Origin of the sequence: Streptomyces capillispiralis (genome assembly GCF_007829875.1) — a bacterium.
Taxonomy (GTDB): domain Bacteria; phylum Actinomycetota; class Actinomycetes; order Streptomycetales; family Streptomycetaceae; genus Streptomyces; species Streptomyces capillispiralis.
Genome location: NZ_VIWV01000001.1, coordinates 4,420,205 through 4,649,025 on the forward strand (window position 1 = coordinate 4,420,205; position 228,821 = coordinate 4,649,025).

The following is a 228,821-nucleotide window of genomic DNA, read 5'->3' on the forward strand; positions in this document are numbered from 1 at the left end:
ATCTCCACGACCGCCGTGGGGCGTTCGGTCATCCGCAGGATCGCCGCGTGCTCGGACTGCATGCCGGTCGCCGGAGCGCACTCGGCGACGACCAGGGTCACCAGGTCGAAGGGGTTGTCGGGACCGGACCGGCTGCGTCCCTGGGTGAGGGTGTAGAGCCGGTCCGGGGCGTCGTCCCTGCCGGGCCGGCTCACGAGGTGCGCGGCGGGGCGGTCAGATGCTCGCCGAGCTGTTCCACCAGCTCGCTCATGTTGTGGCCGATGAGGCCGACGTCCGCGTCCTCGGTGGTGACGACGGCCAGGTGCGCGCCCTCGCCGGCCTCCACGATGAAGAGGATGCCGCCGTAGAACTCGGTCATCGACGACCGCACGCCTCCGCTGCCGTCGCCGAACTCGACCGAGGCGCCGTGCGACAGCGACTGGATGCCGGCGGCGATCGCCGCCAGCTGGTCGGCCCGGTCGGCGGACAGTTCCGATGTGCGGCACAGTTTCAGGCCGTCGCGGGAGAGCACGAGCGCGTGTCGCGCGCCCGGCGTGCGCTCCAGCAGGCCTTCTATCAGCCAGGTGAGCTTCTCGTCGACGGTCGTCGTGCCGGTCATGAGGTGGTGTTGCCTTCCGGGGGCGTGGGGACGGACGGGGCTGCGGGGGGTGTGGTCTCGGGGCCGGTGTGCGCGTCGGGCACGTCGTCCGGGCCGGGCGTGGTCTCCGGGCCGGGCGTGGGGCGGAGGGCCTGGCGGAAGCTGCTGAAGCGGGCCGTGCGCGCCCGGGTCTCCTCGGCGGTGGGGGCCGTCCGGGGGGTGACGGTGCGGGCGGCGGAGCGTGTCCGCTCGGCGTCGGCGAGGGTCCGGCCGCGCCGGCGGCGGGGCAGCACCAGCGCGGGCGCTTCGGCGCTCGCGTCTTCCGGGGACTCGTGCGCCGGCGCCGGGGCGTGCTCGGGGTCGGGGTCGGCCGGGGGAGCGGAAGGGGTGCCGGGCCGGGGACGGGTGGTGTCGGGTGCGGTCGCTCCGGGTGCCGTCGGAGCGGTGTCCCGTGCGGTGAGGTGGCCCGCCTCCGGCGCCGTCCCGTCGGCGGCGGGCGCCGGGTCGGCCTTCGTACGGCTGCTGCGGCGGCGGGGGAGGCCCGCGGCCGTCGGCTCGGCCGGCGGGGCGGGGGGTGCGGTGGGGCCGGTGGCCTTGGCGCGGGCGGGTGCCGCCGCCACGGACGGGGCGGCAGGAGGGGCTGCGGACGGGGCCGCGGGCGGGGTGGCGGGTTCGGTCCGTGAGGCGGTCGTGGCGGGTGCCGTGTCGGCCGGGGCGCTGCCGGTGGACTCGTGCGCCGTCGCCGTCGCCGTCGCCGATGTCGATGTCGCGGACACGAGGATCTCCTGCGGGAGGAGCATCACCACGCTCGTGCCGCCGCGGGCCGAGGGACGGTAGGAGACCTTGAGGCCGTACCGCCGTGCCAGTCGGCCGACCACGGCAAGACCGAGCCGGGTGCCGGTGAGGCCGCCGAGGTCGGTGGACTCGCCGGAGACCGCGCGTTCGGCGCGGCGCAGCTGGACCTCGCTCATCACGAGTCCGCTGTCCTCGACGGACACGATGACGCCGGCCGGGACCTCCTCCACGTAGACGTGGACCTCGGCGGTCGGCGGCGAGAAGTTCGCGGCGTTGTCGAGGAGTTCGGCGAGCGCGTGCATCACGCCCTCGGCCGCGTGCCCGGTGACGGCGGTGTCGCTGGCGGAGTGGACGCGGACGCGCTGGTAGCCGCCGATCCGCCCCATGGCGCCGCGCAGGATCGATTCCATGGCGATGGGCCGGGCCCAGCGGCGGCCGGAGCGGGCGCCGGTCAGGACGGCGACGGAGTCGGCGAGCCGGCCGGCCTGCGCGGTGCGGTGGTCGAGGTGGAGCAGGTCGGCGAGGACCTCCTCGTCGTGGTGCTTCTCCTCCATGGCGCGCAGGTCCGCGAGCATGCCGGTGGCCAGGGCCTGCATCCGGCCGGCGGCGTTGGCGGTCGCGGACAGCGCGGCGGTGCGGGCGCTCTCGGCCTCGCGCAGCCGGGCGTCGAGGAGGGCGGTCCGGGCGGCGTGCTCCTCCGTCAGACGGTCGGTCGCCGCGGTGTGTTCCCCGGTGAGCCGGGCGATCTCGGCGGCGTGTTCCTCGGTCAGCCGGTTGCGGTCCTGGAGCAGCCGGGCGGTGTCCTGTGTGACGGCGTCCAGCCGGGCCCGCGTGGCACGCGACGACGCGACGGCCCGGTCGGCGACCGTGACGGCCGCGCACAGCAGCAGGGCGGAGACCGTCCCGGTCACCGCGAGCGCACCGCGCGCGGTCTCCGGTCCGAGGAACACGGCGGCGGCGACCGCGGGTGCGGCGAGCAGCGCGGTGAGCAGGGGCACGGTCAGCGGGCCGCGGGGGGCGGCGGTGCGGTCACCGGGGAGCGGGGGAGAAGTCATCGATCAGGGTCCTCGGTCGGGTCCGCGGGTGTGCACCGCCGTCGGCACGGCCGGCCCGCTTGTGTCCATGGGGTGCCGCATCCGATCCGGTCGCTTTGCGAGCGAGGGCCGACAACTACGCGCAAGTCGCGGTCACTATATGTGAGTCACTGATCGACTCGGGAGGGGCTGGGCTTTCGTTTTTTCCCGGCGCCGATATTGAGCGATGTTCACCTTTTTCGGTGCGTCGATATCGAAGCCCTTCACCTTCGCCTCTCATTCCTTTTTCCGTGCGGTGAAGGGAAGGGCCGGTGGCGGCGCGGGCATCCTGAGGTCATGACGGATCTCCGGGAACTGCGGGCCGGGCTGCGGGCGGCCGTGCGCGGCGACGTCGACTTCGGCACGACCGCGCGGGCGCTGACCACCATGGACGCCTCCAACTACCGCCGGGTGCCGCTCGGCGTGGTCGCGCCACGGGACGCCGACGACGTGGCGGCGGTCCTGTCGGTGTGCCGGGACCACGGCGTTCCCGTGGTCCCGCGCGGCGGCGGCACGTCCATCGCCGGGCAGGCGACCGGCACCGGCGTCGTGCTCGACTTCACCCGCCACATGAACCGTCTGCTGTCCCTGGACCCCGATACGCGCACGGCCGTCGTCCAGCCCGGCCTGGTCCTCGACCGCCTCCAGGAGGCCGCCGCCCCGCACGGCCTGCGCTTCGGCCCCGACCCCTCCACTCACAGCCGCTGCACCCTCGGCGGCATGATCGGCAACAACTCCTGCGGTTCCCACTCGGTGGCCTGGGGGACGACGGCCGACAGCGTGCGGGAACTGTCGGTGCTCACCGCGCGCGGGGAACGGCTGCGGCCGGGCCGGGGCTGGGCGGGCGCCCCGGGCGGTCTGCGCGAGCTGGTGGACGGCGAACTCGCCCGTCTGCGCACCGGTTTCCCGGACCTGCCCCGCCGTATCTCCGGATACGCCGTGGACGCCCTGCTGCCCGAGAAGGGCGCCGACGTCGCCCGCTTCCTCTGCGGCTCGGAGGGCACCCTCGGCGTGCTCACGGAAGCGGTCGTCGGTCTCGTACCGGCGCCGCGCGCGGGCGCTCGCCGTCCTGGCGTACGCGGAGGAGGGCGGGGCTGCCGAGGCGGCGGCGGGACTGCTGCCGTACGGCCCGCTGACCGTGGAGGGTATGGCGGCGGACCTGGTGCCGTCCGCCGCGGACCTGCCGCGCGGCGGGGCCTGGCTGTTCGTGGAGACCGGCGGCGGGACGGAGGCGGAGGCACGCGCGCGTGCGGAGACGATCGTCCGCGCGGCGGACGTCGTGGACGCGCTGGTGGTCACCGACCCGGCCCGGCAGCGCGCGCTGTGGCGGATCCGGGAGGACGCGAGCGGGACGGCGACCAGGATGCCGGACGGCACGGAGGCGTGGCCCGGTTGGGAGGACTGCGCGGTGCCGCCCGCCCGGCTCGGCGCGTACCTGCGGGACTTCCGGGGCCTGCTGGCCGCCCACGGGCTGCGCGGCACCCCTTACGGGCACTTCGGGGACGGCTGCATCCACGTCCGCATCGACTTCGACCTGCTGACCGGGCCGGGCATCGCCCGCTTCCGGCGCTTCTCGGAGGAACTGGCCGACGTGGTCGTGGCGCACGGCGGTTCCCTCTCCGGGGAGCACGGCGACGGACAGGCCCGCGCCGAACTGCTGCCCCGCATGTACGGCGCGGACACGGTCGCCCTCTTCGAACGCGTGAAGGCCGTCTGGGACCCGGACGACCTGCTCAACCCGGGCATGCTGGTCCGCCCTGCGCCCCTGGACACGAACCTCCGCTTCTCCGTCCTCCCGCGCGAACCGGTCGACGTGGCCTTCGGCTACCCCGCCGACGGCGGCGACTTCTCGGCTGCGGTGCGTCGCTGCGTGGGCGTCGCCAAGTGCCGTACGGCGTCCGTGTCGGGGCCGGCCGTGATGTGCCCGTCGTACAGGGCGACGGGGGAGGAGGAGCACTCCACGCGCGGGCGCGCCCGCCTGCTGCACGAGATGCTCGCCGGTGAACTGGTCACCGACGGCTGGCGGTCCACGGAGGTGCGGGACGCGCTGGACCTGTGCCTGTCCTGCAAGGGCTGCCGCTCGGACTGCCCGGTCGGCGTCGACATGGCCACGTACAAGGCGGAGTTCCTGCACCACCACTACGCGGGCCGTCGCCGCCCGGCCGCCCACTACGCCATGGGGTGGCTGCCGGTGTGGCTGGGCTGGGTGGGGCGGACCAGGTCGGCAGGGGTGGTCAACGGGCTCGCCTCCGTCGGCCGGCTGGCCCGGGTGGCGAAACGGCTGGGCGGGATCGCGGGGGAGCGGGAGATCCCCCGGGTGGCGGGGGAGACGTTCACTCGCTGGTGGCGGGGACGGCGGGTGTCCACGGGCGACGGGCGGCTGGTGGTCCTCTGGCCGGACACGTTCACGGAACACCTGTCGCCGTCGGTGGGCCGGGCGGCCGTACGCGTGCTGGAGGCGGTGGGGCTGCGGGTGGCGCTGCCCCCGACCCTGCGGCCGGGCCGCCGCCCGGTGGGCGACGCCCGTTCACGCTCGGCCCTGTCGCTGCTGGCGGCCCGCAGGGGCCGGGTCTGCTGCGGCCTGACATACATCTCGACGGGCCAGCTGGACCGCGCCCGCACCGTGCTCCGCCGCACGCTGGACCTGCTGGAACCGGTGCTGGCCACCGATGCCCCGCTGGTCGTCCTGGAGCCGAGCTGCGCGGCGGCCCTGCGCACGGACGCCCCGGAGCTGCTGCACGACGACCCGCGCGCGGCCCGGCTCGCCGCCCGGGTCCTGACCTTCGCGGAGACCCTGGAGCGGTACGCCCCGGACTGGACCCCGCCGGCCCTCGACCGCCCCGTCACCGGCCAGACCCACTGCCACCAGCACGCGGTCCTCGGCGACGCGCCCGACCGCCGCCTGCGCGCGGCGGCGGGCCTCACCGGGGAACTCTCGGGCGGCTGCTGCGGCCTGGCCGGCAACTTCGGCTTCGAGAAGGGCCACTACGAGGTCTCGGCAGCCTGCGCCGAGGACCGGCTCCTGCCGTCGGTACGGCAGGCACCGCAGGACGCGGTCGTCCTCGCCGACGGCTTCTCCTGCCGGACGCAGCTGGAACAGCTGGCGGGCGTACGGGGACGGCACCTGGCGGAGGTGCTGGCGACCGCTCTGGAAGAAGAAGAGTGAGCAGTCGCCGCCCTTGTGTCTTCTCGGCGCTCAATTGAGCCGCCCCAGTCTCCGTCCCCGGCTCTCCGCCACCCGCAGCGCGTCGGCGAGGGCGTCGGTGAGGCACTCGGCGAGGTGGCGGAGCTCGCCGCGCGGTGCGCCCGGGAGGAGTTCCCGGGCATGGGCGAGCAGGTCACGGCCCATCCCGAGCTGCACGGCCTCGGTGGTGTCGGCGACCCGGGACACGGGGCCGCCGTTGTCGTCGGTGATCAGGTAACAGGGCTTGCTGCCGGTCCCCGTCCAGGGCAGCAGACGCGGTTCGTCCGGTTCCCTCACGCCGCCCGCCTTCCCTGGAACCAGCAGGCGCCGACGTACGGCCGCACGGCCACCGTCTCGGCTCCGTCGAGGAGGGGGTGGAGGCCGTAAGGGCTGCGGGGGGAGGGGAGGCGGGGCGGCGCAGGCGCCGCGGGAGGGAGTGAGGGCAACGGGCGGGGGACGCCGGTACGGCGGTGTGCCCCGCGGGGGCGGAGCAGCACGCTCACCCAGGTGACGAGGCGGCCGATAGGGTCGGTCATGTCATCAGCTCCGGTTGGGATTCGGCTGGTGGCCACGCCCCGGGACGGCTGCATCCGTCGCCGGGGTTTGAGTTCATCATGGCACGGTCTACCGCAGTCTACTGCGGTCGCGCGGTCTACCGCAGAGTTTTACCGTCCACCGCATGACTCCCGAACTCGACCGCACCCGGCCCGTCTGGCGACAGGTGGCTGCCGCAGTCACCGAGCGCATCGCGGACGGTACGTATCCCGTGGGCGCGCGTGTTCCCTCGGTCGTCGAGCTGTCGGCCGAGTTCGGGATCGCCGCGTCGACCGCCCAGAAGGTGCTGGCCCACCTGAAGGCGGAGGGGTTGGTCCGTGCGGAGGTGGGCCTGGGTTCCTTCGTCACGGAACGGCCCGAGGCGTAACCGCCCGCAGCGGTACCGGCGCCCTCAGGGTGCCGTCTCACCCCGCGCCAGTACCCGGCTCACCGTCTGGACGCCCTCGGGGAGGTCGTCCGGGTGGCACCAGCGGGCCTCCAGGATCTCGGAGGGGTCCAGGCGCAGTTCGCCGCCCAGCAGGCGGGCCTCGTAGGCCACCTCCACCCGGGTGCGCAGGCCGCTGTTCAGCATGACCAGGCCGCCCGTCTCCACGTCGAGGCCGGTCTCCTCCTTGACCTCGCGCACGACGGTGGCCCGGAAGTCCTCGCCCTTGCGGGCGAAGCCGCTCGGCAGTCCCCACTGGCGGCCGGGCGGCCACATCCGGTGCCGGAGCAGCAGTACCCGCCCCTCCTCGTCACGTACGACCCCGGTCACGCCGACGACGAACTTGGCGTTCAGGAACCACATGACGCGGCTCTGGAAGGGGCGCAGGAACCGCCAGAGGCGGGCAAGGAGACGTCGCACGGAACCTCGGTCGATGGGGTGGAGCGGGCGCGGGACGCGCCATGGGGACGGTACCGGCAGCGGCGTACGCGTACGCATACGCGTCCCGTGCCCCGCGCCGCTTCGTCAGGGCAGCGGATCCGGCGTCACCTGCCAGATGGTGACGAGTTCCGAGCGCGGCGTGACCATGAAGACGAAGAAGCCGCCGGCGACGAACGCGTGCTTCGCCCCCTCGTCCGCGCCCTGATACCCGGGGCCGTGGAGATGCAGTACCTCCGCCGCCCTGACCAGTTCGCCGGCCGTCTTCTCCACCTCGGCGAGGAACGCCGCCGGAGCGCCCGCCGCCACTGTTTCCTGATCGGGTACGTACTCCCAGCGCCAGGTCACTCCGCGTGTACCGCCCTGGAAGCCTCCCGGTACAGCAAGCTCGCCGTCCCGAGGTGTCTGCGCGCCTCGTCCGCCGTGGTGGCGATCCGGGCGAGGTACTCGGCCCGGTGGTACTCCTTCGCCGTGGCAGGGTGGCGCTCGATCTCGATCAGAGCGGCCCAGTGGCTGAGGTAGGCGTGGACCGGCTTGAGGGAACCGTGTTCCACCGCCTCGGCGAGCGCCTCGTCCTTCGCCTGGTCGTACGCCGCCAGAAGGTCGGGCGCGACCACGGCGCACGCTGCACGCAGGGCGCCCGGTGTGCGCTCGGGGCGAGGGATCAGCGGACGGTCGCCGGCGGTCTCGCTGTGCTGCACGCTCATGCTGCTGTTCCCTTCGTGCCCTCGGCGGGAGGGTCGCCCGTGCCGGGGCCCGATTGATTCGAGAGACGAGAGCGACTCTAGCCCCGACGGGCCGTGCCGCACCCCGCGATCCTCAGGAGGCACCCCCCGTCAGGAGGCGGCCCCGTCAGGAGGCGGCCCCTGCCTTCTTGGCGCGTCCCCGGCCCACCTGGGTTCGTACCGCCCCCATGCTCGCCGCGATGACCAGGGCGATGGCGGCGGCCTCGGTGGCGGCGAGGGCCTGGTCGAGGATCAGGAAGCCCGCGGTGGCCGCGAGGGCCGGTTCCAGGCTCATCAGGATGGCGAAGGTGGAGGAGGGCAGGCGGCGCAGCGCGAGGAGTTCGAGGGTGTACGGGAGCACGGAGGACAGCAGTGCGACCGCGGCGCCCAGGGCGAGGGTCGTCGGGTCGACGAGCTTCGCGCCGGACTCGATGACGCCGAGCGGCAGGAAGAGCACCGCCGCCACGGCCATGGCGAGGGCGAGTCCGTCGGCCTGCGGGAAGCGGCGGCCCGTACGCGCGCTGAAGACGATGTACGCCGCCCACATGGCGCCGGCGCCCAGGGCGAAGACGACTCCCAGTGGATCGAGGCTGCTGAAGCCTCCGCCGCCGAGGAGGAACACGCCGGCGAGGGCCAGCGCGGCCCAGACGAGGTTGACCGCCCGCCGGGAGGCCAGGACGGACAGGATGAGCGGGCCGAGCACCTCCAGCGTGACCGCCGGGCCGAGCGGGATGCGGGCGACGGACTGGTAGAAGAGCCCGTTCATCGCGGCCATGGCGACGCCGAAGACGACCACCGTGCCCCAGTCGGCGCGCGAGTGCCCGCGCAGCCGGGGCCGGCACAGCACCATCAGCACGAGCGCGGCCACCAGCAGCCGCAGTGTGACGACCCCGAGCGCGCCGGCCCGTGGCATGAGGGTCACGGCGAGGGCTCCGCCGAACTGCACGGAGATCCCGCCGGCGAGCACCAGACCCACCGGTCCGAGGGCTCCCCGCCGGTGCGGCGCACCGGCCGGTGCGGGCGCGTGGCTGCCGAGCTGCCCCGTCGCGGGCGCGGTGGACGGGGTGGCGGCGCTGGGGGTGGTCACGGGGCCTTCCTGGGGACTCGTACGGGTGCAACTCCTGCCGACATAGTGCACCACAATGCACTGCCCGGTCCAGAGTAATGACCTCCAGCCCCTTCGGGGAGGACAGGACCGTAAAGGAGTTACATGCCTGACGATGAATCCTCGCCCTGTCCGGGTCAACTCGATTCCGTCATGCGGACCCCGCTCTCACGCACCGGGAAAGGGGCGCCACCGGCTACTGGCTATGTCAACCGGCGTAAATCCAGCAAGCATGCTTGATTGTTTTTCTTCCTGCTGCCATGCTCCACGCAACCGCGCCGCACACACCGCCGTGTCCGTGTCCCGAGGGGAGCGCCTCGTGTCCGATCCGACGCCCGTGATCGACGACCTGCGTGAGGAGAGCGAGGAGCTGGACCGGCTGGTGGCCGGGCTGGACCCACGGGGGTGGGCGCGCGCGACGCCCGCCGCCGGCTGGACCGTCGCCCACCAGATCGCCCACCTCACCTGGACCGACCGCTCCGCGCTGCTCGCCGTCACCGACGCGGCCGGGTTCCAGGCCCTGGTGGAGAAGGCCCTCGCCGCCCCGCACACCTTCGTCGACGAGGGCGCCGAGGAGTACGCCCGGTCCGCGCCCGACGACCTGCTCGCACGGTGGCGTGAGGGGCGCGCGGCGCTGGAGAAGGCACTCCGGGAGGCGCCGGACGGGGCACGGTTCCCCTGGTACGGGCCACCCATGTCCGCCGCCTCCATGGCGACCGCCCGTCTCATGGAGACGTGGGCCCATGGACTGGACGTTGCGGACGCGATCGGTGTGATGCGGCCACCCAGCGCGCGGCTCAGGCATGTGGTCCGGCTGGGGGTGCGCACCCGCGACTTCGCCTACGGGGTGCACGGGCTCACCCCGCCCGCCGACCCCTTCCGGGTCGAACTCGTCGCACCGGGCGGCGAGCTGTGGGCCCACGGCCCCGAGGACGCCCCGCAGCGCGTCACCGGGCCCGCCCTCGACTTCTGCCTGCTGGTCACCCGACGCGCCCACCGCGCGGACCTCGCCCTCACCGCCGAGGGCCCCGACGCCGACCGCTGGCTGGACATCGCCCAGGCCTTCGCCGGCCCGCCCGGAGACGGGCGGGAGCCGAGGGGGGACATCGCGCGGTGACCGCGACACCCCTGCGCATCGGCAACGCCTCCGGCTTCTACGGCGACCGCTTCGACGCCCTGCGCGAGATGCTCACCGACGGCCCGCTGGACGTCCTCACCGGCGACTACCTGGCCGAGCTGACCATGCTGATCCTCGCGCGCGACCGGCTGAAGGACCCGCACGCCGGATACGCCCGCACCTTCCCGCGGCAACTGGAGGAGTGCCTGGGCCTCGCCCACGAGCGGGGGGTCCGGCTCGTCACCAACGCGGGCGGACTCCACCCCGCCGGGCTCGCGGACGCCGTACGGCAGCTCGCCGCGCGGCTGGGCATCCCGGTGCGGGTCGCCCATGTCGAGGGCGACGACCTCACCGCGCGGTACCCCGGCAGTCTCGCCGCCCACGCCTACCTCGGCGGGGCCGGGATCGCGGAGTGCCTCCGCGCGGGGGCCGACGTGGTCGTCACCGGGCGGGTCACCGACGCGGCCCTGGTCACCGGGCCCGCCGCCGCCCACTTCGGCTGGACGGCCACGGACCACGACCGGCTCGCGGGGGCCGTCGTCGCCGGGCACGTGCTGGAGTGCGGGACACAGGCCACCGGCGGGAACTACGCCTTCTTCGGCGAGCGCCCGCCCGGCGACCTCCGGCGGCCGGGATTCCCGCTCGCCGAGATCCACCCCGACGGCAGCAGCGTCATCACCAAGCACCCCGGCACCGGCGGCTTCGTCGACGTCGGCACGGTCACCGCGCAACTGCTGTACGAGACCGGCGGCGCCCGGTACGCCGGACCCGACGTCACCGCCCGGCTGGACACCGTACGGCTCACCCAGGACGGACCCGACCGGGTCCGTGTCGAAGGCGTCCGGGGCGAGGCGCCGCCGCCCGCGCTGAAGGTCGGGCTCAACCGGCTCGGCGGCTTCCGCAACGAGGTCGTGTTCGTGCTCACCGGGCTCGGCATCGAGGCCAAGGCGGCGCTCGTTCGGGAGCAGATGACCGACGCGCTCGCCACGTCGCCGCCCGCCGAGGTGCGCTGGGAGCTGGTGCGCACCGACCGGCCCGACGCGGGCACCGAGGAGACCGCGAGCGCGCTGCTGCGGCTCGTCGTACGCGACCCGGGACAGGAGGCGGTCGGGCGGGCGCTGAGCGGGGCCGCCGTCGAGCTGGCACTGGCGAGCTATCCCGGGTTCCATGTGATGGCGCCACCGGGGAAGGGCGCCCCCTATGGGGTGTTCCAGGATGTGTACGTCCCCCATGGTGACGTCGACCATGTGGCCGTCCTCCATGACGGCCGCCGTGTGCCCGTGCCGACGGCCGAGGACACCGCCGTACTCGACACGGTGCCGGAACCGCCGCTGCCGGAGCCGCTTCCGGCCGGGCCGGTGCGCCGCGCCCCCCTCGGTCTCGTCGCCGGTGCCCGCAGCGGGGACAAGGGCGGCAACGCCAACGTGGGTGTGTGGGCGCGGACCGACGACGCCTGGCGCTGGCTCGCGCACGAGCTGACCACCGACCGGTTCAGGGAGCTGATCCCCGAGGCCCGCACCCTGCCCGTCACCCGGCACACCCTCCCGAACCTGCGCGCGCTGAACTTCGTCGTCGAGGGGATCCTCGGCGAGGGCGTGGCCGCGCAGGCCCGTTTCGATCCGCAGGCCAAGGCCCTCGGCGAATGGCTGCGCTCCCGGCACCTCGACATCCCGCAGGCCCTGCTGTGAAGGGCCGCGACGACGCACGGGAGGCCCTGCTGTGACGATCCTCGACGCCCTCGACGCCCTCGACGCCCTCGACACCCTCGCGCCCTCGACGCCTCGGAGGCCCGCTGTGACAGTCCCAGACACCCCGGAGGCCCCGCTGTGACGGTCCTCGGCTCCGCCCTCGACACGACCGGCCCCGACTACCGCGAGCACCGCGAGGCGATGCTCGACAAGCTCGCCGCACTCGACGCCGAGCACGCCAAGGCCCTCGCGGGCGGCGGCGAGAAGTACGTCGAACGGCACCGCCGGCGCGGCAAGCTGCTCGCCCGCGAGCGCATCGAACTGCTCCTCGACCCGGACACGCCGTTCCTGGAACTGTCCCCGCTGGCGGCCTGGGGGAGCGAGTACGCGGTCGGCGCCTCGCTCGTCACCGGGATCGGTGTCGTCGAGGGCGTGGAGTGCCTGATCACCGCCAACGACCCGACCGTGCGCGGCGGTGCCAGCAACCCGTGGAGCCTGCGCAAGGCCCTGCGCGCCCACGAGATCGCGCGTGCCAACCGGCTGCCCGTGATCAGCCTGGTGGAGTCCGGCGGGGCCGACCTGCCCTCGCAGAAGGAGATCTTCATCCCGGGCGGCGCGATCTTCCGGGACCTGACCCGGCTGTCGGCGGCCGGCATCCCGACGATCGCCGTCGTCTTCGGCAACTCCACCGCCGGGGGCGCGTACATCCCCGGCATGTCCGACCACGTGATCATGGTCAAGGAGCGGGCGAAGGTGTTCCTCGGCGGCCCGCCGCTGGTGAAGATGGCCACCGGCGAGGAGAGCGACGACGAGTCGCTGGGCGGCGCCGCGATGCACGCGCGCGTGTCGGGCCTCGCCGACCACTTCGCCGTCGACGAGCCGGACGCGCTCCGCCAGGCCCGCCGCGTCGTCGCCCGCCTCAACCACCGCAAGGCGTACGGCGATCCGGGACCGGCGGCACCCCCCAAGTACGACGAGGACGAGCTGCTGGGCATCGTCCCGGGCGACCTGAAGATCCCCTTCGACCCGCGCGAGGTCATCGCGCGGATCGTCGACGCCTCCGACTACGACGAGTTCAAACCGCTGTACGGAACCAGCCTGACCACCGGCTGGGCCACCCTCCACGGTTGTCCCGTCGGCATCCTCGCCAACGCCCAAGGGGTCCTGTTCAGCGAGGAGTCCCAGAAGGCGGCCCAGTTCATCCAGCTCGCCAACCAGCGCGACATCCCGCTGCTGTTCCTGCACAACACCACCGGCTACATGGTCGGCACGGAGTACGAGCAGGGCGGCATCATCAAGCACGGCGCGATGATGATCAACGCGGTCAGCAACTCGAAGGTGCCCCACCTGTCCGTGCTCATGGGCGCGTCCTACGGCGCCGGGCACTACGGCATGTGCGGACGCGCCTACGACCCGCGGTTCCTGTTCGCCTGGCCCGGCGCCAAGTCCGCCGTCATGGGCCCGCAGCAGCTCGCCGGCGTGCTGTCCATCGTCGCCCGGCAGTCGGCGGCGGCGAAGGGACAGCCGTACGACGACGAGGCGGACGCGGCGCTGCGCGCCATGGTGGAGCAGCAGATCGAGTCCGAGTCGCTGCCGATGTTCCTGTCCGGGCGGCTGTACGACGACGGCGTCATCGACCCGCGCGACACCCGCACCGTCCTCGGCCTGTGCCTGTCGGCCATCCGCACCGCGCCCTACGAGGGCGCGCGCGGTGGCTTCGGCGTCTTCCGGATGTGAGGCTGATGATCGATTCCGTACTGATCGCGAACCGGGGCGAGATCGCCTGCCGTGTCGCCCGCACCTGCCGCGAGCTGGGCATCCGGACGGTCGCCGTGCACGCGGACGCCGACGAGGGGGCCCTGCACGTGCGCGTGGCCGACACGGCGGTACGGCTGCCGGGGTCGGCGCCCGCCGACACCTATCTGCGCGGCGACCTGATCGTGAAGGCGGCCCTCGCGGCCGGCGCGGACGCCGTGCACCCCGGCTACGGATTCCTCTCCGAGAACGCCGGCTTCGCGCGCGCCGTCCGTGACGCGGGCCTGGTGTGGATCGGGCCGCCGCCGGAGGCGATCGAGGCGATGGCGTCCAAGACGCGCGCCAAGGAGCTGATGGGCATCGCGCCCCTGGGCGAGGTCACCGAGGCCGACCTGCCGGTGCTGGTGAAGGCGGCGGCGGGCGGCGGCGGGCGCGGGATGCGCGTCGTACGGCGGCTCGCGGACCTGGACGGCGAACGGGCCGCCGCCCGCGCGGAGGCCGCCAGCGCCTTCGGCGACGGCGAGGTGTTCGTCGAGCCCTATGTGGAGGGCGGACGCCATGTGGAGGTGCAGATCCTCGCCGACACGCACGGCACGGTGTGGGCGCTCGGCACCCGCGACTGCTCCCTCCAACGCCGCCACCAGAAGGTGATCGAGGAGGCCCCGGCGCCCGGCCTGTCCGGGCGGCTCACCGGCGAACTGCACGACCTCGCCGTACGGGCCGCCCGCGCGGTCGGCTACGTCGGCGCCGGAACCGTGGAGTTCCTCGTCGCCGGGGAGCGGGCGCACTTCCTGGAGATGAACACCCGCCTCCAGGTGGAACACCCCGTCACGGAGGCCGTGTTCGGCGTCGATCTCGTCGCCGAGCAGATCCGCGTCGCCGAGGGGCACGCGCTGGACGACGATCCCCCGCGCGCGCGGGGGCACGCCGTCGAGGCGCGCCTGTACGCCGAGGACCCCGCCCGCGGCTGGGCCCCGCAGACCGGCCGCCTGCACCGCCTCGCCGTCCCCGGCGGCGTCCGCCTGGACACCGGCTACACCGACGGCGACGACATCGGCGTCCACTACGACCCCCTGCTCGCCAAGGCCGTCGCCCACGCGCCCACCCGCGCGGAGGCGGTCCGCAAGCTGGCCTCCGCCCTGGAACGCGCGGCGATCCACGGCCCGGCCACCAACCGGGACCTCCTCGTCCGCTCGCTGCGGCACAAGGAGTTCGCGGAGGGCCGCATGGACACCGGCTTCTACGACCGCCACCTCGACGCCCTCACCGAGCCGGCCCCGGACCCGTACGCCCCGCTGGCCGCCGCCCTCGCCGGCGCCCACGGCCGCTCCCGCTTCGGCGGCTGGCGCAACCTGCCGTCGCTGCCGCAGACCAAGCGCTACGAACTGGCGGGGGAGGAGCACGAGGTGCGCTACCGGCACACACGGGACGGCCTCGCGGCCGACGGCGTGCGGGTCGTCCACGCCGACGCCGGGCTGGTGGTCCTCGACGTGGACGGCGTACGGCGCCGCTTCGAGGTCAGCCGGTACGGCGACCGCGTGTACGTGGGCGCCACCGCCCTCACCGCCCTGCCCCGCTTCCCCGACCCCGCCGCCCAGCACGCCCCGGGCTCCCTGCTGGCCCCGATGCCCGGCACGGTCGTCCGCATCGCGGAGGGGCTGGCCGAGGGCGCCCGCGTGGAGGCCGGACAGCCCCTCCTGTGGCTGGAGGCGATGAAGATGCAGCACAGGATCACCGCCCCGGCGACGGGCACCCTCAGCGCCCTGCACGCCGTGACGGGACAGCAGGTGGAGCCGGGCACGGTGCTGGCGGTGGTGCGGCCCGCCTGAGGACGCCGGAACCGCGCGAGCAGCCCACACGACCAGCAGTCGAAGGAGTCGCATGAGCACCCTCATCGAGTCGGAGGACCACCGGGCCCTGCGCGCAGCGGTCGCCGCGTTCGCGAACGGCCACCCCCGCACCCCCGGCACCGACAACACCCAGTTCTGGCGGGAGGCCGCCAAGCTGGGCTACATCGGCGTCAACCTGCCGGAGGCCTACGGCGGCGGGGGCGCCGGCATCACCGAACTCTGCCTCGTCCTGGAGGAGATGGGCGCCGCCGGCAACCCCCTCCTGATGATGATCGTCTCCCCGGCGATCTGCGGCACCGTCCTCTCCCGCTTCGGCACCGAGGCGCAGAAGCGGGAGTGGCTGCCCGCCATGGCCGACGGCAGCCGCCTGATGGCCTTCGGCATCACCGAACCCGACGCCGGCTCCAACTCCCACCGCATCACCACCACGGCCCGCAGGGACGGCACCGACTGGCTCCTCACCGGCCGCAAGGTGTTCGTCTCCGGCGTCGACATCGCCGACGCCACCCTCGTCGTCGGCCGTACGGAGGACGCCCGCACCGGACGCCTCAAGCCCTGCCTGTTCATCGTCCCGCGCGACACCCCCGGCTTCCGGCGCCGGCAGATCGACATGGAACTCAACGCCGTGGAGAAACAGTTCGAGCTGACCCTCGACGACGTACGGCTGCCCGCCGACGCGCTCGTCGGCGGGGGCACCTCCCACGCCTCGGGCAGCGGGGGAGAGGACACGGGTCTGCTCCAGTTGTTCGCCGGACTCAACCCCGAGCGCATCATGACCGCCGCGTTCGCGATCGGCATGGGCCGCTTCGCCCTGTCCCGCGCCGTCGCGTACGCGCGGGAACGCACCGTATGGAGCACGCCCATCGGCGCCCACCAGGCGATCGCCCACCCGCTCGCCCAGGCGCACATCGACCTCGAACTCGCCCGCCTGATGATGCAGAAGGCCGCCCACCTGTACGACGCCGGGGACGACACGGGCGCGGGCGAGGCCGCCAACATGGCCAAGTACGCCGCCGCCGAGGCCTGTGTGAAGGCGGTCGACCAGGCCGTGCACACCCTCGGCGGGAACGGCCTCACGCGCGAGTTCGGGCTCGCCTCGCTGATCACGGCCGCGCGCGTGTCCCGTATCGCGCCGGTGAGCCGGGAGATGATCCTCAACTACGTCTCCCACCAGACCCTGGGCCTGCCCAAGTCGTACTAGGCCGCCGCGCCCGTCCTGGAGGAACCATGTTCCGCAGCGAGTACGCAGACGTAGAGCCCGTCGAACTCCCCATCCACGACGCCGTACTGGGCCGGGCCGCCGAGTTCGGCGGCACCCCGGCGCTGATCGACGGCACCGACGGCACCACCCTCACGTACGAGCAGGTCGACCGGTTCCACCGGCGCGTCGCCGCCGGCCTGGCCGAGGCCGGTGTGCGCAAGGGGGACGTGCTCGCCCTGCACAGCCCCAACACGATCGCCTTCCCGACCGCCTTCTACGCGGCCACCCGCGCGGGCGCCTCCGTCACCACCGTGCACCCGCTGGCCACCGCCGAGGAGTTCGCCAAGCAGCTGAAGGACTGCGCGGCCCGCTGGATCGTCACCGTGTCGCCGCTGCTGGACACCGCGCGCAGGGCCGCCGGACTGGCCGGCGGGGTCCGGGAGATCCTCGTCTGCGACAGCGCGCCCGGACACCGCTCCCTGATCGACATGCTGGCCTCCACCGCCCCCGAACCGGCGGTCGGCATCGACCCGGTGGAGGACGTCGCCGTCCTGCCGTACTCCTCGGGCACCACGGGCACCCCCAAGGGCGTGATGCTCACCCACCGGCAGATCGCCACCAACCTCGCCCAGCTCCAGCCGCTGATCACCACCGGTCCGGGCGACCGGATCCTCGCCGTACTGCCCTTCTTTCACATCTACGGGCTGACCGCCCTGATGAACGCGCCCCTGCGGCAGGGCGCCACCGTCGTCGTCCTGCCCCGCTTCGACCTGGAGACGTTCCTCGCGGCCGTCCAGAACCACCGCATCACCGGCCTGTACGTGGCCCCGCCGATCGTGCTGGCCCTCGCCAAGCACCCGCTGGTCGCCCAGTACGACCTCAGCTCCCTGAAGCACGTCGTCAGCGCCGCCGCGCCCCTGGACGCGGCCCTCGCCGCCGCCTGCTCCCGGCGGCTCGGACTGCCGCCCGTCGGACAGGCCTACGGCATGACGGAACTCTCGCCCGGCACCCACGTCGTCCCCCTGGACGCCATGCGGGAGGCGCCGCCGGGCACCGTCGGCAAGCTCATCGCCGGCACCGAGATGCGCATCGTCTCCCTCGACGACCCCGGCAGGGACCTCGGCCCCGGCGAGTCCGGCGAGATCCTCATCCGCGGCCCCCAGGTGATGAAGGGCTACCTCGGGCGTCCCGACGCCACCACCGCGATGATCGACCCGGACGGCTGGCTGCACACCGGGGACGTGGGGCACGTCGACGAGCACGGCTGGCTGTTCGTCGTCGACCGCGTCAAGGAACTCATCAAGTACAAGGGCTTCCAGGTCGCCCCCGCCGAACTGGAGGCGCTGCTCCTCACCCACCCCGGCATCGCCGACGCCGCCGTCGTCGGCGTCTACGACGAGGACGGCAACGAGGTCCCGCACGCCCACGTCGTCCGGCAGCCGTCCGCCCCGCAGCCGACCGAGGGCGAGGTCATGATGTACGTCGCCGAACGCGTCGCCCCCTACAAGCGGGTCCGGCGCGTCACCTTCGTCGACGCCGTCCCGCGCGCCGCCTCCGGCAAGATCCTGCGCCGTGAACTCCGCGCGGCGCACAAGGAGCCCTCGTGACCCTGATCGGCCGCACCCGCGAACGGGGCGTGGAGACGCTCACCCTCGACGCCCCGGAACGCCGCAACGCCCTGTCCGCGGCGCTCGTCGGCGAACTGGCCGGCGCGCTGGCCGACGCGGGCGCGGACACCGGCGTCCGCGCGGTGGTCCTCACCCACACCGGCACCACCTTCAGCGCGGGCGCCGACCTGCGCGACCCGCCCGCGCCACAGGCCCTCGTCGGCCTGTTGCGGCAGATCGTCGAGTTGCCCCGGCCGGTCGTCGCGCGGGTCACCGGGCACGTCCGCGCGGGCGGCATCGGGCTGGTCGCCGCCTGCGACATCGCCGTCGCCTCCCGCGCGGCGACGTTCGCCTTCACCGAGGTCCGCATCGGGGTCGCCCCGGCCGTCGTCTCCCTGCCGCTGGTGCACCGCACCGACCCGCGCGCCCTGGCCCGCTACTTCCTCACCGGGGAGCGCCTGGACGCCGCCGAGGCCGCCCGCACCGGCCTGCTCACCGCGGCCGGCGACGACGTGGACGACGTCCTCGCGCCCGTCCTGGACGGCCTGCGCAGAGCCGCGCCCGAAGCCCTGGCCGAGACGAAGCGGCTGCTCACGGCTAGGGTGCTGGAGACCTTCGACCGGGACGCGGCCGGCCTGACCGCGCTCTCGGCCCGCCTCTTCGCCTCCGCCCCCGCGCGCGAGGGAATGACGGCCTTCCTCGAACGACGGGATCCGGAATGGGTGGTGTGAGCACGGCCGACCGTGCCGAACGAGTCCCCAAGCAGGACCGCAGCCGGGCCACCCGGCAGCGGCTCCTGGAGGCCGCCGTGGCCTGCCTCGCCGAACACGGCTGGGCGGGCTCCACGGTCTCCGTCGTCGCCGAACGCGCGGGCGTCTCCCGGGGAGCCGCCCAGCACCACTTCCCGACCCGCGAGGACCTGTTCACGGCCGCCGTCGAGTACGTCGCCGAGGAACGCTCCACCGCCCTGCGCGCCCTGTTCCCCGAGGGCGCCCGGGCCGACGACCGCCGCGCGGTGATCGCCGCACTGGTCGACCTCTACACCGGCCCGCTCTTCCGCGCCGCCCTGCACCTGTGGGTGGCCGCCTCCAACGAGGAGCAACTGCGGCCGCGCGTGACCGAACTGGAGTCACGCGTCGGCCGCGAGACCCACCGCATCGCCGTCGACCTGCTCGGCGCCGACGAGTCCCGCCCCGGCGTCCGCGAGACCGTCCAGGGCCTCCTCGACATGGCCCGCGGCCTCGGTCTCGCCAACCTCCTCACGGACGACGGGGCCCGCCGGGAGCGGGTGGTGGCGCAGTGGGCGGCGCTGCTGGACGAGGCGCTGGGCTGACCCATGGGCGACCGGTTCCAGGTGATCGTCGACCTCGACGCGGACGAGGCGGACGCCGCCCGGCTCGCCCGGCGGGTGGTGGAACGGCTCGTGGCGGAGGGCGTCGTCCTCGCCGAACGCGCGAAATGCGTCCCCGGACAGCCCCTGGGGCATCCGCCGGGCCCGCACTGGGAGCGTGCGGTGACCGACGACTGGGACCTCGAGCCCTGGGACGGACTCGCCGTCCACACCCGCCGCACCGGCTTCACCAGCGGCGCGGACATGCCCGGCGCGGCCCTCTGTCCGCGCTGCGGAGCCTCCACCCCCTTGGGGGACGAGACCTGGCAGCGCTTCGGCACCGCCATGCGGACGTGGTACGACACCGGCACCGCGACCGTCGACTGCCCCGCCTGCGCGACCTCCGTCGCCGTTCCGGACTGGGCCTGGGACGAGGCCCCGCTCGCCTTCGGCTGCCTGGGCTTCGAGTTCTGGAACTGGCCCGACCTCACCGACGCCTTCCGCGCCGGGCTGGCCGAGCTGCTCGACGGTCACCGCACCACGTACGTCTGGGGCAAGCTGTGAGAACCCGCGCGATCACGCCCGCTCGCGGGCCTCGCGCACCGCGCGGAGGACGTCGGCGACGTCGTCCGCCGTGACATCTCCGCGCGCGGCGAGGGCGCGGGCCTCGACCGCCGCCTCGGCCGGCGACAGCGCCGCCTCCTCGTCCCGTCCGCGGGAGTCCCGCCCGTTCACGGGCTCAGCCTCTCCACCCGCCAGCCCCCGCCCGCCCCGGCGACGTACCGCAGGCGGTCGTGCAGCCGGTTCTCCCTGCCCTGCCAGAACTCCACCGCGCGCGGGACCACCCGGAAGCCGCCCCAGTGGGGCGGTACCGGCACCTGCTCGTGCTCCGGGTAGCGGGCCGCCAGGTCGGCGTAGGACGCGTCGAGCTCCGCGCGGCCGGCGATCACCGATGACTGGCCGCTGGCCCACGCGCCCAGCTGGGAGCCGTGCGGCCGGGTGCGGAAGTAGGCGGCCGTCTCGTCGCGGCCGGTGCGGCGCGCGGTCCCGGTGACGATGACCTGCCGGGCCATCGGATGCCAGGGGAACAGCAGCGAGACGTGCGGGTTCTCGGCCAGGTCCCGGCCCTTGCGGGAGTCGTAGTTGGTGTAGAAGACGAAACCGTCGTCGTCGAAGTGCTTCAGCAGCACCGTGCGGGAGCTGGGCCGGCCCGCCGCGTCCGCCGTCGAGACGATCATGGCGTTCGGCTCGAACAGGCCGCCGTCCGTCGCGGCCTGCCGGAACCAGCGCGCGAACTGCTCGACGGGGGTGGCGGCCAGATCGGTCTCGGAGAGCCCCTCGCTCCGGTACTGCTTGCGCATCGAGGCGAGATCCATGGGGGCGGCGTCGCGGTCGGTCACGCCGTCATCCTGCCGCATGCGCCCGGCGCCCGGGGAAACGGTGCCCTTCCTCATGCGATGGCACTGAGTGCCGCGAACCCTCCCCAAAGCCGGCACCCGGGGATATCGTGCTGGCACTGATCCGGTTGGGTGACCGCCAGCCGGGCATCACAGGGATGACGTCCAGACCGCGAGTCCCGCACACCGACCGCGGATCCACCGGACGCGCCCGCATCGCACCGACCTGAGCGGCACATGGTCGTCCCACCCACAACACCATCGCTCACCCACCTCACGAGGAGCCGCCTGATGTCCGACTTCGTACCCGGGCTCGAAGGAGTCGTCGCGTTCGAGACGGAGATCGCCGAACCCGACAAGGAGGGCGGCGCCCTGCGGTACCGGGGCGTCGACATCGAGGACCTGGTCGGTCACGTGTCCTTCGGCAACGTCTGGGGGCTGCTCGTCGACGGGGCGTTCAACCCCGGACTGCCGCCCGCCGAGCCGTTCCCGATCCCCGTGCACTCCGGCGACATCCGCGTCGACGTGCAGTCCGCGCTGGCCATGCTGGCCCCCGTGTGGGGCCTGAAACCGCTGCTCGACATCGACGCCGGGCAGGCCCGCGACGACCTCGCCCGCGCCGCCGTCATGGCCCTGTCGTACGTCGCCCAGTCCGCGCGCGGCCAGGGCCGGCCCATGGTGCCGCAGCGCGAGATCGACAAGGCGGAGTCCGTCGTCGAGCGGTTCATGATCCGCTGGCGCGGCGAGCCCGACCCGCGGCACGTCGCCGCCGTCGACGCGTACTGGACGTCGGCCGCCGAGCACGGCATGAACGCCTCCACGTTCACCGCGCGGGTCATCGCCTCGACCGGCGCGGACGTCGCGGCGGCCCTCTCGGGCGCCGTCGGCGCCATGTCCGGCCCGCTGCACGGCGGCGCGCCCTCGCGCGTGCTGGGCATGATCGAGGAGATCGAGCGCACCGGGGACGCCGAGGCGTACGTCAAACAGGCCCTCGACCGGGGCGAACGGCTGATGGGCTTCGGCCACCGCGTCTACCGCGCGGAGGACCCCCGCGCCCGCGTGCTGCGCCGCACGGCCCGTGAGCTGGGCGCCCCGCGCTTCGAGGTCGCCGAGGCGCTGGAGAAGGCCGCGCTGGCGGAACTGCACGCCCGCCGCCCCGACCGGGTCCTCGCCACCAACGTCGAGTTCTGGGCCGCCATCGTGCTGGACTTCGCCGAGGTCCCGGCCCACATGTTCACCTCGATGTTCACCTGCGCCCGTACGGCGGGCTGGTCGGCGCACATCCTGGAGCAGAAGCGCACCGGCCGCCTGGTCCGGCCCTCGGCGCGCTACATCGGCCCCGGCAGCCGCGACCCGCGCGAGATCGGGGGGTACGCGGACATCGCCCACTGAGCACGGGCCCCCGGAAACGCAGGCGACCCGCGAGTCTGGTTCCTCCCTGGGGAGGAGCCGGCCGGACGTTACCGGCGACTCGCGGGTCGGGTGACTGCGTTGGGTTAGGCCGGCTGCGTGTCTCTCGCACACGCTGGCCCGGCGCCGAACCGAGTACGACGGCGGGCCACTAGCCCGCAGCCACCTCTTCCGTCCGGTGTGCATACATCTGCCGAACCACCTCCTTTCCGAAGTACCGCCACCCTAGGAAGCGTTTCTCCTCGGATCAACCGCTTTTTTCCTCACGGCATCGGCCGGAGACGGTCCGCCCAGGTCAGATGCCCAGAAGTTGCTTCACCGGCTCGATGGCGAAGTAGGCCAGGAACAGCGCGGCGGTGCCCCAGAGCAGCCAGTGCACCTCACGCGCCTTGCCCAGGCACGCCTTGATGACCACGTAGGCGATGAAACCCGCGCCGATGCCGTTGCTGATGGAGTAGGTGAACGGCATGACGACGATGGTCAGGAACGCCGGGACGGCGAGCTCGTAGCGGTTCCAGTCGATGTGCCTGACCTGCGTCATCATCAGGAAGCCCACCGCGATGAGGGCGGGGGAGGCGGCCTGCATCGGCACGATGGTCAGCACCGGGGTGAAGAAGAGGGCGAGCGCGAACAGGCCGCCGGTGACGAGGTTGGCGAAGCCGGTCCTGGCGCCCTCGCCGACACCGGCCGCGGACTCGATGTAGGTGGTGGCCGACGAGGCCGAACTCGCGCCGCCCGCGACGGCCGCCGCGCTGTCGATGAGCAGGACCCGGCCCAGACCGGGGACCTGCCCGCGCTCGTCGAGCAGTCCGGCCTCGGCGGTGACGCCGACGACCGTGCCCATGGTGTCGAAGAAGTCGGACAGGATCAGCGTGAAGATCAGCAGGACGACGGTGAGCACGCTGATCTGCCCGAACGAGCCCAGCAGGTCGAACTGGCCCAGGAGCCCGAAGTCGGGCGCGGCGACGGGCTTGTCCGGCAGCTCGGGCGCGGTCAGGCCCCAGGACTTGACGTCGGCCAGCTCGTTGATGACGACGGCGAGGACGGTCATCGCCACGATGCTGATGAGGATGGCGCCGCGCACCTTGCGGGCCATGAGGACGACCGTCAGCAGCACGCCGAGGCAGAACACGAGCATGGGCCAGCCGGTGAGGCTGCCGGTGCCGAGCTGGACGGGCACGGTGGTGTTGGCCGCGTCGGGGATGCGCGTGACGAACCCGGAGTCCACGAAGCCGATGAACGCGATGAACATGCCGATGCCGACGCTGATGGCCTGCTTGAGCGGTTGCGGGATGGCGTGCATGACGGCCTCGCGCAGACCGGTCAGCACCAGCACGCAGATCAGCAGACCCTCGAGCACGACGAGCCCCATCGCGTCGTCCCAGCTCATCAGGGGAGCGATCTGGAAGGCGACGACGGCGTTCAGACCCAGGCCCGCTGCCAGGGCGAGCGGCAGATTGCCTGCCACACCCATGATGAGCGTCATCACGGCCGCCACCAGCGTCGTGGCGGTCGCCAGCTGGGCCGGATCGAGCTTGTCACCGAACTTGTCCTCGGTGCTGCCGAGGATGATCGGGTTCAGCACGAGGATGTACGCCATCGTGAAGAACGTCGCGAATCCACCGCGTATCTCACGGCCGTACGTCGATCCGCGTTCACTGATGCGGAAGAACCGGTCGAGGGCGCCGTCGCCCCTGGGGGGTGCGGGGTCGGCCTGGCCGGTCGTCATGGTCTTCATCGGGGAATCTCCTGGGCGTGCGCGGGGGACGAATGCACGACGGTGCCGCCGGGGAACGCGGCAGTCGGTATGCGGTCACACCTGCGGCAGCCTGCGAGCGGATCCTACGGAGCGGGGCCACGACGTCAACACCTCTGCAGGAAACGGAAGTTGCGAGCGCAATGATCTCCGTTGCTTCCTACAGAATCGGCGGCGACCTTCCCGCCATAACGGGATGCAGGCGACAGTGGCCGTGGTGTTCACCCTGCGTCGCTCCCTACTCTCGCACCGTGCATCCTCCACTCCCCTTCAGCGCACGCGCCGCCCGCATCCTGCGCGAGAAGGTCGGGATGGCCCCCGGCCACGTCGCCTACGGCATGCGCGCCTCCTACGGAATGACCCACGTCACCCCCGACCACATCACCGCCTGGGAACGCGGCCTCGCCGTCCCCGACGCCCACGAACTCACCGCCCTGGCCGGTGCCCTGTGGTGCGCGCCCCGCGACCTCATGGGGGCCCCGCGCACCCTGCGGGAGCACCGCATCGCGCGCGGGGTCGCCCCCGAGGACGTCGCCCGCGCGACCGGTCTCACCCTGCGCGCCTACCTCGCCATGGAGGAGACCGGCCGCTGGACCGGCGGCCGGCGCGAGTCGGCCCTCCTCGGAGCCGTCCTCGGGCTCCCGCCACGGGCCCTGCTCTCCATCACCGGCGGCGAGGAGGAGCTGGCCCGGCTGCTCACCGAGGCCGTCTCCACCCGCTGGCAGGCCCACATCCGCGACATCGCCGACCTGCTCTCCCTGGAGCGCCGCGAGCTGAAGAGCACGCTGCGCGCCCTGCACGACGAGTACCAGACGCTCATGGCGGCCACCCTCAGCCGGGCCGGCGGCGCCGCGTCCGGCGAGAACGGGCGGCGCTACCTCGACGAGATCGTCCACCACTTCTGGACCCGGTTCGAGAACCGCTGAACCGGCCGGAGACCGCGGGCCGCCGCCCACCGGGACGGCGGCCGGTTCGCCGACGCGAGGGGCCCGTCGAGGGCGCGCGGTGTGTTCCGCCGCTGCGGGACCGGCCCCCGGGGGGACGCCCGGGGCGGCGCCTTTTGCCTCGTGGGCGGGCAGATCGGACGACGTCGCGCAACGATTCGCTCAATCTTGTGGGAACTCGATGTGCGCTGAGTCACGTTCAAGTTGAATGATTGCAAGTGAGCGAACCGTCGTGCCGTACGTGCGGACGCAGCCTGCAGGGGGTCCAGGTGAGTGCTTCCCGGCGTAAGGGGACCACCGACGAGCTGGGGCCGGACGAGCCCGAGCCCGCGCGGGAGGGTTCGGACGGCTCCGATCTGCTCGCCGCGCTGCTGGACGGCATGGACGCCGCCCTGTGCGCGCTCGACGCGGACGGGGTCGTGACGCACTGGAACCGCGAGGCGGAGCGGATCCTCGGGTGGACCGCGGCCGAGGCGGTGGGCCGGCGCGGGTTCGCCGGGTGGGCCGTGCGCAGCGCGGACGCCGAGGAGGTCGAGGCGCGGCTGATGTCGGCCATGGACGCGCCGGGCCGGCAGGTGAACGAGTTCGCGCTGCTGACGAAGGACGGCGGCCGGGTGCTGGTGCGCACCCAGTCCGCCGCCGTGCGCGGGCCGGACGGGAAGCCGGCGGGGGTGTACTGCGCGTTCAGCGAGGTGCACGCGCAGATCGACCTGGAGCGGTCGATCGCGCTGAGTGAGGCACTGCTGGAGGACGCGAGCTGGGGCGTCGTCCTGGTCGACGCCGATCTGCGGCCCGCGGTGGTGAACGCGCACGCCGCGCGGGCGCTCGGCGCGGGCCGGACGTCCGTACTGGGGCGTCCGCTGGGGGATCTGCTGGCGCAGGGCGTGGAGGAACTGGAGAGCGCGCTCACCCATGTCCTCGCGGAGGGCGCGCCGCCCGCGCCCGCCGAGCTGTGGGTGAGTGTGCGCACGCCGGAGGGCGAACGGCGCAGGTGCTGGCGCAGCGGCTTCGTGCGGCTGGCCTCCCCGCTCGCGGAGGAGCCGGTTCCGCTCGGGGTCGGCTGGATGTTCCAGGACGTGACCGACGCCCGGCAGGGCGAGCAGGAGGCGTCGCTGCTGCGCTTCCGCGCGCAGCAGCTGCACCGCGCGGCGCGCGCGGCCGCGGAGTGCGAGGACCCGGCGGAGGCGGCGACGGTCCACCTGGACTTCGCGCTCGCCGGGTTCGCCGACCACGCGCTGATCGACCGCGTGGCCGACCCCGCCGCGAGCGCGGAGGCGGAGGGGGCCGCGCGGGCGCGGCTGGTGCGGATCGCCGCCACCCCCTCCGGCGGCGCCCCGGGGCCCAGCCGGCTCGCCGGGCAGGCGGGGCTGCCGGTGCGGTACGGCGAGGGGCACCCGGCGCTGCAGAGCGTGGAGCGCTCCGGGACGGTGCGGGCGAGCGCGGGGTCCGTGGGCGCCGAGCGGGCCCGAGCCTGGGCGGTGTCCCGGCAGTGGCCGGCGGACACGGTGCACGCCCTGTGCACGGTGCTGCGCAGCCGGGGCCGCACGCTCGGTGCCGTGACGTTTCTGCGCGGCGCGGGCCGCACGGCGTTCGAACGCGCGGACACCATGTACGCGGAGGACGTCGCCGCCCACATCGCCACGGCCCTGGACCTGTCCGCCCTCCTCGGCCCCGGGGACTGACCGCGCGTCTCAGTGCTGGTAGAAGATCCGGTCGGCGTACTGCTCCAGGACGCGGGCGTTCCACTCGGTGCCGCCGTCCACGTTGCCCGAGCGCAGGAGCGGGGGCTCGATGCCCCGGTCGGCGAGGGCGGCGGCGGCGGTGGCCACGACGGCCTGGAGGAGCGCGGAGGTGACGACCGTGGACGCGGGCGCGAAGGGCGCGGGCACGGTGTCGAGCGTCAGCTCCGCGTCCCCGACCGCGATCCCCGAGTCCAGGACGACATCGCAGTGGTCCTTCAGGAACGTCCCGGAGGAGTGCCGCGAGGTGGTCTGCGCCGCGTACGCCACCGAGGTCACGCCGATGACCTTCACGCCCAGCTCGCGGGCCTTCATGGCCATCTCCACGGGCAGCGCGTTGCGCCCGGACAGGGAGACGATCACCAGCGTGTCGCCCGCGCGGAGGGGCGAGGAGTCCAGGACGACGCTCGCGAGCCCGTCGACGCGCTCCAGCGCGGACCCCAGGGTGGCCGGCATGACGTCGACGCCGACCATGCCCGGGACGGTGAGCAGGTTCATCAGGGCGAGCCCGCCCGCGCGGTAGACGACGTCCTGCGCGGCGAGCGAGGAGTGCCCGGCGCCGAAGGCGAACAGACGGCCGCCGCCCTCGACCGTGTCGGCGAGCAGCGTGCCCGCCGCCGCGACGGACCCCGCCTCCTCGTCGCGGATCCGCCGCAGCAGGCCGATCGCGGCGTCGAGGAACTGACCGGCGGGCGTGCGGTCGCTCATGCGGCGTCCCTTCGGGCTGGAAGTGTTGCGGATCACCGTGCGGTCTGGACCAGTGCCGTGTCAACACGGCGCCCTGCGGGGCGGTTTCCCCGCGGCGCGTTTCCTCGTTTCCACGGCGCGGCCCGGTTGTCGGCCACATGCGTCAGAATTGAGTCCTGGGCCAGCGCACGCGCCGGTGAGCCGTCCAGCCTCCGGCAGAGCCATCCGCAGATCTCATCGAGGGGCATGTATGTCCGGACTGATCGACACCACGGAGATGTATCTCCGCACCATCCTCGAGCTGGAGGAGGAAGGTGTGGTCCCCATGCGCGCCCGGATCGCCGAGCGGCTCGACCAGAGCGGGCCCACGGTCAGCCAGACGGTGGCGCGGATGGAGCGCGACGGCCTGGTGTCCGTCGCCTCCGACCGGCACCTGGAGCTCACGGAGGAGGGCCGCCGGCTGGCCACCCGCGTGATGCGCAAGCACCGCCTCGCCGAGTGTCTGCTGGTCGACGTGATCGGCCTGGAGTGGGAGCAGGTCCACGCCGAGGCGTGCCGCTGGGAGCACGTGATGAGCGAGGCCGTGGAGCGCCGTGTGCTGGAGCTGCTGCGGCACCCGACCGAGTCGCCGTACGGCAACCCGATCCCGGGCCTGGAGGAGCTGGGCGAGAAGGACGGCGCCGACCCGTTCCTGGACGAGGGCATGGTCTCGCTGGCCGATCTCGACCCGGGCGCCGAGGGCAAGACGGTCGTGGTGCGCCGGATCGGCGAGCCGATCCAGACGGACGCGCAGCTGATGTACACGCTGCGCCGGGCCGGTGTGCAGCCCGGCTCGGTGGTGAGCGTGACGGAGTCGGCGGGCGGGGTGCTGGTGGGCAGCAGCGGCGAGGCCGCCGAGCTGGAGTCGGACGTGGCCTCCCACGTCTTCGTCGCCAAGCCCTGACCGCCGGTGCGAACGCGCCGATTCCAAGATCCAGTCCGTCGAATGGCAGCGCTCGCCGGGTTCGCGTGCGACGCTGTCGCGTGAGGCATATGACCTGAGGGGTTCTTGGCCGGACCCGACAGCGATGTCACCCGGCCGGGGAGGGGCGGGACGATGTGCCGTGACCACGTGAGGAGCCCCGGCGCCGCACGGCGCCGGGGCCTGTCCTCCCCTGTGCTGACCCGGAGCCCCGAGCTCTCAGGGTCATTCCCCTCGGACCGGTTTCCCCGAGCGGTCCGCCTCCCGTTGAAGATCTCCCCCGAGACGCGGCCGTCAATCCCCGCGGCAGGTCACTCGAACGAGGGGTGTTGCCGGGCGAGAAGCCGTTTTCGAATGCGCATTCGATAATCTGCAGGCAGAAACAACAGCAGGTCCAGTACAACGGGCAGCGAGCTTGGGGGGTGCCAGGCACATGGCGCGACGCATCGACGTGACCGGGGCGGACGGCGTACGGCTCGCCGCCTGGGAGTTCGGCGACCCGCCCAAGGACGGGGCCGACCCGGAGGCGCGGAACACCCCGGGCGTGCTGTTACTCCACGGCCTGATGGGCCGCGCCTCGCACTGGGCGTCCACCGCCCGCCGGCTCTCCGCGCGCTACCGCGCGGTCGCCCTGGACCAGCGCGGCCACGGCCGCAGCGACAAGCCCCCGCAGGCCTCCTTCACCCGTGACGCCTACGTCGACGACGCCGAGGCCGCCCTGGAACAGCTCGGCCTCGGCCCCACCGTCCTCATCGGCCACGCCATGGGCGCGCTGACCGCCTGGCAGCTGGCCGCCAAGCGGCCCGACCTGGTCCGCGGACTGGTCGTCTGCGACATGCGGGCCTCCGCCCTGGGAGCGGCGTCGCAGCGTGTGTGGGCCGAGTGGTTCAAGGCCTGGCCGGTCCCGTTCGCCACGCTCGCCGACGTCCGCAAGTGGTTCGGGGAGGACGACCCCTGGGTGGAGCGGCCCAACCCGGCGCGCGGCGAGTTCTACGCCGAGGTGATGGCCGAGTCCCCCGACGGCTGGCGTCCGGTGTTCGACACCGACCAGATGCTCCGCTCCCGCGAGACATGGGTGTACGACGCGCACTGGGAGGAGCTGGCCCAGGTGCGCTGCCCCGCCCTGGTGGTCCGCGGCCTCGACGGCGAGCTGGGCCGCGCGGAGGCCCAGGAGATGGTGCGTGTCCTGCCCCGCGGCCAGTACGCGGAAGTGGCCGACGCCGGCCACCTCGTCCACTACGACCAGCCGGAAACCTGGCTCTCCGCCATCGAACCCTTCCTGGAATCCCTCGACGAGGACTGACCCGCCCCCCAGCGAGCACCGGCCGGCCCTGGAGCGTACGACTGCCCCCTCCGCGCCGCCGGCCGGCGCGTCCACACCCCCGCTTCTCGACCGACCGATTCCGCGCCGGACCGAGGACGGACACCCCCGCGCCACCACGGCCCGCAGGCGCCCCCTACGGACCCCAGGGCCCCAGGGCCCCAGCCCTCTCAACCCTTGCTGACCGCCGTGAGAATCTCCGGCAGCCGCCGCACCGTCAGCGGCGCCGCCAGCCGCAGCCCCACCAGCGCCAGCCCCGCGCCGTACACCGTGCCCCCCGGCAGCAGCAGCCACAGCAGCCCGTGCCCCGCCTCGCTCACGTTCAGCCAGACCGTGAGCGCGATGACCGGCGCGCACAGCACCGCCGCCGCGACCATGCCACCGAAGATCGAGATCCAGGCCAGCCCGGTCTGCCCCGGGGCCACGTTCTTGTACCCCTCCTGCGGGATGGAGTACGGAAAGCGGGCCGACGTCCACGCACCCGTCGCGAGCATCGCGCCGAGCAGCGCGAAGGACAGCCCCAGCGCCTCCGGCAGCCGCGCCCAGTCCCCCAGCATCGCCGTCGTCAGCACGGTGACCAGCGCGGCGTACGGCAGGGTGACCAGCAGCAGTGCCAGCGCGCGGGCGCGCAGCTCGACGTACGCGTCCCGGGTCGAGGAGATCGTCATCGCGACCATCCAGAACGCGGAGGTGTCCTGCCCGAACTGGTTGTACATCTGGATGCCGAGCATCCCGGCGGCGAAGCAGGCGAAGTAGACCGAGCCGGTGCCCTGCCAGGCGTTGAACACCGGCACGATCAGCCCGACCGCCAGCGAGGTCACCCACGCGGCCTTCGTCTTGGGGTCGCGCCAGACGTAGCGCAGGGTGCGCTCCATGACCGTGCCGGTACGGCCCGGGGGCAGCAGCCGGGCGAGCCCGCCCGCCCCGCGCTCACGGACCCGGGAGTCCTGGGCCTGGAGGGTGGAGCCGTCCGGCGAGGTCATCAACCGGGTCAGCGACCGCGACCACAGCACCAGCAGCCCCGCCAACGCCGCGCCGCTCAGCGCGAGTTGCGCGGCGGCGACGCCGTACGACCCCTCGCCCGCCGAGTGCACCGCGCCGAGCGCCGACGCAGGCGGCAGCCACCGCACCACCCGCGCCGCCGGGTCCAGCTGCTCCAGACCGGACGAACCGAGCCGCTGCGCGCCGAAGTTGACCACCTGCGCGCCGACCGCGATCACCAGTCCGCTGAGCACCGCGAGGTCCCGCCCCTTGCGGCTGGTGAGCAGCCGTACGTTGGCGGTGGCGACCGCCCGCGCGAGCGCCACGCACACCAGCAGCGCCAGCGGGACGGCGAGCACGCCCACCGCGAACGCCGCCCCTCCGTGCGCGACGGCGATCACCGAACCGGTGAGCAGACACAGCGTGAACAGCGGCCCGATGCCGACCAGCGAGCCCACGAGCAGGGCCCGCACCAGCGGCCTCGGCCGCAGCGGCAGCATCACCAGCCGCGTCGGGTCGAGCGTCTCGTCGCCGCCGGGGAAGAACAGCGGCATCACCGCCCAGCCCAGCCCCAGTACCGCCACGAGGAGCACCACCAGCGACTCGACGTGGTCGAAGCCGCGCAGCGCGACCAGCCCGATCAGCTGGAGCGCGGCGAACAGCAGCACCACGACCGCCGAGGCGATGTACGCCGCCCGGCGGCCGCCCGACTGCCGCAGCCCGTTGCGCAGCAGGGACAGCTTCAGCCGGACGACGACCGGGGTGATCGCGGGGGCGCTCACCGGGAGCCCCCGCCGAGCCAGTCCAGGTCCGAGCCGGTGTCGCGGCCGTCCGCGCCGACGAGTTCCAGGAACGCCCGTTGCAGCGAGGGCGCGTCGCCGCGCACCTCGGCGAGCGGGCCGTGGGCGCGGATCCGGCCCGCGGCCATCACCGCCACCCAGTCGCACAGCGACTCGACGAGCTCCATGACGTGGGAGGAGAACACGACCGTGGCGCCGGACGCCGTGTACCGCTCCAGGACGCCCCGGATGGTCTGAGCGGAGACGGGGTCGACCCCCTCGAACGGCTCGTCGAGGAAGAGGACTTCGGGGTTGTGCAGCAGGGCGGCGGCCAGGCCGATCTTCTTGCGCATGCCGGTCGAGTAGTCGACGACGAGCTTGTGCTGGGCGCCGGCCAGGTCGAGGACGTCGAGCAGCTGGGTGGCCCGCTTGTCGACCTCGGCGCCGGGCAGCCCGCGCAACCGGCCCGTGTAGGCGAGCAGTTCACGGCCCGACAGCCGCTCGAACAGCCGCAGCCCCTCCGGCAGCACCCCGATCCGGGCCTTGACCTCGACCGGGTCCCGCCACACGTCGTGCCCGGCGATCTCGACCGTGCCCTGATCGGGCCGCAGCAGCCCGGTCACCATGGACAACGTGGTGGTCTTCCCGGCCCCGTTGGGCCCGACCAGTCCGATGAACCGTCCCGCGGGCAGCTCCAGGTCCACCCCGCCCACGGCGACCTGCTGCCCGAACCGCTTCCAGAGCCCCCGCACCCGTACGGCCACAGTCCCCACGATGTCTCCCTCCGGTCAGCACGAAGCCTACGGCGGGAGGGCGGGCCTCCAGGGGCCGTGTGACCGAGCCGCACGGGCCCCGCGTCCGGCCCCGCGACGGGGACGGCGCGAGAACCGCACCGGGGACCCCGCAGGACCACGCAGGATCACGCGGGACCACACAGCACCATGCACGACCGAGGCAGGACCCCGCCGGACCCCGCAGCAACCACCCACGGACCGTACGGGGCCGGCCCTCGCAGAAACCGACGGCCCCCTACCGCTCCCTCCCGCACGCGTACGCCAACGGCGAGATCAACTCCTCCGAGTCCGGCAGCCACCGGTTCGCCGCCGTCGGCCGGCAGGCCCACTGCACGGCCCCGCGCGACCCGAACCGCGTGGGCGGCGCGGCGACGTACTCGCCCTCGCCGCGCACGGTCAGGTCGAGCGACGACAGCGTCCACCCGAGCCTGCGCACCAGATCCGGCACCTTCGCCGCGGCCCCGGGCAGCACGAAGAACTCCATGCGCCGGTCCGGCGTCAGCGTCACCGGCCCCAGCGTCAGCTCCATCCGCTCCATCCGGGCGAGCGCCAGGAACCCGGCCGTCTCCGGGACGGAGATCGCGTCGAACGTCAGGCCGGTGGGCAGCAGGATGGAGGCGGTCGGCCGCTTCTGCCACATCCGGCGGGCGACGGTGGCGCTGCCGGTCGCCTCGGACTCCCAGTCCGGGCGGGCCGGGTGCGCGCCGGGAGCCGGACACGCGGCGTCACCGCAGGAGCAGCGGTGCACTCCGTCGACGGCCTCCAGCCAGGTGCCCGGGAACACGTCCCAGTGCCGCTCCTCGGCGTAGCGCACTGCGGCGTCCAGCAGCGATTCCCCGCGCTGCTTCGGGATCTGTACGGCGTCGGTGCCCACGATCGTCTCTTCCACGATGAACACAACTACGGCCGTCACCAGGGGTTACGCACGCGCGCATGCGCGGGGGAGGAGCACCGGTTCCGTGTTCGGGGCGCATGGGTGCATCCACGGGGGCGCGCGGGAGGATCCGCATCCGCTGGTGGGTAACCACGAGGGGGGCCGGCATCAGCCGTTACCCCGGCAATCCTCACATGCTTCGCATTGTCGGCACTTGGGCGGGGCATTGATCTTCACGGCCGGTTCTTCTCGCCGGGACGTGAGAAGTACGGCCGCGGAAGAACGTCAACCCGGTGCGTGGGCAGGCACCGCAGCCTCAGGGGGTACGCCATGGCCGCAAGGCCTCTCGTCGCGCGGCAGCCGAACGAACGGCTGCAGGCGCTCATCCAGGAAGCCGGATGCTCCAACGCCGGACTGGCCCGCAGGGTCAACATGTGCGGCGCGGAGCACGGCCTCGACCTGCGCTACGACAAGACGTCGGTGGCCCGTTGGCTGCGCGGGCAGCAGCCGCGGGGCCGGGCGCCGGCGATCATCGCGGAGGCGCTGGGCCGCAAGCTGGGCCGTACGGTCACGATCGACGAGATCGGGATGGCCAACGGCAAGAACCTCGCCTCGGGGGTCGGCCTCCAGTTCTCGCCGACGGTGCTGGGGGCCATCGAGCAGGTCTGCGAGCTGTGGCGCAGCGACGTGGGCCGGCGGGACTTCCTGTCCGGATCCTCCGTCGCCGCCTCCGCGCTGGTGGAGCCGAGCCGTGACTGGCTGATCTCCGCCCCCGACGGGCAGGTGGCCCGCTCCGCCGGGCCGCGCGTGGGACAGTCCGACGTGGCGGCCGTGCGGTCGATGACGCAGGCGCTGGTGGACCTGGACCACCAGTACGGCAGCGGGCACGTCCGCCCGGTCGTGGTGCACTACCTCAACAGCGTGGTCTCGGGGCTGCTGGCGGGGTCGTACCGGGAGGCGGTGGGGCGCGACCTGTTCGCGGCGGTCGCGCGGCTGACCGAACTCGCCGGGTACATGGCCGTCGACACCGGGCAGCCGGGCCTCGCCCAGCGCTACTACATCCAGGCGCTGCGGCTGGCGCAGGCGGCCGGGGACCGCGGCTACGGCGGGTACGTGCTCGCCGCCTCCATGAGCCACCTGGCCGCGCAGCTCGGAAACCCGCGGGAGATCGCGCAGTTGGCGCGGGCGGCGCAGGAGGGCGCGCGGGGCCGGGTGACGCCCCGCGCGCAGGCGATGTTCCACGCGGCGGAGGCGCGCGGGCACGCGCTGATGGGGGACGCGTTCGCCGCGCAGACGGCGGCCGGGCGCGCGGTGAACGCGATGGAGGGGGCCGATCCGGCGGCCGGTGACGACCCGGCGTGGATCGCCCACTTCGACGAGGCGTACCTGGCCGACGAGTTGGCGCACTGCCACCGCGACCTCGGCCAGGCGGAGGCCGCCGCGCGCTGCGCCCGGGACGCCCTGGACAGGCATCCGCCGGCGCGGGCGCGGCGGCGGGCCATCGGCTACGTGCTGCTGGCCACCGCACAAGTGCAGCAACGTGAAATCGAGCAGGCCTGCAGTACGGGCCTCAAAGCGGTGGAACTGCTCGACGGACTGCGCTCCAACCGGGGCGCCGAGTACCTGGAGGACCTCCAGCAGCGCCTGGAGCCGTACCGGGAGGAGTCGGTGGTCAGGGAGTTCGGGGCGCGGATGGAGCTCCAGACGGCCGCCTGACGGCCGGGGGATGACGTGACGGTGTGGAGGAGGTGAAGCAAGCGGCGTGCGGTGACCCGGTTTTGTTACCGCGCTCACAGGGCAGGAGGTCGGGTTCTGTGCTGCGTGGCACCGGGCTCCGGGGACCCGGTAGCGTGAGCCGACGATTCACAAGGTCCCCCATATGTAGGAGTCCCGGTGACGCAGAGTGGACAGGGCGAGGAGCCCTCGCCGCGCATCGCGCGCGAAGGCATCGTGCTGCCCTCCGACGGTGGAGAGCCCCTGCTGCCGGGCATGACGGCCGGACCGGTCGCGCCCGGCGGCGGCGCGGACGGCCGGGGCTCCGGCGGGGAGTTCCCCGCCTCGGCCCCGCCCGGCGGCCAGACCTGGGGCACCCCGTGGGGCCCCGGCGACCAGCAGACGCCGGCCCCGCCGCCCGGCCAGGACTGGCAGCCCGCACCCGACGGGCACTGGGGCACCCCGGAGCAGTCCCCCTGGGGCGCGCAGGCCCCGTCCCCGGGCCCCGGCGCGCTGCCGCCCGAGGGCGCGCCGCCTCACGGCGGCCCGTACGACGGGCACGCCGGCGCACCGCAGCCCCAGCCGGGCGCGGGATACGGCGCCGGTGACGCGTACGGCCAGGGCGCCGGCGGCGCGGGGAACGGCGCCGCGGCGCCCCTGCCGCAGCTGGACTCCGGGTACGGCGTGGGAGCCGCGCACGCCTCCCACGGTGGCGACGCGTACGGTCCCGCCGCGGGCGGGGCCCACGGCGGGCACCAGGGCCCGCACGGAGCCCCGCTGCCCCCGGCGAACGGCGGCGCCTACGGCGCGCCCGCCCCGGGCGGTTACGGCTCCCCGGCCGGCGGCGCCCCGCTGCCGCCCGCCGCGCCCGACGGGTCGGAGGGCGCCACCCAATACCTGCCGCCGGTGGCCGCCGGCGGTCCCGACGAGGGGGCGACGCAGTACATACCCCCGGTGGGCCCGGGCGCGCTGCCGCCCGAGATGCCCGCCGCCCACGACTCCGAGACGACCCGGTTCCTGGGCCGCGCCCCGCAGGGCGCTCCCGGTGCGGGCGCCGGCCCCCTGCCGCCCGCCGGCGGCCCCGACGCGGAGGCCACCCAGTACATCGCCCCCGTCACCGACCAGCCCTACGGCGGCCCGCCGGCCGGTGAGGGCAACCGGCAGCCGCCCGCCGAGTTCGACAACCTCTTCCGCAGCGACGCCGGCCCGGCCGGATCCACCCAGCAGCTCCCGCGCGTGGGCCACGGACAGCCCGGCCGCGGCGCCCCCGTCCCGCCCGGCCCGCCGGCCCCGGCGGGCGGCGGCCGGGGCGGCCGCGGCGGGGGCCGCACCGGTTCGCGGGTGCCGCTGATCGCGGCGGTCGGCGTCGGCATCGCGATCCTCGGCGTCGGCGCGGGCGCCCTGCTCGGCAGCGGGGGCGGCGACGACGACGGCGGCGACAACCAGACCGTGTCCGCCACCGCCCCGGCCGGTGAGGAGAGCTCCGCCTCGCCGTCCGTCGACCCGGTCCGTCAGCAGGCCGTCGAGCTGGACAAGCTGCTGGCGGACAGCGGCGACAGCCGGACGGTCGTGATCAACGCGGTGGGCGACGTGAAGGCCTGCCGCGACCTCGGCCAGGCGGCCAAGGACCTGCGGGACGCGGCCGAGCAGCGCAACCAGCTGGTGAAGGACCTGTCCGCCCTGTCGGTGGACCAGCTGCCCGACCACCAGGCGCTGACCACCGCGCTCACCAAGGCGTGGCAGGCGTCGGCCTCGGCCGACAACCACTACGCGGCCTGGGCCGACCAGGCCGCGGGCGCCAAGGGCAAGGTCTGCAAGAAGGGCCAGGCCCGTACGACCGCCCAGACCCAGGCCGGCAACCGGGCCAGCGGCACCGCGACCACCGAGAAGGCCAAGGCCGCCAAGCTGTGGAACGCGATCGCCCGCCAGTACGGCCTGACCGAACGGCAGCCGACCCAGCTGTGACGCGGGAGCCCGCGCGTCCGCCCGGCCGCCGGGCCGGGCGGATCAGGCCAGGTCCGCTTCCCGCAGCGTCTTCGTCACATCGGTGAAGCCCTTGCGGGCCGCCACCAGCCGGCCGTCCTCGACCACCTGGAGGGTCACGTTCGCGTTGACCAGCCGGGGGAAGCCGACGGCGGCGAGCTCGTCCTGGAACTTCCACCGCAGGGTGGGGGTGAGCCCGCCCGTGGTGACCTTCAGCCCGCCGTCCAGCGCCCCGCTCACGGTGTCGGCGCTCACCTCGCCGTCGCCGAGCGACTCGACGACCTGCCGGAACACGGTGTAGGCGATCCAGGTGGTCTGCACCCCGGCGTCGGCGGCGTCGATCCGGTTGTCGCCGAACGCCTCCTGCTTGATCACCTTCTTCATCGGGTCCCAGCGCGCGTCGCTCGCCGCCGGGTACCAGCCGGTGACGTACGACCCCTCGTACGGTCCCGACGCCCCGCCAGACGCGTCGATCGTCGACTGGTCGACGCTGCCCAGCACGGTCGCGGTGCGCACGTCGGGGTAGTCGGCGCGGGCCCGCCGGAAGGAGTCCATGAAGGTGTTGGTGCGGTCGCCCAGGGCGGGCACCACACAGCCCTGCTCGGAGGGGTCGGCGGTGGCGCGCTCCAGCGCCCGCTGGGCCTGCCCCTCGTACGAGGTGGCGTCCTCGGCCGCCCGCTGGTCCCCGGAGAGCGCGTGCCCGCCGGCCTTCAGGCCCGAGTCGAGCAGCGGGGGCAGCTGGTCGCCGGCGATGGTGTCGGGCCGGATCAGGGTGACCGGTCCGCAGCTGTCGGCGAGGGTGCGGCCGAGTCCGGCCAGCAGCGTCGGCTGCCCGCCGTTGACCGGGTAGGACAGGGGGCTGGTGAACTCGTTGGTGGTGATGCCGTAGCCGCCGATGTACGGGATGCCGGCGCCCTCCAGGGTCGGCATGAAGGAGTCGGCGTGCTGGCTGTAGGAGCCGACGACCGCGACGGCCCGCTCCTGCACCGCGCGCCGGGCGCAGCGCGCGGCGGTCACCGTGTCGTTGTTGTCGTTGCAGGTCAGCACGTTGATCCGGCGGCCGTTGATGCCGCCCTGGGCGTTGATCCAACGGGCGTAGGCCTGGGCGAAGGCCGGCATTCCGGGCTTGTTGGTGGCCTTGGTGCCCTGGGGCGCCCACGTCATCACGGTGATGGTGTCGTCGTCGGAGCCTCCCGTGGCACCCGGGACGATTCCGCAGCCGGCGGCGAGGGACGCGCACGCCACCAGGGCGCCCGTGGCCAGGACGCCGGCTCTGACGGGGCGGGGGAGGAGGCGGGGGAGGAGCGTGCTACGGGTCTGTCGCCTGCCGGTCATGCTTCCGCACGATTCCGCCACACGGCCAATCCTGGAGTGACCCTTGGTCAACGGCCGGTGACGTGGAGGTGAATTGCGGGGTCCGGTGCGACGGGAGGGGCGGGAAAACGTACGATCGATGACCGTGCAAGGTTCGGAGAACTCTTCCCGTCGCGGCCGTCGCTCCTCCACCATGGGCGGCATGCCACTCAACGACATGCCGTGGTGGCGCTGGCGCAGCAATGTGCGCTCCGCGCTGCACATGCTCTCCGACCCCGTGTTCCAGCGGGACGTCTGGCTGGCCGGGGTGCCCGGCTACGGCGACGTCACCGACGCCGTCTACCGGCTGGTCGAGGACACCTGGCTGGACAACTGGTCCGCCGAGAAGTACGTCGGCACGATCTTCCGCGACTCCCAGGAGGCGGCGCTGGTCGACACGGCGGTGCTGCGGGTGCTGCGGATCATGCACCAGGTCGGCCCGGACGCCCCGGTGACCGCGTACCTGGAGCACGAGGCGTGGCCGGAGGCGGTGCGGGCGGCGAGGGACGCGCACGTGCGGATGGCGGCGAGCGACGGCGAGGACCCCGACGTCCCGCCGAGCACCCTCGAGGTGCTGCGGATCCTGACACGGTCCGCCTAGCGGAACGGCGGGCCGGCCGTGACCCCGCGTGTGCGACCCTTTTCGCATGAGCGAGCAGTCCACCCGCGCCGCGGCCCCGGCCGACCAGTACGTCCTCACCCTGTTCTGCCCCGACAAGCAGGGCATCGTGCACGCCGTGTCGAGCTATCTGTTCATGACCGGCTGCAACATCGAGGACAGCCAGCAGTTCGGTGACCACGACACGGGACTGTTCTTCATGCGCGTCCACTTCTCGGCGGACGCCCCGGTGACCGTGGAGAAGCTGCGGGCGAGCTTCGCGGCGATCGGCGACTCCTTCCAGATGGAGTGGCAGATCAACCGGGCCGACGAGAAGATGCGCATCCTGCTCATGGTCAGCAGGTTCGGGCACTGCCTGAACGACCTGCTGTTCCGCGCGCGGACCGGCGCCCTGCCCGTGGAGATCGCCGGAGTGGTGTCCAATCACACCGACTTCGCCGAGCTGGTGGCTTCGTACAACATCCCGTTCCACCACATTCCGGTGACGCGGGACACCAAGGCGGAGGCCGAGGCGAAGCTGCTGGAGATCGTGCGCGAGGAGGACGTCGAGCTCGTCGTCCTCGCCCGCTACATGCAGGTCCTCTCCGACGACCTGTGCAAGCAGCTCTCCGGGCGCATCATCAACATCCACCACTCCTTCCTGCCGAGCTTCAAGGGCGCGAAGCCGTACCACCAGGCGCACGCGCGGGGCGTGAAGCTCATCGGCGCGACCGCGCACTATGTGACGGCCGACCTCGACGAGGGGCCGATCATCGAGCAGGAGGTCGAGCGGGTGGGACACGACGTCACGCCCGACCAGCTCGTCGCCATCGGGCGGGACGTGGAGTGCCAGGCGCTCGCGCGCGCGGTGAAGTGGCACGCGGAGCGCAGGATCCTGCTGAACGGGCGACGGACGGTCGTCTTCGCCTGACCCCGGACGCCGTTTCGTCGGCGGCCGGCCCCCGAGGGCCGGGCGCTCGCGCTCAGATCCGGCTCATGCTCGCCGCCGCGTACAGCACGTCCTTGATCGCCGCGCGGTCGCCGACCTGCCCGGCGGCCGCGTCCAGCGGCGGCACATGGCCCGCCGCCAGCCGGCAGAACTCCGCGCCGTCCAGCGCCACATGGGCCACCTCGTGCTCCGCCGAGCCCTTCGCGGCGGGCGAGTCCAGCGGGATCAGCCACTCCCCTCCGCCGGATCCCTCGATCTCCAGCCGCAGGCTGCGCCCGGGTTCACCGGCGGCGACCAGGCGCCGTTCGACGGGGGAGGCCAGCCCGTGGAGGCGGCGGTGCTCCAGGACGGCCGGGAGCATCCGCGCCGCCAGGTCGACGATGTGGTGCAGATGGCGCCCGGTGGGCGGGTCGTAGGGGTAGTCCACCGCCTCGGCGATGTTCTCCGCGTGCACCCAGCACTCGAAGGCGCGGTCCAGCATCGCGTCGTGCAGCGGCAGTTCGTAGTCGCCGTACGACACCGGCATCCGGCCGGTGCCGCCGCCGGTGAACGACACCGTCCGCACCAGGGCGTGGCTCTGCTCGCGCCAGGGCGTGCGCACGGAGCGGGTGGGCGGCACACGGGCGGTCCGCCAGTACGCCTCGGTGCGGTCCCACGGCGTGGGCCGGGCGGGGGCGGCGTCGCCGAGCGGGTCGTCCAGGCCGAGGGTGACCGCGACCAGCCCGTCCACCGTCATCAGGTGCGCGATGACCCCGGCGACGGTGGTCCGGCGGGTGGTCGCCTCGTCGGCCTCGTACCAGCGCAGCCGCACCGGGGCGTGCCACTCGGAGTCCCCGAAGTCCTGGAGCAGAGCGTCCAGCCGCGCGGTCTCGGCGTCGTAGGCGGCGGCCCACTCCGGCACGGGGATGCGCGGCGGGCGCCGCTCCAGGCAGGACTCCAGGACGCGGGTGCGCAGGGCGGGATCGAGGTCGAGGGTCTCGGGCCGCTGGAGGAGGCCGACCGCCTCACGCAGCCGCAGCGCCTCGTCCGCGCAGGGTCCGCAGGCGCCGAGGTGTTCCTCGACGGCCTCCGCCTCGGCCGGCCCGCAGGCGGCGAGTGCCCAGGCACCCAGCAGCGACTTCAGCACGTGGTGCTCCAGCACGAGGGGTGGTCCGTCCGGTGCGTCCGGGGGGTGCGCCGCCGCGCCGGTGTCGTCGTACGGCCCGGTGTCGCAGGGGTGCGGTCCGGTGCCGTGGGGGTGCGGACCCGGGGTGGACGCGTACGCCTCGTGGCGGTGCTCGCTCATGCGGCACCCCCGATGCGGGGCGGGGCGCCCGGGGCCTCGGTGTCGTGCGCGGTGGCCAGCAGTTGCAGGCCCAGGCGGAGCCGGCGGCGGGCCTCGTCGTCGGTGACGCCCAGGTCGAGGGCCGTCTGGCGGTAGTCGCGGCGCTGGAAGTAGGCCAGCTCCAGGGCGGCCCGCAGCGGTGCCGGCATGGACTGGACGATGTAGTCGGCGCGGGCGGCCACCGAGGCGTGGCGCACCGTGCGCTCGACGTCCTCCGCGCTGCCGGGGCCGCCCCGGGCGAGCGCCGCCGTGCCGGTGGTGCGCAGCCGCTGCACGGCCAGCCGGCTGGTCAGCGCGGCGAGCCAGGTGCGCAGCGGTCCCTGCCGGGGGTCGTAGGCGTCCGGGTGCTCCCAGACGTGGGCGAAGACGTCGCGGGTGACGGCGTCGGCCGCGTGTTCGTCGCCGACGACACGGTGGGCGAGGCCGTGCACGAGGGAGGCGAAGCGGTCGTAGAGCTCACCGAGGGCCGCCGCCTCCCCACGGGCGAGCCGCTGCTGCATCTTGCGGTCCCACCGGGGCGGTACGTCCCTGTGTGCCATGCGGCCCCTCACCCCCTGTTCCTCCCCACGTCCCGGGCCGGTCGTGCCCGGGTCCAGCGTGTGGCCGGCAGCTTCACGAATGTAGTCGGCACGTACAAGGACGCACGCCCCTTTGCGGCAATGTGCGCCCCCGACGGAGCCGCAGGTGGTAAGGGGTCGCCCCGGTACGTCGGACGTCGTTCGGATCGCGTCTACCCTCCCGCGCGCCGATCGGAACCGATCGAATCGGATCGAAGGTGACTAAAACAAGCCCTTTCCCTTCGATTCCTGTTTCTGGGGCCGTGTTTCAGGGAACGGCCGGTGGGCAGCCGCGCTGCAAGGAAGCGTAGGGACTGCTTCCGTTTCGGCGAGTGAGGGGCGTGGTGGTGACCTTCAAAGTGACCGACCAGGAGCACGGTGAATGGACCGTGCTCCGCGTGTCGGGCGAGCTGGACCTGGTGACGTCCCCGGTGCTGCGCCAGCGGGTGCACGACGTGGTGGCCGAGGGCGGGCACCGCCTCGTCCTCGATCTCTCCGAGGTGTGGTTCTGCGACTCCAGCGGGGTCGGCGTGCTCATAGCCTCCCGCCGGCTGCTGCGCTCCTGTCAGGGCAGCCTGCGGCTGATCCTGCCCGCGCGGGGCGCCGCCGACGGCAGCCACGTCAACAAGGTGCTCGGCGCCCTCGGCGTCCGCCGCCTCTTCGAGATCCACCCGGACGTCCCGTCCGCGGTCGACGAGGACTCCCGCCCGCTGTCCGCGTGAGGGGCGCGTCCGCTCACACGTGTCACACGGTTGTCCCGTTCTTCCCCCGGTCTTGGTGCAGGCGTCGTTTTCGCGCTCCCGGGCACCCCTTCACCCCGTACGCTCCCAGCGAGACGACCCACTGACCTAAGGCGGCCTGAAAGAGACATGGTCACCAGCGAGTACGAACGCAGGATCGCGGCCCGGTTCGCCACCTTCGACCAGGACGGCAACGGGTACATCGACCGCGAGGACTTCAGCGGAGCGGCCAAGGCGCTCCTCGCCGAGTTCGGCACCGCGGCCCGCTCCGACCGGGGCCAGGCCCTGTACATCGGGGCCGAGGCGTTCTGGCAGGGCATGGCGGGCATCGCGGACCGGGACGGCGACCAGCGCATCACGCGCGAGGAGTTCGTGAACGGCGCGCTCAAGCGGCTGCGGGACAACCCGGAGCGGTTCGCCGAGATCGCCCGCCCCTTCCTGCACGCGGCGCTCGCCGTGGCCGGCCCCGGGGACGACGCCGCGGTGACCGTCGAGGCCACCGCGCGTGTCATCGCGGTGCTCGGTGTGCCGGAGGAGGCCGCCCGCGCGGCGGCTGCCGCGCTGGACGCGGACGGCGACGGGCGGATCGACGAGGAAGAGATCGTGCGCGCCTTCGCCCGTTACTTCACCGTCCCCGAGTAGGTCCCCCCGGGGAGCCGCCGCGCGATGTCACGGATCGTGGCATTGCTGTGATCACGGAGCGTTGATACCGGCTTGTGTCCTGTGCGCGACTCGTCACGGCATGGAGTCGGACGTCCGCTCCGGTACCTTGTGTGGGATGCGAGTCGTTGGGAGCACGCACCGCGGCGGAGTCGCCCCCGAGGCGACTCCGTCTCCGCCGGTGCCTGCCGCCGCTCGCCGTGTGGCCAGGCGAAACGCCGCCGACTGTTCGACTTCCCGCGGCGGGCGTCGCACAGTATGCCGCACATGTACTCCTTCGCGCTGGAATATGCCCGAAGCGCTTGTTGGCGTGACTGTACGTCAACCATGCTTCCCCACAAGGGATTCACGGTCCGTGACTCCCGTCCCGGCCGTTGTTCTGGCCATGCAGAGAATGGCTACGATCGTGGCCCTCGTGAGGCGCGAGCCTAAGTGTCCGCCGGTTCGGATGGTGTGAGCGGTGCAGGTGCTTCAAGTGCAGCTGGATGTCCGGCCCGACCCCGCTGAGGTGGGACGGGCCCGGCGGTGGGCCCGTTCGCGGCTGGCCGTGTCCGGCATACAGGCCGACGAACCCCTCGCCGAGACCCTGATCCTGCTCGTCTCGGAGCTCGTCACCAACGCCGTGGTGCACACCGGCCGTCCCGCCGTGCTGCGACTGTCCCTGCCGGGCACGGAGGCGCCCGAGGAGGTCACCGTCCGCCTGGAGGTGGCCGACCGCAGCGGCAGGGCGCCGGTGCCGCGCTGCGTGGACGGAGAGGCCACCGGCGGGCGCGGACTCGCCCTCGTGGACGGACTGGCCGACCGCTGGGGCTGGAGCGCGGAGGGCGCCGGCAAGCGCATCTGGTGCGAACTGGACCGCTGTGCGCGGACGTCCGAGGCCGCGCGGGCCTGCGGCGGCTCGACGGCGTACGACGGGCTGGCGTACGAAGCGGTGTGAGTACGCGCGGGGCGCGGCGTTCCGGGGCGCGGTGTTCCGGTGTGCGGCGTTCGGTCGCGGAGCCCGTGGTGTGGGCCGTTCGCCGGGTGCCGGTCGGGCGTGGCCGGTCGCGCAGTTCCCCGCGCCCCTTGGGGGTGGGGCGGACGGGGTGAGGGCATGGGGGCACGGTGGGCCGGGCGTGCGGGGGTGTGCGGGAGTCGGTGCGCCGGGTGTGCTTCCGTGCGCGGTGCCTGTGAACAGGACGTATGGCGCATTCCTCCCTTTCTCACTCGAATCGGTGTTGACGCGCCGTGACCGTTTGATCACGCTGGTCGTCAACGGTTCGCCGCGAGGGGACGGCGAGGGCTCGACGACGGGAGTCCTCGGCGAGTGTGGGTCGTGATTCGGCGTCGGTTCCCTCAGGGCCGAGGGGAACCCGGGCGGGAGCGCCGAAGCCGGAAAGGCGGTGCGGCGCTGCCGTGCTCGGGGCGACAGCGCCGCACCGCGATCGACGGCGGGGGCTGCGGCATCCCGCTTGTCCACAGGCTGTGGACAAGCGGGAGCGGGTTCAGCGGAGTGGGGGGCCGCTCACGCCCCGGCCGTCGCGGGCGCGCCGGACCGCGGTCGCCCGCCCGCCCGGAAGGTCCGCCGGTACGCCGTCGGCGTCACCCCCAGCGCCGCCTGGAGGTGCTGCCGCATCGACTGGGCCGTACCGAAACCGGCGTCCCGGGCCACCTGGTCCACCGACAGATCGGTGGACTCCAGCAGGTGCCGGGCCCGCTCCACCCGCTGCTGCGTCAGCCACTGCCCCGGACTGACACCGGCCTCCTCGCGGAAGCGGCGCGTGAAGGTGCGTACCGACATCGCCTCCCGCGCGGCCAGGTCGCGCAGCTGGATCGGCTCGTGCAGCCGGTCCAGCGCCCACGCGCGGGCGCCGCTCGTGGACGCCTGCTGCGGATCGGGCACCGGCCGCCGGATGTACTGCGCCTGCCCGCCGTCGCGGTGCGGCGGCACCACCGTGCGCCGGGCCACGTCGTTGGCGACGGCCGCTCCGTGGTCGCGCCGCACCATGTGCAGGCACAGGTCGATGCCGGCCGCGACGCCCGCCGAGGTCAGGATGTCGCCGTCGTCCACGAACAGCACCTCCGGGTCGACCGCGATCCGGGGGAAGAGCCGCTGGAAGCGCTCGGAGTCGGCCCAGTGCGTGGTCGCGGGGCGGCCGTCGAGGTAACCGGCGGCGGCCAGCACGTACACGCCGGTGCAGATGGAGGCGAGCCGGGTGCCGGGGCGGACCAGGGCGAGGGCGGCGGCCAGGTCGTCGGTCAGCTCGCCCCGCTCGTACACCGGCCCGAGCTCGTAGGAGGCGGGGACGATCACCGTGTCGGCGGTGGCGAGGGCCTCCGGGCCGTGCGCGACGTGGACGGAGAAGTCGGCGTCGGTCTCGACCGGGCCGGGCGGCCGGACCGAGCAGGTGACCACCTCGTACAGGTACCGGCCCCGGTCGTCCCTCGGGCGGCCGAAGATGCGGTGCGGGATGCCCAGTTCGAACGGGAGCAGCCCGTCCAGGGCGAGGACGACGACACGGTGCGGCCGGACGTCGGCGGAGGAGGGCGTGGGCTCGACCGGATCCATGGCCCGATCCTAACGAATGCTGTCCTTCCGGCCACTCGATGCGGCGTTCCCCACCCCCGAAGCTCTAGGGCGTGACCCAGACAAGCGAGACAGCCGCCGCCGTGCAGCCGCCCGCGGGCGGCCGCAAGCCGACCCGCACCCGCGTCCACCGCGCGTGGTTCGTCGCCGCCGTCACCTTCGTGACGATCATCGGCGCCGCCGCCTTCCGCTCCGTACCGGGCCTGTTCATCGACCCGCTGCATGAGGAGTTCGGCTGGTCGCGCGGCACCATCGGCGCGGCCGTCTCGGTGAACCTCGCGCTGTACGGCCTCACCGCGCCGTTCGCCGCGGCGCTCATGGACCGCTACGGCATCCGCAAGGTCGTCGCCGTCGCGCTCACCGTGATCGCGCTCGGCTCGGGCCTGACGGTGTGGATGACCGCGGCCTGGCAGCTGATGCTGTGCTGGGGCCTGCTGGTGGGCCTCGGCTCCGGCTCCATGGCGCTGGCCTTCGCCGCGACCGTCACCAACCGCTGGTTCACCGAGCGGCGCGGCCTGGTCAGCGGCATCCTCACCGCCGCGTCCGCCTCCGGACAGCTGATCTTCCTGCCCGTGCTGTCCTGGATCGTCGACACCCACGACTGGCGCCCGGCGGCCGTCACGGTGGCGCTCGCCGCGCTCGCCGTGGTCCCGTTCGTCTGGCTGCTGCTGCACGACCACCCGGCCGACGTGGGCCAGAAGCCGTACGGCGCGCGGGAGTTCGTGCCCAAGCCGGCCCCCGTGCCCGGGGCCGCCCGGCGTGCGCTCAAGGTGCTGTCCTCGGCGGTGCGCACCGGCCCGTTCTGGCTGCTGGCCGGCACCTTCGCCATCTGCGGCGCCTCCACCAACGGCCTGATCCAGACCCACTTCGTGCCCGCGTCCCACGACCACGGCATGCCCATCACGACCGCAGCCTCCCTGCTCGCCGTCATCGGCGTCTTCGACGTCGTCGGCACGATCGCCTCCGGCTGGTTCACCGACCGCTTCGACTCCCGCCGCCTGCTCGCCGTCTACTACGCCCTGCGCGGGATCTCCCTGCTCTTCCTGCCGATCCTGCTGGCGCCGAGCGTCCACCCGCCGATGATCTTCTTCATCGTCTTCTACGGCCTCGACTGGGTCGCCACCGTCCCGCCCACCCTCGCCCTGTGCCGCGAGCACTACGGCGACGACAGCCCCATCGTCTTCGGCTGGGTCCTCGCCTCCCACCAGGTGGGTGCCGCCGTGGTCGCCTTCCTCGGCGGCGTCGCACGCGACACCTTCGGCTCCTACGACGTGGTCTGGTACGCCTCGGGAGCGCTGTGCGCGGCGGCGGCGCTGATGGCCCTGGTGATCCGCCACCGCCCGTCCGCACCGGCTCCCGCGGCCCCCTGACGGCCCGACCGCCCGCCTGACGGCCCGACCGCCCGCCTGACGGCCCGCCCGCCCGTTCGCCGGCCGCACGGCACGTCCCCGGCGGACGCCCGTGATCGTCCCGCGCGTACGCTGCGCGCACGGGGCGCGGGGAAGGCGGGCGGCGGACCGGTCCGCACACGGCCGCCGCGCTGTGCGCGGGGCAGCTGCCCGCGGCCGGACTGCTGTGGTGGGTCGTCGCCGACAGCGGCGCCGACGACCACGGCGCCGGGCACGACGGAGCGTTCGGGCTGCTCTGCGCGGTCCTCTTCGCCCCGCTGGGGAGCGGGACGGCGTCCTCCTGCGCCTTGACGGCGGCTGCGGCCGGGAGACGGTGTGGACGATCGGCGGGACCGCCGGGGCTCCCGAGCTGTTCTTGCTGTTCGGCGACCCGGACGCCGGCGACCTGCGGATCCTGACCCGGGACCGGCGGGCCGTCGGGGCTCCGTGACGGCGCCGCGCCCGGCCGCCGTCACCGTCCGTGCCGGCCCCCTCCGGGGCCCCGTGTCATCCCGGCAGCCGGGAGACTCCCGCCCCCGCGCGGGACACCGCCCGGGCGATCCGCTCCGCGTCGAGGGCGAGTTCGCGGAGGTTGCCGCTGATGGGGCTGGTGAAGCCGGTGAAGTAGAGGCCGGGGGCGTGGTCCGGGGTGCGGGCGCCGCGCACGACCGGTGAGCCGCGGTCGTCCAGGACACCGAGGCCGCCGACCAGGCCCTCCAGGCCACGGACGTAACCGGTGGCCGCGACGACCGCGTCGGGCGCGATGCGGTCGCCGTCGGCCAGGACGACCTCGCCCCCCTCGAAGCCCTCCACGGCGGCCACGACCTCCACCGCGCCCCGGCGCACGGCGTCGACGAGGCCGACGTCCTGCACCGGGATGGCGCCCTCCAGCACCCGGCTGTAGAGCCCGGAGCGGGGGAGCGGGAGGCCGTGGGCCGACAGGTCGGGCAGCGCGACCCTCGCCTGCACCCGGCACAGCCGGTCGACCAGGCCGACCGGAAGGCGGCGCACCAGGACGGCGGAGTACTGCGAGGGCCAGCCGGCGGTCGTGCGGCGCACGATGTGCGGCGGGGTGCGCACCGCCAGCCGCACCCGGGAGGCGCCCCCCTCCACCAGGTCCACGGCGATCTCGGCCCCGGTGTTGCCGACGCCCACGACGAGCACGTCCCGCCCCGCGAAGGGCCGGGCGTTGCGGTAGGCGGCGGCGTGCAGCAGCTCGCCGGTGTACGCGTCCCGGCCGGGCCAGTCGGGAAGGCGCGGCGTGTGGTTGTAGCCGGTGGCGACGACGACCGCGGCGCCGGTCAGTTCGCGGCCCCCGGTGGCGCGCAGCAGCCAGCCGGCGCCGTCGGGGGCGCGCTCGACCCGGGAGACCTCGACCCCGGTGACGATCTCCAGGCGGTGGTGCTCGGCGTACTTCTCCAGGTACCGGACCATGTCGTCCCGGGACGGCCACCGGCCGAACCGGCGCGGCATGGGCAGCCCCGGCAGGGCGGACAGCCGCCGGGTGGTGTGCAGGCGCAGCCGGTCGTAATGGCGCCGCCACGAGTCCCCCACACGGTCCGACCGTTCCAGGACCACGGCCCGGACCCCCCGCGCGCGCAGGGCGTGGGCGACGGCGAGTCCCCCTGGGCCGCCGCCGACGACGTAGACGGGGTGGTCCGCCGGGTGGGGCGCGGCGGACTGCGCGGAAGTGGGGGAGTCGGTCATGAGCGCGAGCGTAATCCCGCACCTGGTTGATGGGTCTCGGTCAAGACCGGAATTGGTTGCGGATTGATCACGTGTGGAGGGATCCCGCGTTTGAATGTCCTCATGTCCTCCTCACGCGAGCGCAGCCGGCCGCCCTCCCCACGCGAGGGCGGCCGGTCCCGCCCCCTGCCCGAACTCCGCGGTCACGGTCTGCACCTGCGTCCCTGGGACCCGGAGTCCCCGGCCGACGTGGAGGCGTGGCTGCGCGGCCTCGGCGACCCGGAGTTCCGCCGCTGGAACACTCCGTTCCGGTCGATCACGGACGCCGACAGCGCCCGGGAGTCCCTGCGCCGCGGCGCCGCGTGCGACACGGACGGCACGGGGGCGTCCTTCCGCGTCACCGACGCCGGCAGCGGTACGACGCTGGGGCACATCGGCGTCAACGAGATCCACCCGGTGCTGCGGCGCGGCTCGATCGGCTACTGGGTGCTCCCGGAGGCGCGCGGCCGGGGGGTCGCCACCAGGGCCCTGCTGCTCGCCGCCCACTGGGCCCTGACCGGGCGCGGCCTGCACCGGCTGGAGCTGAACCACGCGCTGGGGCACGGGGCGTCCTGCCGGGTCGCCACGCGGTGCGGGTTCCGCCCCGAGGGGACCCTGCGCGGGGCGATCTTCGAGGCCGGCCGCCTCGACGCCTTCCGCGACGCCCATCTGCACGCCCGCCTCGCGACCGATCCGGAGCCCGGCCCCGACGCGCTCACGGCCACAGCAGCTCCCTGACCCACCCCCGCTCCTCGCGGCGGTAGCGCAGCCGGACGTGCCGCCGCCGGGCGTCGCCCTGGAAGAACTCCACCTCGTCCGGGAGCAGCCGGTACAAGGTCCACGACGGCACCGGGGCGTCCGGCTCCACCCGCGCCCGCTCCCATGCCTCCTCGGAGGCGCGGGCCAGTTCTTCCACCGAGCCGAGGACGGCGCTCTGTCCGCCGGTCAGCGCGGCGGCCAGCGCCCCGGTGGAGCGGGCCCGCAGATCCGCCCGCCCCTCCTCGGCCGGCGCGGCGCCGACGGGCCCGCGCACCCGCACCTGGCGGCCCAGCACCGGCCAGTAGAAGGACAGCGCGGCGTACGGGCGGCCGGCGAGCTGGTCCCCCTTGCGGCTGTGCGCGTGGGTCGCGAAGGACCAGCCGTCGGCGTCCGCGCCGTGCAGCATCACGATCCGCACGTCCGGCAGGCCCCCGGCGTCCGCGGTGGCCAGCGCCATGGTGTGCGGCTCGGGCTGCCCGGCCGCCACCGCCTCGGCGAACCACCGTGCGAACAGCGGCAGCGGTTCGGCGGGCGCCGCGTCCGGGTCGAACGGCGGCAGGTCGGTGACCGCCGGGTCCCACACCCGCAGGGACCTCAGCAGCTCGTGCAGATCGACGTCCATGCCCCCGATTGTCGTGCGTCCGCCGCGCCCGGGCCGCCCCGGCCCGCCGCCGCGCGGCCCGCCGGCCGGGGCGGCTACAGCGTCGCCAGCCGCTGCACCAGCAGGAACGCGCCGATCCCGAGCATCGCGGCCCCCGAGGTCCGTACGACCGCGCGGGCCGCCGCCGGGCGGGCGCCGAGGACGGCGCGGGCGGCGAGGCCGACCGAGAGGTAGACGACGGCGCAGCACGCCATGTGCAGCAGCCCCAGGGCGACGGTCTGCGCCGGCACCGGCAGCCGCGCGCCGTCGCCCGTGACCAGGAACTGCGGCAGGACGGAGAGGTAGAGCAGCAGGCCCTTGGGGTTCAGGCCGCTGATCGCGGCCCCGCGCCGGAAGGCCCGGACGCCGCTCTCCGCGCCGGCGGTCCCGTCCGCGCCCGGGGTGCCGGGCCGGCGCAGCACGCTCCAGCCCAGCCACACCAGGTACCCGGCCCCCACCACGGTCAGCACGGTGAGCAGCACCGGCGAGCCGGCGACCAGGACCGCGAGCCCCGCCGCGGCCAGCGCCGTGTGCAGGGCGTAGCCGGTCACCAGGCCGCCGGCGGCGGCCACCGACCGTCCGCGCAGCCCGGCCGAGATCGCGTACGCCCAGTCGGCACCCGGTACGCACACCAGCATCAGGTCGAGGGCGAGGAAGGAGAGGAGGGTCGCGGAGTCCATGCCGGTGAGATTAGGCGGGAATGCCCCGAAAGTGTTCCCATAATTTCCCCGGTCAGGGGGATTTCGGGGGAGGATTTTCCCCATGGACGACATGGACCGGAAGATTCTTGCCGAGCTCCAGCAGGACGGGCGGCTGACCGTGACCGAGCTGGCCGCGCGGGTGCGGCTCAGCGTCTCGCCCTGCCACCGGCGGCTGCGGGAACTGGAGCGGTCGGGGGCGATCAGCGGCTACCGGGCGGTGGTGGAGCCGGCCGCCGTGGGGCTGGGCTTCGAGGCGCTGGTGTTCGTCTCCATGCGCCAGGAGGACCGGGAGACGGTCCTGGAGTTCGAGCGGGCGGTCGGCGAGGTGCGGGAGGTGCTGGAGGCGCAGCGGCTGTTCGGGGAACCGGACTACCTGCTGCGGGTGGTCGCCGCCGACCTGGCCGCCTACCAGCGGCTCTACGACGAACGCCTGGCCACGCTGCCGGGTGTGCAGCGGCTGACGTCCACGCTGGTGATGAAGCACGTGGTGAAGGACCGCCCGCTGCCCGCGTAGCGGAGCCGCGCGCCCCGCGCAACGCGACGGGCGGCGGTCCACCGGGGTGGACCGCCGCCCGCATGACAGGACTTGGGTGGCCGCGAGAGGAGTGGGTGCCGCCGGGCGGCTACTTGGAGGGTTTTCTGCCGGTGACTCCCAGGTGCACCAACAGCGCCAGGCTGGGCTTGAGTTCCGCCTGCTTCACGCCCCAGGAGGAGACGGCCTTCTGGTGCGAGGCCACCGCCGCGAGCATCGCCACCAGCGAACCGGCGATCGCCGCCGGGTTCACGTCCTTGTCGACCCGCCCCTTGGACTGCAACTCGGTGACGGCGTCCGCCAGCGAGCTGTTCACCGAGCTGAGGATCTTCGTACGGAGTCTGGAGAAACGTTTATCGCCCTCGGCGGCGCCGAGATCCACCACGCGCAGGATGGCGTCGTTCTTCCGCCAGAACTCCAGGAAGCCGTCCACGACTTCCTGCGCCGTCTGCCAGCCCGCCTTGCCGGCCCAGGAGCGGCCCTCCATGAGCCCGGCCAACCCGGCGCCCTCGGCGGCCATTTGCTCCGCGATCTCCAGGACGGCGCCCTCGACGTCCGGGAAGTACTGGTAGAAGGTCGCCGGGGAAGTCCCCGCGCGGCGGGCGACGTCGATGACTTTGACATCCCGGTAGGGGGACGAGCCGAGCATCTCGCTGAGGCAGTCGAGCAGCTTCTGCCGGGTCGCCTGCCCACGCCGGCCGGCCACGCGGCCGTCGACGGTACGCACTTGTCCTGTCATGCCGTCAGCTTACCGACGGGTGATCTGAGCGCTATTCGGCCGAGTGCAAATGGGGTGTGCGGGTTCCCGGAGGCTGGTGTGCCTGGTCTGCGGGGTGCGCGCGACGCGGCTACTTTGGCGGCATGGCCGAAAACAGGGCATCGCAGTACAGCGCCCCGGAGTACCCGGAGGGCACCCCCTGCTGGGTGGACGCGCAGCTTCCGGACGTCGGGGCGGGCCGGCGGTTCTACGGTGAGCTCTTCGGCTGGACCTTCGAGGACCAGCCCCAGGGGACCGTCCGCGCGCTGCGGGACGGGGAACCCGTCGCCTCCCTCGCGCGCAAGACGGACGGCCGGCTGCCCACCGTGTGGACGGTGTCCTTCGCCACCCCGGACGCCGAGGCGCTGTGCCGCCGGATCCGCGCGGGCGGCGGGCAGGTCGTCTCGCCCCCGGCGCCCTTCGGCGACCTGGGCGTCACCGCGCTGGTCACCGACCCCGAGGGGGCCGTGTTCTCCCTCTGGCAGGCCGGGCGGACCCCCGGCTTCGGCCGCCGGCACGAGCCGGGCACCTTCGCCTGGGTGCAGCTCTACACGCGGGACACCGAGACGGCCAACACCTTCTACGGCGGCCTCTTCCACGACGCCCTGTTCGGTCCGGACGCCGACCCGGACTTCGGCCGCGCACCGGTCGGGGAGGTCTTCGCCGCCGAGATGCCGCCGCACTTCCTGGTCCACTTCGCCGCCGAGGACCTCGGGGCCGGCCTGCGGGAGGTGACCCGGCTCGGCGGCCGGGTCCAGGTCCCGCCCTTCGAGACGTCCTACGGCACCGCGGCCGTGGTCACCGACAATCAGGGGGCGTCCTTCGCGCTGCTGCGCCGCTGAACGGGCACGCCGGGCCGGCCACGGACCCACCCGGGCGCCCGTGGTGTCGTATGTAAACCTGGACACCCTATTTGTCGGCCGGTTCGCAACCGGGCGTCCGGACAGGAAGAATCGGGGTGCGTGCCGCCATGGCGGTGCGGTGGTGAGACGCTGCACTTCGGTCGCGTGCACAGGTGGTGGCGCGACTCGTACGGGGAGGTGGCAGGCAAGTGGTGGATCAGCTGACGCAGCACGATCCGCGGCGTATCGGGCCGTTCGAGGTGCTGGGACGGCTGGGAGCCGGCGGCATGGGGCTGGTCTATCTCGCGCGCTCGGCGTCCGGCCGGCGCGTGGCGATCAAGACCGTCAGGACCGAACTGGCCGAGGACCAGCTGTTCCGCGTCCGCTTCACACGCGAGGTGGAGGCGGCGCGCGCGGTCTCCGGCTTCTACACGGCGGCCGTGGTGGACGCCGACCCGCGCGCCGCCGTGCCGTGGCTGGCCACCGCGTACGTGCCCGCGCCCTCCCTCGAGGAGATAGTGAACGAGTGCGGGCCGCTCCCGGCCCAGGCGGTGCGCTGGCTCGCGGCGGGGGTCGCGGAGGCGCTCCAGTCGATCCACGGTGCCGGGCTGGTCCACCGCGACCTGAAGCCCTCCAACGTCCTCGTCGTCGAGGACGGGCCCCGGGTGATCGACTTCGGCATCGCCTCGGGTGTGTCGAACACGCGGCTGACGATGACCAACGTCGCCGTCGGCACCCCCGCCTACATGTCGCCGGAGCAGGCCAAGGACTCCCGCAGCGTCACCGGCGCGAGCGACGTCTTCTCCCTGGGCTCGATGCTGGTCTTCGCCGCCACGGGGCACCCGCCCTTCCACGGCGCCAACCCCGTCGAGACCGTCTTCATGCTGCTGCGCGAGGGCCCGGACCTCGACGGCCTCCCGGACGAGCTGCGCCCGCTGATCGAGGCGTGCATGCAGATGGAGGCCACGGCCCGGCCCAACCCGGCCGACCTCCAGGCACAGCTCGCCCCGCACCTGTTCGGCTCGGGCTCCGACGACAGCGGCACGGCCTCGGCCTGGCTGCCCGAGCGGGCGGTGAGCCTGATCGAGGCGCGCCGCGGCGGCCGTCCGGCGGCCAGGCCCGCGGGAGCCGGCCGCAGCGCCGGCGGCGCCCGCCCCCACGTGCCGCCGCCGCCCCGGCACGACCCCGTCGTCCCGCCCCCGCCGCCGTCGCCGCCCGCGCCCGTGGGCAGCCCCGACACCGGCCCGGTGCGGCTGGCGGGCGCGATGGTGCCCATCGGTCCCGGCCCGCGCGTCGCCGACACGCGCGCGGCCGCCGTCAAGGCACCCCCGGCGACCGCCGCCCTGGCCGCCACCTGGTCCAAGCCCCGCCCCGGCGTCAACGGCGCCGACCCGGCCGTACCGGCTCCGGCCGCGCCGCCGGAGCAGCCCGGCGGCTGGCGCCCGTGGCGCTTCCGCATGTCCAACGACGTCTGGGGCACCCCCTCCGTCGACGGCGACCTCGTCTACGTCACCTCCTTCGAGGTGCACGCCCTCGACGTCGCCACCGGCCGGCGCCGCTTCAAGACCCGGGACGTCGCCTGGTCGATGGCGGTCGCCGACGGCCGTATCCACGCCTCCGACGGGCCCACCCTGTTCGCCCTGGACGCGCGTGAGGGCGGCGACCTGTGGCGGCTTTCCACGGACGCCTGGGTGTACTCCCTCAAGGCCGAGCGCGGCACCGTCGTCACCGGCACGCGCGGCGGCGGCGTCCAGGGGTGGGAGGCGTCCACCGGGCAGAAGCTGTGGGAGGTCACCGGCTGCCAGACCGACTTCGAGTCCCCGGAGGCCGGCCCGGCCCTCCACGACGGCACCGTCTACGTGTGGCAGGACGCCCGGCTGCGCGCCCTGGACGCCCGCACCGGCGACGAGCGCTGGTCGTACCCGATCGGCGACGCCGCCTCCTGCGGCGGTGTCCCGGTCCGCGTCACCCACGCCCCCGACGGCCACGCCTACGTCTGCGCCGGCACCCGCGTCCTCGCCCTGGACATCGCCGGCGGCCATGTGCGCTGGCACTTCGAGGCCCCGGCGGTCTTCCTCGCCCCGCCGGCCTTCGTCCCCGGCCCGGCCGTCACCGGCGGCGGTGTCTACCTCGCCGACTACCTCGGCACGGTCTACGCCCTGGACGCCACCGACGGCCGCGACCGCTGGCGCATCGCCACCGAGGCCCGCTCCTCCGCCGAACCGGTCCTGGTCGCCGCCGGCCACGTCCACGTGGGCAGCGGCAAGGGCCTCTACACGCTGGACGCGGTCACCGGCACGCCCAAGTGGCGCTTCCAGTCCGGCGGCGACATCGTGGGCGCCCCCGCGGTCGCCGAGGGACGCATCCACTTCGGCTCCAGCGACCACCTGCTCTACACCCTGAAGGCGGACGACGGCCGCCTGCGCTGGAAGCTGGCGACCGGCGGCGAGATCACCGGTTCACCGGTGGTGCGGGACGGCGTGGTGTACGCGTGCAGCAAGGACCGCTGTGTGTACGCGCTGGACGCGGAGAAGGGGACGGGCACCGCACGCACCGCTTAGTCAGGGCCTGTCGTTCGGATCATGCCGGCGGCGCGGGGCGCGCGCTGCGGGACGGCCGTCGTGCCGGTGCACGGAAGGGGTGCCGGACGGCGGCCGCCGCTGCGGGGAGCGGCCCGTTCGCCGCTCTCACCGCAGACGCTACGCCGGGTACGCGACGGTCGCCAGGCAGTGACATGCTCGTGACACGAAGATCGCTAGGCTGTCGGGCATGAATTCCCGGGGGAACACACTCAGGCTCACCGCCGTCTCGGCGCTCGTCGTCCTCACCCTCACCGGCTTCTCGACCGGCCGGGGCGGCGGCAGCGGCGGCGGTGACGGGTCGGGCGGCGGCGGAGGGTGCAGCAGCTCCAGCCAGAACCACGACTCGTCGGGCTCCGGCGGCTCGCACAACGACTACGACGATGACGACTACGACGACACGGGCAGCGGCGACGCCGGCGCGGACACCTCGCCGGCCGACCAGGACGCCACGGTGGAACTGGTCGACTGCGCCTCGCCGACGGCCCCGTACGCGACCGTCGAGGTCACCAACCCCAACGCCACCACCGGCTCGTTCACCGTCACCGTGACCTTCCGGGACGCCTCCGGCGCGGAGGTCACCGCCCCCGTGAAGGACGTCCTCGTCCCGGGCAGCGACACGGTGACGGTCCGCGTGGAGATCGGCGACGCCACGGCCGCGAGCCGGGTCGCCGACTGCGACCCGGAACCGTACGCGCCGCCGGCCGTCTGACCCCGGGCCCACCGCTGGGCACCCGCGGACACGCCTCGGCCGCGGCGGCTCCCCCTCCGCGCCGCCGCGGCCGATCCCCGTGCGGGAAGGACGGCTACTTGCCGCCGTCGAGGTCCAGGGCCGGCGGGGCCGGCATGCTGTTGTCCAGGGTGGTGACGGCCTCCCCCGTGGCCGGTTCGCTCGGCATGCTGTTGTCCAGCGTCGTGACGTCCCCGTCCGCCGGCGGCGTGGGCATGCTGTTGTCCTGCGTGGTGGCGTCCGCGTCCTTCTTCGTGTCGCTCATCGACTTGACTTCCTGTGGTCGTAACGAGTCGGCTGCGCCCGTCCGGTAGCTCCCCCGAGGACTACCGGACGGGCGTTCGGAGCCGCACCCTAACCGGTCCGGCCCCTGTCGTACCGCCTGCCCCCCGACGCGACGGTCCGACTGGTTCGAGAGTGGCGGACCCCGATAAACGAATGCTGAACGCCCGGGCGCACCGCCCGGGAGCGGGCCGGCTCAGGCCGTCGACGCGCCGTTCAACAGGGCGCGGATCTCCCCGGCTTCGGCGGCGCCGCACTGCTCGTACAGGCCGAGGGCGTCCTGCCAGCAGGCCTTGGCCCGGTCCGCCTGGCCGAGCGCGGCGAGCGCCCGGCCCAGCAGGGCCACGACGTTCCCCCGCATCCTGTCCCCGCCGACACAGCCCAGCGCGAGGGCCTGCTCGGCGTGCTGGGCGGCCTGCGCGGGACGGGCGGCACCGAGGTGCACCTCGGCCATCCGGAAGTGCGTGTTGCCCACCCAGAGCCGCTGGCGGTGCTCGGTGAAGATGTCCTGGGCGTCGGTGAACTGGCCCAGCGCCTCGGTGTGCCGGCTCGCCTTGGCCAGGGCCAGACCGAGGGCGAAGTGGGCGCTGGCGCGCCGCATGGGCCGGCCCAGCTCCGAGTGGACGGCGAGGCTGTGCCGGGCGATGGACACGGCCGTGGAGACGTTGCCCAGGCCCAGGTAGGCGCGCGAGAGATTGGCGAGCGTGACGGCCTCACCGAGCCGGTTGCCGGCGGCGCGGTGCCCCTCGATCGCCTGGTTGAAGAAGGACTCCCCGTCGGCGTACCGGCTCTGGTGCAGGCAGATCAGGCCCCGGTCGTTGGCGACCCAGCTGACCGCGGTCGCGTCGCCCACCGAGGCCGCCAGCTCCATGGCCCGGTGCGCCTCCTCCGCGGCCTGCTGGATACGGCCGTAGACCAGCAGCACGTTGGTCAGCGTGGTCCGGGCCCGGCCCTCCGCGCGGGCGTCGCCGGAGTCCCGCGCCGCGTCGCACATCGCCCGCGCCGTCGCCTCGTACTGGTGCGAGTTGGCCCCCGACTCGGTGAGGTCCTTGGCCGCCCAGAGGAGGTCCACCGCCCGCCGCAGCCGGCCGGTGCCCGCGGCCTGCTGCACACAGGCCAGCAGGGGCGAGGCCTCGCTGTAGAGCCAGTCCAGGGCCGCGGAGCCGTGGGCGAAGCGCAGCCCCGGGTACTCGGTGAGTTCCAGGTCCTCCACCAGCCGGTCCCCCGGCCGCTCGATCGCGTACACGCCCGCCGCCGTGGCCAGGTAGAAGTCCAGCAGCCGCGAGAGCGCCGCCTCCCGTTCGGTGGGCGGCTGTTCGTCGCGCTCCGCGCACGCACGCGCGTAGAGCCGCACCAGGTCGTGGAAGCGGTAGCGGCCGGGCGCCGCCGACTCCAGCAGGGACGTGTCCACCAGGGACTCCAGTACGTCCTCGGTGTCCTCCGGCGGCAGGTCCAGCACCGCCGCCGCGGCAGCGAGCGAGATGTCCGGTCCGTCCGCCAGCCCCAGCAGGCGGAAGGCGCGGGCCTGCGCCGGCTCCAGCTGCCCGTAGCCCAGCTCGAAGGTGGCCTTCACCGCCAGGTCGCCCGCCTGGAGTTCGTCCAGGCGGCGGCGCTCGTCGGCCAGTTTGGCGGCCAGCACCGAGACCGTCCAGGTGCGGCGGGACGCCAGCCGGGAGGCGGCGATGCGGATCGCCAGCGGCAGGAAACCGCAGGCCGCCACCACGTCCAGCGCGGCCTCGCGCTCCGAGCCCACCCGCTCCTCGCCCACGATCTTCGTGAACAGGGCCAGCGCCTCGTCCGGCGACATCACGTCCAGGTCCACCAGGTGGGCCCCGGCCAGGTCCACCATCCGCACCCGGGAGGTCACCAGGGCCGCGCAGCCCGGCGTCCCGGGCAGCAGGGGGCGTACCTGCGCCGCGTCGCGCGCGTTGTCCAGCAGCACCAGGACCCTGCGGCCGTCCAGCACGGAGCGGTACAGCGCCGCCCGCTCCTCCAGCGAGTCCGGGATCGCCGAGTCCGCCGTGCCCAGGGCGCGCAGGAACGAGCCCAGGACCGTCTCCGGTTCCGCCGAGCGGGCGCGGGCGCCCTGGAGGTCGACGTACAGCTGCCCATCGGGGAAGGCGGTCCGTGCCTGGTGGGCCACGTGCACCGCGAGGGTCGTCTTGCCGACGCCGCCGATGCCGGCCAGCGCGGAGACCGCCATCACCTGCCCCTCGGAGCCGGACGACGACGCGAGCACCTCGCTCAGCTCCCGCACGAAGGACGCCCGCCCCGTGAAGTCCGGCACCGTCGCCGGGAGTTGCGCCGGGCGGACCGGGGCCGCCACCGGCTCCGCCATCGGCGCGGAGGGTTCCGCCAGACCCGGGTCGGCCCGCAGGATGCGCTGCTGGAGCTCCTGGAGCCCGGGGCGCGGGTCCACGCCCAGCTCGTCGGCGAGCAGGCGGCGGGTGTCCGCGTACACCGCCAGGGCCTCCGCCTGGCGGCCGCTGCGGTACAGGGCCAGCATCAGCAGCTCGCGCAGCCGCTCCCGCAGGGGGTGCGCGGCCGTCAGCGCCGTCAGCTCCGACACCGCCTCCGCGTGGCAGCCCTGCTCCAGGTCCATGTCCAGGCGCGTCTCGACGAGTTGGAGGCGCCACTCCTCCAGCCGGACCCGCTGCGCCTCCGCGTACGGCCCCGGCACCCCGGCCAGGGTCTCGCCGTCCCACTGGGACAGCGCCCGGTTCAGCACGTCGCGCGCGTGGCACAGGTCGCCGGTGTTGCGCGCCTTCTCCGCCTCCGCCGCCCACTCCTGCGCGACCGCGAGGTCCAGCGCCCCCTCGCCGAGCCCGCGCACCGCGTAGCCGCCGGACTCGCTGACCAGCACGCCCGGGTCGAGCACCTTCCGCAGCCGCGAGGCGTACGTGCGGACCGCCGCCAGCGCCTGCGACGGCGGCTCGTCGCCCCACAGCGCGTCGATCAGCTCGGCGGCCGTCGCCGTACGGCCCTCGCGCAGCAAGAGGGCGGCGAGCAGCGCGCGTTGCTGTGGGCTGCCGGTGGCGACCGGTTCGTCGCCGCGCCAGGCTCGCACCGGGCCGAGCACGCCGAAGCGCAGCGCCCGCGGCTCCGAGGAGCCGGGACGCCGCTGCTCCGGTACCCGCGGCACACCGTCCATGCAGTCCCCCTATGCATCCTCAGCAACCAGGCCAGTTTGCCTTCTTCCGGGCGGGTGCGTCAGCCGTGCGAGACGGCGATCACATGGGGCGCGGCGGCCCGCCACCGAGCCCACACATCTTCGCCCTCAGCCGTCCAGATCCACCCGCACCGTCAGCAGCCCCGCGCCGAACGCCCGCACGGCGGCGCTGTTGAGGCGGGGCAGGGCGCGCAGCCGGGCGAGGGGATCGTCGTCGGGCAGGAGACGGGCGGTGCCGGTGTGCCAGCGGCCCCGGACGCGCACCCGTACCCGGGGGTCCGCCTGGATGTTGCGGACGTACTGCGACCGTGCGCCGAACTCCGACACCAGCCAGAACGCGTCCCCGACCCGGCGCCCGCCCACGGGGGTGCGGCGGGGCAGGCCCGAGACCCGGCCGGTGGTCTCCAGCAGGGTCTGGAACGGCAGCCGGCGCAGGACCGGGTTCCCGATCCGGCGCTGGAAGGCCGTGACGGCCCGGTACTTGCGTTCGGCGCGAGAGGTCATCGTGCGACGAGCCTACCGGCGGCCCGGGAGGGACGGGCCTCCCGGCGGCCCAGGAAAATCGGGTTGGTGAAGGCCGCCAGGGCGCCGGGCAGCGGGCCGAGGGCCGTCTCGTGCCGCAGCTCGGCGCGTACGTAGGCGGCGTACGACGCGGTGGTGCGCCACTCCACCACCCCCGCCCCGGACACCGGCAGCGGGGCGCCGGTGTGCAGCACGCCCTGGTCGGTCACCAGGCGGACGGTGCAGCGCGGGGCGCCGCTGACCTCCAGGCGGACGGTGACCGGGATGTCGTGGTCCACCCGCAGCCGCTCGCCGATCCCGGCGTGTTCGGCCCGCCCGCCGGAGGCGGTGAAGCGGAGGGAGACGTGCTGGGACTCGGCGACGTAGGAACGCCCCGCGCGGATGCCGTCCTGGATGGCCTCACGGGTCAGGTCGTCGGCGAGGACCACGGTCTGCGGGCGGCCGACGACGTCCGGGTCGCGGTGGGCGTCGCTGCCGCCCATCGCCGGGATCCAGTCCCGCCCCTCCCGCACGGACGCGGCCAGCATGCCGTCCCAGTCGGCGAGCGCCACCTCGTCGTCGGGCGTCCAGGGGCCGTTCCACACCTCCACGGCGTCCGCCTCGCCGAACCCGAACTTCCAGGCGCAGCCGATGCAGGTGGCGTGAGGGTGGGCGGGGACGACCAGGCCCCCGGCGCGCCGGATCTGCCGGGCGAACCGGCCGAAGCGGTTGTCGCGGGCGCGGTAGCGCCAGTCGACGAAGGTGCCGGGGTCCGTGCCGACCGCCACCACGTGACCGTTGCGGGTGGTGACCTCCTCGCCGAGCAGCACCAGCAGGTCGTCCCCGGCGGCGTCGGCCCAGTGGGCGTGCGCGGAGTGCGTGTTGTGCTCGGAGCTGTTGATGAAGTCCAGCCCGGCCGCGCGGGCGAGCGCGGCGATCTCGGCGGGCGTGCGGCGGCCGTCGGAGTACCAGGAGTGCAGATGGCAGTCGCCCCGGTACCAGGCCCGCCCGCGCCCCCTGGCCCGCTCCGGCGGGTACACCGGCCGCACCGCCTCACCGGGCTCCCCGTAGGTCAGCGTCACGGTGATCTCGTACGACAGTCCCTGCGGGGCCACGGTGTAGGGGCCGAGCGCAATGTGCCAGGTGCCCTCGCGGACGGGGCCGGGGAGGTAGCCGGGGGTGGCGTCGTCGGCGCGCAGGAAGAACTCCGTGCGCGCCCCGCCGGACCAGCCCCGGAAGCCCCGGCCGCCCAGTGCGGTGCCGCGTTCGTCGAAGATGCCGATGTCGAGGGCGTTGCCGGTGGTGCCGGCCGGCACGGCCGGTCTGTCGTAGGAGTAGGCGACCCTGATCTCGCGGACCCCGTCCGGCACTTCGACGGGGACGTACACGAAGTCGGGGGCGCCCGGCGGGAGGGTGCCGCGCACCGTCCTCGTCTCCCGGCCGTCGCGGTCCGCCGCGGAAGCGAAGTTCACGCTTCCCAACGTAAGCGCGGCGGCGGCGCCCGTCAGGAAGACGGCGCGCCGTCCCATCCCGCTGTGGTGCTCCTCGCACATGCTGCTGCTCCCAGGGTGTCGGTGATGACAGGGCGTGGGTGGTGCGGGGTGGTGCGGTGCAACCTTTGTATGGAGGGGTGAACTGCCGTGCAAGGGAAGGGAAAGCGCAGCCGCCGCCGGTCCGCCGCGTGGTGGCGGCCGCGACCCGACCGCGCCGATGCCGACCGGTCGGTATGGACAGATGGGGCGCGCGCCGGTATGGATGAGGTGTCGCCGTCGGTGGGCGTCGTCGGCACCGGTGCCCCTCGCCGGTGACGGCGGGACGCCGGCGGGCCCGACGAGTCGTCGTCCGTGCACGAAAGGCCGCCCATGCGTATCGCCGTCACGATCTTCCTCACCGACGAGACGATCACCCCCACCCGGCTCGCCCGCGAGCTGGAGCAGCGCGGCTTCGCCGGGCTGTACCTGCCCGAGCACACGCACATCCCCGTCGAGCGGACCACCCCGTACCCGGCGGGCGGTGACCTGCCCCGCGAGTACGGCCGCACCCTGGACCCCTTCGTCGCGCTCGGGCAGGCGGCGGCCGTCACCGAGCGGCTCGGCGTCGGCACCGGCATCACCCTCGCCGCACAGCACGACCCGATCGACCTGGCCAAGCAGGCCGCCACCCTGGACCACCTCTCCGGCGGCCGCTTCACGCTCGGGCTGGGCTTCGGCTGGAACGTCGAGGAGGCCGCCGACCACGGAGTGCAGTGGCGCACCCGACGGGAACTGGTCCGGGACCGCATGGCCCTGATGCGGGCCCTGTGGGCGGAGGAACCCACCGCGTACGAGGGGGAGTTCGGCGGCGTACGGGCCAGTTTCGCGCACCCCAAGCCGGTGCAGAAGCCGCGCGGCCCGGTCACCGGCCCGCGCACCCTGGTCGGCGGGGCGGCCGGCCCGAAGCTGTTCGCGCACATCTGCGAGTACGCCGACGGCTGGCTGCCCATCGGCGGGCGCGGCCTGTCGGAGTCGCTGCCCGTGCTGCGCACCGCCTGGGCCGACGCGGGCCGCGACCCCGGCGCCCTCCAGGTCGTCCCCTACGCCGTCCGCCCCAGCGCGGGCAAGCTGGCCCACTTCGCGGACCTGGGCATCGAGGAGGTCGTGGCGCAGCTGCCGCCCGAGGGGGAGGCCGGGGTGCTGCGGGCGCTGGACGCGCTCCAGCCGTTCGTGGACGGCAACGGGGCCTGATCACCCCGAACGTATGCTCAAGGGATGACGACTTCCGCGACCCACGGAACCGGCGGCCCGACCGAGAACTCCCTGCGACGTGCCCTGAAACGTGCCCGGGACGGCGTCTCCCTGGACGTCTCCGAGGCGGCGGTGCTGCTCCAGGCGCGCGGTGAGCACCTTCAGGACCTGTCCGCCTCGGCCGCCCGGGTCAGGGACGCGGGGCTCGAGGCGGCGGGCCGGCCCGGTGTCATCACGTACTCGAAGAGCGTCTTCGTCCCGCTGACCCGGCTGTGCCGGGACAAGTGCCACTACTGCACGTTCGTCACCGTGCCCGGCAAGCTGCGCCGCGCCGGGCACGGGATGTTCATGTCGCCGGACGAGGTGCTGGACATCGCCCGCAGGGGCGCCGCCGCCGGCTGCAAGGAAGCCCTCATCACCCTCGGCGACAAGCCCGAGGACCGCTGGCCCGAGGCGCGCGAATGGCTCGACGCGCACGGCTACGACGACACGATCGCCTACGTCCGCGCGATCTCCATCCGGATCCTGGAGGAGACGGGACTCCTCCCGCACCTCAACCCGGGCGTCCTGACCTGGACCGACTTCCAGCGCCTCAAGCCGGTCGCGCCGTCCATGGGCATGATGCTGGAGACCACCGCGACCCGTCTGTGGTCCGAGCCGGGCGGCCCCCACCACGGCTCCCCGGACAAGGAACCCGCCGTGCGCCTGCGGGTCCTGGAGGACGCGGGCCGCTCCTCCGTCCCCTTCACCTCCGGCCTCCTCATCGGCATCGGCGAGACCTACGAGGAGCGCGCCGAGTCGCTGTTCGCCCTCCGGAAGATCTCCCGCGCCCACCACGGCATCCAGGAACTGATCATCCAGAACTTCCGCGCCAAGCCGGACACCGCGATGCGCGGCATGCCGGACGCGGAACTCGACGACCTGGTCGCCACGGTCGCCGTCGCCCGGCACGTCCTCGGCCCGTCCGCCTGCCTCCAGGCCCCGCCGAACCTGGTCGACGCCGAGTACGGGCGGCTGATCGCGGCCGGCATCGACGACTGGGGCGGGGTCTCCCCGCTCACCATCGACCACGTCAACCCCGAGCGCCCCTGGCCGCGGATCGACGAACTCGCCGAGAAGTCCCGCGCCGCCGGCTTCGAGCTGCGTGAACGCCTCTGCGTCTACCCGGAGTTCGTCCGGCGCGGCGAACCCTGGCTGGACCCGCGGCTGCGCCCGCACGTCGCCGCCCTCGCCGACCCCGACACCGGCCTCGCCCGCCCCGGCGCCCTCCCGGAGGGCCTGCCCTGGCAGGAGCCGGACGAGGCGTTCACCGCGAGCGGCCGCACCGACCTGCACCGCACCATCGACACCGAGGGCCGCACCGGCGACCGCCGCGACGACTTCGACGAGGTCTACGGCGACTGGGACGCCCTGCGCGAGGCCGCCGCCCCCGGCATGGTCCCCGAGCGCATCGACACCGACGTCCGCGAGGCCCTGCGCACGGCGGCCGACGACCCGACGAGGCTCACCGACGCCGAGGCCCTCGCCCTGCTGCACGCCGACGGCCCGGCGCTGGACGCCCTGTGCCGGATCGCGGACGACGTCCGCAAGGCGGCGGTGGGCGACGACGTCACCTACATCGTCACCCGCAACATCAACTTCACCAACGTCTGCTACACCGGCTGCCGCTTCTGCGCCTTCGCCCAGCGCCGCACCGACGCCGACGCCTACACGCTCTCCCTGGACCAGGTCGCCGACCGCGCCCAGCAGGCGTGGGACGTGGGCGCGGTGGAGGTCTGCATGCAGGGCGGCATCCACCCGGACCTGCCCGGCACCGCCTACTTCGACATCGCGCGGGCGGTGAAGGAACGCGTCCCCGGCATGCACGTGCATGCCTTCTCCCCGATGGAGGTCGTCAACGGCGCGACCCGCACCGGCCTGTCCATCCGCGAGTGGCTGACGGCGGCCAAGGAGGCGGGCCTGGACACCATCCCCGGCACGGCGGCGGAGATCCTCGACGACGAGGTCCGCTGGATCCTGACCAAGGGCAAACTCCCGGCGGCCACCTGGACCGAGGTGGTGACGACCGCCCACGAGCTGGGCATCCGCTCCTCCTCGACGATGATGTACGGCCACGTCGACCAGCCCCGCCACTGGCTGGGGCACCTCAGGACGCTGGCCGGCATCCAGCAGCGGACGGGCGGCTTCACGGAGTTCGTCACCCTCCCCTTCGTGCACACCAACGCCCCCGTCTACCTGGCCGGCATCGCCCGCCCCGGCCCGACGGTCCGCGACAACCGCGCGGTCACGGCGATGGCCCGGCTGCTGCTGCACCCGCACATCCCCAACATCCAGACGAGCTGGGTGAAACTGGGCACGGAGGGCGCGGCCGAAATGCTGCGCTCCGGCGCGAACGACCTCGGCGGCACGCTGATGGAGGAGACGATCTCCCGCATGGCGGGCTCCTCCTACGGCTCCTACAAGTCCGTCAAGGACCTCGTCGCGGTGGCGGAGGCGGCCGGCCGGCCGGCGAAACCCCGTACCACCCTCTACGGCGAGGTCCCCGAGGAGCGCCGCCGCACGGCGGAGGCATCGGACGGGCACCTGCCGGACCTGCTGCCGGTGCTGGACTGAGACGGGCGGGGCGGGGGCCGGGACGGGCGGCGCGGGCGCAGGGACGGGCAGGGCGGGGGCCGGGACGGGCAGTAGGATGATCCGACCCGCGTTCCATGGGGATCCGTAGCTTCCATGGGGACCGTAGCTGAGGAGATGCGTACCGGTGTCTGCCCGTCTTCCTTCGTGGGCCTGGGTGACCGGGCTGACCACGGGGGCGATAGCCGTGGTGGCCGTGCTTGCCGTCCAGGCGGACCAGGGGACGAAGCCCACCGCCGCCACCAGCCGGCCCAGCCCGTCGGCGACGGCGGACGCGAAGCCGTCCGCGAAGCCGGAGGAGGAGAAGCCGGTGGCCGTACCGGCGGAATCGGGCACCGGCCGCCGGATCGTCTACTCCCTCGGCCAGAAGCGCGTGTGGCTGGTCGACGCCAGCGACGCGCCCCGCCACTCCTTCACGGTCTGGCCGGGAACGGTCTCCCCGGACCCCGGCACGTACACGATCGGCGAGCGCACCGAGGCCACCACCGGCAGCGACGGCGTCCCGGTCGAGCACATCATGTACTTCACCCAGAAGTCCGGTGTCTTCGTCGCCTTCTCCAACGCGGTGGACGGATCCTCGCCCTCGCCCGCGGACCCGGGCGCGCGGACCGGCGGCATCCGCGTCACCAAGACCGACGGCCGCGCCCTGTGGACCTTCGGCACGGCGGGCACCCCGGTCAGCGTCGTGGAGTAGGCGTCCGCGCCCCTTCGGGCCTTGCCGGCCACCGCGTGAGCGGGCCGGTGGTCCCCGGGCGGCGGCCCCTCAGTCGGTCCCGGACCTCTCGGCGGCCCCTCAGTCGGTCCCGGACCTCTCGACGGCCCCCGGCAGGTGGTTGACCAGCAGCACCACGCCACTGAAGACGAACACCCTCAGGGCCGCGTCCAGGCCGTTCCAGTCCTCCGACTGCCACATCGCGAACCACTCGCCGCCGATCGCCATGAAACCGGCGCCGAAGAGGAGCATGGTCATCAGCAGGCCGTAGGTGGAGAAGCGCCGGGCGCGCGCCCCGTCGCCGCGGGCCCACAGCCAGGTGCCGTAGACCAGCACCAGCGCGGCGGCCGTCTCCCAGGCGATGATCGCCACGTACGCGGCGTCCTGCACGCCCTCGTCGGTGATCGCCCGCCACATCAGGTCGTCGTCCTTGAACGTGGTGTCCATGGCCAGGACGTGCCGGACGAAGTCCTGGTTCGTGCCGAAGTCCGTGATGTTCCCGAAGGCGACGAGCGCCATGTACAGGGCGACGGAAGCGGTGAGGAGCGTGGCGGTGAGAGGGAGCGCGCCGCGCGGTGTGGTGGTGGCCATGGCGGTTCCTTTCCCCGTGCGGCGGCCCCTGTCCCGTACGTGTTTGAGCCAGAATGGTGCGCGTCGGGGATCCGGGGGCGAGGGGACGTACGCGTGGCGCAGGCACGGCCGACGATGCAGCAGCTCGTCCAGCGGCGCAGACGTGACGGGCTGGTGGCCCGCACCGCCGAACGCGAGTTGTTCCGGGGGAGCTTCGACACCCCGCCCGAGGACGAGGAGCACCGCTTCCTGTTCCACGTGCACGGCAACGCGGGCGTCGGGAAGACCTTCCTGCTCCGCGATTTCGAGCGGATCGCCCGTGAGCGGGGCGCGTTGACGGCGTACGTCGACGAGAGCGCGCACAGCGTGCCCGAGGTCCTGGCGGAGCTGTGCCGGCAAGTCGCCGCCCAGGGCCACCGGTTCAAGGAACTGGACAGGCTTCTGGCCACCCACCGGGAGCGGCTCCACGAGGCGGAGGCTGCCGCGCTCGCCGCACTGGACCCGGAGCCGGCGGGCGGCCCGTCGGCGGGCAGCATGGCGGTCGCCCGGGCGGGACTGGCCGGGCTCGGCCTGATCCCCGGCGCGGGCGCCTTCGCCGGCGTCCTCGACCCCGCGCACGTCGCCCAGGGCGCCGACCGGCTGCGCGCCGTCCTCGGCGCGCGCTTCCGCAGCCACGAGGACGTACAGCTCGTCCTCTCCCCGGAGAGCGTCCTCACCCCGGTGCTGACCAAGGAGATCACCGACGCCGCGTCCTCGGTGCCGTGGATCGTCCTGTTCTTCGACACCTACGAGCGGACCGGTGCCTTCCTCGACGGCTGGCTGCACGACGTGATGACGACCGACCGCCACGGCGCCCTGCCCGCCACCGTGGTCGTCGTCACCGCCGGCCGGCACCCCCTCGACACCGCCCACTGGGGCGGTTTCGGGGACTTCACGGCCGCCCTGCCGCTCCAGCCGTTCACCGAAGGGGAGACGCGCGGTCTGCTCGCGGACCGGGGCGTCACGGCGGAGCCGGTCGTCACCGAGGTGCTGCGGCTCACCGGCGGACTCCCCGTCCTGGTCTCCACCCTCGCCGCGACCCGCCCCGCCGGCCCCGACGACGTGCACGACCCGAGCGCGACGGCGGTGGACCGGTTCCTGAAGTGGGAGCCGGACCCGGTCCGCAGGTCCGCCGCCCTCGCGGGCGCCCTGCCGCGCCTGCTGGACGCGGACGTCTTCCGGGCGGTGGCCGACGGCGACCCGGAACAGCTCGACGAGCTGTACGGGTGGCTGACCACGCTGCCGTTCGCCGACGAACGGGCGGGGCGGCTGCGCTACCACGACGTCGTCCGCGCCCCGATGCTGCGACTCCAGCGCAGGCGCTCCCCGCGCGGCTGGGCGGAGCGCCAGCGACGGCTGGCGGACCGGTTCCGGGCGTGGCGCGAGGAGGCGGAGACCGGGCGGGACGCCGGGCGGCTGTGGGCGGACGAGGAGTGGCGCGAACTGCGGCTCGCCGAGTCCTACCACCTGCTGTGCGCGGGCGACCGGGAGGCGCCGTCCATGGTGCTGCGGGGCCTCGTGGACGTCTGCGACCAGGGGGAGTCCGTCGCGGGCCGGTGGCTGGACGTCCTGGAGGAGGCCGGGCGGGACGCCGAGCTGCGCACCGTGGCCGCGTGGGGACGGCAGCTGTCGCGGGCGCTCGCCGACGGCGGCACCGAGGCCGTACTGGACCGGCTGCTGACCGATTCCGGGTTCGGGGCGGTCGTGGTGGACGCGCTCGGCTCGACGAACGTCACCCGCCCGCCGGGCGGCCCGGCCGACTGGGGGACCCCGGTACCGGGCGCCGCGAGGGAGCGGCACGCCGAGGAGCGGCGGGTCGCGGACCGGGACGCCGACGACCGGGACGCGGAGGGTCCGTACGCCGCCGGCCCCGGCCGGGGCGTCGCGCTGGCCCCCGGGACCGCGGCGCGGGTGTACCGCGGCCGGGCGGTGTCCCGGGCCGTGCGCGGCGACTACCGGGCCGCCCTCACCGACCTGGACCGGGCCCTGACCCTGACCCCGGACGACGCCCGCTCCCGCGCCCTGCGCGGTGAGTACCTGCGCATCCTCCGGCGCCACGACGACGCCGTACGGGACCTGGAGCGGGCCGTGGCCCTCGATCCCGCCCACGACTACGCCTGGGCCTCCCTCGGCGCCACCCGCCTCGCCCTCGGCGACCCCGCCGCCGCGCTCGCCGCCCTCGACCGGGCGCTCGCCCTCACGCCGGACTACCCCTGGGCGCTGATCCGCCGGGCCCGGGTGCGCCGGGAGCTGGGTGAGTCCGAGGGCCGGCTGGCCGACCTGGACCGGGCCGTCACCCTGCAGCCCGACTCCCCGTGGGCCCACTGCGAACGCGGGGACGCCCTGCGTGCCGCCGGCCGCGACGAGGAGGCCCTCGCCGCCTACGACCGCGCCCTGGGCCTGGACCCCGGCTACGCGTCGGCGTACGCGAGCCGGGGCGTCACCCGCTTCCACCTGGGCCGCCCCGCGGACGCCCTGGCCGACCTGGACCGCGCCCTGGAACTGAACCCGTCGTACGCGTGGGCGCGCGCCCAGCGGGACGAGGTCGTACGCCACCGGGACGGCTGATACCGGCCCCTTCCGCTCACTCGGGTCACACTCCGCATACCGTTCCGCCCCCTGAACCGGCCGCCCCGTTCGATTAGGGTGCTGGGCGTCGTACGTACGGACGGTGCCTGGGAGGACTGGGTGGCTGGTACTGCCGGGCCCGTGTGGGGCCGCCGTGAACAGCAGGACTTCCGCAGCCGCGTGCGCGGGACGTTGCTGGGGGTGGCCCTCGGGGACGCGCTGGGCGCGCCCGTGGACGGGGTGGGGATCGACGGGATACGGGCGGCGCACGGCGCGGAGGGCGTCACCGACCTCGCCCCCGCCTACGGGCGGCGCGGTGCCGTCACGCACCACACCCAGCTCACCCTCTTCTCCGTGGACGGACTGATCCGGGCCCAGGTGCGGCGCGACACCGGCGCCTGGCACCCGCCGACCGACCTGCACCGGGCCTATCTGCGCTGGGCCACCACCCAGCGCGACTGGGGCCCGGACGAGCGGCGCAAGGAGGACGGGTGGCTGGCCCGGGAGGAGTGGCTGTACGCCCGCCGGGACCCGGCCCGCGCCCTGCTGCTCGGCCTCGGTGACGAGACGATGGGGACGCCGGCGGCGCCCAAGAACCCCGGAGCGGCCGGTCCCGAGGCCGCCGCGCGGTCCGCCCCGTTCGGGCTGCTCGTCGGCTGGGAGCCGCAGCTCGTCGCCCAGCTCGCGGTGGAGTGCGCGGCGCAGACCCACGGCCACCCGGTCGCCTGCCTCGCGGCGGGCGCGTACGCCGTGATCGTGCACGCGCTGGCCCGGGGCGAGAGCCTGGACACGGCGGTGCAGCGGGCGCTCGCGCTGCTGGCCGCGCGGCCGGGGCACGAGCCGGTGTCGGACGCCCTGCAACGCGCGCTGGGCGCCGTGCGGCAGGGGATGCCCGGCCCGGACCGGGTGACGGAGCTGGTGGGGAACGCCACCGCCGACGGACTGCTCGCCGCCGCCGTGTACTGCGCGCTGGTGGGGGAGGACGTACGGCACGGGCTGTGCCTGGCGGTGAACCACGACGGGCCCAGTGCCGCGGCCGGTGCGCTGACCGGCGGGCTGCTCGGGGCCCTGCACGGCGAGACGGCCCTCCCGCCGGCCTGGCTGGCCGAGCTGGAGGGCCGTCCCACACTGCTGGAACTCGCCGACGACTTCGCCATGGAGATGACCCAGGGGCCCGCGCTGCACGGGCCCGCGGGCTCGTCCGCGGCCTGGCTGGCGCGCTACCCGCGCGGCATCCCGGCGTCGCTGGACGCGTAGTCCACCGCGAGGCCCCCCGGTGGAGGCCCTAGTCCTTCACGGGCGCGCGCGGCGTGCCCGGTGCCTCCTCCGCCGGGGCGGGTACCGCCGCCGCGGCCGCGTCGTCGTCGCCGTCGGTGTTGACGCGCTCGATGACCGCCAGCCGCTCGGGGGTGTCCTCCGGCTTCACGTAGCCGATCAGGACGTAGAGGATCAGCGAGACCGCCAGCGGGATGGAGACCTGGTACTCCAGCGGCACACCGCCGTCGACGGCCCAGTGGATCGGGTAGTTCACCAGCCAGAAGGCGAGCAGGCCCATGCCCCAGCTGGTGATGGCCGCCGTCGGGCCGGAGCGGCGGAACGGCCGCAGCAGGCCGAGCATCATCGGGATGGCGATCGGGCCCATCAGACCGGCCACCCACTTGATGACGACCGTGATGATGTCCTTGAAGGCCGGCGAGTTGACCTGGGTCGCCACCGCCATGGACAGGCCGAGGAAGACCACCGTCGTCACGCGGGCCGCGATCAGCCCGGACCGCTCGCCCCACATGCGGGCCTTCGCCGACAGCACCGGCGCCACGTCACGGGTGAACACCGCCGCGATGGCGTTGGCGTCCGAGGAGCACATGGCCATCGTGTGGGAGAAGAAGCCGACGATGACCAGGCCGAGCAGACCGTGCGGCAGCAGCTGTTCGGTCATCAGGGCGTAGGAGTCGGAGCCGTCCGGCTTCTGGGACTCCACCAGCAGCGGGGACATCCACATCGGGAAGAACAGCACCAGCGGCCAGACCAGCCACAGCACCGCCGACAGCCGCGCCGAGCGCTCCGCCTCGCGGGCGTTGGGGGTGGCCATGTAGCGCTGGGCCTGGTTGAGCATGCCGCCGTTGTACTCGAACAGCTTGATGAACAGGAACGCCAGCAGGAAGATCGTGCCGTACGGTCCGACCAGCGGCTTCTCGTGCCCCTGGAGTTCCGGCTGGTCCCACACGCCGAAGAAGCCGCCGTGGTCGCCGAGTTCGACCAGCACCGCGAAGAACATCGCGAGACCGGCGAAGAGCTGGATGATGAACTGGCCGAGTTCGGTCAGCGCGTCCGCCCACAGGCCACCGATGGTGCAGTAGATCGCCGTGACCACGCCGGTGATCAGGATGCCCTGGTTGAGCGAGACACCGGTGAACACCGACAGCAGGGTGGCGATCGCCGCCCACTTCGCGCCCACGTCCACGATCTTCAGCAGCATGCCGGACCAGGCCAGCGCCTGCTGCGTCTTCAGGTCGTACCGGTTCTTCAGGTACTCCAGCGGGGAGGCCACGTGGAGCCGGGAGCGCAGCCGGTTGATCCGCGGCGCGAACAGCTTGGACCCGATGGCGATACCGAGGGCGATGGGGAAGGACCAGGTGACGAAGGACGTCACACCGTAGGTGTACGCGATGCCGGCGTACCCGGTGAACATCACCGCGCTGTACCCCGACATGTGGTGGGAGATGCCGGAGAGCCACCACGGCATCTTGCCGCCGGCCGTGAAGAAGTCGCTGACGTTGTCCACCCGCTTGTGGGACCAGACACCGATGCCGACCATCACGGCGAAATACCCGATGAGCACCGCCCAGTCGAGACTGTTCATGTCCCCCCTTCCAGGGTCCGCCTTGTGAACTCCACTCAGCTGATTGACACTTCGCCTGAGCGGGGTAGGGACGAGGAAGGGCGCGAAGTGCCCGCTCATCGTGGGCGTATTGGCGCGGGCACGACAAGCAAGCGTCAGGTCAAGAGGGCGTAAAATTGTTCGCCTTGCTGACTGTGGTTCACAGTGATGAACGGAAGGGTGGGGGTCCGGGAGACCGGATCAGCGCAGCTCCTCCGGGCAGGGGGTGCCCCGCTGCCACCGGTACGGAGCGGCCAGACGGTACGTCCCCGGCTCCGGCGCCAGCAGCATCGTCCAGGTGTCGCCGTTCACGTCCTCCTCCGTCTCCATCAGGCAGCCGTGGACGTTGTCGTACGTCCTCGGCTCGTCCTCCGGACGGTTCTCGGACGCCTCCGTCTCCTGCGGCGGCTCCAGCTTGTTGCCCTCGGCGTCGACGAGGCCCAGCCACGGCGAGTACGGCACGCGCACCAGGATCCGGCCCGCCTTCTCCACCCGCAGCGTCATCTCGCCCTGCTCGGCCCGCTCCACCACCGTGTGCGGCTCCGCCAGCGGGGTCGGCTCGGTCACCTCGAACAGCTGCCAGTTGGCGTCGCCCCAGATCTGGTTCAGGTACGGCAGCCCGCGCTGCACCAGTTCCCGCTCCCGCTGGCCGCCGTCGCCGTCCGGCTCGTCCTTGGGCAGTACCACGAAGTGCACGGCCCAGCGCTTCAGCCACTCGTGGTAGTTCGCCGAGTTGAGGGTGTCGTCGTAGAAGAGCGGGTTGCGCTTCATGTCGGCCTGCCGGTTCCAGCCGCGGGCCAGGTTGACGTACGGGGCGAGCGCCGAGGCCTCGCGGTGCGAGCGGGCCGGCACGACCTCCACCCGGCCCCGCTCGGCGCCGACCTCCTGCAACTCGTTCACCAGCGGCGCCAGCTCGCGCGCCCAGGACGCGGCCGGTGTGGTGTGCACGACGTCGTCGACGGACTTGAAGCCGATCCAGGCCGTGAACCCGACGAAGGCGACGACGATCGCGTACCACTTGCGGGACCTCGGCACCGCGAACGGCAGCGCGGCCACCAGCACCACCCCGCCGAACAGCATCGCCAGCCGCGTCATGTTCGAGCCGATCTGCGAACTGATCACCCAGACCAGCACCACCCCGAGCCCGTACACGGCGGCCGTGATCCGCACGGTCCGCCACTCCCGGGGCACCAGCACGTACACCAGGACGGAGTACAGCAGCGGCAGGACCACCGAGCCGACGCCCATCGGCTGGGTCCCGGAGAAGGGGAACAGCCAGGCCGACACCGCCACCACCGCGGTCGGCGCCAGCCCCAGCGCCCACGCGCCCGGCCGGCGCTTCTGCAGGAACAGCGCCACCGCCACCAGGCCCACGAACAGCCCGGCGACGGGTGAGGCCATCGTGGCCAGCGCCGCCAGCGGCGCCGCGCACAGGGCCTTCGCCCACCGCTTGTACCGCCACCGGTACGGCCAGCAGAAGACGACGGCGACCGCGCCGAGCCCGAACAGGGTGCCCAGCCCGAACGTCACCCGCCCCGAGGCCGCGTTGCACAGCAGCGCGAACACGCCCGCGAGCGCCGCCCACAGGGGGTTGCGCACGGCCCGGCCGCGCATGAGCACCATCGTCAGCAGGCCGGCCGACACCGTCCCCGCGATCATCATCGTGGTCCGCACACCGAGCAGCGACATCAGGTACGGCGACACCACGCTGTACGACACCGGGTGCATACCGCCGTACCAGGCGAGGTTGTACGCGGAGTCCGGGTGCCGGCCGACGAACTCGGCCCACGCGTCCTGCGCCGCGAGGTCGCCGCCGCTGTTGGCGAAGGTGAAGAACCAGACGATGTGCAGCAGGCCGGCGAGGGCGGTCACGGACAGCACGGGATGGCGCAGCATGCGGGCCCGTACGGCGAGGACGGCGGCCATGGGGGCGCCGGGGGATGCGGGGGTGCCGGGGGCGGCTGCGGGGGTGCCGGGCGTGCCGGGGGCGGGCTCGGCCTCGGTGTCGTTCCCGGGTTTCCTGTCGTTCCCGGGTTCCCTGTCCTTCTCGGGTTTCCTGTCCTTTTCAGGGCGCGGTGACTCGGACAGCGGTATTCGAGGGCCGGATCCCGGACCCGGATCGGCGTCGTCGGCGCGTGTCGGCTCCGCTGTGGCCACCTGAAGGCACTCCCCGTGTCCCGTTCTTGCCCGAATCCTGTCCGTTTCGTGACGCTAGCACGCACCCCGCCGGCCGTCCCCCGGGTGGGGCGCCGGCCGGCGGGGTGGGCGTGCGCGTCGGCCGGGGGCACCGGCCGGCGGATCAGGTGATGCGCGTCAGCTTGTCCATGAAGCCCGGCTCCACGAGGTCGCTCCGGAGGGCCACCGGGACCTTGACGGCACTGCTGGTGCCGTCGCCGACGGTGAGTGTGCCCACCTTCGTGCCGGCCCCGGCGCTGTGCGGCAGCTCGTCCCCGGCGAACGTCAGCTTCACCGACAGGCCCGCCCAGCCGACGGCCTTGACGTCCTCCGTGACGGCGACCGGCGTACGCCCCCCGAGACCGTCGTCCACGTATCCGACGACGGTGCCCTTCTTCAGCAGCGTCGCCGACTCCAGGGCCGCCTGCGCGGCCCGGATCAGCTCGTCGCCCGCGGTGAGGGCGGCGGACAGGATGGTGTTGTCCTTGCCGCCCGCCGGCTGGCGCACGACGGCGCCGACGACGGTCCGCGTCTCGCCGCCGACGTCCTTCTTCGCCGCGAAGACGAGGTTGCCGAGCGCGGAGGTGGTGGTGCCGGTCTTGATGCCGACGACCCCGTTGCTGCCGACCAACTGGTTCCAGTTCGGGTGGTTGACACCCTTGTAGTCGTCGTACGACATCATCGCGGCGACCTCGCGGAACGCGGGCTGCTTCATCGCCGCCCGGGCCAGCTTCACCTGGTCCACGGCGGTGCTCACGGTGGTGTTGTTCAGACCCGAGGGGTCGGTGTACGTCGTGTTGGTCATGCCGAGGTCCTTCGCGGCCTCGTTCATCTTCTCGACGAACGCCTTCTCCGACCCCGCGTCCCAGCGGGCGAGCAGCCGCGCCACGTTGTTCGCGGACGCGATCAGGATGCTCTCGACCGCCTCCCGCTGCGAGATCTCGTCACCGGCGGTGACGTTGACGGTCGACTCCTGTCCGGCGTCGGACTGCTTCTCGGCGAGTTCGTCGATCTTGATCATCGGGCCCTCGGCACCGCTCTTGAGCGGGTGCTCGCGCAGAACCAGATAGGCCGTCATGACCTTGGCGACACTGGCGATCGGTACGGGCTTCTGCTCGCCGGAGGAGCCGAAGGTGCCGATGCCGTCGACGTCCAGCGCGGCCTGTCCGTCGGCCGGCCACGGGATCTCGGGCTTGCCGCCCTCGAAGGTGTAGCTGTCCTCGGCGGTGAGCGTCAGGGTGGGCTCGGGGAGCGGGCGCAGGCTCTGCGCGACCGCGAAGACGATCAGCAGCAGGACGACCAGCGGCGTCCAGATCTTGACCCGCCGCACGGCCGTGCGCAGCGGAGTCTGCGGGGGCGGCGGGGTGTTGGTCAGCTCGGCCAGCAGATCCAGCGGCGGCCTGGGCGGCAACGGCTGCTGCGTCGTCCGCTCCGGCCCGATCTGCGGGACGGCGGTGGTGACGTCCCCGCCGCGCGGCGGCGGCTTGCGGACGGCGGGGTCGTCGTACGCCTTCAGCGCCACGAACTTGCTGGTCCGCTCGGCCTCGGCCTCGGCCTCGGGCTGGGCCTTCGGCTCGGACTCGGCCTCGGGCCGGGTCCCGGGCCGCGCGTCGCCCAGCTTGAGCATGGTGGTGGGCTGGTCGACGGCCGGCCCGGCCGGACGCCCGGTCCGGAAGACGGCGGTGGGCTGATCGACCGGCCCCTTGGGCTTCGGACGGCTGCCGGACCCGCCTTCGGGGTCGTTGTCCTCGGCTCCGTCCTCGGCCTTCGGGTTCTCGGGCTCGTTGCCGGGCTTCGCGGCCTTCGGGTCCTCGGGCTCGTTGCCGGGCTTCGCGGCCTCGGCCTCGGGCTCGGTTTCGCCTTCGGCCTGCGGGCTCTTGGGCTCCTCCTCGGGCTTCGGGCCCTTGGGCTCCGGGCCCTCGGACTCGTCACCGGGTTCGGTGGCCTTGGGCTCGGCCTCCGGGCCGGTGCTCCCGGCTTCGGGTCCGGCGGCCTCGGAGTCGTCGGCGGACTCGCCGTCCTCGGGCTCGGCGCCCTCCGACTCGTCGGCGGCTGCGGGCCCGGTGGCCCCGGAGCCGCCGTCACGGCCTTCGGAGGACTCCGTACCGCCGGAACCGGCCCCGGGGGCCTCGTCCGCGTCCTTCACCGCCGTGACGGCGTCGTCGTCCTCGGAGCGGCCCTCGTCCTGCGAACCGTCGGGCGCGGACGGCGAACCCTCGCCCGCAGCCTCGCTGTCGCCCTCGCCGTCGGTCCCGCCGCCGTCCGGGGTGTCCTGGGCCTTCACCGCCCCGGTGGCGGCAGCAGCCCGCCCAGGGCCCTCCTGGGCGCCCCCAGGGGCTTCTGAGCCCTTCTCACGGCCCTTGTCGCCCGCGTCCGCGTCCGCGGCGCCCGCCGACGCCTCCTCAGACGCGTCCTCCACCGGGTCCACCGGGTCCGCCGGCTCCGCCGAGCGCACCCACGAGGCCACCGCCTCGTTCAGCCGACCGTCACCCTGCGCAGCAGAATCGTCACGCTTGGCGGAGGGCTCGTCCTCCGCCTCCGCGGCGTCCTCCGTCGCCTCGCGCGCCGACAGCACCCGAGTGGCCGTATCGACGCTCCCTCGGCTGCCGGACGGCGCGCCCTCGCGGGCCACCGCCAACCGAGGATCCCGCTTCTCGGGAACCGGACCCGCGCTCCCCGACGTCGGTTCTGCCGACGACTCGCGCTGCTTCGACCTGTCGGGGGACTCGCCCGCCACCGATGCCTCCTCCATGCGCCGCACGCCCCGCGTGCGCCAACCGAACCGTGAACCGCCGCCCGCCACAACGCTCCACGGCGCTGTCCGAACCATGTACCAGTGTCCTGTGTGCGGGCCTACCCCACGCGGTAGACGAGAACGACATACCTACTGGTTCCCTTACGAACCGGTCACGCACCCTCGACAGACCAATGTGAGAGGGGTCACCCTGTCATTCATCCACGCGGGGAGGCATGGATGGGCAGGAGCCGCAGAACACTTCCGGAGGAGCTTCTGCTGCTGGCATTGGACCCGGCCACGGGTACCACTGCGCAGCCGCAGTCGCTCGACCTCGGTCTGGCCGGAGCGCAGCTAGTGGAGCTGGCGCTGGCCGGACGGATAGCCCCAGACGGGGATCGTATCGCCGTGGTCGTGCCACGGCCGACTGGAGACCCAACACTGGACTGCGCGTTGGAGTTGCTGCGAAGGCGTGGCGCTCCCGTGCGGGCGGTCCACTGGATCGGCGGGCCGCGTCTCGGGCTCCGCCAGACCTACCTCTCGCATCTGGAGCGGTGCGGCATGGTGCACGCCGTGGCCGGACAGATGTGCGGGGTGCTGCCGACGACTCGCTACCAGGCGACGGACACCGAGATCAGCCGGGAGATCAGGGCCCGGCTGGACTCCGCGATCCGCACCGGCGTCCCGCCGGACCCGCGGACCGCGGCGCTCGCCGCACTGGCGCACGCGGTCGGACTCGGCAAGCACCTGTACCCGGGGAACGAGGGACGCTCCTCGCGTTCCCGGTTGCGGGACCTGATCCGGCACGACCCCATGGGCGGACTCGTCGCGCACGCCGTGATGGACGTCCAGAACGGCGTGGCGGCACAGCCGCGCCGCAGCCCCGCCCCGGCGGGCCCGCCAGGCCGGCAGGCCCCCTCCGGCGGCAGGGGCGCACCGGAACCCGCCCGTGGCGTTCCGGCGCAACCACGCCGCGGATCCATGGCACGCGCCGTCGCCCACTAAGCACCACGTCCCCAGGGCGGACGGCACGGCACCATCGGATCCACGGCACCGCAGACCCGGTCACGGGAGCCGCAGTCCGAGCGGGGCGGAGAGAGCACACGGGCTCTCCCCGCCCCGCTCGGCGTGCCCGAGGCCGGTGTCCGCACCCGCCGCGGCGCGGTGAACTGGCGTGTACCCGTCGGATATCCACCGTTTCCCAGCGGTAGCAAGCACCTTGGTGGCAGTCTGCTCAACAGCAGACACGCAAAGTGGCAAGTACGAGGCACGCAGCCGGAGGTGCACGTCCCGTGGCGTCCAATGTCAATCCCACCGTCAGGCGGCGCCGGCTGGGCCAGGAGCTGCGCAGGCTCCGCGAGCTCAAGGGCATGACGGCCGAGGAGGTGGCGGAGCGGCTGCTGGTGTCGCAGTCGAAGATCAGCCGCCTGGAGAACGGCCGGCGCAGCATCAGCCAGCGCGACGTCCGCGACCTGTGCGGGGTCTACGAGGTCGAGGACCAGCGGATCGTCGACTCGCTGATGCAGATGGCCAAGGACTCCCGTCAGCAGGGCTGGTGGCACGCCTTCGGCGACATCCCGTACAGCGTCTACATCGGCCTGGAGACCGACGCCGAGTCGCTGCGGGTCTACGAACCGCAGATCATCACCGGCCTGTTGCAGACCCGCGCGTACGCCGAGGCCATCATCCGGGGCGGGTCGCCGGAGTCGTCGGAGCAGGACAACGACAAGCGGGTCGAGGTGCGCCTGCGCCGCCAGAGCCGCATCACCGCCGACAAGGACCCGCTGCGGCTGTGGGTGGTCCTGGACGAGGCCTCGCTGTACCGGGTCGTCGGGAGCCGGCAGGTGATGCGGGAGCAGTTGGAACACGTCATGGAGCTGTCCCAGCTGCCGCACATCACCGTGCAGGTGCTGCCGTTCGAGGTGGGCGCGCACGCCGGGATCAACGGCCAGTACTCCATCCTGGAGTTCGCCGACGCGGCGGACTCGAGCGTGGTCTACATCGAGGGCGTGACCAGCGACCTGTACCTGGAGAAGCCGCACGACGTGCAGAAGTACACGGTGATGTACGAGCACCTGCGGGCCCAGTCGCTGAACGTGGAGCAGTCGCGGCAGCGCGTCGAGCGGCTCGCCAAGGAGTACGCGCGCTGAACTCCGGCCGGACGGGGGCGGAATGGTACACCGCTGACAAGCATGACTGGAAGACTCGCCTGGAATATGCCATCCGGTCGAGTGAACGGGCGCTCCGGAAGAAGAGGGTGGCGAGTAGCGTCGATCACGCCAACCACCAGCGGGGGTTGGCGTAATCCGTTCTGCGGGTCCATGGCGGAATGCGCAGGCCGGTGACAGCGACTCAGCATCTGGCTACGGAGCGAACATGGCAATTCGTCTGGGCGCCACGGAAACGTGGACGACGTCCTCCTACACCAACAACAACGGCGCGTGCGTGATGGTCAGGTCGACCACGAAGGCGGCGCTGGAGCTCGGGGACACCAAGGTCCCCGAGGGCCCCAAGCTGGCCTTCCCCGCGGCCGCCTGGACCGCATTCGTGGCCTCGGTCAAGGACTGACCGACCGGACCGGCCGCCGGGCACCGGCACCGCCGACGGGGCCCTCTCGACCAGATCGCCGTCCTAGCCGAGAGGGCTCGTCCGTGGCCTCCCGGCTCAGCCCGCCGGGAGCGCCGCCGGACCGTTCCCGGCAGGCGCCACCGGGAAGGCCACGTCACACACCGGGTCCTCGGGACCCGCGGCCGACCAGTCCGCGAAGTACACCTCCCGGCAGGGCCCCACGGGGGTCAGTCCCTCGGCCGCGATCCACTGCTCCACCGCCTCGAAGGCGGCCAGGATCTGCGGATGCGCCACCTGCGCCTTGGTGATCCGGGTAAAGGCCAGCCGCCGGGCCGGTTCCACCCGCACCGCCGTCTCCCGGGCCCGCCCCCGCCGTTCGGCCCACTCCCGGGCCGCCGCCTCGTCGGCGACCGGCAGGCACGCCTCCGCGGGGCCGTCGCTCTCCATCGACACCTCGGCGTGGTAGGCGACGAACGGCGCCCCCGTCCCGCCCCCGCACTCCGCGGCCGCCGCCTCCAGCCGCCCCAGCGCCGCCCCGATCCACGCCGGCAACTCGTCCGCCAGCGTGTGCCGCGACTCGGTGATCAGCACCTGCTCCGGCACGTCCACCGTCTCGACCACGAACTTCCCGTACATCTCGGAACTCCTCCCGGACAACCGGCCGCGGAGGTACTCGGCGAGCGTCCGGCGCGCCGCGTGGCGCGCCTCGACGTCCGCCCAGTAGGCGGTCAGCCGTTCGGCCATCGCCGCACCGTCGTCCGCGTCGACGACCTCGGCGATCCGGGCGAGCGGCATGTCCAGCTGCCGCAACAGCGCGACCAGCCGGGCCCGTTCGACCTGACCGGGCCGGTAGAACCGGTACCCGGTGGCCTCGTCGACCCGCGCCGGGGCCAGCAGCCCCAGCCGGTCGTACAGCCGCAGTGCCTTGGCCGACAGCCGGGCCCGCGCCGCGAACGCCCCGATGCCGATCAGTTCCTCGTCCACGCCGACATCCTCCGCCGCCGGGCGGACCCTCCGCCCGGCGACGCAGACACTCGCCCCTGCCCCAGGGGCAAGGTCAACGGTCAGCCGATCGCCTTCTCCACCGCCGCCACGACCTCGGCCGACTCCGGCTCGGTCTGCGGCGAGAAACGGGCCACGACCTCGCCGTCCCGTCCGATCAGGAACTTCTCGAAGTTCCAGCGGATGTCGCCGCTGTGCCCCTCCGCGTCCGCGAAGCCCACCAGCCGCTCGTACAGCGCGTGCCGGCCCTCCCCGTTGACCTCCACCTTCTCCGTCATCGGGAAGGTCACCCCGTACGTCGCCGAACAGAACTCGGCGATCTCCTCGCTGGTGCCCGGCTCCTGTCCGAGGAACTGGTTGCAGGGCACGCCGAGCACGGTGAACCCCCGCTCCGCGTACGTCTCGTGCAGCCGCTCCAGGCCGGCGTACTGCGGCGTCAGACCGCACTTGGAGGCCACGTTCACGACCAGGATCGCCCGGCCCGCGTACTGGGCCAGCCCGGCGGAACCACCGTTCAGCGCGCCGATCTCGACATCGAGGGGAGAGGTGCCGTTGTTCTCTGCAGTCGTCATGAGCCGACCCTAGGCCCTGGACGTGGCGCCGGCGTGACCGGCCTCGGCCAGTACCTCCCCGGCCGCCGTCCGCACGTACAGCACGGACCGGCCCGCCCGGCCGCACCGCTCCACCAGCCCCGCCTCCCGCAGCACCCGCAGGTGCCGGCCCACCGAACCCAGCCCCTGCCCGGTCACCGCGACGAGATGGCTGGTGCTCATCGGGGCGCCCAGCAGCATCAGCACCCGGGCCCGCGCGGCCCCGAGCAGCGCCGCCAGCCCCGCCGGCACGGCCGCCCGGTCCCCGGCACCGGCCAGCGCGCCCGCGCACGGGTACACCAGCGCGTACCGGTCCGTGCCCTCCCAGGACACCCAGCCCACCCGCTGCGGCGTCACCGGCACGAACAGCAGCTCCGCCCCGGAGATCTCGCGCGGCGGGTACTCGTGCGCGTTCACCTGGAGCCGGCTCTCCCCGAGCCACCGCGTCCCCGGCCGCAGAGCGTCCAGCACCGTCGCCCAGCCACCCCGCCCCACCTGCGCGACCCGGGCGACCACATCGGCCTCCAGCACCCGCCGGCGCCGCGCCCAGTACGGCCGTACGGCCTCACGCCAGACGTGGGTGAGGAGGTCCGCGGCGCGTACCGCCAGGTCGTCGCGGTCGAGGGCGGCGGGCAGCGGGCCGTGCAGGGCGGTGCGGAGGTGGTCGCGGGCGGTCGCGGGCGGGACCGCGCGCACCCGGGCCACCTCCTCCTCGAAGCTCTCCCCGCCCCGCGGGGTCGGCGTCAGGAAGTCGGCGATCCAGTCCGTGCCGAGCGCGGCCGGCACCAGCCGCGCCGTCACCGGATCGGCGGCCAGCCGGGCCCGGTGGGCGGGCAGATGGGCGTCCAGCCAGGCCCGCTCCCCGGGATGCGCCGGCCCCGCCCCGTGCAGCAGCCGCAGACTCGCGAAGGTCTCGGCGAGCGGCGAGAGCACGAACCGGCTCCCGGCGAGCGTGTCCGCGCTCACCTGCCACCACCCCACGACGGTCCCCCCCCACTGCCCCGTGCCGCGTCCCGGCGCCTCCCCGAACGGGCGCGCCCCGCGCGGACTTTCGCGTCCCCGCGAAACATTAACGACCGTCCCGGCGCCCTCCCCACACTCCGCTCATGCGCAGCTACCGGGACCTCTTCCGCACCCCCGAGTTCACCCCGCTCTTCCTGTCCTCCGCCGCCCTCACCGCCGCCCAGACGATGAGCGGCCTGGCCCTGGCCACCCTGGTCTACCGCCAGACCGCCTCACCGCTGCTGTCCGCGCTGAGCATGTTCGGCCCGTCCCTCGCGCACGTCCTCGGCGCGTCCCTGTTCCTGTCGGCTGCCGACCGCCTGCCGCCCCGGGCCGCCATCGCCGGCGCGGCACTGTCCTTCGCGGCGGTCACGGCGGTGCTCGCGCTGCCCGGCCTGCCCGTCGTCGCCGTCTTCGCGATCCTGCTGGTCAAGGGGCTGGTGGCGTCGGTCGGCGGGGGAGTGCGCTGGGGCCTGCTCAACGAGATCCTGCCCAAGGACGGCTACCTGCTGGGCCGTTCGGTCTTCAACATGATGAACGGGGTCATGCAGATCGCCGGCTACGCGACCGGCGGCGTCCTGGTGGCGTTCCTCTCCCCGCGGACGTCGCTGCTGCTCGCGGCGGGCCTGTACGCCACGGCCGCCGCCGCTGCCCTCCTCGGCCTGACGCGCCGCCCGCCCCGCGCCACCGGCCGCCCCTCCGTCCGGGCCACCTGGCGCGCCAACGCCCTGCTCTGGTCCTCCGCGCCCCGCCGCCACGTCTACCTCGGCCTGTGGCTCCCCAACGGTCTGATCGTCGGCTGCGAGTCCCTCTACGTCTCCTACGCCCCCGACGCCGCCGGCACGCTCTTCGCCTGCGCGGCCCTCGGCATGCTCGCCGGTGACATCACGGTCGGCCGGCTGGTGCCGCCACGGCACCGCCGCCGGCTCGCCACCCCGCTGCTGCTGCTCCTGGCCATGCCCTACCTGCCGCTCGCCCTCCACCCGCCGGTCGCCGTGGCCGCCGTGCTGGTCACCGTGGCCTCGGCCGGCTTCGGCGCGAGCCTGGTCCAGCAGGAACGGCTGATGGACCTCACCCCGTCCGCCCTGTCGGGCCACGCGCTCGGCCTGCACTCCTCCGGCATGCTCACCCTGCAGGGCGTCTGCGCGGCACTGGCCGGCGGCCTCGCCCAGCTCACCTCCCCGGCCGCCGCGATGACGGCGCTGGCGGTGGCGTCGGTCGCGGCGACCCTGCTCCTGGCGGCCACCGCGCCCGGCCGCCGGGCAGCGGTGCCGGCGTGAGCGGCGGGGCCGGACCGTCCTGCCCGCCCACCCCTCGCCCGGATCCGGCGCCCACGAAGGCGCTGCATGCGGAGGCGCTGCATGCGGAGGTGGTGCCTCCGTATGCAGCGCCTACGTGTCCGACTCCTCGGGATCCGGCTCCTCCGGATCCTCGCCCTCCACCAGCCGTTCCGCGATGTCGTCCGCCCACGCCTGGGCCCAGCGGCGCAGTTCCTCGATCGCCGGGGCGTCCAGCCCGTGGGCGCGGAACCCGGCGTCGTCGAGCCACTCCGTGCCGGTCAGCCGGGACTCAAGCTCGGTGAGGTCGAAGGTGTCCGGGGCATGGCGGCGCCCCAGCTCCTCCAGCTCCGGATGGCTCCACCACCGGGACGCGGCGTGGACGTCGACGAGGTCACGGGGCAGCCCGCGGTCCGCCAGTGCCCGTACCGTCGTCCCGACGAGATCCTCCAGGGAGAGCGCCGGACCGGCCTCCGTCACCACCGGCGGGCGCCACAGCACCTCCTTGCGGAGGTCGACCCGGAACTCCGCGCCGGAGGCGGGGTCGCCGACGGTCAGCCGCGCGGCCAGCGGATCGGCCTCCGGGCCCTCGACCGTCCAGCCGCGCCCCTCCAGCCCGGCCCGCACCGCCTCGGCGATCTCCGCCATGGCCGCGGGATGCTCGGTGGCCAGGTCCACGCCCCGGCTGAGCCGGGCGTCCACCAGCCGGTGCGCCCGCACGGCCGCACCGCCGGCGAGGACCAGGCCGTACGGCGTCCCGGCGGCGAGCAGATCGCCCGACAGCCGCTCATGCACGGCGTCCGCGCCGACCGGAGGTGAGGCCATGCCCCGATTATCGCCCGCGCCGGCGGATCAGACCTTGCGCCCCACACCGCAGTAGGCGTCCACGGCGGCCGCGTCGCCCTCCGCCGCGTCGGCGTCCGGCCGCCACTCCGGCACCCGCACGACCCCCGGCTCCACCAGCTCCAGCCCGTCGAAGAAACCGGCGATCTCCTCGACCGCCCGCACGTGGTACGGCACCGCCCCGCTGGCGTTGTACGCCTCGGACGCGGCGATCATCCCGGGGCTGGTGGCGGTGCTGTCGCTGACCACGAGGTAGCTGCCCGGGGCCAGGCCCGCCATGAGCCGGCGCACCAGGTCCCGCGCCTGCTCGTACTCGGCGACGTGACCCAGGGTGTTGAGGATCATCAGGGCGACCGGACGGGACAGGTCCAGCGTCTCGGCGGCGGTGCGCAGCACGGCCTCCGGGTCGTACAGATCGGCGTCCAGGTAGGCCGTCGTGCCCTCGGGTGTGCTGGTGAGCAGGGCCTGCGCGTGGGTGAGGACGATCGGGTCGTTGTCGACGTACACGATCCGCGCGTCCGGGGCGACGCGCTGCGCCACCTGGTGGGTGTTGTCGGCGGTCGGCAGCCCGGTGCCGATGTCGAGGAACTGCCGGATGCCCTGCTCGCCGGCGAGATGACGGACCGCCCGGCCCAGGAACCGGCGGCTGGTGAGCGCCACGTCGACGAGCCCGGGGAAGATCTCCTTGATCTGCTCCCCTATCTCACGGTCGACGGGATAGTTGTCCTTGCCGCCGACGAAGTAGTTCCAGAAGCGCGCCGAGTGCGGAGTGGTCGTATCGATGCGGGCGCGGATCTCGAAGGCGGAACGGTCCTGGGTGGTGTCCTCCGACACGGCGGAGCCTCCTGTGGCTGTGCGATGACCAGTACCCCCAACCTATGCGAACGGGTGCCACCGTGCTTCGAGTTGGGGGTCCCGGCCCGCCGGGCCCCGGCCCGCCGGGTGTCCGGGCCGGCGTCCGGACACCCGCGCGGTCACGACGCCCGTACGGCCTGCCGTTCCGCCTCCGCCTCCGTCCCTCGTGCCGCCGCGTGGGCCTGCCGGGTCCGGGGGCCGAACACGGCCAGGACGACGGCACCGGCCAGCCACATGCCGGCGATGAAGAAGAAGACGCTCTGGTAGCCGCTGCCCTGGTAGAGGGCGGCGACGATCAGCGGCCCCGCGGCGTTCGACAGCCGGCCGAGCCCGTAGGAGACGCCGGTGCCCAGCGAGCGGCCGCGGGTGTCGAACAGCTCGGGGGAGTAGGCGTAGGCGAGGGCCGTGTAGCCGCGTTCGAACATGTTGACCAGGAAGCCGAAGACGATGATCAGGACCGGGTTGAAGGTCAGCCCGTACAGCAGGCCGCACAGCGCGATGACCGTGCCGAAGGCGGCCAGGCTCCACTTGCGTTCGAAACGGTCGGTGACCAGCGACGCGAGATACGAGCCCAGGGGCGCGCCGACCGTGGTGAGGGCCACGTAGAACACGGACTTCTCGACGCTGAAGCCCTCCTTGGCGAGCAGGGTGGGCGCCCAGCTGGAGAACCCGAAGAAGCCGATGGTCTGCGTCACCCACAGCACCGTGAGCAGCAGCGTCGGGTACAGGTACTTCTTCCGCAGCAGCAGCCGCAGCGGGGTGCGGGTCGACGGCGTCTCCTCCACCGGGGGCGCCGGCTCGGGCAGCGGGCCCTTCTCCGCGGCGACGCTCGCCTCGATCTCCCGCAGCACCTCGTCCGCCTTGTCGTACCGGCCGCGGCTCTCGTACCAGCGCGGCGACTCCTTCAGCCGCCTGGTGAACAGCACCAGCAGGATGCCCAGCGAGCCCCACAGGTAGACCAGCCGCCACGACCAGTCGTTGAGCGGCACGACCGCGCTGGCGATGAGATTGGTGGCGGGGGTGCCGCAGATGCCGATGACGATCGCGTACGCCTGGTACTTGCCGCGCACGGCGGCCGGGTACATCTCGTTGACGTAGATGACCGCGACGACCGTCATCGCGGCCAGACCCGCCGAGGTCAGCACCCGGAGCACGCCCAGCGACACGATGTCCCAGGCGAACACCGACACGAACGAGAACGCGCCGAACCACACCGTGGTCAGCATCAGCGCCCGCTTGCGGCCCCACCGGTCGGCCATCGCGCCGGCGCAGATCGACCCGAAGAACATGCCGACGAACGACAGCGACGTCACGTACGCGACCTGGTCGATGGTCACGCCCCACAGCTTGATCAGCTTGGGCGCGGTCGTCGCGAAGGTGTTGATGTCCGCGAACTCGAAGAAGTAGGCGAAGGAGATGGCCACCAGGGTGACCTTGTGGAACCGGCCGATCGGCAGCCGGTTCAGCCGGTTCAGCGCGTTGGAGTGCGCGGAGGGCGCGGAGTGCGCCGGTGACTGCTGCATGGGTCAGATCTCCTCGCCGGGCCAGTACAGGTTCATGGGGTTGTCGACCAGCAGTTGGCGCTGCTGCTCGGCGGTGACCGCGATGTGCGGCACGTAGTCGACGAGCAGGCCGTCGTCGGGCATGTGGCCGGTGAGGTTGGGGTGCGGCCAGTCGGTGCCCCACAGCACCCGGTCGGGGAACTCCGCCACGACCCGGCGGCCGAACGGCACCACATCGGTGTACGGGTGCCGCTCGCCGTCCAGCGCGGCGGGGCCGCTCACGCTGAGGCGTTCCGGGCAGGTCACCTTCACCCACACGTCGTGGTGCTCCACGAAGCGCAGGAAGCGGCCGAACTCCGGCCCGTCGGCCGGCCGGGTCACGTCCGGCCGGCCCATGTGGTCCACCACCAGCGGCGTGGGCAGCGAGCCGAAGAAGCCCTCCAGCTCGGGCAGGTCGGCGGCCTCGAAGTACAGCACGACGTGCCAGCCCAGCTCCGCGACCTTCTCCGCGATCACCCGCAGGTCGTCGCGGGGCGAGGCGTCCACCAGACGCCGTACGAAGGTGAACCGCACCCCGCGCACGCCCGCCTCGTGCAGAGCGCGCAGCTCGGCCGCGCCGACGTCCGGCCGGACGGTCGCGACGCCGCGCGCCCGGCCACCGGCCGCCCGTACGGCGTCGACCATGGCGGAGTTGTCCGCGCCGTGGCAGGTGGCCTGCACGATCACGGTGCGGGAGACGCCCAGGTGGTCACGGAGCGCGAACAGCTGCTCCTTGCCCGCGTCGCAGGGCGTGTACTTCCGTTCCGGGGCGAAGGGGAAGGCGGCCTGCGGCCCGAAGACGTGGCAGTGGGCGTCGACGGTGCCGGGCGGCAGCCGGAAGGCCGGCCTGGACGGGTCCGGGTGCCAGTCGAGCCAGCCCGGCGTCTTCGGGGCAGCGGGGGAAGCTGCGGGGTGAGCGGCGGTCATGCGGTCTCCTCGGGGACCTGGTGCGGTGCGTCGTCCTCGACCGCTGCAGCCTGGCTCCGCCCCGTGCGGCCCCGGGAGACGACCGGGCGCAGAACTAACCTCGCCTTAACATTCCGGGCCGACGGGGGACCGGGGGTCCGCTCGCCCCTCCCCGGCTGTCCCCCGGCCGCCCCCCGCTCGCCCACCGGGGGTCCGGCCGCCCGTGGTCTACATTCGGAACCGGAATGTGCTTGTCCGGATGCGGGCGGAGGGAGGTGGGCGGGATGCAGATACTGCTGGCCGAGGACGACGACGGGGTGGCCGCGGCCCTCGTCGAGGTCCTCTACGACCACGGCCACGACACCCGGCGGGTGCGCAACGGCCGGGACGTCCTGACCTACCACCGCAGCGCCGACCTGCTCCTGCTCGACCTGGGCCTGCCCGACGTCGACGGCCTGGAGGTGCTGCGCGGACTGCGCGCGGTGAGCGACGTGTCCGTACTGATCCTCACGGCGCGCGGCGACGAGCGCTCCGTCGTGCGCGGGCTGCGCCTCGGGGCCGACGACTACCTGGTCAAGCCGGTACGCCTCACCGAACTGCTCGCCCGTATCGAGGCCGTCACCCGGCGCGCCACCGCCGCGCGGGGCACGGCACGCAGCACCGCGCGCGGTGGCCCCGGGACGCGGACGGTCCGGGTCGCAGACGTCGAGGTCGACCTCGACGCCCGCCGGGTCCGGGTGGCCGGGGACGAGGTCGAGCTGACCGCGAAGGAGTTCGACGTCCTCGCCGTCCTGGCCGGACGCGCCGGTACGGCCGTCAGCCGGGAGCAGCTCCTGGACGAGGTGTGGGGCGACGCCCACCACGCCGTCTCCCGCTCCCTCGACGTCCACCTCACCCAGCTGCGCGCCAAGCTGCGCCGGCCGGGGCTGCTCACCACCATCCGCGGCTTCGGCTACCGCCTGGGCGACTGAGGGGCCGGCACGTGCGCACCCGGGTCCAGGCCGTGCTGCTGGTGTTCGGCATCCTCACCGTCGCCGCGTTCGCCGTGCCCCTGCTGCTGTTCACCGCCTCCGACCGCACCCAGCAGCTCGTCCTCGCCCGCAGCTCCGCCCTGGACCGCTTCGCCTCCCTCATGGACCAGGCGGCCGCCACCGGCGACACCTCCGCGGTCACCGCCGAGGCCCGCCGCTACACCGAGCTGTACGGCGAACCGCTCGTCGTCACCGACATCCGCCGCGTGCCCGTCGTCGAGACCGGCGGCATGCGGGCCGCCGACCCCGCCGTCGCCCGGCTGATCGACGCGGCCCTGCGCAACCAGACCGCCCACCCCCGGGGCCCGCTGCGCCCCTGGTCACGGGGCCACCGCACGTTCGCCGAGCCGGCCGGCACCGGCACCCGGGTCACCGGCGCCGTCGTCCTGCGGGCGTCCGTGGAGAACGCGGCCCACGACATCACCCGGCGCTGGGCCGCCGTACTGGCCGGCACGGCACTGGTCGCCCTCGCCTGCACGGCCCTCGCCCGCGCCGCGACCCGCTGGGTGGTCAGCCCGCTGCGCCGCCTCGACCGCGCGGTGGGGCGGCTCGCCGCGGGGCTGCCGCCCGACCGGACCAGTGCCGGCGGCCCGCCGGAACTGCGCCAGCTGGCGACCGGCTTCAACCGCATGGCGAGCACCGTCACGGCGGCCCTGGAACAGCAGCGCCGGCTCGTCGCCGACACCTCCCACCAGATGCGCAACCCCATGGCCGCGCTCCGGCTCCGCGTGGACGCCCTGCACACCCACCTGCCCGCCTCCGCCGACCGCACCTACACCGGGGTCACCACCGAACTCGACCGGCTGGAGACCCTGCTGGACGACATGCTGGCCCTCGCCACGGCGGAACACCGGGCCGGCGAACTGACGGTGACGGACGGCGCCGACGCCCGCTGCGACGCGGCCGAGGTCGTCCGGACCCAGCACCGGCGCTGGCAGCCGGTCGCCGAGCGCGCCGGGACCCGCCTCACGGCCGGGGCCCCGGGCCCGGTCCCGGCCGCCTGCACCGACCGCGAACTCACCCAGATCACGGACATCCTCGTGGACAACGCGATCAAGTACGCGGGCCCCGGCGCCACCGTCACCCTCGCCTGCACCACCGAGGGCGCCTTCGTGGCGCTCACGGTGACGGACGACGGCCCCGGTCTGAGCGCGGAGGAACTCCCCCAGGCCACGACCCGGTTCTGGCGCTCGGCCCGCCAGTCCGGGACGACGGGCACGGGCCTGGGCCTCGCCATCGCCGAACAGCTCCTGGCCGGCCGGGGAGGCCGCCTGCGCCTCGCACCGGCCCGGCCCCGGGGCCTGCGCGCCACGGCACTCGTCCCCCGCGCACGACCCGACGGCGGCGCACCATGACCCGGCACGGCGGTACGGCCCCGCGCGCCGCCGAGGGCGCAGTGGGCCGCCGTACCGCCCTGCGGGCCGCCGTCGGCTCGGCGGGCGCCGTCGCCCTCGGGGCCGTCCTCGCCGGGGACGCCTCACGCCAGGACCCCGGACCGAGCGGCGTCCTGCGCCTCGCCACGGGCGAGCCCACGGCGTTCTACGCGGCCTTCGGCCGCCTCCTCGCCGCCGAGGTCGAACGCGCCCACCCCCGCCTCAGCTGCCGCATCCGCACCACCGCCGGCAGCATCGCCAACATCGAGCTGCTGCGCGACGGCCACGCCGACCTCGCGCTCGTCCTCACCGACACCGCGCGGGCCGCCCAGGGCACCGGCCTCTTCCCGCGCCCGGTGCCCCTGCGGGCGATCGGCCGGCTCTACGAGACCTACCTCCAGTTCGCCGTCCGCGCCGACTCCCCCGTGCGGACCGTGTCCGACCTGGCCGGACACGAGGTGTCGCTCGGCGCCGTCGGCTCGGGCGCGGCCCTCCTCGGCGAACGGATCCTCCACGCCGCGGGCCTGTCGCCGGGCACCGACGTCCCCGTACGCCATCTGCGGCTGGCCGACGCCGCCGGCGCCGTACGGAACGGAACCGTCGAGGGCCTCCTCGTGGCGGGAGGCGTACCGCTGCCCACCCTCACGGACCTCGACACCGACCCCGGCCTGCGGTTCCTGCCGCTGGCCGGGCTGCTGCCCCGGCTCGGCGGCCACGACGGCCTGGCCGGCTCGGGCCTGGAGGAGGTGCCGTTCCCGCAGGGCGCCTACCGGGGTGCGGGCGGCGTCGCCACCATCGGCGTGTCCAACCTGCTGGTGTGCCGCCCGGGTCTGCCCCCGGCCGTCGCCGACGCGCTGACCCGCCTGCTGGTCCTGCGCGCCGGCGCCCTCGTCCCCGAGAACGCCGTCGGCGCCCAGTTCCTCGACGTCCGCAGCCTCATCGGCACGGGCAGCATCCCCCTGCACCCGGGCGCGGTGTCGGCGTACCGCTCGCTGCACGGCTGAGCACGCCCGGACCGCCCGCCCGGCGGCCGGACCCGCGGTCACCGGCTGTACGACCGCCTCCGGTGGCCCGGTGGCCGACCTGAACGGCGACGGCGCACCGCCGACCGCGCCTCCCCGCCCTCCCTCACCGGCACCGACCTGACCCTCGCCTTCACGTCCGACGACGGACCGGACACGACGGTCGGCCCCCGGCACCTGGTCGGGCAACGCGGCGAGGACGCCGAGGACACCGAGGACGTACGGGCCGTCGTGGCCGACTTCGACCAGCACGGCCCGTACGACCTCTTCATCACCGCCACCGGCCCGTTCGCCGGCGACGACCCCGTCGCCCCGGACGTGTCCGAACTGCGCCCCGGCCCCTTCTCACCGCGCGGCCGGGGAGAGGGCGACCGCCACAACAGGCGCTACCCGAAGCAGGCCGACCGCACCGACCGGCCGGCCCCCGACTCCATGCCCGGGGCCGCCCCGACGGCCTTCCACCCGCCGTGCCCGGCCGGCGCCGACCGCCCTCACGGGAGCACGCCTACCGCATCGCGACCAGGACGACGCTCGTGAGCACGCTCGTCACCACGAAGAACGGCGCGTTGAGGACGCCGTAGTAGAGGGGACGCGGGAAGTTCGGGTTGATGGCGATCTGGAAGGTCATCGCACCGAGGTAACCGACGCCGACGAGAAGCCCGAACACCACGGCGTCCCCCATACCGTTGATGTCGAGCGCCTCCACGAGCACCGCGCTGGTCAGGACGGTCAGAAGGAGGCACACCAGCGGACCCGCCGTGGTGACCACCGTCGGCGCGGGCGCCGGCGCGCCCTCGCGGCCCAGGGCCACGGCGTACGGCTTGGCGATCACGACCGCGAACCACACCCCGGCGAGCAGGAACGAGGCGACGGCCGCGATCGCGACGGCGGGCCAGACGATGTCGGCGAGAACGGAGAACACGCGCAGACTCCTTGCGGACGAGCGGCCCCTGTTGACCGCTGAGGGCAGGAGTCTTCGCCACGTAGCGGTCAGGTCGTGTCCGCTACCGGCGACCGTCGCACCGCGTGCGGCAGCCCTGCGTCACCTCAGTCGAACAGGGCGACGAGCCCGTTCACCCAGATCCCGAGCATCGCCAACGCCACCACCAGACATCCGCACCCGACCGCCCACCCGGCGAACCTGCCCTCCCCGGCGCCCGGTTCGTCGTCGCGCGGAGACGGCACCGCGTCCCAGTCGACCGGGCGCCCCAGGGCGTCGGAACAGGCGGTCCGTACGGCCGCCAGCTGCCGCGCGGCGAACGCGGAACCGGCCCGGGACTCGGGACCACGCCAGGCGAGCGCCCTCATGCGCCGCTGAGGAGTCCGGTACCTCGCTTCGAAGGCAGCGGTCTCGTCGGCGTCCCGGTCCTCCTCCAGGTACATCCAGCGCCCCGCTTCGGCGGGCTCGCCGTACAGCCGGTACACCTCGGCCAGACGGCGGCGCAGCGCCAGGTCGCCGGGGTAGGAGGAGACCAGCCCGCGCAGCCGCTGGCGCGCGACGGGGACGCGCCCGGCGGCCAGATCCGCGTCCACCCGGGCGAGCGTGTTGATCAGGGACATGACCGCATGATCACCCAGGACAGCGGGACGTCACGACCCCTTTTCGCCCCTCTTCCCGGCGGTCAATCGAGGCAGAACTCGTTGCCCTCGACGTCCTGCATCACGATGCACGACTCGTTGTACTCATCGGCCACCAGCACCTGCACGAGCGTCGCGCCGAGCGCGATCAGCCGCTCGGACTCGGCGCGGAGCGTGGCCAGGCGCTCCTCACCCACCAGCCCGGTACCGGCCCGCACGTCGAGATGGACCCGGTTCTTGACGACCTTGCCCTCGGGAACCCGCTGGAAGAACAGCCGCGGTCCCACACCCGAGGGATCACCGCAGGCGAACGCCGCACCCCGCCGCTCCGGCGGCAGCGAACGATCGAACGCGTCCCACGTGGCGAACCCCTCCGGCGGCGGCGGTACGACGTACCCCAACACCTCGCACCAGAAGCGGGCGACGCGCTCAGGGTCCGCGCAGTCGAAGGTGACCTGGAACTTCCTGATCGAAGACATCGGCGCACCCTAGCAGGGGGTCCCGGCCGCACAACCCCCCACGCCAACCCCCTTGTTGCCGAGGATCGCACGCCAGAAGGGGGTGGCGAACGCGCCCCGCTCCCGGTACCGGTCTGCTTGGATACCTGCGATGACGACGAGCCCTCCCCTCCTCCGCGCGGACGACGCCGGCCCCGACCGCCTGAAGGCCCTGCTGCAACGTGCCGCCACGGGCAGGGACGGTCAGGCCTGGAGCGACCTGTGGACGGAGCTGTACCACAACGGCTCCCTGGACCCCGCCCACCCGCTGGTCCTGCCCACGCTGGCCGACCTCGCGGAGACCGACGAAGCCGACACGGCGGCCCCGGCCCTCCACCTGGCCGGCGCCCTCCTCGTCCAGGCCGACCAGCAGCACGAGACCCGCACCCTACGGCACCAGTACGCACCGCACGTCGCACGCCTCCTGGACGCCGCGAACCGCCGGCGGCAGGTCACCACCGACCGGAACGACTACTGCCATCTGCTCGAAGCGATCCTGAACCTGGAGGGCGACATCCACTGGGCGGAGGCCCTGTTCTGGGGCCTCATCAGCGAGGAGTACGAACTCGACTGCCCCGATCCCGACGGGTGCGCGACGCTGTGGGTCGTTCTCGGCGAGCGGGGCCACTTCACCTCGACCGAGGACCACGCCCACGCCGACGACGCCGACACCTTCCCCCTCCATCCGGCCGACCCCCGCACCCTGCGAGGCCTCGGCCGACGCCTCCACGACCTCGCCCTGACCGACGCCCACGAGGACATCGCCCGCGCCCTGACCCACGCCTTCGGCCAGGCAACCTGCCCGGAGTGCCGCCAACCCTTCTCCATCGCCGCCCAGATCGCCACCGTCCCGAACTGACGACCGCGCCTGCCTTGGCGTACCGGTCACCCTTCACGCTCCGGTCGACCGCCGGAGGCCCCTCCCGGCCCGCATGGCCCGCCGGATGTCGGTGGCTTCGTCTACCTTCCCCTCATGACGCTGAACGAAATCACTCGACCTGCGATACTCCAGGCTGTCGCGGAGTACGACCGGCTCGGTCGGGACGCGTTCCTGGAGAGACACGGATTCGGACCGTCGCGCAGCTACCTGCTCCTGATCGATGGCAAGGAGTACGACTCGAAGGCCATCGTGGGGGCGGCGCACGGTTATCTGTCCGGGCGAGATCCCCTAGGGCGCGACGAGTTCTCCGGCGGCAAGGACCACGCGGCCAAGCTGTTGAGAAACCTCGGGTTCGAAGTCGTCGTCCGTGCGGCGGACTGATGCCTGACGGCACCTGACACCTCGGCGCGAGGAACGGTGCAAGGAAAGCCGATGAAGCTCAGCACGTGGAGTACGGCCGGGGGTACGTCGGCGCGCGCCTGTCCGGCGATCCCGGGCAGGCGGTCTACGACCGTCGGACCGAGCTCGGTCCGTCCCAGACATAACCGGCGGAGCGGGTCGGGATGACGTCGGGATGACTCAGCCCCAGACTTGCCGAACCACCCACCCTGACCTCCGCCGAACGGTGTGACGGTTGGACAAAGGCGGTGCGGTACGCGTCCGTCCGGTGTCGTTGATGTCAACCGTGAAGGTCAGGAGAGTGGGGAACCCTTTCGATCGCGAGGGGCGCAGCGGAGTCCAGCTCGATCGTGTCCCCTTCGTCTTCGCCGCTTCCTTCGACAGGGGAACGACCGACGGGAAGGACGATCAGCAAGGTGTGTGGCCGAGGCAGTCGACCGGTGTCCATGGGAGGGTCGTACTGGCCGACATCGATGACGCGCACCAAGGTCTCCGGGATGCCGACGAGGCATGTGTCGCCCGGTTCCAGGGTCCGAGGGTCCTGTTCCGTTCGGAAGAGTGACCACTCCCGACCGTCGGGTTCGACAGGAAGGGCGAACCGGCCGTTCCAGACGTACTGCGAGTCGGCATCGACTTCTCCCCATGGCCACTCGATCGACACGTCGAACCTCGACACCTCGGTCACCCGGGCCGGGGCGGACGCACACGACACCCGAAGTACGTTGCCCACCTGATAGTTCGGACTGCTGCCCTGTGTCACGTGCTCCCCCTCACCTGCGGAGACCGGCATCGAAGACTACCGGTGGGCCTGGGCTTCTTCTTGCCCTGGGTCTTGCCGGAAATCTCCAGGAGCTGGGTTTTTGCCGGTCAGGGGCAGCGTTCACGCGCGCCTGGTGGTCGTCTGGTCGTCATTGGCCACTGTCGAGCGATCCCTGACGGCCCAGAGGCGGCCCAGCGATGGGGGAGCCGTTCCCCTGCTACAACGGGCTATCGTGCCGTCGTGACGAGCGCGACGGAGCGTCCCTTCCTTTTCCTCGACGTTGACGGTCCACTGATCCCGTTCGGGCTGTCGTCCGGTCGTCCTCAGGCCGCTGCCACGGACGCCTCGGGAAACCCGCTGCTGACGCGACTCGACCCTGGGCTCGGATCTCGCCTCACAGCCCTGGGATGCCATCTCGTGTGGGCCACGACCTGGATGGAGGAGGCGAACGAGATCGTCTCCCCACGCATCGGACTGCCCAGGCTGCCCCTGGTGGAGTGGCCGGCCACTCACGCCGACGAGGGCCCGCGTGGCCTGCACTGGAAAACCCGACACCTCGTCGAGTGGGCCAATGGCCGATCGTTCATCTGGGTCGACGACGAGATCGATGCCATGGATCGTCTGTGGGTCGATGCCAGTCATTCCGGGCCGTCACTGCTTCACCGCGTCGACCCGGCCAAGGGCCTCACGGACGCCGACTTCACCGCGCTCGCCGACTGGCTCCGACTCGTCATACCGAGATGAGCACCGCTTGAGAAGTTCGGTCTGACCGCCTGTCCACCCGTGCTGCGCGGGACGGCCGTGGCTGTGTCAGACCGTACCGCGCCGCCGCTGTCCGCCGTCGTTGATGTCAGCCGTGGATGTCACCTCACACCGGCTGGGTCACTTGCGACGCTTGCGTGTCCTCGCCTTGCGTTCGGCTTCCTTGCGCTTCTCGATGGTGTACGACGACCACTCCCCACGGTGCAGGTGGCATCGCGACGCACCGACCATCGCCAGCCGTCGGCACCGCGTGCCCTTCTCTGTGAGTGCTCCACACCTGGACTGCGTACGAGCCACGTCTTCCACCCCCGGTCTCGACCGTCGTGCGGACCATTGCAGAATTGCCGGGCACATGTCCTCTGTGGAAGGCGCATTGCTCCGTGCAGTGGGTGCACGGTGGCCCAAGGAGGTTGCTCGGGGCGCACGCTTTCCAACTGTGTTGGTACCGCCCCGGGCCGAGTACAAGGTCGTTCACCTGCGTTCATGGACGGCTGGTCGTTTGGGCAGCTACCGCCTCCAGCCGTGTCTGAACGGCCGTGGACGGCGCCGAATGAGACGGAAACCGAGACGGCCGATCGCACCGGGCTCGCTAGCATCTTCGCTGTTGAGGGGGATCCATGGCGCTGGTCCGCAAGGGATCACGACGGATCGTCGTCGACGGTACGGCCTACCGCTGGCGGCTGCGGGGCAGGCCGACGTACTCCCAGGGCCTGGCCTGGTCGCCCTGCATATTCGTGGTCGAGCATGCCTTTCGCCGCAGACGTCGTTTGATTTTCTTGCTGGCGCATGGTCGCAGCGATCCGCAGGAGAACGGGGGTATCCGCAGGCGGCGGATACCCCCGCAGCGAAGGAGCTGTGGAAAGCAAAATAGCTTTTATGCGTAGTGGTCGGGAACCCGTCTACCAGGAGCTTCGTCGTTCCGTACAACCCATCCCCACCAACACCCCTACGTCACAGCCAGGTTGGAAAGGGCCCTCTGTACCTCAATAGAGAGCGTGCCGCGAGATTCAAAGGATCCCGACCGCAGCGAAGGCCGATTCGACTGCGGCGACCTTGAAGGTCAGCTGGTCCGCGGGCAGTGTTCGGAACAGAGTGCGCGCGCTGGCCACGACCGCGCGTCGGCTGTCGGTGAACTGCGAGGTGCGCGACAGCCGCTGCGTGAGGGCCAGATAGAATATGGCCGCCACCTCAGCTGGGCTCAGTGTGAGTGAGCCATCGTCGGCCTGTGCGGTGAACAGGTGGAAGGCCGCCTTGTTGTGGATCCCGCTGTTGACGTGCACCCCGCCCCAATCACCAGCCCGGGTATTGGGCAGCACGCGGAACTGATCCATGTGTGCCGGCTGCCCGAATCGAGGCGGGTCCGACAGGTCACGCAGCGGCTTGTCCCCGGGCAGGAGGTTCTCACCCAGCAGCCAGTCCCAGGTGCGGGGATCCTCCTTCCCCGAGTTGGCGACGATCGTTCCGAAGATGTCGGAGTAGGACTCGTTGAGGGCCCCTGACTGGAACGCGTACTCCAGGCGTGAGGTGTGGTCCGTGACACCGTGGAACATTTCGTGCGCCACCACGTCAATATTGGCGGACAGAGAGCGTAGTTCGTCTCCCCGCAGCACTTGGCCGTAGACCATTTGCCGGCCATCCCAGAAGGCGTTGATCCATTGCTTGGGGCCGGGACTGCTCTCGACGACGACGCAGTTGATCGTCGACCGCATGGGACCACCTCGCCCGTCAATGTTGTCCCGTCGCAGCACATTGCGCAGAAACTCGGATACCGCGACGGCGTTGGCGTGGGCGCTGACGGCGCTGGGTGTCCAGATCGGCGGATTGGTGATGAGGGCACCCGGCAGCCGATCACGGTCGACGGAGGGGTCACCGAAGTTGAAGCCGAAGGTCTGCACGTTGTGGACGGGGTCGTTCATCACCAGGCCTTCGCCTTGGCGTGTGACGAGGAAGGTGCGCTTGACGTCGAAGCTGTCGGTCGCCGTCTGCTCTTCACCAGTGGTCATGCTGGGTGTGCGCGGCAAGATGGATACGACCTGCGCGTCGTGAGCGTCCACCACGTAGTCGACGAACCGGGGCGGCTCGAATTGGCTTTCCTGGCCCGACTGAGGCTCAACCGTGTGGTCCAGGGTCACCGGCACGTCTTCGAGGATGTACACGAGCCGCCAGCGAGACGCGGTGGCGTCGAAGTAGTGGTTCAGGCGAGGAACCACACCGGCCAGGACGGGTACATAACCATGCGGCGCGGTGGCGGCCGCTGCCAGGGCGTCGCTCGCCGAGACGGTGGCGACCGGGTCGACCTCCTGGGGCTCGCCGAGAGCTGAGTCGATGCCGATCAGATCGTTGGCCTTGTCGAGTTCCACGGTCACCAGTGAGCCGTAGACCGGGATGTCGTTCAGTGTCTGACGGAACTTCACCGTGCGGGTGTCGGTGAGCGGGATCGTCTCCGTGCCGATCGTCTTGAACCGGCTGGTGACTCCGTTCGCCACCGGAGCATTGAAGGACGGCACCGTCGCGCTTGCCAGGGCCTGGTCGAGGTAGCGACGCGCCGCCATCTCGGGATCGAGGTCGCGCTCACTTTCGAGCCCCTGCGGCCTGACGCCGGGACGCGCGGCTTGCTCCTCCTGCAGTTGAGCGATGGTGCGGGACGACGACTCGTCGAATGTGTGCAACGAGAAGCTGCTCAGACCATTTTCTGCGGCTTGTTGGTTGGGCATGACACTGTTCTTTCCCGACAGGGTGCAGGGTTTCGCGAAAAACTCCAAAGGCCGGAAGCCCGAAGCCGATGGCCTCGGGCCCCGGCCTTTGGGTCAGGTGAGGTTGATCGTATGGTCGATCGAGGTCACCGGCGCGATTATCTTTCGCATGCCGAGCAGTCGGGAATCGCTGCTGCCCGTGGTCCAGCACCAGTCGAATGCCCGGTCTGGAAGGTGGGTGGTGAATCCGCCGCTCCAGCTCCGACTTCTGTCCTGATTCTCCGCGAAAAAGAAGTACTTCGCCCCGTTGACCGGGCCGGAACGCACCTTCGCCTCTGCGTTCGGAGCGATCCCGAACCATCCTTTCTTCGACCACGGGTCACCCTCCGACCCGCAGTCACTGTTTGATTAAGCGTAAGCGACCCAAACAGTCGTCGACGTGCTGTTCTGGAAATAGAGTCCCACGGTCATCCCTCCTGCGGCGTGGGGTCGTCACCGCGACCGTCGTCGCCGGCGTAGTCGCTCTCCATGCCGGGACGGTGGTCCTCACCGGTGGAGACCTCCGCCGTCCGATCCACCGGGACCGCCTCGCCCGTCTGGTCCGGACCGCGTGATCGCCGATATTCGGCAGCCTCGTCCGCCGTCCAGGCCCGTGACAATTTCTCTGCCCTAACGCGACACCTACTTCCTCGGTTGAGGCTGCCTCGAAACGGGCGTGTTACCGGGTGGCCTCATTTCACCAGGACCGAAGCGCCCGCCGAGGTCGCCGCTCCACCAGCGGTGTGAGTGAAGCTCCCATTTATCCAAACTAGCTTCAGCGCATCCGCGTGGCATCTTGGGACGTGCGATCAAGGCCGTAGTGTCGGTGAATTCTCCGGGCAGTGCGCCACGACTGGCGCGCTGTCCGCCTCAAGAATGTTTGACCTTTCGACGATTCCACGTCTTGATGTTTGAATGCTCGATGGTCCCCATATCATCAATTCTGAGATATAACTGGACCGTGATGCGCTCGGCGTGAAAGTTCGGCCAAGATGGAAACGCAACTCAATTCTGCGCGGCAGGCAGCAGGTCGCAAAAAGAACCTATGGTCGATAGTTCCGGAGCTCCTATCGACCGGGCGTTCGCTGATATGTGCCGGGCAGAAACCAAGAGCCTCGGTCACGGGTGCCGGCCTCGAACAAGTTCGGATCGACGAAACGGACTACGTTCGCCCGAATCGGACCTACCCCGAGGAGTCGGGCCGGCACATGGTCGGCGCGGACAGACAGAGATGCCTTTGATGAGCCATGGAACGTGCCCCCCGGACACGGCCCAGGTGCTGGACATGAGCGGCCTCGACTGACGACGACGCCCTCGTAGGAGCCACGGTCGGCCCCACAGGACGCGCACGGATGGACGTGACGTCCGAGGGCCCGAGCTCGTGCCAGCTGCCTCAGCCGGTCGACGCCCTCGTCTCTCATCCCGCCGGATGCACCCCGTCCCGTCCGCGTTGATGTCGGAAGCGGATGTCAAAGGCCCCGGACCATGATCGGTCCGGGGCCTATTGGCTGGTGCCCCCGGCAGGATTCGAACCTGCGACACCCGCTTTAGGAGAGCGGTGCTCTATCCCCTGAGCTACGAAGGCGAAGGTGTGGGCCGTGGTGTGCGGCCTCAGGCGTCAGCGTACCGGATGGCGGTCGTGGGGGTGGGGGGTCAGGGCGGGGGACGAGGGGGGAAGGGGGTGGCGGGGGTCAGTCGTTCGGGGTTCGTGTCACGCGTACCCGGTACTTCTCCGCTTCCGCCGTCACCACCGTCACCTTGATGCCGGTCCGGCGGTCCAGGAAGGTCTCGCCCGGGGTGAAGGTCGCGTCGGAGAGTTCCGCGTGGACGTTGGGGGTGCGGGTGCAGCCGCCGCTGTCGCGGCGGGAGTCGTAGACGGTGATCGGGCCCATGCCCGTGTCGACGTCCGCGTCGACGCGGTAGATCAGGATGCCGGGGCGGCACACCGCGTCGTCGTTGCCGGCGCGGGTGCGCAGTTCGACGGCGTAGCCGGAGTGGGCGTCCAGGGGGACGAAGACGAGTTTCGGGCCACCGGTGCGGGCCAGCGGGGTCAGCGTGTACTCCTTCGTCCCCGTGCCGGCCGCGCAGCCGACCTGGTCCGCGTCCAGCCAGCCCAGCTTCCACTTGTGCCAGGCGAGGAGGTCGTTGTTGGCGCCCCAGTCCTCGCTCATGATGTCCCAGTGGCCGACCGCGCCGCCGCCCTCGGCGGTGTAGAGGTCGGGCAGGCCGAAGACGTGGCCGTTCTCGTGCGGCAGGACGCGGTAGCCGGTGCGGTCGTAGGAGCCGGAGCCGTCGTCCTGGCGGGAGTAGACGAAGGACGCGTTGGCGACGGGGACGCCGTCCGCGGTCGGGGCCTCCCTGTTGCCGGCGAAGGTGACGGACAGGACCGTGTCCAGGGCGGCGGGGCCGGCGTTGGGGGTCACCAGCACGTTCAGCAGGTCGTACGCCTGGAAGTCCACCTTGTGGTCGGCCTCGGCCACGATGTCGCGGACCAGTTCGCGGTAGCCGGGGTCGAAGGGGGCGCCGCGCTCTATGCCGTACTCCCGGAAGGACTTGGGCATGCGCAGCCAGTCGGGTACGGGGATCTCGGGGCGGTAGTCGAGGCGGCCGTAGGAACTGGTGGTGAACCAGTCGCGGGTCTTCGGGAAGAACTCCCGGTAGCGGTCGAGGGCGTCGCCCTCGCCGGGCGCGTCCGAGAAGTCGATCATCAGGGTGAGGGCGCGGACCGTGCCGGTGGAGCGGGTGTAACCGGGGTCCGTGGGGATGCCCTCGGACATCTGGACCTCGCCGTCGCCGTCGATCATGCAGGGGCCGTGCGCGGAGGTGCGGGACGGGGCGCTGGGTCCCGCGCCGGGGACGGAGGTGCCGGGGGAGAGGCGGCCGTTGCCGGCCGAGGTGCTCACCGCGAGGGTCAGGGCGGTCACCGATGCCAGGGCGGCCAGGCGGCGCGGGGATATCCGGCGTCGGCTCGGCTGCGGCTGCATGCGGGGACCTCCGCTCCACACGGCAGCCGCCGGTTCCCGACTGCACCCTCTCGATCACCCTGCGTCGACGGGTGCGCGGACGCTCGCTGGAAGGGCCGATCGTGGGGCGGACCCGGTCCGGGGTGTGTGAGGCGGGTCACAGGAGAAGGTGCCGGGGGCGGGAAATAACCGGGGATCGTTTCCCCGTTTACACCTGTGTCCGCGCGAAACGGGGATTCCTTCCCCGGATCGCAGAGGGTGCCACCCCCGGCCCGCCGGACACGGGCAGAACGCCGGAGAACGCCGGAACGCCGGCAGAACGCCGGCGGAACGCCGGCAGGACACCAGCAGGACCGGGCAACACCCCCGGGATGTCCACCGGCCTTCCGGGACACCCGAGAGACTCAGGACACCCCGAGGCTCTCGGACACCGACAGAACCACAGCAAGCAACCGCCACAGCAACCGAGGAGTGCACCGTGCAGACCGCGACCCCCGTAGCGCGCAAGATGCCTCGGCCCCGTGCCGACGCGCTGCGCAACCGGGAGCGGATCGTCACCGCCGCCCGCGAGATGTTCGTCGAGTTCGGGCCGGACGTGCCGCTCGACGAGGTCGCCCGCCGGGCCGGCGTCGGCAATGCCACGGTGTACCGCAACTTCCCCGACCGCGACGCACTGGTGCGTGAGGTCGTCTGCTCCGTGATGGACCGTACGGTGCGGGCGGCCGAGCTGGCGCTCGCCGAGTCGGGGGACGCCTTCGAAGCGCTGGAGCGCTTCGCGCACACGGCCGCCGACGAGCGGATCAGTGCCCTGTGCCCGATGGTCTCCAGCACCTTCGACCGGCACCACCCCGATCTGGAGGACGCGCGCAGGCGTGCCGAGAGCCTCGTCGCACAGCTGATGGACCGCGCCAAGGCGGCCGGCCAGCTCCGTGCCGACGTGGAGTACGGCGATCTGATGGTGGGCGTCGCCCAGCTGAGCCGGCCCCCGGCCGGTACCGGCTGTATGAACGCCGACCGCTTCGTCCACCGTCATCTTCAGCTGTTCCTGGACGGGATGCGGGCCCCTGCCCGGACCGCCCTGCCGGGCGCGGCCGTGACCGTGGAGGACCTGCGCCGCTGAGCCACCCCTGACCGTCCACCGCCCGTCCTGATACCGGATCAGCCCGATCGCCGAACGCCGATCGCCGGGGTCATGTGATCGCCAGGATCACGCCAGGATCACCCCGTCACGAGGAGCGAGCTGATCGTGTCGATCGCCTGACCATCTGCATCTGTCACTCACATCACCGGCATCACCGGCATCACCCGCATCGCGGGTGCCGAGGCCTACGGCCGTCCCCTGGGCGCGTCGTTGCCTGAAGACACCCGATTTTTCGCTACAGAGTCCTGATTACCGTCACAAGCTCCGAAGTGGGTACCCCCATGTCTGCAACAGCCGCACCGGCCGGCAAGGCCGTCGGCGCCGTCCCCGACGCCAACCGCTGGAAAGCGCTCGTCTTCATCGCGCTCGCCCAGCTGATGGTCGTCCTGGACGCCACCATCGTGAACATCGCCCTGCCCTCCGCCCAGCAGGACCTGGGCATCTCGGACGGCAACCGCCAGTGGGTGGTCACCGCCTACGCCCTCGCCTTCGGCGGGCTGCTGCTGTTCGGCGGCCGTATAGCGGACCTGTGGGGACGCAAGCGGGCCTTCGTGCTCGGTCTGGGCGGGTTCGCCGTGGCCTCCGCCCTCGGTGGCGCGGCCACCAACGAGGCCATGATGTTCGGCGCCCGTGCCCTCCAGGGCGTGTTCGGCGCGCTGCTCGCGCCGGCCGCGCTGTCCCTGCTCGCGGTGATGTTCACCGACGGCAAGGAGCGCGCCAAGGCGTTCGGCATCTACGGCGCGATCGCCGGTGGCGGTGGCGCCGTCGGTCTGATCCTCGGCGGTTTCCTCACCGAGTACCTGGACTGGCGCTGGACGTTCTTCGTGAACATCCCGTTCGCCGTGGTCGCCGCGGCCGGCGCGTACTTCGTCATCCGTGAGCCCGAGGGCAGCCGCAACCGGTCGCCGCTGGACATCCCCGGTGTGGTGCTGTCGACCGTCGGTCTGGTCGCGCTGGTCTACGGCTTCACCCGCGCGGAGTCCGAGGGCTGGAGCGACTCCCTCACGATCGGCATGTTCGTCGCCTCCGCCGTGCTGCTCGCCGCGTTCGTGGCCGTCGAGGCCAAGGTCAAGGCGCCGCTGCTGCCGCTGCGCGTGATCACCGAGCGCAACCGCGGAGGCATCTACCTCTCGCTGGGCCTCGCCATCATCGCGATGTTCGGCCTGTTCCTCTTCCTGACGTACTACCTCCAGGTCGTGCAGGGCTACTCGCCGGTGAAGACCGGCTTCGCCTTCCTGCCGATGATCGCGGGCATGATCACGGGCTCCACCCAGATCGGCACCCGGCTGATGACCCGGGTCGCGCCCCGGCTGCTGATGGGCCCCGGCTTCCTGGTCGCCGCGCTCGGCATGCTGCTGCTGACCCAGCTGGAGATCGACACCTCGTACGCGGCCGTCCTGCTGCCCGGCATGCTGCTGCTCGGCCTCGGCATGGGTACGGCGTTCATGCCGGCCATGTCGCTGGCCACCCTGGGCGTCGAGCCGCGGGACTCCGGCGTCGCCTCCGCGATGGTCAACACCTCGCAGCAGGTGGGCGGCGCCATCGGTACGGCCCTGCTGAACACGATCGCGGCCTCGGCCACCACGTCCTACATCACCGACCACATCGGCGGCGCCACCAGCCCGGCCCAGCAGCAGCTGGTCCAGCTCGAGGGGCAGGTGCAGGGCTACACCAGCGCGATCTGGTTCGCCGTCGGGATCCTGGTGGCGGCCGCGGCCATCGCTATGACCTTCATCAACGCCGGCCGGCCGGCCGACACCGTGGTCACCGGGTCCGCCGACGAGACGGCCGGGGACGAGCTCCCGATCCCGGTGGTCGCCCACTGACGGTGCCGGTCCGCCGCCGCACTCCCGCGGCGGCCCCGGCCACCGGCAGCCGTACGCCGCCCGCGATGGCCCTGACCGTCGTCGGCCGTACGCCGTCCGCGGTGGTTCCGATTGCCGACGGCCCTACGCCTCCGGTGCTCGGCCGTCGGCAGCCGTAAGCCTCTGGTGGTTCCGGCCGTCGGCAGTCGTAAGCCTCTGGAGGTTCCGGCCGTCGGCAGTCGTAAGCCTCCGGTGGTTCCGGCCGTCGGCCGCTGACGGACCCGGTCCGCCGTACCCCTTCGGGCCACCCGTGCGGACGGGGAGGGGACGCCCCGTCCGCACGGCTTCCAGGACCTGCCCCGGCTTCCGCGTCAGCGGAGCCAGGGCAGGTCCGCACCCGCTTCGCTCGGCTGAAGTCCCTCGGCGACGATCGTCATGATCTCGCCGAGGGACTTCTGCTGTTCCGGGGTGAGCCGGTCGAAGACGGCCTGGCGTACGGCGTCCACATGGCCGGGCGCGTGCCGGCGCAGCACCTCGTGGCCCTCGTCCGTCAGCACCGCGAACTGGCCGCGCTTGTCGGAGGGGCAGTCCTCCCGGCGTACCCAGCCGTTCTTCTCCAGGCGGGCGACGGCGTGCGAGAGGCGGGAGCGGGTGATCTTCGCGGACATCGCCAGCTCCGTCATGCGCAGCCGCCGGCGCGGGGACTCGGCGAGCTTGACCAGCAGGCCGTAGTAGACGTGCGGCATTCCCGCGTCACGCTGGAGCTGGCGGTCGAGGTGGTCTTCCAGGAGGGTGGCGGCCTCGATGTACGAGCGCCAGACACGCTGCTCCTCGTCCGTGAGCCAGCGAGGTTCGTCGGCGTGTGCCGATGCGGGTGCCGTCTTCATGTACTCCACTGTACGACCGACCTCCTTGAAGGTTAAACAAACGGGGCGTACAGTCGTGAGTGGAAGTTGAGAGTTCAAGCAAGCTGGGTATGAAGCGCCCGGCTCCAGGGAACTCGCCCCGTCGAAGGGAGCCGCCGTCGTGACCGCCGCCACCCAGGAGCGCATGCCCGCCCTCTACCTCAGCCACGGCGCCCCGCCCCTGGCCGACGACCCCGTCTGGCCCGGTGAACTGGCCGCCTGGTCGGCCGGCCTGCCCCGCCCGAAGGCGATCCTCGTCGTCTCGGCCCACTGGGAGGAGGCCCCGCTCGCCCTCGGCGCCACCGAGACGGTCCCCCTCGTCTACGACTTCTGGGGCTTCCCGGAGCACTACTACCAGGTCACCTACGGCGCCCCGGGCGCCCCCGCGCTCGCCGACTCGGTGCGCAAGCTGCTGCGCGCCCCCGGCATCCCCGTGCAGGACGTCCCCGACCGGGGCCTGGACCACGGCGCCTACGTCCCGCTGGTCGAGATGTTCCCGGAGGCCGACATCCCGGTGCTCCAGGTGTCCATGCCGACGCTGGACCCGGTGCGGCTGATGGAGATCGGGCGCCGGCTCGCGCCGCTGCGCGACGAGGGCGTACTGATCATCGGCTCCGGGTTCTTCACCCACAACCTGGCCGCACTGCGGCAGGGCGGCATCCCGGCCTGGTCGGCGGAGTTCGACGACTGGGGCCGGCGCGCGCTGGAGACCGGTGACGTGGACGCACTGCTCGACTTCACCCGCAAGTCCCCGGCGGGCCTGCTCGCCCACCCGCGCACCGAGCACTTCGCCCCGCTCTTCGTGACCATGGGCGCCGCGGACGCCGCCGGTGAGCTGGGGGAACAGAAGTCCGTGATCGACGGGTTCTGGATGGGGCTGGCGAAGCGGTCGGTGCAGTTCGGCTGACGGTGCGCGGAGGGCCGCCGGCCTTCCGGCGGTCGGCGGGCGCGTGCCCCCATGCGCCTCGCCCGTTCCGTCCGCCGGTCGGCTAGAGCGGCTTCTCGTACCAGGCCACGTCCCACCAGCGGCCGAACTTGCGGCCCACCTCACGGTACGTGCCGACGTGCCGGAAGCCGAAGCGCTCGTGCAGTCGCGTCGAGGCGGCGTTCGGCTGGGCGATACCGGCGTAGGCGCGGTGCAGGTCCTCGTCCGCCAGGGCGTCGAAGAGGGCCTGGTAGAGCAGCGTGCCGATGCCGCGCCGGCCGACGTCCGGGGCGACGTAGACCGTCGTCTCCACGGAGGTCGCGTAGGCGGGCTTGGGACGGAAGGGGTTGGACGTGGCGTACCCCAGGATCCGCCGCGGGTCGGCGCCCGTGGCAACCATCAGGCGGTGGGGGCCGTCTACAGGGTGGGAGAGCAGCCAAGGGCGGCGCTCCGCCGGGGTGAACGGCACCGTGTCAAATGTGATCGCCGTCTCACGCACGTAGTGGTTGTAGAGGTCGGTGAGGGCCGTCAGATCGCCCTCCCCGCCCGGCCTGACCTGGACCTCCGCGTGCTCCGACGGCATCGCGCCCCCCTCCGTGGCCGGACAGGGTACTGCATGATCGGAAAAATCGAGGGGCGGGTTGGGAATTCTGTCCGGATTCCAGTCGTTGTTTCCTACGGATGCGGGCACCCGACCAGAGTCCGGAGAGACCCTGAAGACCGTGCCGAGCGTCCGCAGGACCACCCGCTGACCTCATCATCGCAAGGGAGCACGCATGGCAACCCGTGCCGTCGCCCGTCGTAAGTCCGCCACCGGCGAGACGGTCGACTCGGCAAGCAGTGTTCGCGCCCATGGCGGCGAGATCGCCGATCGCGACCTGGTCGGCATGTACCTCGACGAGATAGCGCGCACGCCGCTGCTCGACGCCGCCAAGGAGGTCGAGCTGTCCCAGATCATCGAAGCGGGTGTGTTCGCGCGGCAGATCCTGGACGGCCTCGAGGAGAACAAGGCCGGGGCCACCCCCGAGGAGCTGCAGGCCCTCGTCGACGCGAGCGAGCGGGCCAAGGACGTCTTCATCCGCTCCAACCTGCGCCTCGTCGTCGCCGTGGCCCGCCGCTACCCGCGCAGCGGCCTGCCCCTGCTCGACCTGATCCAGGAGGGCAACGCGGGTCTGGTGCGCGCGGTGGAGAAGTTCGACTACCGCAAGGGCTTCAAGTTCTCCACGTACGCCACCTGGTGGATCCGCCAGGCCATCACGCGGTCCATAGCCGACCAGTCGCGCACCATCCGCCTGCCCGTCCACCTGGTGGAGGAGCTGGGCCGGATCCGGCGCGTGCAGCGCGAGTTCAACCGTGAGCACGGCCGGGAGCCGGAGCCCGCGGAGATCGCCGCCGAGCTCGGCTCCACGCCGGAGCGCGTCACCGACGTCCTGGACTGGGCCCGCGACCCGGTCTCGCTGAACATGTCGGTGGACGACGAGGGCGAGACCCAGTTCGGCGACCTCCTGGAGGACACCTCCGCGGTGTCGCCGGAGCAGTCGGTGCTGACGCTGCTGCGCAGCGAGGAGCTGGACGACCTGATCGGCCGCCTCGACCAGCGCACGGCCTCCATCATCAAGATGCGCTACGGCATCGAGGACGGCCGCGAGCGCACGCTGACCGAGGTCGGCAAGGAGCACGGCCTGACCCGCGAGCGCATCCGCCAGATCGAGAAGCACGCGCTGCTGGAGCTGAAGAAGCTGGCCCGCGACACCGGGTTCGACGCGGCGGCGTGACATCCGCCGCAGGCGGGGTAGCGTGACGCGCCGGTGTACCGCGCGCCTTCGACGCGGTAGCGTGCCGCGCGGTGCCCAAGAGGTAGCGTGAGGTGCGGACTCGGTGCGGTGGCGTGAGGCGACGGCGTGAAGTGGGGGTGCGGCACGGTGGTGCGAAGCGACCGGCCGCGTGCGCCGGGTGGCGAAAGACCGCGCAAAACATGGCCGTTGTCCGCCGCTTCAACCCGGTGGGCTCCGGGAACAAGAATGCAGAGCCCAGGAGTTCGGATCCCGAGCCCAGGAGTTCGGGTCCCGGGGGCCTGAGCCCTCTGGATCTTGAGCCTGCTGGGCCAATGAGAGCCACGTCCCGACGCACAACCCCCCCCGGCGCCGGGACTTCCCAAGGCCGGGTTCGGCGCCCCTCCCCCCGGGCGCCGGGCCCGGCTTTCTCATGTCCGGTGTCAGCGGGCCACCCCGAACCTGAACCCCGGGGTGGCCCGCCAGATGGCAGATTGTGCCACATGGGCATAGCCTGCCGGGCGTGAGCAGCACCACCCCGACGCCCCCTCCTCCGCCTTCCGCGCCTCCCGCGGTCTCGCTGACCGAACGGCGCAAGGCCGAGACCCGTATGGAGATCGCCCGCGCGGCGGCCGGTCTCTTCGTCCGGCAGGGCCTGCGGGCCACCCGGGCCGAGGACATCGCCCAGGCCGCCGGCATCGCACCGCGCACCTTCTACCGCTACTTCGCCAGCAAGGAAGAGGCCATCGGCCCGCTCTACGCGGCCGGCGCCCAGCGCTGGGTGGAGGCGGTGCGCGCCGCACCCGCCGAGCTGCCCCTGCCGCGGGTCCTGGAGGACGCCGTGCGCCACACGCTGACGCCCGGCGTCGGAGTGTCGGCCGCGTCGTGGAACTGGGCGCGCACCCTGATCCGGCTGGCGGAGGCGAACCCGGCCCTGCGCAGGGTGTGGGCCGAGGCATGCCAGGCGTCGGAGCGGAATCTGACGGTGGCGCTGGAGGAGCGGCTGACGGCCGGTCAGGCCCCGCACGGCAGCGACAACGTTGCCGACCTCGTCGCGGACCGCGCTGCCGACCTTGTCGCGGACGGTGGTGCCGACCTCGTCGCCGATCGTGCTGCCGACCCCGTCGCCGACCGCGCCCGGTTGTGCTTCGCCGCGGCCGTCGCGAGCGCGGCCGTGCGCACGGCCATGGAGAGCTGGGCGGCGGGTGACGGCCCGCCCGAGGGCCCGGGAGGACCGGTCGAACTGGCGGTGGGCAACCTGGAGGCGCTGCGGGACTTCCCGTGGGGTGAGATGGCAGGCCCCGGACGGCAGCCTGACGTCATGTCATGAGCCGGTACCCACGCCCACGCCCACGCCTGTGCCCGTGCCTGTTCCCGTTCACGTTCCCGTATCCGAGCCCCCGGCCGCCCGGCTCATCCGTTCCCCCAACGCCCGGACGACGTCCACGAGTTCCGCGGGCTCCTGCACGGTGAACTCGTGTCCCAGCATCGCCAGCCGTACCGCCGTCCACTCCTTGGCGCCCGTCACCGTCGCGCGCAGCCGGCAACGGTCCCCGTCCAACGGCTCGGGCGCGCCCAGCCAGCCCGGCAGTCGGGCCGCGATCACCTGGGCCGGTGCGGCGAAGGTGACGACGAGCTCGTACGACTCCTGTGTCCGGTGCATGGACCGGCGCAGGTACTCCGCCGCACTCCCGGTCGGCAGCTCCCTGGGTGTGAAGCGCGCCCCGGTGGCGAAGGGCTCGCTCACCCGGTCGACGCGGAACGTCCGCCAGTCCGCGCGGTCGAGGTCGTAGGCGACGAGGTACCAGCGCCGCCCGGTCGACACCAGCCGGTACGGCTCCGTCACGCGCCGGGACTCCGTGCCGTCGGCGGCGCGGTAGGCGAACCGCAGCCGCTCGTGCCCGGCCACCGTCGACGCCATGACGGTCAGCGTCTCGGGAGCGATCGTCGCTCCGTCCCCGCTGGTCAGCGGGGTGGTCGCGGCCTGGAGGGTGCTGACGCGGTGGCGCAGTCTGCCGGGCAGCACCTGTTCCAGCTTGGCGAGCGCCCGTACGGACGCCTCGTCCACGCCCTCCAGCGCGTGCCCGGCGCCGGCCCGCAGGCCCACCGCGATGGCCACCGCCTCCTCGTCGTCGAGTACCAGCGGCGGCATCGCCTTCCCGGCGACCAGCCGGTAGCCGCCGTCCGCGCCCAGGGTCGCCTGCACGGGATAGCCGAGCTCCCGCAGCCGGTCGATGTCCCGCCGGATCGTGCGCCGGGAGACGCCGAGCCGGTCGGCCAGCTCGCCGCCGGGCCATTCGCGGGGCGTCTGGAGGAGGGAGAGGAGCTGGAGAAGCCGGGCCGGAGTGTCCGTCGTCATGGAGACGAGGATGCCGCAGAAGTAGGACACGATCTGACCTACTGGGGTCATAGCTTCACGGACATGACCTTCACCGACACCCCGCAAGCACCAGGGCCCGTCGCGGGCGACCGTCGCCGCTGGTTCGCGCTGGCGATCGTGATGACCGCGGCCTTCATGGACCTCGTCGACGTCACGATCGTCAACATCGCGATCCCCTCCATCCAACGCGACGAGGGCGCCACCTTCAGTCAGATCCAGTGGATCACCGCGGGCTACGCGCTGGCCTTCGCCGCCGGGCTCGTCACCGGCGGCCGGCTCGGCGACATCCACGGCCGCAAGCGGGTCTTCCTCATCGGCATCGGCGGCTTCACCCTCGCCTCGGCGCTGTGCGGCCTCGCCGTGAACCCGGAGATGCTGGTCGCCTCCCGCATCCTCCAGGGCGCCATGGCGGCGCTGATGGTGCCGCAGGTGCTGTCGATCGTCCACGCGACCTTCCCGGCGCACGAGCGCGGCAAGGTGTTCGGGCTGTTCGGCGCGATCGTCGGCCTCGGCGCCGTGTCCGGACCGCTGCTCGGCGCGCTGCTGACGGAGTGGAACCTGTTCGGCCTGGAATGGCGGCCGATCTTCCTGATCAACCTGCCGGTCGGCATCGCCGGACTGCTCCTCGGCAGCCGCTTCATCACCGAGTCGAAGGCGCCGCGCGCCCTCAAACTGGACCTCGTCGGTGTCGCGCTGGTGACGCTGGGCCTGCTGATGCTGCTCTACCCGCTCACCCGCGGCCGTGAGCTGGGCTGGCCGCTGTGGGGGTACGTGTCGATGGCCGGCGCGCTGGTGGTCTTCGCGGCGCTGGTGGCGTACGAGCGGAGGAAGAGCGCGCGGGACGGCTCACCGCTGATCGAGCTGTCGCTGTTCAAGGTGAAGAGCTTCGCGGCGGGCATCGCGGTGCAGACGGTGTTCGGCATCGGCCTCGGCATCTTCTTCCTGGTCTGGACGCTCTACATGCAGATCGGCCTGGGCTGGAGCGCGTTGCGGGCCGGGCTGACCGGTGTGCCCTTCTCGATCGCCGTCTCGGTCGCGGCCGGGATGTCGGTGCAGCTGCTGGTCCCGCGCTACGGACGCAAGGTGCTCCAGGCGGGGGCGCTGGTGATGGCGGCCGGGGTGCTGATCTACATCTGGGAGGCCGGGCGGTACGGCCAGTCCATCGCCTCCTGGCAGATGGCGCTTCCGCTGGTGGTCATGGGCGTCGGCATGGGGCTGATCGTCGCTCCGCTCACGGACGCGGTGCTGTCCGAGGTGCCGCGCGAGCACGCCGGGTCGGCGTCCGGCCTGATCAACACCGTGCAGCAGATGGGGAACGCGCTCGGGCTCGGCCTGGTGTCGGTGGTGTTCTTCGGCGTGATCGACGAGCGGGTCGAGTCGGCCGGGGCGGGGCCGGCCGCCTTCGCGGACGGCTTCCAGCACGCGCTGGGCTGGGTGGCCGCGGTCATGGGCGTGATCTTCCTGCTGATGTTCGCCCTGCCGAAGCGCCCGGCCCAGCACGTGGAGGGCGCGGAGGAGGCTCCGGCCGCGGTGGGGAAGGAGCCCGAGCTCGTCTCCTGACCGGGGCGTGTCCTGGAGGGGCGTCTTCGGGATGCGTTCCGAGGACGGGTGGGCCCGGCACTCAGGGGGGTGCCGGGCCCACGGGTGCCCACGCGGTGGTCCGGCCCCCTGTGCAGCGGGAAGGGCCGGAAAGACGGACGCGATCGGATGCCCGTTCATGCCCGATCGTGCCCGTACCTGTTTACTTGCCGGACATCTGGGCGTACTCTCCGAGCGAAACCACACGTTCGGGCATGGCTGGGCCGGCCCCGGACCCGACTCGGAGGCAGCCGGACATGTACGCACCGGAACGCCAGCAGGAGATTCTGCGGCTAGCCCGCGAAGGCGGCCGGGTGGACGTGGTCTCGCTGGCCGAGGAGTTCCAGGTGACCGCCGAGACCATCCGCCGGGACCTGAAGGCCCTCGACCGCGCCGGCCTGGTCCGCAGGGTGCACGGCGGCGCCATCCCCGCCGGCCGCCTCGACTTCGAGCCCGACCTCGCCGAGCGGGAGACGACCGCCGCCGACGAGAAGGACCGCATCGCCAAGGCCGCCCTCGCGGAACTCCCCGCCGACGGCACCCTGATCGTCGACGCCGGTTCGACGGCCGCCCGGCTCGCGGAGGTCATGCCGGCGGAGCTCTCCCTCACCGTCGTCACCCACAGCCTGCCCATCGCCGCCCGCCTCGCCGACCACCCCGGCATCCAGCTGCACCTGGTCGGGGGCAGGGTGCGGCACCGTACGCGCGCCGCCGTGGACGCCTGGGCGCTGCGCGCGTACGCCGAGATCCGCGCGGACGTCCTGTTCGTGGCCGCCAACGGCTTCTCCGCCGAGCACGGTCTGACCACCCCCGACCTCGCCGAGGCCGCCGTGAAGCGCGCGGCCATGGCCGCCGCCCGCCGCGTGGTGCTGCTCGCCGACTCCTCCAAGCACGGCCAGGAGCACTTCGCCCGCTTCGGCGACCTGGGCGACGTGGACCTGCTGATCACCGACAGCGGGCTGAGCCCGCAGGACGCCGCCGCCATCGAAAGCGGCGGCACGGAAGTGGTACGCGCATGATCCTCACCGTCACCCCCAACCCGTCCCTGGACCGCACCTACGAGGTCCCCTCGCTGGACCGCGGTGAGGTCGTCCGGGCCACCGGCGAACGCGTCGACCCCGGCGGCAAGGGCGTCAACGTCTCCCGCGCCGTCGCCGCGGCCGGGCGGCGCACGGTCGCCGTACTGCCGCTGGGCGGCGCGCCGGGTGCCCTGGTCGCCGACCTGCTCGACGCGCAGGGCATCGAGGTCGCGCCGGTGCCGGTCGCCGGCGCCACCCGCTCCAACATCGCCCTCGCCGAGTCGGACGGCGTCCTGACGAAGATCAACGCGCCGGGCCCCGAACTGACCCCGGCCGAGCGGGAACTGCTCCTCGACACCGTGCGCCGGCAGTCCCCGGGCGCCGACTGGATCGCCTGCTGTGGCAGCCTGCCGCGCGGACTCGCGCCCTCCTGGTACGCGGCCCTGGTCGCCCGGGCGCACGCCGCCGGCGTACGCATCGCCCTGGACACCTCCGGGCCCGCGCTGCTCGCGGCCCTGCGCGAGCGGCCCGACGTGGTGAAGCCGAACGCCGAGGAACTCGCCCAGGCCGTGGGGCGCCCCCTGGCCACCGTGGGTGACGCGCTGAAGGCGGCCGAGGAACTGCGCGCGACCGGCGCCCGGGCCGTCCTCGCCAGCCTCGGCGCCGACGGACAACTGCTCGTCGACGCGGACGGCGCCTGGTTCGGCACCGCCTCGGTGGACGGCGTCCGCAGCAACGTGGGCGCGGGCGACGCCTCCCTCGCCGGATTCCTCATCGCCGGCGGACGCGGCCCCGAGGCGCTGGCCTCGGCCGTCGCCCACGGCGCCGCGGCCGTCCGGCTGCCCGGCAGCGTGATGCCGACACCGGACGACCTGGCCCCCGACGCGGTGACCGTCACGGCCGAGGTGCCCGTCGACCGCCCCTTGCGGGAGCCGGCGTCATGACCCCCCGCCCGGCGGCCGGACCCGCCCCCGCTCTTCCCCTCCCCCTCCTCACCCCCGTCCCCTCTTACGCCCACCCCGCTGCACGGGCGATACGCGTGCGAAGGAGCCCGCGATGAGCGACATGATCACCGCGGACCTGGTCGATCTCGATCTCGACCTGTCCGCCGACACCAAGGAAGCCGCGGCGCGTGCCCTCGCCGGGCGCATGGTGGCCCTGGGCCGGGTGACCGACCTGGACGGCTTCCTCGCCGACGTCGCCGCCCGCGAGGCGCAGATGCCGACCGGCCTCGACGGCGGCATCGGCATCCCGCACTGCCGCAGCACGCATGTCACCGAGCCGACCCTGGCCTTCGGGCGCAGCGGTGCCGGGATCGACTTCGGCGCGGCGGACGGGCCCGCCGATCTGATCTTCCTGATCGCCGCCCCGGCCGGTGCCGACGACGCCCATCTGACGATCCTGTCGTCGCTGGCCAGGCAGCTGATGAACGCCGAGTTCACCACCGCGCTCCGGTCGGTGGGCGACGCGGCGGCAGCGGCGGCGCTCATCCGCGGCGACGAGCCGCCGACGGCCGCCGGGAGCGGCACCGCAGACTCCGTGGCGGCGCCGGCGGCGGCCTCCGCCGGCGCCGCCACGGTCACCGACGAGCCGAAGCCGAAGCCGGCTCCGTCCCCGGTCACCGACGGCGCGGAGGCCACCCCGGTCGCTCCGGGTGCCACCCCGGTCGCTCCGGGTGCCGCGACGGCCGCCCCGGGTGCCGCCACCGCCGCGGCCGGTGCGGAGCGCCGTCCGTTCCGGGTGGTCGCCGTCACCTCCTGCCCCACCGGCATCGCCCACACCTACATGGCGGCCGAGTCGCTGGAGAACGCCGGCCGCGAGGCGGGCATCGAGATCGTCGTCGAGACCCAGGGCTCCGCCGGCTTCACCCGGCTCGACCCGGCCGTGATCGCGGCGGCGGACGGCGTGATCTTCGCCCACGACGTCCCCGTACGGGAGAAGGACCGCTTCGCCGGCAAGCCCACCGTCGACACCGGCGTCAAGGCGGCCATCAACCGCCCCGCCGACCTGATCGCCGAGGTCCGTGGCAAGGCCGAGCGCGGCGAGGTCACCGGCGTGGCCGCCGCCTCCGGCGGTACGCCCGTCGAGCGCGCCGGCGACAGCGGCGAGGGCTACGGCACCAAGCTGCGCAAGTGGCTGATGTCCGGCGTCAGCTACATGGTGCCGTTCGTCGCGGCGGGCGGTCTGCTCATCGCCCTCGGCTTCGCCATCGGCGGCTACGAGATCAACAAGGCGCCGTCGGTGATGGACCACTTCGTGTGGACCCAGGCCGACAGCTGGGGCGCGCTGCTCTTCCAGATCGGCGGCGTCGCCTTCGGCTTCCTCGTCCCGGTCCTGGCCGGGTACATCGCCTACGGCATGGCCGACCGGCCCGGACTCGTGCCCGGCTTCGTCGGCGGCGCGATCTCGCTCACCATCAACGCCGGCTTCCTCGGCGGCCTCGCGGCCGGTCTGATCGCCGGTGGTGTGGTGATCGCGATCCAGAAGGCGCGCATCCCCACCGCGCTGCGCGGCATCATGCCGGTGGTGGTGATCCCGCTGATCTCCGCCGCGGTCGTCGGATTCCTGATGTTCGTCGTGATCGGCAAGCCGATCGCCGAGGCGCAGAAGGGCATGACCGACTGGCTGAACGGCCTCACCGGCACCAACGCCGTCCTGCTCGGCGCCCTGCTCGGCCTCATGATGTGCTTCGACCTCGGCGGCCCCGTCAACAAGGTCGCCTACACCTTCGCCACCGCCGGGATCGCCGTCGCGAGCCCCAGCGACTCCGCGATGAAGATCATGGCCGCGGTGATGGCCGCCGGAATGGTGCCGCCGCTGGCGATGGCCCTGGCCACCACGGTCCGCGGCAAGCTCTTCAACCGGACCGAACGGGAGAACGGCAAGGCCGCCTGGGTCCTGGGCGCCTCCTTCATCTCCGAGGGAGCGATCCCGTTCGCGGCGGCCGACCCGCTGCGCGTGATCCCCGCCTCCATGGCGGGCGGCGCCGTCACCGGAGCCCTGTCCATGGCGTTCGGCGCCACCCTGCGCGCCCCGCACGGCGGCATCTTCGTGGTCCCGCTGATCGGCAACCCGCTCCTCTACCTCGTCGCCATCGCCGCCGGTGTCGGTGTCACCACCGCCCTGGTCATCGTCCTCAAGGGCCTGCGCAAGCCCGCCCCTGCCGCCGCCGGGACCGGCGAGGACACGTCCGCTGCGGCCACGGGCAGCGCGGGCAGCAAGGAGCCGGTGGCCGCCTAGAGCCACGACGACGCGTCCATATGGGTAGGTATGGGTGGTTCATGCCTACTGCGATATAGATCACGCTCATCACGATCCGGGTTCACCAGCCCGGATCGTGGTGTCTACTGGGCCGCATGCGTGAGCACGAGACGATCTCGCGGACCACGGGTGCCACCGTCATCACCCTGGTGGCCGTGGTCTGCGCGGCGGGTCTGGCCGGTGCCCTGCGGCGTCGACGCGGGCGGATACGCGAGCGCGCGCGAGAGCGCCGGGAGGCGGCCCACCGGCACACGCCGCACGGCACCCCGGCCATCCCCCGCCAGCGAAGGACGGGCCCGGCCGCCGAAGCGGTCCACCTCACCGAAGCGGAACGCGACGCGTTCGCCGGGCTGGTACGACGCCTCAGCGAAGGGCGCTGAGCCTCAGCCTCGTCAGCATCAGGAGACCTGCGCCGCCCGGCGCTCCATCGCCTCCCGCGCCGCCTCCTCGCTGACATACACCTCGCACATGTGGCGCCCGTCGGGCGTGACCGTGTGCTCGACCTCCCACAGGGACAACTCCGCGCCGTCACCCAGCAGGAACGCGTGCTCGTAGAGCGAGAAGGCCAGCCGCGTACGCCCCGCACGGGACGGCCGGCCGAAGGCCTGCGTGATCCGGTGCGCGCACGCCGTGGCCAGCAGGGCGGCCGTCTCCGCACCCGGCCGGTCCACGTTCTCCGCCCGGCGCAGTAAACGGCGCGCGTGGTCCGCGGAACCCTCCGGGACGTAGACGTGCCGCAGGGCGGGGGCCGGAGACAGCTGCACCGTCACCGGCAGCTCGAAGTCCGTGGTGTCCGGCGGCAGCGGCAACCGGGCCGTGGCCGTGCGCAGTTCCTCCTCGTCCACGTACACCTCGTGCTGGGGCTCGGCTCCCGCGGCGGTGTTGTGGACGAGCTCCCACAGGGTGAGCGCCGAACCGTCGGCGAGCAGCCAGGTGTGCCGGTACGTCTCCCGGTGCAAGCCCGCGCTGTGGTGCGCGGAGTGCAGCGAACTGTCGTGCACCAGCGCGCAGTCCAGCCGGCCGACCGTCTCGTCGGGCAGCTCGAAGGAGTTCAGGGCGCGGCCGAGGAGTCGCGCGAGGTGCTCCTCCGGAGACTCGGGTGGATCGGGTGGTTCGTACGCTTCCGTCTCGTACGGAACGCTCAAGGTTTCTCCCGGCGTTGCTGCATGTCACCTTGTGGGTGCATACCGTAGCCCCTCGGCCGGACATCATGTCCCGGAACCGAGAAATCGGATGGCGGGGGAACGAGCGGGTCGCGGGAGAAATTCCCGGGCCGCCCGACGGGGCGGCCGGCGAGCGGTTTCTTCACCGTTCCCCGTACAACTCCCCGTGATTCGGCCACGATCCGCCCGGCCCGTCCACCGGCCCGGCGGCCCGTACGGCTCGTACGATCGCGCGGGTCACCAGGTCCGCGCCCGCCGCGAGCACCTCGTTGAGGGCCAGGGGATCCGCCGCGTCCAGCGGGCGCTCACCGGTGGCCAGGGTGAACACCGTGTCCCCGTCGCTCAGCAGATGCACCGGCCGGACCGCTCGCGCGATGCCGTCGTGAGCGGTGCCCGCCAGTTTCTGCGCCTGCGCCTTCGACAGGTCGGCGTCGGTGGCGACCACCGCGAGCGTGGTGTTCAGCGGGGGAGGCGCGTTCCGCTCGGCCACCTGCGCGAGCCGGCGCAGCGCCGCCTCGTGCACCTCCGCCGCCGGGTAGCGCACCCGGCCCTGGAACAACTCCCCGTACAGCACCCCCGTTTCCGGATCCAGTGCCGACCCCGCCGCGTTGGCCACCACCAGCGCGGCGACCGTGATGCCCGACTCCAGCACCGCGCTCGCGGTGCCGACACCGCCCTTCAACTGGCCCACCACCGCGCCCGTGCCGGCGCCGACACAGCCCTGCTCCACCGGTGCGCCCGGTCCGGTCGCCGCAGCGGCCTCGACCGCGGCCCGGCCCGTGGCCGCGTCCGGGCGGGCCCGGAAGTCGCCGCCCCGGCCCAGGTCGAAGACGCAGGCGGCCGGCACCACCGGCACCACGTGCGCGGAATCCGGACCGACCCGCACCCCGCGGCCCCGCTCCTCCAGCCAGGCCATCACCCCCGACGCCGCGTCGAGCCCGTAGGCACTGCCCCCGGTGAGCACGATCGCCTCGACCCGCTGCACCAGGTTGCGCGGATCGAGCGCGTCCGTCTCCTTGGTGCCGGGGCCGCCTCCGCGCACGTCCACCGCGGCCACCGCCCCGCCCTCGGGGGCGAGCACGACCGTGGTGCCCGTGAGCCAACCGTCGCCGGTGCGCGTCGCGTGTCCCACGCGCACCCCGGCCACATCCGTCAGAGCGTCAGCTGTCATGAGACCAGTTCTGCCCGCCGGCCGGGGCCGTACCCTTGGCGTATGAGTACCGCCCCCGAACCCTCGCCCCGTGACGCGAAGCCCGCGCTGGTCTTCGACGACCCGCTGGAACAGCAGTCCTCGGACGACACGGACCGCGGGTGGGGCGATCGCCCCTCCGGCGACAGCGCCTCGGACCTGAAGCGCTTCCTCGACGAGAAGCCGCCCCACCACATCTGACCCGCCCGCCGGCGGGCGGCGCCGCTATCGCTCGCCGGGACCCGCACCGCGCTGCGCGACGAGGGTGTCGCGGATCTCCTTGAGCACCTCCAGCTCGGAGACCTCGACGACCTCCTGCGTGCCCTCCTTGGCCTTCCTGCGGGCCTCCACCCGGGCCAGGTACTTCGCCATGGGCAGCACCATCAGGAAGTAGACGACCGCCGCGGTGATCACGAACTGCAGCGTCGCGCCGAGGACCGAGCCCCACAGGATCCTGACGCCGGTCGCCGTGTCCCCGGCGCCCTCGCACGGGCCCTTCAGGCACGAGGCGTAGCTGTCCAGGTTCTTCGTGCCGAACGCACCCACCAAGGGGTTGATGACGCCTTTCACCACCGCGTTGACGATGTTGGTGAAGGCGGCGCCGATGACCACCGCCACGGCCAGATCGACGACGTTCCCGCGCGTCAGGAAGGCCTTGAAGCCCGCCCACACGGATTCCTTCTTCTCGCTCACGTCGAGCCCCCAGTTCAGATGCGCACTGCGCGGAATCAAACGCTCCGCAACCTACGCCAGAGCGGTGCCGACGTGTCCAGCCGGGTCGCTCGAACGAGGTCCCCGACGGGCGAACGAGGCTCGAAAACGCACCGTTCACCACATCGTCACCGCCAGCCGTGCCGTGGCACTCGCGCCGGCCAGCCCGGCCGCGGTGGCGCGCGGAACCGACAGCACCAGCAGGGCGCCGCCGTCATCCGCGCCGTCATCCGCGCCGGCCACCGGTTCCGGCACCTCGGTGACCCGGGCACCGCGCGCGACCACACGGGCTTCACCGCCGGACACCGTCTCCTCGGCGGCGATCACGTCCACCCGGTCGCCCGGCCGCAGCAGCCGTACCGTCGCCCCGTCGGCGATCCGCACGGCCGCCGTCACCGTCGCGCCCGCGCGCCGCGCCCGTACGGGAGGGTCACCGGGGGACGACGCGGCGGCCCGGGCGGCCGAGGTCCCGCCGGGATGGCCGCGGGAGCGGTCCGCGTCCCGGGGTCCCGCCGCCACCAGCGCCGCCGCCGTGACCGCGAGGCCGACCGCCACGGCCCGCCTCCGGTGCCGGACGAGCCGGCCCGGCAGCGGCAGGCCGCCGCGCACCCGCACCGGGGCGAAGTGCGGCACCTCGCACGGGGCGGGGACATCGGCGCCGGGCGGCCGAGGCCCGGCGGGGGAGGGGGTGCGGTGCGCAGAAGGGACGGGGGAGGGGGAGCGGTGCGGGGAAGGGGAGCGGTGCGGGGAGGGAGAGCGGGACACGGGGACCACCACCTGCGACGAGGGACCGGCTTGCGACTCCCACGATGAGGCTTCCCGCCGATGCCCGCCGGGCCCTGTGGACGCCCACGGACCTGTGGACAAATCCGCCACCCGAACGAGAGCCTCCGCCCACCTGATGCAATCCCTGCATCCCCGGCCGGCCGTCGGCGGCCTACGGCAGCGCGAACCCCGGATCCATCCCGCCCAGCGCCGCAGTGCACAGACAGTCCCGCTCCTCCGTCGCCGGCAGCGCGGCCACGGCGTCGAAGAGCACCCCGCGCAACCGGTCCACGTTGGCGGCGAACACCCGCAGCACCTCGTCGTGGGAGACCCCCTCACCCGTCTCGGCGCCGGCGTCGAGGTCGGTGACCAGGGTCAGCGAGGTGTAGCAGAGCTCCAGCTCACGGGCGAGCGCCGCCTCGGGGTGGCCGGTCATGCCCACCACCGACCAGCCCTGCGCCTGGTGCCACAGCGATTCCGCGCGGGTGGAGAAGCGCGGCCCCTCCACCACGACCAGCGTGCCGCCGTCCACCGGCTCCCAGTCCCGCCCGCGCGCCGCCTTCAGCGCGGCCGCCCGCCCGGTGGGGCAGTAGGGGTCGGCCAGCGACACATGGACCACGTTCGGCACGGTGCCGTCGGGCAGCGGCAGCCCGTCGAAGAAGGTGCCCACCCGGGACTTCGTACGGTCCACGAGCTGGTCCGGCACCAGCAGCGTGCCCGGCCCGTACTCGGGGCGCAGACCGCCCACCGCGCACGGTCCGAGCACCTGGCGCGCCCCGACCGACCGGAGCGCCCACAGGTTGGCCCGGTAGTTGATCCGGTGCGGCGGCAGATGGTGGCCGCGTCCGTGCCGGGGGAGGAAGGCGACCCGCCGGCCGGCCACCTCGCCGAGGAAGAGGGAGTCGCTGGGCGCCCCGTAGGGGGTGTCGACCTGGACCTCGGTCACGTCGTCGAGGAAGGAGTAGAAACCGGATCCGCCGATCACGCCGATCTCGGCCTTCGCCATGTTCGCCATGGTGGGCACCCTAACGGCACCCGGAAACGCCGGAGACCCCGTCGTCGGCGGACGAGCGGGGTCCCGTGAGTTTTCGGCCTCACACGGCGCCGAACGCCCGGCAGGGCACGCGGCAGTGGTGCCGGAGCCGGGGGAGGCGGTGGTGCCGGACCCGGACGACGCAGTGGGCCGGACCCGGACGACGCAGTGGTGCCGGCGCCCTACGCGGCGGTGGTGCCGGAGCCGGAGGAGGCGGTCGACGCGCTCGAACCGGAGTCCGAGGAGGAGGACGAGGAAGCGGAGGAGCTCGTCGAGGACGATCCGGACGACTTCGACGACGCCGGGGAGCTGCTCGACGAGGAGCCGCGGCTGTCGTTGCGGTAGAAGCCGGAGCCCTTGAAGACGATGCCGACCGCCGAGAACACCTTCTTCAGGCGGCCCTCGCAGTTCGGGCATTCGGTAAGAGCGTCGTCGGTGAACTTCTGCACCGCCTCGAGGCCCTCGCCGCACTCGGTGCACTGGTACTGGTAGGTGGGCACTGTCTTCCTCCTGGCACTCTCACTCGATGAGTGCTAACGACGGTCCATAGTGACGTATTCCGGGGGTTCAGTCCACTGCGACGGGCTCGCGGTGACCCACGCCACGTGCGACGGTGCGCCCGCGCGGGGCCGTCGCCAGCCGTGATCGCAGTGCCAGCAGCGTCGCGAGGGCGAGCACCGTACCGGCCATCGGCACCAGGAATCCGGCGCCGTCCCAGAGGCGGTCCTCCAACTGTCCGGCGACCGTGACGGCCGCTGCCTGGCCGAGCGCGACGGCACCGGTCAGCCAGGTGAAGGCCTCGGTCCGCGCCCCGGCCGGGACCAGGTCCTCCACGAGGGTGTAGCCGGTGATCAGAGCCGGTGCGATGCACATGCCGACCAGGAGGCCCAGTCCGGCCAGGAGCAGCGCCGAGTGGGCGGTCCACAGGGCGGAGGCGGTCAGCGCGAGCGCCGTGTAGCCGACGACCAGGCGGTGCTGCGGCGCGGTCTTCCAGGCGATCGCCCCGCAGGCGATGCCGGACAGCATGTTTCCCGCGGCGAAGACGCCGTAGAGGACGCCGTTGAGGCCGGGTTCGCCGATCGACTCGGAGAACGCGGCCAGCGAGACCTGCATGCCGCCGAAGACGGCCCCGATGCCCAGGAAGGTCACGATCAGTACGCGCACCCCGGGGACGCGCAGCGCCGAAACGCGCTCCACGCGCGCGTGCCCGTCGCGGCCCGCCGCGGGCTGCGTGCCCTTCCGCGCGGCGAACAGCAGTCCGCCGACCAGGGTGAGAGCGGCCTCGGTGAGCAGGCCCGCGGCCGGGTCGACGGCCGTGCACAGGGCCGTGGCCAGCAGCGGTCCGACGACGAAGGTGAACTCGTCGGTGACCGACTCGAAGGCCGCCGCCGTGGTCATCAGCGGGGAGCCCTTGAGCCGTACGCCCCAGCGGGCGCGCACCATGGGCCCGATCTGCGGCACCGAGGCGCCGGTGGGGACGGCGGCGGCGAACAGCGCCCACAGAGGCGCGTCACCCAGCGCGAGCGCGGTCAGCGCCAGCCCGGACACCGTGTGCAGCAGGACCCCGGGCACCAGGACCGCGCGCTGTCCGTGACGGTCGGCGAGACGGCCGCTGTAGGGCGCGAACAGCGCCATGGAGACACCGGTGACGGCCGCGACGGCACCGGCCGCGCCGTACGAGCCGGTGGTGTGCTGCACCAGCAGCACGATCGAGATGGTGAGCATCGCGAACGGCTGGCGTGCCGCGAAGCCGGGGAGCAGGAACGTCCAGGCGCCGCGGGTGCGCAGCAGCCGGCCGTATCCCGGACGGGTGGCGGCCGCCGAGTCCTTCGACGGAGTGACCGTGGATGCCACGGCCCGTGCCTTTCTGCCACCTGGTAGCGCCGTCCCGCGCGGTGTCGTGCGGGCGCGCCGAGAGCTGTCCTCTTGCGCTGACTGCGGTAGATACCGGTGCCGCAGCTCAGGGCGTTCCGGCCGCCATACGGTCGCGCCAGCTCTGCGTCAGGCAGAGTTGGTTCGATCTGGGGGTCGCTTGCATCGTACAGGGATCAACCGTCCGGCTGTCTGTGAAGCGGAGCACGGTGTCAGCGGTCGGACGGTGATCCGTCGGTGCCCAGCCAGCCGGCCAGCTTGCCGCCGCGGCCCACCGCGCGCAGGCGCCGCTCGGCGGCGTCCCGTACCGGGTCCGTGGCGACGACGAGCAGTTCGTCCCCGCGCCGCAGCACCGTCGACGGCAGTGGCACGAAGGACGTGCCCTCCCGCACCACGAGGGTGACGGCGGCCCCGGCGGGCAGCCGCAGTTCGGCGACCTCCACGCCGTGCATCCGCGATCCGGCCGGGATGGCGACCGAGAGCAGATGCCCGCGCAGCCGCTCCAGGGGCGCCGACTCGATGCCGAGGTCGGCGGCCTCGGCGTCCTTGCCCAGCCGCAGCGTGCGGGCCAGCCAGGGCAGCGTCGGACCCTGCACGAGGGTGTAGACGACGACCAGGACGAAGACGATGTTGAAGATCTTCTCGCTCGCCTCGACGCCCTCCACCATCGGGATGGTCGCCAGGATGATGGGCACGGCGCCGCGCAGTCCGGCCCAGGACATCAGTGCCTGCTCCTGCCAGGGCACCCGGAACGGCACCAGGCACAGCACGACGCTCAGCGGCCGGGCCACCATGGTCAGCACCAGCCCGATGACCAGCGCGGGCACGATGTCGTCGCCCAGTTCGTGCGGGGTGACCAGCAGGCCGAGCAGGACGAACATGCCGATCTGGGCGATCCAGCCGAGGCCCTCGGCGAACCCGCGGGTGGCGGGCCAGTGCGGCAGCTTGGCGTTGCCCAGCACCATCGAGGCGAGGTAGACGGCGAGGAAGCCGCTGCCGTGGGCGATGGCGCCCGCCGCGTAGGCGACGACGGCGATGGCCATGACGGCGATCGGATAGAGGCCGGAGGCGGGCAGCGCCACGTGCCGCAGCCCCCAGGCGCCCAGCCAGCCCACCGCGAGCCCGATGGCGGCGCCGATGGCCAGCTCCAGCGCTATCTCCGCGAGCAGCATGTACCAGTGCTCGACCGGTCCGGCCGTGGAGAAGGCGACCACCAGGATGACGACGGGGGCGTCGTTGAATCCGGACTCCGCCTCCAGGGTGCCGGTCACCCGCGCGGGGAGCGGTATTTTCCGCAGCACCGAGAAGACGGCCGCGGCGTCGGTCGACGACACCACCGCGCCGATGATGAGCGCCTGCCGCCACTCCAGCCCGATCAGGTAGTGCGCGGCCGACGCCGTGACCCCGACGCTCACCGCGACCCCGACGAGCGCGAGCGCGGAGGCCGAGGGCAGGGCCGGTCTCACCTCGGCCCACTTGGTGCCCAGACCACCCTCGGCCAGGATCACGACCAGCGCCGCGTACCCGATGACCTGCGTCAACTCGGCGTTGTCGAAGTGGATGTCACCGATGCCGTCCTGGCCCATCGCGATGCCGATGCCCAGGTAGACGAGCAGGCTGGGGAGCCCGCTGCGCGAGGAGATCCGGACCGCTGCGACGGCGACGAGCAGGACGATCGAGCAGACGAGCAGGAGCTGGTTGAGGTGGTGGACAGTCAGCGGCCGTTCCCTTCCCTGACTCATGCGCGCCCGCGCCTGAGCACACGTACATCGCTTGCGATCCACCGCTTCCGCGGCAAACTACTTCGTTACCTTACCTAACTCTTGACGCTTTCTTGACGCGGATCGAGGCAAGATCGAACGGCCGTCCGGGCTGGTTCCCGACTCCGCGTCAAGTGCCACGGGCCCCTGCGCCTATCGTTGCTCCAGCGCTCAGTTAAAAGCACAGCCCGACCTGCCGCTCGCGTTAGGACAGCAAGGACAGCGATGCCCACCGACACCACCGCCTCCACGGGTCAGCAACCCGGCAAGTCCGGCAGGAAGAAAGGGCGTAAAGCTCGACTGATCGTGCTCGTCCTGGTGCTGGCCCTGATCGGCGGTGTCGCCTACGGGGGGTACTGGTCGGTCAGCACCGTGCGTGCCTCCTTCCCGCAGACCAAGGGTTCGATCACGCTCAAGGGCCTGACGGGGACCGTCGACGTCAAACGCGACGGCCACGGCATCCCGCAGATCTACGCCTCCTCCGACGAGGACCTGTTCATGGCGCAGGGCTACGTCCAGGCGCAGGACCGGTTCTACGAGATGGACGTGCGCCGGCACATGACCTCCGGGCGCCTGTCGGAGATGTTCGGCAAGGGCCAGGTCGACAACGACGAGTTCCTGCGCACGCTGGGCTGGGACCGGATCGCCAAGGAGGAGTACGACAAGAAGCTCTCCCCCTCCACCAAGAAGCACCTCCAGGCGTATGCCAAGGGGGTCAACGCGTACCTGGAGGGTAAGGAGGGCAAGGAGATCTCCCTGGAGTACGCGGCGCTGGGCTTCACCAACGACTACGCGCCCGAGCAGTGGACCCCGGTCGACTCCCTGGCGTGGCTCAAGGCGATGGCCTGGGACCTGCGCGGCAACATGAAGGACGAGATCGACCGGGCCCTGATGACCAGCCGCCTCGGCCCGAAGCAGATCGCCGACCTGTACCCGCAGTACCCGTACGACCGGAACAAGCCGGTGATCCAGGAGGGCCAGTTCAACGAGCTCACCGGGACGTACGAGCAGGGCGAGGGCACGGGAACCGGCACGGGAACGGGAACCGGCACGGGCACGGAGACCGGCATCGGGACCGGGACCGGCACGGGTACGGAGACCGGCACGGGTACGGAGACCGGCACGGGTACGGAGACCGGCACGGGTACCGGCACCGGCACCGGCACCGGCACCGGTACGGAGACCGGCACGGGTACCGGCACCGGTGGTTCCGCCCTGGAGGGGCAGCTGGCGGGTCTCCAGGAGGTCATGCAGGACCTCCCCACCGCCGTCGGCGTCAACGGCGACGGCATCGGCTCCAACTCCTGGGTCGTCGCCGGTGAGCACACCATCACCGGCGAGCCGCTGCTCGCCAACGACCCGCACCTGTCGGCCTCGCTGCCGTCCGTCTGGTACCAGATGGGCCTGCACTGCCGCAGCGTCTCCGCCAAGTGCCAGTACGACGTCACGGGCTACACCTTCGCGGGCCTGCCCGGCGTCATAATCGGCCACAACCAGGACATCGCCTGGGGCCTGACCAACTCCGGCGTCGACGTCACCGACCTCTACCTGGAGAAGATCACCGGCGACGGCTACCAGTACGACGGCAAGGTGGTGCCGTTCAAGACGCGCGAGGAGACCATCGAGGTCGCCGGCGGCACCGCGCAGAAGATCGTCGTCCGGGAGACGAACAACGGCCCCCTGCTCTCCGACCGTTCCGACGACCTGGTGAAGGCCGGCAAGAAGGCCACCGTCGACAGCGCGGCCCCCGACCGCGGCGACGGCTACGGCGTGGCGCTGCGCTGGACCGCGCTGGACCCGGGCCGCACCATGGACTCCATCTTCGCGATGAACCGCGCGAAGGACTGGGACGGCTTCCGCGCGGCGGCCGCCCTCTTCGAGGTCCCCTCGCAGAACCTCGTCTACGCGGACACCGAGGGCCACATCGGCTACACGCTGCCCGGGAAGATCCCCACCCGCGCGGAGGGCCACGACGGCTCCGTCCCCGCCCCCGGCTGGGACCCCGACTACGAGTGGACCGGCTGGATCGACCAGGACGCGCTGCCCTACGAGTTCGACCCGGAGCGCGGCTACATCGTCACCGCCAACCAGGCCGTCGTCGGCGAGGACTACCCCCACACGCTGACCACGGACTGGGGTTACGGCGCCCGCAGCCAGCGCATCACCGACCTGATCCAGTCGAAGATCAAGGACGGCGGCAAGATCTCCACGGACGACATGCGGCAGATGCAGCTGGACAACTCCAGCGCCATCGCCAAGCTCCTGGTGCCCCACCTGCTCAAGATCGACACGGGCGACAAGGACGTGCGCGAGGCGCAGAAGCTGCTGGAGGGCTGGGACTACACCCAGGACGCCGACTCGGCGGCGGCCGCGTACTTCAACTCCGTGTGGCGCAACATCCTGAAGCTCGCCTTCGGCCACAAGCTCCCCAAGGAGCTGCGGGTCAAGGGCCAGTGCCTGTGGGTCGACCCGGTCAACACCACCGGTCCCGCCGACGAGGCGGACAAGGTCCGCGAGTGCGGCCAGCGGGACGCCGGCGAGGCGCAGCCGGACGGCGGCGACCGCTGGTTCGAGGTGGTCCGCAAGCTGATGGACGACAAGGACAACGAGTGGTGGGCGACGCCCAAGAGGGGCACCCGTCCGGGCGCCGACAACCGTGACGAGCTGTTCAAGCGGGCCATGATCGACGCCCGCTGGGAGCTGACCGCCAAGCTCGGCAAGGACATCGACACCTGGAGCTGGGGCCGGCTGCACCGCCTGTTCCTGAAGAACCAGACACTGGGCACCGAGGGCCCCGGCTTCATCCAGTACGTCCTCAACCGCGGTCCGTGGAAGCTCGGTGGCGGCGAGGCCACGGTCAACGCGACCGGCTGGAACGCCGCCGGCGGCTACGGGGTCGTGTGGGTGCCGTCCATGCGGATGGTGGTCAACCTCGGCGACCTCGACAAGTCGCGGTGGATCAACCTCACCGGCGCCTCCGGGCACGCCTACAGCTCCCACTACGTCGACCAGACGGACAAGTGGGCCGAGGGCGAGCTGCTGGAGTGGCCGTACTCGGAGAAGGCGGTCGACAAGAGCACGAGCGACACCCTGCTGCTCAAGCCCTGACCCGGCCGGTCCCGCCGTCGAAGGCGTCCTCCACGCGCGCGTGGAGGACGCCTTCCGCGTATCAGGGACCCGGTGTTCCCGGGGGCCGGCCGAACCGCCGCACCCCGGAGGGCGTCACCACCGCGTGCACCGGCCGGTCGTGCGGCTCCTCGGGGACGCGTTCGACGACCTCGGGGGCGTACAGGAGCACCACCAGTGCCGGGTGGGCGCCCGCGCGCTCCAGCCGGGCGAGGACCCGGTCGTACGAGCCCCCGCCGCGCCCCAGCCGCATCCCGCGCGCGTCGACGGCCAGCCCGGGCAGCAGCACGACGTCCGCCTCCGTCACGGCCTCCGGGCCGAGGCGCTCCCCGGCGGGCTCGAAGAGGGCCATGCGCCCGCCGTGGCGCACCCGCGCGAGGGAGTCCGGCCCGGTGTAATCGCCCCAGTCCAGGTCGTTGTCGGGCAGCAGCGCGGGCAGCAGCACCCGTACGCCCCGCGCGCGCAACGTGTCCAGCAGCGCGAGCGTGCCGGGCTCACTCCCCACGGAGACGTACGCCGCCACCGTGCGCGCGGTGGCCAGTTCGGGCAGCGCGAGTGCCTGCCGGGCCAGCGCGGCCGCGAACTCCCGTACGTCATCCGCCGTCAACCCGTTCCTCACCGTGAGGATGTCCCGTCGCAACGCGCGCTTGTCAGGCTGACCCGGGCGATCATTGTGTCTCAAAGCTGTCCCTGTACCGTTCCGAATTGCTCATATCAGCAGTAAATAATCGGAGCCACAGATTCCTCACAATGGCACCCGATATGGTGTCGGGCATGTCTCAGTCGCACCCTCGGATCAGCAAGGCTGTCATCCCCGCAGCAGGTCTGGGCACCCGGTTCCTGCCCGCCACGAAGGCCACTCCCAAGGAAATGCTGCCGGTCGTCGACAAGCCGGCGATCCAGTACGTGGTCGAGGAGGCCGTCGCCGCCGGCCTCGACGACGTCCTCATGGTGACGGGCCGCAACAAGCGCCCCCTGGAGGACCACTTCGACCGCAACTACGAGCTGGAGTCGGCCCTCGGCAAGAAGGGCGACGCCGAGCGGCTCGCCAAGGTCCAGGAGTCCAGCGACCTCGCCACCATGCACTACGTCCGCCAGGGCGACCCCAAGGGCCTCGGCCACGCCGTGCTGTGCGCCGCCCCGCACGTCGGCAACGAGCCCTTCGCCGTCCTCCTCGGCGACGACCTGATCGACCCGCGCGACCCCCTGCTCCAGCGCATGATCGAGGTCCAGCAGGAGCACGGCGGCAGCGTCATCGCGCTCATGGAGGTGGCCCCCGAGCAGATCCACCTCTACGGCTCCGCCGCCGTCGAGGCCACCGACGACACCGACGTCGTCAAGGTCGGCGGCCTGGTCGAGAAGCCCACCGCCGAGGAGGCGCCCTCGCACTACGCGGTCATCGGCCGCTATGTCCTCGACCCCGCCGTCTTCGACATACTGCGCAAGACCGAGCCCGGTCGCGGCGGCGAGATCCAGCTCACCGACGCCCTCCAGCAGCTCGCGGCGGACGAGAAGGTCGGCGGCCCGGTGCACGGCGTCGTCTTCCAGGGCCGGCGCTATGACACCGGCGACCGCGGGGACTACCTGCGTGCCATTGTCCGACTCGCGTGCGAACGTGAGGACCTGGGCCCGGACTTCCGGACCTGGCTCCGCCGTTACGTCACCGAGGAGATGCAGCAACGTTGAGCACCGCCGCGCCCCGCACCGCAGGCCCGGACCACCTCTGGTCGGTGGACGAGCACCTGGCCGACATCCTGGCCACCGTCCGCCCGCTCGAGCCCATCGAGCTGAACCTCCTCGACGCCCAGGGCTGCGTCCTGGTCGAGGACGTGACGGTGCCGGTGTCCCTGCCCCCGTTCGACAACAGCTCCATGGACGGGTACGCGGTACGGGTCGCGGACGTCGCGGGCGCGAGCGAGCAGTACCCGGCGGTCCTGGAGGTGGTCGGGGACGTCGCGGCCGGCCAGGCCGACCTCCTCCACGTCGGCCCCGGGCAGGCCGCCCGCATCATGACCGGCGCTCCGCTCCCGCCCGGCGCCGAGACGGTCGTCCCCGTCGAGTGGACCGACGGCGGGCTCGGCGAGGGCCCGGTCACCGGGATGCGCGCCCGCAGCCTCGCCCCCGAGGCCGCCACCGGGCAGGTCCACGTCCACCGCCCGGCCGGGGCACGCGCGCACGTGCGCGCCCAGGGCAGCGACGTCAGGGCCGGGGACCGCGCCCTGACGGCCGGCACCGTCCTCGGTCCGCCGCAGATCAGCCTCCTGGCCGCGATCGGACGCGGCCGGGTGCGCGTACACCCGCGCCCGCGCGTGGTGGTGCTCTCCACCGGCAGCGAACTCGTCCAGCCCGACGAGGAACTGCGCGCGGGTCAGATCTACGACTCCAACAGCTTCGCCCTCACCGCCGCCGCGCGGGACGCCGGCGCCATCGCCTACCGCGTGGGCGCCGTCGCCGACGACGCCGCGACCCTGCGCGACACCATCGAGGACCAGTTGGTCCGCGCCGACCTGATGGTCACCACCGGCGGCGTGAGTGTCGGGGCGTACGACGTCGTCAAGGAGGCGCTGTCGCACGCCGCCGACGAGGACGAGCCCGGCAGCGGTGTCGAGTTCCGCAAGCTCGCCATGCAGCCGGGCAAGCCCCAGGGCTTCGGCTCCATCGGCCCCGACCACACCCCGCTGCTCGCCCTGCCCGGCAACCCGGTCTCCTCCTACGTCTCCTTCGAGCTGTTCGTCCGTCCCGCCATCCGCACCCTGATGGGCCTGACCGACGTGCACCGGCCGAGGGTCCGCGCGGAGCTCACCGCGGAGCGGGCACTGACCTCGCCGAAGGGCCGCCGCCAGTTCCTGCGCGGCCGGTACGCCGACGGCACGGTAACCCCCGTGGGCGGCGCCGGATCCCACCTCGTGGCGGCGCTGGCCCGGGCGAACGCGCTGATCGTCGTCCCCGAGGACACCGAGTCCGTCGCCCCGGGCGCCGAGGTCGAGGTGGTCCTGCTCGGCTGAGGGCGACCGGTTGGCGGTACCGTGTCGCGCACAGCAGGCCCGTGCGCCGCACCGCGACGGGCCAGGACCGGGAGCGTCACACGATCATGACCGTGCCATCCCGGGGGGAGACCCCCGGTTCCGCCGAGCAGCGCCGGCTGACCCACATCGACGAGGCGGGCGCCGCCCGTATGGTCGACGTCTCCGGCAAGGACGTCACCGCGCGCACCGCGCGGGCCACCGGCCGCGTCCTCGTCTCGCCCCGCGTGATCGAGCTGCTGCGCGGGGAGGGCGTCCCCAAGGGCGATGCCCTCGCCACCGCACGCATCGCGGGGATCATGGGGGCCAAACGCACCCCCGACCTGATTCCGCTGTGCCACCCCCTGGCGGTGTCCGGTGTGAAACTGGACCTGTCGGTCGCGGACGACGCCGTGGAGATCACGGCCACCGTGAGGACGACGGACCGCACGGGCGTCGAGATGGAGGCCCTCACCGCGGTCTCCGTCGCCGCGCTCACCGTGATCGACATGGTCAAGGCGGTCGACAAGGAGGCGGTCATCACGGACGTGCGGGTCGAGGAGAAGACGGGCGGCAAGTCGGGCGACTGGAGCCGGGCATGACGGCCGACGCACCGGCCGGTGCCGCGCCGTACCGCGCGCTGGTGGTCACCGCCTCCAACCGGGCCGCCGCCGGGGTCTACGAGGACAAGGGCGGCCCGCTGATCGCGGAGGGCCTGCGGCGCTTCGGGTTCGCGGTCGACGGCCCCCAGGTGGTCCCCGACGGCGACCCCGTGGAGGCCGCCCTGCGCGCGGGCGCCGACGCCGCCTACGACGTCATCGTCACCACCGGCGGTACCGGCATCTCACCCACCGACCGCACCCCCGAGGCGACCCGCCGGGTCATCGACCACGAGGTCCCCGGCATCGCGGAGGCCATCCGCGCGTACGGCCGGGACAAGGTGCCCACCGCCGCACTCTCCCGGGGCCTTGCCGGGGTCGCGGGCCGGACCCTGATCGTCAACCTGCCCGGGTCCGGCGGCGGGGTGAAGGACGGTCTCGCCGTCCTGGAGCCACTGCTCAGGCACGCCGTGGACCAGCTGCGCGGCGGGGACCACCCGAGACCGGACGCCACGGGCGGGGGTGCGAGCTGAACAGCCCACACTGGCCGGTCGAGCTGGTGGACGGCGACATCGTCCTCCGGCCGATAAAGCTGCGCGACCAGAAGGCCTGGCGCGAGGTCAACCGGCGCAACCGGGACTGGCTGCGGCCCTGGGAAGCGACCATTCCGCCGCCCACCCCCAGCGGCCCGATCACCCACCGGCCGACCTACCGTCAGATGGTGAGCCACCTCCGGGCCGAGGCGAACGCGGGCCGGATGCTGCCGTTCGTCATCGAGTACCAGGGGCGTCTGGTCGGCCAGTTGACGGTCGCCGGGATCACCTGGGGCTCCATGTGCTCCGGGCACGTCGGCTACTGGGTGGACGAGGCGGTGGCCGGCCGCGGGGTGGTGCCGACGGCCGTGGCGATGGTCGTGGACCACTGTTTCCGCGCCGTCGGACTGCACCGCGTCGAGATCTGCATTCGCCCGGAGAACGCGCCGAGCCGCAGGGTCGTGGAGAAACTGGGATTCCGCGCGGAGGGACTGCGTCCGCGATATCTCCACATCGACGGCGCCTGGCGCGACCACCTCGTCTTCGCGCTCACGGCGGAAGAAGTGCCCGACGGTTTGCTCGCCCGGTGGCACCGGGCACGCTCCCAGGAGCGGTCCGGCCACGAGCGGCACGACCGGGGAATCCCGCATGGACCGGGAAATTGAATAAATGTTCGAATTCAAGCGCGAAATGACCGCCTTCGGGCTCGGAATTCCCGGTTCGAGTGGCCGCCTGATCGCGGTCGTCACAAAAAATGTTCGAAATATCAGCCAGATCGTGCGACACACCGGCTCAATTGGCGGATGGCCCGCGCCAAACCCCTCTACCGTGTGAGGCGTGAGCAGCAGCGGCCTCATCTACGCAGTCATTGTCGGGGCCTGGGCCGCCTACTTGGTGCCGATGTGGCTCCGTAGGCAGGACGAGCTGAACGAGGCCCGTCCGACGGAACGCTTCAGCACCGCCATCCGTCTGTTGTCCGGACGGGCGGGCATGGAGCGCCGGTACGCCAAGGACCTGCGGGCGCGCTCCGCCGACGAGGGGGAGCAGGGCGTCCACGACCCGGATGCGATCACCGACTCGGTGGACGTCCGGGCCTTCGCCGTGTCCCGGACCCGTCCGCAGACCCAGGCACCCGTACCGCCCGCGCAGCGGCCGGAGCCGGCGCCCGCCCGGGCCGGCCGTCCCCCGCGCGACCACGCGGAGCGGCGGGCCCCGGAGCGCGGCCCCGTGCCGCGCCGGGTCCCGGCGGCCCGCCGTGGACCGGAGTCCGCGGCGGCGCAGGCCGCGGCGGCGCGCGCCCGGCGCTCGAAGGTGCTGGCGCGCCGTCGGCGCACCACGACGATGCTCTTCGTCGCCTTCACCCTCGGCGCGGTCGTCGCGGCGGTCGGCGGGCTCGCGTTCCTGTGGGCGCCCGGTGTGCCCGCCGTGCTGCTGAGCGCGTACATCGCGTATCTGCGCTCCCAGGAGCGCCGCCGTTTCGCGTACCAGATGGACCGCCGTCAGGCCGAGGTCGCGGCGCAGCGGCTGCGGGAGCGCGAGCGCCAGCCGCGCCGCCGCGCGGCCGTCGACGACGCCGACCCCGACGAACCGGAGGGACCGGAAGCGGGGGCCGACACCGACCCCGGCCTCCTGGCGCTCGCCGCCGACCGGCGCGCGCTCGTCGAGCAGACCGACCACGCCGAGTGGGTCGACCAGCAGCGTGAGCGTCAGCGGCGGCCCGGCCAGGGCGGCGACAGCTGGGACCCGGTCCCGGTGCCCCTGCCCACGTACGTGACCGCCCCGGTCGCCCCGCGCGCCACCAGCGGCGTGGACCTCGGCGCGCCGGACACCTGGAGCTCGGCCCGCTCCAGCGCCGTACCGGCGGAGGAGGCACCGGCGCCCGCGGAGGAGGCGGACCCGGACCCGGCGCCCGACGCCGACGACCGCAGCGACGCCCGCAGGGCCGCCTCGGCCCGCCGCTCCCGCGAGCGCGGACGCACACCGCTCTTCGACCAGTACGAGGACGGGGACCGTCCCAAGGCCGCCAACGAGTAGCAGGCGGCCGGTGGTGCCAACGGATTTCCGAGCACCCCGATGGGGATGCTAAAGTTTCACTCGTTGCAAGGGCCTGTGGCGCAGTCCGGTAGCGCACCTCGTTCGCATCGAGGGGGCCAGGGGTTCAAATCCCCTCAGGTCCACCGCAGCTGAGCCCCCGCCGAGAAATCGGCGGGGGCTTCTTCGTGTTGCCTCACGATCTGACACTCAGCGAAGGCCACTCCGGGCGCTCGTGCAGCAGCCGGCCCGCAGTGTAAGACGCAAGGCCCGCACGATCGAGGTCGGTAATGATCATGCAAGAGATCTAGGGTGGCGTCAGCCGCGCGGCCGTCGGTTCCGAAGCCCGCTCCGCCTGTGGGCCGCGAGCGCTGGTTCCAGCCGCGGCGTTCCGGTCATGCGTGGGAGCAGGAAGGACTGGACCACATTCGGCAGCGCATGCCGAAGGCCGAGTCCTACCGGGCGTGGGCGACGTTCCAGTTCACCGGCCCCTCGGGGCGGGTCAATGAATGCGACCTACTCATCGCCGTGCCCGGTGGCGTGTACCTGCTGGAGCCGAAGGGCCACCCCGGCAGGGTGGTGAACCATGGGGACACCTGGCAGTTTCACCATGACCGGGTGCGCACCCTGAAGAATCCTCTGCACCTCACCGACCTCAAGGCCAAGGAGCTGAAGGAGCAGCCGGCGCGGGCGGCGCGCGGCATGAAGGAAGACCCCAGAAGGGTGCCCTTCATCAAGCTGGCGGTCTTCCTGCACGCCCCCGGCCTGGTGAGCGATCTCGACGAGTTCCAGCAGACCGGGGTGTACGGACGGGACGGCGGCGGGATGGGACTTCCCGGCATCTGGGACGAACTGCTCGGACTGCCGCCGGAGCGGGAGAGCTGGCGGATCACCCCGCAGACCAGCGCGCTGCTCGAAGAGCTGATGAAGCGCGGAGCGCATGGGCGTGGTGCGGCTCTCGTTGGACGACCTGTTTTTCGCGGCTCTGCGGGAACTGGCCGGGGAACAGGGGGTCGAGTGGGCTGCACTGCTGCGCGCGTTCGCCGCGTTCGCCGCCTCGGGCACGCTCGGCGCGGGCCTCGCCTCCTATGAGCGGGCCGCCTGCGAGCGGGTCCTCGTGCGTGCGGTGGCGCCGGCGGAGCAGTCGGGTCCGCGTACCGTGCTCTTCGTCCACGAGGCCGCGCTCACCGCTCGCTACTGGTCGGCGGGCGGGCGCGAGCTGCTGGTGGCGTTGCAGGAGGCCGCTCGCCATGCGGGCGGCGCCCCGCACGGCCTGTGGCTGCTGGTTCGCATGGAGGATCCGGAGGCTTCGCCGGCCCTGGACGGCCGCACGGTGGACATCGTGGACCGGGCGAGCGAGTGGAGCCGCTCACGGGGCTGTTTCTGAAGGACCTCAAGGCCGAGAGCGCGGGTGCGGAGCGGGAGCAGCCGACGCGGCGGGCGTGAGGACCGCCCTCGGCCGCCGACCCGCCCCCGGCCGTTCCCGAGCGGTGCGGTCACCGCTCGGGAGCGAAGACCAGGGGGCGGCCGGTTGAGCACCGGTGTCCCGGATGAGCCGAGACTCGCGGGGACATCCTCAGGGAAGGCGGTGGCCCATCTTCGCCGACTGCCGGTTGTGGCCCTTCGTGTCCCACCACTCCTCCAGCAGCGCATGCACCAGGTGCACGAGCTGCCGGAGCCGTTCGGGGTCCGGGGCGGGCGAGGCGAGGACATCCGCGAAGGAACTGTCCTCCCAGGGCAGCGTGACCGCCCAGCGTTCGTCCTCCCGACCGGGGCGTTCCACCGTGAGCCGGTATGCCAGCACGGCGGCGCCGCCCGGACGGGGCTCCACCGACAGGTCGGCGACGGCGAACCTCGTGCTGCCGTCACCGGTCGTGTACGAACGGGCGAGCGCCTGCTCGGCAGGTGTCCGCTCCGCCATGGGCGATCCCTTCCTTCCCTGAGGCGTGTACGGCGTCAGCACTTGGCGACGGCCGCCGCGCGGGTCTGGTCCACCTTGTACGCAGTCAACAGATCGTCGCCTCCGGCCGGTGTACCGATGATCGTCCGGAACTTCTCGATCTTCGGGCAGGAATTCGTGTAGGTGGAGAATCCACCGCGGCCGTTGGGCTCCCCGGACCAGATCGCCGCGCTGATCTTCTTGTCCATGCTCGTGTTCCAGCCGTGGCGGGCCTTGATGTGCTTCCATCCCCACGTCTTGGTGCCGCAGCGCAGCGTGTAGAACTTGGGGCCACGGTAGTACTTGCGGACGACGTGGTTCTTGCCGTGGTTCTTGCAGGTGGCGGCGATGCTGTCGGCGGCGATCCCGACGGCTTTGCCGCCGGGGTCGGAGGCGGCGGACGCGGAGCCGGCCGGTATCAGCAGGACCGATGCGGTAACCCCGGCGGTCAGCGCCGTGTGGAGCACACAGGAAGCGGTGCGACGCATGCTTTCCCCCTCGTTGAGAGCCTCCGTGGTCAGCGGAGGCGCGGTGTCGCGGCCTTGTTCCAGACCGCGTTCATCCCAACACCCTGCGTTATGGACCGGCAAGGTATTTTCGGGCGGACTGGATCTTGGCGACTCCCCAAGGCGTGGTGGTGCCTGGTCGGCGGCACAGCAACTCCCCTTAGGATGCCGATGATTCAAGGCCGGGCTGGGGGAGCTGCGGCTAAAGATCCGTTGTGTGCCGGAGACCCTGCAAGAGGATCAGTTCGCGAAGGCCGCGACGCGTCACTTCCACGACGCGGACTACCTCCACACCGACAGCCGCCTGCCGTCCGCGGACCATCTGTACGGCTTCGCAGCGGAGTGCGCGGCGAAGAGCCTGCTGCTGCGGTTCACGGACGTCGTGATGGGGCCGTCCAACAGGCCTGAGATCGCGGATCCGGCGGATCCCGAACGCACCCTGCAGTTCGGCCATGTCAACGAGTTGGTCCGCGAGGTGAAGTCGCTCGCGCACGGGCGGGGCGGGGCACCCCTGTACTCGGTGCTCGACGACGGCCTCCAGGCGTTCAAAAGGTGGAACGTCAGCACCCGGTAGTCCGACGGCACGTACGCCCAGGCCGAGATGGTGGAGCGGCGCCGGGACGGGGCGCGGCGCATACTCCTCGTGCACGAGCAGGCGCTGCTCAACGGGAAGCTGCCGTGACGGCGCCGGCGGCTCCCGTCCGGTTCGACGAGGCCCGCACGCGCGCGTTCGACACCGCGCGCGAGGTGGCCCGGCGGGGTTTCCACGTCGTGTTGATGCGGGACGCGCTCGGCCGTTTCTCCCTGTCGTCGACGACAGGGAGAAGCAGAAGGAGGCCGTGCGACCTCGTCCTGCTCTTCGGCGGGAACAACGAGCAGACGTGGATGGGCTACGGCGACCTGTTCGCCGCCTGGCACTCCCTGGGGCAGGCGGCGCACATCAACCCCGAGGAACTGCTGGCCTGGCTCCAGGGATCGAGGAAGGGCCGCCGTCCCGCGCGGGTGGTGGCGCCCGACCTGCCGGGGACAGCGGGTGCCGACCGGACGGGGGAGGCAGCACCCGGCGCTGGCACGGTGGTCCCCACGGCACCGCCGCCCGGGGACGTCGAACTCGATTACGTCGGTTCCGTGGCGGGTGCCGCGGCCGTGATCGCGGCCCTGTACCGCGGCGAGAAGCGCCTCGTCTTCTGCGAAAGTCGGCGCCTGGTGGAGGAACTGGGCGCGCGACTCCGCGCGAAGGGCGTCACCACTTTCCTCTCCCATGCCTCCCTCTCGGTCGACGAGCGGCGGCGCGCCGAGACCGCCTTCGCCGAGGAGCGCGACTGCGTCATCGTCTCCACAGCACACTGGAACTCGGCATCGACGTGGGAGACCTCGACCGGGTGATCCAGCTCGACGCACCGCCCACCGTCGCCTTCTTCCTGCAACGCCTCGGCCGCAGCGGCCGACGCCCCGGCACCATGCGCAACTGCCTCTTCCTGGCGCTCGGCCACGAGGGACTGCTGTCGGCGGCTGCGCTGCTGCTCCAGTGGTCCCGGGGCTGGGTGGAACCCGTCGTCGCACCGCCCGAGCCCCGCCACCTGGTGGCCCAGCAACTCCTGGCCCTGTGCCTGCAGGAGAACCGGGTCGGCGAAAACCTGTGGCGGGAGTGGTGGGGTGACATTGGTCCCTTCGGCGGTGGTGCCGAGCCCGTCGGCCGCCACCTGGTCGAGCAGGGAAACCTGGACCGGGACGGCGGACTGCTCTTCATCGGACCCGAGGCCGCACGCCGTTATGGCTACCGGCACTTCATGAACCTGACCGCAGTGTTCACAGCCCCGCCGGAGTTCACCGTCCTCAATGGCCGCACCGAGATCGGCCGTACGGACCCCGATCTGCTCACCGAGCAGATCGACAACCCCCGGAAACTGTTTCTCGAGGGCCGCAGCTGGCTCGTCACCTACATCGATTGGAACCGCGAACGCTGCTTCGTGGAACCGGCGGACGGCGGGGGACGGGCCCGATGGAGCGGCTTCGGCGCCGAACGGGTCCGTTCCTTCGCCCTGGCTCGTGCGGCCCGTGACGTTCTCCTGGTGAGGACCCGCCCGTGCACCAAACCCAGCGGGCCACGGTCAAACCCGCCGAGGCGCGCGACGAAAACCTTCACCGTGTTCAACCGGGAGGGACGGTGGTCACCCGTTCCTCCGACGGAGACATCCGCTGGTGGACCTGGGCGGGGCACCGGGCCAACGCCACGCCGGCGGCCTCACTGCCAGCGGTCGTCGTCCCCGATGTCGACGGACATGCCGTACGCGGCCTGAAGGTCGGTGAGGCCCTGCCGCCCCGGCTCGCCGAGGGGGACGCTCGCCGTGCGCGGGGCGGACGAGGAAGGCGCCGGCAAGGCCCTCGGGGAGCCCGTACGCTTCGTGACGCTCGGCGACATGTAGGGCAGGGCCCGCCTTCACGGCAGCCATCGGAGCGCCGATGCCGCGCAGGGGACAAACCTCAGCAGCGGAATCCGCGGTCCCGGTCCCTGGGCTCGGAGTCCGGATATGCCGTGAACCACTCCTTCAGCAGATCTTCTTCGATGACGTCCGAAGAAAGGAAGTGTTTTACCTTGTCGTTCGCGGACAATAGCCCACTTGCAAGGAATTCCCAGTCGTTGTCGTAAGGGGAAACCTGGAAGTGCCCGATAGGCTGCACGCTCATACACGGAGTCATCGAGCGTGTCACCCAGCAGGTGAGAGATCGCGTAACCGAGCGCCACGCTTTCCCCCAGGCAGTGAGGCTCCGGAATGCCACCGATGAGTAGGTCGTCGGCGAGATCGGCGTAAGCCCGGGCGCAGTGGAGCAAGAACCAGTCCGACTGGGAATCCACGGTCCCCCTGAGAGGTTGCGCACCGGCGAAGCCATGACATTGCGTCACCTCCGCCCTGTAAAGCCGCGTTCAGGGCGGCGTCGAGCGCGTGAGCCTCAGAGGGAGTATCGAACGTCGCAACAGCGTCCAGTGTTGGGCCATGAGCTGTCTCATGGACTCAAAAGTACGGTTCCCTTGGCCTTGCGCTGAGTCAGGAAAAGGCGGTGCGGGAGACCCGATTCTTCCGACATGGCTGAACCTCCGGATAATGCACAGGCGTCAACAACGGAAGCGGAATCCCGCCACTGGATGACGCCTGGATGCGAAAGTTTGAGGTGACAGAAATGCCGGTTGTCCGGGTGCGTCCACAGACTCCTTGGCTGAGTAGCAGCCGGTGACCTGGCGACGGAGGAGACCCCCGTTGCTGCCTGGCGAACAGATTATTACAAGAGATACCGTCAACGTCAGGCGTTTGCGCTATTCAATGTATGAGAGAGCTGGACAGTAGCTGTTCGGCAAGCGCGGCTCACCCTTTAGTGTGTCTTACCGCAGCGCCTTGGCGTAGCAGCGGCTTTCCTCGTGGAAGCGGTAGTAGCCGAACTTCTCGCACGGCTCGTAGCCGCTGGAGGAGTAGAGGGCGATGGCCTCCGGCTGCTTCGTGCCGGTCTCCAGGACCATGCGGACGCGGCCGGCGGCGCGGGCGTCCTCCTCCAGGGCGGCCAGCATGCGGCGGGCCAGGCCGCGGCCGCGCATCTGGTCGATCACGTACATGCGCTTGAGCTCGGCGTCGCCGTCGCGGTTGCCCTCGCCGTTGGCGTCCTGGACGCGCCAGCCGCCGGAGGCCACGGGGACGCCGGCCTCGTCGTACGCGATCAGGTAGACGCCGTTCGGGGGCCTGAAGTCGGCCGGGTCCATGGGGGTGGCGTCGCCGCCGTCGCCGTAGCGGACGTGGTACTCGTTCTGGACCTCGGCGTCCAGCTTCAGGGCGTCGGGGTGGTCGTAGGGGACCCGGCGGATATCCATGCCGAATACCGTAAAACACGCCCCGACGTGGAGTGTCGTATCGTGCCCTGATGCTCACTGTGACCTCCGTCAACGTCAATGGACTGCGGGCCGCCGCCAAGAAGGGCTTCGTGGAGTGGCTGGCCGGGACCTCCGCCGATGTGCTGTGTCTGCAGGAGGTGCGGGCGGAGGCGAAGCAGCTGCCGGAGGAGGTGCGGGAGCCCGGGGGGTGGCACGTCGTGCACGCGCCCGCTGCCGCCAAGGGGCGTGCGGGGGTGTCGCTCTACACCCGGCGTGAGCCGGATCGCGTGCGGGTGGGGTTCGGGTCGGAGGAGTTCGACGGCAGCGGGCGGTACGTGGAGGCCGATCTGCCCGGGGTGACCGTCGCCTCGCTGTATCTGCCGTCCGGGGAGGTCGGGACCGAGCGGCAGGAGGAGAAGGTCCGGTTCATGGACCAGTTCCTCGCCCATCTGAAGGGGCTGCGGGAGCGGGCCGCCGCCGAGGGGCGGGAGGTCGTCGTCTGCGGGGACTGGAACATCGCCCACCAGCAGACCGACCTGCGGAACTGGCGCGGGAACACCAAGAACTCCGGGTTCCTGCCCGAGGAACGGGAGTGGCTGTCCCGGGTGCTCGACCCGGCGGACGGCGAGTACGTCGACGTCGTGCGGGCGCTGCACCCGGACGTGGAGGGCCCGTACAGCTGGTGGTCGTACCGGGGGCGGGCCTTCGACAACGACACCGGGTGGCGGATCGACTACCAGATGGCGACGCCGGGGCTCGCGGGCCGCGCGGTGAAGGCGTACGTGGAGCGGGCGGCCACCCATGCCGAGCGGTGGTCGGACCACGCGCCGGTCACGGTGGTGTACGAGCACGGGGCGGCCTGAGGCACCCGCGCCGACGTGCAACCGAACGGCTGTCCGGGGCGTCCCTGCCGGTGATCGGCAGAGGGCCCCATGGCATCGGACGGGAGCGCGGTGGCGTCCAGCAGACGAGTCGGGATCGGGATCGCCGGCGGGCTGGCGGTGCTGCTGGCCGCCGGCGGTGCGGTGGCCCTCGCGGGTGACGACGGCCGCCGGGTGTTCCCGCGCGCCTCGTACGATCCGCTGCGCGGCTCGGCCGCCGCGGAGGAGTGGGTCGCCCACGGGGATCACGCCGCTGTCGTCCGCGTCACCCGGGAAACGGCGGGCGAGCCCGATCCGGAGGAGGACTACATCCCCCGTCGGGTCACCGCGACCGTCACCCGGGTCGTCTGGTCCAGGCCCGGGGCGCCCCGGCTGCCCGAGGAGATCACCCTGCGGGTGAACGGCTGGTACACCACCCTGTGGGGCGGCAGGGAGGAGGCCACCCGTGAGGGAGCACCCCGGCTCGAACCCGGCCACACCTACCTCGTCGGCCTCGTCGGCCTGGGGGAAGGGGTGGAACTGATCGGTGACGACGCGGCTCTGCCCTACGATGCCGGGACCTTCGGGCGGGGGGAGTTCGAGGGCCGCGGTGTCGGCCCCGACGCGTACCGCAGGGCCGTCCGGGGGCTGCCCCGGGACGCGGTCGCCAAGTTCGCGGTCAGCGAGACGTACCGGCCGAGGACCCTGCCCGACGTCCGGCGGCTGCTGGAGCACACCTCCCCGCGCAACGTCTACCGGCAGGCGGCGCTGAACGGCCTCGGCACGGACGTGAACGTGGACCGACGGCCGGACGAGCACGCGGACGAGGGCGTCGGTGACCTCCCCGGCCGGATCCGCCGCACGGTCTCCACGCTCGACCCCGGCACCGGCTACTTCCTGTCGGTCGCCTGCTCCGGGCGCGACAAGAAGATCACGGTCGGGCTCACGGTCAACGGGGAGACCGTCACCCGCCGGCTGCCCTGCGCCCAGGGCGGCACGGGCGGCGAGCTGATGGCCGTCGAACGGCCGCACGGCGAGGTGACGTACGAGATCTCCTCCACGGGGTCCGGCGTCGGCGCCGTCGCGTGGAACATCTCGCCGGCCCCCGTGCGTCCCGGCCGGGACGGGCCCGGTCCGGACGGCGCCTTCTAGTCCTGCTTGCGCAGCCGCCGGTCCAGGGCCAGGGACAGTTCCGCGTCGACCACGCTGCGGGCCAGGGGGCGCAGACGGTGCAGGGCCTCCTCGGGGGCGTGGCGCAGGATCAGGTCGGCGAAGAGATCGGCCAGGGCGTCGGCGTGGGCGCGGGCCTCCCGGCCGGCGCGGAGCACCTCGGCGAGCGGGATGCCCTCGTGGACCAGGGCGGAGGACACGTCCAGCAGGCGGCGGCTGATGTGGACGATCTCCTGGCCGTCGATGCCGAGGTAGCCGAGGTCCAGCGCCGCGGCCAGGTTCTCCGGGGTGACCTGGCCGGCGAAGCGGTCGGCGAGTTCCTCGGGGGTGAGGCGGACGGGGACCTCGTCGGTCGGGGTGTCCACGCCGAGGAGTTCGCCGACGTCGCGGCCGTGGTCGAAGGCCTCGGCGAGTTCGGCTATGCCGTTCAGGGTGTGGCCGCGTTCCAGCAGTGCCGTGATCGTGCGCAGCCGGGCCAGGTGGTGGTCGTCGTACCAGGCGATGCGGCCCTCGCGCCGGGGCGGCGGGATCAGCTTGCGCTCGCGGTAGAAGCGCAGGGTGCGCACCGTGATGCCGGCCAGCCGGGCCAGTTCCTCCATGCGGTACTCGCGCCGCCCGCCGGGTCCCGCGTCGTCCTCTGCCACGTCAGCAGCCTAGGGCGTACCGGCGGTAACTTTCTTCGCATGCCCCCTACCCATCAGTACGGAGCTGCTCTACTCTCCCCATTGCGCCAGTGTTCACTGGCAGGGTTCTGAACGATGCGCGGAGGCTCTGGGATGGCCGAGCACGAACACGTACGGGTCGCGGTGGTCGGATCGGGGTTCGGTGGACTCGGGGCCGCCGTACGGCTGCGGCGCGAGGGAATCACCGACTTCGTCGTCCTGGAGCGGGCGGGTAGCGTCGGCGGCACCTGGCGCGACAACAGCTACCCCGGGTGCGCCTGCGACGTGCCCTCGCACCTGTACTCGTTCTCCTTCGCGCCCAACCCCGACTGGCCCCGCTCCTTCTCCGGACAGGAGCACATCCGCGCCTACCTCGAACACGTCACCGACGTCTTCGGACTGCGCCCGCACATCCGCTTCGACTCGGAGGTGAAGCGGATGGTGTGGGACACCGAGCGGCTGCGGTGGGACATCGAGACGAGCAGCGGCAGCCTCAGCGCGGACGTGGTCGTGTCCGCGAGCGGACCGCTGTCCGAGCCGAGGCTCCCCGACGTCCCGGGCCTCGACACCTTCCCCGGCAAGGTGTTCCACTCCGCCCGCTGGGACCACGACTACGACCTGCGCGGCAAGCGGGTCGCCATGATCGGCACCGGGGCGTCGGCGATCCAGATCGTGCCCGCCATCCAGCCGCAGGTCTCGCGGCTGACCCTCTTCCAGCGCACGCCCGCCTGGGTGCTGCCCCGCGTCGACCGCCCCATCACCGGCGCCGAGCGCGCGCTGCACCGGGCGCTGCCCTTCACCGCCAAGCTGCGCCGCGGACTGCTGTGGGGCGTACGGGAGTTGCAGGTCCAGGCGTTCACCAAGCACCCCGGCGAACTCGGCTTCGTCGAGCAGCTCGCCAAGCGCAACATGGCCCGCGCCGTCAAGGACCCGGCCCTGCGGGCCAAGCTCACCCCGGACTACCGCATCGGGTGCAAGCGGATCCTGCTGTCGAGCACGTACTACCCGGCGCTCGCGCGGCCCAATGTGGAGGTCGTCGCGAGCGGGCTGAGCGAGGTGCGCGGGTCGACCGTCGTCGGCGCCGACGGCACCGAGGCCGAGGTCGACGCGATCGTGTTCGGCACCGGCTTCCACGTCACCGACATGCCCATCGCCGAGCGGGTCGTGGGCGCGGAGGGCAGGACCCTCGCCGAGAGCTGGGCGGGCGGGATGCAGGCCCTGCGCGGCGCCTCCGCCGCCGGGTTCCCCAACTGGATGACGATCATCGGGCCCAACACCGGCCTCGGGAACTCCTCCATGATCCTCATGATCGAGTCCCAGCTGAACTACCTGGCCGACTACCTCCGCCAGCTCGACGTCCTGGGCGGCCGGGTCGCCCTCGACGCCCGGCCCAGCGCCGTGCGCGCCTGGAACCACCGGGTGCAGGAGCGGATGCAGCGCACGGTGTGGAACACCGGCGGCTGCACCAGCTGGTACATGGACGCGAGCGGGCGCAACACCACCATCTGGCCGGGGACCACGACCGACTTCCGGCGCGAGACCCGGCGCGTGGACCTCGCCGAGTACGCCGTCCTGCGGGCACCCGCCGACGGAACAGAGGCCGCCCCTCAGGAGAACGCCGAGGTGACCGCGTGAGCCGGCTCACCCACGTCACCTCCGGCCCCTACGCCCCGCCCGTCGCCGCCCGTGAACTGACCGTCCGCTCCGCCGACGGCACCCGGCTGCACGTCGAGGTGCACGGCCCCGACGGCGCGCCCGCGGTCGTCCTCGCCCACGGCTGGACCTGCTCCACCGCCTTCTGGGCGGCGCAGATCCGCGAACTGGCCGCCGACCACCGGGTCATCGCCTACGACCAGCGCGGCCACGGACGCACCCCCGCCTCGCCGGACTGCGGCACCGACACGCTCGCCGACGACCTGGAGGCCGTGCTCACCGCCACCCTCGCCCCCGGCGAACGGGCCGTGATCGCCGGGCACTCCATGGGCGGGATGACGATCATGGCCGCCTCCGCCCGGCCCGCCTTCCGGGCCCACGCCGCGGCCGTCCTGCTGTGCAGCACGGGCAGTTCACGGCTGGTCACCGAGTCGACGGTGGTGCCGATCCGGCCGGGACGGGCACGGACCTGGCTGACCGGACGCATCCTCGGCTCCCGCGCGCCGCTCGGCCCCGTCACACCGCTCGCCCGCCGGATCCTCAAGTACGCCACGATGGGCCCGGCTTCCGACCCGCACATGGTCGAGGCGTGCGCCCGGATCGTGCACGCCTGCCCGCGCACGGTCCGCCACGCCTGGTCGGCCGTGCTCCACACCCTCGACCTCGACCACGGCGTACGGCAGTTGCGGGTGCCCACCGAGATCGTCGTGGGCACCGCCGACCGGCTCACCCCGCCCGTGCACGCCCGGTCACTGGCCGCCGCGCTGCCGTCCTGCGCCGGTGTCACCGAGCTGCCGGGGGTCGGCCACATGACACCGGTCGAGGCCCCCGGCCAGGTCACCGCGAAGATCCGGGCGCTCGTCACCGCACACGTCACCGCCCACGTCACCGCCCCCACCCACGCCGTACCCGCCGAGGAGAGCGCATGAGCAGGGTCAGTCTCGAAGGCAAGGTCGCCGTCGTCACCGGAGCGGCGCGCGGCGTCGGGGAGTTGCTGGCCCGCAAGCTCTCCGCGCGCGGGGTGAAGGTGGCGCTCGTCGGCCTGGAACCGGACGCGCTGAAGGACGTCTCCGCGCGGCTGCACAGCGAGAGCGACCACTGGTACGCCGACGTCACCGACCACGAGGCGATGGCCCGGGTCGCCGGAGAGGTCAAGGAGCGGTTCGGGCGCGTCGACATCGTCGTCGCCAACGCCGGTGTCGCGGCGGGCGGCCCGTTCGCCGAGTCCGACCCGGAGTCCTGGCGGCGGGTGATCGAGGTCAACCTGATCGGATCGGCGGTCACCGCGCGGGCGTTCCTGCCGCTGCTCGCCGAGAGCCGCGGCTACCTGCTGCAGATCGCCTCGCTCGCCGCGATCACCCCGGCGCCGATGATGACGGCGTACTGCGCCTCCAAGTCCGGGGTGGAGGCGTACGCGCACAGCCTGCGGGCCGAGGTCGGGCACCGGGGTGTGAAGGTCGGCGTCGGCTATCTGTCGTGGACCGACACCGACATGGTGCGCGGCGCCGACCAGGACGACGTGATGCGGGAGTTGCGCCGGCGGCTGCCGTGGCCGTCCAACAAGACCTACCCCCTCGGGCCCGCCGTGGACCGGCTGGTGGCCGGGATCGAGCGGCGCGCGAGCCATGTGTACGGGCAGTGGTGGCTGCGCGGGATGCAGGGCGTGCGCGGGTATCTCCCCGCGCTCATCGGGACGGTGGGGCAGCGGGAGGTGCGGCGGTTCGCGGACCGGCTCGGCGGCGTGCGCACGGGCCTGGTCGGAGCGGGCGGAAACGCCGACGAACAGCACCGCGCCACTGTGCGTGACTGATCGACATGCGCGGGGTGACGGGCCGTGTGAATCTGGTCGGGCAAGTTCCCCCACCCCACAACGGGAGTGAACCCACATGGGTATGAAGGACCAGTTCCAGGAGAAGTCCGAGCAGTTCCAGCAGCAGGCCAAGCAGCGCGCCCAGCAGGGCAAGGAGCAGCTGCAGAACCGCGGCCGCCGCCGGGACGAGGACATGGACGAGCCGCAGCGCCGGCGTGAGTCGGAGGAGCGCCTCGACCAGGACTACGACGCCTGACGCCGCGCTTCCGTGGTGGAAGGGGTGCCCCTGGCGAGGGGGCACCCCTTCTCACGTCCTCGGCGGCAGGCTCGGGCGGGAGCGGTCGGGGACGTCGCGGTAAGTGGGGGGCCTGGCAGGCGGGTTGGTCTCCAGCAGCTCCAGGGCGAGCCGCACCGCGTCGTCCAGCTGGGCGTAGCGGCCCTCGGCCCAGTCCAGCGGGGTGCGCAGCGCCTCCACGTCGGGGGCCACCCCCTGGTTCTCCACCGACCAGCCGTACACGTCGAACCAGGCCGCGTTCATCGGCACCGTGATCACCGTGCCGTCGCCGAGCCGGTGCCGGCCGGTCATGCCGACCACCCCGCCCCAGGTGCGCTGGCCCACCACCGGGCCCAGCCGCAGCAGTCGGAACGCGGCGGTAATCATGTCGCCGTCGGAGCTGGTCGCCTCGTCAGCCAGCGCCACCACCGGCCCGCGCGGGGCGTTGGAGGCGTACGAGACGGGCTGGGCGTCACGGGTGAGGTCCCAGCCGATGATGGTGCGGGTCAGCTTCTCGACGACGAGCTCGCTGATGTGGCCGCCCGCGTTGCCGCGCACGTCCACGATGAGCGCGGGCCGGGACATCTCCATGCGCAGATCCCGGTTGAACTGCGCCCAGCCGGAGCCGCCCATGTCGGGGATGTGCAGATAGCCGCACCGGCCACCGCTCAACTCCCGCACCACCGCACGCCGTTTGGCCACCCAGTCCTGGTAGCGCAGCGGCGTCTCGTCGACCAGCGGGACGACCGCGACCCGGCGCGGCGGGCCCGTGCCCCCGGAATCGAGCGAGCCCGAAGGGCCGTCCGCGGACGGGCGGTGGGGGGCGACGGGCGGGCGGAAGGTCAGCTCCACCGTCGTGCCGCCCGCGCCCGCGAGCAGCGGGTAGGGGCCGGTGACCGGGTCCACCGGGCGGCCGTCGACATGGGTGAGGACCGCGCCCTCCCGGATGCCGGTGCCGGCCAGCGGGGAGCGGGCCCGGGAGTCGGAGGAGTCGCCGGGCAGGATTCGCCGGACCGTCCAGCCCTCCTCCCGGCGGACGAGGTTGGCGCCGAGCAGGCCCTGACGGCGCTGGTAGTGCGGCGGGCCCTCATTGCGGCGGGCGGCGGTGACATAGGCGTGGGACGTGCCGAGTTCACCGAGGACCTCCCGCAGCAGGTCCGCGAACTCGTCGGGGGAGGCGACCCGTTCGACCAGCGGCCGGTACTGCTCCAGGACCGCGTCCCAGTCGATGCCGCCCATACCGGGCTCCCAGAAGTGGGCGCGGATCAGCCGCCCGGCCTCCGCGTAGGCCTGGCGCCACTCGGCGGCCGGGTCGGCCTCGTGCAGGATGCGGCGGGCGTCGATCCACACCGTGGAGTCGCTGTCGCCGGGCTCGGTGGCGGGCACCGCCCGCAGCTCGCCCTCGTCGACCACGACCAGCCGGGTGCCGTCACCGCTGACCGCGAAGAAGTCGAGGTTCTCGACGAGTTCCGACTTCTTCGCCTTGCTGATGGTGAAGTGCTCCAGGGTGGGCCGGCCGCTGGTGTCGGCCGGGTTGGCGAAGGTCTCGCCGAGCGCGCCGGAGATCGGCCAGCGCAGCCACACCAGCCCGCAGCCCGCGACCGGGTACAGCCCCGAGTACTTGGAGGCGGTGACCGGGAACGGGGTGACCCTGCTCTCCAGACCCTCCGCCTCCACGGTCACCGCGCCGCCCTCGCCGCCCTCCTCGGCCTCCTCGCGCTCGACCGGGTCCAGGCCCCCGGCGGCCGGACGGCCCTCGGGGTTCAGGGCGAACGGGGACGGGGTCGCCGACGACAGCGGCACCAGATAGGGGCGGCAGCCCAGCGGGAAGGACAGGTCGCCGGTGTGCACGTCGTACACCGGGTCGAAGCCGCGCCAGGACAGGAAGGCGAGGTAGCGGCCGTCCCGGGTGAACACCGGGTTCTCGTCCTCGAACCGGCCGTTGGTGACGTCGATGACCAGCCGGTCCTTGATCCGGGCGAGCTTGATCTGCCGCAGCGACCGCCCGATCCCGGGGTGGGACCAGGTCAGCCAGGCCCCGTCGGGCGAGAAGGCGAGGTCGCGCACGGGCCCGTTGACCGACCGGATCAGCTCGGTGACCTCGCCGTCCGCCTCCTCGTCGGTGCCGAGGAGCAGCAGCCGGCCGTCGTGCGCGGCGACGGCCAGCCGCTCCCCGTCCGGGTCGGCCACCATCTCCAGCACCCGGCCCAGCTTCCCGGCGGCCAGCCGGCGGGGCGGGCGCTGGCCGGTCGCCCGGGGCAGGGAGGCGATCTCCACGGCGTCGTCGCCCTCGGCGTCCGTCACATAGGCCACCTGCTCACCGGCGCCGAGCATCTCCGGCAGCCGCACCCGGACGCCCGGGGTGTCGGTGAGGGTGCGCGCGGGGCCGTCGCGGTGGGTGAGCCAGTACAGGCTGCCGCGCACGACGACGGCGCTCGCCCGGCCGGTCTCGTCGACCGTGAGGCCGTCGAGGTGCTGGGCGGCGGGCACCTGGTAGCGGCGCCGCCCGGTCCGGGGCCCGCCGAGCGTCACGTCCAGACGGCGCGGGACGGCGCCGGGGGAGAGGTCGTCCACGAGCCACAGGTCGCCCGCGCACTGGTAGACGACCCGGGTGCCGTCCGTGGCGGCGTGCCGGGCGTAGAAGGCGTCGTGGTCGGTGTGGCGGCGCAGTCCGGAAGCGTCGTACGCGCACGAGTACAGGTTGCCGACGCCCTCGTGGTCGGAGAGGAAGGCGATCCGGCCGGCGACGAACATCGGGGAGTGCAGATGGCCCCCGAGCCCTTCGAGCAGCCGCTGCCCGTGCAGCCACAGCCTGCCCGTGGCGCCGCCGCGGTAGCGCTTCCAGGAGGCCGGTTCGTGCGGCGGGGTGCCGGTGAGCAGCAGGGATCTGCGCTCTCCGGCGATGTCGGCGACCTGGATGTCGGAGACGGGCCCCCAGGGCAGCTTGCGGCCGGGGCTGCCGTCGCAGGCGAGCTTGTAGGCCCAGGTGAAGTGGGAGAACGGCTCGCCGTGCGAGGTGACGGCGAGGATCTCGGCGTCGCCGTCCCCGTCGGGGGGCGCCCAGCCGCAGACCCGGGTGTCGGAGTTCCCCCAGTGGGTGAGGCGCCCGCCCGGACCGCCGTCCACCGGGACGAGGTGGACCTCCGGGTCGAGGGCGCGCCAGCTCGTGTACGCGATGTGGCGGCCGTCGGGGGAGAAGCGGGGGTGGCCGAGTTTGGTGCGGTCTGCGGTGAGCCGCCAGGCGCGGCCCGGGCCGTCGAGCGGGGCGAGCCAGAGGTCGTCCTCGGCCACGAAGCACAGCAGGTCGTCCTTGAGGTGCGGCAGACGCAGATAGCTCACCCTCCCCATGCTTTTCCGGGGCCTGGGCACCGGCAACTTATAAGTAACCGACAACCGTGACGCAGGACACGAACGAAACCGTTTCGTTTCGCTAGAGGGCTGAGGTATCTTCGTGGTGTACGAAACCGTGTCGTTCGGCGCGGTGGGACACCGGAGCGGAAAGGTGAGCGGTATGAGTGAAGTCGCGACGACGCGTCGCAGCCGGATCACCCCCGAGCGCGAGGCCGAGCTGTACCGGGCCGTGCTCGACCTGCTCAGCGAGGTCGGCTACGACGCCGTCACCATGGACGCCGTGGCCGCCCGCACCCGGTCCAGCAAGGCCACCCTCTACCGCCAGTGGGGTGGCAAGGCCGAGCTGGTGGTCAGAGCGATGCGGAGCCAGAAACCCGGCAGCATCGCCGACGTCGACACCGGAACCCTCCGCGGTGACCTGCACACCATCGTCGGGCGTGAGGACGACTGCGCCATGGCACGGAACGCGGCGCTGATGCGCGCGCTGGCCATGGCGGTCCACATGAACGACGACCTGCGCCAGGCGTTCAAGGAACTCCTGGTCGAACCGGAGATGGAAGAGTTCCGGCGGATGATCCGGCGCGCGGTCGACCGGGGCGAGGTCCGCTCCGACAACCCGGCGCTGGACTACATGGTGCACATGCTCGTCGGCGCGTTCGCCACGCGGACGCTGATCGACGACCTGCCGCCCACGCAGGAGTTCCTCACCTCGTACATCGACGCCGTGGTGCTCCCCGCCCTCGGCGTGACCACCCACTGACCGTCCCCCAGTCAGCCACCACCTGACGTCACCGCTCACGTCGTCGGGCTGATCGACCCTGCCCCGAAGCAACCACGACCTGACCGGGAGTACGCCCTCGTGGCCACTTTCCTCTATCGACTCGGCCGGTTCGCCTTCAGGCGACGGCACTTCGTAGCCCTCTTCTGGGTGGCGCTGCTGGCGCTCGCGGGCGTCGGCGCGGCCGGCGCCCCCGCGGCCGGCAACTCCTCCTTCTCCATCCCCGGCACCGAGGCCCAGAAGGCCTTCGACCTGCTGGAGGAACGCTTCCCCGGCTCCAGCGCCGACGGGGCGACCGCGCGCGTCGTCTTCAAGGCGCCGGCCGGCGAGAAGATGACCGACGCCGGCCACAAGGCGACCGTGCAGCAGACCGTCGAGGAACTCGCCGACGGCTCCGAGGTCGCCCGCGTCGCCGACCCGTACCAGGTCGGCGGCGTCAGCAAGGACGGCACCATCGCCTACGCCTCGGTGAGCTACAAGGTCACCGGCATGGAGCTGGAGGACTCCTCCCGCGACGCGCTGGAAGGCGCCGCGGAGGACGCCCGGAAGGCCGGGCTGACCGTGGAGATCGGCGGTGACGCCCTCCAGGCCGTCCCGCACACCGGCTCCGCCGAGATCATCGGCATCGGCGTCGCCGCGGTCGTCCTGGTCATCACCTTCGGCTCGCTGCTCGCCGCCGGGCTGCCTCTGGTCACCGCGATCGTCGGCGTCGGCATCGGCGTCGCGAGCATCACCGCGCTGGCCAGCACCCTGGACCTCGGCTCCACCACCTCCATCCTGGCCTCGATGATCGGCCTCGCGGTCGGCATCGACTACGCGCTGTTCGTCGTCTCCCGCTACCGCGCCGAACTGGCCGAGGGCCGGGACCGCGAGGACGCGGCCGGCCGGGCCGTCGGCACGGCGGGCTCCGCCGTGGTCTTCGCCGGCCTCACCGTCGTCATCGCCCTGGTCGGCCTCGCGGTCGTCAACATCCCGATGCTGACCAAGATGGGTGTCGCCGCCGCCGGCACGGTCGCCCTCGCCGTCCTCATCGCCCTCACCCTCATACCGGCCCTGCTCGGCTACGCCGGCCGCCGGGTCCGTCCCGCCGGTGAGAAGAGCAAGCTGCTCGGCGGGGGCCGCGCCGCGAAGCAGCCGCAGCGCCCGAACATGGGCACCCGCTGGGCCAGCTTCGTCGTCCGCCGCCCGCTGGCGGTCCTCCTCCTCGGTGTCGTCGGCCTGGGTGCCGCGGCCGTCCCGGCGGCCTCGCTGGAACTGGGCCTGCCCGACGACGGCTCCCAGCCGACGTCCACCACGCAGCGCCGCGCCTACGACCTGCTCTCCGAGGGCTTCGGCCCCGGCTTCAACGGCCCCCTGGTGGTCGTGGTCGACGCCAAGAACAGCGACGACCCGCAGTCCGTCTTCCGGCAGACCGGTGACGAGATCAAGGGCCTCGACAACGTCGTGAACGTCGCCCCCGCGCAGCCCAACAAGGCCGGGGACACCGCGACCATCACCGTGATCCCGGACGCCAAGCCCTCGTCGGTGACGACCGAGGACCTGGTGCACGACATCCGCGACACGGGCGCGGACATCAAGGCCGGCACCGACGCCGACGTCCTGGTCACCGGCGCCACGGCGATGAACATCGACGTGTCGCAGAAGCTCAACGACGCGCTGGTGCCGTACCTGGTCCTGGTCGTCGGACTGGCCTTCCTGCTGCTGATCGTGGTGTTCCGCTCGATCCTGGTCCCGCTGAAGGCGGCCCTGGGCTTCCTGCTCTCGGTGATGGCGGCCCTCGGCGCGGTCGTCGCGGTCTACCAGTGGGGCTGGCTGTCCGGTCTGATGGGCGTGGAGGAGACCGGCCCGATCATGTCGATGATGCCGATCTTCATGGTCGGCGTGGTCTTCGGACTGGCCATGGACTACGAGGTGTTCCTCGTGACCCGGATCCGGGAGGCCTACGTGCACGGCGAGAAGCCGGGCCAGGCCGTGGTCACCGGGTTCAAGTACAGCGCCCGGGTGGTGACCGCCGCCGCCGTGATCATGATGGCGGTCTTCTCCGGCTTCATCGGGTCCAGCGACTCGATGGTCAGGATGATCGGCTTCGGACTCGCGATCGCCGTCCTCTTCGACGCGTTCGTCGTCCGCATGGCGATCGTCCCGGCCGTCCTCGCCCTGCTCGGCAAGAAGGCCTGGTGGCTGCCGAAGTGGCTGGACCGCGCGCTGCCGAACGTCGATGTCGAGGGCGAGTCCCTGCGCACGCCGGGCGGCACGGCGGACGAGGACCGGGAGCTCGTCAGGGCCTGACGCCCGGACGGGACACACGAACCAGCCGGTGAGGGCTCCGTGGGGACGGGGTGCCCTCACCGGCTTCCCCTTGTGACCGGCGGGGGGCCCGGCGTGCCGCGCGCAACCCGGTCGCACGGCCGGCGCACCGGCCGCTACGGTGCCGTGCATGACGACAGCCGCCACTGACGCCGAGGGCTCCGGAGCCCACCCCCGATTCGCCGAGGCCCTGCGGGAACGGGGGCTCGGGGACGTCGTCCCGAAGGTCCGCCGCTTCCCCGACGCCACCCGCACCGCCGCCGAGGCGGCCGCCGCGATCGGCTGCGAGCTGAGCCAGATCTGCAAGTCCCTGATCTTCGCCGCGGACGGCGTGCCCGTACTGGTCCTCATGGACGGGGCGTCACGCGTCGACGTCGAGCGGGTCCGGGAGGAACTCGGCGCCGAGAAGGTCACCCGCGCGAGGGCCGACGTCGTGCGCGAGACCACCGGGTACGCCATCGGCGGCGTGCCCCCCTTCGGGCACCGCACGAGGACCCGCGTCCTCGCCGACCGCTCCCTCCTCGACCACGCCACCGTGTGGGCGGCGGCAGGTACCCCGTACACCGTCTTCCCGATGGAACCCAAGACGCTGATCGCCCACGCCGGCGGCACCCTGGTGGACGTGCGCGAGCGCCCCGAGTGACCCCGCTGGTCACCGCGGCCGTCCTGCTCGCGGCGGTCACCCACGCCGGCTGGAACGCCCTCGCGCACCGGATCACCGACAAGCTGGCCGGGTTCGCGCTGATCTCCGGCGGCGGGCTGCTGATCGGGCTGGCGGCGGTGCCGTTCGTGCCGTTCCCGGCGGCCGGGGCGTGGCCGTACCTCGGCTGCTCGGCCGCCGTCCACATCGCGTACTACGCGCTGCTCATGAAGTCCTTCCGGCTGGGCGACTTCGGCCAGGCCTACCCGATCGCCCGCGGCAGCGCGCCCCTGGTCGTCACCGTCCTGGCCGCCGCGTTCGCCCACGAGGTGCCGGACGGCCGGGCCGCCGCCGGGATCGCCCTGTCCTGCGCGGGGCTGACCGGCGTCGCCCTGTGGGGCCTGCGCGGGCACCGGCCCGACTGGGCGGCGATCGGGGCGGCCCTGGCGACCGGGCTGACCATCGCCGCGTACACGGTCGTCGACGGGCTCGGCGTCCGCGCCTCCGGTTCCTCCCTGGGCTACATCGCGTGGCTGATGGCGGTCCAGGGCACGGTGATCCCGGCGTACGTCCTGTGGCGGTGGCGGCGCCGGGCGGGCACCCTGCTCCGGCCGTACGCCGGCCTCGGACTGCTGGGCGCCGCGCTGTCCGTCGCGGCGTACGCGCTCGTCCTGTGGGCCCAGACCCGCGCGGCCCTCGCACCGATCGCGGCCCTGCGGGAGTCGTCGGTCATCGTGGGCGCGGTGATCGGGGCCGTGTTCTTCAAGGAGCGCTTCGGGGCGCCGCGCATCGCCGCCGCCGGGCTGCTGGTCGTCGGGATCGGGCTGATGCTGCACGCCGGATAGGCCGGGCCCGCGGCCCGCTCCTCCCGCCGCACGGGCGGGTGCAGGGGAGCGGGACGAGGAGCACCCTGGAATGAGAGCGATCCGGAGGTGACCGTCATGATGCACACCGCAGTGGGCTGGCATGTGGAACTGGAGTTCATGGAGGACGACCAGCACACCCGCGCGGCCGCGTTGGTCCGGCTGCCCGACGGGAGCGAGGTGCGGGCGAGCGGCCACGCCACCCGCCACCACACCGACGCGAATCAGCCAAGGGTCGGGGAGGAGGTCGCCGGCGCACGGGCGTTGAACGAGCTCGCCATGCAGTTGCTGACCAAGGCGCACAGCGAGATCGACACCGCGTCGGGCCGCACCTCGCACCCCATCCACGTCTGACTACGGCGTCAGGGACTGCCGTACCGCCCGTACCAGCGCCTGGGCCCTGGGGTCCGCGGTCACCGTCCTGCGAAAGCCGTTGGTGACGTAGCCGAAGGCGACGCCGGACTCCGGGTCGGCGAAGCCGAGGGAGCCGCCGCGGCCGGGGTGGCCGAAGGAGCCCGGGGCCAGGAAGGGGGAGGCGCCGCCGTGCAGCATGTAGCCGAGGCCGAAACGGGTGCCGACGACCAGGACCCGGTCGGGGCCCGCCGACTCCTCGGCGCGGGCGCGTTCGACGGTGGCGGGTTCCAGGAGGCGGACGCCGTCGACCGGCCCGGTCAGGGACGCGTAGAAGCGGGCGAGTCCGTCCGCCGTCGCGACCCCGTTGGCGGCGGGCAGGGCCGCCGCGCGGAACGCCGGGTCGTTCTGGTCGGGGAACGGGGTGATCGCGGCGAAGGCACGGCGGGTGAGGGAGGACGGGTCGGCGTAGGCCTCGGTGACCGAGCGCTTGGGGCGGGCGCGGAGCACCCCGGACGACGGCTCCGGGCCCTCGATCCGGCCGACCCTGCCCACCCGGTGGGCCTGCGCGTCCGGCAGCCCCACCCACAGGTCCAGGCCCAGCGGAGCGGCGATCTCGGAGGCGATCCACTCGCCGGAGCCCCGGCCCGTGACGCGCCGGACCAGCTCGTCGAGCAGCCAGCCGTAGGTGAGCGCGTGGTAGCCGTGGTCGGTGCCCGGTTCCCAGACGGGGGCCTGGGCGGCGACCGCCTCGGCGGCCCGGGCCGGGTCGGCCGCCTCCTCCAGGCCGAGCGGGTGGTCGAGGACGGGGAGACCGGCGCGGTGGTTCAGCACGTGCCGAACCAGCGTCCGGTCCTTGCCGTGCGCCTTGAACTCGGGCCAGTGCTCGGCGACCGGCGCGTCCAGGTCCAGCTCGCCGCGCTGGTGCAGCAGCAGGAGGACGGCGGCGGCGACGCCCTTGGTCGCGGAGCGCACGACCTGGGCGGTGTCCCGCTGCCAGGGCTCGGTGCCGTCGACGTCCCTCGTCCCGGCCCACAGGTCGACGACCCTGCGCCCGTCCCGGTACACGGCGACGGCGGCGCCCCGCTCACCGAGCGTCCCGAAGTTCCGTACGAACGCGGCCCGGACCGGCTCGAAGCCCTCGGCCACCGTGCCGTGCACGTCGGTGTTCCCGTCCACGCTCGCCTCCACGTCCGTCGGTTCCTTCCGTAGCGCCTGTGACGGTGGGTGCAACGGCCGCCGTTCGCCTGCGATTCCTGGGCCGCACCGGTCCGGCGCGATCGTTACGGCGACGTTGCCGGGCGGGTTCAGGGGCGGCCGGGCGGGGCCGGCACCGACCGCGGATCGAATCCGTACGGCAGCTCCAGGCGGTGGGCGCGCATCAGCGCGTCGTCGCCGAGCAGGTCCGCCGTGCCGCCGTCCGCCGCGATCACCCCGTCGCTGAGGATCAGCGAGCGCGGGCACAGCTCCAGGGCGTAGGGCAGGTCGTGGGTGACCATCAGGACGGTGACGTCGAGGGAGCGCAGGATGTCGGCCAGTTCCCGGCGGGAGGCGGGGTCGAGGTTGGAGGACGGCTCGTCCAGGACCAGGATCTCCGGCTCCATGGCGAGGACCGTCGCCACGGCCACCCGGCGCCGCTGGCCGAAGGACAGGTGGTGCGGGGGCCGGTCCTTGTACTCCGCCATGCCGACCCGCGCGAGGGCGCGGTCCACCCGCTCCTCCAGTTCGGCCCCCTTCAGCCCGGCCGCCGCCGGGCCGAACGCCACGTCCTCCCGCACGGTCGGCATGAACAGCTGGTCGTCCGGGTCCTGGAAGACGATGCCGACCCGCCGCCGGATCTCCGCCATGTGCCGCTTGCCCACGGGCAGTCCGGCCACGGTGACCGTGCCGGTGCCGCCGGTGAGGATGCCGTTGAGGTGGAGCACCAGGGTGGTCTTGCCGGCGCCGTTGGGGCCGAGCAGCGCGACCCGCTCGCCGCGCGCGAGGGAGAAGTCGACGCCGAACAGGGCCTGGTGGCCGTCGGGGTAGGCGAAGGCGAGGCCGGAGACCTCCAGGGAAGCAGTGCTCACAGGGTCCATCCCAGCAGACAGACGACGAGGGCGGCACAGGGGAGGGTGAGGGCGTACGACCACTGCGCCCGCGACGCGGTCGCCTCGTCGATGACCGGCATGGAACCGGCGTACCCGCGGCTGACCATGGCCAGGTGGACGCGCTCGCCGCGCTCGTAGGAGCGGATGAACAGCGCGCCCGCCGACTTGGCGAGCACGCCCCAGTGCCGTACGCCGCGCGCCTCGAAGCCGCGGGACTCGCGGGCGATCCGCATGCGCCGCATCTCGTCGGTGATGACGTCGCCGTAGCGGACCATGAAGGAGGCGATCTGCACCAGCAGCGGCGGGAGTCTCAGCCGCTGGAGGCCGAGGAGCAGTTCGCGCAGTTCGGTCGTGGCGGCGAGCAGCACCGAGGCGGCGACGCCCAGGGTGCCCTTGGCCAGCACGTTCCAGGCGCCCCACAGGCCGTTGACGCTGAGCGACAGCCCGAGGACGTCGGTCCGCGCGCCCTCCGCCACGAACGGCAGGAGGACCGCGAAGGCGACGAACGGGACCTCGATCAGCAGCCGCTTGAGCAGGAAGCCGGCCGGGACCCGGGCGGCGTACGCGACGCCGGCGAGCAGTCCGGCGTACACCGCGAAGGCCCACATCGCCTCGCGCGGGGTGGAGACCACCACCAGCACGAAGGCGAGGACGGCGGCGAGCTTGGTGTGCGGCGGCAGGGTGTGCACGGCGGAGTGCCCGTGCCGGTACAGCTTGTGGCTGTGGCCCGCTCCCATGTCAGACGCCCGTGCCGCTGGGGGAGGCGGCGTCGGCCGTGTCGTCGGCGCGGCGCCTGCGGACCACCCAGGCTACGCCGGTGCCGGCGACCACCGTCACGCCGACGCCGATCGCGCCGGCCAGACCGCCGGAGAGACGGGCGTCGTCGACGTCCTCGACGCCGTAGTCGGCGAGCGGGGAGCCGGCGGCCGCGTGTTCCTCGGCCTTCGCGTCGATGCCGTGGTCGGTGGCGACCTTCTCCAGGCCGTCGGGGTCGGCGGAGGCGTAGAAGCTGACGAACCCGGCGAGGACCAGCGAGGTGACCAGGCCGGCGATCCACACCGTGCGTGGGGAGCGGGCGGCGGCGGGGGCCGGTTCCGGTGCGGTCCCGGGGGCGTCGATCAGTTCGCCGTTCACCCGCAGCTTGAGCTTCCGCTCCAGTCCGCGCGCCCCGTGCACCAGGTCGGGGCGGACGGCGAGGACGGCGCCGACGGTCAGGGCGGTGATGACCGCCTCGCCGATGCCGATGAGGACGTGCACGCCCACCATGGCGGTGGCGACCTTGCCGATCGAGACGTCCGCGGTGCCGCCGACGGCGTAGAGCAGGGTGAAGACGAGGGCGGAGGCGGGGACGGAGACCAGGGCGGCGACGAAGGACGCGGCGGTCACCGAGCGGCGGGACCGCGGCAGCACCGCCACCAGGCCGCGGAAGAGCGCGTACGCGACGACCGTCGTCACGATCGCCATGTCGGTGATGTTGACGCCGAGCGCGGTCAGCCCGCCGTCGGCGAAGAGGACGGCCTGCATCAGCAGGACCACGGAGACGCACAGGACGCCCGTGTAGGGGCCGACGAGGATCGCGGCGAGGGCGCCGCCGAGCAGATGGCCGCTGGTGCCCGCCGCGACGGGGAAGTTCAGCATCTGCACCGCGAAGATGAACGCCGCCACGAGGCCGGCCAGCGGGGCCGTCCGTTCGGCGGTGCCCGGGGAGGAGGCGCCCTCCAGTTCCCGGCGGGCGCCGCGCAGGCTCACGGCGACGGCGCCGGCGGCGAACAGTCCGGCCGCGGCGGACACGGGGGCGTCGATGAATCCGTCAGGTGCGTGCACGGACTCGATGATGTGGCCTGTTGCGAATCAATCGCAAGAGCGAGTGGCTTGTTTTACCTCACGCATACCTCATCTGTGATATTCGCCGCTCGGACGCGCGGATTCCGGAATGGGTGCACGATGGAACGGGGGGTGGGTATACGGCTTACACGCCTTTGATGCCGAGTGACGCAGCGTAAGGGGCCCACCGATGTCCGTAGTCGAGCAGTACGCGCGAGTCCACATCGTCACGGATGCGGATCCCCTGCTGGAGGACCGCGGGGCCGTCCCCGTCGTTCTGCGGTACGACCCCGAGACCGACCCCCTGTGCGTACGCGTGGGGCTACCCGGCCCCGTCGCCCGCGAGTGGACCATCGCACGGGACCTGCTGGAGCGGGGCCTGCGCGCCCCCGCGGGCAGCGGCGAGATACGCGTGTGGCCGTGCGGCCGGGTGCAGGCCGTGGTGGAGTTCCACACCCGGCACGGCGTCTCGGTCGTCGAGTTCGAGACCAAGACCCTGGCCCGGTTCCTGAGCCGCACCCACGCCGCCGCCGCGGAACCGGTGCCCCACTGACCCGTCCGGCTCAGCCGCCGCTCTTCAGCAGCGCCGCGACGACCGGCCCGGCCGTCGAGCCGCCGTGTCCGGCCGCCTGGACGACACCCGCGGCCGCCAGGTCCCCGCGGTACGCGGTGAACCAGCCGTTGGGCTTCTTCTGCCCGTCGACCTCCGCCGACCCGGTCTTCGCGCCGGTCTCACCGCTCACCCCGGCCATCGCCTCCGCCGCCGTGCCGTAGGCCGCCGTGTACGACATCAGCTCCCGCAGCTGCGCCAGCGTGCCCGCAGACAGGGTGCGCGAGGCCGTCGCCAGCTTCCGCCCGTCGACCTCCGGGGAGACCAGGTACGGCTGGTGGAAGACGCCCGCCTTGACGGTCGCCGCCACCGACGCCATGTTCAGCGGGTTCATCCGCACCCCGCCCTGGCCGATCAGCGAGGCCCCCATCGGGGCCGCCGACTGCACCGGCACCGAGCCGTCGAACGTCGGCACGCCGACCTGCCAGTCGTTCCTCGACAGCCCGAACACCTCCTGCGCCTGCTTGGTCAGGTCGTCGTTCTCCAGCTCGGGCGCCTGGCTGATGAAGGCCGTGTTGCAGGACCGGGCGAAGCTCGCCTTGAAGGTGCCGTCCTTGATCTCGAACTTGTCGTCGTTCTGGAACTTCCAGCCGCCGTAGCTGAAGTACTTCGGGCACGGGTGCTTCTCGTCCATCGAGGCGAGGCCCTTCTCGATGAGCAGCGAGGAGGTGATCACCTTCATCGTGGACCCCGGGGCCAGTGACCCCTGGAACGCGGTGTTGAAGCCGTGCGAGGAGTTCGCCACCGCCAGGATCTCGCCGGTCGACGGACGCAGCACCACCACCGACGCCCTGTCCTTCTTGGCCACCTGCGCCTCGGCGGCGGCCTGGAGGGACGGGTTCAGCGTGGTCTTCACCGTGCCGGGCGTGCCCTCGCTCAGCTCCAGCAGCGTCTTGTCGGACAGCTCGGCCTTCTTCGACTCCTTGCCGCGCACCACGCGCAGTTCGATGCCGGCCTCGCCGCCCGCCGTCTCGCCGTACTTCTCGCGCAGTCCGTCCAGCACCGAGCCCAGCGACGGGTACTTCCGCGTCGTCAGCTCGCCGCCGTCGCGGTCCAGCGCCTTCACCGGCGGGGTGCCCGCCTCACCGGTGACCAGCTTGTCGCCGTCCTCGAGGTCGGGGTGCACGACCTCCGGCCGCCAGGCCACCCGCGGCTCGCCGTCCCCGGCCCGGCGCACGACGGTCAGCGCGCTGTCGTAGGCCAGCGGCTTGCTGACGTCCTCGTACGACACCGTGCCCTTGACGGAGAAGGGGACCTTGCCGCCGGTGCGGGTGCCGGCGGTGAGGGTGACCTTCTCGACGCCGGCGTCCTTGGCGTAGGCGGTGAGCAGGGCGGCGGCGGCCTTCGGGTCGTCGGTGACGGCGGCCGCCTCGCTCACCTTCCCGGCCTGCCAGGCGGTGAGGAAGCGCTCGGCCGTGCCGGTGACCTCGGAGGCCGACAGGGGCCCGGTCCGTACCTCCTCCGCCTGCTGCGCGGAGGACGTACGGGTGCCGTCCTCGGCCGCGGCACCGCCGCCGAGCAGCGCGTAGGCGCCGACACCGGCACCGCCGACGACCACGGCGATCACTCCGCCGAGCACGGCGGGTCTCGTCTTCCGCCGCTCACCGGCGTGCCCTCTGTTCCTCACTGCTGCTTGTTCCTCCGCTGCTCGCCGGGCCCCCCGCGGCCCTGGTGGCCCCTCTTGGCGCGGTGTGCGCACACGTCGGCCACCACCCTAGAGTCCCGGTCCGTGCCGGGCGCGATCAGCCGCCCGCTCGTAGCACGGCTGCGACAATCGGACCGGCCGCGTCGCCGCCGTGCCCGCCCTGCTGCGCCATGGCCGCCGCCGCGACGTCGTCGCGGAAACCGGTGAACCAGCTGTCCGAGGTGGCCTTGCCGTCGACCTCGGCGGACCCCGTCTTGGCGCCGATGTCGCCGCGGAGGCCGGCCATGGCGTCCCGGCCGGTGCCCTGGGTGGCGGTGAGCCGCATCATCTGCTTGAGCTGGGCGGCGGTACCCGCCCGCAGGCCGTCGGCCTGCCGCAGCTGCCGGCCGTCGAGCTCCGGGGAGACCAGGTAGGGCTGGCGGAAGGCGCCGGTGATCGCGGTGGCCGTCACGGACGCGATATTGAGCGGGTTCATCTGCACCTGGCCCTGGCCGATCGCGTTCGCCGCGCGGTCCGGGCCGCCGGAGGCGGGGACACTGCCGTCGAAGGAGGCGATGCCGGTCTTCCAGTCGCCCCGGCCCAGCCCGAACCGCTGCTCGGCCTCCTGGGTGAGCGAGGCGTCGGTGAGCGGCTGCTCGTCGATCAGCTTGACGAAGGCCGTGTTGCAGGAGCGCAGGAAGCTGTTGGCGAGGGTGGCGCCCTCGTTCGGCGGCATGTCGGTGAGGTTCTTGAAGGTCTGGCTCTGCCAGGTGGCGGTGGGCGGGCAGGGCGCCGGGCCGTTCATCGAGGTCACGCCGTTGTCGATGAGCATCGCGGCGGTGACGATCTTCATCGTGGAGCCGGGGGCGACCTGGCCCTGGAAGGCCGCGTTGAAGCCGTCCTCGCGGTGGTTGGCCACCGCCAGCACCTCACCGGTGCTCGGCTTGACCGCCACCACCGACGACTCGGCGAACCGCCGCACCGCCTTCTCCGCCGCGTCCTGCACCCCGGCGCTGAGCGTGGTGCGCAGCTTTCCCGGCTTCCCCTCGGCGAGGGTCAGCAGCGGGGTGTCGGCGGCCCGGTCCGCGTGCCTGACCACCAGCTCGACCCCCGGCGTGCCGCCCGCCTTCGCACCGTACTTCTCACGCAGGGTGTCCAGGATCGGCCCGAGGGAGGGGTACTTCTCCTTCGTCAGCACCATGCCGTCGCGGTCCACGGCCTCGATGGGCGGCCGCGCGGACTCCCCGGTGACGAGGGTGTCGCCCTCCTTCAGGTCCGGGTGGACGACGGCCGGCTCCCAGTCGACCAGCGCCCGCCCGGTGGTCTGCCCGCGGACGACGGTCAGCTCGCTCTCGTAGCGCAGCGGCTTCGACTTCCCGTCGTGGGTGACGGTCGCCTTCACGGTGAAGGGCACGGTGGTGCCGGTGGCCGTACCGGGGGTGATCCCGACCTTCCCGATGCGGGCCTCCTCGCCGTACCCCGTCAGCAGCGCGCCGGCCGCCTGCGCGTTGTCGGTGTACGACGCCGCCTCGGCCGCCTGCCCCTTCTCCCAGGCCGCGAAGAACGCCGCGCTCGTGCGGCGCACCTCGTCCGCGTCCGGCGGCCCGGATCTCTTGGTCTCCGCCGTGCCCGTGCCGCTTCCCCCGCCGCCGTTCACGGCCGACACGATGTTGTGGACGCCGTAGCCGGCCCCGCCCACCATCACCGCGAACACACCGCCGACTATGGCGGCCTTGACCCCCTTGCCCATCGGGCTTCCCCTCCCCGCCGGGCCCCCCGCATCTTCTGAACGCGTTCAAAAAGCCCGGTGGGTGAGCACTCTATGCGCAGCGAGTGGCGACCGGGGCGGCGTTTCCGATTGGTGGCCGAAGCGAGACCGCACCTTGCGCCGACCGCTCGGCCCCGGCCATCACACCCACGTATCCAGCCACATCCGCGCCCGCCAGTCGTCTATCGGGATCGATGTGCCGGTGTGGAGGGGCCAGAAGTAGATGAAGTTCCACGCGATCAGGAGGGCCAGTACGCCCGCCGCCGTCGCGCCCGCCACCCGGCGGGCGTCGGAGGAGCGGGGCGGGCCGACCAGCGCGCCCAGCAGCATCGCCACCGCCAGGCACAGGAAGGGGAGGAAGACGATCGCGTAGAAGAAGAAGATCGTGCGTTCCTGGTAGAGGAACCACGGGGCGTAGCCGGCCGCGATGCCGCAGGCGATGGCGCCGGCGCGCCAGTCGCGGCGGAAGAACCAGCGCCACAGGACGTACAGCAGCGCGAAGCAGGCCACCCACCACAGCAGCGGGGTGCCGATGGCCAGGACCTCGCGGGCGCACTTCTCGCCGGCGTCGGCGGGACAGCCGTCCGTGCCGGGGGCCGGGGACTCGTAGAAGTAGGAGACCGGGCGGCCGGTGACGATCCAGCTCCACGGGTTGGACTCGTAGGTGTGCGGCGAGGACAGGCCGACGTGGAAGTCGTAGACCTGGTTCTCGTAGTGCCACAGGCTGCGCCACCAGTCGGGGAACAGCCAGGACCAGTCGCTGTTCCTGCCGTCCTTGGCCGCCCAGTCGCGGTAGTAGCCGCCGGTGCCGTCGGCCGGGGAGAGGATCCAGCCGGTCCAGGAGGCGACGTAGGTGACCACCGCCACGGGGATGGTGGACAGGAAGGCCCAGCCCAGGTCCCGCCTGAGCACGGCCGTCCGGGGCCGGTACGCGCCGGCCACCCGGCGCGAGCCGACGTCCCAGAGCACCGCCATCACACAGAACGCCGCCGTGACGTACAGGCCGTTCCACTTGGTGCCGATCGCCAGGCCCAGCATCAGGCCCGCCGCCACCCGCCAGGGCCGGAAGCCGATCCGGGTGGTCTCGGCGACGTACGCGTCCGGCCGGGCCCGCCCGTCGGAGTCCACCGGCAGCGCGGCGGCGAGTCTCTCCCGCGCCCGGTCCCGGTCGACCACCAGGCAGCCGAAGGCCGCGAGCACGAAGAACATCAGCACGCCGTCGAGCAGCGAGGTCCGGCTCATCACGAAGTGCAGCCCGTCCACCGCCATCAGCGCGCCCGCCAGGCAGCCGAGGAACGTGGAGCGGAACAGCCGCCGGCCGATGCGGCACAGCATCAGCACGGAGAGCGTGCCGAGCAGCGCGGTCATGAACCGCCAGCCGAACGGGTCGAAGCCGAACACCAGCTCGCCCAGCCCGATGACGTACTTCCCGACCGGCGGGTGCACCACGTACGCGGCGTCCGTCGGGATCGGGACGTCCCCTCCGGAGGAGAGGATCAGGTCGTTGGCGTTCTTGTCCCAGTTGACCTCGAAGCCGCGGTGGACCAGCGCCCACGCGTCCTTGGCGTAGTACGTCTCGTCGAATATCACCGCCTTCGGGCTGCCCAGGTTCCAGAACCGCAGCACCCCGGCCAGCAGCGTGACCAGCAGCGGACCGCCCCACGCCGACCAGCGGGTGATCCGCCCGGCGAGCCCCGGCGGCACCCCGAGCGTCTCCCACAGCCGCCCCGACGGCTCGGTGTACGGCGGGACCAGACGGTCGCGGACATCGCCTGCGGAGCCCGGGGCGGCGTAGCCGAACCGGCGCAGCCGCTGGTGCCACGGCGGCTGCTCCTCGTGCGGCGGCTGGTCCTTCCGGAGGTCCATGGAGGACGCGGTACTGGTCACCGCGCCATCGTAGGGAACGGCGCTGTGTGAGTCCCGCGCATGGGCGGTATGCCCCGCCTCTGTCCGCTCCGGTCCCGGTCCGGTCCGGCTCCGGTGCGGCTCCGGCCCGCTCCCGTCGCGTCCGGGCCGCGCGGCCCTGGGAGGATGGACGGGTGACCGGAACCCTCGTACTCGCAGGCACCCCCATCGGCGACGTCTCCGACGCCCCGCCCCGGCTCGCCGAGGAACTGGCCGGCGCCGACGTCGTCGCCGCCGAGGACACCCGGCGGCTGCGCCGGCTGACCCAGGCGCTCGGCGTCACGCCCAAGGGGCGGGTCGTGTCGTACTTCGAGGGCAACGAGTCGGCCCGCACGCCCGAGCTGGTGGAGGAACTGGCGGGCGGCGCGCGCGTGCTGCTGGTGACGGACGCCGGGATGCCGTCCGTGTCCGACCCCGGGTACCGGCTGGTCGCCGCGGCCGTCGAGCGGGACATCAAGGTCACCGCGGTGCCCGGACCGTCCGCCGTGCTCACCGCGCTCGCCCTGTCCGGACTGCCCGTGGACCGGTTCTGCTTCGAGGGGTTCCTGCCGCGCAAGGCCGGGGAGCGGCTGGGGCGGCTGCGGGAGGTGGCCGGGGAGCGGCGCACCCTCGTCTACTTCGAGGCCCCGCACCGGCTCGACGACACCCTCGCCGCGATGGCCGAGGTGTTCGGCGCGGAGCGCCGGGCCGCCGTCTGCCGGGAGCTGACCAAGACCTATGAGGAGGTCCGCCGGGGCCCGCTGGCCGAGCTGGCCGCGTGGGCGGCCGAGGGGGTGCGCGGGGAGATCACCGTGGTGGTCGAGGGCGCGCCGGAGAAGGGGCCCGAGGAGCTGGACGCCGCGGAACTGGTGCGCCGGGTGCGGGTGCGCGAGGAAGCGGGGGAGCGGCGCAAGGAGGCGATCGCCGCGGTGGCGGCGGAGGCCGGGCTGCCCAAGCGGCAGGTGTTCGACGCGGTCGTGGCGTCCAAGAACGCCGACGGAAGTCCCGGTTCCGCGCGCCCCTGAGGGCCTGAGGCCCAGGGGCGGGTAAAGGGCTCGGCGCGCTGCGGCAAGGAACACCCAAATCGCCGCCAATACTCGGCAGCCCCTCCTGCGTCCGCGTCCGCGGAGCGGTCCACTGTCAGCAGGGACGGACCCGAACCGTCCCGCCAGCGGACCGACAGGAGCCGGTATGACCGAGATCCCGGGGCACAAGGGGACCAAGGGGCACGCGGGGCACGCGGGGCTGCGCGCGGGCGCCAGCGCCGTCGTCGACGAGGCGTACTCCTTCGCCTGCATGCGCTGCGGCCACGGCTGGGAGCAGGCGTACGAGATAGAGCACCACACCGACGCCGGGGGCCACGAGTTCGTGATGTACGTGGCGGACGGCCGGGTCGTGCCCTCCCCGCTGAGCCGGCCGACGTGCCAGAACTGCGACGGCCACGTCGTGCGGATCATGCGGCCGGGGAGGGTCGCTTCGGCCGCTTCGGCCGCTTCGGCGGCGCCGGGAGGGCCGGGGGAACACCGGAAACCGGCCGGGGAGCGGCACCACTGGCGGCTGTCCGGCCTGCTGTCCCCCTTCCGCAGGGCGCACTGACGCCCGCGGTGCTTTCGTAGGATCGGGGGCATGCCTTCGAACGCCGCCGACAAGAACGCCGCGCCGCCGCTCCCGGAGCCCCTGCGGGTGCCGGTCGCGGACTCCCACACCCACCTCGACATGCAGTCCGGCACGGTGGAGGACGCCCTCGCCAAGGCCGCGTCGGTGGGTGTGGCGACCGTCGTCCAGGTCGGCTGCGACCTCGCCGGGTCGCGCTGGGCCGCCGAGACGGCGGCGGCGCACGACGCCGTCCACGCCACGGTCGCGCTGCACCCCAACGAGGCGCCGCGCATCGTCCACGGCGACCCCGGCTGGTCCCGGCAGGGCGCCCGCGAGCCCGGCGGCGACGCGGCGCTGGACGAGGCGCTCGCCGAGATCGACCGGCTGGCCGCGCTGCCGCAGGTCAAGGGCGTCGGCGAGACCGGACTCGACTACTTCCGCACCGGGCCCGAGGGCAAGGAGGCGCAGGAGCGGTCCTTCCGCGCCCACATCGAGATCGCCAAGCGGCACGGCAAGGCCCTGGTGATCCACGACCGCGACGCCCACGCCGACGTCCTGCGCGTGCTGAAGGAGGAGGGCGCCCCCGAGCGCACCGTCTTCCACTGCTACTCCGGCGACGCCGAGATGGCGGAGATCTGCGCGAGCGCCGGCTACTTCATGTCGTTCGCCGGCAACGTCACCTTCAAGAACGCGCAGAACCTGCGGGACGCGCTCGCCGTGGCCCCGCTGGAGCTGGTCCTGGTCGAGACCGACGCGCCGTTCCTGACCCCGGCGCCCTACCGGGGCCGGCCCAACGCCCCGTACCTGGTGCCGGTCACGGTGCGCGCTATGGCCGCCGTACGCGGGATCGACGAGGACGCCCTGGCCACCGCGCTCGGGGCGAACACGGCCCGCGCCTTCGGTTATCCACAGGCGTGACCTGGGCGGTCCCGGTGCCCCGTACCCTTGTCCCGTGACCAGCCCCACCCCCGACGCCCTCCTGGGCCCCGCCGACGTCCGTGAACTGGCGGCCGCCCTCGGCGTACGGCCCACCAAGCAGCGCGGCCAGAACTTCGTCATCGACGCCAACACGGTCCGCCGTATCGTGCGCACCGCCGAGGTCCGCCCCGACGACGTCGTCGTCGAGGTCGGCCCCGGGCTCGGCTCGCTGACGCTGGCGCTCCTGGAGGCCGCCGACCGGGTCACCGCCGTCGAGATCGACGACGTCCTCGCCGGCGCGCTGCCCGGGACCGTCGCCGCCCGCATGCCCGGCCGCGCCGACCGGTTCGCGCTGGTCCACTCCGACGCGATGCACGTCACCGAGCTGCCCGGCCCCGCCCCGACCGCGCTCGTCGCCAACCTGCCGTACAACGTGGCGGTCCCCGTGCTGCTGCACATGCTCGAGCAGTTCCCGAGCATCGAGCGCACCCTCGTCATGGTCCAGGCGGAGGTCGCCGACCGGCTCGCCGCGCCGCCCGGCTCCAAGGTGTACGGCGTGCCCTCGGTCAAGGCCAACTGGTACGCCGAGGTCAAGCGGGCCGGCGCCATCGGCCGCACCGTCTTCTGGCCGGCGCCCAACGTCGACAGCGGGCTGGTCTCCCTGGTGCGCCGCGCGGAGCCGCTGAGGACCAGTGCCTCCCGGCGCGAGGTGTTCGCCGTCGTCGACGCGGCCTTCGCCCAGCGCCGCAAGACCCTGCGGGCCGCCCTCGCCGGCTGGGCCGGCTCGGCGGCCGCCGCGGAGGCCGCCCTGGTCGCCGCGGGGGTGTCGCCCCAGGCCCGGGGCGAGTCCCTCACGGTGGAGGAGTTCGCGCGCATCGCCGAACACAAGGAGCCCACCGCGTGAGCGTCACCGTCCGCGTCCCCGCCAAGGTCAACGTCCAGCTCGCGGTCGGCGCCGCCCGCCCCGACGGCTTCCACGACCTGGCCAACGTCTTCCTCGCGGTCGGCCTGTACGACGAGGTCACCGTCACCCCGTCGCCGGACGGCCTGCGCGTCACCTGCGAGGGCCCCGACGCCGGCCAGGTCCCGCTGGACCGCACCAACCTCGCGGCCCGCGCCGCCCTGCTGCTCGCCGAGCGGTACGGCCGTGACACGGACGTCCACATCCACATCGCCAAGGACATCCCCGTCGCCGGCGGCATGGCGGGCGGCAGCGCGGACGGCGCCGGCGCCCTCCTCGCCTGCGACACCCTGTGGGGGACCGGCGCCCCGCGCGCCGAACTCCTCGACATCTGCGCCGAACTCGGCAGCGACGTGCCGTTCAGCCTGGTCGGCGGGGCGGCGCTGGGCACCGGACGGGGCGAGAAACTGACGGCGCTGGAGGTGGGCGGCACCTTCCACTGGGTGTTCGCCATGGCCGCGCGGGGGCTGTCCACCCCGGCGGTCTTCCGGGAGTTCGACCGGCTGGCGCAGGGCCGGGACATCCCCGGGCCCGTCGCCTCCCAGGACCTGCTCGCCGCCCTCGCCAAGGGCGACCCCCACGCGCTCGCCGCCACCGTCTCCAACGACCTCCAGCCGGCCGCCCTGTCCCTGTTCCCCCAGCTCGCGGACACCCTCGCGGCGGGGCGCGCGGCGGGCGCGCTGACGGCGCTGGTCTCGGGCTCCGGCCCGACCACGGCCTTCCTCGCCCCCGACGCGGAAGCGGCGGCCACCGTCGCCGACGCCCTGCGGGCCTCCGGAACCTGCCGCACGGTCCGCACGGCGCCGGGACCGGCGCCCGGGGCGACCGTGGTGTGAGGACCGCTCCCTCGCCGGTGGTGCGGGCGGCCTTCCCTTCGCATGCCGAGTGCCGTCGGTCAGGGCCTACGCTGGAAAACTGATCGATCCCCGAGGCAGGAGAGAAATGGCCGTCAATCTGGTCAATGTCGAGAACGTCAGCAAGGTGTACGGCACCCGTGCCCTGCTCGACGGGATTTCCCTCGGCGTCTCCGAAGGCGACCGGATCGGGGTGGTGGGGCGCAACGGCGACGGCAAGACCACGCTCATCCGGATGCTGGCCCGGCTGGAGGAGGCCGACACCGGGCGCGTGACCCACTCCGGCGGGCTGCGGCTCGGCGTGCTCACCCAGCACGACTCCCTCGACCCCGCCGCCACCGTCCGGCACGAGGTCATCGGGGACCTGGCCGACCACGAGTGGGCCGGCAACGCCAAGGTCAGGGACGTACTGACCGGACTGTTCGGCGGACTGGACCTGCCCGGGTTCCCCAAGGGCCTGGACACCGTCATCGGACCGCTGTCCGGCGGCGAGCGGCGCCGGATCGCGCTCGCCAAGCTGCTCATCGACGACCAGGACCTGATCGTCCTCGACGAGCCGACCAACCACCTCGACGTCGAGGGCATCGCCTGGCTCGCCGAGCACCTGCGCAACCGCCGGTCCGCGCTCGTCTGCGTCACCCACGACCGCTGGTTCCTCGACCAGGTCTGCACCCGCATGTGGGACGTGCAGCGCGGCGACGTGTACGAGTACGAGGGCGGCTACTCCGACTACGTCTTCGCCCGCGCCGAGCGCGAACGCATCGCCGCCACCGAGGAGGTCAAGCGGCAGAACCTGGTCCGCAAGGAGCTGGCCTGGCTGCGCCGCGGCGCCCCCGCGCGCACGTCCAAGCCGCGCTTCCGCGTCGAGGCCGCCAACGAGCTGATCAAGGACGTGCCCCCGCCGCGCGACAGCAGCGAGCTGATGAAGTTCGCGTCGACCCGGCTCGGCAAGACGGTGTTCGACCTGGAGGACGTGACCGTCCAGGCCGGCCCCAAGGTGCTGCTCAAGCACGTGACCTGGCAGCTCGGTCCCGGCGACCGCATCGGCCTGGTCGGCGTCAACGGCGCGGGCAAGACGTCCCTGCTGCGCGCGCTGGCCGAGGCCGCCCGCAGCGAGGGGGAGGTCCAGCCCGCGGGGGGCAGCGTCCGCGTCGGCAGGACGGTCAAGCTCGCCTACCTCTCCCAGGAGGTCGCCGAACTCGACCCCACCTGGCGGGTGCTCCAGGCCGTGCAGCAGGTGCGCGAGCGCGTCGACCTCGGCAAGGGCCGCGAGATGACCGCCGGTCAGCTGTGCGAGACCTTCGGGTTCAACAAGGAGAAGCAGTGGACGCCGGTCGGGGACCTGTCCGGCGGTGAGCGGCGGCGGTTGCAGCTGCTGCGGCTGCTGATGGACGAGCCCAACGTCCTCTTCCTCGACGAGCCCACCAACGACCTCGACATCGAGACCCTCACCCAGCTCGAGGACGTCCTCGACGGCTGGCCCGGCTCGATGATCGTCATCTCCCACGACCGCTTCTTCCTCGAGCGCACCACCGACCGGGTGTTCGCCCTCCTCGGCGACGGCACCCTGCGGATGCTGCCGCGCGGCATCGACGAGTACCTGGAGCGGCGCAAGCGCATGGAGGAGGCCGCCGCCGCGGCCACCGTCCCGGCCGCCGTCGCCGTGGCACAGAGCGCCGCCCCGGAGAGGAGCGCCGCCGACCAGCGCGCCGCCAAGAAGGAACTCCAGAAGATCGAGCGCCAGCTGGACAAGATCTCCGAGAAGGAGACGGCGCTGCACACCGCCATCGCCGAACAGGCCACCGACTTCGCCAAGGTGGCCGAACTCGACGCCGAACTGCGGGAACTGGCCGGCCAGCGGGAGGAACTGGAGCTGCGCTGGCTGGAACTGGCCGAGGACGCCTGACCGGCGCACGGTCCGCACCGCGCGCCCGCGTCGGGGGAGCGCGCGCCGCGTGAAGAGGCGGTGAAGGCGCGTAACGGGGGCATCACAGGCCGGTCCTCCCTTGGGAACAGGGGAGGGCGCGGCCCGGTGGCGTGTCGGTGCCGGGTGATAGAAAGAGCCGTCTGAGAACTGTCTGAAGACGGCTCTGGGTTCATCACGTACCTCAGGGCGTGGCTAAAAATCAGTGAGCAAGGGGGAACGCGCTGATGACTCAGCCGCCCAACCAGCCGCCGCACGGTGGCTTCGGAGCGCCGCAGGAACCGCCACCGGGTGGTGGTTTCGGGGCTCCGCAGACGCCGCCGCCTCCGCAGGGAGCGCCCGGGACGCCGCCGCCCCAGGGGCCGCCGCAGCCCGGGTACGGCTACCCGCAGCAACCCCCGCAGCAGCCCGGCCCGTACGCCTCCGGGCCGTACGCCCCGGGCCCCTACGGGCAGCCGCAGCAGCCAGGGCCGTACGGGCAGCCGCAGCAGCCGGGGTACGGCTACCCGCCGCAGCCGCAGTTCCCCGGCGGGCCCGGTACCCCGCCCGGCGGGTCCGGCTCCCGCAACCCGTTCAAGGGCAGGCCCGCGCTGGTCGTCGGTGCCGCGGTGGCCGCGCTGCTGGTGATCGGCGGCACCGTGTGGGCCGTCACCGGTGACGGGGGCAAGGACGAGAAGCCCGTCGCCCAGCCGACCGACGACCCCAAGCCGGACGGCTCCGGCGGCGCCCCGGTCAACCCGGGCGACGGCAGCGGTGACGGCGGCGAGGACCCGGAGGATCTCAACAAGGGCCGCAAGGCCGGCGAGTCCAAGGTGCTCTGGTACAAGGAGGCGCCCGACGCGCCCGGTTCAGGCGCCGACGCCCCCGGCATGTGGATCACCGACAAGACGGCGGTGAAGGCGGCCTACAAGGAGCTCTCCGCCTACAACGTCGGGGACGGCAGGCCCACCTGGGACACCATCGCCTTCCCGCACAAGATCTGCGCCGTCACCCAGGACAAGACGTCCGACGACAAGGTCGTCATCGCCCACATGAGCGGCAGCAGCGACCGCGCCAAGTGCAACCAGCTCCAGCTCGTCGACCTCAACACCGGCGAGAAGGGCTGGACGCAGGAGGTCGCCGACGGCGCCCTGTTCGACTCCGCGCTCTCCATCGAGCTGTCCCTCACCGGCAACACCCTGATGGTGGGCCGCTCGCAGTCCGGCACCGCGTACGACGTGCGCAGCGGGAAGAAGCTGTTCGACTCCCGCAAGTACGGCGACGCGCCCTGCTTCCCCGCCGCCTTCGCGGGCGGCGAGCGGCTGATCCAGGTCGCGTCCTGCGGCGCCGGCGGCACCAACGAGCACGACGAGGTCAGCGAGCTGGACCCCGCCACCGGCAAGGTCAAGTGGACCTACGCGTACGAGAAGGGCTGGCGCATCGAGCGGGCCTACTCCGTCGACCCGCTCGTCCTGCACGCCACCAAGGAGGAGGACGGCGACAAGAAGGTCTGGAACATCGCGGCCTTCACCGCCGGGGGCTCGGTGCGCTCCCAGGTCTCCGTCGACGAGAACTTCGCCCCCGCCTGCGGCTGGGCCGTCCTCGCCCGTGACCTCCGGGGCTGCCAGGGCGTCGCCGTCGACGACGACACCCTCTACCTGCCCACCGAGGCGGCCACCGGCGCCAACGAGATCGTCGCGATCAGCCTCGCCGACGGCAAGGAGAAGTGGCGCGAGAAGTCCCCGGTGGCGGAGTCGATGGTGCCCATGAAGGTCGAGGGCGGCAACCTCATCGCCTACGTCGAGCCCGCGTACGACTCGGGCGGCCAGATCGTGTCCCTGCCCGTCGGCGGCTCCGGCCACACGCCGGTCAAGCTGATGCAGAACCCGCAGGGAGTCGCCGACATCGAGAACGGCTTCTTCAGCAAGGCGATCGACTGGGTCGACGGACGCTTCTACCTCTCGACCACCCGGCTGACCGGCAATGACGAGTCGAAGGAGAAGTTGATGCTCGCCTACGGCAAGTGAGGCGCCCGGTCCCTTACCGCCCTCCTCGCTTTCCCGCCGCCCGCCGTCCCCTTCTCCGAGGTGCTCACGTCATGACTCAGCCGCCCCCGCCGCCCAACCAGCCCCCGCAGCAGCCCGGGTTCGGGCCGCCGCAGGATTCCTCGCAGCAGCCGCCCGCGCAGCCGCCGACGGCCCCTGGCGGGCCCGGTCTGCACAAGGCCCCCGAGCCCGGGTACGGCTACCCGCAGGCTCCGCAGACGCCCGCCGGCCCGCCGTCGGCTCCGCAGGGGCCCGGATACGGGTATCCGCAGCAGCAGCAGCAGCAGCAGCCGCCGCCGACGCCGGCCGGCGGGTACGGCTACCCCGGCCAGCAGCCGGGGCCGTACGGGCAGCCGCAGCAGCCCTACGGTCAGCAGCAGTCCTACGGTCAGCAGCAGCCGTACGGGCAGCCCGGGTACGGGTATCCGCAGCCGGCGACCATGCCGATGCCGTCCCAGCCGGGGCAGCCCGGCGGCGGGCGGAAGTTCAACGCGCAGGCCGCCATCATCGTCTCGGCGGTCGTGGCCATCGCCCTGATCGTCGGCGGTGGTGTCTGGTACGCGTCGTCGTCCGGCAAGGACGACAAGGAGACCACCGCGGAGGGCGGCGGCACCGGAGGCAAGGACGCCAAGAACGGCGGTGCGGGTGGCACCGGCGGCGGCACCACCTCCGAGGCCAAGGAGAAGGCGCCGGCCGACCCCGGGTCCAAGGTGCTGTTCCAGGTGCCCGCCCCCAAGGTGCCCAAGGACACCACCTCCATCTCCACCGCCGGGTCCTGGCTGACCGACACCGTGTACGCCAAGAGCGGGATCGCCGAAGTCGTCGGCTATGACCGTGCCAAGGGCACCGAGAAGTGGACGATCGACCTGCCCGGACCCGTGTGCGAGGCCACCGGCCACCTCACCGAGGACAACAAGACGGCGGTCATCCACAAGCCGGCCATGCCGACCAAGGACGATCCCCAGCGCTGCACCCAGGTCACGCTGATCGACCTGGAGGCGGGCAAGGAGGTGTGGTCCAAGACCGCCGAGTCCGGCACGATGGAGATCAGCTTCAACAACGTCACCCTCAGCGGGGGCACCGTCGCCGCGGGCAGCACCAGCGGCGGCGCCGCCTGGGAGATCGCCTCCGGCAAGCAGCTGTGGGCACCCAAGACGTCCGACGCCTGCTACGACTCCGGGTACGGCGGCGGGGAGAAGCTGGTCGCGGTCCGCAAGTGCGGTTCCTACGAGCAGCGTCAGCTGCACATCCAGACCATCGACCCGAAGTCCGGGAAGGTGATCACCGAGTACAAGATGGACGAGGGCATCGAGTACGCCGGCATCGTCTCCACCGAGCCGCTGGTGGTGGCCGCCGACGTCGGTGACACCGCCGGTGACGGCAGTGGCATCTCGGACTTCTTCTCCATCGACAACAAGACCGGCAAGCTGATCACGCGCATCTCCGCGCCGGGTGAGGAGTTCGCGGCCCGCTGCGACATCATCACCCGGATCGAGAAGTGCAGCGGGCTCGCGGTCGGCAACGGCCGGCTGTACGTCCCGACCGAGGAGCACGAGGGCGGGGGCGAGTACAGCGAGACCAACGAGGTCGTGGCCTTCGACCTGTCGACCGGCAAGCAGACCGGTCAGCGTGCCGACGCGGGCGACGGCTACCAGCTCACCCCGCTGCGGATGGACGGCGGCAACGTGCTGGCGTACAAGCGCCCGCCCTACGACAAGGGCGGGCAGATCGTGAGCATCGACGGCGCGTCCTTCAAGCAGACGACCCTGATGGAGAACCCGGCGACGGAGTCCGTGCGGAACGTGGAGACGCGGATGCTGCCGGAGTACGCCGAGATCCTCTACGGGCAGGGGGGTCTGTACATGTCGGGTGTGTACGCCAGTGACTACTCGACTTCGGACAAGGAGTACCTGGTGATCGCGTTTGGCACGAGCTGATCGTTCGCCCGGTTGTTCCGCACGGCCCCGTCCCAGGTCAGGGACGGGGCCGTGCGCGTACCGCTCATCATGCGCTCATCGCCATCGAATGCGAGAATTTCGGCGATCCGGGGCGATTCTCGCCGGTAGGGGGAGCGCGACGTCGAACAAGCGTGTAGCTTCCGGGGGCATCCGCGGGGAGTCGGACCGGGGTGGCGGCGCACAGGGGGTGCGCGCGGTATGGGGGGTTGGTTGTTCGATGGGAGTGCGGCTGATGGTGGTCGACGACCACCGACTGCTCGCCGAGGCGCTGGCCTCGGCGTTGAAGCTGCGGGGACACCGGGTGCTGGCCGCGGCGGCGCCGGCGGCGGGGGCGGCGGATCTGGTGATCAGCAGGGCGCCGGAGGTGTGTCTGCTGGGGACGGCGGCGCCGGCGGAGCCGGGGACGTTCGATCCGGTGGTGAAGATCAAGCGGGAGCGGCCGCAGGTGGCGGTGGTCGTGCTGGGGCCGGTGCCGTCGCCGCGCGGGATCGCGGCGGCGTTCGCGGCGGGGGCGTCGGGGTACGTGCGGCACGACGAGCGCATCGAGGGTGTCGAGCGGGCGATCATGAAGGCGCGGGCGGGGGAGGCGGCGGTGGCGCCGCAGCTGTTGCAGGGGGCGTTCGGGGAGCTGCTGAATCCGGTGGCGCAGCCGGATGACGAGGGCGCGCGGTTGCTGCGGATGCTGACGCCCCGGGAGGTGGAGGTGCTGGTGCGGGTGGCCGACGGGGAGGACACGCGGCTGATCGCGGCGGGGATGGGGATCGCGCCGTCGACGGCGCGGACGCACGTGCAGCGGGTGTTGATGAAGCTGGGGGTGGGGTCGCGGTTGGAGGCGGCGGCTCTGGCGGCGCGGACGGGGCTGCTGGACCGGGCGGGGCCGGTGGGCTGACCCGGCGGCGTCGCGCCTGAGGGTGGGGGTGGGTCGGGGATGTTGCGCGGCACGGGTGGGCGCGGCGGCACCCCGTCAGCGCCGGGCCGCGCAACGTCCCCCGACCCACCCCCACAGGCCCCGGCTACTCGTCCCGTTCCGCGGGAACGACGTCCGGTGGCGGCGGGGCCGTCGGCCGTAGCTTCAGCCACAGCAGGAACAGCAGGCCGAGGACCAGCATCCCCAGCCCCGTCCACAGGTTGATGTTGACGCCCTGCGCCTTGTCGATGTCGGCGTCGGACGCGGTGATCCCGGCGATCGTGACGATCACGCCGTACACGACGAACAGTCCGCCGATGATGCGGCGGATGTCGAAGAGGCGGGCCGCCGTCGCGGACTTGGTCTCCAGCTCGGTGATCTCCCGCTGGAGTTCACGCTCGGAGTAGTGCTCGGACATGGTCTCTCCATCCTCCCGCGGTCAGAACGAGAACGGGATGTAGCAGGCGGCGGCCAGGATCACCGCGCCCCAGCCGAGCAGCGCCGGCTTGCGGTACCAGGCGTCGTCGCCCTCCGCGGGCGGCTCGGCCATGCCGGGGGAGCGGGTGCCGTAGACCAGGCCCTGGAGTTCGTCGGCGGGCTTGGGGGCGGTGAAGAGGGACACGGCGACCATGACCACCGCGCCCGCGACGAAGCCCGCGATCGCGGAGACGAAGTTGGCGCCCTGGTCGGTGGGGATGTCGATGATGCCCTGCTTGTAGATCCAGAAGTAGTTGATCATCGCGGCCGTGGTGCCCGCGATCAGGCCCCAGAAGCCGGACTTCATGGACGCCCGCTTCCAGAACATGCCGATGATGAAGACCACGAACATCGGCACGTTGAAGAAGGAGAACAGCGTCTGGAGGTAGCTCATGATGTTGGAGAAGGAGCTGGCCAGGAACGCCGTGCCGATGGAGGCGAGGACGCCGATCGCGGTGATCAGGCGGCCGAAGCGGACGTAGTACGTGTCCTCGCGGTGCTTCACCACGTACTTCGCCCAGATGTCGGTGGTGAAGACCGTGTTGAAGGACGAGATGTTCGCCGCCATGCCCGCCATGAACGCGGCGAGCAGACCGGTGACGGCGATGCCCAGGACGCCGTTGGGCAGGAGCTGTTCCATCAGGTACGGGATGGCGTCGTTGTACTGGAGGTCGGAGCCGGAGGTTCCGATCTTGGGCACCAGGACGGCGGCGACCAGGCCCGGGATCATCACCAGGAACACGATGAAGATCTTCGGGAACGCGGCGATGAGCGGGGTGCGCTGGGCCGCCGACAGGTTCTTCGCGGACAGCGCGCGCTGCACCTCGGCGAAGTTGGTCGTCCAGTAGCCGAAGGACAGGACGAAGCCGAGGCCGAGGACGATGGTCAGCCAGTTGGCGCCGAGCGGGTTGTCGCTGCCGATGCCGGTGCCGCCCCACGAGGTCATGAAGTCGCCGCCGCGCGAGGCGGTGAGGGAGTCGGACAGGCCGTCCCAGCCGCCGACGCTCTTCAGACCCAGCACCGTGATGGGGATGAGCGCGGCCAGGATGACGAAGAACTGCAGGACCTCGTTGTAGATCGCCGAGGACAGGCCGCCCAGGGTGATGTAGGCCAGCACGAAGAAGCCGGCGACGACGATCGCCACCCACTGCGGCCAGCCCAGGAGGGCCTCGACGACGATCGCGAGGGCGTAGAGGTTGACGCCGGCGATCAGGATGGCGGCGGCCGCGAAGAGGACCGAGCTGAGGAGGTGGGCGCCCTTGTCGAAGCGCAGCAGCAGGAACTCGGGGACCGAGCGGACCTTCGAGCCGTAGTAGAAGGGCATCATCACCAGGCCGAGGAAGACCATGGCCGGGATGGCGCCGATCCAGTACCAGTGCGTGGTGTAGACGCCGTACTGCGCGCTGTTGGCGGCCATGCCGAGGATCTCGGTGGCGCCCAGGTTGGCCGCGATGAACGCCAGGCCGGTCACCCAGGCGGGCAGGGAGCGGCCCGAGAGGAAGAAGTCCAGGCTGGTTTTGACCGAGCGGCGGGCGGCGAAGCCGATGCCCAGGACGACGACGAAGTAGATCCCGAGGATCGTGTAGTCCAGCCAGTTGGTGGGGAGTCGAAGCTCTGCAGATAGATATGTGGGGGTTTGCATAAGCACTCGCTTCGTTCGCGAACTGATCCGGTGCGGAACCTACGCCTGTGTGTTCAGTAATTGAACACGTCCGGTGACGTTCTTTGTTTGATTGTGATCAGACGGGCTCGCTGGTGAGTTGTGATGTGTTATGTTCGATTGTGTTGAGTGATTGGGTGTGGGTGCAGAGGAGTGCGGCAGTGAAGAAGACCTCGACCCGGCTGGCCGACGGTCGTGAGCTGATCTACTACGACCTCGGTGACGACACGGTGCGGGACGCCGTCGACCGCCGTCCGCTGGACGCCACCGTCACCACCTCGGAGGTCCGCCGCGACCCGCTGCTGGGCGACTCCGTCGCCATCGCCTCGCACCGCCAGGGGCGCACGTACCACCCGCCGGCCGACGAGTGCCCGCTGTGCCCCTCCGAGGGGGACCGGCTGAGCGAGATCCCGGACGCGTCGTACGACGTGGTCGTCTTCGAGAACCGTTTCCCCTCGCTGGCCGGGGACTCGGGCCGGTGCGAGGTCGTCTGCTTCACCTCCGACCACCACGTCTCCTTCGCCGGGCTGAGCGAGCAGCAGGCGCGACTGGTGCTCGACGCCTGGACCGACCGGACGTCCGAGCTGTCGCATCTGCCCTCCGTCGAACAGGTCTTCTGCTTCGAGAACCGCGGGGCCGAGATCGGCGTAACCCTCCAGCACCCGCACGGGCAGATCTACGCCTACCCCTTCACCACCCCCCGCACCGCCCTGATGCTGCGCCAAGTGGCCGCGCACAAGGAGGCGACCGGCGGGGAGAACCTGTTCGACGCCGTGCTGGAGCGGGAGAGGGCGGACGAGCGGATCGTCCTTGAGAGTGAACACTGGGTGGCCTTCGTGCCGTACGCGGCGCACTGGCCCTACGAGGTGCACCTCTACCCCAAGCGCCGCGTGCCCGACCTGCTCGGACTGGACGAGGCGGCGCGCACAGAGTTCCCCCAGGTCTATCTGGAACTCTTGAAGCGCTTCGACCGGATCTTCGGGGAGGGCGAGCCTCCGACGCCGTACATCGCGGCCTGGCACCAGGCCCCGTTCGGGCAGCTGGAGGAGTTCGACGGTGTCACGCGCGACGACTTCGCGCTGCACCTCGAGCTTTTCACCATCCGCCGCACGTCCGGCAAGCTGAAGTTCCTCGCGGGCTCCGAATCCGGCATGAACGTGTTCATCAACGACGTGCCGCCGGAGCGCGCGGCCCAGCGACTGCGGGAGGTAGCGAGTTCATGAGCGGGAAGTACCTGGTCACCGGTGGCGCGGGATACGTCGGCAGTGTCGTCGCCCAGCATCTGATCGAGGCCGGTCACGACGTCGTCGTGCTCGACAACCTCTCCACCGGCTTCCGCGAGGGCGTCCCCGCGGGGGCGTCGTTCATCGAGGGCGACATCCGCGACGCCGCCAAATGGCTGGACGCGTCGTTCGACGGCGTGCTGCACTTCGCCGCCTCGTCGCAGGTCGGCGAGTCGGTGGTGAAGCCCGAGAAGTACTGGGACAACAACGTCGGCGGCACCATGGCGCTGCTCGGCGCGATGCGCGAGGCGGGCGTGCGCCGGCTGGTGTTCTCCTCCACCGCCGCGACGTACGGCGAGCCGGAGCGGGTGCCGATCGTCGAGTCCGCGCCCACCAGCCCGACCAACCCCTACGGGGCCTCGAAGCTCGCCGTCGACCACATGATCACCGGCGAGGCGGCGGCGCACGGGCTGGGCGCGGTCTCCCTGCGCTACTTCAACGTGGCCGGGGCCTACGGGCAGTACGGCGAGCGCCACGACCCCGAGTCGCACCTCATCCCGCTGGTGCTCCAGGTCGCCCAGGGGCGGCGCGACGCGATCTCCGTCTACGGCGACGACTACCCGACGCCGGACGGCACCTGTGTGCGCGACTACATCCACGTCGCCGACCTGGCCGAGGCCCACCTGCTCGCGCTGCGCGCCGCCGCGCCGGGCGAGCACCTGATCTGCAACCTCGGCAACGGCAACGGCTTCTCCGTCCGCGAGGTCGTCGAGACCGTCCGCCGGGTCACCGGCCACCCGATCCCCGAGGTCGTGGCCCCCCGCCGGGGCGGCGACCCGGCGGTCCTGGTGGCCTCGGCCGCCACGGCCCGCGAGAAGCTGGGCTGGAACCCGTCGCGCACGGACCTCGCGGGGATCGTCGCCGACGCGTGGGAGTTCGCGCAGCAGCGCGCCAAGTAGAACGCAACGAAGGGTCAGGGGTCAGGGCATGAGCGAGTCCAGCGAGGGTGCCGCGGAGTCCGTCGCCGAGCGGTTCCGGCAGCTGTACGGGGGCACGCCGGACGGGGTGTGGGCGGCGCCGGGCCGGGTCAACCTCATCGGCGAGCACACCGACTACAACGACGGCTTCGTCATGCCGTTCGCGCTGCCGCACACCGCGGTCGCCGCGGTGTCCCGGCGGGCCGACGGCGTACTGCGGCTGCACTCCGCCGACGTCGACGGGCCGGTCGTGGAGCTGACGGTGGACGACCTCGCCCCCGAGTCGGACAAGCGGTGGACCGCCTACCCGGCGGGCGTGGTGTGGGCGCTGCGCGAGGCCGGGCACGCGGTGACCGGCGCGGACATCCACCTCGCCTCGACCGTCCCGGCCGGCGCGGGCCTGTCGTCCTCGGCCGCCCTGGAGGTCGTGGTCGCCCTCGCCCTCAACGACCTGTTCGGCCTGGACCTGCGCGGCTGGCAGCTGGCCCGGCTGTGCCAGCGCGCGGAGAACGTCTACGTCGGCGCCCCGGTCGGCATCATGGACCAGACGGCGTCGGCCTGCTGCGAGGCCGGCCACGCCCTGTTCCTGGACACCCGTGACCTCTCCCAGCGTCAGATCCCCTTCGACCTGGCCGCCGAGGGCATGCGCCTGCTCGTCGTCGACACCCAGGTCAAGCACAGCCACAGCGAGGGCGAGTACGGCAAGCGCCGCGCGGGCTGCGAGAAGGGCGCGGCCCTGCTGGGCGTCGACGCCCTGCGCGACGTCCCCCACGCCGAACTCGACGCGGCGCTGGCGCGGCTGGGCGACGAGGAGGAGGTGCGCCGGCTGGTCCGTCACGTGGTGACGGAGGACGAGCGGGTCGAACGGGTGGTGTCCCTGCTGGAAGCCGGCGACACCCGCGCGATCGGCTCGGTGCTGGTCGAGGGGCACGCCTCCCTGCGCGACGACTTCCGCGTCTCCTGCCGGGAGCTGGACCTGGTGGTGGAGACCGCCGTCGCCGCCGGTGCCCTCGGCGCCCGGATGACCGGCGGCGGCTTCGGCGGCTCGGCCATCGTCCTGGCCGAGGAGACGGACGTCCCCGCCGTCACCAAGGCGGTGGAGGAGGCCTTCGCCGCGGCCGGCCTCACCGCCCCCCGCACCTTCGAGGCGGTCCCGGCGGCCGGCGCCCGGCGCGTGCGCTGACGCCGGACGCCGGGGCGTCGTCGTGGGCCGGACCGGGTCGGGTCAGCCGAGGCGCTTGGTCAGGGTGTACTCCGTGATCCCCGGCGGGTAGTCGGGGATCACGCAGACCACCTCGTACCCCTGCCGCCGGTAGAACCCCGGGGCCTGGAAGTCCCAGGTCTCCAGGCGGGACGCGGTGCAGCCGCGTTCGGCCGACGCGACGCGCTCCGCCTCCGCCAGCAGACGGGATCCGAGGCCCGCCCCGCGGTGGCGGTCGTCGACCCACAGGTAGGTCACGTGCAGCCAGGTCGTCCAGGTGTGGCCGACCAGGCCGCCGGCCAGAGCGCCGTTCGCATCGGACGCCCACACGTGCAAAGGGGATTCGCGTTCGTCCGGGGTTCCGCGCAGGGCCCGCAGGACCGGGGAGGCCGCGGTGTTGGTGTCCCGGAGGCGCCTGCGGAGCAGATCACGTCGGGCTTTGTCGACTTCTGTCTCAAGACGAAACATGCGGCACACCATAAACGCGTAAGGCCGCCAGTTCTGCAAATCGCCTTCCGCTCCCGGCCCCCGCCCGTACGCTGAAGAAAGCGCCGGTGGGGGCCGACGCCGTTCAGGGGGCGAGACAGTCGGGTACGGCGTCGGAGGTGGGGCGGCGGTCGCCGCGCGGCGGCGGCCGTGCGGCCGCGGTGCCCGTCCCCCGTCCAGTCAGTGAAGTGACGAGGGCCCCGGCGTCGTACCCGCGCCGGTGTCGTCTTCCGACGATGGGGTAATCCCCTGCTCTACGGAGCGTGGGGAAGGGGGTTTCGTGGTTCGCATTCGAGTCCTGGTCGTCGACGACCATCGCATCTTCGCCGAGTCACTCGCCGCGGCCCTGGCCGCGGAACCGGACGTCGACGTGTCCGCGGCGGGCAGCGGCCCGGCGGCGCTGCGCTGCCTGGAGCGGGCGGCCGCCGAGGGCCGGCGGTTCGACGTGCTGCTCGTCGACGCCGACCTGGGCGGCAAGGTGCCCGGCGGCCGGCCGGCCGCCCCGGTGCAGGCCGGTGACGAGGACGGGCTCGTCGACGGGATGGCGCTGGTCACCGGCGTGCGCACGGCACAGCCGCAGGTGCGCGTCGTGGTGCTGGCCGAGAAGGACGACGCGGGCCGGGCCGCGCTCGCGCTCCAGGCGGGGGCCTCCGGATGGGTGGCCAAGGACTGCTCGCTGAGCCGGCTGCTCACCGTCATCAGGGGCGTGCTGCGCGACGAGACCCATCTGCCGCCCGCCCTGCTGACCGGCGTCCTGCGGGAGTTGACCGCCGCCCGACGGCACCGCACCGAGAGCGAGCGGCTGGTGGAGTCCCTGACCCCGCGCGAGCGGGAGGTCTTGCGGTGCATGGTGGCGGGGCTGGGGCGCAAGGCCGTCGCCGAGCGCCTCTTCCTGTCCCCGCACACCGTGCGGACCCATATGCAGAACGTCCTGGGGAAGCTGGGGGTGCACTCCACGCTGGCCGCGGTGGCCCTCGCCCGGCGGGCGGGCGTCGGACCCGTCGACCTATCCGGGGATGTTGTCGAACGGGGCGGTCAACTGGCGTAGCAGCCCGGCCAGTTCGCCGCGCTGGGCGCGGGTGAGTTCCGCCAGGATCGCGCGCTCCTGGTCCAGCAGCCCGGCCAGCGCCTGGTCGGCGCGGTCCCGGCCCTCGTCCGTCAGGCGGACCAGGACGCCGCGCCGGTCACTGGGGTCGGGCAGCCGCTCCACCAGGCCCTTCTTGGCGAGGCGGTCGATGCGGTTGGTCATCGTGCCCGAGGTGACCAGCGTCTGGGTGAGGAGCTGCCCCGGCGAGAGCTGGTACGGGGTGCCCGCGCGGCGCAGCGCGGTCAGCACGTCGAACTCCCAGGACTCCAGGCCGTGCTCGGCGAAGGCGAGCCGTCGTGCCCGGTCCAGGTGCCGGGCCAGTCTGCTCACCCGGCTCAGTACCTCGAGCGGTTCCACGTCGAGGTCCGGGCGCTCCCGGCGCCACGCTGCGACCAGCCGATCGACCTCGTCCTCCATGTCGATCAGTGTAGTGGTTGTGTCGATGTGAAGTCTCTTGATGTCGAGCATCTTGACGTCGAGATGCATAGCGGGTGACGCTGGGTACCCGTCCGCCGGCCATCGGGAGGCACCATGTCCGCAGCGACCCCAGTGTGGGACCCCGCCCAGTACCTGCGTCACGCGGGGCACCGCACCCGCCCCTTCACCGACCTGCTCGCCCGCGTCCCGGAACTCCCCGGCGACCCGCCCCGCATCGCCGACCTCGGCTGCGGCGCCGGCAACGTCACCGCCCTGCTCGCCGACCGCCTGCCCACCGCCCGCGTCACCGGCTACGACAACTCGCCCGAGATGCTCGACAGGGCCCGTGCCGACCACGCGGGCCCGACCCCCGGGGGCGGCCGGCTCGACTTCGCCCACGCCGACGTCCGCGCATGGACGCCCGAGGAGCCGTACGACCTCATCGTCAGCAACGCCACGCTGCACTGGGTGCCGGGCCACGCGGACCGGTTCGGCGACTGGATCGCCGGGCTCGCACCCGGCGGCACCCTCGCCCTCCAGGTGCCCGGCAACTTCGACGCCCCCAGCCACACCCTGCTGCGCGCCCTCGCCGCCTCCCCGCGCTGGCGCGACCGCCTGGCCGGCGTCCTGCGCCACGACGACGCCGTGCTCCGCCCGGAGGGCTACCTGGAACGGCTGACCGCCCTCGGCTGCATCACCGACGCGTGGGAGACGACGTACGTCCACCTGCTGACGGGCGAGGACCCGGTCCTGGACTGGGTCGAGGGCACCGCCCTGCGGCCCGTCCTCACCGCCCTCGCCGACGACCCGGAGGCGCGGGAGACCTTCGTCGCCGAGTACCGGGCGGCCCTGCGGGACGCCTACCCGGCCGGCCCCCACGGCACCCCGTTCCCGTTCCGCCGCGTCTTCGCGGTCGCCGTCCGGAGGGGACGCTGATCCCGTACGCCCTCGTTCAGCTCTTGCGGTGGCCTATCAGCCGCGGCTTCGGCTCCAGGCCGTCCAGCCCGTGCCACGCCAGATTGACCAGGTGGGCCGCCACCTCCGCCTTCTTCGGCTTGCGCACGTCCAGCCACCACTGACCGGTCAGCGCCACCATCCCCACCAGCGCCTGCGCGTACAGCGGGGCCAGCTTGGGATCGAAGCCGCGGCTCTTGAACTCGCGGCCCAGGATGTCCTCCACCTGGGTGGCGATGTCCGAGATCAGCGACGCGAAGGAACCCGTCGACTGCGGGATGGGCGAGTCACGGACCAGGATGCGGAACCCGTCCGTGTACTCCTCGATGTAGTCCAGCAGCGCGAACGCCGCCTGCTCGCACAGCTCGCGCGGGTGCCCGGCCGTCAGCGAACCGGTCACCATGTCCAGCAGCCGCCGCATCTCACGGTCCACCACCACCGCGTACAAGCCCTCCTTGCCACCGAAGTGCTCGTACACCACCGGTTTGGAGACCCCGGCCTTCGCCGCGATCTCCTCCACCGACGTGCCCTCGAAGCCCTTCGCCGCGAACAGGGTGCGGCCGATCTCCAGCAACTGCTGGCGGCGCTCCGCACCGGTCATCCGGGTGCGACGCGCACGCCGCGGCTTGTCATTGCTCGGGGTGCTGCTGGAGTCGGTCGCCACGGCGACCATCATGCCGCCTCGACGGACTCCGTCCCCTGCCGGGAGCCGCCTTCCGCGGTGTTGCGGCGCGAATCGATACGGGAGCGTGACGGCCACCGCACGTCGTACGCCCAGCCCAGCTGCTCGAACCAGCGGATCAGCCGGGCCGAGGAGTCCAGCTGCCCCCGCTCCACCCCGTGCCGCGCGGAGGTCGGGTCGGCGTGGTGCAGGTTGTGCCACGACTCACCGCAGGACAGGATCGCCAGCCACCACACGTTGCCCGAGCGGTCCCGCGACTTGAAGGGACGCTTGCCGACCGCGTGGCAGATCGAGTTGATCGACCACGTCACGTGGTGCAGCAGCGCCACCCGGACGAGCGACCCCCAGAAGAACCCGGTGAACGCGCCCCACCACGACATCGTCACCAGACCGCCGATCACCGCGGGCAGCGCCAGCGACAGCGCCGTCCACAGGATGAACTGCCGGGAGATCGCCCGCAGCGTCCGGTCCTTGATCAGATCCGGCGCGTACTTCTCCTGCGGCGTCTGCTCCTCGTCGAACATCCAGCCGATGTGCGCCCACCACAGGCCCTTCATCAGCGCCGGGACCGTCTCCCCGTACCGCCACGGCGAATGCGGGTCGCCCTCGGCGTCGGAGAACTTGTGGTGCTTGCGGTGATCGGCCACCCACCGCACCAGCGGGCCCTCCACCGCCATGGACCCGGCGATCGCCAGCGCGATCTTCAGCGGCCGCTTCGCCTTGAACGAACCGTGCGTGAAGTGACGGTGGAAACCGATGGTGATGCCGTGGCATCCGAGGAAGTAGAAGAAGACCAGCAGGCCGAGGTCCAGCCAGCTCACCCCCCAGCCCCACGCCAGCGGCACCGCCGCCAGCAGCGCGAGGAACGGGACGGTGATGAAGAACAGCAGCGTGATCTGCTCGATGGACCGCTTGCGCTCCCCGCCCAGCGTGGCGGAGGGCGCGGCGTCGTCGGACCGGGGTGGCTTCGGGGCTTCGTCGAGCACATCGGAGCGTGAGGTCATGCGTGTCCCCTGTGGGGTATGTGGACTGAGGGTGGTGCCGGGCCGCCGGAACCGCACGGCATTCCTACGGTTCCGTAACCTACGGCAACGTAAGTATGGCAGTGCGTCGCCCGGCGGCAAGAGCCCGTGGGCCTGCGCGTCCGGGTCGACACCTATCCTTGAAGTCGGTCGGACAGCGCGGTCCGCTCTGATTTCTTCCCGGACGTCCGGCCCGCATGCGGTCCACGCCGCCGCGAGACGCTGTCCGGGTTCCCTCCCAGACGAGCTTCAACACTGCAAGGAGCCGCACCTGTGAGCAGTGCCGACGACCAGACCACCACGACGAGCAGCGAGCTGCGTGCCGACATCCGCCGACTGGGTGACCTCCTGGGCGAGACCCTGGTCCGGCAGGAGGGACCCGAGCTCCTCGACCTCGTCGAGAAGGTGCGCCGACTCACCCGGGAGGACGGCGAGGCCGCCGCCGAGCTGCTGCGGGGGACCGAACTCCAGACCGCGGCCAAGCTGGTCCGCGCCTTCTCCACCTACTTCCACCTGGCCAACGTCACCGAGCAGGTGCACCGCGGCCGCGAGCTGCGCGCCCGCCGCGCCGCCGAGGGCGGCCTCCTCTCCCGCACCGCCGACCGCCTCAAGGACGCCGACCCCGAGCACCTGCGCGAGACGGTCCGCAACCTCAACATCAGGCCCGTCTTCACCGCCCACCCCACCGAGGCCGCCCGCCGCTCCGTCCTCAACAAGCTCCGCCGCATCGCCGCCCTCCTCGACACCCCCGTCATCGAGTCCGACCGGCGCCGCCTGGACACCCGCCTCGCCGAGAACATCGACCTCGTCTGGCAGACCGACGAACTGCGCGTGGTCCGCCCCGAGCCCGCCGACGAGGCCCGCAACGCCATCTACTACCTCGACGAACTGCACGCCGGCGCCGTCGGCGACGTCCTGGAGGACCTGACCGCCGAACTGGAGCGCGTCGGCGTCCACCTCCCCGACGACACCCGCCCCCTCACCTTCGGCACCTGGATCGGCGGCGACCGCGACGGCAACCCCAACGTCACCCCCCAGGTCACCTGGGACGTCCTCATCCTCCAGCACGAACACGGCATCAACGACGCCCTGGAGATGATCGACGAACTGCGCGGCTTCCTCTCCAACTCCATCCGCTACGCGGGCGCCACCGAGGAACTGCTCACCTCCCTCCGGGCCGACCTCGACGCCCTCCCCGAGATCAGCCCCCGCTACAAGCGCCTCAACGCCGAGGAGCCCTACCGGCTCAAGGCCACCTGCATCCGGCAGAAGCTGGAGAACACCAAGCTCCGCCTCGCCAAGGGCACCCCCCACGAGCCCGGCCGCGACTACCTCGGCACCGGCCAGCTCCTCGACGACCTGCGGATCATCCAGACCTCCCTGCGCGAACACCGCGGCGGCCTCTTCGCCGACGGCCGCCTCGCCCGCACCATCCGCACCCTCGCCGCCTTCGGCCTCCAGCTCGCCACCATGGACGTCCGCGAACACGCCGACGCCCACCACCACGCCCTCGGCCAGCTCTTCGACCGGCTCGGCGAGGAATCGTGGCGCTACGCCGACATGCCCCGCGAGTACCGCTCCAAGCTCCTCGCCAAGGAACTGCGCAGCAGGCGCCCGCTCGCCCCGACCCCGGCGCCCGTCGACGCGGCCGGCGAGAAGACCCTCGGCGTCTTCCGGACCGTCAAGCGCGCCCTGGAGGTCTTCGGCCCCGAGGTCGTCGAGTCCTACATCATCTCCATGTGCCAGGGCGCCGACGACGTCTTCGCCGCCACCGTCCTCGCCCGCGAGGCCGGACTCATCGACCTGCACGCCGGCTGGGCAAAGATCGGCATCGTGCCCCTGCTGGAGACCACCGACGAGCTCAAGGCCGCCGACACCATCCTCGAGGACATGCTCGCCGACCCCTCCTACCGGCGCCTCGTCGCGCTCCGGGGCGACGTCCAGGAGGTCATGCTCGGCTACTCCGACTCCTCCAAGTTCGGCGGCATCACCACCAGCCAGTGGGAGATCCACCGCGCCCAGCGCCGCCTGCGCGACGTCGCCCACCGCTACGGCGTACGGCTGCGCCTCTTCCACGGCCGCGGCGGCACCGTCGGCCGCGGCGGCGGCCCCACCCACGACGCCATCCTCGCCCAGCCCTGGGGCACCCTCGAGGGCGAGATCAAGGTGACCGAGCAGGGCGAGGTCATCTCCGACAAGTACCTCATCCCGGCCCTCGCCCGGGAGAACCTGGAGCTGTCCGTCGCGGCGACCCTCCAGGCGTCCGCCCTGCACACCGCACCCCGCCAGTCCGACGAGGCCCTCGCCCGCTGGGACGCCGCCATGGACGTCGTCTCCGACGCCGCCCACACGGCCTACCGCAAGCTCGTCGAGGACCCCGACCTGCCCGCGTACTTCCTGGCCTCCACGCCGGTCGACCAGCTCGCCGACCTGCACCTGGGCTCGCGGCCCTCCCGCCGCCCCGGCTCGGGCGTCTCCCTCGACGGACTGCGCGCCATCCCGTGGGTGTTCGGCTGGACCCAGTCCCGGCAGATCGTCCCCGGCTGGTACGGCGTCGGCTCCGGCCTCAAGGCACTGCGCGAGGCCGGCCTGGACACCGTGCTCGACGAGATGCACGGGCAGTGGCACTTCTTCCGCAACTTCATCTCCAACGTCGAGATGACCCTCGCCAAGACCGACCTGCGCATCGCCCAGCACTACGTCGACACCCTCGTCCCCGACGAGCTCAAGCACGTCTTCGACGCCATCAAGGCCGAGCACGAGCTCACCGTCGCCGAGGTGCTGCGGGTCACCGGCGAGCAGGAACTCCTCGACGCCGACCCGGTCCTGAAGCAGACCTTCACCATCCGCGACGCCTACCTGGACCCGATCTCCTACCTCCAGGTGGCCCTCCTCAAGCGCCAGCGCGACGCCGCCGGCGCCGGCGAACAGCCCGACCCGCTGCTCGCCCGCGCCCTGCTGCTCACCGTCAACGGCGTGGCGGCCGGCCTGCGCAACACCGGCTGACCCGCGGGCCGACGAAGGGTGCCCCCGAGCCGCGTACGGGCTCGGGGGCACCTTCTTGTCCGGGGACGGGGGCTGGACAGGGGGCCGGGGCAGGTCCGGGCGGGCGGGGGACCCGTGGACCCGTACGGGGAGCGGACCCGTATCGGCGTCGGACCCTTACCCGGGCTTCGGGCCCACAAGTGGGCTTCTGGCCCTCACGGGTGCAGGGCCCGGACCCGGATCAGGCGCGGGAGCCGCGGCGGCGGAACAGCAGGAAGCCACCGGCGGCGAGCAGCGCGGCGGCCGCACCGGCGAGCAGGCCCACCGGGGCGCCGTTGCCGGTCTCGGCGAGGTCACCGGAGCCGCCCTGCGGCGTCGCCTCCGCGGCCGGCTCCGCGGCCGGGGCGGCGGACGAGGAAGCGGCCGAGGGCGAGGCGGCGGCCTCCGCCCCGGCGGACGGCGACGCCGAGGAGGAGCCCGAGGGGGCCGCGGGAGCCGCGGTCTCCTCGCAGTCCGTCCAGAACACCTTGTGCTTGGCCGAACCCTTCTCCCCGTCGAAGTTCCAGAACAGCTTGTAGTGGCCGTCGGGCAGCGACAGGTCCTCGGTCCGGCCGTGCCCGGACGCGTCCAGGGTCAGGGTGTCCGACAGCACCGTCTCGCCCTTGGTGCCGGCCGTCGGGGCCCACACCTCGATGTGCCAGTCGACCTGCTGGCCGGCGTCGAAGCCGAAGCCGTCCAGGTAGAAGGTGCACACATGGGGCTCGTTGCGGCGCTGCTCCTCACCGGTCGAGGCATCGTGGATCTTGACCGTGCCGTTGTCGCCGGGCGCTGTCGCGTGCGCGGCGGGGGCGGTCAGCAGAGCGGCGGAGAACGCGACGGCGAGCACGCCGGCGCGAGCGGGGGTACGCATGAGGCAGTCCATCTTCGAGTGACGAACGGGGAAGATGTGGAGGGGGCGGTTCAGCCTCCTTCCCGAACTGACCCCACGTCAATCACGAAAGGACAACGCACCAATGCTTCACAGACGAGGGGCCCGGCGGAGCCGGCCGAAAGACCTCAGACGACCAGAAAAGCCGTCGTGAGCAGCGCGGTCCCCGACAGCGCCAGCACCCACGCCGCCCGCGTCCGCAACAGCCCGCCCGCCACCACGACCGACGCCAGCAGCAGCGCCCCACCCAGCGGCACCCAGGCGTACACGATCCCGGCGGGACCCGAACGGACCGCCTGCTCGCCCCCGGGCTTCAGCACCACCGCGTAGGTCCGCCCCTCCTCCACGGCCACCGAGTTCTCCAGGACGACCTTCGCGCGCGGCTGCGACCCCCGCGACAGCGGCGCGTACGGCCCCGCGCACGTCCGGCCACCGCACCACGTCACCTCCACCGTGCCGCGCTCGCGCCCCTTCGTCAGCATCGCGTGCTGCGCCGTACCCCACGACGCCCACACACCCGCGATCAGGATCAGCGCGGCGACCACGCCCATCGCCGCGAACCGGCCGAAGCGCAGCACGGCGAGAGCACCACCGGAGGAGCTGACCGCAGAAGGCATGGCCGCGATCCTTGGCCATGACCTCGCGTTCGGTCAACCCGGGTGGGTGTGGGCGGCGGACAAGTCACCCGATGTACGTATCCCCAGTCACGAGTTGTACGTGCCCTGCGCCCGCTCCAGGCCCTCGATCACCAGACACTCCACCGCGTCCGCCGCCCGGTCCACGAAGTAGTCCAGCTCCTTGCGCTCCGCCGACGAGAAGTCCTTCAGCACGAAGTCCGCCACCTGCATCCGCCCCGGCGGACGCCCGATCCCGAACCGCACCCGGTGGTACTCCCGCCCGAACGCCTTCGTCATCGACTTCAGCCCGTTGTGACCGTTGTCCCCGCCACCCAGCTTCAGCCGCAGCGTCCCGTAGTCGATGTCCAGCTCGTCATGGATCGCCACCACCCGCTCGACCGGCACCTTGTAGAACTCCCGCAGCGCGTTCACCGGCCCGCCCGACAGGTTCATGTACGACATCGGCTTCGCCAGGATCACCCGCCGGTTCGCCGGCCCCGGAGGCCCGATCCGGCCCTCCACCACCTGCGCCTGAGCCTTCCCCGCCCGCTTGAACCGGCCCCCGATCCGCTCCGCCAGCAGATCCGCCACCATGAACCCCACGTTGTGCCGGTTCATCGCGTACTCCGGCCCGGGGTTGCCCAGCCCCGCGATCAGCCACGGGGCACTGGCATCGGTCGTCACCTGCATGTCTCCTCGATACGCGCCAGCCGCCGCCCCCCGACGGGAAGCAGCGGCTGACGAAAACGGCGTCGGTGCGGATCAGGCCTCGGCGGCCTCGCCGGCCTCGGTGGCCTCCTCGCCCTCCGGAGCCTCCTCCGCCTGCGCGGCCAGCACCTGAATGACGACCGCGTCCTCCTCGACGGCCAGCTTGGTGCCCTTCGGAAGGGTGATGTCCTTCGCGTGGATGGAGGCACCGGCCGTCAGACCCTCGACGGACACCGTGACGGACTCGGGGATGTGGGTGGCCTCGGCCTCGACCGGCAGCGTGCTCAGCACGTGCTCCAGCAGGTTGCCGCCCGGGGCCAGCTCGCCCTCGGTCAGGACCGGGATCTCCACCGTCACGGTCTCGCCGCGCTGGACCAGCTGCAGGTCGACGTGCTCCAGGAAGCCCTTCAGCGGGTCACGCTGCACCGACTTCGGGATCGCCAGCTCGTTCGACTTGCCGTCGATGTCCAGCGCGATCAGCACGTTCGGCGTACGCAGGGCGAGCAGCAGCTCGTGGCCCGGGAACGTCAGGTGCAGCGGGTCCGAGCCGTGACCGTACAGAACACCGGGAACCTTGTTGTCACGACGGATACGACGGGCGGCACCCTTGCCGAACTCGGTGCGCGTCTCGACGCTGAGCTTGACCTCGGACATATTGATCACTCCTCGCAGGGGTGGAAACGGACAGAGTCACCCGGCCAACGAACGGCCTGCTACGAAGAGCGCGTCGATAACGGACACCGTACGGGCTTCCCAAGAAGCGGTACGGCCTCCCTCGCCGAGCAACTGCAACAGTCTACTCGGACCAGGAGGCCGCACCCAAAACGATCACCGGGACCCGGACGGGAACCCGGCCGCAGAACCCTTACTGCTCGTCGAAGAGGCTCGTCACCGAACCGTCCTCGAACACCTCACGCACCGCCCGCGCGATCGTCGGCGCGATCGACAGCACCTTGATCTTGTCCAGGCTCTCACCCAGCTCACCCGGCGTCGGCAGCGTGTCCGTGAACACGAACTCACTCACCTTCGAGTTCTTCAACCGGTCCGCCGCCGGACCCGACAGCACACCGTGCGTCGCCGTCACGATGACGTCCTCCGCACCGTGCGCGAACAACGCGTCCGCCGCCGCACAGATCGTGCCACCCGTGTCGATCATGTCGTCCACCAGGACACACACGCGGCCCTTCACCTCACCGACCACCTCGTGCACGGTGACCTGGTTCGCCACGTCCTTGTCCCGGCGCTTGTGCACGATCGCCAGCGGCGCGCCCAGCCGGTCGCACCAACGGTCCGCCACCCGCACACGGCCGGCGTCCGGAGACACCACCGTCAGCTTCTCCCGGTCCACCTTCGCGCCCACGTAGTCCGCCAGCAGCGGCAGCGCGAACAGGTGGTCCACGGGACCGTCGAAGAAGCCCTGGATCTGATCCGTGTGCAGATCCACCGTGAGCAGGCGGTCCGCACCCGCCGTCTTCATCAAGTCCGCGATCAGACGCGCCGAGATCGGTTCACGACCCCGGTGCTTCTTGTCCTGACGCGCGTAACCGTAGAACGGCACGATGACCGTGATGGACCTGGCCGACGCACGCTTCAGCGCGTCGATCATGATCAACTGCTCCATGATCCACTTGTTGATCGGAGCCGTGTGGCTCTGGATCAGGAAACAGTCGGCACCACGAGCCGACTCCTGATACCGCACATAGATCTCGCCATTGGCGAAGTCGAAGGCCTTCGTCGGGACGACCCCGACACCCAGCTGGTGGGCGACCTCCTCGGCAAGCTCGGGGTGGGCGCGGCCGGAGAAGAACATCATCTTCTTCTCCCCGGTCGTCTTGATCCCGGTCACAGCACTTTCTCCTCAGAGGTGTCGCAGCTGGTGGGGGTGCGCATGTGCACTTATCACCGTACGCCGTGTTTGACGCAGCGGAATCCGGTCACTCCTCGCCCGCCGCCCCCCGGGAAGCATCCTCCACGGCCTTCGCCGCGGCACTCCCCGGGCGCTTACGAGCCACCCAACCCTCGATATTCCGCTGCTGACCGCGGGCCACGGCCAGCGAACCCGGCGGCACATCCTTCGTGATCACCGAACCCGCGGCCGTGTAAGCACCGTCCCCGATGGTGACAGGTGCCACAAACATGTTGTCCGCACCCGTCCGACAGTGCGACCCCACCGTCGTGTGATGCTTGTCCTGTCCGTCGTAGTTCACGAACACACTGGCCGCACCGATGTTCGAGAACTCGCCGATCGTCGCATCCCCCACATACGACAGATGCGGCACCTTCGTCCCCTCACCGATCGACGCGTTCTTCGTCTCCACATACGTACCGATCTTGCCCTTGCGCCCCAGACGCGTCCCCGGACGCAGATACGCGTACGGACCCACCAACGCCTCGGCACCCACCACGGCACCCGACGCCACCGTGTTGTCCACCCGCGCCCCCGCACCCACCCGGGTGTCCGTCAACCGCGAGTTCGGCCCCACCTCGCACCCCTCCGCCAGATGCGTCGCCCCCTGCAACTGCGTCCCCGGATGCACCAGCACATCCCGCTCGAACGACACCGTCACATCGACCCACGTCGTCGCCGGATCGACCACCGTCACCCCGGAGAGCATCGCGGCCGTCACCACCCGGTCGTTCAGGATCCGACGCGCCTCCGCGAGCTGCACCCGGTTGTTGATCCCCGCGATCTCCCGATGATCACCCGCCGGCGCCGCACCCACCCGGTGCCCCGCCCCCCGCAGAATGCCGAGCACATCCGTCAGGTACTCCTCACCCTGCGAATTGTCCGTCCGCACCCGCTTCAACGCGTCCGCCAGCAACGCCCCGTCGAACGCGAACACACCCGAGTTGATCTCCCGGATCGCCCGCTGCTCCTCCGACGCGTCCTTGTGCTCCACGATCGCCGTGACGGCACCCGTCCCGTCCCGCACGATCCGCCCGTACCCGGTCGCGTCCGGCACCTCGGCCGTCAGCACCGTCACCGCGTTGCCGTCGGCGGAGTGCGTGTCGGACAGCCGGCGCAGCGTCTCGCCCGTCAGCAGCGGGGTGTCACCACAAACCACCACCACGGTCCCGGACACGGAACCGCCCAGCTCCTCCAGCCCCATGCGCACGGCATGCCCGGTGCCGTTCTGCTCCGCCTGTACGGCGGTACGCACGTCGGGGGCGATCTCGGCCAGGTGGGCGGTCACCTGCTCGCGGGCGTGACCCACGACGACGACCAGGTTCTCCGGCTCCAGTTCACCTGCGGCGGCGAGCACATGACCCACCAGGGAACGGCCACAGATGTCGTGCAGGACCTTCGGTGTGGCCGACTTCATACGGGTGCCCTCACCCGCTGCGAGAACGACGACGGCTGCCGGGCGGTTGGCGCTCACGGGATGCCCTTCGGCTGTGGTGGGGTGGGGGGTGACACCCGCAGGATACCGGGGGGCTGGTGGGGGGACATGAGAGCGGGCCCTGACGGGGAGGTCAGGGCCCGGACGCGGCAGCTCCCCCATCAGGATTCGAACCTGAACTTAAGGGACCAAAACCCTCAGTGCTGCCTGGTTACACCATGGGGGATGGAACTCGACTGAACCGGACATGTGGTCAGGTGGCCGAGTCGGCACCCAACACTATGCCGTACCAAGAGCCTTCGATGCGACGGTAGAGGTCGGCGCCCTTCAGGACCTTGACCAGCAAGCAGCCCCGGTAGGAGTCACCCACGTTCTTCCGCACCGTCTTGGGGTTGTGCCGTTTGAGCGTGGTCTTGTTGAACGCGCCGCGGTCGGCCTGGACGAGGTCGGCCCAGTACTGCTCCGCCCCCGCGACATCGGCGTTCTCGTGGATCATGACCGTGAACCGGAGGCGCTCGCGCTCGACCCCGAGCAGGTCGAGCCAGGCCAGGAACACTTTGATCATGCCGGGGTCGCTGTTGACGAAGGTGACGTTCTCACGGCGGTCGTACGGCTTGTCCTTGCCGCCTTCCGCCCAGTACAGGCCGACGCCCACCAGGAACAGTTCGCGGGCTGACAGCCGGCCGACCGCCTGCCGCGCGGCCTCCTTCGTGCGCTGCCGCTCCTCGTCCCGGACGCGCAGCTTCGCCTCCCAGCCGCGACGCGCGATGGCGGCGGCTTCTTCAGGGGTGCGTTTGTGCTCCGGCCTCGGCAGGTCCCGCACCCACAGTGAGACCGAGCTCCTGGAGCAGCCGAGTTCCGCCTCGATCCGGTCGTACGTCCAGCCCTGGAGGCGTAGCTCGCGGGCCCTGGCCCTGAGGTCGTCCTTGGCGTTGGGGCGTGTCGTCCAGGCGGGCGGTGGTTCGCCCTTCACCAGTCGGTTGAGGAGGTCGTTGTTGTGGACCTTCAGCTCGTCGCGGATCTGCCGGAGGCTGTGGCCCGCGCGCCGCAGCGCCGTCGCGCGCTCCCGTAGCTCCTCGAAGTCGGCGTACCTGCCGGGTGTGTCCGTCATGCGCATACCGTCCGGGTGGAATGACCGCTTCCCTCTTCGAACGCTGACCGATTCAGCAGTTCGAGGGATTTCGGTCCGTATCGCGTCCGAACGGTCACCCTCTGTGGTGTGCATCGGTAGCGGAAACTCGCCGGATGTGCGGTGGGGGGCGCCCGTAGGCTGGAGGCATGACCACGACGGGGGAAGAGCACCTGACGGCCCGGGGAGGGCCGTGGTGGTGGGACAGACGGCGTAGCGCCGTGTTCGACGGGGGGCTCGCGGCGGTGTCCGCGGTGGAGTGCGGTCTGGAGGGGGTCCCGTTCGCGCGGGAGGCGGGGCTTCCGGTCGCGGTGGGGGTCGTCTTCGGGCTGTTGGCCGGTGCCGTGCTGGTGGTGCGGCGGAAGTGGCCGATCGCGGTGGTGCTGGTGGCGATCGCGGTCACGCCGGCGGCGATGGGGTTCCTGATGGGGGTCGTGGGCCTGTATTCGCTGGCCGCGTCCGAGGTGCCGCGCCGGATCATCGGTTCGCTGGCGGGGATGCAGCTGGTCGGGGTCCTCATCGTGATGTTCGTGCGGATGCGGCAGGACCTCGCGCGGGAGGACCTGGAGGTCCAGGACTGGATCGTGCCGTTCGCGTCGATCACGACGGCGCTGGGGATGACGGCGCCTCCGTTGCTGCTGGGGCTGTACGTGGGGGCGCGGCGGCGGTTGATGGAGAGTCTGCGGGAGCGGGCGGACAGTCTGGAGCGGGAGCTTCAGTTGCTCGCGGAGCGCGCGGAGGAGCGGGCCGAGTGGGCGCGGGGTGAGGAGCGGACGCGGATCGCGCGGGAGATGCATGACGTGGTCGCGCACCGGGTGAGTCTGATGGTGGTGCATGCGGCGGCGTTGCAGGCGGTGGCGCGGAAGGATCCGGAGAAGGCGGTGAAGAACGCCGCGCTGGTGGGGGACATGGGGCGGCAGGCGTTGACGGAGTTGCGGGAGATGCTCGGGGTGCTGCGGGCCGGTGGGGACGGTGGGCGGCGGCGTGAGGGGGCGTCGGTGCCGTTGGCGGCGGTGGGGGTGGCCGCGGCGGCTGCCGCGTCGCGGGCGGTCGGTGAGGTGGAGGGGTCGGGGGAGGGGCCGTCTCTGTCGGAGATCGGGGAGTTGGTGGGGCAGTCGGCGGCGGCGGGGATGGTCGTGGATCTGTCGGTGGTGGGGGAGAGCCGGTCGTATGCGCCGGAGGTGGAGTCGACGGCGTATCGGGTGGTGCAGGAGGCGTTGACGAACGTCCACAAGCATGCGGCGGGTGCGAGGACGTATGTGCGTCTGGCGCATCGGGTGTCGGAGATCGCGATGCAGGTGGAGAACGAGCCGCCGTCGGGGGCGGCGTCGTCGGCGGGGCTGCCGTCCGGGGGGAACGGTCTGGTGGGGATGAAGGAGCGGGTGTCGGCGTTGGGCGGGGTGTTCGTGTCGGGGCCGACGGACGCGGGGGGTTTTCGGGTGTCGGCGGTGATTCCGGCGTCGTAGGCGGGGGCGCGCGGGCTTGGCCGGTGGTCGGCCGGGGCGCGTGGGGTTCGCGGTGGTCGGCCGGGGCGCGCGGGTGGTGGCGCGGTCGGCCGGGGCGCGGGGTTCGTGGTGGTCGGGCCGTCAGGTCGGCGCTGGTCAGCCGGTGGTGAGGCGGGTGGGCTGGGTGCCGGCGACGAGGGTGGTGAGGGCGTGGTCGACGGTGGGGCCGAGGTACCAGTCGCCGGTGTGGTCGAGGGCGTAGACGCGGCCCTGGAGGTCGATGGCGAGGAGGGCCTGGGTGTCGGTTTCGGTGCCGAGGGGGCTGACCTCGGTGTCGAGGGCGCGGCCGAGGTCGCCGAGGGTGCGGGCCATGTGGAGGCCGTGGAGGGGGTCGAGGTGGAGGGTGGCGGGGGCGACCTGGCGTCCGGGGCCGGTGGGGCTGAGGTGGAGTCCGCCGAATTCGGCCCAGGCTTCGACGGCGGCGGGGAAGACGGCGTGTCGGTGGCCGGCGGGTGAGGTGTGGTCGCGCAGGGTGTCGGCCCAGATCTCGGCCTGTTTGATGTCCCAGCGTCCGGGTTGCCAGCCGGCGGCGCGCAGGGTGGCGTCGACGGGTACGGCGAAGCGTGTGGTGGAGGTGCGGTCGGTGTGCATCTGCCGTTCGTTCGTCGGGGTCGGGGTCGGGAGCCTGTGTGGGGGGTGGGTCAGTTGCCGGGGGTGGTGGGGTCGACGAGGCGGACGCCGAAGTGGGCGCTGAGGGCGGTGCAGGCGCGGCAGGGGGCGGCGTAGCTGCCGTGGAGGGGGTCGCCGTCCTCGCGGATGCGGCGGGTGGTGAGTTTGGCGTGTTTGAGGGCTTTGCGGGCTTCGCCGTTGGTCATGGGTCTGCGTGCGGCGCGTTTGCTGCGGGCGGTGTCGGCGGTGGCGATGTGCCGGGAGATGAGGATGGTTTCGGCGCAGCGTCCGGTGAAGCGGTCGCGCTGGTCGCTGGTGAGGGTGTCGAGGAAGTCCTGGACGAGGGGGTGCAGGGCGGGGGGTGTGTCGCCGCGGGCGGCGGTGCCGGTGAGGGTGGCGCCGCGGACGGAGAGGGCGGCGGCGATGGTGGGGAGGATGCCGTCGCGCCGGTGCTGGAGGGTGGGGGCGTGGGTGGTGTCGGCGCTGCTCCAGCCGATGCGGGGGTCGCCGGATCGGGGGTCGCCCGAGGGGCCGGTGTGCGGCCCTGTCTGCGTCACGTTCATGATCATCATCCCCTCCCGAGCATCCCCCCGGAGGTCACAGAGTGCCAAATGCCGTGGCTGATGCGGAAGCTGGGGCCGGGCGACACGCCCGGGTTTGGGTGAGCTGTCACCGGAGGGTGACGGCTGGTCACGAAAGCGGAGGGGTGGGTGACCGGTGCCGGTGACCGGTGTCGCCGTACCGCATAGGCTGTCGGCACCGCGATCCACGCGGTGATCCGCGCGGTTGTGCGTGCGGGCGCCGTGGGGTCGTGGCGGTAAGCAGTCGAGACAGACGTGACAGACGTGACAGTCGAATACGCTCCGTGACGGTCCGAAGGTGGGCGGTGCGGGTCGTACAGAGTGCCGCAGGGGGCAACCGCCATGACGACAGGTCGGCTCGGGCTGGGGGTACCTCCCGGCCGCCAGGCCGGGGGACACGCCGCGCCGCCGAACGCGGCGTACGCCGGGCAGGTCGTGCACTTCCCGGATCCCGTGCGGGCGGCGCGCCACCCGAGGGGGGTGCGGGTGGACGAGCGCGGCTACCCGGACTTCTCGCCCTACGCGCGGGCGGCCGCGGAGATCGCGGATCCGCCGGAGGGTTTCGGTGTCGACGAGTTGCGGCTGACGGACTTCGTGTCGGCGAACGCGGCGTTGGCGGCGAGCGGTCACGCGTTGTGGGACACGGTGCCGGCGGTGGCGACGCCGCACGGCTGGACGTGGCACCACGTGGTGGGGTCGCGGCGGCTGGAGCTGGTGCCGGTCGAGGTGAAGGCGCTGCTGCGGCACCACGGTGGTGTGGCGACGTCGGCGGTCGACCAGGACAAGCGGGGCACGCGGCCGTTGCAGGAGACGCGTCCGGCGCACTTCGGGCTGCCGAAGTCGGGTGTGGCGGTGACGGAGTCGCAGGTGCTGGGGGTCGAGGAGGACCTCGGCTACCGGCTGCCGGGTGCGTACCGGTCGTTCCTGAAGGCGGCGGGTGGTTGCGCCCCGGTGGGGACGGCGCTGGACGCCGAGCTGGGGCTGCTGGTGGACCAGCCGTTCTTCACGGTGCGGGACGAGGCGGCGGTCAACGACCTGGTGTACGTCAACAAGTGCCTGCGGGACCACCTCACCAAGGACTACCTGTGCGTGGCGTTCGTGCAGGGCGGTCTGCTGGCGGTGAAGGTGCGCGGTGAGCGGCAGGGTTCGGTGTGGTTCTGCGCGTACGACGACGCGCGGGACGTCGATCCGTCGTTGCCGCCGGCGGAGCGGGTGGAGCGGCTGCTGGTGCCGTGCGGTGACGACTTCGACGCGTTCCTGTCGCGGCTGGCGGGGTCTCCGCCGGAGCTGGAGACGGTGGCGAATCTGATGGTGGACGGCGGGTTCGCGCGTGCTGTTCCGGTTTCTTCCGCGGGGAGTGAGCTGTAGCGATGGTGACGTTCGCGCAGGCGCAGGAGCGCGCGGAGGAGTGGGTCAACGGGGATGTGCCGTCGTACCAGCATCGTGAGGTGCGGGTGCGGGAGTTCGACCTCGGGTTCGTGGTGTGGGCGGAGGACCGTGCGGACGGGCCCCGTTCGGACGGTGGTGCGCAGCGGCTGGTGATCGCCCGTGACAGCGGCGAGGCGACGCTGTGGCCGGCGTTGCCGGTGGGCGAGGTGATCCGCCGGTACGAGGAGGAGTACGGCCGGGACGCCGCGGCAGCGGAGCCGGTGGCGGCTCCCGCGGCGCGGGTGGATCTGAATCAGACGTCGTTCCTGTTGAGTCCGCCGGAGTGGTTGCAGGAGGCCGCGGACCGGCTGGGGATTCCGGATCGGCGGGGGGAGACTTCCGGGTCTGGGACCGGGGCTGGGACTGGGGCTGGGACTGGGACTGGGGCTGGGACTGGGACCGGGACTGGGACTGGGACTGGGGCCGGGGCTGGGGCTGGGGCTGTGTCGGCAGCGGCTTCGGCTGCGGGTTCCGATTCCGGTTCGGGTTCGGGTTCGGGTTCCGCTTCTTACGGTTCGGGTTCCGGTCCCGCTTCGGGTTCTGGTTCGGGTTCGGGTGGTGAGGCGGCCGGTGCGCCTGCCGGGGCGGGCAGTGGTGCCGCGTGGCCCGCGGCCGGGGGCAGCGGTGCGCAGCCGGGTGACGGTGTGCCTGCCGGGGCGACCCCGTGGGCCGGGACGGACACCAATGCCGATGCCGGTGAGGACCGGTCGGTGCCGCTGCCGGAGACCGTGTTCGCGCCGCAGTTGAGCGAGCCCGGCGGGGACACCCCGCCGCCCGCGGCGGCGCCGGAGGCGCAGACGGCGCTGATGTCGGGCGGCAGCGCGCTTCCGCCCACGGCTGTCGCGCCGGCGCTCGCGGACCCCGGTGCGGGGCAGGGTGCGCCGGGTGCGCCGCGGTACGGCTATCCGCAGGGTCCCGGCGGTGTTCCGGGTGCTCCCGCGCCGGGTGCTCCCGGGCCGGGTGTTCCGACGCCGCCGCCGGCCGGTACGGCCCATCCGGAGCGGCCGCTCGCGCCCAACGCCGGGGACATCGCCGACGCCGCGACCAGCAAGGCGACTCCGCCGCCGCGTCGCGGTGCGGGTGCGACGACTCCCCCGCCTCCGGGTGCGCCGGGGACCCCGGGGGCGCGGCCGGTCCCGCCCCCGCCGCCGGGCGCCCCGGGCAGCACGCCTCCGCCGCCGTCGGCCGCTCCGGCGGGCGGGTACGTTCCGACGCAGATGGTGTCGGCGCTCGGCCCGGACGGGCCGGGGGGTTCACCGGCGCCGCGGCCGCCCGGTGCGACGCCTCCGCCGCCGGGGACCCCGACGCCGCCGCCCGGCGCGCCCGGTGGCACGCCGCCCGGTGGTGTCCACCACGCCGCGACGATGCTCGCCGACCCGAGCGCGATGGGCCCGGGCGCGCCCGGCGGCCCCGGAGCGCCGCAGCCGCCGGGTCCTCCCGGCGCCCCGGGTGCCCCGGGTGCTCCGGGTGCTCCCGGGATGGCACCGCCCGGGCCTCCCGGTGTTCCGGGTGTGTCCGGTATGCCCGGGGCTCCGCAGCCGCCGGGTGCGCCCGGCGTTCCGGGCGGTACGGCTGGCGGCCGTGGTCCGGTGCACCATGCGGAGACCGTGCTGGCCGCGCCCCCGGTCGGCGGGCCGGGTACGCCTCCGCCGCCCGCTCCCCCCGGCGTGCCCGCGGGCGCTCCTCCGATGCCGCCCGGTGGGATGCCGCCCGGTACGCCCGCGCCGGGTGTGCCGGTCGGGGGCAGGCCGCCGGCGTACGGCTATCCGCCGCAGCCCACCGGTCAGCCGACCGTCGGCCCCGGGTACCAGGCGGTGCTGCGCTACCGCGCGCAGGACGGTTCCGAGCAGCAGCTGATCCGGCGTTCGGCGCCGGGTACGCCGCACCCGGAGTGGCAGATCTTCCATGAGCTGCGCGCCATGAACGTGCCGCCGGACCGGGTGCTGGAGCTGCACACCGAGCTGGAGTCGTGCGAGCTGCCGGGTGCGTACTGCGCGCGGATGATCCGGGAGCAGTGGCCGCAGGCGCGCATCACGTCCATCGCGCCGTACGGCACGGACCATGCGAGCCGGCAGCAGGGCATGCAGCAACTGCTAGCCCATCAGGGTGAGTTGCATCAGGTGGCGGACGGTCCCGCGCGCCCCGCGCCGGTGCGTGCGCCGATCGCGCCGGTGCAGCCGGTTGCGCCGGTTCCGCCGGAGGCGGTCGCGCAGGAGCTGGCGGGGGCCTTCGGTCCCGGGGTGTTCCGGTTCGAGCAGGCGGCGGTGTCCCGGCAGGGCGTGCCGCCGGTGGTGGCGCACACGCTGGTGGTGGCCGGGCTGCCGATGGACATGGGCCCGTTCTTCTGGGCGCAGGCGCAGCCGGGCCGTCCGGTGCCGACGCTGGCGGAGCTGGCGGCGGAGCGGGGCGTGCAGCCGGCCCCGGACGCGGGTTCGTACCTGGTGATGGGCAGCGACTTCGGCAAGGCGATCTGTGTGCAGTACGGCACGGCGAACATCGTCGCGGTGCCGGTGGAGGCGGGGCCGGGCGGTGCACCGGTGCCGCCGCAGTTCGTGAACACCGGGCTGCCGGAGTTCGCGCGCTGCCTGGCGCTGCTGGGCCGGATGTGGCGGCTGCGGTTCGGGTTGAACCAGGAGCAGGCGGGCCGCTGGACGGTTGACTTCCAGGCGCAGCTGGCCGCGCTGGACCCGGCGGCGCTGGGGTCGCCGGAGAGCTGGTGGTCGGTGCTGCTGGAGCAGATGTGGGACGGACTGCTCTGATCGGTCGTAACCGAGCCCCGTAGCTCGGTCCCGTGGCTGACTCCTGTGTGAGGGGACGCGGGGAGCCGGGTCCGGTCGTTTCGGCGACCTGGCCCGGCTTTTGCGTGCCCTCTTCGCGGAGTGTCGCGTTATGAACACTTCCTTGTGATCCATCAAGATGTGCGCGGTTCATCCCATTTCGTGCTCGGTCATGGTGCTGGGCTTCGGGTCCGTCGGTGGAGAGGGGTTCCAGGGTGAGCAGCACATCGGTGGCGTCGCAGGGCTTCGAGGTCGTGCGGGGGCGCGGCTACCGGCCCTTGCAGGTGATCGCGTACGTCGAGGCCCTCTCGCGGGACCGTGACGCCGCCTGGGAGCGGGCCGCGCGGCTGACGGTGCTCGCCCGGGAGATGGAGGAGGAACTCCAGGTCCTGCGGGAGCGGGTGGCGGGGCTGGCCCCCCAGACGTACGAGTCGCTCGGGGAGAGCGCGCGTCGGCTGTTCGAGCTGGCCGAGGAGGAGGCGACGGCCGTGCGGGAGTCGGCGCGGCAGCAGGCGCAGGACGTCATGGACCTGGCGCGGGACGACGCGAGTGGTGTGCGGGAGGCCTCGCAGGCGTACGCCGGTACGGTGCGCGCCGGCGCGGACGAGCAGGCCCGGGAGCGGCTGCTCGCGGCCCGCGCGGAGGCCGACGAGATCCGGATCGGGGCCCGGCTGGAGGTGAAGGAGAAGCGCGGGGAGTTGCTGGCGGAGCTGCGGGAGATGCGGCAGCGCACCTCCGAGCTGCTGGCCCGGCGGGCCGAGGAGCAGGCGGGGCGGCTGGACGAGGCGGAGCGGGAGGAGGCCGGGCGGGTGGCCGCGCTGGACGCCCGTCACGCGGAGGCGGAGGCGCGCGCCGAGGAGGCGCTGGCCGAGGCGCGGCAGGCCTTCGCCGATGCGGAGGAGTCGGCGCGGCGCCGCGCGGAGGAGGCGCGGGAGCGCGCGGAGGAGCTGCTGGCGGGGGCGCGCGCCCGCGCGGAGGGCATCGCGCGGGAGACCGAGCGGGTGCTGCGCGACCACGCGGATGCGCGGGAGAGCGTGCAGACGCACATGGACCATGTGTGCGCCAGCCTCAGCGCGCTGACCGGCCGGGTGGTGGAGTGAGGATCCGGCGATGAGCGCGGTGAGCGCGGTGAGCGCGGTGACCGCGGTGACCGTGGGGCCCGCTGCCGGGACCCCGCCGCCAAGACCTCGCCGTCGGGATTCCGCGGTCGGGACCCCGCCGTCGGGACCGCCGTCGGGAGGGCCGGTGGGGGTGGCGGGGTCGTCGGGTCCGGCGGTGAGCGCGGGGGACCGCCGTGTTCAGTCCTTGAGGAGGACCGGGAACCTGCGCGGCGCGAGGACCAGCAGCACCACGAACGCCAGGGCGGCCGCGCCCGCCGCGCCCAGGTAGACCGCGTGCACGGCGTCCGCGACGGCCCGGCGGGTCACCTCGGGCACGGCGCCCGCGTCCAGCGCGTGGGTGACGGAGTCCAGGTCGCTCGCGCCGCCGAGGCGGGCGGCCAGCACGCCGTTGGCGACCGCGCCGAACAGGGCCGCCCCGACGGTCTGGCCGGTTTGCCGGCAGAAGAGGATCGACGCGGTCGCCGTGCCGCGCTCCTCCCACGCCACCGACGACTGCACCCCGATGATCAGCGGGAGCTGGAACAGGCCGAGCGCCGCGCCCAGCAGACACATCAGCAGCGCCGGCTGCCACGCCTGGCCGGGGTAGGGCAGGAAGGGGAAGGCGAGGAGGACGAGCGCGGCCGTGCCGATGCCGAGCATCGCTGTGTTGCGGAAGCCGACGCGCCGGTACACGTGCTGGCTGAGGGCGGCCGAGATCGGCCAGGTCAACGTCCATACGGACAGCACGAATCCGGCGGCCACCGGCCCGAGGCCGAGGACCGACTGCGCGTAGGTCGGCAGGAAGACGGTCGGGGCGACCATCAGCAGGCCCAGCGCGCCCAGCGCCAGGTTGACCGCGGCGATCGTGCGGCGGCGCCACACCCAGCCGGGAATGATCGGCTCCGCCGCGCGGTGCTCCACGACGACCACCACGGCCAGCAGGACGGCGCCCGCCGCGAACAGGGCGAGTGACGGGGCGGACAGCCAGGGCCAGGCGACGCCGCCCTGCACGAGAGCGGTGAGGAGGACGCCGCCGCAGGCGAAGATCGCGCAGGCGCCGGCCCAGTCCACGCGCGCGCGGTGGCGTTCCTCCCGCTTGGGCTCGTGGAGGTGACGGACAATCAGCCACAACGCCACCGCGCCGACGGGCAGGTTGACGAGGAAGATCCAGCGCCAGTCGGCGTAGCCGGCGAGCACCCCGCCGATGCCGGGGCCGGCCACCGCGGAGACCGCCCACACGGTGGACAGGCGCGCCTGGATCTTCGGGCGTTCCTCCAGCGGGTAGAGGTCGGCGGCGAGTGTCTGCACCGTTCCCTGGAGGGCGCCGCCGCCCAGGCCCTGCACGACACGGAACGCGATGAGCGCGGCCATGTTCCAGGCCGCGGCGCACAGCAGCGAGCCCAGCAGGAACAGCGCGGCGCCGACGACGAGGACGGGTTTGCGGCCGAAGGTGTCGGAGAGCTTGCCGTAGACGGGCAGGGAGACCGTGACGGCCAGCAGATAGCCGGAGAAGAGCCAGGAGAAGTAGGAGAAGCCGCCGAGGTCGCCGACGATCTGCGGGACGGCCGTGGAGACGATGGTGGAGTCGAGTGCCGCCAGCGCCATCGCGAGCATCAGGGCGGCGACGACGGCTCCGCGCCGCCCGCCCGTCGCGGAGTGCGTGCCGTCGCGTGTCACCGGTCTGGTGCTGCCCACCCGGAATCCCTTCCTCGAGGTTCGTGCCCCTTGCAGCTGTCTGCCGCCGACAGCTTCGCACTTGACCCTCACGCGGCGGGAGGGTGGAGCCTGGGGTGGGCCGACGGGAGGAGACGACCCCTAGACGGTCTCCACCCGGCGGTGGAGGGCCCCTAGGGGTACCTCCGTACTACGGCTCGGGGAGGGTTCGTACCGGCGGAGGACGAGAGGCGGGGGCGGCCGTCCTTAATCTGGCCTTACACCGCCGGGGGGTGGTGGAGCGCAGTACCGGGGGTGGGGTTTTCCTCAGGAAAAGACTGCGCTGAACACCAGGGCGCTCGGTCCCTGTCCACCGCGAGACTGAATCACGTCGCACGCACACGCTTCGAGCGGCCGCCGGCAGAGGGCGGCCGCCGGGGCACCGCATTTTCACTTGTTGACCGACATAGGAGACTTACCGTGACATCGGCTGTGACCATTCCCAGGCACGGGGGCACTGGAGGGCGTACGGCCGTTGCCGCGCGGGCGCGGCAGGTCGTGAAGGCGTACGGGTCGGGCGAGACCCGTGTCGTCGCGCTCGACCACGTCGACGTGGACATCGCCCGCGGCCAGTTCACCGCGATCATGGGCCCCTCGGGGTCCGGCAAGTCCACGCTGATGCACTGCCTGGCCGGGCTCGACACCGTCACCAGCGGTCAGATCTACCTGGACGAGACCGAGATCACCGGTCTGAAGGACAAGAAGCTCACCCGGCTGCGCCGGGACCGGATCGGTTTCATCTTCCAGGCGTTCAACCTGCTGCCGACGCTGAACGCGATAGAGAACATCACGCTGCCCATGGACATCGCCGGCCGCAAGCCCGACAAGGGATGGCTGGACCGGGTGGTGGAGACCGTCGGTCTCGCGGAGCGGCTGAAGCACCGGCCGACGCAGTTGTCCGGCGGTCAGCAGCAGCGGGTCGCGGTGGCGCGGGCGCTGGCGGCCCGCCCGGAGATCATCTTCGGTGACGAGCCGACCGGAAACCTCGACTCCCGGGCCGGCGCCGAGGTGCTCGGCTTCCTGCGCCGCTCGGTGGACGAGCTGGGCCAGACCATCGTGATGGTCACCCACGACCCGGTCGCCGCCTCCTACGCGGACCGGGTGCTCTACCTGGCCGACGGCCGCATCGTCGACGAGATGCACCAGCCGACGGCCGAGCAGGTGCTGGACCGCATGAAGGACTTCGACGCCCGGGGGCGCACGTCATGACCGTCCTGAAGACCTCGATGCGCAACTTCTTCGCGCACAAGGGGCGGATGGCGCTGTCCGCCATCGCCGTCCTGCTGTCGGTGGCCTTCGTCTGCGGCACCCTCGTCTTCACGGACACCATGTCCACGACGTTCGACAAGCTCTTCGCCGCCACGTCGTCGGACGTCACGGTCAGCGCCAAGGGCGCCTCCGACAGCGGGGAGACGACCTCCGACAACGGCAGGCCGCCGGTCCTGCAGGCCTCCGTGCTCGACGAGGTCAAGGGCGCCGAGGGCGTGAAGTCGGCCGAGGGCACGGTGTTCTCCACCTCGGTGACCGTCGTCGACGGAGACAAGGACAGCCTCTCGCCCACCAGCGGCGGCCCGACCATCGTCGGCAGCTGGAACGGCAACGACGCCCGCACCATGAAGATCACGGACGGTGCCGCGCCCCGGGGCGCGGACCAGATCATGGTCGACGCCGACACCGCCGACAAGCACGGCCTGAAGCTCGGCGACGAGATCGGCGTGATCAACGTGGTCGGCACCCACACCGCGAAGATCTCCGGCATCGCCGACTTCACCGTCACCAACCCCGGTGCCGCGATCTTCTACCTCGACACGAGGACCGCGCAGCGGACGCTGGTCGGCGAGGACGACGTCTACACCAACGTCAACGTCACCGCCGCGGCCGGCGTCAGCGACGCCCAGCTGAAGAAGAACGTGGTGGCCGCGCTCGGCGGCGACCACAAGGTGCAGACCGCCGAGGAGACCGCGGAGGCCAACCAGAAGGACGTCGAGGGCTTCATGAGCGTCATGAAGTACGCGATGCTCGGCTTCGCCGGGATCGCCTTCCTCGTCGGCATCTTCCTGATCATCAACACGTTCTCCATGCTGGTCGCCCAGCGCACCCGCGAGATCGGTCTGATGCGGGCGATCGGCTCGTCCCGCAAGCAGGTCAACCGCTCGGTGCTGGTCGAGGCCCTGCTGCTCGGGGTGTTCGGCTCGCTCCTCGGCGTCGGCGCCGGCGTCGGCCTCGCCGTCGGCCTGATGAAGCTCATGGGCACGATGGGCATGGAGCTGTCCACGGACGACCTCACGGTGGCGTGGACGACCCCGGCGCTCGGACTGCTCCTCGGCGTCGTCGTCACCGTGCTCGCCGCCTATCTGCCCGCCCGGCGGGCCGGCAGGATCTCCCCGATGGCCGCGCTGCGCGACGCCGGCACCCCGGCGGACGCCAGGGCCGGCTGGATACGCGGCGCGATCGGCCTGGCCCTCACCGGCTCCGGCGCGTTCGCCCTGTACCTGGCGGGCGCCGCGGACAAGGCCGCGGACGGCTCCCTCTGGCTGGGCCTGGGCGTGGTGCTGTCCCTGATCGGCTTCGTCGTCATCGGTCCGGTGCTGGCGGGCGGCGTGGTCCGGGTGCTCGGCGCGGTCCTGCTGCGGGCCTTCGGCCCCGTGGGCCGCATGGCCGAGCGCAACGCCCTGCGCAACCCGCGCCGCACCGGCGCGACGGGCGCCGCGCTGATGATCGGGCTCGCCCTGGTGGCCTGTCTGTCGGTCGTCGGTTCCTCCATGGTGGCCTCCGCCACCGACGAGCTCGACAAGACCGTCGGCACGGACTTCATCATCCAGTCCGACAGCGGCCAGCTGATCACCCCGCAGGCCGTCGAGGCCGCCAAGTCCGCGCCCGGGGTGGAGCGGATCACCGAGTACAAGTGGACCGAGGCCGACTTCACCACGCCCGACGGCAAGACGGTGAAGGACACCGCGATCACGGCGGCCGACCCGACGTACGCGACCGACCTGCGGGTCGAGACCGTGGCCGGCAAGCTCACCGACGCCTACCGGCCCGACGCGATGTCCGTGCACGAGGACTTCGCCAAGGACCACGGCATCAGCATCGGGTCGAAGATCGAAGTCGCGTTCAAGGACGGTTCGACGGGCGCGCTGACGGTCCGGGCGATCACCAGCAGTGAGGCCGTCATCGACGCCGGCGCGATGTACACGTCCATCGACACGCTCGCCCGGTATGTGCCGGCCGACAAGATGCCGCTGGACACCCTGCTGTTCGTCGCGGCGAAGGACGGGCAGCAGGACGCCGCGTACAAGTCGCTGAAGGGCGCGCTGCACGACTACCCGCAGTACACCGTGCGCGACCAGACCGACTACAAGGAAGCGCTGAAGGACCAGATAGGTCAGCTGCTGAACATGATCTACGGTCTGCTGGCCCTGGCGATCGTCGTCGCCGTCCTCGGTGTGGTGAACACGCTGGCCCTGTCGGTCGTGGAGCGCACCCGGGAGATCGGTCTGATGCGGGCCATCGGCCTGTCGCGCCGGCAGCTGCGCCGCATGATCCGCATGGAGTCGGTCGTGATCGCCCTCTTCGGTGCCCTGCTGGGGCTGGGCCTGGGGCTGGGCTGGGGCGCGACCGCGCAGCAGCTGCTGGCCCTGGAGGGCCTGAAGATCCTGGACATCCCGTGGCCGACGATCATCGGCGTGTTCATCGGCTCGGCGTTCGTGGGCTTGTTCGCGGCGCTGGTCCCGGCGTTCCGCGCCGGCCGCATGAACGTGCTGAACGCCATCGCCACCGAGTAGCCACCGCACACGGGGGTTGCGGGGGAAACACCCGGCGCCGGGACGTCCTGCGGGACTCCCCGGCGCCGTGCCTTCTCCGTCCGGAGACAAGGCCCTCCGCAGGCCCCGGGACTGTCCGGCGCGGGCCCGTGCGCACAGCCCGTCCGGCGGGTGAGGACGAGGCCCGTCCAGGCCGACCGGGGGTCCAGGGGGCGGAGCCCCCTTGGCGGTTCGCGCACCGGCACCGCCCACCGGTCGGCGGACGTTGTCCACAGCCCCCGGCGCCCGCGACCGCGGCGTCGTACGCTGGACACCCCCGGCCCGCGGCGCGCGTCGGGCCCGTCGTGTTGCACACCCCCCGGACGGAAAGCACCCCGAATGAGCCTGCACGGTCTGCTCGACGCCGTCGTCAAGGACACCGCTCTCGCGGAAGCGATCTCCGCGGCTGCCGACGGCAACCGCATGCACGTCGACCTGGTCGGCCCGCCCGCGGCCCGTCCCTTCGCGGTCGCCGCCCTGGCCCGGGACACCGGCCGCACCGTCCTGGCGGTGACGGCGACGGGACGCGAGGCCGAGGACCTGGCGGCGGCCCTGCGCTCACTGCTCCCCCCGGAGGGAGTCGTGGAGTACCCGTCCTGGGAGACGCTGCCGCACGAGCGGCTCAGCCCCCGCAGCGACACCGTCGGCCGTCGCCTGGCCGTCCTGCGCCGCCTGGCCCACCCCCGCCCCGACGACCCGGAGACCGGCCCGGTCTCCGTCGTCGTCGCCCCCGTGCGCTCCGTGCTCCAGCCGCAGGTCAAGGGCTTGGGCGACCTGGAACCGGTCGCCCTGCGCACCGGACAGAGCGCCGATCTGAACGAGATCGTCGAGGCCCTCGCCGCCGCCGCGTACGCGCGTGTGGAGCTGGTCGAGAAGCGCGGCGAGTTCGCGGTGCGCGGCGGCATCCTCGACGTGTTCCCGCCGACCGAGGAACACCCCCTGCGCGTCGAGTTCTGGGGCGACGACGTCGAGGAGATCCGCTACTTCAAGGTCGCCGACCAGCGCTCCCTGGAGGTCGCCGAGCACGGCCTGTGGGCGCCGCCGTGCCGTGAGCTGCTGCTCACCGACGACGTGCGCGAACGCGCGCGGGTCCTCGCCGAGCGGCACCCGGAGCTGGGCGAACTGCTCGGCAAGATCGCCGAGGGCATCGCGGTCGAGGGCATGGAGTCCCTGGCCCCCGTCCTCGTCGACGACATGGAGCTGCTGCTGGACGTGCTGCCCAAGGGCGCCATGGCCGTCGTCTGCGACCCGGAGCGGGTGCGCACCCGCGCCTCCGACCTGGTGGCGACGAGCCAGGAGTTCCTCCAGGCGTCCTGGGCGGCCACCGCGGGCGGCGGGGAGGCGCCCATCGACGTCGGCGCGGCCTCCCTGTGGTCCATCGCGGACGTCCGGGACCGGGCCCGCGAGCTGGACATGATGTGGTGGTCGGTGTCGCCGTTCGCCGCCGACGAGACGCTGACCTCCGCCGCTGACGCGGCGGGCGACGCGGACACCCTCAAGTTCGGCATGCACGCCCCCGAGTCCTACCGCGGCGACACCGCGCGGGCACTCGCCGACACCAAGGGCTGGCTCGCCGACGGCTGGCGCACGGTGTACGTCACCGAGGGCCACGGCCCGGCCGCCCGCACCGTGGAGGTGCTGGGCGGTGAGGGCATCGCCGCCCGCCTCGACACCGACCTCGGCGAGATCACCCCCTCCGTCGTGCACGTCGCCTGCGGCTGCATCGACCTCGGCTTCGTCGACCCGGTGCTCAGGCTCGCCGTCCTCACCGAGACCGACCTGACCGGCCAGAAGGCGTCCGGTCGCGAGGGCGCCAGGATGCCGGCCCGGCGCCGCAAGACCATCGACCCGCTCACCCTGGAGCCGGGCGACTACATCGTCCACGAGCAGCACGGCGTCGGCCGCTACATCGAGATGGTGCAGCGCACCGTGCAGGGCGCCACCCGCGAGTACCTGGTCGTGGAGTACGCCCCGGCCAAGCGCGGCCAGCCCGGCGACCGGCTCTACATCCCCACCGACCAGCTCGAACAGATCACCAAGTACGTCGGCGGCGAGGCCCCCACCCTGCACCGCCTCGGCGGCGCCGACTGGACCAAGACCAAGGCGCGCGCCAAGAAGGCCGTCAAGGAGATCGCCGCCGACCTGATCAAGCTGTACAGCGCGCGCATGGCCGCCCCCGGCCACGCCTTCGGCGCCGACTCGCCCTGGCAGCGCGAGCTGGAGGACGCCTTCCCCTACGCGGAGACCCCCGACCAGCTCACCACCATCGCCGAGGTCAAGGAGGACATGGAGAAGTCGATCCCGATGGACCGCCTGATCTGCGGCGACGTCGGCTACGGCAAGACCGAGATCGCGGTGCGGGCCGCCTTCAAGGCCGTACAGGACGGCAAGCAGGTCGCCGTGCTGGTCCCGACGACCCTGCTGGTGCAGCAGCACTTCGGGACGTTCAGCGAGCGGTACGCGCAGTTCCCGGTCAAGGTGCGGGCACTGTCCCGGTTCCAGACCGACACCGAGGCCAAGGCGGTCCTGGAGGGGCTGCGCGAGGGCTCGGTGGACGTCGTCATCGGCACCCACCGGCTGTTCTCCTCGGAGACCAAGTTCAAGGACCTCGGCCTGGTCATCGTCGACGAGGAGCAGCGCTTCGGCGTCGAGCACAAGGAGCAGCTGAAGAAGCTGCGCGCCAACGTGGACGTGCTGACCATGTCCGCCACGCCCATCCCGCGCACCCTGGAGATGGCGGTCACCGGCATCCGCGAGATGTCCACGATCACCACCCCGCCGGAGGAGCGCCACCCGGTGCTCACCTTCGTCGGCCCCTACGAGCAGAAGCAGATCGGCGCCGCCATCCGCCGCGAGCTGCTGCGCGAGGGCCAGGTCTTCTACATCCACAACCGGGTCGAGTCCATCGACCGCGCGGCGGCCCGGCTGCGCGAGATCGTGCCCGAGGCGCGCATCGCCACGGCCCACGGCCAGATGTCGGAGACGGCGCTGGAGCAGGTCGTCGTCGACTTCTGGGAGAAGAAGTTCGACGTGCTGGTGTCGACGACGATCGTCGAGTCCGGCATCGACATCTCCAACGCCAACACCCTGATCGTCGAGCGCGGCGACAACTTCGGCCTCAGCCAGCTGCACCAGCTGCGCGGCCGGGTGGGACGAGGCCGCGAGCGCGGCTACGCCTACTTCCTGTACCCGCCGGAGAAGCCGCTGACGGAGACCGCGCACGAGCGGCTGGCGACCATCGCCCAGCACACCGAGATGGGCGCGGGCATGTACGTGGCGATGAAGGACCTGGAGATCCGCGGCGCGGGCAACCTGCTCGGCGGGGAGCAGTCCGGCCACATCGCGGGCGTCGGCTTCGACCTGTACGTGCGGATGGTGGGCGAGGCGGTCGCGGACTACCGGCGCCAGCTGGAGACCGGCGAGATCGAGGAGGAGCCGCCGCTCGAGGTCAAGATCGAACTGCCCGTCGACGCGCACGTCCCGCACGACTACGCGCCCGGCGAGCGGCTGCGCCTCCAGGCGTACCGGGCGATCGCCTCCGCGAACTCGGAGGAGGACATCAAGGCCGTACGCGAGGAACTCGTCGACCGCTACGGCAAGCTGCCGGAGCCGGTGGAGAACCTGCTGCTGGTGGCGGGCCTGCGGATGCTGGCCCGCGCGTGCGGTGTCGGCGAGGTCGTGCTCCAGGGCAGCAACATCCGCTTCGCTCCGGTGGAGTTGCGCGAGTCCCAGGAGCTGCGCCTCAAGCGCCTGTACCCGGGCACGGTCATCAAGCCGACCAGCCACCAGGTACTGGTCCCGCGCCCGAAGACCGCGAAGGTGGGCGGCAAGCCGCTGGTCGGACGGGACCTGCTCGGCTGGGTGGGGGAGTTCCTGACGACGGTCCTCGGTTCCTGAACCCGCCGCGCATCACGCGCGAGGAAGCCCGCCGCGCACCACGCGCAGGGAAGTCCGGCGCGCTGCGCGCAGGGAAGTCCGGCGCGCACTGCGCACAGGGAAGTCCGGCGCGCACTGCGCACAGGGAACAACAGGAAGCCGTCCACGGCGAGGGTGCCGTGGACGGCCCTGACGGGGGGCGGGGCCTTACGGCTGGTCGGGACGATCGCGGTCCATGCCGAGCCGGCGTTCGGCCTGCTGCTGCCCGGTGTCGATCCGTTCCTCGTACTTGCCGCCGGTCCTCTCGTTCATTTTCCGTTCCGCCGCGTCCGAAGCCTGCTTGGCCTTGTCACGCGCCGCCTTGTTGCTCTTGAACTTGTCGAGGATGCCCATCCAGAGCTCCTTCCGGAGTGACTCAGAACCGACGATACGCGCGGTTCAGGAGGAATACCCAGAAAGCGCACCTATCGGTCTAGACCACTCCGACCTGTCGCTCGTTACGGTGAGTTACCGTGAGATCCGGGGTCGGACCGCCCCCGCCGGGGCAGGAGTCAGAAGGACAAGGGAGGGGCGCGGTGACGCGGTACATGGGGTGGGGCGCAGGGATCCGGCGTACGGGGCCGGTGGTGATCGCGGCGGTGGCTCTCCTCGCCGGCTGTGAGGCGGTCCCGGACGTGGACTCCCCGGCGGGAGGTGGAGGCGGGGGCGCCGCCGCGGACGGGCGGGCCGTCAGTCCGCTGGCCAACCCCGACGGCACCCGGCCGGGCCTCGCACCCGTGACCGGCGAGACGGACCGGGCCGCGGCCGTCGACCTCATCGGGAAGGTGGCGACCAAGGGCCGCGGACCGCGCACGGGCTACGACCGGGACGAGTTCGGCTACGCCTGGAAGGACACGGCCGACGGGGTCCCCCTGGCGAGGAACGGCTGCGACACCCGTAACGACCTTCTGCGGCGCGACGGTCAGAAGCTCCGCTTCCGGTCCGGGTCCGACTGTGTGGTGGTCGCCATGACCCTGGCCGATCCCTACACCGGGAAGACGATCGAGTGGCGCAAGCAGCAGGCCGCCGACGTGCAGATAGACCATGTCGTCCCGCTCTCCTACAGCTGGCAGATGGGTGCCTCGCGCTGGGCGGAGGAGAAGCGGGAGCGGCTGGCGAACGACACGCTCAACCTGATCCCGGTCGAGGGCCGGGCCAACTCGGCCAAGGGGGACTCCGGGCCCGCGTCCTGGCTCCCCCCGGACAAGGGCATACGGTGCGCGTACGCGGTCCGCTTCGCCCAGGTCGCCCTCAAGTACGAGATGCCCGTGACCGCGGCGGACAAGGCGATGATGGCGAAGCAGTGCGGGGGCTGACGGCACCCCCGTGAGCCGGCGGGATCCGGCGCGGTCCGGAGCGCCGGGCGTCCGGCCTCCACCGGACCCGCCCCGGGGTCCCGGGCACGTCAGCTCAGGGAGTCGAGGTCCAGGACGTTGCCGGTGGGTGCGTCCGCCGGGACCGGCTTCTCGTAGTCGCCGAAGGTGACCGAGCCCGGGTCGGTGCCGGACACGCTGTCGATGCGCAGCACGTACGGCTCGCCCTCGGTGGCGACGTACAGGGTGAAGCGGTCCTTGCCGTCCCGTGCCTCCAGCGTGAGCGCGGGCGTGCCGTCGACGGTCGTCGTCTTCCCGCGGGTGGCGGTGGAGTCGCCCTCCTCCGCGCCGCCGAGGACCAGGTCGAGGTCGCAGAAGCCCGCGATGTCCTCGGCGTCCGCGCCCTCGGCGGACATCTTGGTCCACTTCCCGGCCAGCAGCGCCACGGTCGCGTCCACGTCGGCCTTGGGCTCGCCCTCGCTCTGCGCCCGCAGGAACGCCTCGTCGTACTTCATGTAGAGGGTGTCGCCGGTCTTGATCAGCTCGGCCTCGCCCTGCTTGCCGAGGCCCATCGTGCCGGCGCAGTCGCCCCGCTTGTCCAGGGCCATGTCGAGGCGGATGGTGCCGCCGGTCTCGTCGTCGGGGATGTCGCCCGTCATCCGCAGGGACGACGCGTCGGTCGTGGCCTTCAGGGCCTTCTCGGCTATCTCGCCGCCGGTCAGTCCGGCGAACGGCTCTTCCTTCGGCTTCTGCGAGCTCTTCGGCTCCTTCGCCGCGCTCTGCTCGGTCGAGTCGCGCGATGAGCTGCTGTTCGCCTTGTCCTCGCCGGCGCAGCCGGTGAGCGCGGCGGTGGCCACGGCGGCGAGGCAGAGGCCGGTGAGTGCGGTACGACGCATGACGGGTTCCCCCAGGGGTGAAAGTGGACGGAAGGTGAGCAGGGATCAGAAGTTGCCGGTGCCGAGCAGTTCGCCGTCGGCGTCGTAGACGGTGACGAGGCCGTTCTCGCTCTGCTTCCAGTCGGCGAACGCGGAGGCGAGGAGCTTGGCGGGGCCCATGCCCTCGCCCATGAGGCCGCCGGTGAAGTCGGTGAAGATGTCGGCCGAGTCGAGGATGTCGTTCTGCTCGTCGGCGCCCTGGACCTTGGTGACGTGCGCGACGGCCTCCTTCTCCGCGGCCGTCCCGTTCTTCTGGACGAACGCCTTGAACTGCTCGGCCTGGGACGCCTTCTCGGCTCCGTCGTCCTCGGCGGCCCCCGCGTCGGCCTCGGTGTCCGCCTTGGTGTCCGAGGTGCCGCCGCCGGACTGCTGCTCCGCGGACACCGAGGAGCCCTTGTCGGTGGATCCCCCGTCGGTGTCCCCGTTCGCCGAGACGGCGCCGATGACGACGATTCCCACGACGGCACCCAGCGCGATCTTGCTCTTCATGCCCATGACTGTGTCCCCTCCCATGCGGCGAACCGCCCTCTTCCGGCGGCCACTCGTTTGCGGGGTCAATGAGACCAGAGAGTGTGAACCGAGTCAACACGGTTCACGGTTGTGAAGTTGTGCACGTGCGTGAATGTCGAAGCGTCGCGTGCATCGGTATGCTCGTTGCCACACACGGAACAGAGGGAAAGCGGGGCGGGGTGCCGGGCATGCAGGACAACGCGACAGAAGTGACCGCCGCCGGGATCGCACGGCTGGCCGGGGTCGGCCGGGCGGCCGTGAGCAACTGGCGCCGCCGCCACGCCGACTTCCCCAAACCGGTGGGCGGCACCGAGACCAGCCCCTCGTTCGCGCTGCCCCAGGTGGAGGGCTGGCTGCGCCGGCACGGCAAGCTCGCCGAGGTCCCTCTCAAGGAGCGTGTCTGGCAGCAGCTCGCCGGCCACCCCGCGGGACCGGTCACCGCCCTCACCCACGCCGGCTGCGTCCTGCTGCTGATCCACGAGCGTTCCCCCGTCTGGCTGGAGGTCAGCTCCGGATCCGACGAGCGGCTCGCCGCGCTGCTGCCCGGGGCGCTGGAGCAGGTGCTCACACCCCGGCTCGGAGCGGCGCACGGCTCACGTGTGAACAGCGCACCCCCTGTGAACACCCCGCTTGCCCCGTCCGCCCCGTCCGCCTCACCCACCCCGGACGCCCTCACCGCTCCCGCCGCCCCAACCCCCGCCCCCGCCCCCTCCCCTCCACCCCCCGCCGCCCTCGCCATCCCCACCGCCCCCCACCTGCTCCCCTCCGCCCCTCTGCTGCGCGGCGTCGCCGAACTCGCCGCCGAGTCGGGCGCCCGGCAGACCTTCGAGTTCCTGCTGGGCCGTCACCTCGACGCCAACCCGCGCCAGTACACGCTCACCCCCGCCGACCTCTCCGGCCTCATGGCCGCCCTCGCCGGCCCGGCCCGCACCGTCCTCGACCCGGCCTGCGGCACCGGCGCCCTGCTGCGCTCCGTCGCCCCCCGCCCCGGCCAGGAGCTCTACGCCCAGGACGGCGCCCCCGAACTCGCCGCGCTCACCGCGCTCCGCCTCGCCCTGCACACCCGTGCCACCGTGCACGCCGCCACCGGCGACACCCTGCGGGCCGACGCCCACCCGGCGGTGCGGGCCGACGCTGTGCTGTGCCACCCGCCGTTCAACGAGCGCAACTGGGGGCACGACGCCCTCGCCTACGACCCGCGCTGGGAGTACGGCTTCCCGGCCCGCACCGAGTCCGAGCTGGCCTGGGTGCAGCACGCGCTCGCCCGGCTGCGGGACGGCGGCGTCGCCGTCCTGCTGATGCCGCCCGCCGCCGCGTCCCGCCGCTCCGGCCGCCGGATCAGGGCCGACCTGCTGCGCCGGGGCGCCCTGCGCGCCGTCGTCGCCCTCCCGGCCGGCGCGGCACCCCCGTACAACATCCCGCTGCACCTGTGGGTGCTGCGGCGGCCCGCACAGGCGCACGCGCGGCCGGAGGTGCTGCTCGCCGACGCCGGGCGGTTCGCCGGCGACGGGCGCGGCGGCCCCGACTGGCCGGGGGTGCGGGAGGCGGTGCTGGACGCGTGGCGCGCCTTCGACCGGGACGGGCGGCTCGGCGAACGGCCCGGACTGGCCCGTTCCGTGCCCGTCATCGAGCTGCTCGACGACGACGTGGACCTCGCCCCGGCCCGCCATCTGCCGCCCCCGGCCCCGGCGGACGGCGCCGGCCGGCTCGGCGACGTACGGGAACGGCTCGGCGAGACGCTGCGCCTGACCGCCGGGCTGACCCCGCCGCCCGTGGACCCCGCGCGGCCCGCCGCCCCCGGCCGTCTGCCCCTCACCACCGTCGGCGAACTCGCGCGCGCGGGCGCCCTGGTGATGCGTACCGGCGGCACCGGCGGAATCGGCGGCACCGGCGGCACCGGTGGAACCAGAGGAACCGGCGGAACCGGCGGCACCGGCGGAACCTTCGGCACCGGCGGCCACGCGCGTGTGCCCGTGCTCACCGACCACGACGTGCTCTCCGGAACGGCCCCCTCCGGGACGCTCCCGGAGAGCGGCGAGGACGTGGTGCTCACCGCACCCGGCGACGTCGTCGTGCCCGTACTCGGCGGAGGCTCCGTCGCGCGGGTCGTCGACGGGGCGACCGCGGGCGCCGCCCTGGGCCGCAACCTGGTGCTGCTGCGCCCCGATCCGGCGGCGCTCGACGCCTGGTTCCTCGCCGGGTTCCTGCGCGGCACCGCCAACAACCGGCAGGCCAGCAGCTACGCGTCCACCGCCACCCGGCTCGACGTCCGACGCCTCCAGCTGCCCCGGATCCCGCCGGCCGAACAGCGGCGCTACGGCGCCCGGTTCCGGGCCCTCGACGAGTTCGAGCGGGCGCTCAGGCAGGCGGGGCGGCTCGGGGAGCAGCTGGTGCGGGGGATGTACGACGGTCTCACCGACGGGACGATCGCTCCCGACTGAGCCCGTACGACAACGGTTCGGTACATCCCGGGACCGGTTGTCCTCGCGGGCCTATACGCTCGGACCTTCAACCGAGTTCCCGTCGGATCACCTGTCCAGGAGCAGTCATGTACGGCCACGGAGTGGCGCCGCCGCCCCGCAGCGCGGCAACGGTCATCACCCTGCGCGTGCTGTTCGCCGCCGCCGGTTTCCTGTCGTGCGGTCTGCTGGCCTGCGTGCCGCTGTTCCGGATCGCGATCCTGCGGGGCCGGGTCGTCGACTGGCTGGCAGCCTGGCTGAGCATCCCGGCGTCGATCACCTGCCTGGCGGTGGTCGGTTCGCTGCCGGAGACGGACAACAGGACCGACGTCGCCCTGGCCGCCGCCCTGATCCTGGGCGCGGCCGCCGGCGCCTACTTCCTGACCGTGGACATACGCCTGCACCGCCGGCCGGGCGGGCCGTACGCGGTCCCGGCGCAGCCCTCGCCGCACGCCACCACGATGCACGCCCCGGGCGTCCACTCCCCGTACGGCTACCCGCAGCCGTCCTCGCCGTACGCGCCGCCGGCGCCCGTGCCGCAGCCCCCCGCGCCGCACACTCCCGTACCGCCGCACACCCCGGTTCCGCCGCCGCAGGGCCCCGGGCCGGCCCGGATCGACCAGGTGCGCGCCGAGCTCGACGAACTCAGCGACTACCTGCGCCGCCAGGACGGTCAGCAGGGACCGCACGGCGGCCACGAGGGCGGAAGGTGACCGTGACGACGGGACGTGTCGTCGCCGGCCGCTACGAGCTGTCCACGCTCATCGGACAGGGCGGCATGGGGCAGGTCTGGACGGCCTACGACAAGCGGCTGGACCGGCGCGTGGCGGTGAAGCTGCTGCGCCCGGACAAGGTGGCCGGGCAGGAGGCCGACGAGCTGCGCCGCCGCTTCGTGCGCGAGTGCCGGGTGACCGCGCAGGTCGACCACCCCGGCCTGGTCACCGTGCACGACGCGGGCAGCGAGGGCGAGGAGCTGTTCCTCGTCATGCAGTACGTCGACGGCGCCGACCTCGGTGACCACCTCGCCGAGCACGACCCGTACCCGTGGCAGTGGACGGTGGCGGTGGCCGCGCAGCTGTGCGCCGTGCTGAGCGCCGTGCACGCCGTGCCGATCGTCCACCGCGACCTCAAGCCGCGCAACGTGATGGTGAAGCAGGACGGCACGGTCACCGTGCTCGACCTCGGTGTCGCCTCCGTCATGGACAGCGACACCACCCGCCTGACGCACACCGGCTCGCCCATCGGATCGCCCGCCTACATGGCGCCCGAGCAGGCCATGGGCGGCGCCGTCGGACCGTACACGGACCTGTACGCGCTCGGGGTGCTGATGCACGAGCTGCTCAGCGGCGACGTGCCGTTCGCGGGCTCCACGGCGCTCGGCGTGCTGCACCGGCACCTGTACGAGCCGCCGGTGCCCGTGCGCCGGATCCGCCCGGAGGTCCCCGAGGCGCTGGAGGCCCTGGTGCTGCGCCTGCTCGCCAAGGACCCCCAGCACCGCCCGGACTCCGCGCAGGAGGTCTACGAGCACCTGGCGCACCTGCTCCCCGCGCGAGGAACGCCCACCGGCGCCCCCCTGGACCCCACCCGCCCCTTCCTGCGCCCCCACGCCCCCTGGCCGGACCGCGCCCGCACGCCCGCACCGCAGCCCGCCCCCGCCGCGCCGCCCGCGCCGGTCGCGGGCACGGCCGATGTCGCCGCCGCCGTGGACGAGGTCAAGCGGCTCCTCGGCGAGGGACGCATTACCCAGGCCGTCGACATCCTCGGCTCGATACTGCCCGTCGCCGCCGACCGGCACGGCGAGCACTCCCCGGTCGTGCGGACCCTGCGCAAGCAGTACGCGGCCACCCTCCTGGACGACGGCCAGTACCGGCGCGCCCTGCCGGAACTGCGCCGCCTCGCCGACGAACGCGCCGCCGAGGCCGGACAGGCCGACCCGCAGTCCCTGCGCTACCGCTACGAGGCCGCCCAGTGCCTGGAACAGCTCGGCGAACCGGCGGCGGCGCTGGCCGAGTACCGGGCGCTGCTGACGTACTACGAGAACCAGTACGTGGCCGCCGGCGACCCGCAGCTCGCCCATGACGTCCGCCGCCGCATCGGCCATCTGCTGCTCGCCCTCGGCGACCGCGCGGCCGCGCACGACACCCTGGCCCGGCTGCTGCACGACGTGGAGCGCGCCCAGGGCCCGGGACACCCGCTCGCCGCCGAGATCCGCCGCACCCTGCAGTGGCTGGGACAGGTGCGCGGATAGCCGGACAGCGGACCGCAAAGGGGCCGGACGGCCGGACGGCGCGGGCGCGGCGGTGCCGGAACTCCCCGTGAATCGTTGGTCGAATGGGTTGGCCAGAGCTTGGCCGATGCCTACCATCGATCACCGCAAGACTTTGTGCACCGCCGCACAAGCTCCCCTCAGGAGGTCTCCTTGCACCGCCGCCGTCGCACCGCGCTCCTCCTCACCGCCGCGATCGCCGCCGCGGCGCCCCTGCTCACCGCCTGCGGGAACGACGCGCACCCCGGTGCCGCGGCCGTCGTCGGCGGCGAGCGGATCACCGTGTCGCAGCTGGAGAACCGGGTCGACGAGGTCCGTGCGGCCCAGCGGGCGGCCGTCCCCGACGAGGCCCAGTACCAGCAGGCCATCGCCCGGACCGGCAGCCTCACCCGCGACACCCTGCACAGCATGGTCCTGGACCGGGTGCTGGAGCGCGCCGCGGCGGACGCGGGCGTGCGCGTCACGCCCAGGGAGGTCCAGGAGATGCGGTCCGGGCTGGAGCAGCAGGCCGGGGGCGCCGAGGCGCTCCAAACGGCCTGGCTGCAGCAGTACGGCATCCCGCCGCAGCGCCTCGACGCCAACCTCCGGCTCCAGCTCCAGGCCCAGAAGCTCGCCCAGCGGCTCGGCACCGACACCAGCCGGCCCGAGTTCTGGAAGGCGCTGTCCGAGGCGGGCAAGGACCTCGACGTCGACCTCAACCCGCGCTACGGCAGCTGGGACGCGGAGAAGAGCAGCCGCGTCGACGCCAGGACGCCGTGGGTGAGGGACATCACCTCGGCGGGCACCGCGCCGACCCTCTGACGGCCGCGGGGGGACCGGGCCCCGGGAAAACCCCAGGCCGGCGGGGAAAACCGGCCCTGTGGAAACCGGGCCCGGGCGCGCCGGACCTGTGGACAACGGCTCCGCGGACAGAAGCCCTGTGGACAACTCGGGGCCTGTCCGCGGCGTGGGCTAGTTTCGGATCGTGAACGCAATCAGCTCCGCGCCGAACCAGGAAGCCGCCGTCGGCCGCATCGTCCTGCTCACCACCAGCCACCGCGTCGCCCCCGGCCTGCTGTCCTGGCCGGCCTGGCAGGTCCTGCACGCGGCCGACCGGGTGCTGTGCGCGGACGGCGCGCATCCGCAGCTGCCGTACCTGCGGGAGGCGGGCATAGCGGTCGAGGAGGCGTCGCCGTCCGCCGAGGACCTCGTCGACGCCTGCGCCGGCGGGCGCACGGTGGTGGTCGTGGCCACCGGCGAGGGCGAGCCCGCGCTCACCGACGGACTGGCCCGCCTGGCGGGGACCGGCCGCGTCCGGATGCCCGAGCTGGAGCTGCTGCCCGCCTCCTACGACCTGCCGGGCGCCCGCCTCCTGGACCTGGTGCAGGTCATGGACCGCATCCGCGCCGAGTGCCCGTGGTCGTCCCGGCAGACCCACAAGGGCCTGGCGAAGTACGGCATCGAGGAGGCGTACGAGCTCGTCGAGGCCATCGAGGAGGGCGACCGGGACGAACTGCGCGAGGAACTGGGGGACGTCCTGCTCCAGGTCGTCTTCCACGCCCGGATCGCCGAGGAGCACGAGGAGGAGCCGTTCTCCGTCGACGACGTGGCGGGCGGCATCGTCGCCAAGCTGATCCACCGGCACCCGCACGTCTTCGGTGAGGAGACGGCGACCACGCCGGAGGACGTCAAGGCGCACTGGCTGCGCACCAAGGCGGAGGAGAAGCGCCGCAGCTCGGTGACGGAGGGCGTGCCGCTGGGCCAGCCCGGACTGGCCCTGGCGGCGAAGCTGGCGTCGCGGGCGCGGACGGCCGGACTGGACGTGCCGCTGCCGACGGGGGAGGGCGTCGGCTACGAGCTGCTGGCGCTGGCGGCGCGGGCGGAGGCGTCCGGGACCGACCCGGAGGCGGCGCTGCGGGCGGCGGCGCGGGCCTACCGGGACGCGATACGGGCGGCGGAGGGCGGCCAGGACGGAGCCTGACCCCGGGGCGGGGCACACGAGAATGCCGCCCCGCCTCCCCTTCCCTCCCTGCCCCCGGGGTTCCGCCCCCGGACGCCCGTTCGCGCGGTCGCCCGCGCCCCCAGCCGAGGTCGCCGTATGCCTGACCAGCCCACCCCGCCACCGCACGCCCGCCCGCACGGCCCCGTCCCCGAGCTGTTTACCTGGGAGTTCGCCGCCGACCCCTACCCCGCCTACGCCTGGCTGCGCGAGCACGCGCCCGTGCACCGGACGCGGCTGCCCAGCGGGGTGGAGGCCTGGCTGGTCACCCGGTACGCGGACGCCAGACAGACCCTCGCCGACCCCCGCCTGTCCAAGAACCCGGCGCACCACGACGAGCCCGCCCACGCCAAGGGCAAGACCGGTATCCCCGGGGAGCGCCAGGCGGATCTGATGACCCATCTGCTCAACATCGACCCGCCGGACCACACCAGGCTGCGCCGGCTGGTCAGCAAGGCGTTCACCCCGCGCCGGGTGGCCGAGTTCGCGCCCCGGGTGCAGCAGCTCACCGACGGGCTCATCGACCGGTTCGCGGCCGGCGGCTCCGCCGACCTCATCCACGAGTTCGCCTTCCCCCTCCCCATCTACGCCATCTGCGACCTGCTCGGCGTCCCGCGGGAGGACCAGGACGACTTCCGGGACTGGGCGGGCATGATGATCCGGCACCAGGGCGGCCCCCGGGGCGGCGTCGCGCGGTCGGTGAAGAAGATGCGCGGGTACCTCGCCGAGCTCATCCACCGCAAGCGCGAGGAACTGCCCGCCGAACCGGCACCGGGCGAGGACCTCATCTCCGGCCTCATCCGCGCCTCCGACCACGGCGAGCACCTCACCGAGAACGAGGCCGCCGCCATGGCCTTCATCCTGCTGTTCGCCGGCTTCGAGACCACCGTCAACCTCATCGGCAACGGCACCTACGCCCTGCTCACCCACCCCGGCCAGCGCGAGCGCCTGCAACGGGCCCTGGCCGCGGGCGACCGGGGACTGCTGGAGACGGGTGTCGAGGAACTCCTGCGCTACGACGGCCCCGTGGAGCTCGCCACCTGGCGGTTCGCCACCGAGCCGGTCACCATCGGCGGACAGCGCGTCGCGGCCGGCGACCCGGTCCTCGTCGTCCTCGCCGCCGCCAACCGGGACCCGGAGCGGTTCGACGGCCCGGACGTGCTCGACCTCGGCCGCCGCGACAACCAGCACCTGGGATACGGCCACGGCATCCACTACTGCCTGGGCGCCCCGCTGGCCCGTCTGGAGGGGCAGACCGCGCTCGCCACGCTGCTGACCCGGCTGCCGGATCTGCGGCTCGCCGTGGAACCGGCCGAACTGCGGTGGCGCGGCGGACTCATCATGCGCGGACTGCGCACGCTGCCGGTGGAGTTCACTCCTGCGCACACCTGAGGGCCGACCGCCGCGCCCAGTGCCCCGGAGCGGACCAGCGCAAACATGACTCGCCCTCAACTCTGTGATCTTCACGTGATCTGCGCGGCATGAACTTGTGACAAGTGATCCTCTGCCGATACGTTCACCCATCAGCGCGGCCCTTCGGCTTCACTCGCCGCGCGGGTCATCGCTGTCTCGCGAAAGGTCTCCCGCATGCTCTCCGGGAACGGTCGGCACCGCCGCCCCCGCCAGGCTCCGGCTCTTCTCGTCGCGGCCGGAGTGACCGGCTCCGCCATCGCCATCCCGCTCCTCGGAGCCGGCAGCGCCAGCGCGGCCGACGGCGCGACCTGGGACCGCGTCGCGGAGTGCGAGAGCGGCGGCTCCTGGAGCCAGAACACCGGCAACGGTTATTACGGCGGCCTGCAGTTGACCCAGGACGACTGGGAGGCCTACGGCGGCCTGGACTACGCGTCGAGCGCCGACCAGGCCAGCCGGGGCCAGCAGATAGCCGTGGCCGAGCGGGTCCTCGCCGACCAGGGCGTCGGCGCGTGGCGCACCTGCGGCCTGCTCGCGGGCCTGGACCAGGACTCGGCGTCGGTCGACATCGACACGGGTGTCGCGGAGGACTCGACGCCGGACCCGTCCGGATCGCCGGACTCCGGTGACGCGTCCGCCTCCTCCTCGCCGTCGCCCACGTCCGAGCCGTCGTCCACCGCGGACGCCACGGAGGGTTCGAAGTCCCCGGAGGGCGCGGAGAGCCCGGAGAGCACGGCCGACGCGTCCGCCGACGCCTCCGTCGGGACCGACACCGGCACCTCCCCCTCCGCTTCGGCCACCCCGAAGACCGACGAGTCGGACAAGCTGGGGCAGACCGACGGCTCTTCGGGCCTCACCGGAACCGAGGGCACCGGCTCCGGCCGTCACCGCGGCGGCAGCGCCGAGGAGGGCGTGACCGAGGACCGTACGTCCGAGTCGTCCGGCCGGCACGCCTCGCGCGGCGACGACGCCTCGCGCGACGCCGCCGACGGCTCCTACACCGTGCGCACCGGGGACAGCCTGTCGTCCATCGCCGACTCCCTTGAGCTGGACGGCGGGTGGCGCGCCCTGTACGCGGAGAACGAGCAGGTCGTCGGCACCGACCCGGACCTCATCCTGCCGGGCCAGGAGCTCGCTGTCGGGGTCGAACCGGGCGAAAAGTGACGCCCGAAAACGCCTGGGCACGGCGGCAGTTGGCGTCATGATTCGCGGCGAATGTCCGATTTAAAGGCTGTGAGAGATAGGTCTCAGAAGCCCTGATCGTCTTTGTCATTCCGCCGATCACGTGCCTACGGTCGAGACCGCTCGCCAATGCGGGCCCCGGCCGCCGCAACGCCGAATCCTGCCAGTGGCGGCCCGGGAACAGTCGTCGCGTCATGCGCCGTAGGCAGGAGCGGGGGACCCAAGGTAAGTGCCGGGCCCAGCAGTTGTGGCTGGCTCGGCTTGGGGTGAAGCCGCGGTTCGTGAGAGCCGTGGCCGGGCAACTCAACCGGCCCGAACCCGACAGCTCACCTCGCAGGCGTCGGTGAGGGGATCAACCATGCTGTTTTCCGGCAAGGGCAAGCACCGCCGTCCGTCCAAGGCCACCCGCGCCATCGCCGTCACCGGTGTCGTCGGTGCCGCCGTCGCCGCCCCGCTGATGGCGGCCGGCAACGCCTCCGCCGCCACCGCCTCCGAGTGGGACGCCGTCGCCCAGTGCGAGTCCGGCGGCAACTGGTCCATCAACACCGGCAACGGCTACTACGGCGGTCTGCAGTTCTCCGCCTCCACCTGGGCCGCGTACGGCGGCACCGCGTACGCCGCCTCCGCCGACCGGGCCAGCAAGGCCCAGCAGATCGAGATCGCCGAGAAGGTCCTCGCGGGCCAGGGCAAGGGTGCCTGGCCGGTCTGCGGCGTGAACCTGTCGAACACCCCGTACAGCGGCGGTGGCTCCGCGCAGGGCACCGAGAGCCAGGGCACCGGCTCCGCCGAGACCCGCGAGACCGAGCAGAAGGCCTCCCGCTCCGCCGAGCGCCCGGCCGCCGAGCAGAAGGCGGAGAAGAAGACCGTCACCACCCCGACCGGCAAGAAGGTCGCCAAGGGTGACGGCGAGTACAAGGTCGTCAAGGGTGACACCCTCAGCACGATCGCCGAGGAGCACGGCGTCGAGGGCGGCTGGGCGAAGCTGTTCGACCTGAACGGCGACATCGTCGAGGACGCCGACCTCATCTACCCGGGCCAGCAGCTGCACCTCAAGTAAGCGGCAGCCCCCTGCTCCCCGCCCCGGTGCGTCTCCCCCCGTACGCACCGGGGCGGGGTTTTTTCGCGCGGGTTTCCGGATTCGGCTTTGTTCCGTTCGGAAACAATTTACGCTCGGTTCTGTCCACGGGGCGGTCGACCGGCTGGCCGATCGCCCGGAGCCGGTTAGGCTCGGACTCGCAGGACCCACCGTGGTCCCGCCCACCCGCGTCACATCCAAGAAGGAGATGCTCGTGCCGTCCATCGACGTCGTCGTAGCCCGGGAAATCCTGGACTCCCGAGGCAACCCCACGGTCGAGGTCGAGGTCGGCCTCGACGACGGCAGCACGGGTCGTGCCGCCGTCCCGTCCGGCGCCTCCACCGGCGCCTTCGAGGCCATCGAACTCCGTGACGGCGATGCCAACCGTTACCTGGGCAAGGGCGTCGAGAAGGCCGTGCTGGCCGTCATCGAGCAGATCGGCCCGGAGCTCGTCGGCTACGACGCCACCGAGCAGCGCCTGATCGACCAGGCGATGTTCGACCTGGACGCCACCGACAACAAGGGCTCCCTCGGCGCCAACGCCATCCTCGGTGTCTCGCTCGCCGTTGCCCACGCCGCCTCCGAGGCGTCGGACCTGCCGCTCTTCCGCTACCTGGGCGGCCCCAACGCGCACCTGCTGCCGGTGCCGATGATGAACATCCTGAACGGCGGCTCGCACGCCGACTCCAACGTGGACATCCAGGAGTTCATGATCGCCCCGATCGGCGCGGAGTCCTTCTCCGAGGCCCTGCGCTGGGGCGCCGAGGTCTACCACACGCTGAAGAAGGTCCTGAAGAGCAAGGGCCTGGCCACCGGCCTCGGCGACGAGGGCGGCTTCGCCCCGAACCTCGGCTCCAACCGCGAGGCCCTCGACCTCATCCTCGAGGCCATCAAGGAAGCCGGCTACACCCCCGGCGAGCAGATCGCCCTCGCCCTCGACGTCGCCGCCTCCGAGTTCTACAAGGACGGCGTCTACACCTTCGAGGGCAAGGAGCGCAGCGCCGCCGAGATGACCGAGTACTACGCGGAGCTCGTCGACGCGTACCCGCTCGTCTCCATCGAGGACCCGCTGTTCGAGGACGACTGGGAGGGCTGGAAGGTCCTCACCGGCAAGCTCGGTGACAAGGTCCAGATCGTCGGCGACGACCTGTTCGTCACCAACCCCGAGCGCCTGGCCCGCGGCATCGAGGAGGGCGCCGCCAACGCCCTGCTGGTCAAGGTCAACCAGATCGGTTCGCTGACCGAGACCCTGGACGCCGTCGAGCTGGCCCAGCGCAACGGCTTCAAGTGCATGATGTCCCACCGCTCCGGCGAGACCGAGGACGTCACCATCGCCGACCTGGCCGTCGCCACCAACTGCGGCCAGATCAAGACCGGCGCCCCGGCCCGCTCCGAGCGCGTCGCCAAGTACAACCAGCTGCTGCGCATCGAGGAGATCCTCGACGACGCCGCGGTGTACGCCGGCCGCAGCGCGTTCCCGCGCTTCAAGGGCTGAGCGCCGCCCGCACAGGCGGCGTCGTCCGTACGTCCCCGTACTCGGTCCCGTACCGTGTGCGGGGACGTACGCACGTATGACCACGCACGCAGGCGAACCGGAGGCGGAGACATGGCGGTGAAGGACCGGGACCGTTTCTCCACCGCGACCAGGATCCGGCTGATCGGTGAGCAGACCGCGGCACGGGTGTACCGCTCGCAGACCAAGCGCCAGGCCCGCCGCTCGCGGCTGACCGGCCGGGCGGCGCTGCTCGCCCTGGTGGTCTGCTCGCTGATCGTGGCCCTCGCCTACCCCATGCGGCAGTACGTCTCCCAGCGCGCGGAGATCGCCGACCTCCAGCAGGAGCAGGACGAGACCCGGCAACGGGTCGAGCGGCTGCGGGACATGAAGGCGCGCTGGCAGGACGACGCCTACGCCGAGCAGGAGATCCGCCGGCGGCTGCACTACGTCATGCCCGGCGAGACCGGCTACATCGTCATCGACCCGGGTACGGCGAAGACGGCCCGCACGGATCTGGAAGCCGCCGACCGCCCCTGGTACGCGAACGTCTGGGACGGCGTCGACAAGGCCGACGCCGCCGCCCAGTGACCTCCGATACGGAAAGCCCCGGAA

199 protein-coding genes, 2 tRNA genes, 3 pseudogenes and 1 riboswitch (1 of these 205 cut by a window edge) are annotated in these 228,821 nt (G+C 72.6%); of the genes and pseudogenes, 114 read left to right on the top strand and 90 right to left on the bottom strand.

What is annotated here, in order from left to right:
* The 3 genes in view from FHX78_RS19180 to FHX78_RS19190 are tightly spaced (each overlapping or abutting the next) and all read right to left on the bottom strand, a layout consistent with a single transcriptional unit that may run on beyond the window.
* A protein-coding gene (locus tag FHX78_RS19180) for a DUF742 domain-containing protein (RefSeq protein WP_145868646.1) crosses the window boundary here: on the bottom strand, nt 1-194 show its 5' portion. 154 nt of this gene lie to the left of the window's left edge; only the first 194 of its 348 coding nucleotides appear in the window; it begins with the start codon at nt 192-194; its stop codon lies off the left edge, out of view.
* Nucleotides 191-598, bottom strand: coding sequence for a roadblock/LC7 domain-containing protein (locus tag FHX78_RS19185; RefSeq protein ID WP_145868647.1), 408 nt, complete (start codon nt 596-598; stop codon nt 191-193). The genes FHX78_RS19180 and FHX78_RS19185 overlap by 4 nt, the downstream gene beginning before the upstream one ends.
* The gene (locus tag FHX78_RS19190; RefSeq protein ID WP_145868648.1) at nt 595-2,427 is read right to left on the bottom strand and encodes a sensor histidine kinase; all 1,833 of its coding nucleotides are present in this window, start codon (nt 2,425-2,427) and stop codon (nt 595-597) included. Before FHX78_RS19190 ends, FHX78_RS19185 begins: the two co-directional genes overlap by 4 nt.
* 315 nt (nt 2,428-2,742) lie before the next feature.
* On the opposite strand from FHX78_RS19190, the pseudogene FHX78_RS19195 reads away from it, so the two are divergent.
* Nucleotides 2,743-5,611 (top strand): annotated as a pseudogene (locus FHX78_RS19195) (FAD-binding and (Fe-S)-binding domain-containing protein).
* A 30-nt stretch (nt 5,612-5,641) separates the two neighbouring features.
* On the opposite strand, the gene FHX78_RS19200 reads toward FHX78_RS19195, so the two are convergent.
* Nucleotides 5,642-5,926 carry a hypothetical protein gene (locus tag FHX78_RS19200; RefSeq protein WP_308439670.1) on the bottom strand — a complete coding sequence of 95 codons (285 nt, stop codon included), beginning with the start codon at nt 5,924-5,926 and terminating at the stop codon, nt 5,642-5,644.
* 382 nt (nt 5,927-6,308) lie between these two features.
* On the opposite strand from FHX78_RS19200, the gene FHX78_RS19210 reads away from it, so the two are divergent.
* The gene (locus FHX78_RS19210) at nt 6,309-6,551 is read left to right on the top strand and encodes a GntR family transcriptional regulator (protein ID WP_145868651.1); all 243 of its coding nucleotides are present in this window, start codon (nt 6,309-6,311) and stop codon (nt 6,549-6,551) included.
* Nucleotides 6,552-6,575: 24 nt separating this feature from the next.
* Here FHX78_RS19210 and FHX78_RS19215 read toward each other — a convergent pair whose 3' ends face one another.
* The 4 genes from FHX78_RS19215 to FHX78_RS19230 form a co-directional block, all read right to left on the bottom strand.
* On the bottom strand, nt 6,576-7,028 hold the full coding sequence (locus tag FHX78_RS19215; protein WP_167531799.1) for an NUDIX hydrolase: 453 nt from the start codon (nt 7,026-7,028) through the stop codon (nt 6,576-6,578).
* A 105-nt stretch (nt 7,029-7,133) separates the two neighbouring features.
* Nucleotides 7,134-7,394: a hypothetical protein gene (locus FHX78_RS19220; RefSeq protein ID WP_145868653.1), complete on the bottom strand. Its 261-nt coding sequence runs from the start codon at nt 7,392-7,394 to the stop codon at nt 7,134-7,136.
* Nucleotides 7,391-7,753, bottom strand: coding sequence for a DUF6247 family protein (locus FHX78_RS19225; protein ID WP_145868654.1), 363 nt, complete (start codon nt 7,751-7,753; stop codon nt 7,391-7,393). Before FHX78_RS19225 ends, FHX78_RS19220 begins: the two co-directional genes overlap by 4 nt.
* 145 nt (nt 7,754-7,898) lie before the next feature.
* Nucleotides 7,899-8,858: an EamA family transporter gene (locus tag FHX78_RS19230; RefSeq protein WP_145868655.1), complete on the bottom strand. Its 960-nt coding sequence runs from the start codon at nt 8,856-8,858 to the stop codon at nt 7,899-7,901.
* 337 nt (nt 8,859-9,195) lie between these two features.
* Here FHX78_RS19230 and FHX78_RS19235 point away from each other — a divergent pair, with 337 nt between their 5' ends.
* The 9 genes from FHX78_RS19235 to FHX78_RS19275 all read left to right on the top strand — a co-directional run bounded on the left by FHX78_RS19235 (nt 9,196) and on the right by FHX78_RS19275 (nt 19,988).
* A complete protein-coding gene (locus FHX78_RS19235) occupies nt 9,196-9,993 on the top strand; it encodes a TIGR03084 family metal-binding protein (protein WP_167531800.1) in 798 nt (265 codons plus the stop codon).
* Nucleotides 9,990-11,681, top strand: coding sequence for an acyclic terpene utilization AtuA family protein (locus FHX78_RS19240; RefSeq protein WP_145868657.1), 1,692 nt, complete (start codon nt 9,990-9,992; stop codon nt 11,679-11,681). Before FHX78_RS19235 ends, FHX78_RS19240 begins: the two co-directional genes overlap by 4 nt.
* 138 nt (nt 11,682-11,819) lie before the next feature.
* The gene (locus FHX78_RS19245; protein WP_145868658.1) at nt 11,820-13,418 is read left to right on the top strand and encodes an acyl-CoA carboxylase subunit beta; all 1,599 of its coding nucleotides are present in this window, start codon (nt 11,820-11,822) and stop codon (nt 13,416-13,418) included.
* 5 nt (nt 13,419-13,423) lie between these two features.
* The gene (locus FHX78_RS19250) at nt 13,424-15,265 is read left to right on the top strand and encodes an acetyl/propionyl/methylcrotonyl-CoA carboxylase subunit alpha (RefSeq protein WP_145868659.1); all 1,842 of its coding nucleotides are present in this window, start codon (nt 13,424-13,426) and stop codon (nt 15,263-15,265) included.
* 52 nt (nt 15,266-15,317) lie between these two features.
* Nucleotides 15,318-16,487: an acyl-CoA dehydrogenase family protein gene (locus FHX78_RS19255; RefSeq protein ID WP_145868660.1), complete on the top strand. Its 1,170-nt coding sequence runs from the start codon at nt 15,318-15,320 to the stop codon at nt 16,485-16,487.
* A 26-nt stretch (nt 16,488-16,513) separates the two neighbouring features.
* A complete protein-coding gene (locus FHX78_RS19260) occupies nt 16,514-18,094 on the top strand; it encodes a 4-coumarate--CoA ligase family protein (protein WP_145868661.1) in 1,581 nt (526 codons plus the stop codon).
* Nucleotides 18,091-18,825, top strand: a complete 735-nt coding sequence (locus FHX78_RS19265; protein ID WP_145868662.1) for an enoyl-CoA hydratase family protein — start codon at nt 18,091-18,093, stop codon at nt 18,823-18,825. The genes FHX78_RS19260 and FHX78_RS19265 overlap by 4 nt, the downstream gene beginning before the upstream one ends.
* Entirely contained in the window at nt 18,813-19,427 is a 615-nt protein-coding gene (locus FHX78_RS19270; protein ID WP_189908544.1) for a TetR/AcrR family transcriptional regulator, read from the top strand. Before FHX78_RS19265 ends, FHX78_RS19270 begins: the two co-directional genes overlap by 13 nt.
* A 3-nt stretch (nt 19,428-19,430) precedes the next feature.
* Nucleotides 19,431-19,988: a hypothetical protein gene (locus FHX78_RS19275; protein ID WP_145868664.1), complete on the top strand. Its 558-nt coding sequence runs from the start codon at nt 19,431-19,433 to the stop codon at nt 19,986-19,988.
* A gap of 12 nt (nt 19,989-20,000) precedes the next feature.
* Here the strand turns inward: FHX78_RS19275 and FHX78_RS36845 are convergent, their stop codons facing one another.
* Entirely contained in the window at nt 20,001-20,159 is a 159-nt protein-coding gene (locus tag FHX78_RS36845; protein WP_167531801.1) for a hypothetical protein, read from the bottom strand.
* On the bottom strand, nt 20,156-20,842 hold the full coding sequence (gene pdxH, locus FHX78_RS19280; RefSeq protein WP_189908543.1) for a pyridoxamine 5'-phosphate oxidase: 687 nt from the start codon (nt 20,840-20,842) through the stop codon (nt 20,156-20,158). Before pdxH ends, FHX78_RS36845 begins: the two co-directional genes overlap by 4 nt.
* 270 nt (nt 20,843-21,112) lie before the next feature.
* Between pdxH and FHX78_RS19285 the strand changes: the two genes are divergently transcribed.
* The gene (locus tag FHX78_RS19285; RefSeq protein ID WP_145868666.1) at nt 21,113-22,213 is read left to right on the top strand and encodes a citrate synthase 2; all 1,101 of its coding nucleotides are present in this window, start codon (nt 21,113-21,115) and stop codon (nt 22,211-22,213) included.
* Between the two features lie 313 nt (nt 22,214-22,526).
* Here the strand turns inward: FHX78_RS19285 and FHX78_RS19290 are convergent, their stop codons facing one another.
* Entirely contained in the window at nt 22,527-23,969 is a 1,443-nt protein-coding gene (locus FHX78_RS19290; RefSeq protein ID WP_145868667.1) for an NCS2 family permease, read from the bottom strand.
* A 269-nt stretch (nt 23,970-24,238) separates the two neighbouring features.
* Between FHX78_RS19290 and FHX78_RS19295 the strand changes: the two genes are divergently transcribed.
* Both FHX78_RS19295 and FHX78_RS19300 read left to right on the top strand, forming a co-directional pair.
* Entirely contained in the window at nt 24,239-24,913 is a 675-nt protein-coding gene (locus tag FHX78_RS19295; protein ID WP_145868668.1) for a helix-turn-helix domain-containing protein, read from the top strand.
* Between the two features lie 287 nt (nt 24,914-25,200).
* Complete coding sequence (locus tag FHX78_RS19300; protein WP_145868669.1) at nt 25,201-26,613, top strand: PAS domain-containing protein; 1,413 nt, start codon at nt 25,201-25,203, stop codon at nt 26,611-26,613.
* A 9-nt stretch (nt 26,614-26,622) separates the two neighbouring features.
* Here the strand turns inward: FHX78_RS19300 and FHX78_RS19305 are convergent, their stop codons facing one another.
* Nucleotides 26,623-27,378 carry an SIS domain-containing protein gene (locus FHX78_RS19305; protein ID WP_145868670.1) on the bottom strand — a complete coding sequence of 252 codons (756 nt, stop codon included), beginning with the start codon at nt 27,376-27,378 and terminating at the stop codon, nt 26,623-26,625.
* A gap of 229 nt (nt 27,379-27,607) precedes the next feature.
* Between FHX78_RS19305 and FHX78_RS19310 the strand changes: the two genes are divergently transcribed.
* Both FHX78_RS19310 and FHX78_RS19315 read left to right on the top strand, forming a co-directional pair.
* Nucleotides 27,608-28,300, top strand: a complete 693-nt coding sequence (locus FHX78_RS19310; protein ID WP_145868671.1) for an iron-dependent transcriptional repressor DtxR — start codon at nt 27,608-27,610, stop codon at nt 28,298-28,300.
* Between the two features lie 451 nt (nt 28,301-28,751).
* Entirely contained in the window at nt 28,752-29,621 is an 870-nt protein-coding gene (locus FHX78_RS19315) for an alpha/beta fold hydrolase (protein WP_145868672.1), read from the top strand.
* A gap of 188 nt (nt 29,622-29,809) precedes the next feature.
* On the opposite strand, the gene FHX78_RS19320 is transcribed toward FHX78_RS19315, so the two are convergent.
* From FHX78_RS19320 to FHX78_RS19330, 3 genes are all read right to left on the bottom strand, one after another.
* Complete coding sequence (locus tag FHX78_RS19320; protein WP_145868673.1) at nt 29,810-31,402, bottom strand: transporter; 1,593 nt, start codon at nt 31,400-31,402, stop codon at nt 29,810-29,812.
* Nucleotides 31,399-32,175, bottom strand: a complete 777-nt coding sequence (locus tag FHX78_RS19325; RefSeq protein ID WP_145868674.1) for an ABC transporter ATP-binding protein — start codon at nt 32,173-32,175, stop codon at nt 31,399-31,401. The genes FHX78_RS19320 and FHX78_RS19325 overlap by 4 nt, the downstream gene beginning before the upstream one ends.
* A 253-nt stretch (nt 32,176-32,428) precedes the next feature.
* Nucleotides 32,429-33,091: a bifunctional DNA primase/polymerase gene (locus FHX78_RS19330; protein WP_145868675.1), complete on the bottom strand. Its 663-nt coding sequence runs from the start codon at nt 33,089-33,091 to the stop codon at nt 32,429-32,431.
* A gap of 306 nt (nt 33,092-33,397) precedes the next feature.
* Between FHX78_RS19330 and FHX78_RS19335 the strand changes: the two genes are divergently transcribed.
* Both FHX78_RS19335 and FHX78_RS19340 read left to right on the top strand, forming a co-directional pair.
* Nucleotides 33,398-34,783 (top strand): NsdA family TPR-like regulatory protein, encoded by a 1,386-nt coding sequence (locus FHX78_RS19335; protein ID WP_145868676.1) that lies wholly within the window; start codon nt 33,398-33,400, stop codon nt 34,781-34,783.
* Nucleotides 34,784-34,960: 177 nt separating this feature from the next.
* Nucleotides 34,961-36,745, top strand: a complete 1,785-nt coding sequence (locus FHX78_RS19340) for a hypothetical protein (RefSeq protein WP_229923882.1) — start codon at nt 34,961-34,963, stop codon at nt 36,743-36,745.
* A gap of 42 nt (nt 36,746-36,787) precedes the next feature.
* On the opposite strand, the gene FHX78_RS19345 is transcribed toward FHX78_RS19340, so the two are convergent.
* Nucleotides 36,788-38,098 carry an ABC transporter substrate-binding protein gene (locus FHX78_RS19345; RefSeq protein ID WP_145868677.1) on the bottom strand — a complete coding sequence of 437 codons (1,311 nt, stop codon included), beginning with the start codon at nt 38,096-38,098 and terminating at the stop codon, nt 36,788-36,790.
* Between the two features lie 118 nt (nt 38,099-38,216).
* On the opposite strand from FHX78_RS19345, the gene FHX78_RS19350 reads away from it, so the two are divergent.
* Together FHX78_RS19350 and purU are read left to right on the top strand one after the other, a co-directional pair.
* Nucleotides 38,217-38,717: an SCO4402 family protein gene (locus tag FHX78_RS19350; protein WP_145868678.1), complete on the top strand. Its 501-nt coding sequence runs from the start codon at nt 38,217-38,219 to the stop codon at nt 38,715-38,717.
* A gap of 46 nt (nt 38,718-38,763) precedes the next feature.
* Entirely contained in the window at nt 38,764-39,645 is an 882-nt protein-coding gene (purU, locus tag FHX78_RS19355; RefSeq protein WP_145868679.1) for a formyltetrahydrofolate deformylase, read from the top strand.
* A gap of 52 nt (nt 39,646-39,697) precedes the next feature.
* On the opposite strand, the gene FHX78_RS19360 is transcribed toward purU, so the two are convergent.
* Entirely contained in the window at nt 39,698-40,948 is a 1,251-nt protein-coding gene (locus tag FHX78_RS19360; RefSeq protein WP_145868680.1) for a zf-HC2 domain-containing protein, read from the bottom strand.
* The gene (locus FHX78_RS19365; RefSeq protein WP_145868681.1) at nt 40,945-41,526 is read right to left on the bottom strand and encodes a sigma-70 family RNA polymerase sigma factor; all 582 of its coding nucleotides are present in this window, start codon (nt 41,524-41,526) and stop codon (nt 40,945-40,947) included. Before FHX78_RS19365 ends, FHX78_RS19360 begins: the two co-directional genes overlap by 4 nt.
* A 359-nt stretch (nt 41,527-41,885) precedes the next feature.
* On the opposite strand from FHX78_RS19365, the gene FHX78_RS19370 reads away from it, so the two are divergent.
* The 3 genes from FHX78_RS19370 to FHX78_RS19385 all read left to right on the top strand — a co-directional run bounded on the left by FHX78_RS19370 (nt 41,886) and on the right by FHX78_RS19385 (nt 43,881).
* Entirely contained in the window at nt 41,886-42,266 is a 381-nt protein-coding gene (locus FHX78_RS19370) for an STAS domain-containing protein (protein ID WP_145868682.1), read from the top strand.
* Nucleotides 42,267-42,413: 147 nt separating this feature from the next.
* Nucleotides 42,414-42,926, top strand: a complete 513-nt coding sequence (locus tag FHX78_RS19375) for an EF-hand domain-containing protein (protein WP_145868683.1) — start codon at nt 42,414-42,416, stop codon at nt 42,924-42,926.
* 493 nt (nt 42,927-43,419) lie between these two features.
* Nucleotides 43,420-43,881, top strand: a complete 462-nt coding sequence (locus FHX78_RS19385) for an ATP-binding protein (RefSeq protein ID WP_167531803.1) — start codon at nt 43,420-43,422, stop codon at nt 43,879-43,881.
* A 567-nt stretch (nt 43,882-44,448) separates the two neighbouring features.
* On the opposite strand, the gene FHX78_RS19390 is transcribed toward FHX78_RS19385, so the two are convergent.
* Nucleotides 44,449-45,492: a GlxA family transcriptional regulator gene (locus FHX78_RS19390; RefSeq protein WP_145868686.1), complete on the bottom strand. Its 1,044-nt coding sequence runs from the start codon at nt 45,490-45,492 to the stop codon at nt 44,449-44,451.
* 71 nt (nt 45,493-45,563) lie between these two features.
* On the opposite strand from FHX78_RS19390, the gene FHX78_RS19395 reads away from it, so the two are divergent.
* Complete coding sequence (locus FHX78_RS19395) at nt 45,564-46,880, top strand: MFS transporter (protein WP_145868687.1); 1,317 nt, start codon at nt 45,564-45,566, stop codon at nt 46,878-46,880.
* Nucleotides 46,881-47,405: 525 nt separating this feature from the next.
* On the opposite strand, the gene FHX78_RS19400 is transcribed toward FHX78_RS19395, so the two are convergent.
* On the bottom strand, nt 47,406-48,605 hold the full coding sequence (locus FHX78_RS19400) for a flavin-containing monooxygenase (RefSeq protein WP_145868688.1): 1,200 nt from the start codon (nt 48,603-48,605) through the stop codon (nt 47,406-47,408).
* 102 nt (nt 48,606-48,707) lie between these two features.
* Between FHX78_RS19400 and FHX78_RS19405 the strand changes: the two genes are divergently transcribed.
* A complete protein-coding gene (locus tag FHX78_RS19405; protein WP_145868689.1) occupies nt 48,708-49,361 on the top strand; it encodes a GNAT family N-acetyltransferase in 654 nt (217 codons plus the stop codon).
* Here FHX78_RS19405 and FHX78_RS19410 read toward each other — a convergent pair.
* Nucleotides 49,339-50,004 (bottom strand): pyridoxine/pyridoxamine 5'-phosphate oxidase, encoded by a 666-nt coding sequence (locus FHX78_RS19410; RefSeq protein ID WP_145868690.1) that lies wholly within the window; start codon nt 50,002-50,004, stop codon nt 49,339-49,341. The genes FHX78_RS19405 and FHX78_RS19410 overlap by 23 nt on opposite strands.
* A 74-nt stretch (nt 50,005-50,078) precedes the next feature.
* Nucleotides 50,079-50,702: a LysE family translocator gene (locus FHX78_RS19415; protein ID WP_145868691.1), complete on the bottom strand. Its 624-nt coding sequence runs from the start codon at nt 50,700-50,702 to the stop codon at nt 50,079-50,081.
* Between the two features lie 82 nt (nt 50,703-50,784).
* Between FHX78_RS19415 and FHX78_RS19420 the strand changes: the two genes are divergently transcribed.
* Complete coding sequence (locus tag FHX78_RS19420) at nt 50,785-51,237, top strand: Lrp/AsnC family transcriptional regulator (RefSeq protein WP_145868692.1); 453 nt, start codon at nt 50,785-50,787, stop codon at nt 51,235-51,237.
* Between the two features lie 109 nt (nt 51,238-51,346).
* Here FHX78_RS19420 and FHX78_RS19425 read toward each other — a convergent pair whose 3' ends face one another.
* Nucleotides 51,347-51,994 carry a TetR family transcriptional regulator gene (locus tag FHX78_RS19425; RefSeq protein WP_229923881.1) on the bottom strand — a complete coding sequence of 216 codons (648 nt, stop codon included), beginning with the start codon at nt 51,992-51,994 and terminating at the stop codon, nt 51,347-51,349.
* Nucleotides 51,995-52,116: 122 nt separating this feature from the next.
* On the opposite strand from FHX78_RS19425, the gene kbpA reads away from it, so the two are divergent.
* From kbpA to FHX78_RS19440, 3 genes are all read left to right on the top strand, one after another.
* Complete coding sequence (gene kbpA / locus FHX78_RS19430) at nt 52,117-52,854, top strand: AfsK-binding protein KbpA (protein ID WP_167531804.1); 738 nt, start codon at nt 52,117-52,119, stop codon at nt 52,852-52,854.
* Nucleotides 52,855-53,063: 209 nt separating this feature from the next.
* Nucleotides 53,064-55,415, top strand: coding sequence for a protein serine/threonine kinase AfsK (gene afsK / locus FHX78_RS19435; protein ID WP_145868693.1), 2,352 nt, complete (start codon nt 53,064-53,066; stop codon nt 55,413-55,415).
* 208 nt (nt 55,416-55,623) lie between these two features.
* The gene (locus tag FHX78_RS19440; protein ID WP_145868694.1) at nt 55,624-56,145 is read left to right on the top strand and encodes a hypothetical protein; all 522 of its coding nucleotides are present in this window, start codon (nt 55,624-55,626) and stop codon (nt 56,143-56,145) included.
* A 94-nt stretch (nt 56,146-56,239) separates the two neighbouring features.
* Here FHX78_RS19440 and afsS read toward each other — a convergent pair whose 3' ends face one another.
* From afsS to FHX78_RS19460, 4 genes are all read right to left on the bottom strand, one after another.
* Nucleotides 56,240-56,428: a regulatory protein AfsS gene (gene afsS, locus FHX78_RS19445; RefSeq protein ID WP_145868695.1), complete on the bottom strand. Its 189-nt coding sequence runs from the start codon at nt 56,426-56,428 to the stop codon at nt 56,240-56,242.
* A 213-nt stretch (nt 56,429-56,641) separates the two neighbouring features.
* Nucleotides 56,642-59,596 carry an SARP-family global regulator AfsR gene (gene afsR / locus FHX78_RS19450; protein WP_145868696.1) on the bottom strand — a complete coding sequence of 985 codons (2,955 nt, stop codon included), beginning with the start codon at nt 59,594-59,596 and terminating at the stop codon, nt 56,642-56,644.
* 126 nt (nt 59,597-59,722) lie between these two features.
* Nucleotides 59,723-60,118, bottom strand: a complete 396-nt coding sequence (locus FHX78_RS19455) for a nitroreductase/quinone reductase family protein (RefSeq protein WP_145868697.1) — start codon at nt 60,116-60,118, stop codon at nt 59,723-59,725.
* Complete coding sequence (locus FHX78_RS19460) at nt 60,115-61,668, bottom strand: CehA/McbA family metallohydrolase (protein ID WP_145868698.1); 1,554 nt, start codon at nt 61,666-61,668, stop codon at nt 60,115-60,117. The genes FHX78_RS19455 and FHX78_RS19460 overlap by 4 nt, the downstream gene beginning before the upstream one ends.
* A gap of 309 nt (nt 61,669-61,977) precedes the next feature.
* Here FHX78_RS19460 and FHX78_RS19465 point away from each other — a divergent pair, with 309 nt between their 5' ends.
* The 3 genes from FHX78_RS19465 (at nt 61,978) to FHX78_RS19475 (ending at nt 66,163) form a co-directional block, all read left to right on the top strand.
* Nucleotides 61,978-62,838 (top strand): LLM class F420-dependent oxidoreductase, encoded by an 861-nt coding sequence (locus tag FHX78_RS19465; protein WP_145868699.1) that lies wholly within the window; start codon nt 61,978-61,980, stop codon nt 62,836-62,838.
* Nucleotides 62,839-62,862: 24 nt separating this feature from the next.
* Nucleotides 62,863-65,451 carry a bifunctional FO biosynthesis protein CofGH gene (locus tag FHX78_RS19470; RefSeq protein ID WP_145868700.1) on the top strand — a complete coding sequence of 863 codons (2,589 nt, stop codon included), beginning with the start codon at nt 62,863-62,865 and terminating at the stop codon, nt 65,449-65,451.
* A 145-nt stretch (nt 65,452-65,596) separates the two neighbouring features.
* Entirely contained in the window at nt 65,597-66,163 is a 567-nt protein-coding gene (locus FHX78_RS19475) for a hypothetical protein (RefSeq protein WP_145868701.1), read from the top strand.
* A gap of 99 nt (nt 66,164-66,262) precedes the next feature.
* Here the strand turns inward: FHX78_RS19475 and FHX78_RS19480 are convergent, their stop codons facing one another.
* A complete protein-coding gene (locus FHX78_RS19480) occupies nt 66,263-66,772 on the bottom strand; it encodes a DUF2165 domain-containing protein (protein ID WP_145868702.1) in 510 nt (169 codons plus the stop codon).
* Between the two features lie 114 nt (nt 66,773-66,886).
* Here FHX78_RS19480 and FHX78_RS19485 point away from each other — a divergent pair, with 114 nt between their 5' ends.
* Both FHX78_RS19485 and FHX78_RS19490 read left to right on the top strand, forming a co-directional pair.
* Nucleotides 66,887-69,358 carry a tetratricopeptide repeat protein gene (locus tag FHX78_RS19485; protein ID WP_145872067.1) on the top strand — a complete coding sequence of 824 codons (2,472 nt, stop codon included), beginning with the start codon at nt 66,887-66,889 and terminating at the stop codon, nt 69,356-69,358.
* 120 nt (nt 69,359-69,478) lie between these two features.
* A complete protein-coding gene (locus tag FHX78_RS19490; protein ID WP_145868703.1) occupies nt 69,479-70,615 on the top strand; it encodes an ADP-ribosylglycohydrolase family protein in 1,137 nt (378 codons plus the stop codon).
* A 28-nt stretch (nt 70,616-70,643) separates the two neighbouring features.
* On the opposite strand, the gene FHX78_RS19495 is transcribed toward FHX78_RS19490, so the two are convergent.
* The 3 genes from FHX78_RS19495 to FHX78_RS19505 all read right to left on the bottom strand — a co-directional run bounded on the left by FHX78_RS19495 (nt 70,644) and on the right by FHX78_RS19505 (nt 77,163).
* Nucleotides 70,644-72,218, bottom strand: coding sequence for a sodium:solute symporter family protein (locus FHX78_RS19495; RefSeq protein WP_145868704.1), 1,575 nt, complete (start codon nt 72,216-72,218; stop codon nt 70,644-70,646).
* Nucleotides 72,219-72,437: 219 nt separating this feature from the next.
* A complete protein-coding gene (locus FHX78_RS19500; protein ID WP_145868705.1) occupies nt 72,438-74,393 on the bottom strand; it encodes an MFS transporter in 1,956 nt (651 codons plus the stop codon).
* A gap of 142 nt (nt 74,394-74,535) precedes the next feature.
* Nucleotides 74,536-77,163, bottom strand: coding sequence for a D-alanyl-D-alanine carboxypeptidase (locus FHX78_RS19505; RefSeq protein WP_145868706.1), 2,628 nt, complete (start codon nt 77,161-77,163; stop codon nt 74,536-74,538).
* Nucleotides 77,164-77,385: 222 nt separating this feature from the next.
* Here FHX78_RS19505 and FHX78_RS19510 point away from each other — a divergent pair, with 222 nt between their 5' ends.
* The 3 genes from FHX78_RS19510 to FHX78_RS19520 all read left to right on the top strand — a co-directional run bounded on the left by FHX78_RS19510 (nt 77,386) and on the right by FHX78_RS19520 (nt 79,713).
* Nucleotides 77,386-78,150 carry a GOLPH3/VPS74 family protein gene (locus tag FHX78_RS19510; RefSeq protein ID WP_145868707.1) on the top strand — a complete coding sequence of 255 codons (765 nt, stop codon included), beginning with the start codon at nt 77,386-77,388 and terminating at the stop codon, nt 78,148-78,150.
* A 287-nt stretch (nt 78,151-78,437) separates the two neighbouring features.
* On the top strand, nt 78,438-79,295 hold the full coding sequence (locus FHX78_RS19515) for a helix-turn-helix domain-containing protein (protein WP_145868708.1): 858 nt from the start codon (nt 78,438-78,440) through the stop codon (nt 79,293-79,295).
* Nucleotides 79,296-79,521: 226 nt separating this feature from the next.
* The gene (locus tag FHX78_RS19520) at nt 79,522-79,713 is read left to right on the top strand and encodes a DUF397 domain-containing protein (protein ID WP_145868709.1); all 192 of its coding nucleotides are present in this window, start codon (nt 79,522-79,524) and stop codon (nt 79,711-79,713) included.
* A gap of 96 nt (nt 79,714-79,809) precedes the next feature.
* Here the strand turns inward: FHX78_RS19520 and FHX78_RS19525 are convergent, their stop codons facing one another.
* From FHX78_RS19525 to FHX78_RS19535, 3 genes are all read right to left on the bottom strand, one after another.
* The gene (locus tag FHX78_RS19525) at nt 79,810-80,697 is read right to left on the bottom strand and encodes a MerR family transcriptional regulator (protein WP_145868710.1); all 888 of its coding nucleotides are present in this window, start codon (nt 80,695-80,697) and stop codon (nt 79,810-79,812) included.
* 80 nt (nt 80,698-80,777) lie between these two features.
* Entirely contained in the window at nt 80,778-81,287 is a 510-nt protein-coding gene (locus FHX78_RS19530; protein WP_145868711.1) for a glutathione peroxidase, read from the bottom strand.
* 9 nt (nt 81,288-81,296) lie between these two features.
* Nucleotides 81,297-82,286, bottom strand: coding sequence for a helix-turn-helix domain-containing protein (locus FHX78_RS19535; protein ID WP_145868712.1), 990 nt, complete (start codon nt 82,284-82,286; stop codon nt 81,297-81,299).
* Between the two features lie 125 nt (nt 82,287-82,411).
* Between FHX78_RS19535 and FHX78_RS19540 the strand changes: the two genes are divergently transcribed.
* Nucleotides 82,412-83,587, top strand: a complete 1,176-nt coding sequence (locus FHX78_RS19540; RefSeq protein WP_145868713.1) for an MFS transporter — start codon at nt 82,412-82,414, stop codon at nt 83,585-83,587.
* 111 nt (nt 83,588-83,698) lie between these two features.
* Here FHX78_RS19540 and FHX78_RS19545 read toward each other — a convergent pair whose 3' ends face one another.
* The 4 genes from FHX78_RS19545 to FHX78_RS19560 form a co-directional block, all read right to left on the bottom strand.
* Nucleotides 83,699-84,409, bottom strand: coding sequence for a nucleotidyl transferase AbiEii/AbiGii toxin family protein (locus FHX78_RS19545; RefSeq protein WP_145868714.1), 711 nt, complete (start codon nt 84,407-84,409; stop codon nt 83,699-83,701).
* Between the two features lie 27 nt (nt 84,410-84,436).
* A complete protein-coding gene (locus tag FHX78_RS19550) occupies nt 84,437-85,261 on the bottom strand; it encodes an SAM-dependent methyltransferase (RefSeq protein WP_145868715.1) in 825 nt (274 codons plus the stop codon).
* A gap of 140 nt (nt 85,262-85,401) precedes the next feature.
* On the bottom strand, nt 85,402-86,805 hold the full coding sequence (locus FHX78_RS19555) for an MFS transporter (RefSeq protein WP_145868716.1): 1,404 nt from the start codon (nt 86,803-86,805) through the stop codon (nt 85,402-85,404).
* Between the two features lie 3 nt (nt 86,806-86,808).
* Complete coding sequence (locus FHX78_RS19560; RefSeq protein ID WP_145868717.1) at nt 86,809-87,750, bottom strand: amidohydrolase family protein; 942 nt, start codon at nt 87,748-87,750, stop codon at nt 86,809-86,811.
* A 263-nt stretch (nt 87,751-88,013) separates the two neighbouring features.
* Here FHX78_RS19560 and FHX78_RS19565 point away from each other — a divergent pair, with 263 nt between their 5' ends.
* The 4 genes from FHX78_RS19565 to FHX78_RS19580 all read left to right on the top strand — a co-directional run bounded on the left by FHX78_RS19565 (nt 88,014) and on the right by FHX78_RS19580 (nt 91,692).
* The gene (locus FHX78_RS19565; protein WP_145868718.1) at nt 88,014-88,700 is read left to right on the top strand and encodes a response regulator transcription factor; all 687 of its coding nucleotides are present in this window, start codon (nt 88,014-88,016) and stop codon (nt 88,698-88,700) included.
* Between the two features lie 11 nt (nt 88,701-88,711).
* Nucleotides 88,712-90,115, top strand: coding sequence for a sensor histidine kinase (locus FHX78_RS19570; RefSeq protein ID WP_145868719.1), 1,404 nt, complete (start codon nt 88,712-88,714; stop codon nt 90,113-90,115).
* Nucleotides 90,112-91,137 carry a TAXI family TRAP transporter solute-binding subunit gene (locus FHX78_RS19575; protein WP_145868720.1) on the top strand — a complete coding sequence of 342 codons (1,026 nt, stop codon included), beginning with the start codon at nt 90,112-90,114 and terminating at the stop codon, nt 91,135-91,137. The genes FHX78_RS19570 and FHX78_RS19575 overlap by 4 nt, the downstream gene beginning before the upstream one ends.
* A 249-nt stretch (nt 91,138-91,386) precedes the next feature.
* A complete protein-coding gene (locus FHX78_RS19580; protein ID WP_145868721.1) occupies nt 91,387-91,692 on the top strand; it encodes a hypothetical protein in 306 nt (101 codons plus the stop codon).
* On the opposite strand, the gene FHX78_RS19585 is transcribed toward FHX78_RS19580, so the two are convergent.
* The 3 genes from FHX78_RS19585 to FHX78_RS19595 all read right to left on the bottom strand — a co-directional run bounded on the left by FHX78_RS19585 (nt 91,661) and on the right by FHX78_RS19595 (nt 93,212).
* The gene (locus tag FHX78_RS19585; RefSeq protein WP_145868722.1) at nt 91,661-92,077 is read right to left on the bottom strand and encodes a DUF1761 domain-containing protein; all 417 of its coding nucleotides are present in this window, start codon (nt 92,075-92,077) and stop codon (nt 91,661-91,663) included. The genes FHX78_RS19580 and FHX78_RS19585 overlap by 32 nt on opposite strands.
* A gap of 125 nt (nt 92,078-92,202) precedes the next feature.
* Nucleotides 92,203-92,715, bottom strand: coding sequence for a DUF6584 family protein (locus tag FHX78_RS19590; RefSeq protein WP_145868723.1), 513 nt, complete (start codon nt 92,713-92,715; stop codon nt 92,203-92,205).
* Between the two features lie 62 nt (nt 92,716-92,777).
* Nucleotides 92,778-93,212 carry a VOC family protein gene (locus FHX78_RS19595; RefSeq protein WP_145868724.1) on the bottom strand — a complete coding sequence of 145 codons (435 nt, stop codon included), beginning with the start codon at nt 93,210-93,212 and terminating at the stop codon, nt 92,778-92,780.
* A gap of 130 nt (nt 93,213-93,342) precedes the next feature.
* Here FHX78_RS19595 and FHX78_RS19600 point away from each other — a divergent pair, with 130 nt between their 5' ends.
* Together FHX78_RS19600 and FHX78_RS19605 are read left to right on the top strand one after the other, a co-directional pair.
* Nucleotides 93,343-94,089, top strand: a complete 747-nt coding sequence (locus tag FHX78_RS19600; protein ID WP_145868725.1) for a hypothetical protein — start codon at nt 93,343-93,345, stop codon at nt 94,087-94,089.
* 114 nt (nt 94,090-94,203) lie between these two features.
* Nucleotides 94,204-94,491 (top strand): ScoMcrA-related endonuclease, encoded by a 288-nt coding sequence (locus tag FHX78_RS19605; protein ID WP_145868726.1) that lies wholly within the window; start codon nt 94,204-94,206, stop codon nt 94,489-94,491.
* Nucleotides 94,492-94,789: 298 nt separating this feature from the next.
* On the opposite strand, the gene FHX78_RS19615 is transcribed toward FHX78_RS19605, so the two are convergent.
* Entirely contained in the window at nt 94,790-95,269 is a 480-nt protein-coding gene (locus tag FHX78_RS19615) for a hypothetical protein (RefSeq protein WP_145868727.1), read from the bottom strand.
* 240 nt (nt 95,270-95,509) lie between these two features.
* Between FHX78_RS19615 and FHX78_RS19620 the strand changes: the two genes are divergently transcribed.
* Nucleotides 95,510-96,013, top strand: a complete 504-nt coding sequence (locus tag FHX78_RS19620) for an HAD domain-containing protein (RefSeq protein WP_145868728.1) — start codon at nt 95,510-95,512, stop codon at nt 96,011-96,013.
* Nucleotides 96,014-97,038: 1,025 nt separating this feature from the next.
* On the opposite strand, the gene FHX78_RS19630 is transcribed toward FHX78_RS19620, so the two are convergent.
* From FHX78_RS19630 to FHX78_RS19650, 4 genes and pseudogenes are all read right to left on the bottom strand, one after another.
* Entirely contained in the window at nt 97,039-98,745 is a 1,707-nt protein-coding gene (locus tag FHX78_RS19630; RefSeq protein ID WP_145868730.1) for a M4 family metallopeptidase, read from the bottom strand.
* A gap of 93 nt (nt 98,746-98,838) precedes the next feature.
* Nucleotides 98,839-99,099, bottom strand: a pseudogene (locus FHX78_RS38175) (DUF1036 domain-containing protein); the annotation flags it as partial.
* Between the two features lie 1,173 nt (nt 99,100-100,272).
* A tRNA-Arg gene (locus FHX78_RS19645) sits at nt 100,273-100,348 on the bottom strand.
* A 106-nt stretch (nt 100,349-100,454) separates the two neighbouring features.
* Nucleotides 100,455-101,747 (bottom strand): M6 family metalloprotease domain-containing protein, encoded by a 1,293-nt coding sequence (locus tag FHX78_RS19650; RefSeq protein ID WP_145868732.1) that lies wholly within the window; start codon nt 101,745-101,747, stop codon nt 100,455-100,457.
* Between the two features lie 457 nt (nt 101,748-102,204).
* On the opposite strand from FHX78_RS19650, the gene FHX78_RS19655 reads away from it, so the two are divergent.
* Nucleotides 102,205-102,846, top strand: coding sequence for a TetR/AcrR family transcriptional regulator (locus FHX78_RS19655; protein ID WP_189908542.1), 642 nt, complete (start codon nt 102,205-102,207; stop codon nt 102,844-102,846).
* A gap of 302 nt (nt 102,847-103,148) precedes the next feature.
* A complete protein-coding gene (locus tag FHX78_RS19660; RefSeq protein WP_145868733.1) occupies nt 103,149-104,693 on the top strand; it encodes an MFS transporter in 1,545 nt (514 codons plus the stop codon).
* Between the two features lie 350 nt (nt 104,694-105,043).
* Here FHX78_RS19660 and FHX78_RS19665 read toward each other — a convergent pair whose 3' ends face one another.
* Entirely contained in the window at nt 105,044-105,559 is a 516-nt protein-coding gene (locus FHX78_RS19665) for a MarR family winged helix-turn-helix transcriptional regulator (protein ID WP_145868734.1), read from the bottom strand.
* A 163-nt stretch (nt 105,560-105,722) separates the two neighbouring features.
* Here FHX78_RS19665 and FHX78_RS19670 point away from each other — a divergent pair, with 163 nt between their 5' ends.
* A complete protein-coding gene (locus FHX78_RS19670; protein WP_145872070.1) occupies nt 105,723-106,484 on the top strand; it encodes a dioxygenase family protein in 762 nt (253 codons plus the stop codon).
* An 82-nt stretch (nt 106,485-106,566) separates the two neighbouring features.
* Here the strand turns inward: FHX78_RS19670 and FHX78_RS19675 are convergent, their stop codons facing one another.
* Nucleotides 106,567-107,085 (bottom strand): GNAT family N-acetyltransferase, encoded by a 519-nt coding sequence (locus FHX78_RS19675; RefSeq protein ID WP_145868735.1) that lies wholly within the window; start codon nt 107,083-107,085, stop codon nt 106,567-106,569.
* 193 nt (nt 107,086-107,278) lie between these two features.
* Between FHX78_RS19675 and FHX78_RS19680 the strand changes: the two genes are divergently transcribed.
* Entirely contained in the window at nt 107,279-108,277 is a 999-nt protein-coding gene (locus FHX78_RS19680; RefSeq protein WP_145868736.1) for a sigma-70 family RNA polymerase sigma factor, read from the top strand.
* Nucleotides 108,278-108,797: 520 nt separating this feature from the next.
* Nucleotides 108,798-109,604, top strand: coding sequence for a TetR/AcrR family transcriptional regulator (locus FHX78_RS19685; protein WP_145868737.1), 807 nt, complete (start codon nt 108,798-108,800; stop codon nt 109,602-109,604).
* Between the two features lie 48 nt (nt 109,605-109,652).
* Here the strand turns inward: FHX78_RS19685 and FHX78_RS19690 are convergent, their stop codons facing one another.
* A complete protein-coding gene (locus tag FHX78_RS19690; RefSeq protein ID WP_145872071.1) occupies nt 109,653-110,633 on the bottom strand; it encodes a helix-turn-helix transcriptional regulator in 981 nt (326 codons plus the stop codon).
* A gap of 63 nt (nt 110,634-110,696) precedes the next feature.
* On the opposite strand from FHX78_RS19690, the gene FHX78_RS19695 reads away from it, so the two are divergent.
* The 5 genes from FHX78_RS19695 (at nt 110,697) to FHX78_RS19715 (ending at nt 116,892) form a co-directional block, all read left to right on the top strand.
* The gene (locus tag FHX78_RS19695) at nt 110,697-112,214 is read left to right on the top strand and encodes an MFS transporter (protein ID WP_145868738.1); all 1,518 of its coding nucleotides are present in this window, start codon (nt 110,697-110,699) and stop codon (nt 112,212-112,214) included.
* 275 nt (nt 112,215-112,489) lie between these two features.
* Nucleotides 112,490-113,251: a DeoR/GlpR family DNA-binding transcription regulator gene (locus FHX78_RS19700; protein ID WP_145868739.1), complete on the top strand. Its 762-nt coding sequence runs from the start codon at nt 112,490-112,492 to the stop codon at nt 113,249-113,251.
* Nucleotides 113,248-114,195 (top strand): 1-phosphofructokinase, encoded by a 948-nt coding sequence (pfkB, locus tag FHX78_RS19705; RefSeq protein WP_145868740.1) that lies wholly within the window; start codon nt 113,248-113,250, stop codon nt 114,193-114,195. Before FHX78_RS19700 ends, pfkB begins: the two co-directional genes overlap by 4 nt.
* Before the next feature lie 112 nt (nt 114,196-114,307).
* Entirely contained in the window at nt 114,308-116,491 is a 2,184-nt protein-coding gene (locus FHX78_RS19710) for a PTS fructose transporter subunit IIABC (RefSeq protein ID WP_145868741.1), read from the top strand.
* Nucleotides 116,492-116,607: 116 nt separating this feature from the next.
* On the top strand, nt 116,608-116,892 hold the full coding sequence (locus FHX78_RS19715; RefSeq protein ID WP_145868742.1) for a hypothetical protein: 285 nt from the start codon (nt 116,608-116,610) through the stop codon (nt 116,890-116,892).
* Between the two features lie 18 nt (nt 116,893-116,910).
* Here the strand turns inward: FHX78_RS19715 and FHX78_RS19720 are convergent, their stop codons facing one another.
* Nucleotides 116,911-117,657, bottom strand: a complete 747-nt coding sequence (locus FHX78_RS19720; protein ID WP_145868743.1) for a DUF6227 family protein — start codon at nt 117,655-117,657, stop codon at nt 116,911-116,913.
* 160 nt (nt 117,658-117,817) lie between these two features.
* Nucleotides 117,818-118,846: a P1 family peptidase gene (locus tag FHX78_RS19725; RefSeq protein ID WP_145868744.1), complete on the bottom strand. Its 1,029-nt coding sequence runs from the start codon at nt 118,844-118,846 to the stop codon at nt 117,818-117,820.
* Between the two features lie 42 nt (nt 118,847-118,888).
* Between FHX78_RS19725 and FHX78_RS19730 the strand changes: the two genes are divergently transcribed.
* The gene (locus tag FHX78_RS19730) at nt 118,889-119,065 is read left to right on the top strand and encodes a hypothetical protein (protein WP_145868745.1); all 177 of its coding nucleotides are present in this window, start codon (nt 118,889-118,891) and stop codon (nt 119,063-119,065) included.
* A gap of 24 nt (nt 119,066-119,089) precedes the next feature.
* Here the strand turns inward: FHX78_RS19730 and FHX78_RS19735 are convergent, their stop codons facing one another.
* From FHX78_RS19735 to FHX78_RS19760, 6 genes are all read right to left on the bottom strand, one after another.
* Complete coding sequence (locus FHX78_RS19735) at nt 119,090-119,557, bottom strand: large conductance mechanosensitive channel protein MscL (RefSeq protein ID WP_145872072.1); 468 nt, start codon at nt 119,555-119,557, stop codon at nt 119,090-119,092.
* A gap of 135 nt (nt 119,558-119,692) precedes the next feature.
* Nucleotides 119,693-120,208 carry a hypothetical protein gene (locus tag FHX78_RS19740; protein WP_145868746.1) on the bottom strand — a complete coding sequence of 172 codons (516 nt, stop codon included), beginning with the start codon at nt 120,206-120,208 and terminating at the stop codon, nt 119,693-119,695.
* A gap of 304 nt (nt 120,209-120,512) precedes the next feature.
* Entirely contained in the window at nt 120,513-121,355 is an 843-nt protein-coding gene (locus tag FHX78_RS19745; RefSeq protein ID WP_145868747.1) for an S-methyl-5'-thioadenosine phosphorylase, read from the bottom strand.
* A gap of 200 nt (nt 121,356-121,555) precedes the next feature.
* Nucleotides 121,556-121,873: an FmdB family zinc ribbon protein gene (locus FHX78_RS19750; protein ID WP_145868748.1), complete on the bottom strand. Its 318-nt coding sequence runs from the start codon at nt 121,871-121,873 to the stop codon at nt 121,556-121,558.
* A gap of 67 nt (nt 121,874-121,940) precedes the next feature.
* Nucleotides 121,941-123,227, bottom strand: a complete 1,287-nt coding sequence (locus FHX78_RS19755) for an MFS transporter (protein WP_145868749.1) — start codon at nt 123,225-123,227, stop codon at nt 121,941-121,943.
* A gap of 230 nt (nt 123,228-123,457) precedes the next feature.
* Nucleotides 123,458-124,987, bottom strand: a complete 1,530-nt coding sequence (locus FHX78_RS19760; RefSeq protein ID WP_145868750.1) for a potassium/proton antiporter — start codon at nt 124,985-124,987, stop codon at nt 123,458-123,460.
* 243 nt (nt 124,988-125,230) lie between these two features.
* On the opposite strand from FHX78_RS19760, the gene FHX78_RS19765 reads away from it, so the two are divergent.
* Nucleotides 125,231-128,113, top strand: coding sequence for a penicillin acylase family protein (locus FHX78_RS19765; protein ID WP_145868751.1), 2,883 nt, complete (start codon nt 125,231-125,233; stop codon nt 128,111-128,113).
* A 61-nt stretch (nt 128,114-128,174) separates the two neighbouring features.
* On the opposite strand, the gene FHX78_RS19770 is transcribed toward FHX78_RS19765, so the two are convergent.
* Entirely contained in the window at nt 128,175-128,813 is a 639-nt protein-coding gene (locus FHX78_RS19770) for a 5-formyltetrahydrofolate cyclo-ligase (protein WP_145868752.1), read from the bottom strand.
* A gap of 92 nt (nt 128,814-128,905) precedes the next feature.
* Between FHX78_RS19770 and galU the strand changes: the two genes are divergently transcribed.
* The 10 genes from galU (at nt 128,906) to FHX78_RS19815 (ending at nt 135,683) form a co-directional block, all read left to right on the top strand.
* Nucleotides 128,906-129,817, top strand: coding sequence for a UTP--glucose-1-phosphate uridylyltransferase GalU (gene galU / locus FHX78_RS19775; protein WP_145868753.1), 912 nt, complete (start codon nt 128,906-128,908; stop codon nt 129,815-129,817).
* Nucleotides 129,814-131,136, top strand: a complete 1,323-nt coding sequence (gene glp, locus FHX78_RS19780; RefSeq protein WP_145868754.1) for a molybdotransferase-like divisome protein Glp — start codon at nt 129,814-129,816, stop codon at nt 131,134-131,136. Before galU ends, glp begins: the two co-directional genes overlap by 4 nt.
* 86 nt (nt 131,137-131,222) lie before the next feature.
* On the top strand, nt 131,223-131,735 hold the full coding sequence (moaC, locus tag FHX78_RS19785; protein WP_145868755.1) for a cyclic pyranopterin monophosphate synthase MoaC: 513 nt from the start codon (nt 131,223-131,225) through the stop codon (nt 131,733-131,735).
* Nucleotides 131,732-132,265, top strand: a complete 534-nt coding sequence (locus tag FHX78_RS19790; protein WP_145868756.1) for a MogA/MoaB family molybdenum cofactor biosynthesis protein — start codon at nt 131,732-131,734, stop codon at nt 132,263-132,265. The genes moaC and FHX78_RS19790 overlap by 4 nt, the downstream gene beginning before the upstream one ends.
* A gap of 26 nt (nt 132,266-132,291) precedes the next feature.
* On the top strand, nt 132,292-132,930 hold the full coding sequence (locus tag FHX78_RS19795; protein ID WP_229923879.1) for a GNAT family N-acetyltransferase: 639 nt from the start codon (nt 132,292-132,294) through the stop codon (nt 132,928-132,930).
* A 4-nt stretch (nt 132,931-132,934) separates the two neighbouring features.
* Nucleotides 132,935-133,099, top strand: a complete 165-nt coding sequence (locus FHX78_RS36850) for a hypothetical protein (RefSeq protein ID WP_167531805.1) — start codon at nt 132,935-132,937, stop codon at nt 133,097-133,099.
* 3 nt (nt 133,100-133,102) lie between these two features.
* Nucleotides 133,103-134,299, top strand: coding sequence for a divisome protein SepX/GlpR (gene sepX / locus FHX78_RS19800; protein WP_145868758.1), 1,197 nt, complete (start codon nt 133,103-133,105; stop codon nt 134,297-134,299).
* A gap of 69 nt (nt 134,300-134,368) precedes the next feature.
* Nucleotides 134,369-134,442: transfer RNA gene (locus FHX78_RS19805), tRNA-Ala, on the top strand.
* 211 nt (nt 134,443-134,653) lie between these two features.
* On the top strand, nt 134,654-135,388 hold the full coding sequence (locus FHX78_RS19810; RefSeq protein WP_280117369.1) for an NERD domain-containing protein: 735 nt from the start codon (nt 134,654-134,656) through the stop codon (nt 135,386-135,388).
* A 25-nt stretch (nt 135,389-135,413) separates the two neighbouring features.
* The gene (locus FHX78_RS19815; RefSeq protein ID WP_145868760.1) at nt 135,414-135,683 is read left to right on the top strand and encodes a hypothetical protein; all 270 of its coding nucleotides are present in this window, start codon (nt 135,414-135,416) and stop codon (nt 135,681-135,683) included.
* A 189-nt stretch (nt 135,684-135,872) separates the two neighbouring features.
* Here FHX78_RS19815 and FHX78_RS19820 read toward each other — a convergent pair whose 3' ends face one another.
* Nucleotides 135,873-136,217, bottom strand: coding sequence for a hypothetical protein (locus tag FHX78_RS19820; protein WP_145868761.1), 345 nt, complete (start codon nt 136,215-136,217; stop codon nt 135,873-135,875).
* 35 nt (nt 136,218-136,252) lie between these two features.
* Entirely contained in the window at nt 136,253-136,723 is a 471-nt protein-coding gene (locus FHX78_RS37520) for a hypothetical protein (protein WP_229923877.1), read from the bottom strand.
* A 235-nt stretch (nt 136,724-136,958) separates the two neighbouring features.
* Here FHX78_RS37520 and FHX78_RS19830 point away from each other — a divergent pair, with 235 nt between their 5' ends.
* Complete coding sequence (locus FHX78_RS19830) at nt 136,959-137,315, top strand: hypothetical protein (protein WP_145868762.1); 357 nt, start codon at nt 136,959-136,961, stop codon at nt 137,313-137,315.
* Nucleotides 137,316-137,683: 368 nt separating this feature from the next.
* Nucleotides 137,684-139,167: pseudogene (locus FHX78_RS19835) on the top strand (helicase-related protein); the annotation flags it as partial.
* Nucleotides 139,168-139,225: 58 nt separating this feature from the next.
* Here the strand turns inward: FHX78_RS19835 and FHX78_RS19840 are convergent.
* Complete coding sequence (locus FHX78_RS19840) at nt 139,226-139,429, bottom strand: hypothetical protein (protein ID WP_145868763.1); 204 nt, start codon at nt 139,427-139,429, stop codon at nt 139,226-139,228.
* Nucleotides 139,430-140,120: 691 nt separating this feature from the next.
* Complete coding sequence (locus tag FHX78_RS19845) at nt 140,121-140,600, bottom strand: GNAT family N-acetyltransferase (RefSeq protein WP_145868764.1); 480 nt, start codon at nt 140,598-140,600, stop codon at nt 140,121-140,123.
* A 50-nt stretch (nt 140,601-140,650) separates the two neighbouring features.
* Between FHX78_RS19845 and FHX78_RS19850 the strand changes: the two genes are divergently transcribed.
* Nucleotides 140,651-141,463, top strand: coding sequence for an exodeoxyribonuclease III (locus FHX78_RS19850; protein WP_145868765.1), 813 nt, complete (start codon nt 140,651-140,653; stop codon nt 141,461-141,463).
* Nucleotides 141,464-141,532: 69 nt separating this feature from the next.
* The gene (locus FHX78_RS19855) at nt 141,533-142,612 is read left to right on the top strand and encodes a hypothetical protein (RefSeq protein ID WP_145868766.1); all 1,080 of its coding nucleotides are present in this window, start codon (nt 141,533-141,535) and stop codon (nt 142,610-142,612) included.
* Here FHX78_RS19855 and FHX78_RS19860 read toward each other — a convergent pair.
* The gene (locus FHX78_RS19860) at nt 142,609-143,229 is read right to left on the bottom strand and encodes a MerR family transcriptional regulator (RefSeq protein WP_145872074.1); all 621 of its coding nucleotides are present in this window, start codon (nt 143,227-143,229) and stop codon (nt 142,609-142,611) included. The genes FHX78_RS19855 and FHX78_RS19860 overlap by 4 nt on opposite strands.
* A gap of 177 nt (nt 143,230-143,406) precedes the next feature.
* Between FHX78_RS19860 and FHX78_RS19865 the strand changes: the two genes are divergently transcribed.
* The 4 genes from FHX78_RS19865 to FHX78_RS19880 all read left to right on the top strand — a co-directional run bounded on the left by FHX78_RS19865 (nt 143,407) and on the right by FHX78_RS19880 (nt 147,011).
* Complete coding sequence (locus FHX78_RS19865) at nt 143,407-144,927, top strand: flavin-containing monooxygenase (protein WP_145868767.1); 1,521 nt, start codon at nt 143,407-143,409, stop codon at nt 144,925-144,927.
* Complete coding sequence (locus tag FHX78_RS19870; protein WP_145868768.1) at nt 144,924-145,874, top strand: alpha/beta fold hydrolase; 951 nt, start codon at nt 144,924-144,926, stop codon at nt 145,872-145,874. Before FHX78_RS19865 ends, FHX78_RS19870 begins: the two co-directional genes overlap by 4 nt.
* Nucleotides 145,871-146,755 (top strand): SDR family oxidoreductase, encoded by an 885-nt coding sequence (locus tag FHX78_RS19875; RefSeq protein WP_145868769.1) that lies wholly within the window; start codon nt 145,871-145,873, stop codon nt 146,753-146,755. The genes FHX78_RS19870 and FHX78_RS19875 overlap by 4 nt, the downstream gene beginning before the upstream one ends.
* A 76-nt stretch (nt 146,756-146,831) precedes the next feature.
* Nucleotides 146,832-147,011 carry a hypothetical protein gene (locus tag FHX78_RS19880; RefSeq protein WP_145868770.1) on the top strand — a complete coding sequence of 60 codons (180 nt, stop codon included), beginning with the start codon at nt 146,832-146,834 and terminating at the stop codon, nt 147,009-147,011.
* A 51-nt stretch (nt 147,012-147,062) separates the two neighbouring features.
* Here the strand turns inward: FHX78_RS19880 and FHX78_RS19885 are convergent, their stop codons facing one another.
* Complete coding sequence (locus FHX78_RS19885; protein WP_145868771.1) at nt 147,063-150,368, bottom strand: S41 family peptidase; 3,306 nt, start codon at nt 150,366-150,368, stop codon at nt 147,063-147,065.
* A gap of 172 nt (nt 150,369-150,540) precedes the next feature.
* On the opposite strand from FHX78_RS19885, the gene FHX78_RS19890 reads away from it, so the two are divergent.
* The 5 genes from FHX78_RS19890 to FHX78_RS19910 all read left to right on the top strand — a co-directional run bounded on the left by FHX78_RS19890 (nt 150,541) and on the right by FHX78_RS19910 (nt 155,322).
* A complete protein-coding gene (locus tag FHX78_RS19890; protein ID WP_145868772.1) occupies nt 150,541-151,140 on the top strand; it encodes a TetR/AcrR family transcriptional regulator in 600 nt (199 codons plus the stop codon).
* A 99-nt stretch (nt 151,141-151,239) separates the two neighbouring features.
* Nucleotides 151,240-153,447, top strand: coding sequence for an MMPL family transporter (locus FHX78_RS19895; RefSeq protein WP_145868773.1), 2,208 nt, complete (start codon nt 151,240-151,242; stop codon nt 153,445-153,447).
* A 148-nt stretch (nt 153,448-153,595) separates the two neighbouring features.
* Nucleotides 153,596-154,108: a YbaK/EbsC family protein gene (locus tag FHX78_RS19900; RefSeq protein WP_145868774.1), complete on the top strand. Its 513-nt coding sequence runs from the start codon at nt 153,596-153,598 to the stop codon at nt 154,106-154,108.
* Nucleotides 154,105-154,950 carry an EamA family transporter gene (locus tag FHX78_RS19905; protein WP_145868775.1) on the top strand — a complete coding sequence of 282 codons (846 nt, stop codon included), beginning with the start codon at nt 154,105-154,107 and terminating at the stop codon, nt 154,948-154,950. Before FHX78_RS19900 ends, FHX78_RS19905 begins: the two co-directional genes overlap by 4 nt.
* Before the next feature lie 96 nt (nt 154,951-155,046).
* Nucleotides 155,047-155,322, top strand: coding sequence for a DUF1876 domain-containing protein (locus tag FHX78_RS19910; protein ID WP_145868776.1), 276 nt, complete (start codon nt 155,047-155,049; stop codon nt 155,320-155,322).
* Here the strand turns inward: FHX78_RS19910 and FHX78_RS19915 are convergent, their stop codons facing one another.
* From FHX78_RS19915 to FHX78_RS19930, 4 genes are all read right to left on the bottom strand, one after another.
* Nucleotides 155,323-156,498, bottom strand: a complete 1,176-nt coding sequence (locus tag FHX78_RS19915) for a serine hydrolase domain-containing protein (RefSeq protein ID WP_145868777.1) — start codon at nt 156,496-156,498, stop codon at nt 155,323-155,325.
* Between the two features lie 128 nt (nt 156,499-156,626).
* The gene (locus tag FHX78_RS19920; protein WP_145868778.1) at nt 156,627-157,397 is read right to left on the bottom strand and encodes an energy-coupling factor ABC transporter ATP-binding protein; all 771 of its coding nucleotides are present in this window, start codon (nt 157,395-157,397) and stop codon (nt 156,627-156,629) included.
* Nucleotides 157,385-158,146 (bottom strand): cobalt ECF transporter T component CbiQ, encoded by a 762-nt coding sequence (cbiQ, locus tag FHX78_RS19925; RefSeq protein ID WP_145868779.1) that lies wholly within the window; start codon nt 158,144-158,146, stop codon nt 157,385-157,387. The genes FHX78_RS19920 and cbiQ overlap by 13 nt, the downstream gene beginning before the upstream one ends.
* 1 nt (nt 158,147) lies before the next feature.
* Nucleotides 158,148-159,233 (bottom strand): energy-coupling factor ABC transporter permease, encoded by a 1,086-nt coding sequence (locus tag FHX78_RS19930; protein WP_145868780.1) that lies wholly within the window; start codon nt 159,231-159,233, stop codon nt 158,148-158,150.
* Nucleotides 159,234-159,423: 190 nt separating this feature from the next.
* Here FHX78_RS19930 and FHX78_RS19935 point away from each other — a divergent pair, with 190 nt between their 5' ends.
* Nucleotides 159,424-159,786, top strand: a complete 363-nt coding sequence (locus FHX78_RS19935) for an SsgA family sporulation/cell division regulator (RefSeq protein ID WP_145868781.1) — start codon at nt 159,424-159,426, stop codon at nt 159,784-159,786.
* 10 nt (nt 159,787-159,796) lie between these two features.
* Here the strand turns inward: FHX78_RS19935 and FHX78_RS19940 are convergent, their stop codons facing one another.
* From FHX78_RS19940 to FHX78_RS19950, 3 genes are all read right to left on the bottom strand, one after another.
* The gene (locus FHX78_RS19940) at nt 159,797-161,470 is read right to left on the bottom strand and encodes a penicillin-binding transpeptidase domain-containing protein (RefSeq protein ID WP_145868782.1); all 1,674 of its coding nucleotides are present in this window, start codon (nt 161,468-161,470) and stop codon (nt 159,797-159,799) included.
* Between the two features lie 115 nt (nt 161,471-161,585).
* Nucleotides 161,586-163,217, bottom strand: coding sequence for a penicillin-binding transpeptidase domain-containing protein (locus tag FHX78_RS19945; protein WP_145868783.1), 1,632 nt, complete (start codon nt 163,215-163,217; stop codon nt 161,586-161,588).
* Between the two features lie 159 nt (nt 163,218-163,376).
* A complete protein-coding gene (locus FHX78_RS19950) occupies nt 163,377-165,122 on the bottom strand; it encodes a dolichyl-phosphate-mannose--protein mannosyltransferase (RefSeq protein WP_145868784.1) in 1,746 nt (581 codons plus the stop codon).
* 152 nt (nt 165,123-165,274) lie between these two features.
* Between FHX78_RS19950 and rsmI the strand changes: the two genes are divergently transcribed.
* From rsmI to FHX78_RS19995, 9 genes are all read left to right on the top strand, one after another.
* Nucleotides 165,275-166,144, top strand: a complete 870-nt coding sequence (gene rsmI, locus FHX78_RS19955) for a 16S rRNA (cytidine(1402)-2'-O)-methyltransferase (RefSeq protein WP_145868785.1) — start codon at nt 165,275-165,277, stop codon at nt 166,142-166,144.
* Nucleotides 166,145-166,310: 166 nt separating this feature from the next.
* On the top strand, nt 166,311-166,715 hold the full coding sequence (locus tag FHX78_RS19960; protein ID WP_145868786.1) for a hypothetical protein: 405 nt from the start codon (nt 166,311-166,313) through the stop codon (nt 166,713-166,715).
* A gap of 30 nt (nt 166,716-166,745) precedes the next feature.
* The gene (locus FHX78_RS19965; RefSeq protein ID WP_145868787.1) at nt 166,746-167,633 is read left to right on the top strand and encodes a TatD family hydrolase; all 888 of its coding nucleotides are present in this window, start codon (nt 166,746-166,748) and stop codon (nt 167,631-167,633) included.
* A 34-nt stretch (nt 167,634-167,667) separates the two neighbouring features.
* Nucleotides 167,668-168,537, top strand: a complete 870-nt coding sequence (rsmA, locus tag FHX78_RS19970) for a 16S rRNA (adenine(1518)-N(6)/adenine(1519)-N(6))-dimethyltransferase RsmA (RefSeq protein WP_145868788.1) — start codon at nt 167,668-167,670, stop codon at nt 168,535-168,537.
* Nucleotides 168,534-169,430 carry a 4-(cytidine 5'-diphospho)-2-C-methyl-D-erythritol kinase gene (locus FHX78_RS19975; RefSeq protein WP_145868789.1) on the top strand — a complete coding sequence of 299 codons (897 nt, stop codon included), beginning with the start codon at nt 168,534-168,536 and terminating at the stop codon, nt 169,428-169,430. Before rsmA ends, FHX78_RS19975 begins: the two co-directional genes overlap by 4 nt.
* A 106-nt stretch (nt 169,431-169,536) precedes the next feature.
* Complete coding sequence (locus tag FHX78_RS19980) at nt 169,537-171,354, top strand: ABC-F family ATP-binding cassette domain-containing protein (protein ID WP_145868790.1); 1,818 nt, start codon at nt 169,537-169,539, stop codon at nt 171,352-171,354.
* A gap of 245 nt (nt 171,355-171,599) precedes the next feature.
* A complete protein-coding gene (locus FHX78_RS19985) occupies nt 171,600-173,378 on the top strand; it encodes an outer membrane protein assembly factor BamB family protein (protein ID WP_145868791.1) in 1,779 nt (592 codons plus the stop codon).
* A gap of 71 nt (nt 173,379-173,449) precedes the next feature.
* Nucleotides 173,450-175,333, top strand: coding sequence for an outer membrane protein assembly factor BamB family protein (locus FHX78_RS19990; protein ID WP_145868792.1), 1,884 nt, complete (start codon nt 173,450-173,452; stop codon nt 175,331-175,333).
* Nucleotides 175,334-175,571: 238 nt separating this feature from the next.
* Nucleotides 175,572-176,243: a helix-turn-helix transcriptional regulator gene (locus tag FHX78_RS19995; protein ID WP_145868793.1), complete on the top strand. Its 672-nt coding sequence runs from the start codon at nt 175,572-175,574 to the stop codon at nt 176,241-176,243.
* A gap of 124 nt (nt 176,244-176,367) precedes the next feature.
* Here FHX78_RS19995 and FHX78_RS20000 read toward each other — a convergent pair whose 3' ends face one another.
* Together FHX78_RS20000 and FHX78_RS20005 are read right to left on the bottom strand one after the other, a co-directional pair.
* Complete coding sequence (locus FHX78_RS20000) at nt 176,368-176,679, bottom strand: hypothetical protein (RefSeq protein WP_145868794.1); 312 nt, start codon at nt 176,677-176,679, stop codon at nt 176,368-176,370.
* A gap of 21 nt (nt 176,680-176,700) precedes the next feature.
* The gene (locus tag FHX78_RS20005) at nt 176,701-178,380 is read right to left on the bottom strand and encodes a sodium:solute symporter family protein (protein ID WP_145868795.1); all 1,680 of its coding nucleotides are present in this window, start codon (nt 178,378-178,380) and stop codon (nt 176,701-176,703) included.
* Between the two features lie 179 nt (nt 178,381-178,559).
* Between FHX78_RS20005 and galT the strand changes: the two genes are divergently transcribed.
* The 3 genes from galT to galK are packed head-to-tail and all read left to right on the top strand — an operon-like array spanning nt 178,560 to nt 181,781.
* Entirely contained in the window at nt 178,560-179,621 is a 1,062-nt protein-coding gene (gene galT, locus FHX78_RS20010) for a galactose-1-phosphate uridylyltransferase (protein ID WP_145868796.1), read from the top strand.
* Nucleotides 179,618-180,580, top strand: coding sequence for a UDP-glucose 4-epimerase GalE (gene galE / locus FHX78_RS20015; protein ID WP_145868797.1), 963 nt, complete (start codon nt 179,618-179,620; stop codon nt 180,578-180,580). The genes galT and galE overlap by 4 nt, the downstream gene beginning before the upstream one ends.
* A 28-nt stretch (nt 180,581-180,608) precedes the next feature.
* Entirely contained in the window at nt 180,609-181,781 is a 1,173-nt protein-coding gene (gene galK, locus FHX78_RS20020; RefSeq protein WP_145868798.1) for a galactokinase, read from the top strand.
* 42 nt (nt 181,782-181,823) lie between these two features.
* Here the strand turns inward: galK and FHX78_RS20025 are convergent, their stop codons facing one another.
* A complete protein-coding gene (locus FHX78_RS20025; RefSeq protein WP_189908551.1) occupies nt 181,824-182,279 on the bottom strand; it encodes a GNAT family N-acetyltransferase in 456 nt (151 codons plus the stop codon).
* Between the two features lie 286 nt (nt 182,280-182,565).
* Here FHX78_RS20025 and FHX78_RS20030 point away from each other — a divergent pair, with 286 nt between their 5' ends.
* Nucleotides 182,566-183,333, top strand: a complete 768-nt coding sequence (locus FHX78_RS20030; protein ID WP_145868800.1) for a LuxR C-terminal-related transcriptional regulator — start codon at nt 182,566-182,568, stop codon at nt 183,331-183,333.
* Here FHX78_RS20030 and tamR read toward each other — a convergent pair.
* Nucleotides 183,292-183,789 carry a MarR family transcriptional regulator TamR gene (tamR, locus tag FHX78_RS20035; RefSeq protein WP_145872075.1) on the bottom strand — a complete coding sequence of 166 codons (498 nt, stop codon included), beginning with the start codon at nt 183,787-183,789 and terminating at the stop codon, nt 183,292-183,294. The genes FHX78_RS20030 and tamR overlap by 42 nt on opposite strands.
* 114 nt (nt 183,790-183,903) lie before the next feature.
* Here tamR and FHX78_RS20040 point away from each other — a divergent pair, with 114 nt between their 5' ends.
* Complete coding sequence (locus tag FHX78_RS20040; protein ID WP_145868801.1) at nt 183,904-184,725, top strand: trans-aconitate 2-methyltransferase; 822 nt, start codon at nt 183,904-183,906, stop codon at nt 184,723-184,725.
* Nucleotides 184,726-184,741: 16 nt separating this feature from the next.
* Here the strand turns inward: FHX78_RS20040 and FHX78_RS20045 are convergent, their stop codons facing one another.
* Nucleotides 184,742-185,419, bottom strand: a complete 678-nt coding sequence (locus tag FHX78_RS20045) for a TetR/AcrR family transcriptional regulator (RefSeq protein WP_030870343.1) — start codon at nt 185,417-185,419, stop codon at nt 184,742-184,744.
* Nucleotides 185,416-186,429: an acyl-CoA desaturase gene (locus FHX78_RS20050; protein ID WP_145868802.1), complete on the bottom strand. Its 1,014-nt coding sequence runs from the start codon at nt 186,427-186,429 to the stop codon at nt 185,416-185,418. The genes FHX78_RS20045 and FHX78_RS20050 overlap by 4 nt, the downstream gene beginning before the upstream one ends.
* Nucleotides 186,430-186,720: 291 nt before the next feature.
* On the opposite strand from FHX78_RS20050, the gene ppc reads away from it, so the two are divergent.
* A complete protein-coding gene (gene ppc / locus FHX78_RS20055) occupies nt 186,721-189,453 on the top strand; it encodes a phosphoenolpyruvate carboxylase (RefSeq protein ID WP_145868803.1) in 2,733 nt (910 codons plus the stop codon).
* A gap of 220 nt (nt 189,454-189,673) precedes the next feature.
* Here the strand turns inward: ppc and FHX78_RS20060 are convergent, their stop codons facing one another.
* The 7 genes from FHX78_RS20060 to FHX78_RS20090 all read right to left on the bottom strand — a co-directional run bounded on the left by FHX78_RS20060 (nt 189,674) and on the right by FHX78_RS20090 (nt 196,137).
* Nucleotides 189,674-190,342: an LPXTG cell wall anchor domain-containing protein gene (locus FHX78_RS20060; RefSeq protein ID WP_145868804.1), complete on the bottom strand. Its 669-nt coding sequence runs from the start codon at nt 190,340-190,342 to the stop codon at nt 189,674-189,676.
* 146 nt (nt 190,343-190,488) lie between these two features.
* The gene (locus FHX78_RS20065; RefSeq protein WP_145868805.1) at nt 190,489-190,977 is read right to left on the bottom strand and encodes a hypothetical protein; all 489 of its coding nucleotides are present in this window, start codon (nt 190,975-190,977) and stop codon (nt 190,489-190,491) included.
* A gap of 87 nt (nt 190,978-191,064) precedes the next feature.
* Entirely contained in the window at nt 191,065-191,667 is a 603-nt protein-coding gene (pth, locus tag FHX78_RS20070) for an aminoacyl-tRNA hydrolase (RefSeq protein WP_145868806.1), read from the bottom strand.
* A 72-nt stretch (nt 191,668-191,739) separates the two neighbouring features.
* Nucleotides 191,740-192,339, bottom strand: a complete 600-nt coding sequence (locus FHX78_RS20075) for a 50S ribosomal protein L25/general stress protein Ctc (RefSeq protein ID WP_145868807.1) — start codon at nt 192,337-192,339, stop codon at nt 191,740-191,742.
* 211 nt (nt 192,340-192,550) lie between these two features.
* Complete coding sequence (locus FHX78_RS20080; RefSeq protein ID WP_145868808.1) at nt 192,551-193,531, bottom strand: ribose-phosphate diphosphokinase; 981 nt, start codon at nt 193,529-193,531, stop codon at nt 192,551-192,553.
* An 88-nt stretch (nt 193,532-193,619) separates the two neighbouring features.
* Nucleotides 193,620-195,065, bottom strand: coding sequence for a bifunctional UDP-N-acetylglucosamine diphosphorylase/glucosamine-1-phosphate N-acetyltransferase GlmU (glmU, locus tag FHX78_RS20085; RefSeq protein WP_145868809.1), 1,446 nt, complete (start codon nt 195,063-195,065; stop codon nt 193,620-193,622).
* 214 nt (nt 195,066-195,279) lie between these two features.
* Nucleotides 195,280-196,137 carry a helix-turn-helix domain-containing protein gene (locus FHX78_RS20090; protein WP_145868810.1) on the bottom strand — a complete coding sequence of 286 codons (858 nt, stop codon included), beginning with the start codon at nt 196,135-196,137 and terminating at the stop codon, nt 195,280-195,282.
* A 167-nt stretch (nt 196,138-196,304) separates the two neighbouring features.
* On the opposite strand from FHX78_RS20090, the gene FHX78_RS20095 reads away from it, so the two are divergent.
* Entirely contained in the window at nt 196,305-197,621 is a 1,317-nt protein-coding gene (locus FHX78_RS20095) for a sensor histidine kinase (protein WP_145868811.1), read from the top strand.
* A gap of 135 nt (nt 197,622-197,756) precedes the next feature.
* On the opposite strand, the gene FHX78_RS20100 is transcribed toward FHX78_RS20095, so the two are convergent.
* Nucleotides 197,757-198,251, bottom strand: coding sequence for an SUKH-3 domain-containing protein (locus FHX78_RS20100; protein WP_145868812.1), 495 nt, complete (start codon nt 198,249-198,251; stop codon nt 197,757-197,759).
* Nucleotides 198,252-198,301: 50 nt separating this feature from the next.
* Nucleotides 198,302-198,832 carry a YwqJ-related putative deaminase gene (locus tag FHX78_RS20105; protein WP_145868813.1) on the bottom strand — a complete coding sequence of 177 codons (531 nt, stop codon included), beginning with the start codon at nt 198,830-198,832 and terminating at the stop codon, nt 198,302-198,304.
* A 360-nt stretch (nt 198,833-199,192) separates the two neighbouring features.
* Here FHX78_RS20105 and FHX78_RS20110 point away from each other — a divergent pair, with 360 nt between their 5' ends.
* The 3 genes from FHX78_RS20110 to FHX78_RS20120 all read left to right on the top strand — a co-directional run bounded on the left by FHX78_RS20110 (nt 199,193) and on the right by FHX78_RS20120 (nt 204,155).
* Nucleotides 199,193-200,218 carry an SMI1/KNR4 family protein gene (locus FHX78_RS20110; protein WP_145868814.1) on the top strand — a complete coding sequence of 342 codons (1,026 nt, stop codon included), beginning with the start codon at nt 199,193-199,195 and terminating at the stop codon, nt 200,216-200,218.
* Between the two features lie 2 nt (nt 200,219-200,220).
* Nucleotides 200,221-203,037 (top strand): SUKH-4 family immunity protein, encoded by a 2,817-nt coding sequence (locus FHX78_RS20115; protein ID WP_145868815.1) that lies wholly within the window; start codon nt 200,221-200,223, stop codon nt 203,035-203,037.
* A gap of 233 nt (nt 203,038-203,270) precedes the next feature.
* On the top strand, nt 203,271-204,155 hold the full coding sequence (locus FHX78_RS20120; RefSeq protein WP_229923876.1) for a cellulose-binding protein: 885 nt from the start codon (nt 203,271-203,273) through the stop codon (nt 204,153-204,155).
* Between the two features lie 198 nt (nt 204,156-204,353).
* Here FHX78_RS20120 and FHX78_RS20125 read toward each other — a convergent pair whose 3' ends face one another.
* The gene (locus FHX78_RS20125) at nt 204,354-205,850 is read right to left on the bottom strand and encodes an MFS transporter (RefSeq protein WP_229923875.1); all 1,497 of its coding nucleotides are present in this window, start codon (nt 205,848-205,850) and stop codon (nt 204,354-204,356) included.
* Between the two features lie 438 nt (nt 205,851-206,288).
* On the opposite strand from FHX78_RS20125, the gene FHX78_RS20130 reads away from it, so the two are divergent.
* The 3 genes from FHX78_RS20130 to mfd all read left to right on the top strand — a co-directional run bounded on the left by FHX78_RS20130 (nt 206,289) and on the right by mfd (nt 213,568).
* The gene (locus FHX78_RS20130; RefSeq protein ID WP_145868817.1) at nt 206,289-207,077 is read left to right on the top strand and encodes an ABC transporter ATP-binding protein; all 789 of its coding nucleotides are present in this window, start codon (nt 206,289-206,291) and stop codon (nt 207,075-207,077) included.
* Nucleotides 207,074-209,653: an ABC transporter permease gene (locus FHX78_RS20135; RefSeq protein ID WP_145868818.1), complete on the top strand. Its 2,580-nt coding sequence runs from the start codon at nt 207,074-207,076 to the stop codon at nt 209,651-209,653. Before FHX78_RS20130 ends, FHX78_RS20135 begins: the two co-directional genes overlap by 4 nt.
* A gap of 357 nt (nt 209,654-210,010) precedes the next feature.
* On the top strand, nt 210,011-213,568 hold the full coding sequence (gene mfd, locus FHX78_RS20140; protein WP_145868819.1) for a transcription-repair coupling factor: 3,558 nt from the start codon (nt 210,011-210,013) through the stop codon (nt 213,566-213,568).
* Nucleotides 213,569-213,754: 186 nt separating this feature from the next.
* On the opposite strand, the gene FHX78_RS20145 is transcribed toward mfd, so the two are convergent.
* A complete protein-coding gene (locus FHX78_RS20145) occupies nt 213,755-213,940 on the bottom strand; it encodes an antitoxin (protein ID WP_145868820.1) in 186 nt (61 codons plus the stop codon).
* Between the two features lie 182 nt (nt 213,941-214,122).
* Here FHX78_RS20145 and FHX78_RS20150 point away from each other — a divergent pair, with 182 nt between their 5' ends.
* Nucleotides 214,123-214,902, top strand: coding sequence for an HNH endonuclease family protein (locus FHX78_RS20150; protein ID WP_373312997.1), 780 nt, complete (start codon nt 214,123-214,125; stop codon nt 214,900-214,902).
* Between the two features lie 89 nt (nt 214,903-214,991).
* On the opposite strand, the gene FHX78_RS20155 is transcribed toward FHX78_RS20150, so the two are convergent.
* Together FHX78_RS20155 and FHX78_RS20160 are read right to left on the bottom strand one after the other, a co-directional pair.
* Entirely contained in the window at nt 214,992-215,795 is an 804-nt protein-coding gene (locus FHX78_RS20155) for a hypothetical protein (RefSeq protein WP_145868821.1), read from the bottom strand.
* Nucleotides 215,796-215,840: 45 nt separating this feature from the next.
* A complete protein-coding gene (locus FHX78_RS20160) occupies nt 215,841-216,329 on the bottom strand; it encodes a hypothetical protein (RefSeq protein ID WP_145868822.1) in 489 nt (162 codons plus the stop codon).
* Between the two features lie 203 nt (nt 216,330-216,532).
* Between FHX78_RS20160 and FHX78_RS20165 the strand changes: the two genes are divergently transcribed.
* The 10 genes from FHX78_RS20165 to FHX78_RS20210 all read left to right on the top strand — a co-directional run bounded on the left by FHX78_RS20165 (nt 216,533) and on the right by FHX78_RS20210 (nt 228,797).
* Nucleotides 216,533-218,785: an N-6 DNA methylase gene (locus FHX78_RS20165; protein ID WP_145868823.1), complete on the top strand. Its 2,253-nt coding sequence runs from the start codon at nt 216,533-216,535 to the stop codon at nt 218,783-218,785.
* A 107-nt stretch (nt 218,786-218,892) separates the two neighbouring features.
* Nucleotides 218,893-219,516: a hypothetical protein gene (locus FHX78_RS20170; RefSeq protein ID WP_145868824.1), complete on the top strand. Its 624-nt coding sequence runs from the start codon at nt 218,893-218,895 to the stop codon at nt 219,514-219,516.
* A 38-nt stretch (nt 219,517-219,554) separates the two neighbouring features.
* Nucleotides 219,555-221,051, top strand: a complete 1,497-nt coding sequence (locus FHX78_RS20175; protein ID WP_268257186.1) for a serine/threonine-protein kinase — start codon at nt 219,555-219,557, stop codon at nt 221,049-221,051.
* Nucleotides 221,052-221,222: 171 nt separating this feature from the next.
* A complete protein-coding gene (locus FHX78_RS20180; protein ID WP_145868826.1) occupies nt 221,223-221,870 on the top strand; it encodes a SurA N-terminal domain-containing protein in 648 nt (215 codons plus the stop codon).
* Between the two features lie 163 nt (nt 221,871-222,033).
* Nucleotides 222,034-223,029 (top strand): nucleoside triphosphate pyrophosphohydrolase, encoded by a 996-nt coding sequence (locus FHX78_RS20185; protein WP_145868827.1) that lies wholly within the window; start codon nt 222,034-222,036, stop codon nt 223,027-223,029.
* 117 nt (nt 223,030-223,146) lie between these two features.
* A complete protein-coding gene (locus FHX78_RS20190) occupies nt 223,147-224,439 on the top strand; it encodes a cytochrome P450 family protein (RefSeq protein WP_145868828.1) in 1,293 nt (430 codons plus the stop codon).
* A gap of 195 nt (nt 224,440-224,634) precedes the next feature.
* Nucleotides 224,635-225,621, top strand: coding sequence for a LysM peptidoglycan-binding domain-containing protein (locus FHX78_RS20195; RefSeq protein WP_145868829.1), 987 nt, complete (start codon nt 224,635-224,637; stop codon nt 225,619-225,621).
* A gap of 205 nt (nt 225,622-225,826) precedes the next feature.
* Nucleotides 225,827-225,994: riboswitch (cyclic di-AMP (ydaO/yuaA leader) on the top strand.
* A 3-nt stretch (nt 225,995-225,997) separates the two neighbouring features.
* Nucleotides 225,998-226,696 carry a transglycosylase family protein gene (locus tag FHX78_RS20200; RefSeq protein WP_145868830.1) on the top strand — a complete coding sequence of 233 codons (699 nt, stop codon included), beginning with the start codon at nt 225,998-226,000 and terminating at the stop codon, nt 226,694-226,696.
* A 232-nt stretch (nt 226,697-226,928) separates the two neighbouring features.
* On the top strand, nt 226,929-228,209 hold the full coding sequence (eno, locus tag FHX78_RS20205) for a phosphopyruvate hydratase (protein ID WP_145868831.1): 1,281 nt from the start codon (nt 226,929-226,931) through the stop codon (nt 228,207-228,209).
* 111 nt (nt 228,210-228,320) lie between these two features.
* Nucleotides 228,321-228,797, top strand: coding sequence for an FtsB family cell division protein (locus FHX78_RS20210; RefSeq protein ID WP_145868832.1), 477 nt, complete (start codon nt 228,321-228,323; stop codon nt 228,795-228,797).
* The last annotated feature ends 24 nt before the right edge of the window (nt 228,798-228,821 follow it).

Bases quoted from the DNA above. Each gene is read 5' to 3' on its own strand.
- FHX78_RS19225 (WP_145868654.1), bottom strand. From the start codon at position 7,753: ATGAGCGTGCAGCACAGCGAGACCGCCGGCGACCGTCCGCTGATCCCT.
- FHX78_RS19315 (WP_145868672.1), top strand. From the start codon at position 28,752: ATGGCGCGACGCATCGACGTGACCGGGGCGGACGGCGTACGGCTCGCC.
- galU (WP_145868753.1), top strand. From the start codon at position 128,906: ATGTCTCAGTCGCACCCTCGGATCAGCAAGGCTGTCATCCCCGCAGCA.
- FHX78_RS19440 (WP_145868694.1), top strand. From the start codon at position 55,624: ATGAATTCCCGGGGGAACACACTCAGGCTCACCGCCGTCTCGGCGCTC.
- FHX78_RS19485 (WP_145872067.1), top strand. From the start codon at position 66,887: ATGCAGCAGCTCGTCCAGCGGCGCAGACGTGACGGGCTGGTGGCCCGC.
- FHX78_RS19865 (WP_145868767.1), top strand. From the start codon at position 143,407: ATGGCCGAGCACGAACACGTACGGGTCGCGGTGGTCGGATCGGGGTTC.
- FHX78_RS19765 (WP_145868751.1), top strand. From the start codon at position 125,231: ATGCCCACCGACACCACCGCCTCCACGGGTCAGCAACCCGGCAAGTCC.
- FHX78_RS19875 (WP_145868769.1), top strand. From the start codon at position 145,871: ATGAGCAGGGTCAGTCTCGAAGGCAAGGTCGCCGTCGTCACCGGAGCG.
- FHX78_RS19410 (WP_145868690.1), bottom strand. From the start codon at position 50,004: ATGGACGTCGATCTGCACGAGCTGCTGAGGTCCCTGCGGGTGTGGGAC.
- FHX78_RS19455 (WP_145868697.1), bottom strand. From the start codon at position 60,118: ATGACCTCTCGCGCCGAACGCAAGTACCGGGCCGTCACGGCCTTCCAG.
- FHX78_RS20195 (WP_145868829.1), top strand. From the start codon at position 224,635: ATGCTCTCCGGGAACGGTCGGCACCGCCGCCCCCGCCAGGCTCCGGCT.
- FHX78_RS20155 (WP_145868821.1), bottom strand. From the start codon at position 215,795: ATGCGTCGTACCGCACTCACCGGCCTCTGCCTCGCCGCCGTGGCCACC.
- FHX78_RS20090 (WP_145868810.1), bottom strand. From the start codon at position 196,137: ATGACGGACACACCCGGCAGGTACGCCGACTTCGAGGAGCTACGGGAG.
- FHX78_RS19505 (WP_145868706.1), bottom strand. From the start codon at position 77,163: ATGGAGGAGGCATCGGTGGCGGGCGAGTCCCCCGACAGGTCGAAGCAG.
- FHX78_RS19935 (WP_145868781.1), top strand. From the start codon at position 159,424: ATGTCCGTAGTCGAGCAGTACGCGCGAGTCCACATCGTCACGGATGCG.
- FHX78_RS19985 (WP_145868791.1), top strand. From the start codon at position 171,600: ATGACTCAGCCGCCCAACCAGCCGCCGCACGGTGGCTTCGGAGCGCCG.
- FHX78_RS19675 (WP_145868735.1), bottom strand. From the start codon at position 107,085: ATGCCGTCGGAGCACGCGGAGGTCCAGGTCAGGCCGGGCGGGGAGGGC.
- moaC (WP_145868755.1), top strand. From the start codon at position 131,223: ATGACCGTGCCATCCCGGGGGGAGACCCCCGGTTCCGCCGAGCAGCGC.
- FHX78_RS19420 (WP_145868692.1), top strand. From the start codon at position 50,785: ATGGACGACATGGACCGGAAGATTCTTGCCGAGCTCCAGCAGGACGGG.
- galE (WP_145868797.1), top strand. From the start codon at position 179,618: ATGAGCGGGAAGTACCTGGTCACCGGTGGCGCGGGATACGTCGGCAGT.
- FHX78_RS19285 (WP_145868666.1), top strand. From the start codon at position 21,113: ATGTCCGACTTCGTACCCGGGCTCGAAGGAGTCGTCGCGTTCGAGACG.
- FHX78_RS19745 (WP_145868747.1), bottom strand. From the start codon at position 121,355: ATGGCGAACATGGCGAAGGCCGAGATCGGCGTGATCGGCGGATCCGGT.
- FHX78_RS19350 (WP_145868678.1), top strand. From the start codon at position 38,217: ATGACCGTGCAAGGTTCGGAGAACTCTTCCCGTCGCGGCCGTCGCTCC.
- FHX78_RS19480 (WP_145868702.1), bottom strand. From the start codon at position 66,772: ATGGCCACCACCACACCGCGCGGCGCGCTCCCTCTCACCGCCACGCTC.
- FHX78_RS19305 (WP_145868670.1), bottom strand. From the start codon at position 27,378: ATGAGCGACCGCACGCCCGCCGGTCAGTTCCTCGACGCCGCGATCGGC.
- FHX78_RS19560 (WP_145868717.1), bottom strand. From the start codon at position 87,750: ATGACCGCCGCTCACCCCGCAGCTTCCCCCGCTGCCCCGAAGACGCCG.
- FHX78_RS19850 (WP_145868765.1), top strand. From the start codon at position 140,651: ATGCTCACTGTGACCTCCGTCAACGTCAATGGACTGCGGGCCGCCGCC.
- pth (WP_145868806.1), bottom strand. From the start codon at position 191,667: ATGCAGGTGACGACCGATGCCAGTGCCCCGTGGCTGATCGCGGGGCTG.
- FHX78_RS19945 (WP_145868783.1), bottom strand. From the start codon at position 163,217: ATGGGCAAGGGGGTCAAGGCCGCCATAGTCGGCGGTGTGTTCGCGGTG.
- purU (WP_145868679.1), top strand. From the start codon at position 38,764: ATGAGCGAGCAGTCCACCCGCGCCGCGGCCCCGGCCGACCAGTACGTC.
- FHX78_RS19310 (WP_145868671.1), top strand. From the start codon at position 27,608: ATGTCCGGACTGATCGACACCACGGAGATGTATCTCCGCACCATCCTC.
- FHX78_RS37520 (WP_229923877.1), bottom strand. From the start codon at position 136,723: ATGCGTCGCACCGCTTCCTGTGTGCTCCACACGGCGCTGACCGCCGGG.
- FHX78_RS19345 (WP_145868677.1), bottom strand. From the start codon at position 38,098: ATGACCGGCAGGCGACAGACCCGTAGCACGCTCCTCCCCCGCCTCCTC.
- FHX78_RS20160 (WP_145868822.1), bottom strand. From the start codon at position 216,329: ATGGGCATGAAGAGCAAGATCGCGCTGGGTGCCGTCGTGGGAATCGTC.
- FHX78_RS19695 (WP_145868738.1), top strand. From the start codon at position 110,697: ATGACCTTCACCGACACCCCGCAAGCACCAGGGCCCGTCGCGGGCGAC.
- FHX78_RS19730 (WP_145868745.1), top strand. From the start codon at position 118,889: ATGAGTACCGCCCCCGAACCCTCGCCCCGTGACGCGAAGCCCGCGCTG.
- galK (WP_145868798.1), top strand. From the start codon at position 180,609: ATGAGCGAGTCCAGCGAGGGTGCCGCGGAGTCCGTCGCCGAGCGGTTC.
- FHX78_RS19965 (WP_145868787.1), top strand. From the start codon at position 166,746: ATGCCTTCGAACGCCGCCGACAAGAACGCCGCGCCGCCGCTCCCGGAG.
- FHX78_RS20040 (WP_145868801.1), top strand. From the start codon at position 183,904: ATGTCCGCAGCGACCCCAGTGTGGGACCCCGCCCAGTACCTGCGTCAC.
- FHX78_RS20075 (WP_145868807.1), bottom strand. From the start codon at position 192,339: ATGTCCGAGGTCAAGCTCAGCGTCGAGACGCGCACCGAGTTCGGCAAG.
- FHX78_RS19670 (WP_145872070.1), top strand. From the start codon at position 105,723: ATGCCCGCCCTCTACCTCAGCCACGGCGCCCCGCCCCTGGCCGACGAC.
- FHX78_RS19990 (WP_145868792.1), top strand. From the start codon at position 173,450: ATGACTCAGCCGCCCCCGCCGCCCAACCAGCCCCCGCAGCAGCCCGGG.
- FHX78_RS20095 (WP_145868811.1), top strand. From the start codon at position 196,305: ATGACCACGACGGGGGAAGAGCACCTGACGGCCCGGGGAGGGCCGTGG.
- pdxH (WP_189908543.1), bottom strand. From the start codon at position 20,842: ATGCGGCAGGATGACGGCGTGACCGACCGCGACGCCGCCCCCATGGAT.
- FHX78_RS19880 (WP_145868770.1), top strand. From the start codon at position 146,832: ATGGGTATGAAGGACCAGTTCCAGGAGAAGTCCGAGCAGTTCCAGCAG.
- FHX78_RS20110 (WP_145868814.1), top strand. From the start codon at position 199,193: ATGACGACAGGTCGGCTCGGGCTGGGGGTACCTCCCGGCCGCCAGGCC.
- FHX78_RS20025 (WP_189908551.1), bottom strand. From the start codon at position 182,279: ATGGTGTGCCGCATGTTTCGTCTTGAGACAGAAGTCGACAAAGCCCGA.
- FHX78_RS19495 (WP_145868704.1), bottom strand. From the start codon at position 72,218: ATGAACAGTCTCGACTGGGCGGTGCTCATCGGGTATTTCGCCGTGATG.
- FHX78_RS20045 (WP_030870343.1), bottom strand. From the start codon at position 185,419: ATGATGGTCGCCGTGGCGACCGACTCCAGCAGCACCCCGAGCAATGAC.
- FHX78_RS19790 (WP_145868756.1), top strand. From the start codon at position 131,732: ATGACGGCCGACGCACCGGCCGGTGCCGCGCCGTACCGCGCGCTGGTG.
- FHX78_RS19255 (WP_145868660.1), top strand. From the start codon at position 15,318: ATGAGCACCCTCATCGAGTCGGAGGACCACCGGGCCCTGCGCGCAGCG.
- tamR (WP_145872075.1), bottom strand. From the start codon at position 183,789: ATGGAGGACGAGGTCGATCGGCTGGTCGCAGCGTGGCGCCGGGAGCGC.
- FHX78_RS19555 (WP_145868716.1), bottom strand. From the start codon at position 86,805: ATGCAGCAGTCACCGGCGCACTCCGCGCCCTCCGCGCACTCCAACGCG.
- FHX78_RS19290 (WP_145868667.1), bottom strand. From the start codon at position 23,969: ATGAAGACCATGACGACCGGCCAGGCCGACCCCGCACCCCCCAGGGGC.
- FHX78_RS19995 (WP_145868793.1), top strand. From the start codon at position 175,572: ATGGGAGTGCGGCTGATGGTGGTCGACGACCACCGACTGCTCGCCGAG.
- FHX78_RS19400 (WP_145868688.1), bottom strand. From the start codon at position 48,605: ATGACCGACTCCCCCACTTCCGCGCAGTCCGCCGCGCCCCACCCGGCG.
- FHX78_RS19540 (WP_145868713.1), top strand. From the start codon at position 82,412: ATGCGCAGCTACCGGGACCTCTTCCGCACCCCCGAGTTCACCCCGCTC.
- FHX78_RS19605 (WP_145868726.1), top strand. From the start codon at position 94,204: ATGACGCTGAACGAAATCACTCGACCTGCGATACTCCAGGCTGTCGCG.
- FHX78_RS19680 (WP_145868736.1), top strand. From the start codon at position 107,279: ATGGCAACCCGTGCCGTCGCCCGTCGTAAGTCCGCCACCGGCGAGACG.
- FHX78_RS19565 (WP_145868718.1), top strand. From the start codon at position 88,014: ATGCAGATACTGCTGGCCGAGGACGACGACGGGGTGGCCGCGGCCCTC.
- FHX78_RS20000 (WP_145868794.1), bottom strand. From the start codon at position 176,679: ATGTCCGAGCACTACTCCGAGCGTGAACTCCAGCGGGAGATCACCGAG.
- FHX78_RS19415 (WP_145868691.1), bottom strand. From the start codon at position 50,702: ATGGACTCCGCGACCCTCCTCTCCTTCCTCGCCCTCGACCTGATGCTG.
- FHX78_RS19715 (WP_145868742.1), top strand. From the start codon at position 116,608: ATGCGTGAGCACGAGACGATCTCGCGGACCACGGGTGCCACCGTCATC.
- FHX78_RS19725 (WP_145868744.1), bottom strand. From the start codon at position 118,846: ATGACAGCTGACGCTCTGACGGATGTGGCCGGGGTGCGCGTGGGACAC.
- FHX78_RS20145 (WP_145868820.1), bottom strand. From the start codon at position 213,940: ATGGGCATCCTCGACAAGTTCAAGAGCAACAAGGCGGCGCGTGACAAG.
- FHX78_RS20100 (WP_145868812.1), bottom strand. From the start codon at position 198,251: ATGCACACCGACCGCACCTCCACCACACGCTTCGCCGTACCCGTCGAC.
- afsR (WP_145868696.1), bottom strand. From the start codon at position 59,596: ATGGACGGTGTGCCGCGGGTACCGGAGCAGCGGCGTCCCGGCTCCTCG.
- FHX78_RS19260 (WP_145868661.1), top strand. From the start codon at position 16,514: ATGTTCCGCAGCGAGTACGCAGACGTAGAGCCCGTCGAACTCCCCATC.
- FHX78_RS19335 (WP_145868676.1), top strand. From the start codon at position 33,398: ATGGCCGCAAGGCCTCTCGTCGCGCGGCAGCCGAACGAACGGCTGCAG.
- FHX78_RS20190 (WP_145868828.1), top strand. From the start codon at position 223,147: ATGCCTGACCAGCCCACCCCGCCACCGCACGCCCGCCCGCACGGCCCC.
- FHX78_RS19545 (WP_145868714.1), bottom strand. From the start codon at position 84,409: ATGGCCTCACCTCCGGTCGGCGCGGACGCCGTGCATGAGCGGCTGTCG.
- FHX78_RS19760 (WP_145868750.1), bottom strand. From the start codon at position 124,987: ATGAGTCAGGGAAGGGAACGGCCGCTGACTGTCCACCACCTCAACCAG.
- mfd (WP_145868819.1), top strand. From the start codon at position 210,011: ATGAGCCTGCACGGTCTGCTCGACGCCGTCGTCAAGGACACCGCTCTC.
- FHX78_RS19185 (WP_145868647.1), bottom strand. From the start codon at position 598: ATGACCGGCACGACGACCGTCGACGAGAAGCTCACCTGGCTGATAGAA.
- FHX78_RS19460 (WP_145868698.1), bottom strand. From the start codon at position 61,668: ATGTGCGAGGAGCACCACAGCGGGATGGGACGGCGCGCCGTCTTCCTG.
- FHX78_RS19270 (WP_189908544.1), top strand. From the start codon at position 18,813: ATGGGTGGTGTGAGCACGGCCGACCGTGCCGAACGAGTCCCCAAGCAG.
- FHX78_RS19530 (WP_145868711.1), bottom strand. From the start codon at position 81,287: ATGACGACTGCAGAGAACAACGGCACCTCTCCCCTCGATGTCGAGATC.
- FHX78_RS19845 (WP_145868764.1), bottom strand. From the start codon at position 140,600: ATGGATATCCGCCGGGTCCCCTACGACCACCCCGACGCCCTGAAGCTG.
- FHX78_RS19425 (WP_229923881.1), bottom strand. From the start codon at position 51,994: ATGACAGGACAAGTGCGTACCGTCGACGGCCGCGTGGCCGGCCGGCGT.
- FHX78_RS20050 (WP_145868802.1), bottom strand. From the start codon at position 186,429: ATGACCTCACGCTCCGATGTGCTCGACGAAGCCCCGAAGCCACCCCGG.
- FHX78_RS20200 (WP_145868830.1), top strand. From the start codon at position 225,998: ATGCTGTTTTCCGGCAAGGGCAAGCACCGCCGTCCGTCCAAGGCCACC.
- FHX78_RS19520 (WP_145868709.1), top strand. From the start codon at position 79,522: ATGGCAATTCGTCTGGGCGCCACGGAAACGTGGACGACGTCCTCCTAC.
- FHX78_RS19840 (WP_145868763.1), bottom strand. From the start codon at position 139,429: ATGAGCGTGCAGCCTATCGGGCACTTCCAGGTTTCCCCTTACGACAAC.
- kbpA (WP_167531804.1), top strand. From the start codon at position 52,117: ATGGCCGAAAACAGGGCATCGCAGTACAGCGCCCCGGAGTACCCGGAG.
- FHX78_RS19510 (WP_145868707.1), top strand. From the start codon at position 77,386: ATGGGCAGGAGCCGCAGAACACTTCCGGAGGAGCTTCTGCTGCTGGCA.
- FHX78_RS20060 (WP_145868804.1), bottom strand. From the start codon at position 190,342: ATGCGTACCCCCGCTCGCGCCGGCGTGCTCGCCGTCGCGTTCTCCGCC.
- FHX78_RS19465 (WP_145868699.1), top strand. From the start codon at position 61,978: ATGCGTATCGCCGTCACGATCTTCCTCACCGACGAGACGATCACCCCC.
- FHX78_RS19590 (WP_145868723.1), bottom strand. From the start codon at position 92,715: ATGTCCCTGATCAACACGCTCGCCCGGGTGGACGCGGATCTGGCCGCC.
- FHX78_RS20170 (WP_145868824.1), top strand. From the start codon at position 218,893: ATGTACGGCCACGGAGTGGCGCCGCCGCCCCGCAGCGCGGCAACGGTC.
- FHX78_RS19920 (WP_145868778.1), bottom strand. From the start codon at position 157,397: ATGGACCCTGTGAGCACTGCTTCCCTGGAGGTCTCCGGCCTCGCCTTC.
- FHX78_RS19665 (WP_145868734.1), bottom strand. From the start codon at position 105,559: ATGAAGACGGCACCCGCATCGGCACACGCCGACGAACCTCGCTGGCTC.
- FHX78_RS19660 (WP_145868733.1), top strand. From the start codon at position 103,149: ATGTCTGCAACAGCCGCACCGGCCGGCAAGGCCGTCGGCGCCGTCCCC.
- FHX78_RS19910 (WP_145868776.1), top strand. From the start codon at position 155,047: ATGATGCACACCGCAGTGGGCTGGCATGTGGAACTGGAGTTCATGGAG.
- FHX78_RS19710 (WP_145868741.1), top strand. From the start codon at position 114,308: ATGAGCGACATGATCACCGCGGACCTGGTCGATCTCGATCTCGACCTG.
- FHX78_RS19210 (WP_145868651.1), top strand. From the start codon at position 6,309: ATGACTCCCGAACTCGACCGCACCCGGCCCGTCTGGCGACAGGTGGCT.
- FHX78_RS19190 (WP_145868648.1), bottom strand. From the start codon at position 2,427: ATGACTTCTCCCCCGCTCCCCGGTGACCGCACCGCCGCCCCCCGCGGC.
- FHX78_RS19470 (WP_145868700.1), top strand. From the start codon at position 62,863: ATGACGACTTCCGCGACCCACGGAACCGGCGGCCCGACCGAGAACTCC.
- FHX78_RS19700 (WP_145868739.1), top strand. From the start codon at position 112,490: ATGTACGCACCGGAACGCCAGCAGGAGATTCTGCGGCTAGCCCGCGAA.
- FHX78_RS19630 (WP_145868730.1), bottom strand. From the start codon at position 98,745: ATGCCCAACCAACAAGCCGCAGAAAATGGTCTGAGCAGCTTCTCGTTG.
- FHX78_RS19360 (WP_145868680.1), bottom strand. From the start codon at position 40,948: ATGAGCGAGCACCGCCACGAGGCGTACGCGTCCACCCCGGGTCCGCAC.
- FHX78_RS19690 (WP_145872071.1), bottom strand. From the start codon at position 110,633: ATGACGACGGACACTCCGGCCCGGCTTCTCCAGCTCCTCTCCCTCCTC.
- FHX78_RS19900 (WP_145868774.1), top strand. From the start codon at position 153,596: ATGACGACAGCCGCCACTGACGCCGAGGGCTCCGGAGCCCACCCCCGA.
- FHX78_RS19250 (WP_145868659.1), top strand. From the start codon at position 13,424: ATGATCGATTCCGTACTGATCGCGAACCGGGGCGAGATCGCCTGCCGT.
- FHX78_RS19855 (WP_145868766.1), top strand. From the start codon at position 141,533: ATGGCATCGGACGGGAGCGCGGTGGCGTCCAGCAGACGAGTCGGGATC.
- FHX78_RS20135 (WP_145868818.1), top strand. From the start codon at position 207,074: ATGACCGTCCTGAAGACCTCGATGCGCAACTTCTTCGCGCACAAGGGG.
- FHX78_RS20115 (WP_145868815.1), top strand. From the start codon at position 200,221: ATGGTGACGTTCGCGCAGGCGCAGGAGCGCGCGGAGGAGTGGGTCAAC.
- FHX78_RS19365 (WP_145868681.1), bottom strand. From the start codon at position 41,526: ATGGCACACAGGGACGTACCGCCCCGGTGGGACCGCAAGATGCAGCAG.
- FHX78_RS20165 (WP_145868823.1), top strand. From the start codon at position 216,533: ATGCAGGACAACGCGACAGAAGTGACCGCCGCCGGGATCGCACGGCTG.
- FHX78_RS19860 (WP_145872074.1), bottom strand. From the start codon at position 143,229: ATGGAGGAACTGGCCCGGCTGGCCGGCATCACGGTGCGCACCCTGCGC.
- pfkB (WP_145868740.1), top strand. From the start codon at position 113,248: ATGATCCTCACCGTCACCCCCAACCCGTCCCTGGACCGCACCTACGAG.
- FHX78_RS19600 (WP_145868725.1), top strand. From the start codon at position 93,343: ATGACGACGAGCCCTCCCCTCCTCCGCGCGGACGACGCCGGCCCCGAC.
- FHX78_RS19960 (WP_145868786.1), top strand. From the start codon at position 166,311: ATGACCGAGATCCCGGGGCACAAGGGGACCAAGGGGCACGCGGGGCAC.
- FHX78_RS19890 (WP_145868772.1), top strand. From the start codon at position 150,541: ATGAGTGAAGTCGCGACGACGCGTCGCAGCCGGATCACCCCCGAGCGC.
- FHX78_RS19575 (WP_145868720.1), top strand. From the start codon at position 90,112: ATGACCCGGCACGGCGGTACGGCCCCGCGCGCCGCCGAGGGCGCAGTG.
- FHX78_RS20210 (WP_145868832.1), top strand. From the start codon at position 228,321: ATGGCGGTGAAGGACCGGGACCGTTTCTCCACCGCGACCAGGATCCGG.
- FHX78_RS20065 (WP_145868805.1), bottom strand. From the start codon at position 190,977: ATGCCTTCTGCGGTCAGCTCCTCCGGTGGTGCTCTCGCCGTGCTGCGC.
- FHX78_RS20005 (WP_145868795.1), bottom strand. From the start codon at position 178,380: ATGCAAACCCCCACATATCTATCTGCAGAGCTTCGACTCCCCACCAAC.
- FHX78_RS20105 (WP_145868813.1), bottom strand. From the start codon at position 198,832: ATGAACGTGACGCAGACAGGGCCGCACACCGGCCCCTCGGGCGACCCC.
- FHX78_RS19595 (WP_145868724.1), bottom strand. From the start codon at position 93,212: ATGTCTTCGATCAGGAAGTTCCAGGTCACCTTCGACTGCGCGGACCCT.
- FHX78_RS19980 (WP_145868790.1), top strand. From the start codon at position 169,537: ATGGCCGTCAATCTGGTCAATGTCGAGAACGTCAGCAAGGTGTACGGC.
- FHX78_RS19275 (WP_145868664.1), top strand. From the start codon at position 19,431: ATGGGCGACCGGTTCCAGGTGATCGTCGACCTCGACGCGGACGAGGCG.
- FHX78_RS19820 (WP_145868761.1), bottom strand. From the start codon at position 136,217: ATGGCGGAGCGGACACCTGCCGAGCAGGCGCTCGCCCGTTCGTACACG.
- FHX78_RS19405 (WP_145868689.1), top strand. From the start codon at position 48,708: ATGTCCTCCTCACGCGAGCGCAGCCGGCCGCCCTCCCCACGCGAGGGC.
- FHX78_RS36850 (WP_167531805.1), top strand. From the start codon at position 132,935: ATGTTCGAATTCAAGCGCGAAATGACCGCCTTCGGGCTCGGAATTCCC.
- FHX78_RS19375 (WP_145868683.1), top strand. From the start codon at position 42,414: ATGGTCACCAGCGAGTACGAACGCAGGATCGCGGCCCGGTTCGCCACC.
- FHX78_RS19390 (WP_145868686.1), bottom strand. From the start codon at position 45,492: ATGGATCCGGTCGAGCCCACGCCCTCCTCCGCCGACGTCCGGCCGCAC.
- afsS (WP_145868695.1), bottom strand. From the start codon at position 56,428: ATGAGCGACACGAAGAAGGACGCGGACGCCACCACGCAGGACAACAGC.
- cbiQ (WP_145868779.1), bottom strand. From the start codon at position 158,146: ATGGGAGCGGGCCACAGCCACAAGCTGTACCGGCACGGGCACTCCGCC.
- FHX78_RS19650 (WP_145868732.1), bottom strand. From the start codon at position 101,747: ATGCAGCCGCAGCCGAGCCGACGCCGGATATCCCCGCGCCGCCTGGCC.